The organism is Lacibacter sp. (assembly GCF_035299325.1).
In the GTDB taxonomy this organism is placed as follows: domain Bacteria; phylum Bacteroidota; class Bacteroidia; order Chitinophagales; family Chitinophagaceae; genus Lacibacter.
This window is the reverse complement of sequence record NZ_DATGWT010000001.1, coordinates 1-163,803: the sequence shown is the minus strand read 5'-3', so window position 1 is coordinate 163,803 and position 163,803 is coordinate 1. Positions and strand designations below refer to the sequence as shown.

Below are 163,803 nucleotides of genomic sequence, written 5' to 3'. Positions count from 1 at the left end.
ATCTCAGAAGCAGGCAACGATATCACAATTACTTATAATCTGCAATCCTGCAGTATGGAACCATCTTCAATTACATTAGATGGTAAATTGTCAAGAGATCCCGACGGAACTATTGTTTCTTATCAATGGTCTTTAGTATTTGCAGAAAGTTCTTCAGCTACAATCACTAATCCTGCTTCAGTAACTACAACGGTTACTAATCTTGTACCGGGTTCATATGGTTTTCGATTAAGGGTTACTGATAATGATGGTGCGTTTGATGATGATACAATTGTGGTGAATACTGTTTACAACAACAGGCCACAGATCAATGCCCGCCTTATACCAATTGGAACATTGAGCGATCCTAGAAAAGTAAGTGTTGTAGCTGCCGGAGGTAATAAAATTATTTTTGCCGGAGGAATACCTGTCCCAAGTGGGCCAGGACCTAACTTTTCATCTACTGTTGATATTTATGATATAACCACCAATACATGGAGCACTGCTGGTTTGAGCCAGGCAAGATCAGGGATGACAGTTGCCACGATGGGAAGCAAAGTTTTTTTTGCAGGGGGCACAGGTTTTCTTCCTTCAGGTAGTGTGGGGTTAACATCACGTATTGATATTTATGATGCTGCAGCAGGCAGCTGGTCTGCAATGGAAATGCCTCATGCCGATGGCCTGTTGAGTTCGTTAGCATCCGGTAATAAACTGGTAATAGTTGGTGGTAATTTTGCTGATATATATGATGCCGGAAGTAAAAGATGGACAACTACCAATTTCGGCCAGCCACGTTATTTAATTACTGCGAACAATGTAAAGGGCAAATTATATTTTGCAGGAGGTGTTACAAATAAATCAACGCTAACTCCAACTTCAAGAATTGATATTTATGATCCGGTTACTGATTCATGGACAGTTTCCCAACTAAGTAAACCCAAGTATGGGATGTCGGGTTTGCTTGCAAGAAATTTAATTTGGGCTGGAGGTATTGTTTCTGGAAATACATCAAACGAAGTTGAGATGCTTGATCCGTTTTCAGATGCAACCTCGTTTTCTTGTTTGTTTCAACCTAATTCTTTTTCTGCATTCAGTTCCGGTTCGTTAAACAGCAAAGCCGTCTTTTTTGTATCGAATGGTAAAGCAAAAAACAAGTTCGATATCTATGATCCGCTTACGAATGTATGGTCAATTGGTGTTTTGGATCAATCCATAATAAACCCGATTATTATTTCTGCTGGTGGTAGTCTTTATGTCGCCGGCACAACAGTTATTGGTGATGTATACCACAGACAGGTTTGGAAACTGGAGTTTTAAGTGACATTTTTTTTAAGGGAGTAGCTAATTGAAATGCACAAAAAAACGGCTGCTTCCACAACCGCTTTTCTCTTTATAACTTCTTTCCCTTTTTTCAACTCTTAGCTCTTAGATCCATCATACGCCCACTTGATCCACGTTGCACCCCATGTAAACCCGCCGCCAAATGCAGCAAGCACAACATTATCGCCTTTCTTCAATTGGTTTTCCCACTCCCACAAACAAAGCGGAATAGTGCCCGCAGTAGTATTGCCAAACTTTTCAATATTGATCATCACTTTTTCTTTCGGTAAACCCATGCGGTTGGCCGTTGCATCAATGATGCGGAGGTTGGCCTGGTGTGGCACCAACCATGCAATATCTTCACCTGTTAAATTGTTGCGCTCTAATAATTCGGCACTCACATCTGCCATGCCTTTTACAGCGAATTTGAAAACGGTTTGTCCTTCCTGGTAAGCAAAGTGCTCACGATTGGCAACAGTTTCCATACTTGCCGGACGAAGGCTGCCGCCTGCTTTCATGTTCAGGAAATTTCTGCCGGCACCATCGCTTTTTAAAATACTATCCTGCACACCATAACCTTCTTCGTTTGGCTCAAGTAATACGCAAGCTGCACCATCTCCAAAAATTACACAGGTATTACGATCGGTATAGTCAATAATAGCACTCATTTTATCTGCACCAACAACAACAACCTTTTTATAACGGCCACTTTCTATATAAGTAGCACCGGTAGTAAGTGAGAAAAGAAATCCGCTGCAGGCAGCACTCAAATCAAAACCCCATGCATTTACAGCACCGATCTTGTCGCACACCACATTAGCAGTTGAAGGAAACACCATGTCAGGCGTAACAGTACCTACGATCATGCAATCAATTTCTGACGGATCGATGCCACGTTTTTTACACAGATCAAGCACAGCCGGAACGATCATATCGGAAGTAGCAAGTCCTTCGCCTTTTAAAATTCTACGTTCAGAAATTCCGGTACGGGTGCGGATCCATTCGTCGTTGGTATCAACCATTTTCTCAAGATCAAAATTGGTAAGCCGGTCTTCGGGAACCCAGCCGGCAACAGCTGTAATGGCTGCAGTGATTTTATTACTCATTTATGCTTTGTATTTAAAAGGTGCGGGTATTGGCCCGCTTAACCGGGTGCAAATATAAGACTTGCGATGCAAGCAGTTGTTTGCCGATAAAGAGTGGCAAGGCAGACAGCTATTTCAAAAAACTCTATTTTCGTTTCATGTTTGCATACCTCAAAGGAGCATTTACCCTCAAAACCCCAACTGTTGTTCACATTGATGTTCATGGTGTTGGCTATGAAGTACAGGTGAGTCTGAATACCTATTCCAAAATTCAATCGCTGAACGAAGGCACACTGTTTACTCACTTGCTGGTAAGGGAGGATGCCCATATTCTGTATGGTTTCTTCGACAGGCATGAAAAAGACGTTTTTCTGCACCTGCTCAGCGTAAGCGGGGTTGGGGCCTCAACTGCCCGGATGATGTTGTCTTCACTTCAGGCCGATGAAGTGGTGCGGGCGATTCTTTCAGGAAATGAAGGCCTTTTGGAAAGCGTAAAAGGCATCGGAAAAAAGACCGCACAGCGCATTGTTTTGGAGTTGCGTGATAAATTAGCCAAGAGCCCGGTGGAAGCGAATATTTCTATGCTGAATCACAATAGTTTAGAGTTGGATGCGTTAACTGCTATGACCGCTTTAGGCATAGCCCGAAATGCAGCAGAGTCAGCCATCAAAAAAGCCCGGCAAAACAGTACGGAGTTTACCGAGGTTCAGGAACTGATAAAAGCAGCGTTGAAGTGCCTTTAGCAATATCAAAACTTATTTGCTTATAGACCTTGACCCTGATGCAACGCACCATATCTGGAATTGCCCTCCTGACCATTGTACTGACCTGCTTCACATTGGTGAGTTACAGCGGCATTCCTTTGCCACAAACACCATCGAGAGATACAATTCCCGGTAACGATAGTTTACGTTTCCCTTTAACCGACCGCAGAGGTGACGCTTTTACAGAACCCAACCGTAATACGTTTGATCTGCAACGTCCATCAAACATTAAAGATTCTATTGCTTACGATCCGGTAACAAAAAGATATTATATCTACGAAAAGATCGGCCGAAGCTGGTATCGTAAACCAAGCTATCTCACCTTCGAAGAAATGCTGGCTTACAAAAGCAGGCAGGATGAACGTGATTATTTTCAACGCAGGCTCAACACTACACTAAATCTTAACCGCAAAATACTTGATCCTAAATTACAGGTGAGACCGGGTTTCTTTAATCGTTTATTCAGTAACACCGGTATTCCAAAAGTAGAGATCCGTCCGCAGGGTGATGTTACGTTAACTGCCGGTTATATCGGTCAGAATATCAAGAACCCAACATTGCCTGAGCGTGCAAGAAAGAATGGTGGTTTTGATTTTGACATGAATGCAAATTTTGGCTTGAATGCCAAGATTGGCGACAAACTTAATTTCCCCGTTACTTACAATACACTTGCCAACTTCCAGTTCGAAAATCAACTGAAGCTGGATTATGTTGGTAATACAGATGCTATCATCAAACGCATTGAAGCGGGTAATATCCAGTTCCCTGCACGTGGTTCATTGATGCCGGGTGCATCTGCATTGTTTGGTTTGAAAACCGAATTGCAGTTCGGTAAGTTGTATGTTACTGCTGTACTCGCCAATCAAAATTCAAATCGTCAACAGGTGCAGTTAGCTGGTGGTACAGGTTTGCAACAGTTCCAGGTAAAGGCTGATGAATACGAAGAGAACCGTCACTTCTTACTCGCACAATATTTTAAGAAGAACTACAATACCAGCATGAAGAATATTCCGGCTGTTACAACGCCGGTGCAAATTCTTCGTATGGAAGTGTGGGTAACCAACCGCACAGGTTCTACCACAGAGAACAGGAACGTTGTTGCATTGATGGATCTCGGCGAAAACCAGCCATTCAACCCGAATGTTTTTTCACTCACTTCATCAGAGCTTCCGCAAAACGGGGCGAACGATCTTTACCAGCGGATGGTGAATGATCCTGCAACAAGAGATGCAGCATTGATCACAAATCGTTTGCAAAGTTTTGGTTTAACTGCAGTACAGGATTTCGAACGCACCTTTGCACGCAAGCTTCGTCCGGAAGAATATTATTTCAATCCACAGATCGGGTTTATTTCACTCAATACCATTTTGCAACCCGACGAAGTGTTGGGTGTTGCGTTTCAATACAGCGTTAATGGTAAAATATACCAGGTGGGTGAATTTTCGAATGATGTTACACCAGATACAACAGCGAATAACAGCGGTACACAAAAAGTGTTGTTCCTGAAAATGCTGAAAGCAACATCGCAACGTCCGTTGTTGCCGATCTGGGATTTGATGATGAAGAACGTTTACTCGGTTGGTTATGGTCAGCTTGAACGTAAAGATTTTAAACTCAACATTCTTTACCAGGAACCGGGTGGTGGTGAAAAAAGATATATTCCTGAAGGCGAAGAAAAAGGAAGACCGATCATTGAACTTGTTAATCTCGATCGTTTAAATAATCAAAACGATCCGCAGCCAGATGGTGTGTTCGATTATATTGAAGGGTTTACCATCAACTCACAACTCAGCCGTGTGATTTTCCCTTTACTTGAACCGTTTGGTAAAGACCTTGAGTATATTTTCCGTGGTGTGGATTCAAACGAACTACGGCAGAAATATTTATTCTATCCTTTGTACGATTCAATTAAATGGGTTGCACAGCAATCTCCACAATTGAACCGCTATGTTTTCCGTGGTGCATCACGAAGTGCCGGTGGCGGTGGTGATATTCCGTTGGGTGCATTTAATGTGCCGCCGGGATCGGTAACTGTTTCCGCTGGTGGACAAACATTGAGAGAAAATGTTGATTACACAGTCGATTATAATCTAGGTACTGTAAAGATCATCAACCAGGCGATAGTAAATTCGGGTGTGCCGATTAATGTTGGTTTTGAAAACAATGCCACGTTCGGAATGCAGAACCGAAACTTTATGGCTTTGCGTTTAGATTACAAAGCCATTGAACGTCAAAACAAACAATTGAATATTGGTGCAGCAGTAATGCGTTTGGGTGAGCGGCCTTTCTTCACCAAAATGAATTACGGTGATGATCCTATTCGTAATACTATGATCGGTGCTGATGTAAACTATCGCAGCGATTGGAAACGATTAACAAAATGGCTGGATGGGTTACCGTTCTATTCTACACGCCAATTATCAAACATCAATGTATATGGTGAAGCTGCACAGATCATTCCGAGTACAGCAAAACAAATCCGTCCTGAGAAAGGTGGCGGTGGTTTAATTTATATTGATGACTTTGAAGGAACACGTAACGGTATTGATCTTCGTTTTCCTTTCATCGCATGGTCACTTGCATCAACTCCATTCCAGGCGAGAGACCGGTTCGGCGTAGAGCTATTTCCTGAAGCATCATTAACTGATGATTTGCAATACGGTTATAACAGGGCAAAACTTGCATGGTATAATATCGAGCCTGTATTGCAGCAACGTCGTGATCCTAACAATCCGTTAGGAGGTAACCTTGCAGAGTTATCTGATCCACGTGTTCGTTTTGTAAACAGGCAGGAAATATTCCCGCAGGTAACACCTGATCTTGGTCAAAATCAATTGATCACATTTGATCTTGCTTTTTATCCAACACAAAGAGGTCCTTATAATTTTGATGCACGTAGCGGAAGTATCAATCCTGCAAATGGCAAATTATTAAATCCAAGAAACAGGTGGGGTGGAATCATGCGTGCCATTGATCAGATCGATTTCGAAACAAACAATATTGAGTTTATTGAAATGTGGGTACAGGATCCATTCATCCTTAACCCAACAAGCACCGGTGGTCAGATGTATTTTAACCTCGGTAACATTTCAGAAGATATTTTAAAAGACGGCCGTCGTTTTTATGAAAATGGTTTGAGTACAACACAAACGCCTGCACGTGAAGATTTCAGTAACTGGGCAAGAGTGCCACGCAATCCAATTCAGATAGCACAGGCCTTCAGTAATATTATTGAAGAACGTCCGCAACAGGATGTTGGTTTAGATGGAAGAGCAGACAGTGCAGAGGTTCGTGTGTTCAGCAGTTTCTTAAGTCAGTATCAAACAAATATTGGCGGTGGTGCTGCGTATCAAGCCTTGCTTGCTGATCCAAGTACAGATAACTACAAACATTTCCGTGTTGATCAGCCGGATAATGCAAGTATCCTCAACCGCTATAAAGATTTTAATAATCCACAAGGGAATAGCCCTGTTGCAAGTAATGATGTTCAGTATACATCTGCTTCTACGTTGTATCCTGACAATGAAGATCTCAACCGTGATAATACATTGAATGAAGTGGAAGAATATTTCCAGTATCATTTAGAGTTACGTCCAAAAGATGATCCGTTAATGCAGGTGGGTCAGAACTATATTGCCGACAGAAGAGAGGTAGATATTAAACTCGCTGATGGTAATTCCCGTAAAGAAACATGGTTCCTCTTCCGTATACCGGTTAAAGAATATGAGCAGAAGGTGGGAAATATTCCCGACTTTAAATCAATCCGTTTCATGCGTATGTTCATGACGGGTTTTGATGATTCACTTGTTGTACGTTTTGGTAAACTGGAACTGGTGCGTAACATGTGGCGCTCTTATCAATTTGATCTTGACACCACAGGCCAATACAAACCATTACAAAACCAAGGTCTCACTTCATTTAATGTTACAGCTGTTAACGTTGAAGAAAATGACAACCGTGTACCGGTGAACTATGTAATTCCTCCCGGTATTGAGCGTGTGCAGCAGTTAAGTAATAATGGTGTAAACCTGTTGCAGAACGAATCATCACTCAGTATGCAGGTTTGTGATCTACAGGATGGTGACAGCCGTGCTGTATTTAAAACACTCAATCACGATCTGCGTCAGTACAAACGTGTACGTATGTTCATGCACGCAGAATCAAGAGGCAAAACAGATAACCTGAATGATGGTGAAGCAATTGCAGTGATCCGTTTTGGTACCGACTTCATCAATAACTATTATGAAGTGCGCATGCCGTTGAAAGTAACAAGATGGGGAACTTATCCCCGTCCGGGTAATGGACCAAACGATACAAGTGCTGTGTGGCCGGGTGCAAATCAATTTGATCTGAGCCTCGAAGAATTGGTGCGTTTCAAATTGCGTCGTACCGGCGGTGTGAATTCTGTTTACTCTGAAGACAGAGGTAACGGTGTTCGCTGGGCCGTTATGGGTAATCCTAATCTTGGCGAAGTAAAAGGCTTCTTAGTTGGTGTGGAGAATAACCGCAACGATGCTAATTCAACTGTATGCGCTGAAGTTTGGGTGAACGAATTACGTTTAAGTGGTTTGGATGAAAAAGGTGGCTGGGCAGGTACAGGACGTGTAGATATACAACTCGCTGATCTCGGAACAGTTTCTATTTCAGGTTCTGCACGCAGCGCAGGTTTTGGTACAATTGAACAAAGAGTGAATGAACGTAGTCGTGAGTTCTTCTACCAGTTTGATGTGGCCACTCAATTACAACTTGGAAAATTGTTGCCAAAGAAAGCCGGTCTTGAAATTCCATTTTACGCCAGCTATTCACAAACAGTAATGAATCCGGAATATGATCCTTACGACCAGGATATTAAATTCAAGGATAAACTTGCTACAGTAAGTAATAAAGATTCGGTTAAGAATATTGCACAGGATTTTTCTGCTATCACGACGGTGAATGTAACCAACATGCGGAAAAATAAAACCAATGGGAAACCTGCAAAGATCTACGACATTTCAAATTTTGATGTGAGCTATTCTTACACAAAAACTGAAAAGCGAAATCCGCTTATTGAAAATGACGTGATCGAAAAACATTACGGTGGCCTGGGTTATAATTATGCACCTCAACCAAAGTATATTGAGCCGTTTAAAAAACTCATCAAGTATCGCAGCCCATGGTGGAATATTGTTAAGGATTTCAACTTCAACTACAGACCGAGCCTGTTGAGTTTCCGTGCAGATATCAATCGCCAGTTTGGTGCAGTGCGTGCAAGAGAAGTAACGATTCCGGGTGTAGCACCAAGTCCGTTTAAAATTCCGGAGACCTACGATAAGTACTTTGTGTTTGATCGTGTGTATAATCTACGTTGGGATCTTACACGTTCAATCAATATCGACTTCAGTGCAACCAACAATGCACGTGTGGATGAACCGTTTGGCCGTATCAATACAAAAGAAAAGAAAGATAGCGTTCGTAAGAATCTGTTCAAAGGCGGACGTAATACCATCTATCGCCAGACAGCAAATGCATCTTATAATTTGCCGTTGGCAAAGATTCCTGTATTGGATTGGACAACTGCACGATTCAACTATAACACAACTTATAACTGGATAGGTGCATCACGTTTGGCAGTGAACCTGGGTAATACGATTGAAAATTCACAAACAAGGGTGTTTACAGGTCAGTTGGATTTTGTAAGGTTATATCAGAAATCAAAATTCCTTCGTTCGCTTGAAACGGAGAAAGATCCGAATGCAAAACCAACACTTGCTTCGCCAACCATTAAGTTCAATCCAAAAGATACTGTTGGCAAGAGTAAGAAATATGTTGCGAAATTATTCCGTCGTTTAAACAGACTTGAAGCGAAGAACAATAAGAACATTACAGTTGAGCCAAGTGGGGCAGCACGATTCTTTGGCGGGCTGTTAACATCAGTAAAGAGTATCAATCTTAATTACAACGAATCATTTAACTCACGTCTGCCGGGTTATACCGACAGTACACAAATCCTTGGTCAGAACTGGGGTACACGTGCACCAAGTCTTGCTTATGTTTTCGGTAAACAACCTGATGACCGCTGGCTCGATGAGGCTGCAAGAAAAGGATGGGTTACACGTGATACCAACTTCAACTTCCTCTTCCAGCAGAGCTACAGGCAGGAGCTGAAGGCTGAAGCAACGGTTGAGCCATTCCGTGATTTCACGATTGACTTTAATCTTACACGTTCGTTCAGTAAAAACTATTCGCAACTGTTTAAGGACACAACAGGTAACGGAACTTTCGGTCATTTAAGTCCGCTAGCAAGTGGTGGTTTCGATATCAGTTTTATTTCTTATCAAACCATGTTCAGGAAATTCTCGGCAACAACGCCGGGTCAATCGTTCCTGCAGTTTGAACAGAACAGGCAGATATTATCAGAGCGTTTGGGTAAAGCAAATCCTTACAATGGTGGACAGGTTAATCCTGATGGTTATTATAAAGGTTATGGCCGTTATGCACAGGATGTATTGGTGCCTGCGTTTATTGCAGCGTACACCGATCAGGATCCGCTGAAAGTTGGTTTGCTTGATCAGAAGAACCGTCGTGTGAGTGATAATCCGTTTAAACGTTATTTACCAAAACCAAACTGGCGTTTAACCTATAATGGTTTGTCGAGAATACCGGGTCTTGATCAGATATTTACCAACTTCAGTATTACACATGGTTACAGCAGTAACCTGAGTATGAATAATTTTACATCTGCTCTTTTATATGCTGATGATTTTGGATTAGGTTATCCTTCGTTCATCGATACCATTTCAAACAACTTTGTTCCGTTCTTCATTGTACCTAACCTTACCATCAGTGAACGTTTCTCGCCATTGATCGGTATTGATGTACAGATGACCAATCAATTAAACTTTAAAGTTGATTATGGCCGCAGCCGTACCATCAGTTTAAGTTTGATCGATTTCCAGGTGAGTGAAGTAAGGAGTGTAGAAATCACCGTTGGTGCGGGCTGGCGTAAACGTGGATTGAAGCTTCCGTTTAAAGTGCCGTTTACAAAGAATGATTCAAAAACATTATCAAACGATCTCAGTTTCCGTTTTGATATGACCTATCGTGATAACGCAACATCAAACAATATTCTTGATCAGCGTAACACGATCCCAACTGGCGGACAGAAAATTCTTTCCATAAATCCTTCGATCGATTATGTACTCAACAACCGTGTAAGGTTACGTTTGTTCTTTGAGCAAACAAGAGTGATAGGCTATATTGCAACACCGCCACCGGTTGTAAATACAAGAGCTGGCTTGCAGATTAATATCAGTTTAGCGCAGTAAATCAGAATTTTTTTATAAAACAAGATGCTGTTGCGTTTGCAGCGGCATCTTATTTTCTGTCAGAATAATTTTTGTATTGTTGGTTTATGATAAAGATCAAAGCACATCATTGTATTCAGGTGTTTTCTTGAATACTTTGTTTGCAAAAGGACACAGCGGCATAATTTTAAGACCTTTCTCTCTTGCAAATTCCACTGCTTTTGCTACTAATTGTTTGCCCGCACCTTTGCCGGCAAGCTTATCGCTCACTTCGGTATGATCAATAATGAACTTGCTTTCGCCTGCCCATACATAAGTCATTTCAGCAAGGCGTTCGCCATCCTGTTCAATATAAAATGCGCCTTTTTTGCCATCGTCTGATTGTAGTATTTCCATGAGGCGTTAAAATTAAGTAAAGTTGTTGTCAGAAATTACATCGTTGCTTTACTTGTGCCGTGCTCCTTGTGCCTTGTTTCATGCCTTGAAGGCGTGCTTTGTACTTCTAACTTTGTACATCCTACAATTGACTCATCTTCCTTACTTTTGAAGCCAAATCAATAATTATGAGTCATCAATTACTGAAAGGGAAAAAGGGCATCATCTTCGGTGCTTTGGATGAAAAGTCGATTGCCTGGAAAACGGCGTTGAAATGTTATGAAGAAGGTGCGCAGATCGTTTTGACCAATGCACCTGTTGCTTTGCGTATGGGCGAGATCAATAAACTGGCTGAAGCCTGTGGTAATGCACCTGTGATTGGAGCTGATGTAACAAATATGGATGACCTGAAGAATCTCTTTGAAAAATCAATGGAGCATTTTGGTGGCAAGGTTGATTTTGTGTTGCACTCCATTGGTATGAGCCTGAACGTTCGCAAGGGTAAACATTATACAGAACTCAATTACGAGTGGAATACAAAAACACTTGATATTTCTGCAATGAGTCTGCACCGTGTGTTACGCACAGCATGGGATATGGACGCCATCAACGAATGGGGCAGTGTAGTTGCCCTTACTTATATTGCTGCACAACGTGTGTTCCCTGATTATAATGAAATGGCTGATGCAAAATCATTGCTTGAAAGTATTACCCGCAGCTTTGGCTATCATTATGCCGTTAAGAACAAGGTGCGTGTGAACACGATTTCACAATCGCCTACAAAAACAACTGCAGGTAGTGGCGTAAAAGGATTTGATGGCTTCATTAACTATGCAGAAAAAATGAGTCCGCTGGGTAATGCCACTGCAGAAGATTGTGCAAATTATATTGCTGTGATGTTCAGCGATCTTACCCGCTATGTAACGATGCAGAATCTTTTCCATGATGGTGGTTTCAGCTTTACCGGTGTAACGGCTGAAGTGATTGAGCAGATGGAAAAATAATCTTAGATACGAAGTACGTGGCTCGAATGTGCTTCTTGCTTATATATTGGAAATTGTCAGGAAGTTGACAGGTTATTACCTGTCAACTTTTTAAGTTTAAAACCAGATACAATGGATCCTTTTTTGGTTAAGGCTGTTGGCCTCTTTGCATCTATTCTCAGCAGCGCCACATTTGTACCGCAGGTATATAAGGCATGGCGAACAAAAAGTGTGGGCGACCTGAGTATTTACACCATCCTCATTGTAACCACCAGTACTATAGTGTGGTTGGTGTATGGAGTTTTTAATGATCCGCTGCTGGTGCCTGTGGTATTGTGCAACGGGTTTATTTTTTTACTCTCGTTAGTTTTGTTGTATTTCAAATTCACGTTTAAAAAATAGTCATGTATATCGAGCATCTTGCTATATGGGTAAAGAATATTGAGTTGATGAAAGATTTCTATTGCCGCTACTTTCATGCAACATCGAATAATAAATACATCAATGAGAAAAAACAATTTCAATCGTATTTTCTTTCGTTTGATGGCGGACCTCGTTTGGAGTTGATGCAGATGCCAACTGTTCCTGATTCAAAGGATAATGTGTACGATCAGTTTACAGGTTTTATTCATTTTGCTGTTTCGCTTGGAAGTAAAGAGAAGGTTGATGAAATGACTGAGCGTTTCCGTGCAGATGGTTTTGAAGTAATTGATGAGCCACGCACCACAGGTGATGGTTATTATGAAAGTGTAATTCTTGACCCGGAGAAAAACAGGATTGAGTTGACTGTTTGATGCCTGTTCACCTGCAAGGTGACTGACATCTTCATTTACAATATTGCTTTGCTTGTACTGTCTCCTTTTGGGTGATCGAATAAAATTAGCTAAGGGTAAAAAACAAACCCCACCGTTGAGGCAGGGTTCAATGTTTTTAGCTAGTAGCTTTTAATGTGCAGCTTACAGCTTACTTAGTATTCATCTTCATTAAAGAAGAAGTCTTCCTGGCTTGGATAATCAGGCCAGATGTCGTCAATGCTTTCGTAAATTTCGCCCTCGTCGTCTAACTCCTGCAAATTCTCTACTACTTCAATGGGTGCCCCACTGCGGATCGAATAATCAATCAATTCATCCTTGGTAGCAGGCCAGGGAGCGTCTTCGAGGTACGAGGCTAATTCAAGTGTCCAGAACATAAGGAAAACCCTTTAATTTTCCGCAAAAGTAACTTTCCTGCTGAAATAACCAAATCTGCTTTGTTAAGTGTGTGTATAAACACCGCAGATGAATTTTCAGCAGCAGTTTGGCACAACGGTTCAATACCTTAGGTTTGTAAAACGGAGAAAAGACAAATGCTTACTTGTAAACAGATAACCAAACGATACGGCAGCCTGGAAGTGTTGAAGGGCGTGGATTTGCAGATCAGCAAAGGCGAAATTGTGAGCCTGGTTGGGAGCAGTGGTGCGGGCAAAAGCACGTTGTTGCATATACTCGGCACACTGGATGAAGCCGATGGCGGGCAGGTTTGGCTGAATAATATACAGGTGAACCAGTTAAAAGGAGATGAGCTGGCTGGTTTCCGCAACCGGCATATTGGTTTTGTATTTCAGTTCCATCATTTGTTGCCTGAGTTTACAGCCTTGGAAAATGTTTGCATTCCCGGATGGCTGGGGGCGAAAAAGAAAAAAGAAGTGGAAGCAAGAGCCATTGAATTGCTGAAAATGCTCGGTCTTTCAGATCGTATGCAGAATAAACCTTCTGAATTAAGTGGCGGTGAACAGCAACGTGTGGCGGTTGCACGTGCCTTGATCAATAACCCGGATATTATCATGGCTGATGAGCCAACCGGTAATTTAGACAGTACGCATGCCCGTGAGCTGCATCAATTATTCTTTGATCTGCGGAAGCAATTCAATCAAACATTCCTGATCGTTACACATAACGAAGAGTTAGCAGCGCAATGCGACAGAACGGTGCATATGAAGGATGGGAGAATTTTGAATGGAAGTACGAATTAAGAAATTCCCATCACAGCCAATTCTTCGAATAGATATTTGTTTGCTTTGATTATTTCGTACTTCCAAATTTGTACTTCGTACTTGCTTCACACTCTCGGTTTCCACGGAATTTCTTCAACTCCTAACTGGTGGCCAGTATAACGGGCCAATACAAACAAATAATCGCTTAAGCGATTGATGTATTTTATAACGAGAGGTTCTACAAACATTTCTTCCTGCTGCATGTGAACGCATAAACGTTCGCAACGGCGGCATACACAACGGGCAACATGCATCGTGCTTACAGAAACATGTCCGCCGGGCAGTACAAAAAATTTCATTGGCGGAATGGCATCATTCATCTTATCCATTTCTTTTTCCAGTAAGACAACATCTTTTTCCTTCAGATCAGGAATTTTCATTTTGGGTTCTTTCTCAGGATCACAAGCCAATGAAGAACCAATGGTAAACAATCGATCCTGTATTTCTTTCAGCACTGCTTTTGTATGTACATCGGCAACGTGATCGGTCACTAAACCGATATATGAATTCAATTCATCAACGGTGCCATAGGTTTCAATGCGTATATGGCTTTTCGGCACTTTGGTACCACCAATTAAACTTGTTTTCCCGAGGTCGCCTGTTTTGGTATAGATCTTATGTGCCATAGTTCATCAAATTGAAGTGCTAACAAAAGTAGACAGCAAAAGGTTGTAAATAAAAGTGGAGAGCTGAAAACTCTCCACAACAATTTTAAAATTTAGTTTGGTTACAGGGTATGTGCTGCGAGCTGTTCACGGGTCTGATCGCTTTCAACCAGCCCATCACGCAAACGCACCACACGTTTGGCATAGCGGGCAATATCTTCTTCATGTGTTACCAATACAACTGTATTACCGAGTTTATGAATATCGGTGATCAGTCCCATGATCTCTACTGAAGTTTTGGAATCGAGGTTACCTGTTGGTTCATCGGCAAGAATTATGGATGGTCTGTTCACCAAAGCCCGTGCAATGGCCACACGTTGTATCTGTCCACCACTTAATTCATTTGGCTTGTGGTGCGATCTGTCGGCCAGGCTTACTTTTTCCAGCATTTCCAATGCACGCTCCGTACGTTCTTTTTTTGATACACCTGCATAAATAAGCGGCAACGCTACATTTTCCAATGCACTTAAACGTGGCAAGAGGTTAAACTGTTGAAATACGAAACCAATTTCCTGGTTGCGTATTTCAGCGAGTTCATTATCATTCATCTTGCTCACATCATTGCCATTTAATACATATTTGCCATCGGTGAGGGTATCTAAACAGCCGAGGATATTCATCAGGGTACTCTTACCGGAACCTGATGGACCCATCAATGCCACAAATTCATTTTTATTAATGTCAAGATCAATGCCCTTTAAAACAGGGAGTTCCTGTTTGCCGAGGTAATAACTTTTGCGGAGTTGCTCGAGGTGTATAACAGATTGCATGCGTTGAATATAAAATTATTTTTTGATGACTTTCGGAACCATAAAGAAATGTTCGTTCCGCAGTGAGGCATTTTCAAGACCAGTTTCCCGTTTTACAGAGCCCTTTACTTCATCTTCACGCAACACATTGATCTCTTCAGTAAGGTGCATCAATGGTTCAATCCCTGTTGTATCAAGCTCCTGTAGTTTTTCAATAAAGCCGATCATTTGCTGCAGATCATCCCGAAGCTTTTCTTTCTCTTCGGTTTTTATCTCCAGCCTTGCAAGCAGGCTCAATTTGTCAATAAGTGCATGGTTTACTTCCATCTGCCAAAAATAAGCAAATTGGCTGGAGAAGGGTTTGTTTTGGATGAACGGAATATCTGCCGGAAACGGCATAACTCATCCGCTTTGCAGAAAGCATCTTCTCCATTAAAGCAGGATCATGCTTTGTCGGCTAAAGCTATAGCTTTAGCCGACAAGACACAAGCAAGCTAGAGCTACTCTTAAGCCACCTTACGCCCTATTAAAAGCGTTCAAACTGTTAGTGGAAGCCTGTTCATCAGTCAAATCAAAGTAATTTAAAGCACATTTCTATTCGATCCTCAAAGCCTTATAATAAAACGCCACCCAAAAATAGAAAGGCCATAGAAAAATAAATAAGCAAACCCGTTACATCAACAAGCGTGGCAACAAAGGGAGTAGATGATGCAGCTGGATCGGCACCCAATCTTTTTAAGATCAACGGAAGCATCGAACCCATTAATGTGCCCCAAAGAACAATGCCAATGAGGGAACAGCCAACCGTTAATCCAATTAGCATGGCATGATCGCCAAACGTTGTGGTGAAAGAACTCCAAACAAAGATCACCGAAAAGGCAATGATGCATAATGAAGATCCTAACAATAATCCCGATACGATCTCTCTGCGCATAATGCGCCACCAATCATTGATGTTTATTTCGCCCAATGCCATAGCCTGAATAATAAGCGTAGATGCCTGGGAGCCGCTGTTGCCACCACTTGAAATAATAAGTGGTATGAACGTAGCAAGTATGACCACTTTGGCAATTTCATCCTGGTAACCCTGCATGGCCGAAATGGTCAGCAGCTCGCCAAAAAATAAAATGATGAGCCAAACCACTCGTTTTTTAAAGAGTTTGAAGATGGGCGTTTCAATATAGGGTTCATCCAATGCCTCGGTACCACCCATTTTCTGCATGTCTTCACTGAATTCTTCATTAGCCACCCACAACACGTCATCGATGGTTACAATACCCAGCAGTTTGTTGGTGTTGCTTACAACGGGAAGTGCCACCCGGTTATTCATCTTAAATGCTTCATTAGCCGTTTCCTGATCATCGTAAACATTCAGGGCAATAAACCGTCCATCAATAAGTTCTTCCACTTTCTTATCAGGAGCCGCCAGAATAATGTCCCTGATGCGGATATCATCAACCAGTTCCCCTTTTTCATTGATGATGTAAAGCACGTTGATGGTTTCGCTGTCCTTTCCGTATTTACGGATGGTGTCAAATACTTCAGCAACGGTATTGTAGGGGTAGATATAAACGTAATCAGGCGTCATCAAACGGCCGATACTGTTCTCAGGATAACCCAGCAATGACAGGGTGATTTTCCGTTCTTCCGGGTTCAGCAATTTGATGAGCTCCCTCACCACGCTGCTTGGTAATTCTTCAAGGAAAGAAGTACGGTCATCGGCCGGAAGTTCATTTAATAATTCTGCCGTTTTAAAGGGAGGTAATTCCTTAATGATCTGTTTTTGTGTGGGCAGATCAAGGATCTTAAACACACTTGCTGCACGGTGAACGCTCATATTGGCCAGCATCTGGCTTTCATAGTCAGGAAATTCGTACACAAGCTCGGCCACATCGCTGATGTTCTGATTATTGAGGAATTCCTGTATCTCCAGCTTGTCTTCACGTACCATCAAAGCATCAAACTGCTCTTTTAATGATACTTCCTGTTCCAGTTCAAGACTCATAATTCAACTGTTTTTAAATAAGTGTTGCTGTTGATTTCTGCATTTTGGCTAAAGTTAGTTTCTTTGATTGAAAGACCACTTTTCGTAACAAAAGTTCATTATGCGTTTAACCTGTTTGTTTATTGCTGATACCGAAGAGAAAGGCCGGGCTGTGTTTACAAATGAACCCATTGCTGCGGGAACGATCATTGAATCGTCGCCGGTTATTGTTATGAGTGCTGATGAGCGTAAACTGCTCGATCAAACCCTGCTGCATGATTACATTTTTGAATGGGGACCCAAACACGACGAGTGTGCATTGGCGCTGGGCTGGATATCGATTTACAACCATTCATACAGCAGTAATGCAGAGTATTTCATGGATTTCGACAGCAGTATGATGATGATCAAAACCGTACACAAAATTTCCGCCGGTGAAGAAATTACGATCAATTACAACGGGGAGTGGAACGATGAAAAGAAAGTATGGTTTGATGTGAAGGGCTGAAACAGGCCGGTATCGTAAATTTACGATACCAAATTTTAAAAATAGTTTGCCATTTTATTGCTTTCCTCCTGTTGGCGAGTTACTTTTGCACTAACACCATCTTCCTGAAAAAAGCCTTACTTTAATCTTCCTACCTACGGAAACCAGTTAACAATTTAAACTCTTCTACATGATTAGAAAGTTACTCTTGTTGCTGGTTGTAATTACAATCTTGCAAAACACATCTTACTCTCAGGGCGCCGAAATTTTTGGTAATTGTTTTTATCGAAGCACTACAGAAACTATTGTAATTCGGCTCGCTTTAAGTAACCCTACTGGATCAAATCAGGGTCAAATGCGCCTCATGGGTATGCGTTTTGGTATCCAGTATAACGCAGATCAAGTGACTTATGAGGGTTATCACAGCTATATGACGGGGTTAAATGATGCAAATTCTTTAGGTTTTATTGGCCCAGACACTGAAGCAAATGGCGCAGGTATTGATCCCAATCTCTTTTCTGGAACAGGTTTGAGAACGGCACCCATACTTAATCCAAATGGCACTTCCAAAATCATGACTGTTAGGTATATAAATAGATCCACAGATGATTGTGATAATGGCTTATCTATTCCTGCCGGTACAACAGCTATTTTAATTGATATTTATTTTAAGCTTAAAACTAGACAGCCGTCTTACTATCACTTAACCGATCCAGATTATGGGTTTAACGATCCAGAATTTATTGCTCAATTTTTAGACAAACAAAGTGGGGGGCATACTGGAGCTCTTACAGATAGTTATAAAGACATTGCGGTTGTGGCAATACGTGAGGGGAATTCAAATAACCCTTACCAACCTTTTGATGTCAGTGATTGTGATAACCAGAATTTCAATCCCATAACGATAGGAAAAGACGATGTCAATTTTATTACTCCGATAAATGGTATTTTATCGGGCAAGGCTGTTGAGGCTAACGTTCAAGACAAAGACAATCATGTGTTGGTGCAATGGAAGTCTGAATACAATCAATTGGTAGATTACTTTGAAGTACAGCGCAAAGAAGGTAATGGTGAATTTAAAACGATTGGCTTGGTAATGGGTAAAGAGGGGAATGACAATGTTCAGTATGAGTTTAAAGATAAAATTACCGCACGTGATGTAGAGCCATCTTATCGTATCAAAGTCATTAATAATGACAAGATCATTACCTACAGCGACGTCAAAAAAATAAGATTAGGCAGTGAACAAAGTATCAGTGTGAAAGTATTCCCAAATCCAAGTTCTGAAAACATTCGGATTAATCTTCCTGCTGTAGAAAGTGGAAGCATGTTTGTCTGCCGTATGTACAGCGCCGAAGGCCGGATCGTAAAGGTTACAAATGTATCAGCGTCTAATCCATCTGTTGATATTAAATCTTTAAGTGTTGGTTCTTATTTCATGGAATTATACAATCCTAAATCTGGTAAACGGTTTTATACACAGTTCAGCAAACAATAAAAAGTAGTTACTTGCTGATTCTTTTTAAAGCTTCCCTTTCGCTTAACGGTGAAAGGGAATGTTTTTTTACAAAAGCTGTTACCCATTTTTCATCTGTTTTGGAATATTCTCTTAAGGCCCAGCCAATTGCTTTCTGTATAAAAAATTCTCTAGCGCTTTTGAGATGGAGAATGTGTTTACTTAACAGATCTGTATCTGTTTCTTTCCTGTACATTTTCTGAAACATAATACTGCTGCGTTGCAACCAGGTATTGCTGCTCTTATTCCATTTGGTTGTGATCTTTCGTTGTTGTTCAGGAAATTTTTTAAAGTAAGGTCCGGTTAATGCAGTAGCTGCATGATCAACTGTTTCCCACCAGCTTTTATGAGTAAGCATATATTCAATGATGCTGATGGTTTCTTTCTTCCATTGTTTTTGATAACAGGACAGCAGTTCAATTGCTACGTATTGCAGTTCTCTCTTCGGATGTTGCCAACAGTCTTTAATGATGGCTTCAACATCTTCAAATGGCGGCAATTCTTTTTTAAAATATTCTTTGCTGAGTTTGCGCCACACAGGAGCTTTCAAACCATAAAAATCAAACTGATTCAGCATGTAAGCCTTCATGCCTTCAGCATTACTTGCATCGGCATGTTGCTCAAATAATTTTATAAGAGGAATGAGATAAAAATGCATAGTTATCTTTTACCAGGCAATGCCATAATCTTCGCCATGATTACTGCTGCCGCCCCAGAAACTCTTATGTTTCCAATCGAACCATATTGCATTGATGGGACCACTTGTTCTGTCGTCAAAGAAAAGTGTATAACCCATCTGTCGTAATTCTTTCCGAACCCATTCCGGGGTGTTATCATGCAGCAACAGATTTCCGGGTTTTGGTTGTCGGTCTTCTGTTTTACTGCCACCCAACGATAACCATAGTTGATTGGTATTGATGTTTGCAGCTTCACATGCCTCCTGAACGGTCATGCCAAACTCAACAATGTTTAAGAAAAATTGCAAGAGATTTTGATCCTGTGTATCGCCACCTTGCACAGCAAATGATAAAAATGGTTTGCCATCTTTCAATGCCATGGTTGGCGTCAATGTTACTCTTGGACGTTTACCCGGTTCAATTACATTGAAGGGATTTAAAGTTGCATCTAAAACAAAGCTTTGTCCACGTTGACTCATGCCAATACCTGTATTACCGGCAATCGTTGCTGGCAACCATCCGCCGGAAGGTGTAATGGAAACAACCCAACCTTCTGCATCAGCTGCTTCAACCGATGTGGTGCCGGCCCATAAACGTTCCATGTATTCCGAACCCACCCCAAGCCCCTCCCGGGAGGGGATGTCAGCAACAGCTTCGTTGCGAACATCATGTGCAGGAGCAAAATTTCTGTCTTGAGTAGAAGTAGTATCTAAACTGTAACCTCTCTTTTTTAATACATCAACAAATGGATTTGTTTTTCCTTCAAACGGATAAGGGTCACCTGGTCCGACGTTAGCCATATTTCGTTCCATGGAGATCATTCTTGCACGTTGTTTTGCATAAGCTTTACTTAACAAACCCTGCATAGGTTCTGCTGGTGGAAAAGCAGGATCGCCATAATAAAAATCACGATCAGCAAATGTCATATTCATTGTTTGGTAAAGCGTATGAATATACCTGGTGCTGTTATAACCCATATTCTTCAAGTCAAAATTTTCAAGAATGTTGAGACTTTGTAACAACATCGGTCCCTGAGTCCATTGCTGCAGTTTATATACTTCTATTCCTTTATAATTTACATGCATGGGTTCTTCTTCAATCGGCTTCCAGTTGGCAAGGTCATTCATTGTAATTAGCCCTCCTTGTTCCTGGCAACCACGTACAAACTCTTTTGCAATATCACCTTTGTAAAAACGATCATAAGCAGCCATGATGGCATCTTTGCGATTCATTCCTTTTTTCAACGCTTCCTGTTCAGCTTCTACCATCTTTGTTAAAGTTTCCAACAAATCTTTTTGTACAAAAATTTCACCTGCTTCAGGGGCTTCTCTTTTTTCACCAAGATGAGGAAGAAAAACTTTTTTACTGTAAGGCCATTCCTTGATGCGTTGTTTACCACGTTCCATACTGTTGGCTGTTTGTGCATCAATCGGGTAGCCCGCAGCCAATTGCATAGATGGGGCAAGCACTTCTTTCAAACTCATGGTGCCATAGTTCGCCAACATCAAACACAATCCACCAACAGTGCCGGGCGTAACAGCTGCAAGCGGGCCATACTCCGGAGGGAAATTATATCCTTTACTCTTATAGTACTCAGCGGTGGCGCCAGATGGTGCTACACCCAATGCATTAATACCAATAACTTTTCCTGTTTTGGGATTGTAGATGAGTGCCTGTGTTTCACCTCCCCAGCTCAACACATCCCACATGGTGCATGTTGCACCGAGCATGGCACAAGCTGCATCAACAGCATTGCCACCTTTTTGAAAAATCATGGAGCCGGCTGTTGCTGCCAATGGTTTACCCGTAATGGCCATCCATTGTTTGCCGTGCAAAGGCGGTTTCTGTGTTTGTTGTGCGAACAGGGGTAATGAAAACAGGAAGACTGTTGCCAGACTGAATAATTTTCTCATGCGTTGGAGTTTAGTCGCTTAAAGTTAGGTATAGAATAATTACAACTCACGCTCTTTGATAGGTGGTTAATGGAAGAAAGCCAACGGTTGAAGTGAAGTACAAAATATTGTCTTTTGAAACGAGTTGATTTAGTCGTAAATTGATATTTGCAATTGATTGAAATTTTTGCTGCGAATAATTTATCGCAGGAACTAAATGTAAGTGACATGAAACAATTTATATCCATCAGAGAAAAGCGTGTTGCCGCAGCTGTTTTGTTTGTGGTGCTGGTTGCAATAGGATTGAACCAGTTGTGGTATGAAAAAGAATATGCACAGCTTGATAAAAACATGTCATCGTTATATAAAGACCGGTTGATGCCTGCAGGTTATTTGTTTGAAATAAGTGACCATCTTTATCAGAAAAAAATACTGAACATGGATGAGGCTGTAGCGCCAAAAGAGTTGGTTCAGCAATTACGCAGACATGATGATGCTATTGCAAAACTGATAATGGCTTACGAAAAAACTTATCTCACAAAAGATGAACAGCAACAGTGGAACTATTTGTTGACGAGTCTTGAAGCGTATAAAAAATCGGAAATAAACCGAATGAACCAAGCTCCTTCAGCGGTGTCATATGATTTGCTGTTGGATAAAAACTTTCAGCAGGCCCAGGCTGCACTTGGTCAGTTAAATGCATTACAGGCAAAGGAGGGAAGTTTGTTGCAAACAAATTCGAAGGCTATCATTGGCGATACAGTTATTCAATCGTATCTGCAGATTACAATGCTGATAGTATTGGCAATTATCGGTATGATTCTGTTGCTTGCACGTGATAATCCTTTCTTCCCCGGTGAAAAGAAAGCCATATTAAATTAATTAGTATTTCATTTTCAACGGACTTGTTTTCCATTTCTCAAATGCAACCAATGCTTCCTCTCGAAGTAATTGTTGCGTTGCCAGTTTTCTGCCGGTATAAGAGAGGTCAATTTCATCATAAATAAACTTGTCATCAAAATCAACCGCAGCAGCATCTTCTTTGGTATTGGCAAAATAGATTTTTGCTGCCCTTGCCCAATAAATGGCACCGAGGCACATGGGGCAGGGTTCGCAGCTGCAATAAATTTCGCAACCATCAAGTTGAAATGAATTTAATGTTGAACATGCTTTGCGTATAGCTACAACCTCAGCATGAGCAGTCGGATCATTTGATGAGGTTACTTCATTCACTCCGCTGGCAATGATCTTCCCATCTTTTACGATCACTGCTGCAAATGGGCCACCTTTTCCGCTCTCTACATTTTCAATCGACAGCAGGATGGCCTCACGCATGAAATCTTCTTTGGTAAGTTGTTTCTCCATAGTTTTTCAATTTAGATCTTCAGGAAGATAAAAAATCCCCCGACGTAGCGGGGGATTAAATTTATTAAGTGTTCAGTCCGCTTAAAGCGTCCCGACCAATTAGATTATGCCTTTGCAAATTCTGCCCTTATCACATTCAACGCACCGCCGGCTTTAAACCATTCGATCTGCTGCGCATTGTAACTGTGATTAACAGAAATGGTTTCACTGCTTCCATCAGCATGGTTCAACACTAATTCTAATGGCACACCAGGAGTGAATGATGTTAAACCAATCACATCAATGGTATCGTCTTCAAGGATTTTATCGTAATCTTCTTTGTTAGCAAAGGTCAATGCCAACATACCTTGCTTCTTAAGGTTTGTTTCATGAATACGTGCAAATGATTTCACCAATACTACACGAACACCTAAGTGACGTGGTTCCATCGCTGCATGTTCTCTTGAAGAACCTTCACCATAGTTTTCATCGCCCACTACAATTGATCCAACACCTGCTGCTTTGTAAGCACGCTGTGTATTAGGCACTGTACCGTATTCGCCGGTTAACTGATTTTTTACAGTATCAGTTTTTTCATTGAAGAAGTTGGTTGCGCCGATCAACAGGTTGTTACTGATATTATCTAAATGACCACGGAATTTCAACCATGGACCCGCCATTGAAATATGATCAGTTGTACATTTTCCTTTTGCTTTAATGAGAAGTTTCAATCCTTTGATGTCAACACCTTCCCACGCTGAGAATGGATATAACAACTGCAAACGCTTGCTGTCTGGTTTCACATCTAACTGCACAGCGCTTCCATCTTCAGCAGGAGCCTGATAACCGGCATCTTCCACCGCAAATCCTTTCGTTGGTAATTCATCACCACTTGGGGGATCAAGTTTCACCTGTTCACCTTTATCATTGGTTAATGTATCAGTAAGTGGATTGAATGTAAGATCACCGGCAATGGCCAATGCCGTTACCAATTCAGGACTTGCTACAAACGCCAATGTATTTGGATTACCATCAGCACGTTTTGCAAAGTTTCTGTTGAAGGAGTGAACGATGGTATTGCGTTCTGCTTTTTCTGCACCAACCCTGTCCCACATACCAATACAAGGTCCGCATGCATTTGCAAATACAGTCGCACCGATTTTTTCAAACACACTTAAGTAACCATCACGCTCAATGGTGTAACGAACAAGTTCACTACCGGGAGTAATGGTGAATTCAGATTTTAATGTCAATCCTTTATCACTAACCTGTCCGGCAAGGCTTACTGCACGACTAATATCTTCGTAAGAAGAGTTGGTACAGCTGCCAATTAAACCTACTTCGATTTTTGTAGGCCAACCGTTTTTAGCAGCAGCTTCCTTCATTTGAGAAATCGGCGTAGCTAAATCCGGGGTGAAAGGTCCGTTTAAGTGTGGTTCAAGTTCACTAAGATTGATCTCAATTACTTTATCGAAATATTTTTCAGGGTTTGCATATACTTCTGCATCACCGGTTAAATAATCTTTGATGGCGTCTGCTGCATCTGCTACTTCTGCACGGCCTGTTGCTTTCAGGTAGCGGCTCATGCTTTCATCGTAACCGAAAGTTGAAGTAGTTGCACCAATTTCAGCACCCATGTTACAGATGGTTCCTTTACCGGTACAGCTCATGCTTGTTGCACCTTCACCAAAATATTCAACAATGGCGTTGGTTCCACCTTTTACAGTTAAGATACCAGCCACTTTCAGAATCACATCTTTAGGAGCTGTCCAGCCATTGAGTTTGCCGGTCAATTTAACCCCGATCAATTTTGGCATCAACAATTCCCAGCTAAGACCAGCCATTACATCGCAGGCATCAGCACCACCAACACCAATCGCCACCATACCCAAGCCACCAGCATTTACGGTGTGGCTATCGGTACCAATCATCATACCACCGGGAAATGCATAGTTTTCCAACACCACCTGGTGAATAATACCGGCACCCGGTTTCCAGAAACCAATGCCATATTTATTAGAGATAGAAGAAAGAAAGTTATAAACCTCTTCGTTGTCAGTAACAGCTTTTACCAGATCCTGCTTGCCTTCAGTCTTTGCAACGATCAGGTGATCGCAATGCACGGTTGAAGGAACAGCAACCTTTTTACGACCGGTTGTATCAAACTGTAACAACGCCATTTGAGCTGTTGCATCCTGCATCGCTACACGATCGGGTGCAAAATCAACATACGCTTTTCCTCTTTCGAAGTCTACAGGTTCAACTCCTGTCCAGAGGTGGGAGAATAATATTTTTTCTGCCAGTGTTAAAGGGCGACCCAACGCTTTGCGGGCGGCGTCCACTTTGGCAGGCATTTCGCTGTACAATTTTTTGATGAGATCGAGATCGAATACCATGAAGAAGAATTTGATAATGATGAAAATCAGCTCATCTGAAAATTCGAAAACTGGCTTGGTAGATTGGCTCAAAGAGGAGTGCCGGGGTTGAAAAAACCCTCCATTCGCACATTTTCAAACTCTCAAATTTGCAATTTGCTTGTTGAGGTTGCGAATTTACCGATTTACAGGAACTTTTTAAACCATCTGCCCGAAAGAATTGTTGAATAAAGTACTTTTACATTACAACAGAACACTATGAACCGTTTGCGGCACATGATTGAATGGAACGTATTTGGCGTTTGCACCTGGTTAGGGGAGAAAATGGGTATTGCCACAAGCACTATCCGTAAATATTTTATTTATATCTCTTTCCTCACCATGGGATCGCCATTGATTATTTACTTCTTTGTTGCCTTCTGGATGAACGTTCGTCAGTACATCTGGTTCAGAAAACGGAACCCTCTGCGCTACTAATGAGATTCGTCATTGCATTTTGGTAATTGATTGTTTAAATTGAGAAAACAATCAGGATTATGTTTTCGTTTGAGTACACACATTCCAGTTATAAAGATATGATCAGTGATCTTGCAGAAAGACTGCAGGTGAAGCTGAAAGATAACTGGTTGTTCTTTCCTGAAGAAATTGCAAGTGGCTATTACCGTGTACTTCAACTGTCGAATGGGCTCGACGTAAATGTCATTAATTGCCGTATCAATAAAGATTGGCTCATCAGCCGTAAAAGCGATACCGAAGAATATTATACACTTCGTTTTGATGAACTGATCGTAGAAAAAGAAATCCGTATTGGTATTGACAATGATGTGGTAGACAGGAAAAAAGAAACGATTGCTGTTGCGTATCTTACCAGCTCTCTTTTCGATTGGTTCTACCATGGTACAAAGGGCACCACGTTCAAAGGCGTGAATATTCTTATACCCAAAGATTGGTTAGGAAAATTAATGGGTATTGAAGCGTTTGATGATATACTGCCTGCATACATTGCCTTGAAAAGCCGCAGTTTTACAATGGAACCATTGGATGCAGTGTATTTTCAATTGATGAATGAAATAATGGAAGAGGACCCTGATACACCTTTTCCCCGTTTGTATATTGAGAACAGGGTACAGTTGTTGATGGAACGTTTCTTTACACGCATCCATTCAAGAGTATCACTGGCCGATGTACAGAGCAATATTAAACCGGATGATATTTATACCGTCTTGAGAATTGAAAAATTATTAGTTGAAAATTTTTCTACTAAACCAAAATCCATTGAAGAACTCTCACGTAAGGCAACCATGAGTTCTACAAAATTGAAGAAGATCTTTAAATCAGTATTTGGTATGCCGATATATGAGTATTACCAACAAAAAAGAATGCTGAGAGCAGGTGAATTATTATCGACAGGAAAATATTCAGTAAAGCAGGTGGCTGTAACAATTGGCTATACGAACGTGAGCAATTTTGTGACGGCATTCAAGAAGTATATGAAGGAAGAACCTTCAACATTTATAGAGGCGTGAGTTGATAAACATAGTAAAACCAGGTGCCATGATAGTTGTGCACTTAAAACATACGAACTACAAAGAAGTCCTTGCAAGTATTTCTGAACAACTGCATTTGCAGCTGACAGGTGATGTTCTGCAGCTAACTCCTGACATTGCTGATGGCTATTTTAAAGTGGTTGAATTGCCAAACGGTCTGCAGGCATTACTCTCCGACTTACATTATCATGTTGATGTAACTTTTAAACGTGAGAAAAGCGATGAGTATTTCTGCATTCTTCATTTTAATGATGCGGAGCTAAGTGATCCTCTTCATTTTTTGCGAAACGGCAAGCAGATGTTTGATAAGAGTGCAAGAAGGGCAGGTGTAACGCTGAGCTCCAGCGCAAATGACATGAGCTTTACCGTTAAAGGAAACACCAAAGCAAAAAGTATTAATATACTCTTGCCCGGCCGATGGATCAATGATAATCTTAATCGTTATAACGAGTTGCAGGTATTATCACGATACAACGCAATGCGTAATACACTTGTGCATCCTGAACCATTTGATGCACAAAACAGGGTGCTGTTTGATGAAGTGTTTCAAACCGACGAGGCCAATCCTTTGCAGAGTATGATCGTGAAGAACCGTATAATGTTGTTGCTTGAACATTTCCTTTCTAAGATCTATCGTAAGATGCAGGAAGAACCAACGCAGCCCCCACGCAAGATCAAGGCATCTGATATGGGTAAGCTGATGGAAATTGAATCGTTACTGGTGCGTGATTTTGGGCAGCCGCCACCAACTATTGCTATGCTGGCAGAAAAAAGCGGGATGAGTGTATCGAAATTAAAATCTGCTTTTAAGAGGGTGTACGGCACCGGCATTTATGAATACTACCAAAAAAACAGGATGCAGAAAGCAAGAGCCATGTTGCTTACAGGCCAGTATAATGTAAAAGAAGTGGGAACACAATTAGGTTACAGCAACCTCAGTAACTTCTCTCTTGCATTCAGAAAAGAGTTTAATATGTTACCCAGTCAGGTATAGAAATATTTATTTTCTGTATATTTTAATTTCCCTAACTTTAAGATACTGATCTCAATCGAACTTCTAACTTCTTGAAGCAACATCGCTCCGTTTTTAATTCATGCATCCTTTGAGCCTCCCATTCCACACGTTGTAATTCACATGCTACCTCATACTGGTATTTCCGCATGCGCTTAACAGTTCCCTGTTTGGCTGCAAGTCTGTCGTTGCATCCTAGTGAAAACGTATGTTTATCCAACCCCCCACAAAAAAGAGGCTCTTAATTAAGAGCCTCAATTTTTTTTGGAATTGTATATACCTGATTATCTCAAATCAAACAACAAACCAAGTTTTATTTGCAGTTGCTGCAGCGGACTATTGTATAACTGTGCCACTGTATGATTATGAATACGATTTGTATTCAGGTTTACAAATTGCATGGTGAGTGGTTTGGTTTCGTCGTTTGTTGGTTGTGTAGAAACAGGTTGCTCCAGTTGTTTCACATTTACATAATCAATGCGATTGCCATGAATACGACTTACGGAAAGATTAAGAGAAGTGCCGTTAAGAGGATTGCAAGCTGATCTTGACCGAAACTTCATTAGTAAACCTGCACCATATCCCCATGTCATTGAACCTTTGCGGAAAGTAACTTCATTTTCTAATGGCTTGCAATCGTCAAAATCATTTTCGTCATACACATTAATTCGAACTCTTGTGCCTAATGATTGATATCCACCCAACAACTGCACATAAGGTGTAATCGCTTTGTTCTTTACTACTTCATAACGAAGATTGAGATGATTGAAGTTGGCGAAGTTGATATAGTTTACCGGGTATTCAGCAGCAGTACTCATATCTTCATTCTGGAAACTTTGTGTTACTTTCTTTTTACCGAAACGGCCGGTTCCGGTTTCGAACGATACTACAAACTGCTTACCTGCAAATGGTAAACGATAACCCGCCTGGAAGTTGAAACCATGTGCTGCATTAATATTGCCGGCCATATCGCCAAGCGGAGATTGGTTGCTGTAACCAAAGCCAAATTCAAATTGTGCAAAGGAGGTGAGGTACAGGCAAACGCCCGTAATGATGAGTAAAGTTTTTTTCATATAAAGAGCTTTTGATGCTCTTTAAAGTTCGTGAAACTTATTGTTAAATAAAAGCTGAAAATGAGAATCAAATTGCTTTTCTGAGCTTCACTAATTGCTCCAGTAAACCTTTCAGTTTATCAAGCTGCAACATATTTGCGCCATCGCTTTTTGCAACTGCCGGATTAGGATGCGTTTCAATAAACAAACCATCAACGCCTGTTGCAATAGCTGCTTTTGCAATGGTGCCGATCAATTGCGGGTTACCTCCGGTAACACCGGTAGTTTGGTTGGGTTGTTGAAGTGAGTGTGTACAATCCATGATTACCGGCACATTCAATTCTTTCATCCAGGTAATGTTGCGGTAGTCAACCACAAGATCGGTATAGCCAAACGTGTTTCCTCTTTCAGTAAGCATGATATTATTATTGCCTGCTTTGCGGATCTTCTCCACTGCAAACTTCATGGAAGGCCCACTCAGGAACTGACCTTTTTTTACGTTCACTATTTTTCCTGTTTCTGCTGCAGCTTCCAACAGATCGGTTTGGCGACAGAGAAATGCAGGGATCTGTAAAATATCAATATATGGAGAAGCCATTGCAGCTTCTTCATGCGCATGAATATCTGATGTGGCGGGGAGGTTATATTTCTTTCTTACTTTATCGATCAAGCTTAAACCTGTATCATCACCCAAGCCGGTAAATGAAGCAGCACTTGTTCTGTTGGCTTTGCGGTATGATGCTTTGAACACATAGGGAATACCCAACTCTTTGCAAATGGTTGAAACTTTATCAGCCACCTCCATCACCAGTTCTTCGCTTTCAACTACACAGGGCCCGGCGATTAGAAAAAAGTTTTTTTCGTCGTACGATTGGTTGGCAAACAGGTCTTTCAGAAATTGTTCCATGCGGCAAAGATAAAGGGAAGTACAATGTCAGATTTCGGATGTCTGATTTATGAGCGGGTAGACAATTGCGCAAACGAATGAATGTTCGCCCAGTTGGTTTTCCCCCTAATTTTGGCGGCAAATAAGATTGCTATGATTCGTGAAAAAATATTGGTGATTGGCGCTTCCGGTCAGATTGGTGTTGAGTTAACCTTGGCGTTGCGTAAAATGTATGGGAATGCAAATGTGATCGCTTCTGATCTGCGTGAACAAAATCCGTTGCTTGAAGGTACAGGTCCGTATGTAAGTCTTGATGTAATGAACAAAGAGATGCTGCATGTACAGGTCATCCGTCAGAACATCACACAAATCTATTTGCTTGCTGCTATCCTTTCCGCAACAGGAGAAAAAAATCCAAACCTTGCATGGAACCTCAACATGACGGGTTTATTGAATGTATTGGATATCGCACGTGAGGAAAAACTGCATAAGGTTTATTGGCCAAGCTCCATTGCGGTATTTGGTCCAACCTCACCCAAACAAAATTGTCCGCAGCAAACCATCATTGAACCAACAACGGTGTATGGCATCAGCAAATATGCCGGTGAGTTTTGGTGCAACTATTATTTTCAACGTTACGGGGTTGATGTAAGAAGTCTGCGTTATCCCGGTTTGATCTCTTATAAATCTGCTCCCGGCGGCGGTACAACTGATTACGCAGTTGAAATTTTTCATGAAGCATTGGAAGAAAATAAATATGAATGTTTTTTGCAGGAAGATACCTACCTGCCCATGATGTATATGCCCGATGCAATCCGTGCTACCATTGAATTGATGGAAGCACCGGCCGATAAAATTTCAATCCGTCATTCCTACAATATTTCATCGATGAGTTTTTCGCCGAAAGAAATTGCAGCAGAAGTGGCAAAACATCGTCCCGGTTTTGAAATGACCTACAAACCCGATTACCGTCAGCAGATTGCCAACAGCTGGCCCCAAAGCATTGATGACAGTGTTGCAAGAAAGGATTGGGGTTGGAAGCATGAGTATGAATTGCCTGAGATGACAAAGGATATGTTTGAAAATTTATAAGAACCTTCACAGTTCTGCAGGGAACCTGTCAGAGCCATGACCATATGAGAAAGCTGCAAGCCTTAACTTGCAGCTTCGTTTTTAGTAATAAGCATGATCTGAAAATCTGGTATTCGCATGAAGCAATTTTTATTTTTGACAGTAATCGTTACTCTTTTCAATACAACAGCATTTACACAATCAGTGAATAAGCTCCGCACAGGTTGGTATCGTGCTTCTATCCTTCGTGAAGATGGCGCTGAAATTATTTTCAATGCCGAAGTGCAAATGAAGAATGGAAAGCAAGTGATGTATATCCGCAATGCAGCAGAACGTTTACTGGTGGATGATATCAAAGTAAAAGGCGATTCAGTAAACATTGAAATGCCATTCTTTGAATCGTTCTTTCGTTTACAAATTCAGAGCGATGGAAAACTGGTTGGCAAATGGTTTAAAGCAGGCAGTTTAAAGCTGCTGGAGTTCCCCGTTGAGTTTGTGTATGGAAACAAAGAGCGGTTTGCTGTAACCAAAGCTGCAACAGAAAACAGTACCGGTCGCTGGCAGGTTGCTTTTACAAGACCCAACGGAACTGATCGCCCGGCTATCGCAGAGTTTCAACAAAAAGGTTCGGTATTAACCGGAACTTTTTTAACTCCCAGTGGTGATTATCGTTTTTTAGAAGGGGTTGTAGATGGTGACAGTTTGTTGTTGAGTTGTTTTGATGGAAGTCATGCCTATTTATTTACTGCAACAATCAGTGGCAACGAGATAAAGAACGGAATGTATTACAGCAGTGCAGTACCTGCAGAAAAATGGCGTGCAACAAAAAATGAAAAAGCAGCCTTGCCCGATACTACACAAGTCACACAATTAAAACCCGGCGAAAGCAAATTGAATTTCACCTTCAAAGATGTGAATGGGAAAAATGTTTCCATCAACGATGCACGGTTTAAAAATAAAGTTGTGGTGATACAGATCATGGGAAGCTGGTGCCCCAACTGTATGGATGAAAGTAGATTCCTCAGTAGCTTTTACAAAGAATATAAAAACAAAGGAGTTGAAGTGATAGCGTTGGCTTATGAATACAGTACCGATTTCAATCGCTCAAAAGCAAGTGTACAAAAGTTCATTAAGCGTTTTAGTATTCAATATCCTGTACTCATCACCCCCACAACTACAAGTGACGAACAGCGTACAGAAAAAACATTACCGGAGCTAACTCCTATTCGTTCGTTTCCAACAACCATCTTTCTTTCAAAGAACGGGAACGTTGCCAAAATTCACCAAGGCTTCTATGGCCCGGGCACAGGCGATTTCTATACCGAGTATAAAGCTGAGTTTTATCGTACCATCCGCTCCTTACTGGCAGAATAACCGCTTACTTTTTCGTGCTACACAACTATCTTTGCTGACCCTGAAAAAACAGGGGCATCAACCACCTGCATGTAAAGGTTGCTGTGAACAATCATATTGTTTGAATTACTTAACATTTAAAGACTAAACTGATGGCAGCGAAAATTAAAGTAACCAACCCGGTTGTTGAACTGGATGGTGATGAGATGACAAGGATCATCTGGAAATTCATTAAAGAGAAATTAATTCTTCCTTATCTCGAACTGGATATTAAATACTACGACCTTGGTGTTGAGTACAGAGATGAAACCAACGACCAGGTAACGATAGATGCTGCAAATGCAATTAAACAATACGGCGTTGGTATCAAATGTGCAACCATTACTCCTGATGAGCAACGTGTTGAAGAGTTCAAGCTCAAACAAATGTGGAAGAGCCCGAATGGAACTATCCGTAATATTTTAGATGGTACTGTGTTTCGTGAGCCGATCGTGATCAACAACATTCCACGTTTGGTTACAAACTGGACAGCACCGATCATTGTTGGTCGTCATGCATTTGGTGATCAATACCGTGCCACAGATACAGTGATCAAAGGCAAAGGAAAGTTAACCATGACCTTTACTCCTGAAGGTGGAGGCGAACCACAAACTTTTGAAGTGTATAATTTCAAAGGCGATGGTGTTGCAATGAGCATGTACAATACCGATGAAAGCATCATGGGTTTTGCACGCAGCTGTTTCAATATGGCGCTGAGCAAAAAATGGCCATTGTATCTTTCTACAAAAAATACGATTCTGAAAAAATATGATGGACGTTTCAAAGATATTTTTGAAGAGATCTATCAAAACGAATTCAAAGCACAGTTTGTTGAAGCAGGTATCGTTTACGAGCACCGTTTGATCGATGATATGGTTGCGAGTGCATTGAAATGGAACGGCAACTTTGTATGGGCTTGTAAAAACTACGATGGTGATGTACAAAGTGATACTGTTGCGCAAGGTTTCGGTTCACTTGGTTTAATGACTTCTGTATTGGTTACACCTGATGGTAAAACAATGGAAGCAGAAGCTGCACATGGCACCGTTACACGTCACTACCGTGAGCACCAGAAAGGTCGTCCAACATCAACAAATCCAATCGCATCCATTTTTGCATGGACAAGAGGTTTGGCGTTCCGTGGTAAATTAGATGGCAACCAACCGTTGATCGATTTTGCTAACGCTCTTGAAGCTGTTTGTATTGAAACAGTAGAAAGCGGTAAGATGACAAAAGATCTTGCTGTATGCGTGCACGGCAATAAAGTAAATCATGGCGAGCATTATTTGTACACAGAAGAATTCCTGGATGCAATTGATGCAAACCTGAAAGCAAAGCTTGGTTAATTTGAAAGTTGAAGTTTAAAATAGAAATCCCCCAGTTAAATCCGGGGGATTTTTTATGCCCGTCATCAACCAATTCGCCAACCACCATCATTGACGAGAGCAGCATCGCTTTCTATTTTGGATTCTAAAAATCAAGGATGCTGCGCAAAAAGATCTTTCAGCAATATGAAAGTAAAACCAACCGTGGTACAGAATTGTACCGCATTGAAGCATTAAGCGATGCCGTGTTTGCATTTTCTGTTTCCTTACTCATCATGTCGCTTGAAGTGCCGAAAACATTTGAAGAGCTTCAATCTTCAATTCATCATTTTCTTCCCTTTGTTGCCACGGTAAGTCTTGTTTTCTTTTTCTGGTATTTGCAGAATGAATACTTCCGGAATTACGGCTTGAATGATGGCTTTGTAATTTTCTTAAACCTGTCGTTGCTTGTGTTGATCCTGTTCTATGCGTTTCCGTTAAAGTTTTTATTCGCAGTATTATTATCCTGGTTAACCGGTTTTGATTATTTCCATGAAGTGACTGTACTGGGCAAAACAGTATTAACACAGGAAGAGTTTCCACAGCTTATCCTTTTCTTCAGCATTGGTTATGCAGTGATATGGTTTATCTTTTATTTGTTGTACTTGCATGCATACCGCAATAAAAGCAAGCTCAAATTCAGTTTGTATGAAACAAAGTATGTACGATCGCAAAAGCAGGACGCAATGGTGCAGATGGGAATTGGATTGTTGAGTATTTTGTTTGCATGGATGAATCTTCCGATATGGAGCGGCTTCTGTTTCTTACTCATTCCGTTGTGGCTGTTGATTCATAATTATTTATTTAAGCGAACGGTAAAACGCATTGGTCAACTGAAGTGATTGATAGGTGCGAATTGGTAATCCTGAACGATTGTGGAATGATGATGATTAAAAATTGCGCACAGTCGAAATTTCAAACATTTAGAATGCATTCACATCCATCTTCACAAATATTCCTGCGCCTACTTCCGCCAAAACATACCAGTAGATAAAGTAGTTGTACCGCCTGATAACAACCGCTTGCATCTGGCACAGCAGCTCTGCTACATTTACAGTGTTAACAGAAATCGGCCTGCTCAATTAAACAGGCAAAAAGAAATTATAAACCAAAAAATATGAAATCACTTATTTCGCTAACCGGTATGATGTTGAAATGTGTATACGGCATTTCTTTCATCGTAATTTTTCACACCCATGCAACATCACAGAATATTGGTGTTGGAACCAATAATCCTACACGTAAGTTATCGGTTACCGGTACAGTGATGGTTGATCACGACAATCAAAACAATGGCACACTCGACACAGCAGCTTTATTATTTGGTACCGGCGGGGTTGGTATTACAAGCAGAAAGGTAACAGGTGTTGGGGCGGCGCATGGATTGAATTTTTGGACCAATGGTTCGCCAAGACTAAATATTGCATCCGGCGGAAATATTGGTATTGGAGGAGATGCCACCACGTTCTACAAACTGCGTGTTTACGGAGGTCATGTTGGTATCGACAGCAGTATGTATATTCAGAAATCATTGAATGCATACGGCAACTCGGCAATAGGCATTGATGTTGATCCTGATTTTAAATTTCGTGTAAATGGTAACAGCCGGTTCACTGCAATACAAACATCCGGCAACGTAACCATTGGCGGTACGCTTGATAACACTTATCGTCTAAGGGTAGTAGGGGGCAACTCTCGTTTTGGTGGCGATTTGTATGCAACAGGGTATGTGGCATTTGGCGGTGATGTAGATCCGGATTATCGCTTGCGTGTATGGGACGGCGATTCACGTTTTGGCGGTAATATGCATGCTACCGGTAACGTAGCGTTTGGCGGAGTGCCTGATAATAATTTCAGACTGCGGGTACACAATGGAGAAAGTTATTTTGGCGGCTCTGTTCAAATTGCCGCTCATCTAAATGCGAATAACATTGGTGCTGCCGGTACAATCAACGCTTTAAATATTGCAGTTTCGAATTCGTTAACCATTGGTGGAAACGGATCAGTGAGAAGCAATGGCCCATCGCCGCTGCGTATTGGATTTGATTCAAAGACAGTAGATGTATTTCTTGCTGCCGGAGGTATGGTTGCAGTAACGGCTAACATTACTGCTTTTTCAGGTGGTAATGATGATGTGCGTGTATTTGTGAGTCAGATCAAATCCAATGCCGGTAATAACCTGGCCTTTGCAAACCTGCATATTGCTGTGACAGATATTGATGCAGCTGCAAATACCTGTTCGTTGTCGATAAAAAATATGAGCAATCTTAATTCAACACTTTCTGCTACAATTTACCTCACCACAATTGCAAAAAACTAATTGGCTGTTTACAATACGCCCTTGTTGGTCATTCGACTAACAAGGGATTTTTATCACGGTTGGGCCAACAGCAAAAGCCTAAAACGGTCAAAGCGAATGTCTGCCAACAAAACTTCCGTTGCCACTTAGAAAGTTGATGGCTTTTGTAATATTTCGTTCAACACTTTCTGCTGTTCTTAAATTGGAAATATAACGGATGATCTCCTGCTGCCGGGATGTAGAAAGTTTTTTAAAATTTTCTTTTGCTGCTTTATTTTTTGTCAACGCTTTCCCAAGTGCCGGATGCATCTTCAATTTTCTGTCAGCAGGATCAAATGCAATGCTGATCGTAATTGTTTCGCCGATTCGTTTCGGTGAATCTTTCAGCATGATGGTGTTGACATACAAACGCCAATGCCCGGCGTATTTTACCAATGTTTGGCGGTAAGGATTTTTATTGATCAATCCTTTTATTGGGATGGAGCCTTTTTCTTTTCCGGCTTCCTGTAAAACAGCAGCAAGTATTTTTTCGGGAACAAATACAAATGGATTGATCCCGATCAGTTCAATGGTTGCTTTGAATTTCGCATTCATACTTTTTTGCTTACGAAAGCTTTATCATTTTTCTTGCGAACGTCCCATCATCATAAAAATCAAACACTGCATAAGCCGGCCCAAATTCCTGGAACGCACCTTTCCACCAGTTGCCTGATACGGCTCCGTTGCAAAAATATTTCACACCGAGATAATCCACCTCATCCTGTAAGTGAATATGACCGCTTAAGCAGACTTTGATGTTTGGATTGCCCAAGAACAATTTCTTTAATGCAAAAAAATCGGTGTGCATCAGGTTGCGTTGAATTTTCAAGTCGCCATTGGCTTCTGTTTTATTAAAGAATAAACCGGCACAGATTGAAAGGATGGGTATATGCGAAACGATACAGATGAATTTGTCTTTTGTATTGTTCAGTTCCAGTTGTAGCCAGTCGAGTTGCTCCGGATCAACATAAGCAATATAGCCGCCCGCAGGATTGAGTTGTGTGCTGTCGAGTACAATAAAGTGCCATTTGTTTTTTGTAAAACTGTAATAGCGTTTTGGTAATGCCAATGTTTCAACCACCCATTGCTTGCCATACAGTTTATCTGCTTCGGGGCGATCGTGCTTGATAAACCAGCCCCACACATCGTGGTTACCGATACAATGATAAACCGGCAGACTGTTTTCTTTTTTCAGGATCGAATGAAACAGATCCCATTGTGTTTTTGTTTTTTGTTTATCCGCATCCAGTGAATCCATAATGGAATCGCCGCCATTGATAATAAAATCAACTTTTGATTTTAATGATTGCACATGCTGAAAAGCTTTTGCCATACCTGCTTCGGCAACAGCATCGGGCTTTACATGAATATCTGTGACATAGGCAAAGCGTACCTTACCTGGTTTACTGTCTTCTGCTGAGCTATTGAAAGGCAATAAGCTGCTTCCAACAAGTGCAGCAGAGGCTTGTAAAAAATCACTTCTTTTCATGAGCGGGTTTCTTTACTAAAATGTACAACAAAGATTTGAGGGATGTACGGATAAATTTATAAAGGTTCTTCTGCCGTTTTTTTCGTTGCATCGCTTTTTCAACCCGGCACAGCAGGTGTTTCAATGATCAAATTGCCGGTGCTTTTGGTAAATGTAATATTCAAATAAACGGTTCGTTCTTTTTTTGAAGTGGAGTGCAGGTATTCAAATTTATCCATGCCGATCGTATTGGCCAATTCGTTGTAAAGTTGGTCAATGTTGATTTCTTTCACCTCAATGGTCATTGTTAACGAAATATCAGAAAAGAGTTTAAAATCAACGATGTCTCCATACTTAGTAGCAACCGTTTTTATTGTATTGATTGATGCATGTCGTTGATCGTTGCTATAGCCTGTCCAAAAAATGTTGTCCATAATTTTTAAACTGGTTGTATAAGAACCCTTTCTCAGCAACGTTTTTGCCTGAACAAAGCAAATGATTTGCAAAAGACGTGGATTAGTTTTACTTGCAATGTTTTGATTTTAATTCTTCCACTTCAGTGCCGTACATTTTTGTGAACCCAAGATCGATAGCCTTGGCTATGTCTTTACAAGCCTCAGTAGTTTTTTTCTGTTCAATAAAGATTAAAGCTCTGTTCCTAAAAGCGTAAGGATTTTCTGGATAAAGTGCGATGGATTTATTTATATCTATAAGAGCGCCTGCAAAATCTCCAAGTTTTAAACGATTATAACTTCTATTACTGTACGCAAGAGGCTCATTAGGATCAAGATACACTGCTTTATCAAAAAATTCTATCGCCTTTTTATACTTTCCCATTTCCTGGTATTTAAATCCAAGATTAACATATGTTCCTGAAAATGTAGAATCAATTTGTATGATCTTATGTAGGTATACCAATGTTTGATCTCCCTTACCAACTTCATCACAAACCGCAGCCAGGTTGTTTAGAACCCCAATATTTAATGAGTCAATTTCAAATGCCATCATAAAATCGTTATATGCCCCTTTAAATTCCCGCATACTTAGTTTTGCGGCACCTCTGTTTACAAGAATACCCAACCGAAGCGTGTCATCCATTTTTAGCAATAGAGCCTTGTCGAAATCCTTTACTGAGTACTCGAATTCCTGCACAGTGCGCAGTAATAATCCCCGTTGACTTAAAGGAATAGGCTCATCTGGATAAAGCTTAATTAGTTTTGAATAAGTAACAAATGAATTTTCGTAGTCTTTTGTTTTGTAGAGAATATTGGCCTTCATAAATAGGCCATCGAAATTGATTGAATCATTTGCCAGTATAAGATCAATGAGGCTCATTGCATTTTTGTAGTCGTCACGGCTATAGAAATCTCTGGCTTTTTTTAATTGATCTTCACTTGTTTGCGCAGCACAAAACAGAGATAATGTAAGAAGTGCTGAAATTAGAATGTATTTCATGTCTTAATAATGGTGTAAAAAGAAGGTTGATTACGAAAATACGATATTTACATTTGACGTAATCTGCAAGCGAAACTCATGTGGCAGCGAAGTTTTTAATTGGTCAAATGTTTGAAATTCCTTTTCTGAGCAACGTCTCTGCTTGCACCAAGCAAATTACTTGTATAAAAGCCAAGGCAGGACGTTGCGTGATACAATTTAACTTTTTTTATTTTTCGGTTGGCAATGTAAATGTGGTGCTGTATCCTTACTACGCACCGTCCCAGTTATGCTTTGGTACAGGCGAGCATCTTTATCTATTGGGGGACAGTGCTGAGAAAAAGGGTTGTTATACTTCTCCTCTTACGCAATCATCAATGACAGCAAGGAACTCATTTAGTGCCGAAAAGAACGCCTTACTATTTGGAGTACTAAACATTATTGCGAATTCGTCTTCAGATAATTCCTTTATTTGGGTCAGGCAAAAGAGTTTGTAGTGTTTATCTTTTATTTCATTGGCGATTCTGACCGCCTGTATTTTTAGTGATCCTAACTCAACTATCGACTCGCTTGAGTAGTCAAGTTTCAATGCGTTTTTTTTAATTTCTTTAAATTGCGCTTTGATTTTATCTTTATCCATTTGGAAATGGTTATATCGTTATGGCTATTTTACGAATTACCGTTGACGAAGAATTTGATCATTATTGATTGGATGTTTGCTCTCCAATATGCTTCACTAAGAATCAATGACGCGGAAGTTATATTAGTACCATTTTATCTTGTCATAGAATTTAATAAAGAAGTACAGCGAGATAAGAATGCAACCAAGTAATTCTCCTTTTAATTGTTTTTTTGAGCCAATAGTCAATTCCTTTTTTTGGATGGTAGGATATAAGTAGTATTGAATTAATGCACCCAATACAACAACCAGAACAGGTGGGAGGGATCGGAAAATATATCCCCAAAGTAAAAAAACTCCCAGCCACACTATGATACCTGTTGAAATATAAATAAATGACATTCCCAACCTAAGAAATGCTAGTGGTATAGAAATTACGCTAGAAAGAATGGATGGGATATTTAAAAAACATAAAATAATTAATCCTACATAACCAATCCAAATACTCATAAGCGAACAATTTTCTTTAACAAACAAAGTGAAATTAAGTATGCAAAAAAGAAGTTTGAATATCTAGTTTGTCAGAACGAACGAAATGGCTTTATAATGCTTGATTCAACTTCTTGCAAAATAGAAGTCCGCTGTTGCCATTTTCGTATCTTTTCCTATCGCACCACCTCAAACCCCTCAAACTCCATCAATTCTTTATCTTCAACAGTAACAGAAGTAACCTTACTCTTGGGTGAACCCATCCAGCACCATTCAATAAAATCGGCTAATTGATCTTCGGTGCCGGTGGCAACAACTGCCACATCGCCATCATCGGTATTGCGAACGGTGCCGGTTAGTTGTAATTGTTGGGCTTTCTCAATTGTGTATCGGCGAAACCAAACGCCCTGCACCTTTCCTCTAACGGTTATAGCTACTGTTTTTTGCATTATACAATATCGGCTACGGTTTTCTTTTCCAGTATTTTTAAATTGGCATCACGTACCGTGATCATCATATCGTGCAGGCCGCAATGTTTTTCATCGCAATTTTTACAGCGCTCGTAGAAGTGAAGACTTACGCAGGAGAGGGGGGCAATCGGTCCATCCAGCAAACGGATTACCCGTGCCAGTGTAATCTGTGACGGTTTCATTTTAAAGTAATAGCCACCACCTTTTCCTTTCTTGCTTTCAAGGATGCCATCCTTGCGCATCAGCAGTAGAATGTTCTCCAAAAACTTCAAGGGAATTTTTTTCTTTTTGGCAATGTCCGCTATCAAAAGCGGTTCGTTATTTTTTTGCTGTGCCATATAGCTCAGCGCCTGGAATGCATATTGTGTTTTTTTTGACAGCATTTTTAAGAAATTAAAATTTCAATGGAAAAGTTCAATTCTCCACTTGCAAAGTAGAATATTTTTATTGGAAACGAAAATGAGCCTGACATAGCCTTGAATTTGTTAAATAAATGGCAATGCCCCGGACCACTTTGCTTTTGGTACAATATTGGAAAATGAAGCTGTAAACAGATGTTATGAAGACTAAAATTTTATCCATTATTGTAGCGATCATTGGTTTAACAAGTGCTTCGTATGCACAAAAAGCCAATACCATTTTTGGTGGAAATGTTATTGTTGGTGCGCCGCTTGGAGAATTCCGGAATGATTACAGAAGTGCGATTGGCATTGAAGGTTTAGCCGGATTTGGGGTGTCGCAGAATGTATACCTCACAGGTACGATCGGTTTTCAATCGTATGCTCCCGATCCAAATAGTTTTTTTGGTATGGAGTATGGTAAAATCACAGTGGTGCCACTAAAGGCAGGTGTACGGTTTTATCCTGCAAACAATTTTTTTCTTACCGGTAATGCCGGACTTGGATTGATACGTGATGAAACCATTGATGCAAGAGAAAGCCGGTTTGCGTATGATATAGGTGCCGGTTTAAACTTTAATATTTTTAATGCAAGTGTGCATTACGATGGCTGGCAGAAGAAGAATACTGATGGCGGATCACATTCGGTTTTGCTGAAGCTTGGTATTGCTATTCGTTAAATGAGTTTATGCTCGTAAGCATATTTAATTAAACCGATCACTGAATTGGTTTTCGTTTTGCGGAAGATGTTTTTCCTGTGTGTTTCAACCGTACGTTCGCTCAGGAATAACTCTTCCGCAATTTTTTTATTGCTGTATTCCTTTTCAATAAGCCGCACAATTTCTATTTCACGGTTAGTGAGTTTATTGTCGTCGCTTACTTGTTTACGTTCGCTTGCCTTCAGCATTTCCTGCAACACCTCATCACTAAAGTAAATGCCACCTTCTGCAATTTTATTAAGAGCGTTAATAAATTCTGTTTGACCGATATTCTTAAGCAAATAACCGCTGATATCGCTTTCTTCGATCATTTGGTTTACCAAACTGCCTTCCCCGTTCATGGATAATGCAATGATCTTGATAGAGGGGAATTCGTTTTTTACCTGCTTCGCCAGTTCAACACCTGTTAACACAGGCATCATCACATCTGTAAGGAGGATATCGATCTGCTGTTTTTTTAATAAAGACAAAATGGTTTCCGGGTGGTTCGATTCAATAACGATCTCAAACTGGTTGTATCCTTTTAATAACGAACGCAACCCGTCAATAACGATCTGGTGATCGTCTACAATTGCAATTTTGTACTGAGGTAAGGGCATACAGTGGAGTGGTTGAATCGAAGGTATTGAAAATTACAGTTCGCCCGTTGTTAGCTGTGTCAGAGGAAGATGAATAGCAACTAACGTTCCTTTGCCTGGAGATGAATCAAAGTCAATTGTGCCATTCAGGTAATCGATCCTTGCTTTCATGTTCTTTAAACCAATACCACTCTCTTCATCCAGTTGCTTAAGATCGAAACCTTTACCATTATCCTCAATGGTAGCGCTGATGCCATCCTTATCTTTGATAAGTGCAATATCGAGTTGCGATGCACCAGAATGTTTGATCACATTGTTCACGCATTCCTGTAACACACGGTACAAAACGATCTCCACATCTTCGTTTAACCTTTCCTGTAAACCTTCAACATGCAGATTCACTTTAATTACCTTCTGATCGATCTTGTCAAGAAACTCAGCAACGGCTTTACCCAAACCTGATTTCAATAACATATTCGGCATCATCTGGTGGCTCACTGTTCTTACTTCTTTGCAACTTTCATCAACCAAACCAATGATGCGTTCAAACGAAAGTTTCTGATCGGCATTGCTGAACTGAATCTCGTTCTCAAAAGCAGAAAGATTCATTTTCGCAGCACTCATCATTTGTCCCACACCATCATGCAGGTCTTTGGCAATTCGTTGCCGCTCTTTTTCTTCGGCTTTCATTACGGCACTGGCTGCCAGTTGTTGTTGTTCAAAAACTGTTTGCTGCAGTTTTGCCTTTTGTTTTAATTGATTGCGGTTATAGAACAACCAGCCTAATGCCAATCCAAATATTAAGATTAGCGAAATACCGGTGATGAGATAATTCTTCCTTGTAAGGTTGAATTGCTGCTCCTGTATGATCTTTTCCTTTTTCTCTGTTTCGTATTTTGTTTTCATTTCAGCCAATGCTTCTTCTGATGCATGGCTGTATGTACTATCCTTCAGATCGTTCATTTTCTTATACAGCTCGCTTGCAGCTGCATAATTGCCGGCTTTTTCATAATTAAGTGCAATGGCTTTATAGATCATAGGAAATTTGGCCTGCAAATTTTTCTCTTGTGCAATACGTAACGCTTCATTGCCTGTACGCAAGCCTTCTGCGCTGTTGTTGATGAGTGCATATAACTCAGAGAGCACGGCAAGATCTGATACAATAAAAAATGCATCGCCTGTTTTTTCACGAATTGGTTTTGCTTTTAAGAAACAATCCAATGCTTCACGGTATTTGCGTTCAGCGGTGTATGCTGTACCCATAATGTTCCAGCCATTGGCTTCGGCCTCACTGTTCTTTTGTTGCTGTGCAATGCGTATGCCCTGCTTTACAAATTTGTAAACAGAATCGTATTGTTTAAGCGCACCGTAGCATGATGCAAGGTTATTATAACTCACAGCAAAGCGAGCCGGCAGTTTAATTTCTTCGGCAAGATCAATAGAAGAGCGAAAATGCTGTATCGCTTCTTTGAATTGATTCAGTTCCATATAAGCCCAGCCGATATTGTGTAATGATTTTACCATAACAACCTTTTCATTTCCTTTCTCGGCTTTTTTCAACGCCATATAAAACTGTTCCATGGCTTCTTTCTGCCTGTTCATACGCATAAGTGCAAGACCGGCAGCAGAATGATATTGCGATTGAAGTGAATCGGTGCCCTGCACTTTATCGAGCAAACGGATATTTTTTGAAGAGAGCAAAAGACCTGAATCGGGCTTCGACATGTTCATGTAATAATATACTTTGTTTACTTCGGCCCGCAGCTGCATTGTTTCGTTGTGTTGCTTGCCTGCAAGCTTTACCAGCTCATCAGTCACTTTTGCAGAAGAGTCGGGATTGCGCATCCTGAATTCATTGGAGAGCAGCAGCAGCAGATCCATCTTCCGGTCAATATCTTTTTCGCTGCTGATGAGTTTGCGCAGACTGTCTGTCTTTGGTGTTTGTGCATACGAATGTGTACTTGCAGAAACAGCCAATATGAATAAGAGATATGCAATAACTGATCTCATTTTACAACTTGTGTTTGAGAGGGTACATGAATGGCTACTAATGTTCCGTTACCGGGTGAACTGTCAATATCAACAGTACCTTTTAAGAACTGTATGCGGCTTCGGATATTTGAAAGACCCATTCCATCTTCTTTTTGCTGCAGATCATTTGAAAACCCTTTCCCGTTATCTTCAATGGTTACGCTGATGCCATCGTCATCATGAATGAGTGAAATATCCAGTGTGCTTGCTTCTGCATGTTTAATACTGTTGTTGATACATTCCTGTATTACACGGAATAAAATAGTTTCAGTTGTTGTATTCAACCGTTCAGTAAATCCTTCGCTGTGAAAACTTACCTGTAGTTTTTTGTTGCTGATCTTACTTGTTAATTCTTCAACTGCATCGGGCAAACCTTTGTTGAGCAGGGCAGAAGGCATCATACTATGGCTCACGGCTCTCACTTCTTTGCAACTCTCATCTACCAGCTGAATAATATTTACCAATGATTTACTTTGATCGCCATCTTCAATTTTTACCGTATTATAAAAAGAAGAAAGATTCATACGTGCAGCGCTCATCATTTGCCCAACGCCATCGTGCAGGTCTTTGGCAATGCGGGTGCGTTCTTTTTCTTCTGCTTCAAGAATTGCCTGTGCAGCCAGTTCCTGCTGTTTTAAAATTTCTGTTTGCAATTTTACCTGTTGTTTCCAGCGGTAACGGTTGTAAAGTAAGTAACTGATAACTGCAGCAAATGCAACAAAGCCAAGGATCAGGAAGATTTGTGTGTTTTGTTTTTTGATTGTGAATTGCTGAACCTGTATCTGCTGTTCTTTTTTATTGGTTTCATATAACGTACTCAGTTCTTCGATCTGTCTTGTTTTCTGTGCATTGAACAATGAATCTTTCAATTGTGTGTGCCAGGTATAATAGTCTAATGCTTTTTTATAATCGCCGGTTACATTGGCAATGCGGCTTAACTCGGCATAGTTGTTAGACAGAAGTTCCTTGTATTGCATTTTCTCAGCTACTTTATTGCTCTCTTCAAGGTAGTACGTTGCACGTTCATACTTACTCCATGCACTATACATAATTCCAAGATCGGAGTAGCTTAAGGTAATAGCAAAAGTATCTTTCAGTTTTTGTCGTATACCGAGTGCCTGAAGGTTAAAGTCTTCTGCCTGTTCGAACTTGCTTTGAAGACCATATACACCTGCAAGAAAACTCAAAGACCATGCACGGCCGGCTTCATCTTTTAAGAGCGTAGACATTTGCAACGATGCCTGATAACGGCGGATAGCTTCGTCATAATTCCCCTGGTATTCATACACAACACCACTTTCATTCATGATCATTTGCATACCACTTGAATCGTTAAGTGAACGGAATAACGTGTATGCCCGGTCGTAGAAATCAGAAGCCCGCTTTAAATCTCTTGTTTTCCGGTAGAGTTTTGCAATATCATTTATAACGTAACCAAGTTCCCTCTGTTTATTTCTCCGTTCTAAAATTCCTGCTGCAAGAAAATAATAGGTTGCAGATTTTTCATAATCGCCTTTAAAATAATTGGCCATCCCGAGATAACGGGTTAACTCAGCGTAAGAAACAGAATCTTTGAGTCTGGAGGCAACAAGCAAACCTTCTTCACCAACCTTAATTGTTTCATTAAAACTGATAAGACTTAGTTTGCCCGTAAGCAACATGTAAGCTTTCAATTTTACCTTATCATTGGTTGTTCTGCCAATTGTAGCACGCAGGCTGTCGATTGTTGTGTCTTGTGCAAACACAGCAAGTTGAAGAAAAAGGAATAATAATGTGGGTGATGCGGTTTTGGGTTTGGGCCACATGGTGCTTACAAGTTAAGCACTTCTTTCATTCCGAAGAAACCGGTTTTGTCTTTTAAAAATTCAGCAGCTAGTACAGCACCCAACGCAAAGCCGGTGCGGTTATGAGCCGTGTGAATGATCTCAATATCGTCAATGACAGAACTGTATTTTACATGATGCGTGCCGGGTGCAGGATCGATCCGTTCGCTGATGATTGAAAGGTCGCCGGGATGTGCGGAAACTTCGTTCACCCATTTTTCTTTACGTCCCAATTGTTCCAGCACCTGTTCGGCGAGGGAGATGGCTGTACCACTTGGCGCATCTTTTTTGGCAGTGTGATGGATCTCTTTCAGTGTTACTTCGTAATTGCTTTGCGGTGCCATCAATTGCGCCAGACGCTTGTTCACTTCGAAGAAAATGTTTACACCCACGCTGAAGTTACTCGCAACAATTAATCCTGTGCGTGCCGCTTCGGCAATGGCTTTTGCTTCATCCAGTTTTTCTAACCAACCGGTAGAGCCACAAACCACAGGCACACTTTGCTGCAAACAAAAAGTTACGTTCCTGAAGGCGGTATGCGGACTGGTAAACTCAATCACCACATCTGCTTTCTTTATATTTTCAGGAGTAAGATCGTGCAGGTTATCTGCATCAATGATCAAGACAGCTTCGTGGCCACGTTCTTTTGCGATTTCATGGATGGCTTTTCCCATTTTCCCATAACCGATCAGCGCTATGTTCATCTAAATAGTTGGTTTGATTTTTATAACGATGACCGTTGTGCAAACGATCATCTTGCTGAATTATTCTTTCCAAAGGTAAAGACTAATCCAACTGACGCCTGTTTGGTTACAGGATTTATGGTAGGGTTCACCCGCATCGACAGATCATCTGATACTTCAAACGCTTTCAGGTGACCATCAACTGTTGCATCAACTACATTTAATCCCCAGAAAACAAGAAATATTAATACTGAATAATCAACATACTGTCTTACACCTATCCTGTATTGCCGCACTGCTTCTGCATCAACAGGTTGAAATTTCGGTTTAATCAGGTTATCGTTTGTAGCATCACCATCAAGTTTGTTTCTGTAAGCATCTCTTGCATCTATATATTCATTTCTGTTATAAATGAAGAAACCTGCTGTGGTTCCTAAACATGCATAAACGATTGGTATCTTCCAGTATTTTTTATTGTAGGCTTGTCCCCAGCCCGGAATAATTGCAGAGCGGATGGTTGCTTTGCGTGGCGAGTGTTCTGCTTTCTTTTTGGTTGTGTCGATTGCCTGTTTCTTTGTTGTGTCACTTTGCAAAGACGGAACAACGGGCTTTACTACAGCAGTATCCTGTGCAGTAACAGCATGCAGAAAACCAAACGAGATGAGTATAAGAAAAAAGAATTGCCTCATATGTTATTCAACATCGGTGCCCAGTGTTTTCAGTATCTGGTTGAATTGTTCAAGCGAATAATATTCGATCAAAATACTGCCATTGCCTTTTTTGCTATGGTTCACTTTCACTTTGGTGCCGAATTGTGACGCTAAGTTATCTTCAATTCGCTGAAAGGCCTGCGGCAAACCGCCTTTTACAGCAGGTTTAACAGGTGCCGATTTATACAATTGACGAACCAATGCTTCTGTTTGACGAACAGATAATTCTTTTTGTTTTACCTGGTGATAAACATACAACTGCTTATCAATTGTATCAACATTGATCAATGCTCTTGCATGACCCATGCTTAATGCTCCAGTGCGGACAGCAAGTTGAATATCGGGCGGAAGTTTCAGCAGACGGATATAGTTGGTAACAGTGGTGCGATCTTTCCCCATGCGTTCTGCTACTTGCTCCTGCGTGTAATCCAGTTCTTCCATCAGTCGTTTGTAGCTGAGTGCAATTTCAACTGCATTCAGGTTTTCACGTTGCAGGTTTTCAAGCAAGGCCAGTTCCAGCAATTCCTGGTCATTTGCCTGGCGGATGTAAGCAGGGATATCTTTTAACCCCGCAATTTTAGAAGCACGCCACCTGCGTTCACCGGAAATAAGTCGGTATTTGCCCGCACTGGTTTTTGATACAGTGATGGGCTGAATGATGTCGTGCATTTTGATGCTGTCGGCCAGTTCCTTAAGCGCCTGCTCGTCGAAATCACGGCGGGGCTGTTTGGGGTTTACATCAATATCGCTGATGGGAATGCGAAGCATGCTTGTAACAGCCTCGGTTACAGCTGGTTTCAGCTGGCCGGCGGTGGTTTTCAGATCTTCATCAATACTTTGCAGCAGGGAACGGATTCCCTTTCCTAACGCATCTTTTTTTCCGGGGGTAGACATAATATCGTGTTGTTACAGTCTGCGAAGTACCTGAAAAAAAACCAAAAAACAAGGTGAGGAAAGTAGGTAGTCTGAAGTAGGTAGTTTTTAGTTCAGCAATACTCAGCTGCTGTAATGCTGTTGAAAAGCTGAATTAATGAAGCAATATTTATAAGTGAAAGCTCGGTCTCCCCTCTTGGGAGGGGACTAAGGGGCGGGTCGGTTGAGTTTAATTTACCCCCCCCCAAAAAAAAAATTACAGAATCATCATTTCATCAAACTATACCCCAACCATGTCGCAGCCAAACCAAGCAACAAACTTCCGATCACGTATAAAAAAAACATGCCAATGCGTTGCTGTTGTAACATGATGAGGCTTTCGAGTGAAAATGCAGAAAAAGTTGTAAACCCACCGCAGATGCCTGCTGCAAGAAACAAGCGCCAGTTGGTTGCAAAATGTTCGCTTCGTAATGCGTATGCAAAAACAAGCCCAATGATAAAACTGCCAATGATATTTACAAGGAAAGTTGCAAGAGGAAATGATGCATGCTTAAACCAAACTGCAAATGCATAACGCAAAATGCTGCCCGCAGCACCACCAAGACCAACGAGTAGAATATTTTTAAGCATAAGCAAGAAGTTGGGGGCTAGAATACAGAATTTAGAATGAAACATATAGTCGGTATGTTTTTCTTGACTCTACTATCTTCTGTATTCTAAATACTTTACAGGTTCCCCGTAAACGTATAATTGAAATCAACCTGCCACAAACCGTTACGCTTGATCACCTTCACCGGCATTTGTTTCTTTTTGTAAGAGTTGGAATAATTCACGATCACGACAGTGTCGCTTACATTATCAACAGAATGAATGATGATGGATGAACCTTTATAGCCTTCCTTATCTTTCTTGCTCATTTCATCCTTGTATTTCTTTTCGATAAGATCAAGCTCATACAAATTCAAACTGTCTTTGATCATCAGTTCTCTGGCCCAATCGTAATCACCATCAAGTGAGCTACGGATAAATTCACGGGCTGTGTCTAAAGCTTCAGTTGGGCGCTCACGTTCCTGTTTGCAGGAAGCAACTGCCACGATAACAGCAAGCAATAAAAGAATTCTCTTCATGATGGCTCAAATGTACAAAAGGGATTGATTTGGGGAACAGTTTTAACAGGCTGATAGAAACACAGATGACGCAGATTAATGCGGATGATCACTGATTTTTCACTCCTCTGCGAAAATCTTTTCAATCGGTGTCATCCGTGACTCTATCAAAAAAATCCCGTCTCATTGCTGAAACGGGATGCGGTTGTACTACTACGCTTATTCAGGGTTGTTAAAATGATCGGCTCTAACAAATAAGCTTCGTAGCACTTGTATATGCTGCGGTGTAAGTACGCTCTTTTAACGACGGTGGTAGCTGTTGGGCTGCTCCTGGTCGATCTTATGGTCTTTGTCGTAAGCCCTGATGATGGCTTTCACCAAACGGTGACGAACCACATCTTCTTCATCAAGTTCAATATGACTGATACCATCGATGTTCTTTAAAATGCGGATACCTTTTTCCAAACCACTACGTTGGTTCTTTGGCAGATCCACCTGCGTCATGTCACCTGTAATAATGGCTTTTGCATTTGCACCAATACGGGTGAGGAACATTTTCAACTGCAGATCAGTTGTATTCTGCGCCTCATCCAAAATGATGAATGCATTATCCAACGTACGGCCACGCATATAAGCAAGCGGTGCAATTTCAATTACACGTGTGCTCATGTAATAACCGAGTTTATCGGCAGGGATCATATCATCCAATGCATCATATAAAGGACGCAGATATGGATCGATCTTTTCTTTAAGATCACCGGGAAGAAAACCAAGACTTTCGCCGGCTTCAACAGCAGGGCGTGTAAGAATGATCTTCTTTACCAGCTTGTTCTTTAATGCACGTACTGCAAGAGCAACAGCGGTATAGGTTTTACCGGTACCCGCCGGTCCTATTGCAAATACGATATCGTTTTTATCAATTGCACCCACCATCCGTTTCTGGTTTTGTGTGCGTGCACGAACAGTTTTACCATTGGGACCAAACACCAGCACTTCGCTTGGGTTTCGTTCCACAAAAGCATCAACTGTTTCCTGGTCGTCTCCGCCAAGGATCTGTTCAAGATAATTTTCGCTGAGTTGTCCGTTACGTTCTAAGTAAGCGATGAGGAGATCAATTTTTTCTTTTGCCTGATCTACCTGTTCGGGACTGCCACTTAATTTGATTTGTGTGCCCCTTGATAAAATTTTTAAGAGTGGAAACTTTTTCTTGAGGATGTCTAATTTACCGTTGTTAACACCAAAAAATTCAATCGGGTTAACGGTTTCGAGGTTAATGATCGTTTCAGTCAAAGTTTTTTCAGTTTAGCGGCCGGTACCGGAATTAGTGTACTACGTTGCGCAGGCGTAGTAAAGATTTCAGCACCAAACCAAGTTCACAATAAGTATCATTCGGGCAACGATACTTCTAACCCTTCCATCTGTTACCAATATTAATCATTGACAACAGATTTTCATAAAGGTACTTATTCACAGGATGTGGAAACGTTAACGCAGGGTGAAGAATATTTTTCGGTAGTTGCTAAACCCAAAGAAAGCTAACTACGTATCTCAACCAACGATTTTTCTGTAACAAACTGAAAGAACGATCGTCAAAATAGTAGTTAAAATTAAGTGCGTGTATTTGATGGGTATTGGCATAGTAATCGCATCTCTTAAGTTCTTCTCAATATATAAACAGAAGATGCAGCCGGAATGAGTTAAATTGTAGAATTAAGTTGCTTAATCTTTTATGAAGTTATTACCTGTTATACTATTTGCTCTCTTGTTTGCATTTGCCTTGGCAGGATGTGGAGGTTGTTTTCAAAACAATACTGTAGTGAAACCGAAAGCTGTTACAGACAGTATTACTATTGACTTGCCATTATCTACATTCAATATTCCTGTTCGCTACAATCTGGAGAATTTTGAAGTATGGATCAACCAGGTGATCAAAGGAAAGTTTCTTGAAACAGTCATCAATCCACTCAATGACAAACGTGATGAAGCACGATTGATCTTAACCAAGACCGGCACTATTCAAATCAGTTCAAATGGAAAAAAACTGATCTGTTTAGTTCCATTACAACTGGAAGGAGTGCTATTGAAAAGCAGGATGGGGAAGGGACTTACCAAGTCGACCGATACCGTGTTTACAACGGTGAACATTGAACTGTCTACTCCTGTTTCATTAGATAAAAACTGGAATCTTGTAACGGCATTTGAAATTGAAAAGTTGCAATGGATAAAAGAACCGGTTTTTCAAATTGGGCCGTTTAAAAAGAATCTCACAAAAAAAATCAATGAATGGCTGGAGGAAAATGAGGGAATGCTTACGAAGATTATGGACAGGGAGATCAACAAAACGGTATCAATGGAACCGCCATTGGCAAAAGTGTGGAAGGACTTACAAAAGCCAATTATCATTCACAAAAAACAACCGAATGTGTGGCTAACGTTCAACTGTGAATCGATTGAAGGAAAAATAGTATTGGGCCCGTCAACAATTACATGTGAAACAAGGGTACTTGCAAAAACAAAAATCATCACCGATACCACTTCTATGTCAGCGGCAAGCCCGCTGCCGGCTTACCGCTTACTCAAAGATGCAACAGCTGAATCGGATATTCATTTGTATGCATTCACTTCGTTTGCTGAAATAAACGAGGAACTCAATAACCAGTTAAAAGAAAAAACATTTAATGCTGAAGGCTATTCATTGAGCATTAAAGGCATCAATGCATATGCTTCGGAAGCGGGAATTTCTATCGAGATACTTACAAGCAGAGATGTGAAAGGAAAATTAATAGCAAGTGGAAAGTTGGAATTTGATCCGGGGACGCAGTCATTGATGATCCGGAATTTTGATTATTCTGTAAGTAGTAACAGCACACTTGTAAATGCCGGTGATATGCTGTTGCATCAGCAGGTAAAAGATACCATTGCCTCCCGTTTGATTGTTGGGATGCGGGCGCTGATCGATACGGTTCCTCAACTGGTAGAAACGGCTATTGCAAAAGGAAAGTCGAGCGATAAAATTGATCTGGAGTTTGAGCACCTTGAAGTGAACCGGTGTGAAATTTCGATGGGAGCTGAAGGCATTCATTTTGTGATCCATGCAGAAGCTACCGCCGGCATTTTGTTGAAGAAATTAAAACCGGGCAAACGGTTACGGATAAAAAAAGCGCAGAAAAAAAATACCTGAGCTGAATAGAATACTGTTTCCATTGTATTGAAGCTGCCTGTTGATCCCTTATTTTTACACAATCATGGCGGTTTATTTCTCTTCTTTAAATTCAGGTAGTAATGCCAATTGCTATTACGTTAGTAGTGGCGATACAGCCATATTGGTTGATGCGGGATTATCCTGTAGAGAAACAGAAAAACGTATGAATCGACTTGGTTTGAAGATGGAACAGGTGAAAGCAATTTTTATTTCGCATGAACACAGCGATCATATCAACGGTCTGGAAGTATTGAGCCGCAAACACAAACTGCCTGTTTACATTTCACAGAAGACGTTAGCAAACAGCAACCTTTCAATTGATCAATCGCTCATACGTTATTTTAGAAAAGATGAAACGGTAATCATTGATCAGTTGCAAATAAAATGTTTCAGCAAATCACATGATGCAGCTGATCCGTTTAGTTTTATGATCAGCTCGCAAAATGTAAATGTGTCTGTGATCACCGATATTGGGTATGCATGTAAACAAGTGTTAAGCTATTTTCAGCAGAGCCATGTTGTTTTTCTGGAAAGTAATTATTGTGAAACAATGTTGGCCAATGGAGATTATCCTTACCACCTCAAGCGTCGCATCAGCAGCGATGAGGGGCACCTTTCAAATAAGCAGGCGTTAGAGTTGTTTCTCAATTACAGAACACCGCAGTTAAGCCATCTTATTTTATCGCATCTCTCTAAGAATAATAATACACCTGAAACAGTTGATGCGTTATTTAAACCGCATGCAGGTAATACTAATATAATTGTTGCATCACGTTATGAAGAGTCCCCTTTGTTTTCAATTGATGGCGTTCCTGTTGCGGTAAGGCGTTCATTAATGTCAACAAAAAAGAAACCCAGCAACGAATCACAGTTGTCTTTATTCTGACAACTGCAACGATTTTCTGTATCGCATATTTTAATCACGGATTGAAAAGTAATATCTTCCATTACCAAAATCATGTTTATGTACCAGATCATGTGGCCGGGAAAACCAGACTGGCCTTTATGGCAACGTTTACTGTTCCGTTTTTTCTTTGTCTATTTTGTGTTGTATATAAGTCCATGGCAATGGCTTGAAATTATTCCCGGAGTAAACTATGTAACAGGTTATTACTCGAAGTTTATTGACTGGCTGGTGAATGCAGCTAACAAAAATATCTTTCACGTTTACAAAAGCCTTGTGCCTTTAAACGGAAGTGGCGATACTTCATGGGCATTCATACAGTTGCGATTATTTTTATTGATCGCTTTTGTTTCAATGATCGTTTGGTCACTGCTCGATCGTAAGCGACGGCAGAATAATCGCCTGGCGTATTGGTTCAGGATCATGCTGCGGTATTTTATTATCATCAATTGTTTTGGGTATGGTTTTGCAAAAGTGTTTTTATCGCAAATGCCTTTTCCCAACAACAGCTTAATGGCTACTTCATTGGGCGATCTGTTGCCTATGCGCTTATCTTGGGCATTTATGGGTGCATCACCAACCTATGAATTCTTTTCAGGTTTAGTGGAAGTGATTGCTGGTGCTCTTTTGCTTTTTCGCCGGACAGCCACTTTTGGAACATTACTGGCAGCAGGTGTTTTTGCCAATGTAATGCTGATGAATCTTGGGTATGATATTCCTGTGAAACTTTTTTCTACACACTTGCTGATTGCATGTCTTGTGTTGTTATCATTTGAATACAGACGCATCCTGAATTTTCTTGTATCGAACAGGTATGCTGAACAAGGTAATCTCTATTACATACGCTATCCTAAAAAATGGATGCGTATTGCAGCTGTAACAGGCAAGCTGCTATTCATTGTGTTTTTTGTGATCTTGGGAGGAGTGGAGTCATATAAGGGATATGCACAAAGAAGCAATATTCCTGAATCAAAACCGATCCGCTCAGGTTTGTATGATGTAACTGTGTTTGTAAAGAATGGCGATACGATCGCTCCATTGTTGTATGATACTATTCGCTGGAAAGATATTGTGTTTGAAAAAAATGGTTCTGGCAGTGTGGGTACAACCGATACATTGTTCTGGCAACGTTACAGGCGTGGTTATTTCCGCAGCAAAGTTGATACAGTAAAAAAAGAAATTGAATTCAGCAAATCAAATCCTGCGTTTGAAACCTTTTACCTGTTTACTTTGCAGTATGAAATACCGGATAGCAGCAGTATTATTCTGAAAGGTAAGATCAGGAACGATTCTGTTTACACGGTTCTGCAACGTAGTAAGCGGCATTTCCAGCTGGCAGAAAAACAGTTTCATTGGTTAAGTGAATACAACAGGTAAACAATTTCAACTTTGTACATCAACATTCATACACATCATACCAAACCTGAGGAAGGCATCATCAGCATTGGTAACCTCTACAAAGATTTTGATTCCATTGAAGTTGACAGCTTTTATTCTGTCGGACTACATCCCTGGTATCTTAGCACTGAAACATGGGAAGAACAATTTGCTGTGGTAAAAGAAAAAAGCCGTTTAAAGAATGTTGTAGCTATTGGTGAAGCAGGGTTAGATAAAGTAACTGAAACTGATTTCGAATTACAACAAGCTGTTTTTTCAAAACATGTTCAACTGGCCAATGAAGTACAAAAGCCTTTGATCGTTCATTGTGTGCGGGCACATGCTGAAGTGATTGCTTTGCTGAAACAAACTCCGGTGCATGTGCCGGTCATTTTTCATGGATTTAATAAAAGCAAAGAACTGGCACAGCAGCTGATCGCTTTGGGTTATTATCTTTCTTTCGGAAAAGGATTAGAAAAGCAAGGGGTGCAGGAAGTGTTGGCCGCTTTACCTCATGTTAAGATCTTTCTCGAAACAGATAACAGCACGGGCTCCATCAAAGAAATTTATGCCCATGCGGCTAAGGCTTTTCAAATTGAGGAAGAATCGCTTAGTTTGCAGCTCCAAAAAAATGCAGCAACTGTTTTTGGCGCTGCTCTTACAAGATTATGATGAATGATATTTCATGGCTTTCACGCACCAGTTTGTTGATAGGTGAGGAAACCGTTCGTGCATTTACACAAAAGCATGTGATGATCGTGGGCATGGGTGGTGTTGGCTCTTTTGCTGCTGAATTCATTGCACGTAGCGGCATTGGTAAAATGACGATCATTGATGGTGATGTGGTTGATCCTACGAACCGCAACCGCCAGTTGCCCGCATTGGCAACCAATCATGGTGAATCGAAAGCATTGATAATGGCTGAACGTTTAAAAGCCATTAATCCGGAACTTGAGTTGAATGTGGTGAAAGAATTCATCAATCCTGAAACAGTATTGCAGCAGTTTGCTTACAAACCCGATTATTTAATTGATGCAATCGATAGTATTACACCCAAGATCACATTCATCCGTATGGCATATGAAAGTGGTTTGCCCTTGGTGAGCAGTATGGGTGCAGGTGCAAAACTTGACCCCACGCAATTAAAGGTTGTTGATATTTCTAAAACATACAATTGCCCATTTGCACAACAGATACGGAAGAATTTAAAAGGTCATGGTATTCGTAAGGGTGTAAAAGTTGTTTTCTCGCCCGAACAACCCATCAAAGAAAGTTTGATGCTGACAGATGGAAGAAATTATAAAAAATCGGCTTACGGCACCATTTCTTATTTACCTGCTGTGTTTGGTGCAGTAACAGCTTCGGTGGTGATAAGAGATTTGATTGATATGATAAAAGATAAATCTTAGCTACTACAAACATTTTGCTGGCATTGCTGCAATGTTTTGAAACGTGTTTGGGTTGGACATCTTTCAAATGAGCCGTCGGGCTTTTGAACCATGCAATAATAAAACTGACCAAACTTTACGCAAACACATGGAGTTATAGTTGTACTGGGAGCGGCATCTGCGGAAGTTGTTGTAGGAGCACTCGATGCGGAACGTCGAGCAGCTTTTTTAAGAGCTTTTTTCTTAGCTGGCACAGCTTTCTTTTTCACTGACTTTTTCTTGACAGGATCAGCTTTCTTTTTCGCTGATTTTTTTGATTTAGCCATCGGTTACATTTTTTTTAAAGTTCGAAGAGAATCAAAACGTAATGCTTCTGCATCTTCAAACACGGAAGCAATATTGTAGACAAGAGGCTTTTTTCCACCAAAACGATTATCGCTTAACTGTAAAATAGTTGTGATCGAAAAGTGAGGCAATTCTGAAATAAAAGCCGTATCTGCTGTTTGAAACAGAACATTAAATTTTGTTTTTGAAGGATCGAAGGGATCAATGATACTGCCATTTTTAAATTCGCTAGCTTTCTTATCATATACCCATCCAAGTTTTCCTTTTTTCTTTTTGGCATAGTACCTTACTTTTTTGTAAAACACTAATTCACCCGGGCCATATTTGCCAATGAGAGCGGAGCCTAAACCAATACACTTATAACTGGTAGTACCTTTAAGTCCTTTAAAAATTGCAGGTATAAAAATTGCTTCGTTAGTTGCCGACCCTTCAGTTGTTATAATAAAAAGTTCATAGCTTTTGTCAATAAGAGGTAAATCGAGTCTTTGTTTTGTACTGTTTTGATTGACAATTGTTTTTTCACCAATGCCATCCCGCTCAATAAAATTATCATACAGAGGTGCCACGAAAATATGTCCCCCTGTTATCTTATCGGCCGCATCTTCTTTTGCAACTGCAAGAATGTTTTTTACAAACTCAATGTCAATGTCATCATCTTTAAATGCAAATTCTGTTGGTTTGCACCCTAAAGCTAAAAGAAGAATTAACATCGCAAATAGAATATTTCTCACCATTTAATGTTTTGCAGGTTATTGTATGAGCCGCCAATAAAGAAACGTGTATAATCTTTATTGGGATGGAAAGGATAGTTGCCTTTCAAATGAATCCAGTCTTGCACACCCCAGAAGCGGCCTTTACGATCAATCATTGAACCGGCAAAGCCAACATCAAAACTTGTGTAAGGTCCCGTACCGATCTTTAACTGGTAAACTGATGTGTTGTAATTATTGGGTGTTTCTTTTTTCTTCTGTGCAGAATCCCCATACAACGGCACATTGATACCAATGATGTTTGCCAATTCATAAAGCAACGGTTTGTAACCGGTGTATTGATCATAGCCGAATTCAACACGATTGAAACGTAACGGGTGATGAACAAACATGGTACCACCTCCGGTCCAGTAACGATCGAATCCATCAGACAAGCCTAACAGATTAAACGGAACAGCATCGTTGTTATAAGTAACACTTACATCGCCAATAGTTGCAGTGGCCGCACCAAACACCTGGTGGCGACGGTGATTGTTCAACAAATAATTGGTGCTTAAGAAAAGCGCATAACGTTGGTTGGTGATAAGGTTATAAAAATCGCCATTGTGCAAAGTGCGTAATTGTTTTACATATTGCATGGGTTTGTCAAAACCATAACCAATGGAAAACGTATTCGTGAAATCGATCTGGTAGTCGCCCACTAAAGGATTAAGACTTGCTCCTACAGTTTTTGTGTAGATACTTAATGATGGTCCGTAGTGGATCATGTAATGTTGATCGTATGTACCCATGATGCTCATGGAACCATAGATACGCAAACCCGGAAATTTTTGTTGCTTGCTGCGGTAGAGCCAGATATTGCAGCCAACATTACCGTACACATCTGTAACCCATTTTGATTGGCCGATAACATTGCTTGTTACTAGAAGAACAAGCACACATGCAAGCAGATAGTTAAGGTTCTTTTTTGAAGGCATGAGGTGTAGGTTGCAGTGTTTAATACACACAAGTAAAAACATTTTATTTAAAAATGAAAGGGTTAAAACACGCAAGTTTTACACAGTCATTTTACCGGTCAGGCAAGCTGATCGTAAAATTACTGGGCCGATTTCTGAAAGAGCATGGGCTGAAATAAATTGGAGAAACGTCAGCTGAAACCTTGTATTTATTTAACCATCCTGTTTTCTTACTTTCACAGTATGCAACGAAAAAAAGCTGATGTAGATGTGGTGCGTGATGTATTACAACAAATGCTGTTGGCACGACCTGATTCTACATTTATCAAAAGTCTCGCCTTTCAATACGAGGAACGTGGCGGACTGAGCAAAAAACAACTCGAAGGATTGTTACAAAAAGCTATGAAGGTTGCTGAAATACCCGAACACAAATTAGCTACACTTGAAGCGATCATTTTAAAGAAACCAACACGTGAACGTGCAGCAGCATCGGCTCCAACAGCATTTTTTACAAAGGACGAAACAATAGGAGCAATCATTGATGCCATTCTTGAAAAGTATCCCCAACATAAACAGGTGTTGTTCTTAAAAGCTAAGTATGAGAACAACGAAATTTTATCTCCCGCTGAGATCACTGACCTGAAACGTTTGGAAAAAGTATTGAAGAAATAAGCATCATTGCTGCAACACATATACGGAACAGGCAACAGCAGGTGTTAAAGCTATAATTGTTTTCTCCTCATACATTTTACTGTAAGGCAATAGCCTGTCGATAAATGGTTTTGCCATCAGCCGTTGTGGTGTTGAAAGAATGATGGTTGTTCCTTTCTCTAAAAAAGAAATGATGACGTTGAATAAGGTTTCGAATGCCTGAGGTTCGTAATTAATATCGCTCAACAGCAATACATCAACCGAAAGATCGGCGGGGAGATGATTCCAGTCGATCAGCATAGCGTTGATATTCTCCAGTTTATTTTCCTGAATCGATTGTTGCATCAATTGTACAGCTTCCGGAACATAATCGCTGCAGGTAACTTTTGTTGCAAGTTGTGCAGAAAGAAACGATGGTAATCCTAAACCAGCTGCCAGTTCAAGTACAGTTTTGTTTTGCAACCAATGAGGTTGAGTTGCGATGAATTCGCAAATAGCATAGGCCGATGGCCAAACCCGTGCCCAATAGGGAGCGGGAGTTGATGGATCGGTTTGAAGTTGTTTGGTGAATGCCTGCTGAAGTGCCAATGAGTCTGGTACAAACGCATTGAACCGGTAATCACCAAAATGAAATGTTTTAAGAGATGTTTGCAATTCCATTGCGGCAAAGTAACGGCAACATTTATTCCCAGATTACTTTTCCTTTTTGCTGAAACCAGTGCGGATAAAACTGCTGGTGAATTTTTTCTACCTGGTTTCGTTTCACTTTCAACGTAGGTGTGAGCAATCCATTTTCTATGGTCCAGTTTTCTTTCATCACAACTGCTTTTTCCAGTTGCTCGTATTTTTCTAAAGATGGATTAATGGCACCCAGCGAACCTTCCAGACTTTCATCTACTTCTTCTTTTGTTTTCTGCTTACCAATATCTGATAAAGTGATCAATGCAATAGGCTGCGGGATACCCATGCCCACGACGCAACATTGTTCAATGTCGGCGTTGGCCAGCAGTTTTGTTTCAATGGGTGATGGTGAAATGTATTTGCCTTTATCTGTTTTGAACTGATCTTTTAATCGTCCGGTTACAAACAAATAACCGTCATGATCATATTCGCAGATATCGCCTGTTTTTAAATAACCATCTTCATCAAACAATTCAGCAGTGAGTTCCGGTTCTTTGAAATAACCTTTGGTATTGCTTACGCTTTTCACTCTTAGCTCACCTTCTTCTGTGATCTTCACCTGCAAACCTTTGAACGGTTTACCCACTGATCCATGCCTGTAATCATAAGGCCGTTCGAAATGTGCATACACACAATCTTCACTCATGCCCAATGCCTGTGTAATTTTTACATCAAGTCTCGCAAACCATTTGAGCAGGTCCACAGAAATAGGAGCAGAAGCGCTGTAAATATGTGTAGCCCTTGACAAGCCTAATTTTTGTTTGATACTTTTCTTTACAATACCACTGATGATTGGGATCGATAAAAGCAGGTTGAGTTTTTTCTGTGGAATTTTTTTGAGAATGCCTTCCCTGAATTTACCCCACAGTCTTGGCACGGCAAAGAAAATGTGCGGCTGCACTTCAGCTACATTCTTTGCAAATGTTTCAACCGATTCAGCAAATGAAACCACACACGCATTATAGATCGAATTCATTTCAATAGCGATCCGTTCTGCAATATGACTCAGTGGCAAATAAGATAGCAAAGCCGTGTGTTTGTTTAAACGCAGTTCTTCAATAGCAGCCAGCATTACTCTGTTGAAATTCCCTGCTGTATGCATCACACCTTTTGGCCGGCCTGTTGTGCCCGATGTATAAATGATCGTCATTAATTCATCTTCGTGCCATTGATGTGTGTGTTGAAGTGGTTGATGCTCCTGTATCAGTTCACTCCAGTTATAACGTTCATTGCGTTCGTAGGCATCAAAACCAATGCGGATCAGTTCAGGAGGAATACCATGTTCCTGCGATTTGAAATCATCCAGTTTGCCAATGAAGACAGCTTTTGCATCACTGTGTTCAAGAATTGGCTTAATGGAAGAGGCCGTTAACGTAGGATAGATAGGAATAGAAATACATCCTGCCATCATGATCGCTATGTCAGCCATCAACCAATGTGCACAGTTCTTTGAAAGAATGGCAATATGTGATCCTTTCGGAAGATGTAGTGAATGTAATGCTGCGGCAATACGCCTGCTTTCATCAGCGGCCTGTTGCCATGTCCAGGTTGTCCATTCACCACGAAAAGGCTGTCGTAAAAAAATATCGTTGGGATGGTTTTCTACATTTAGCAGAAACTGTTGCAGAGGGGTGGAAACCGGCATAACAATCGTTTTGAGTGATCTAAATCTACTGAAAATAATTCAGCAATAGCAGAACGATGAAGTCACGCAGGATTGCCAACCTTTCAAAGGTTGGCAACCCTTAAGGAGTATTTTGTTATTGTTTGAGGAAACGTAGTTGCTGCAGTTCGCCTTTACTGTTGCTTGCCTGTAATACATACTGACCTGAAGGTAAACTTTGCAGATTCAACTGCACCTGGTTGGTGCCTGCCTGCAATTGTTCCTGCCGAACCGTATAACGTTTGCCGGTGATATCCGTAACTGTAAGTTGTAACCTGTCTGTTTCTGCTGATGAAATACTCAGCACAGCAGTTGACCGAACAAGCGATGGTAACAATGCATTCAACGCAAAACCTTTGCTGCCGTTGAGCACTGCAACAATAAATGAATTGACAGATGTATTAGCGGGAGTGGTAAGTTTAATGCGATAGTAATTAGTTCCTTCACGGCGTTGCAGATCGGTGTAATCAAAAGGTTCTGCACAACGGACCTGGTCAGCAGTAAAACTATGCAGCACGCTGAAGTTTTTGTTATCGGTTGAATGTTGCACTTCAAAGGCTGCAAAATCTGATGTGCAGGGAGCCAGCCAACGCAACACATTGTACCGACTTGTTTTTTGCGCCTGGAAAAATTTCAGTTCAATGGGGAAAGTAAGAAACGGATCATTCGCCTGCGCAAAGCCGGTTATAGTTGTAAAAAAGACTGCGATGGTGGTGATTGATGCTTTCATACCTGATTAATTACGGTATAAAGATAGAAAAGGATTATGGAGAATGAAAGTCAGTACGGCGACAGCAATAATTTTTCAAACCCACCCCTTTCAACCACTCTTTTTGTTTAATACTTTCACACTGTCTCCGAGAAGGGGATAAACATAATGAAATCTGGCACTTAAAAGTCGTGGCTGAAGTTTCGAGAAATTCATCATTCATTATTCATCACTCATCATCACCACCTCGCCACAATCTTAAAATTTATCAGCCTTGGTGTTAAACGGTTGGGAATCGAAAAAATAGTATTACTGAAATCTTTGATCAACAAGTAAGAAATGGTGTTAGGTCGATCAATGACGTTGAAAATTTCTAAGCTGGCCCAGATATTATTGAACTCACGGAAAGGATTGCGGCTGCGGCGTTTGCTTTTCTCACCATCGAGCAACAATGCACTGAAACCAAAATCAACTCGGATGTATGGATCGATCGTCAATGCATTTCTGTACTTCGCACTGTTGGGAATATTGTAAGGAAGATTGGTGCCGTACAAAAAGTTCATGGAAAACTTAAAATTCTTATTGGTAGAAAGATAATCCTGGTAGAACATGCCGAAGGTTAAAAAACGATCAGTTGGTCTTCTGATCCAGCCACCTTGCACCAAGGTGCTGTCAACAGGTTTGTTGGTTGAATCCAATGTGTAATTATACCACTGATCATTATCTAAATTTTCACGTGTACGCATAATGCCAAGGCTCACCCAGCTTTCTGCATCTTTCACCAACTCGCCAAACAAACGTGCTTCAATACCGGTTGCATAAGCTTTGGCATTGTTGCTGCCGAAATAACGGATACGCACATTGTCTACATCATATGGTACAATATCATACATGTGTTTGTAATAAGCTTCGGCCTGTAATTTAAACGGACGGTTGCCCCAGCCTTTGAAATTATAATCGATGCCTGCTACAACCTGCCAGCTTTTTTGTGCTTTCACTGATTCGTTTACTGAACCATCGTATCGACGTAATTCTCTATAGAAAGGTGGTTGATGATAAGCACCTGCTGCGGCACGAAACACAATATCTTTTTTGCCAAGCGGCTGCATGGCAAATTGTACACGTGGTTGAATCAATACTTCGTTATTGAGTGTATTGTAGTTGTAACGCACACCCACCTGCAAGGTCATGTTCAAAGAATCATTCAGAATAATATTATCCTGCACATATCCTTGCGTGCGGAAGAAGACAAGATCAGATTTTGATTTAATGACTTTTGTTAACTGCAATTGATTTGGATTGAACGGAAGCGTATAACCGGCACTATCCGTCAATTCCCACTCATTCAATTTATCATTGATGCTTTGACGTTCGAGACTGTGGCCCCACTGGATAAAATGTTTTCCTTTTTCCAAACTGCCTTTGTGCGTTGCATTTTGAATTTGTATGTCGAGTTGATTGCGTGCAAAATTCTGGAACACACCTGCACCCAATGGATTTACAATTAAACCAAAGGTTGTGCGGCTGCGATCGAAATCACGTTCGCCAAATAAATACGCACCTTGTATATCAAACGACTCTTCTTCTTTATTGCTGAAATGACTGAGCATCCATTTCAACTTTAAATTTTTCTGCGGCTGAAAAGTAGTAGCAATACCGGCCATGGCTGTGCTGTAACGGTCACGCTCACCACCTGCGAAATAAATATCTAAACCAAGATTGGCAGTAAAGAAAGGTGAGAATACAGATGCTGTCTGGCTGCTGAATTCAGGATTTAGTTTGAATTGGGTGCGGGAATAATTACCCATTGCTTCAAACATCCATTTCACATTTGGTTGCCAGGTAACATAGCCCTGCAGATCGTTGCTTGATGGAACGTAATTACCTTTTGTTTGCTGACTGCTCAATAAATTTTGATTACTCCTGTTACGTACCCCAACAGTAAAACTTACTTTTTCATCTTTTGAGCCGCCTTCAAAATGCAGACCTTGCTCAAGCAAAGAAACATAAGCAGAGCCACCGAATTTCTTTGCACGTTTGTATTGAATATCCAGCACACTACTCATCTTATCACCATAGCGTGATTGAAAACCGCCATTATAAAACGTAAGATTGCGAACCATCTCCGGGTTAATAAAACTCAACCCTTCCTGCTGTCCCTGCCGAACGAGATAGGGGCGGAACACTTCAAAGTCGTTTACATAAATGAGGTTCTCATCGTAGTTGCCGCCACGTACAGAATATTGTGAAGTAAGTTCGTTGTTGCTGCCAACAAATATTTTCAGTAAGCCTTCCACGCCACCCACAGCTGATGGAAGTAACAATGCATTTTTCGGGTTGATTCGGATAGCTGATGCTTCGGCACGTATACGGTTGTCGGTTACCGTTACTTCCTGGAGTTCTTTGCCACTACGTTCAAGACGGAGGACAATTCGCTCCTGTTCATCATCATTCAAAAAGAAATTACGCTGTTCATCACGATAGGATGTGTAGCTGAACACAAGCGCAAAGGCCTTGCCTGCCGGTACTTTAATACTGAAATATCCGGAATCGTTGGTAGTAACGCCGTTGCTGCCGCCGAGAATGATCACCGATACATTGCCAAGCGGGTTTTCATTTTCGTCCAATACCTTGCCGGTAACTGTTGCCGATTTCTTTTGGGCGTAGGAAACAGAGGTTGCAAGGAGAATCAGGAGCAGGAAGCAGGTTTTGGTTGCCTTCATGGAAGATAAAACTAAGCCTTTCTGCTAAAACGCAAAGCGAAGCAAGTTATTTTTTCAGGAAGAGGTCTTCGTAAGAAATTGTTACTGATGTTCCGTTAACCTTGCAGGAAACGATCTGGTTCATGCAATAGACTTTCTGTCCATTCTTAATTCCCGTTTCCAGGGGTTCTTTCAGATCGGTAATGCTGTAGGTTGTATTTGTTGCGGAAATGAAAACTTTATAGTCGAAGTTGGAGGGAAGCAGTGCATCATCGCTGAAATATGCATACCTGATGGTATCGCCACTTTGGCGCAGACCAACAAGCGAAGTATCAAAGCTGGCTGAACTGATAAGGTTACTGAAGTTGCTTCCTTTTTCATAACGGCTGATGCTGAAACCATTTATCTCAGCCTTTGTGTATGAAACGAAATTGAGGTGCAACCCGGATGATTTGCCGCAAGGATAACTGCAACTGCCCAGCAACAATAATAGGAAAAGAATACTGCAGAGCTGTTTCATAAATGGATGACCTTTTGATTGGTCAAATCGTTGCATTAAAATCGGAAGTGAAAAGAAAAAGTCAGGAAGAAGAAAAAAAGTTATTTCTTTCTTCCTGACTAAACTCTTCCTCCTTTCTGACTGATTTATATCTTCTTCAATAATGAGATCATTTCTGTTGGGTTGGGTGCTTTAAACACCGTGTTACCAGCAACCAATACCGTTGCGCCTGCATCAACTATACTTTTTGCATTCGCAAGTGTTACACCTCCGTCAATTTCAATATCCACCTTCAATCCTTTTTCATCGATCATGTTGCGGAGTTCTTTGATTTTGTTGAGTGTTTGGGGAATAAATGCCTGTCCGCCAAAGCCTGGGTTCACACTCATTAAACAAACCATATCAATATCGGCCAATACATCTTTCAATAATGAAACCGGTGTATGCGGATTTAATGCAATTCCTGCTTTCATGCCAAGTCCCTTGATCTGTTGAATATTCCGGTGCAGATGTGTGCATGCTTCGTAATGCACCGTGAGAATATCAGCACCTGCTTTTTGAAATGCTTCGGCATATTTCTCCGGTTCTTCGATCATCAGATGCACATCACAAACTTTTGTGGTGGCCTTGCGGAAAAATTCAATGATCATTGGACCAAAGCTGATGTTGGGTACAAATCGGCCATCCATTACATCCAGGTGATACCAATCGGCTTCACTGGCGTTGAGCATATCACAATCGGCCTGGAGATTAATATAGTTGGCACTTAATAAAGAAGGAGCTACAATCGGCATAGAAAATTTATAGTTTTTAGTTTATCGTTTTTGGTTTTTACTCATTACTGATCATTCATCACTCATTATTTTACGACTCCCAATCTCTTCAATGCATCTTTTGCTTCGGTTATACTTTGATCGAGTGCGAGGGAACGTTTATAATTATCAATGGCTTCAGTTGTGCGGTTGAGTTTTTCTTCTGCCTTCGCCATCCAGAAATAACCATCTGCAAATTTGTTACTCACATTGGTGCTTTGTGCAAATACTTTGTGTGCTTCCTCAAATTTTTGCTGATCGTAATAGATCAATCCTTTTTCAATGTAGGCATCTAAGTAAGTGTAATCTTCACGGATGATCTGGTTGTAAACAGCCAATGCTTTTGATGCTTGTTTGATCTTATTGTAATAAGCAGCTTTCACAAAAAGAATATCACTACGGAATTGAACAGCGGTGGCATCTTTCAGCAACGCATCACACAAAACTTCTGCTTTTTTATTTCCTGTTTCTGCATAAAGCGAAGCAAGCCTTAACTCCGCTTCGGTAAATAAACCGGCTGCTGCAATTGATTGTTCATACAATGCAATGGCATTCGCTGTATCGCCTTTACGCTCCAACGCATCGGCTTTCATAAAAAGATAGGCCGGGTTGCTGGGTTGTTTTTGCAGAAGAGTTTCAACCTGCGCCAATGCTTTATCGTATTGGTTATTTTGAACTAACTGTTCTACAAATTGTTCACGGATACTGTCGACCTGTGGTTCCTGTTGCAGCTTATTTTCAAGTTCAGCAATTTTGGAATTGACAGGAGGATTATTGGTAGCGTCCTGTCCGTTTTCGGCAGGTTTATCGTTGGTACAGGCAAACAGGCAAAGGCTGGTAAATCCAGTGATCAAAAAGGCTTTCAACTGCATGGCGCAAAGCTAAATTATTTTGCTGTGCTGGTTCTTACATTTTCCTGACATTTGCGGGTATTCCAAAAACTACATTTGTAAAAATCAGATTCATGAAGAAGTACGCTCTCTTGCTTGTTCTGCCTGTGGCTGTCGCCTTGGTTCTTTCATTTAAAGCCGGTAAAAAGGAAATCAACGTTGATCCCTTGGCAATGAATGATACCATTCTTTACCCCGACGAAAAGCATTTTAAAAATATTCAGCAGCTCACATTTGGCGGCGATAATGCAGAAGCGTATTTCAGTTACGATGGTAAATGGCTCATCTTTCAGAAAACATATGCCAAAGAAGGCATTCCCTGCGATCAGATGTATATTGGAAAAATCCCAACGAAACCCGGCGAAAAGTTTACGCCAAAGCTGGTGAGCACTGGTAAAGGAAGAACAACCTGCGGTGCGTTTATGAAAGATGGTAAACACATCATTTATGCGTCTACACATTTAGGAAGTGGCGATTGTCCGCCAATTCCTGATCGAAGTAAATACGGCAACAAATACATCTGGCCTTTGTACGATAGCTATGATATTTTCATGGCCGACCTGAATGGAAAAATTGTAAAGCAGTTAACAAACAGCAAGGGGTATGATGCAGAAGCAACGCTTTCACCTGATGGAAAGAAAATGTTGTACACCAGTACCAAAGATGGTGATATAGATATGTATGTGATGGATCTGAAAACAGGAAAAGAAATTAAAGTAACCAACCTGTTGGGTTATGATGGTGGTGGTTGGTTTAGTCCTGATGGAAAAAAACTCATCTGGCGTGCAAGCCGACCTAAGACTGAAGCAGAGATCAAAGAATATAAAGAGTTATTGGCACAGGGATTAGTTGCTCCCACCAATATGGAAGTATGGGTGGCAAATGCCGATGGAACAAATGCTAAACAGGTTTCTTCATTTGGACAAGCCAACTGGGCGCCTGCTTACATGCCCGATAACAAACGCATCATCTTTGCCAGCAATCATGAGTACAAGCGTGGATTTCCATTTAATTTATATACGATGAATGAAGATGGAAGCAATCTTACAAAGATCAGTCGTGATAAAGGCTTTGATGCATTTCCCATGTTCAGCCCCAATGGAAAGAAGATCGTTTTCTGCAGCAACCGTAATAACGGCGGCACAAGAGATACTAATATTTTTATTGCTGATTGGGAGGAGTGAGAAGGTGATTTGAGATTTTAGATATTCGTTTTCAGATTTATAAAACACAATAGAAACAGCCTGTTATATTCAGCTTTTAATGTGTTATACCAATTGATTCGTACTTCCAACCTTTAAAGTCAATATGAAAAATGGTATCATCATTTCTCATTTCATACATTAATTGCCAATCATCTGATTGATCTGAAGGCATTTGAATAGAATGAAGAACTAATTCTTTTGCAGGGGAGAATTTCCTTTCTTTTTCATCATCTGAATTGCTATACATTTCATGGAATCTCTCATCAAGCGATTGCTTAAATTGTTCCTGCAAAATGGAATGTTTTTCATTCAATAGATCTAAAAATGCAGCTTGAAAGTCGTTTATTCTTGTTATATCATTCCACTCAGAATCAACTAATGCAGAGGAGTAAGTCCGGTTAAATATTGTTTTTTTATTGACGATATCATTTGTATTCTTTAGGTAGGTTAAACGTTCCGAAATGTTGTCTTGAAAATTGCTCATAGTTCAATATTTGATTCGGATTACCGGTTAATTTATTAAATGGATAAAAATAAGTTCAAAGCATGTTACTGTTTAGTAGCAGGCTTTTTGTAGTGGTACATTTTAAATGGAGTTGTTTTCCTTGTAGAATCAGTTGTTGGAGGATGGCTCTTCACCTCTGGCTTACCTGGATAATAAGGATTTGGCATTGACAAACCAGGTGTTTCGGTTTTTAAACTATTCGGCATGTTTGAGGTAAATGAACTATCGGGCACCAGCACCGGCATGTTATCCTGCGGCAATGCATACACAGTTCCCTTTTCAGTTTTGCCGATGATCCTGTTTTGAAATAATAATTGTTGTTGAATGATGGGTTTGCTTGAATCGCTTACAAATACTTTTGGAGATTGTGCAAGCAGTGATTGTATGCTGCAAAAAGTGACAACTGTAAAAAACAATTTCTTCATAGCAGGTGTTTATGATGATCTAAGATAAGTTTTTTTCCGAAAACAGTTTTTGAATAATCCTTTTCTGCACCTTACTTTGTAGTGGAATTTCACATTACATCATCCTCAAATTTCCAAATCATTATGTACACCGGACTGCTTCACTTACACAACGTACTTCGCTGGGTAATTCTTATCCTGTTGATCATTGCTTTGTTCCAGGCATTTACTAAAAAAGGCGGCTTGCAGAAAACAAGTTTGTTCCTGCTCATTGCTGCACATATTACATTGTTGCTGGGATTGTTTCAATATTTCAATAATGAAGCGGTGGGCTTTCATATGATTGAACGTCTTGGTGGTTTTGGAAATGTAATGAAAGACAGTTTCGCCCGTTTCTGGGTGGTTGAACATATCTCAGCTATGATCCTTGCAATTGTTATGATCACGATGGCAAGAGGCAGAGCAAAGAAGCAAAATTATAGCGCAGCTTCGTGGATGTATGTAATTGCACTCATCTTAATTCTTGCTGCTGTGCCCTGGCCTTTCCGTGAAGGAATTGCAAGGCCGTGGTTTCCCGGCATGTAACTTATAAACTAAAAGGCCCCCGACGTATCGGGGGCCTTTTTTTATTTCTTCTTGTCTTCTCTATAAAAGATCTTGCTAACGATCTTCCAGCCATCTTTTGTTTTAATGAGACTCATCATGTCGTGAAAATAAAACGTGGGATACTCAATAGTGAGTTTGGCAGTAGCTGCATTCCCAAATACTTCTATTCTGTCGATCTTTGTTGTGCGGTTTTGTTTCACTCCTGTATTTCTTGTGCGGGCCATAAAATCTCTTAGTGACACATTCATCAATGTATCGTTCCGCATATAGCGCATTTGCCCTGCCGGATCAAAGGCTTTCGAGAACATCACACTATCACCATTGGTGCCGCCAATGAGATAATAATTACAAACAGTTTCAATGTCTTTAATTGTTTGTGCATCGGCCTGTGCACGTACAAGTGAATGCATAAAGAAAATGCCAATGATGAGAAGGATCGGTTTCATGTTTTTGTTATTTGGCGAAAAATAGAAAGTTCAATTGCAATTGATTCGTTAAAAATCAATGAAAGGAAAAAGAGACGAGATAAAAGGCACAAGGTGCAAGGCTCAAGGCACAAGACACAAGTGTGGGGTCAAAAATAACTTCAAACTACAAGCTTAACTTAATAAAGCAGCAGCAGCTTTTTTCATTTCATCCTGTGTGCCCACACTTATGCGTAACCACTTTGTACCTTCTTCAAATGTGCGTGCCCCAACAATACCTTTTGCTTCCAGAATAGCTTTCACATCTTTTCCAAAATTGGTTGTGTCAAAATAGATAAAACTTGTTTCTGATAGGATATAAGGAATGCCTGCTTTATCCAGTGCTTTGCAGAAAATTGAACGGGCCAAAGCATTTTCTTTTTTGCAGAAGTCGATAAAGGCTTTGTCTTTCAAAGCTGCTAATGCTCCGGCTAATGAAACAGCACTTGCTCCGGCATTTGCCCAAGGTTGTAATTCATTTAATTGTTTGATAGTAGTTGGGTGCGCCAATGCATAACCAACACGTGCACCTGCCATACCATAAATTTTTGAAAATGTTTTAGCGATCACAAGGTTGGGATAATCATTCACCAAATGTGCCATGCTTGGTTCACTGCTGAATTCGGTATAGGCTTCATCCAGTAAAATAATTGCTTTGGGTGCAATGTCTTTAATAAAAGCTTCAAGTTCTTTTGCCGGTAATACAGTACCTGTTGGATTATTAGGGTTGCAGATGTAAACGAGTTTTGTTTGATCGTTCATTGCTTCTTTCATCCGCTGCAGATCGGTCATCTTTTTTTCAGTGAGCGGAACGAGTTTTATATCAAGACCAGTTTTGCGTGCAGCAGGCATCCACAAACGAAACGTGGGATCAGGCGCAACGGCATTTCCTTTTTTCAACGCAGCCCACACTGCAACAAGACCTAACAGTTCAGATGAACCGGCGCCCATGACGATATGTTCTTTTGTGTGACCGGTTAAAGCAGCAATTTCTTCTCTCAGTTTTGTGGTAACATCCCAAGGGTAACGGTTACTGCCATTTACAGCTTCCATCATTTGTTTGCGTGCCATGGGAGATGGACCATGTGGGTTTTCGTTTGAACTTAGTTTGATGATTTTTTCAACATCGGGGAGCTGAGTAAGCTTTTCAGCTTCTGCGGCAAACAGATCACGGCTTAATGTAAATGCGGCAAGCGTAAGAGCGGTTTGTTTCAGTAGATCACGACGTTGCATAACAGTTGATTTAGTTCCTGTAAGGTAGTCCAAAAAGTATTTTCCTGCAAAGGGAATTGAGTCAACGGTTGCCCAGTTCTATTATTTCGCATTTTTTCATGTCTGATCCGTCGATTACAAAACGGATGAGCGTACGCACTTTGTGCCAGCCTTGTTTGCCGGCTGCACCTGGGTTCATATGCAGGCAATTGATCTTATCATCATACATCACTTTCAAAATGTGTGAATGACCGCTGATGAAAAGATTTGGTTGATGCAGTTGCAATTCCTTTCTTGTCTCAGGATTGTATTTGGGCGGCGCACCACCAATATGCCGCATCATCACTTTTACATCTTCACAATAGAAAACAAGTTGTTCAGGATAAACAGTGCGGATTTTATTATCATCGATATTGCCATAAACTCCTTTCAACTCTTTCCACTCCTTTAATCTTTTAGCAATGTCTTCATTGCCAAAATCACCTGCATGCCATATTTCATCACAGTTCTTAAAATGATCAAAAACTGTTTCGTCTAAAAATCCATGTGTATCGGAGATAAGTCCTATTTGTGTCAAACCAGTTTGTTTAGAGGTAAGAAGTTCGTTGACCTGTTGCAAGATCGATCACATCAAATCGGCGGGAACAGTTGAACGAACCCACATCACTATCACTGTTGATGAGAATAGCACCCATCAATATAACATACTTGCAATTGTATTTGGTTGCAGCCACCAGTTCGTTGATGCGTTTATCAATAGCTTCATAAATTACCTCCGTTGCTTCTTTAAGTGGAATGGGCGCATCAGTGATTCTGTTTCGTTCCTTCAATAAGATTTGTTCAATGGTATTCATCTGGTAATCGAGTTCGGAAATTTTTCCTTCTTCGATCGTGTTGGTTAAAAGTTTATTCAGCGCTCCTTTTGCTGCACCACAACACCCCGAATTGTTATGCTGACCAATACGGTGTATTTCACCAACAGCTCCATTTTTTGAAATACCGATATGCGGACCGTAATAGACAATTACAGCTCCTTCATCGGGTACATGACTGGCGAAGGCGCCCATACCTGTTAAACCGGTGAACGGATAGCCATCAAGTCCACCCATTTTAAAAGGCCCAAGAAATTCATGCGCCCTTGCAGGGTATTGAATACTGTTTACATCATCACTGCAAATACTATCGGCCAGCATGATCTGTGCAGGTTCAAGATCCAGTTTACCTTCTACAAAATCAATAAGCCTGTTTACACTATCAATAGTAGTAATGGCTGTGGGATAATGTTGCCGTACGATAGCAAGTTTTTCTCTTTTCTTCATGCAGTTCTGTTAAGCGGTGATTGGCTTATTGTTTTCTATTGTAGATGGCAATAAAAAGGGAAGATAAATCTATTTGTAAATTTTTCAAACAAGCGTTGAATGGTCATGATTTACCGAAACAGATTACTTAGCTTTGAGTATGCCATTTTTCAGAAACTTCACCTACTGGATCGATAAAAGGAAGTGGAAGTATATTTTTTTGCTTGCCACACTTGAGCTGTCAAGAAGCTGAACCATGCTTTTCGCTAATGCATAAAGAGGGTTAGCTTATTTTCAAATTCTCAAATTTTCAAATTCTTTTATGGCTCACTATTATACATTGGGAAATATTCCCCACAAACGTCATACACAGTTCCGCAAGCCCGATGGTGGTTTGTACAGCGAACAGTTATTTTCTACCGAAGGGTTCAGCGATGATTATTCGTTGCTGTATCATTGTCATCCGCCAACGCAGATCATTAAAACAGAGCCGCAGATCGATGTGTCGCCGATAATAGCAGAGGAGAAAATGCTGCAGCATCGTTGTTTTGAAGGCTTCAATCTTAAACCGGGTGGTGAATTTTTAGAAAGCCGTGTACCTGTGTTGGTGAACAGCGATTGTCATATTGTATTGGCTGCACCAATAAGTGGCACCAAAGATTATTTCTATAAGAATACCGATGCTGATGAAATGATCTTTGTGCATGAAGGAAGCGGCACGGTGAAAACGCAATATGGTGAATTGCCATTTGGCTATGGTGACTACATTGTGTTGCCGAGAGGAACAATTTATCAGATTGAATTTAACGATGATAAGAATCGATTGTTCATTGTTGAATCGTTTACACCGCTTCGTTACCCCAAACGTTACATGAGTAGGTACGGGCAGCTAATGGAACATGCGCCTTATTGTGAAAGGGATATCCGCAAGCCACAGGATCTGAAAACACATGATGAGCATGGTGATTTTCTCATCAGGGCAAAGAAGAAGGGTATGTTGTATGGCTTGCATTATGGCACACATCCGTTTGATGTGATAGGCTGGGATGGTTGCTGCTATCCATACATTTTTTCCATTCATGATTTTGAACCCATCACAGGTCGTGTACATCAGCCACCACCCGTACATCAAACATTCGAAACGAATGCATTTGTGGTTTGTTCATTTGTGCCAAGGTTGTACGATTATCATCCCAATGCCATTCCTGCGCCATACAATCACAGCAATATTGATAGTGACGAAGTGATCTATTATGTGGATGGCGATTTTATGAGCAGGAAGAATGTAACAAGAGGAATGATCACCTTACATCCTGCAGGCATACCACACGGGCCACATCCCGGAGCCGTTGAAAAAAGTATTGGTGCGAAAGAAACGAAAGAACTGGCAGTGATGGTGGATACGTTTCGTCCGTTGATGTTAACCAAACAGGCACTGGATATTGAAAATGGAGATTATGTAATGAGCTGGGCGGAGTAAGAAACTAAACTTTATAGGAGAGTTGCGAAAGCAGCTCTTTTTTTATGAAGGATGTTTTTTACTCTTTCACTTTTATTTCAAACCTCGCAGGTATTACAAATACATTAGTAAAATGAGCCTTGATTTTTTTCTGGTAACCGGTTGCTTCGGCCTGCGTTAGAAAATTTCCAAACCGTATTTTATAGTAGGGGCTTTGAAACATGAGGAAGGTTTTCTGCTGTGGGTATTTTGTGAGCAGCAATGATTTTGCGTTGAGGGCTTCGGTCCTGTCAATGGTATTGAGTACCTGCAGCTGGTAGCCATTCACCATTTTTTTTGTGATAGTTTTTTCCTTAGTTGGGGCCGGGGTACTTGTTGTCTTTGGCCCGGTGCAGGCCGCCAGAACAACAGGAATGAAAATGGTATAAATGATTTTTTTGATCTGCATAATGTCGGGATATACTGAACAGGCAAAAGACGAGCCAGAATCATATTTGCCGATTTAATTAGTGAATTGACAATATAAAACGGCGGCCGATTTGAAAACGTAGAGAAAAAAAGTTGCAGTTGTAAAACATTTTTTTACCTTTGTTAACCATTTGGTTAAAAATTATGACAAAACGGATAAAAGATCAAAGTACAGAGGAAGTGATCCTGCAGGCAGCACGGAATGTGTTTATTAAGAAGGGGATGTATGGGGCACGCATGCAGGATATTGCGGATGAAGCAGGTATTAACAAAGCGCTGTTACATTATTATTTTGACAGTAAGGATAAGCTGTTTGAAAAGATATTTATGGAAGCGGCCAATCATTTATTTCCGAAAGTAAACGAGGTGTTGAACTCAGATGCCGGTTTGTTTGAGAAAATCGAGAAATTTTGCGATGAGTATATTACCGTGGTGATCGAAAACCCTTACCTGCCTTTATTTGTGATGAATGAAGTGAACCAGGATCCGGTGTATTTTATGAAGAAGGTATGGGGCGCAAAAAGCAAACCTGACCCTTCAAAATTTCTTGCACAAATTGAAGCTGAGGTGAAAAAGGGAACCATTAAACCTGTCAGCCCATTGCAGCTAATGATGAACCTTCTTTCAATGACCATTTTTCCATTTGTTGCCAAGCCCATCTTTCAGATGAACCTGGGGCTCGATGAGTTTCAGTTCAGGCATGCAATGGAGCAACGTAAAAAAGAGATACCGAAGTTTATTATTGATTCCATCCGAAAATAATTTTTTTTGAACAGAAGTTAACTGGTTGGTTAAACAAATTGAATGTTATGAAGAAGCTGCTTTTTTTATTTGTTGTTTTATCAAATCTGTCGTTTGCACAAACGGTTACACTGGAGCAGGTGCAGGCAAAGGCGAGACAACAATATCCACTCATCAAGCAAAAAGATCTGATCAAACAGACAAAGGATATTACTATTGAAAATCTTAACAAAGGTTTTCTGCCGCAGCTTTCAGTGAGCGGACAAGCCACTTATCAATCGGAAGTAACAACGGTGAAGATCCCTGTGCCGGGTGTAACAATCGATCCGTTAAGTAAGGATCAGTATAAAATTGTAGCTGACATCAACCAGATGATCTACGATGGTGGTATGCTCAAACAGCAACGCAGTATTCAACAACTGAATGCTGATGTGGAAGAACAGAAAATTGAAGTGGAACTGTATAAACTTGAAGAACGCATCAGCCAAATATACCTCGGCGTTCTTTACATTGATGAGCAATTGAAACAAACGCAACTGATCCGTGACGACTTAGCAACGGGTATGAAGAAAATTGAAGCGCAGGTTACAAACGGAGTTGCATTCAAATCCAATCTTAATTTATTAAAGGCAGAAGCACTAAAAGTTGATCAACGTGTAATTGAACTCACTGCAACAAAAGCAGGGTTGCTCGATGTGTTGAGTTTATTTACAGGCGAAACGTATACTGCAAATACAGTGTTTACAAAACCTGTACTTACAGCTACTAATGATCAGAATATTCTTCGTCCTGAACTAAACCTGTTTCAAAAGCAACAGCAGCTGCTGGGTGGGCAAAGCCATATGATCAAGGCAAAGAATCTTCCCAAGACCAGTTTGTTTTTTCAAGGAGGTTACGGAAGGCCGGGCTTGAATTTCCTCGAAAATAAGTTCGCTACTTATTATGTAACAGGTATCCGTTTCAATTGGGCCTTTGGCGGACTATACACTGCAAAAAGAGAGCGGGAGCTGATCGGCATTAATCAACAGATCGTTGCTGTGCAGAAAGATGTGTTTCTGCTCAACACAAATACACAATTGAAACAACAGCAGGCTGATATCGACAAGATCAATCAGCTGATTGCAAAAGATATTGAGATCGTTGAGTTGCGTTTAAAAGTAAAAGATGCTGCAAAGGCACAACTTGAGAATGGCGTAATCACTGCGAACGATTACCTGCGTGAAGTAAATGCAGAAGACCAGGCAAGACAAATGCTGATCGTACATCAGCTGCAATTAATACAGGCAAAAATGAATTATCAAACCACTAAGGGAAAATAAAGACTATGCGTAACATTTTTATAAGTATGCTCGCTACTGTTCTTGTAACAGCCTGCAGCAGTAATGGAAACAAATTTGATGCGTCGGGAACATTTGAAGCAACGGAAGTGATCGTATCATCTGAACTAAGTGGAAAAATATTATCACTAACGGTGAATGAAGGCGATACCGTTTCGGCAAATCGTGTGGTGGGTACTGTCGATGCTGAAGGTATTGAACTGCAGAAGGAACAAGTGGAAGCCAGCATCAGTTCGTTAAGTGATAAAACTGCAGATGTTGGTCCGCAGGTTGCCTTGCTTCAAAATCAGTTAGCTGTACAGCAATCGCAACTCAACAACCTGTTGCATGAAAAACAGCGTATTGAAAATCTCATAAAACAAGATGCAGCAACAGGAAAACAACTGGATGATATGAATGCACAGATCGATGTGGTAAGGAAGCAGATGGTTGTTACGCAACAGCAGATCAATGTGCAAAGGAACAATACATCAACACAAAACAAAAGTATTCTCAGCGAATCAAAACCATTGCAAAAAAGAGTAGAGCAATTGAATGACCAGTTGAAACGTGCTGATATTGTAAATCCCATAAACGGAACCGTATTAACCAAATATGCAGAAGCAGGTGAGTTAACATCAGCCGGAAAAGCGCTGTATAAAATTGCCGATCTCGGTGAAATGAAGTTGAGGGCATATGTAACAGGTGATCAGCTTTCGCAAATAAAACTTGGTCAGCAAGTAAAAGTATTGGTGGATGACGGGAAAGAAAAGTACAAAGAGCTTACAGGAAAGATCAGTTGGATCTCCGATAAAGCAGAGTTCACCCCAAAAACAATTCAAACAAAAGAAGAACGTGCCAATCTTGTGTATGCCATTAAGATCAATGTGAAGAATGATGGCTATCTCAAGATCGGAATGTATGGCGAGGTGGTTTTCAAATAAAAAACATGCAATCAGTATCGGTACAACATATCATTAAGACTTACGGCGATAAAAAGCAAAAGACCACTGCATTGAATGATCTTTCATTTGATGTAGGGAAGGGAGAGTTGTTTGGCATCATTGGTCCGGATGGAGCAGGTAAAACTTCACTCTTCCGTATTCTTACAACATTGTTACTAGCTGATAGCGGTACTGCAACGGTTGAAGGATTGGATGTAGTGAAAGATTATAAAGCCATCAGGAAACAGGTTGGTTATATGCCTGGTCGTTTTTCGTTATACCAGGATCTTACGGTAAAAGAGAACCTTGATTTTTTTGCAACTATTTTTAACACCTCTGTTGAAGAGAACTACGACCTCATTAAAGATATTTATTCGCAGATAGAACCATTCAAAGATCGCAAGGCAGGAAAACTATCCGGTGGTATGAAGCAAAAGCTGGCGTTGAGTTGTGCACTCATTCATCGACCAACTGTTTTGTTTTTAGATGAACCAACTACCGGTGTTGATGCTGTGTCAAGAAAAGAATTTTGGGAAATGCTGAAACGCCTGAAAGAGCAAGGTATCACAATACTAGTTTCAACGCCTTATATGGATGAAGCTAGTTTGTGTGATAGAGTTGCACTGATACAAACAGGTTCTATCCTCAGTATTGATACACCGCAACAGATTGTTGCCTCATTCGGTCAATCCATGTTTGCAGTACGGGCTAAAAATATGTTGCATCTGTTGAATGATCTCAATACCTATGATGCAGTTGCCAATGCTTATCCATCGGGCATCTATCATCATGTGGTGATGAAGAATGGTGGTGGAGCTGATCTGTTGCAACAATTTCTTTCAAACAAACAACATTCAGAATTGGAAATTGTGCAAGGCAAACCTACAATTGAAGATTGCTTCATGCAATTGATGCGTAATTAATATGGCAAACGATAAGATCATAACAGCACAGGAACTCAGTAAGCGCTTCGGGCATTTTACAGCTGTGGATGCGATTACGTTTGATGTACACAAAGGAGAAATATTTGGATTTCTTGGTGCAAATGGTGCAGGTAAAACAACAGCCATGCGTATGTTGTGCGGTTTGTCGAAGCCCACAGGTGGCAAAGCAACTGTTGCAGGTTTTGATGTGTACACTCAGACTGAACAGATCAAAAAGAACATTGGGTACATGAGCCAGAAGTTTTCGTTGTATGAAGACTTGACGGTGAAAGAGAATATGCAATTGTACGGTGGTATTTATGGAAAGAGCAATGCATTCATTAAAGAGAAAACAGCTTTTATCCTTGATCACTTACATCTGGAGAAAGAAGCAAATAAACTCGTTGGCTCATTGCCGCTTGGATGGAAACAAAAGCTTGCATTTTCCGTGGCCATTTTTCATGAACCGGAAATTGTTTTCTTAGATGAACCAACAGGCGGTGTTGATCCCGTCACACGTCGTGAATTCTGGAACATGATCTACCAGGCTGCTGATAACGGAATCACCATTTTTGTTACCACACATTATATGGATGAAGCTGAGTATTGTAACAGGGTAAGTATTATGGTGGATGGTAAAATTGAAGCACTGGATACACCTGCTGAGTTGAAAAAAATATATCATTCAAATTCAATGGACGATGTGTTTCTGAAGCTGGCACGTAAAGCGGTGAGGGCAGGCGATTGAGTAACAAGCAAATTTTAGCGAGAGCAACATGAAACAATTTTTCGCATTTGTAAAAAAAGAGTTTCTTCATATCTGGCGGGATAAACGTACCATGTTTATCCTGTTGGGGATGCCTGTGATACAGATCGTCATCTTTGGTTTTGCACTAACAAATGAAGTAAAGAATTCAAAGATCGCTGTGCTTGATCAATCAAAAGATGCTGCAACAACTTCATTAATCAGTGAAATAAATTCAAGCCGCTATTTTGATGTAGAAGAAAATCTTCAATCGTACAATGAAATTGAAACGGCTTTTCGCAAAGGAAAGATCAAACTGGCTATTGTGTTGCCCAACCAGTTTGGTGAAGATCTTCAACACATGAACAAAGCAAGTGTGCAGTTAATAGCAGATGCATCTGATCCTAACGTTGCAAATACATTAACCAATTATGCAACAGCGGTGATCATGGATTACCAGAACCGGGTTACTGATAATCTGAAACTCCCTTATACTATCAATATAGAAACAAGAATGCTGTATAACCCGCAATTGAAAGGTGCTTACAATTTTGTGCCGGGGGTAATGGCCATGGTTTTGTTGCTTGTTTGTACCATGATGACAGCAATTACTATTGTGCGTGAAAAAGAGATGGGTACAATGGAGATCATGCTTGTATCTCCAATGAAACCACAATTGGTGGTGTTTGCAAAAGCAGTTCCTTATTTATTATTATCAACCATCAATATTGCCAGTATTCTTTTGCTGAGTGTATATGCGTTGGAAGTGCCCATCAACGGAAGTCTTGCATTACTGGTTGCAGAAAGTATTTTGTTTACACTGGTATCACTATCGCTTGGCTTATTGATTTCTTCTGCAGCAGAATCGCAACAGGTGGCTATGTTCATTTCATTGGTTGCTTTGTTCTTGCCAACAGTTATGCTGAGTGGATTTATGTTTCCCATTGAAAATATGCCATTGCCACTTCGTACTGTTTCCAATATTGTACCGGCCAAATGGTATTACATCATTGTAAAATCAGTAATGATAAAAGGAGTGGGGCTTGCAGCGGTTTGGAAAGAAACGCTGATACTTCTGGGCATGATGCTGTTCTTTTTAACCGTGGCGGTGAAACGTTTTAAAATCAGATTACAATGAGGACATTAAAATTTTTATTGCAGAAAGAGTTCAGGCAGATTTTTCGTGACCCTGCTATCCTGCGTATCATTTTTATAATGCCTGTCATTCAACTGATGATCTTACCCTGGGCTGCCGATTATGAGATCAAGAATATTAAATTATCTGTAACCGATCTTGATCGTTCATCTTATTCACGTCAACTGATCTCTAAGATCACTTCAAGCGGATATTTTCAACTCACCCATTATTCCGGTTCGTTTGAGGAGTCGTTTGTTGAAATTGAAAAAGACAATGCAGACCTGGTGTTGGAAATACCTGCTTCATTTGAAAAGCAATTGGTAAAGGAAAGTGAAGCACAACTTTTTATTGCAAGCAATGCTATAAATGGCGTTAAAGGAAGTCTTGGAAGTGCATACCTGCGGGCAATACTCCAGGATTTTAACCGGGAAGTTAGATTGGAATGGATACAAATGCCAAGATTTAGTCCGCAAACACAAATAGAAGTCACTGCATCCAACTGGTTTAATCCATTGATGAACTATAAATATTTCATGGTGCCCGGAATACTAGTGCTGCTGCTCACAATGGTTGGAGCAAATCTTACGGCCATTAATATTGTAAAAGAAAAAGAGATTGGCACCATTGAACAGATTAATGTAACACCGGTTAAGAAGTATCATTTCATTTTAGGAAAACTTATTCCATTCTGGATATTGGGTATGATCGTATTAACATTGGGATTGCTGATCTCACGGTTGCTGTACGGTATCATTCCACTCGGTGGGTTCTTCACCATTTATGTATTTGCTTCTGTTTTTTTGCTGGCGGTGTTGGGTCTTGGTTTATTGATCTCTACCTATGCCACTACGCAACAACAGGCCATGCTCATTTCCTTTTTCCTGATGATGATCTTTGTTTTGTTGGGTGGACTTTACACGTCTATTGACAGTATGCCGGAGTGGGCACAATGGATCACAAGGTTTAATCCTGTTTCCTATTTTATTGATGTGATGCGTATGGTTGTGCTAAAAGGCAGCGGCCTAACGGATATCAAAAACCATTTACTTATCATGACAGGTTTTGCTGTTGTATTAAATGGCTGGGCTATTTTCAATTACCGTAAACGCAGCTGATATTAATTCCTGTTAAAGAAAAATAAGCCAAGGTTGAGCGAAAGAGTTTGCAGATTTTTTACATCGTTATACTTGAATGCGGTGTAATGATAACGCAAACTCAGGTCTGCGCCAGCTAATGAATATTTATTAAACGATATGCGGGTTCCTATTTCAGGTGCAACAGTAAAACGAAATCCGCCTTTTTTATCTACCAATGTGCCGAACCATTCTTCGTAATTGATAAGGCTGCCGCCTGCTGCTATGCCTGCATAAGGCTGAAAAACTGATCCTTCTTTAATGTTGCTATAACTTCCTTTCAGCATTAATGGTATTATCTGCAGTGAATGCGATTTTACTGCTGATATATCCGTTTCTGAAAAAGTATAAGTCTGACGGTCTTTCTTTTGATAGAGATCACTGTAGCCACTGGCAAATCCAAGTGAAAAATTATTGTTGATGAAGTAACTGTAATCGGCAGAAAACCCTCTTGGGGAAATGTTCTCAACAAAACCACGTACACTTCCAATTGGTAAATGAGTGGAATGTTGAAAACTGATCTTCGATAAGCCTTGTTGTGCTGTGGCAACTGCACCAAAGCTGACGGTTATTAATAGTATGATTACATGTTTCATCTGCTAATGTTTTGTTCGTTCAATTAATTTCTTTTGATATAAGGGGCGATTTCAAACATACCTTTTACGATCAAAGGCACAGCTTGTGAATTAAATATTTCTTCACCACGAATGGTGCCGCTCCATAATATCTGCAGCGAATTGCCACTCGTATTTTTCAGATCGATAATATCAATTGCCCATGCTGATTCAGTTGTATTATAAAAAACAAATTGGGTTGGAGCCCAACCAAAGCCGGGATAACCCCAGAAAGTGGGATCCCAATAACCATAATACGGGTCCCACCAACCATTAACAGCCGCTACATTGGTGTAGCTGTTATCGATCCTAGCAATACTGATGCCCAGGTCGGGATTGTTATTTTTACCTGTAAGTGTGTAACCTCGTGACTGCATTGTTGTTTTCACTTCAGCGATCATCGATTGTGCAAGAGCATTGGTTTCATAATTATTACTTCCTTGCCTGTTGCTGATGAGAATAACAGAATCGGGGATGGTTACACTTGAAAAGTTAGAAAAGTTGACTCCGTTATTACCGCTGCTGATATAAACCCAGCTTTCCTCAACATTCAGATTTTTGATGGGGTTTTTCTTGCAGGAAGTAGCAAGGAGGATGAACAGTAATGGTAAGAAAGCAACGCTCAATCGTTTCATATCCTTTTAGTTTATTCATAATAGGAACAAAAAGGAGGCCAGTTGAGTTTTAAACAGCCTGTTAAGAATCATTTAAGGCCATGTTTCAGGTAAGCTGCTTTTTTGTCATTATTTGTTTAAATTAGAGCAAACAAAAGCGCTTGCGTTATGATTAAAATCTCTGATCTCAAAGAAGGTGATCTCGTAATGGTCGATTTCGAAGGCACACTCATGGAAGGAGAGGTGCTTGAAGTAAACAACGGTCAAAAACTGGCAAAGGTGCTTACCAACGGCCAGAATGAATTTTGGTATGCCGGGGAAGTGCTGAAACCAATACCCCTCAGCGATGCCGCTCTCAAAAAAATTAATTTTACCCGGGAAGACCAGCCCGATGGGTCGGTAAAATATCTGAAAGGAGCTTTCAGGGTTCATTTAGATAAGCCGGATGATTTTAGTAATATCAGCTTCTGGTACAGAGAAGATAAACGTCATGTAAATCAATCAATTGCACTGCATCAGCTGCAGAATTATTATCTTAATATGACCAAGGTGCATCTTACTGCAGAAGCAATTTAAATAGCAGAAAATTTTATATTAGGCCCCGGCTTGGGAATTTTTTTTTGAAAATGCCCGCCGGGGTTGATTTTTTTGTATTCTTTTCCAGAAATCCTCCTATCTTTGCGACCCCAAAAAGTATGGCGAAACAAGCACTTATTAAACAGGACGGCAAAATTTTAGAAGCATTAAGTAATGCAATGTTTCGGGTACAGCTTGAAAACGGGCACGAAATTTTGGCCACCATCTCAGGAAAAATGAGGATGCACTACATCCGTATTCTCCCTGGGGATAAAGTTGGGGTTGAAATGAGTCCCTACGATTTGAGCAGGGGACGTATTATTTTCAGATATAAGTAAGCTTCGGCTTATTAATAGAAATAAAGTAAACAATAGCTCGCAGCGAACAGCTTGCAGCACAAAGCTTAAGAAAATGAAAGTAAGAGCATCCATTAAGAAGCGTAGCGCCGACTGCAAGATCGTTCGCAGAAAAGGTAAGCTTTATGTGATCAACAAAAAGAACCCTCGCTTTAAGCAGCGTCAAGGGTAATTGTTGCTGATTCAAACCAAACAAGAACAATAAAAGTAAAATAAGTTATGGCTCGTATTGCCGGTGTTGATTTACCAAAAAACAAAAGAGGAGAAATAGGCCTTACCTATATCTATGGTATTGGTCCTTCTACTGCAAAATACATCCTTGAGAAATCAGGTATTGATGTAAATAAAAAAGTGAACCAATGGAACGATGACGAATTGAATTCAATTCGTAACGTTATTACCAACGAGTTCAAAGTAGAAGGTCAGTTGCGTAGTGAAGTGCAAATGAGCATTAAGCGTTTGCTTGATATTGCTTGCTACCGTGGCTTACGTCACCGTAAAGGATTACCTGTTCGTGGACAGCGTACTAAGACAAATAGTCGCACACGTAAAGGTAAACGTAAGACAGTTGCAGGTAAGAAGAAAGCAGCTAAGAAGTAATAAGAATTAAGTTGAAAGCTGGTAGCAAAACGCTAACAGCTTTCGGCTTTTCTATATACACCAGTTCTTACAGGTTAACAGCAGATATCACGGTGTAGATGGAGCGTTGATCTGGTCCGCCTCAGGTGGATTATTTTAAAACAAATAGATTACCTCGGTTTTCAATTATGGCAAAAGCACAACAGGTGAGCGCTAAGGCAGCCGCCAAGAAAAGAGTTGTAAAGATTGATTCGCATGGTGACGCACATATCAGCGCCACTTTCAACAACATCATCATCAGCTTAACAAACAAACAAGGACAGGTTATTTCATGGAGCAGCGCCGGTAAAATGGGCTTCAAAGGTTCTAAGAAAAACACTCCTTATGCTGCACAGGTAGCATCTGCAGAGGCTGCAAAAGTAGCTTTCGATGCTGGTGTTAAGCGTGTTGATGTTTATGTAAAAGGACCCGGTTCTGGTCGTGAAAGCGCTATCCGTGCTTTATCACAATCAGGTATTGAAGTAGCAATGATCAAAGACGTTACTCCTTTACCACACAACGGTTGTCGTCCTCCTAAAAAGAGAAGAGTTTAATTGACTGGTGCGTTTTACGCATCTGTCCAGACATATTTGAATCGCCAAGATTCATTCATTTTATTAAAAGGGTGGCTGATTAATTTTTAACGCTTTTACGGATCAGTTCACCGGTTTCTAAAAAGCGTAAATGAATAAAAACTATGGCACGTTACACTGGTCCTAAGACCAAGATCTCCCGTATTTTCGGTGAGCCAATCCTCGGCAATGGCAAATGGTTGGGTAAAAACAGCAACCCTCCGGGTCAACATGGCGCACAACGTAAGCGTAAAACTTTAGGTGAATACGCTTTACAGTTGCGTGAAAAACAAAAAGCCAAATACACTTATGGTGTATTAGAGAAACAATTCCGTAAAACATTTGAAGAAGCTGCACGCTTGAAAGGTGTAACCGGTGAAAACCTGATTCGCCTCCTCGAAGCACGTTTGGATAACACGATCTACCGTTTGGGTATTGCTCCAAGCCGCCCTGCTGCACGTCAGCTGGTGAGCCACAAGCACGTTACTGTAAATGGTATTGTTGTAAATGTTCCTTCTTACCAATTGAAACCAGGTGATATCGTTAGCTTGAAAGATAAGAGCAAGGATAACACTTCTGTTACAGGCCAGGCAAAAGGAAAGAATCCTAAATTTAACTGGATCGATTACAACGAAGCTGAAATGAAAGGTACTTTCATTGCTTACCCTGAACGTGAAAGTGTTCCTGAAAATATTAAGGAGCAGTTGATCGTGGAATTGTACAGCAAGTAATAAGCCTTGAGCCGTTAGCGATAAGCCAATAGCTCAATCCAGTTACAGAACGTACAAGAGTGCGACGCAACAGCAGATGAATAAAGGCTTAACAGCCGATTACAAAATGTAAAACAGAAACTTCAATATGGCTATTTTGAATTTCGTAAAACCCGACAAAATTGTTCTTCAGAAGGCAAATGACTTTGAGGCACAGTTTGAATTCCGTCCGCTTGAACCCGGTTATGGTGTTACCATTGGTAATGCTTTGCGCCGTGTGTTGCTGAATTCGTTGGAAGGTTACGCTATTACCGGTATTAAAATCGAAGGCGCCGACCATGAATTCGCTACTGTAAAAGGTATCAGCGAAGACGTTGTGGAAATCATCCTCAATTTAAAACAGGTTCGTTTTAAAAAGAAAGTTGATCATGATATTGCTCATGAGAAAGTTACTTTGAGCCTGAAAAACAAAACAGAATTTACTGCTGCAAATATTGGTGAAGCTACTCAGAGCTTTGAAGTAATGAACCCTGAGTTGCTCATCTGCACAATGGATCCAAGTGCAAAGCTTGATATTGAGATCAACATTGCAAAGGGCCGTGGTTATGTTCCTGCAGAGGATAACAAACCAAAAGACGCTCCGTTTGGATACATTGCTACTGATTCGATCTTTACGCCAATTAAAAACGTAAAGTACCTGATTGAAAATACTCGTGTGGAACAACGTACTGATTTCGAAAAATTAGTTATGGATGTTGTTACTGACGGTACTATTCATCCGGAAGAAGCAGTAAAACAAGCAAGCCGCATTCTTATTCAGCACCTGATGATCATTACTGATGAAAACATCACGTTTGATAATAAGGAAGAGAAGAAAGAAGATGTGGTTGATGAGCAAATGCTGCAACTGCGTAAAGTATTGAAGACTCCATTGGAAGATCTCGATCTTTCAGTACGTGCCTTCAATTGCCTGAAAGCTGCGAAGATCAACTCATTGAGTGAGTTGGTTCAGTACGAGCAGGAAGATTTGATGAAGTTCCGCAACTTCGGTCAGAAATCTCTGGCAGAAATTGAGCAGGTGTTAGGCGAAAGAGGCTTACACTTCGGTATGGATCTTCACAAAATGGGATTAGATAATATCGATTAATATTTTTACTCAGCTGCAGTATTGCAGCTGAGTATTTTTTTAAACATAGTCTTGTAATTCCTGACACGGTACAAGACTCTAAAATTTAAACGTCATGCGTCACGGAGACAAAATCAAAAACTTGGGACGTACCGCTTCTCACAGAAAAGCGTTACTGACCAACCTCGCAATTGAGCTGATTCAGCACAAGCGTATCGTTACAACCTTAACCAAGGCAAAGGCTTTACGTACATGGATCGAGCCACTAATCACTAAGGCAAAAGATAACTCAACTCACAGCCGTCGTGTTGTGTTCAGTTATTTACAAAACAAAGAAGCTGTTACTGAACTGTTTAGCACGGTAGCGGAAAAAATTGCAAGTCGCCCGGGTGGTTACACACGTGTACTGAAATTGGGAATTCGTGTAGGTGATAACGCAGAAAAAGCCATGATTGAACTGGTAGATTTCAACGAGATTTACGGTAAAGGAAAAGGCGAAGCTGCTGCTCCTGCTAAGAAAACCCGTCGTGCCGGTGGTGCGAAGAAGAAAGCTGAAGCTACAGCGGAAGCTGCTGCGCCTGCTGCTGAAGAAAAAACAGCTGAGTAAATTAAATGTTGAAAATTTTCTGATACAGAGGCAGGCCATTTGGTTCTGCCTCTTTTATTTTGCACTTAATTATGACACAACCACATAAGCCAACAGGAACTCAAACCGCTATCTTGATGTTGGAAGATGGCAATGTATTTTACGGTAAAGCATTTGGAAAGATCGGTACCACCACCGGTGAGATCTGTTTCAACACAGGAATGACGGGTTACCAGGAAGTATTTACTGATCCCAGTTACTCCGGTCAGATCATTATCATGAACAATGTGCATACCGGCAACTACGGCACATTTGAAAAAGATGTTGAAAGCACTAGTGTAAAAATTAAAGGTTTGATTGGCCGCAATCTTGAGGATCGTTACTCAAGATACTCTGCCGACAAATCGTTGCAGCAATATCTCGAAGAGCAGAATATTGTTTCAATTGAAGATGTGGATACAAGAGCACTTGTAACGCATGTGCGTACAAAAGGTGCTATGAACTGCATCATTTCTTCTGAAATACTGGATGAAGCAAAGCTGAAAGAAGAATTGGAAAAAGTTCCTTCAATGGAGGGCCTTGAACTTGCCAGCACCGTAAGCACAACTGAAGCTTACAATATGGGTGATGAAAAATCTCCGATCCGTATTGCTGTGATGGACTTTGGTACAAAACTCAATATTCTGCAGTGCATGGTTGATCGTGGTGCTTATCTGAAAGTATTCCCTGCAAAAACAAAGATCGAAGAGCTAAAAGCGTTTAACCCTACAGGATACTTTATATCAAATGGTCCAGGCGATCCTGCAAGTATGGATTATGCAATTGAAACAGTGAAGGCGATCATCAATGAAAAGAAACCAACATTTGGTATTTGTCTCGGTCATCAGTTGCTGGCTTTGGCAAATGATATTTCAACATTCAAAATGCATCACGGGCATCGTGGATTAAATCACCCGGTGAAAAACCTGGTAACAGGTTTATGTGAGATCACTACGCAGAATCACGGTTTTGGTGTTGATCCGGAAGCGGTGCGTAAAGCAGCTAATGTTGAGATCACGCATGTGAACCTGAATGATGAATCGATTGAAGGTATTCGCTTGAAGGATCGTCCTGCATTCTCTGTGCAGTATCATCCGGAAAGCACGCCTGGTCCGCACGACAGCCGTTACCTGTTTGATGATTTCATCAACATGATCAAAAGCAGTTTAAATTAATAAGAAGCCCTGACTAATGAGTCGGGGCTTTTATTTTATATTTACGACATGAAGAAGATCGCCATCATTAATGGACCTAACCTTAATCTGCTCGGCAAACGTGAGCCGGGTGTATATGGCAACCAGTCGTTCGAAGAATATTTCGAAGAGCTGAAAGCAAAATTTCCTTCAGTTGAATTTCATTATTATCAAAGCAATGTAGAAGGTGAGTTGATCAACGAATTACAACGTGTTGGGTTTTCTTACGATGGCATTGTAATGAACCCCGGTGGTTACACGCATACTTCTGTTGCCATTGGTGATGCGATAGCTGCCATTACAACACCTGTTGTGGAAGTACACATCTCTAATGTACATGCAAGAGAAGAATTTCGCAAGCTGTCTCATGTTAGTGCAAAAGCTGCGGGCAGTATTATTGGTTTGGGGTTGAGGGGGTATGAGTTGGCGATCACATGGCTTTTAAAGGAAGGTAATAGTTAACGAGTAGTAAATTGGCATGAAAAAAATTGTAATTGACGCACTAGTAACAATTTTTATTTGTGCAGGGTTGTTTTTTTACTTCAGTACTTTGCTGAAAAAACTGGTTTGTTTCTTCCATTGGGTACCAGGCATATTTATCAATTACTGCAGGCATTCATTATTCTTTTTTGTCTTTATGCTTTATTCTACAAAAGACTTTGGAATTCGGGATTATTTCGAAGCCCATTAAAAGTTTCACTTTTTCTTTTTTCAATTCTCACTCTGCTTTTTATTATCTATCACTCTCTTTCCTTAAATAAAAATATTCTGGCATACTATAGATATTTTTCTTCTGATAATTTTATATCATGGAAGGGCAGGATGTACGAGCGGGATAGTTTATTAGGTTACAGGATGCGTCCGGATAATTTCAGTTCTCTTGTTTACGATCTGAAGCAACCTGTTCCTGTTAAAACTGACCGTAATGGTTTTAGAGTGGCACACACCGGAGAACAATTCAGTGATGTAAATAAACCTGTTGATCTTTTATTTCTTGGTTGCTCATTTACCTTTGGATCTGCATGCAAGGCTGAAGAAATATTTCCATACATAGTTGCACGGGAATCTGGAATGAATTATATCAATGCTGCTGTTGGGGGCTTTGGCTTGGCACAGATGCTGATACAGGCAAACCAGCTTCTTCCAAAATATAAACCTCGTTACATTATTATTCAACGGAGTCCATGGCTCATCGAGCGATCGCTTACAGAATTTGCTCCAAGCAGGGGCGGTTACTTACTCCCTACACCTTACTTTATTGAAAAGGGAAATGAATTTGCTATTGATCCGCCGGTTTATCAATCACCGATAAATGAATTATTACCCGAGGAAGATCGGAAAATTTATAAGGGTAATTTTTTGCGTTATTATTTCAAGAAGGGGATCAGTTATTTTGGGAATCAACAAATACAAATCATCAAAACAAGAATTGGAAATATTCTTGGTCATAAAAAAAGGCCAACAGATCGGGAGCAGGAGGCGGAGCTTTTTGCCTATTCCGAAATAATTAAACTGGCCAGAAAGCATGGTGTAGAGGTGATCTTATTGCATCTCAATAACGGACCTATTACCTTTAAGGCAAATCTTCCAATTAGCAATTACTCATATCGAATTGCAAATGCTGATTCTGCTTTGCGCCAGAGATTGAGCAGCGCTGATGAGCAGGAGTATGTGAGAATGTTTGGGCATTGGGGAACGAAGGGAAGTGATTCGGTGTTTATTGATGGTCACCCAAATCCACTTGCTCATAAGTTGATCGCAACATCAATTCTTGAGCACCTGACTGGGAAATAATTTCAGTTGGAATCTATTTTTTCTTTTTTTCTGATTGTTTCTTTTTGCACCGTGACGAGAATGCTACTGTCTTTTAAGATTGGCAAATTACTTCCGAATGATTTATTAAGTACGATGCGAAATGTATTGACAGGCGAAACAGAATCATATAGTTTCGCATAATCTTTATCAGGAAAATAGAAGGCATTGAAGTTCTCAAAGTTGTAACCGGCTTTTTCTGATTCGCTGCTGCGGTAACCATGATCACCAGCAACGATGATTATAGTATTCTTTTTATTGTTTGTTTGTATATAAGCAACCAGTTCCTTGATAACAGTTCCAGCATAAACAAGCTGACTGTAGTATGCATCAGCATCATCTTCTTTACGTTTTATTATTGTTTGCTCAGGGTTTTTTACTTTCCCTGTGCTATCGAATGTATAGGGATCATGTGGTATCATAAAATGACCGTAAATAAATTTCTGCCTGCCTGAGGTTGAACAGCTTTGTTTAATTAAAGCCATTGTAGTATCTAAATAGACTTTCTTTTCATTATTACGATTTGAGATGATCTTAAACTGCTTTTCTTTTATAAAATCGACATCAATCCTGTTGTAATTCCAAAATACATCACGATAAATGCGGCCAGGTAATGTTTTAAAACTATAGTGATACTTTTTGAAACTTGCGAAGTATGAACTGCCCGGCCAGTCTTTGTTATCAAAAGATATAGGCTGGTAACTATTAACAGTATATCCTTCCTGTTTAAGAATGCGGAATAATGAATTATGTAAGATTGATGCTGAACCCCAGAAATAAGCTTTCCCGTCGTTCATTACAGGAGCGATCCATGGTGGGAGATACTCCATATTGAAGGTTGTGCTTAGTGAGTGAATAGTCCAATTATAATTTGCTTTTCCCTTCGGGATAACATAAAATCCTCTCTGCTTTAAAAACGTATCCAGTTGATAATTGTCTCTGCCAAAGTTTTGCAGTATGCTCTTTGATGAAGCCATTGCATCAAACACAAGAAAGTAAATATCCGGCTTTAAGGAATCGGGAAGTGCTTTTTCAGGTTTGTATTCATTGTATGCATTAAAACGAAAGTCAATAAGGTTGTCAACACTTTTATCCAGCTGGTAACGTTTTACACTGTTTGGTATTTCGGAGAGAAGCAAAACAATGAACAGTAGATTCAGGAAAAGAAACAATTCTGTAAAAGGCTTTTTTCTTTTTTTTAATACAATCAATGCAATCAGGAATAAACTAAAGATCGCCGGAATCACGAAAGTAAATTTTACAAAAAAGCTTTGCGGAAACAACTGCTTTAAGCTGTCGTGCAGATAGCCGAATACGAGGCAGAATAAGCTAATGATAAAAGTAAATACATATGCTTTTGTAAAATCACGAAATAGCTTATAAAAAAGCAGAAGACAAGTAACTACGCATACAAGAATAACAGCCAGGTTCGATAAAATAAACTTGAAGGAAAGAAACCCAAACAACTCATTATAACCACTGTATATAAAAAATAAAGGCAGCAGCAAAAGGAAAAGAGGTTGCTTACCAAGAAATAGTTTTGCTTTTTGAAAGAGTTTTTGCATGCTTATTCCTTTTCTCCGGGTAATGTATAGGGAATGAAAATACTGCTATCTTTTAAAAGTGGAAGCTTTGTTTCAAAAAAGTTATTCAACACTACTCTGAAACTGTTAACAGGACTGATAGTTGGATAAAGATCTTTGTAATTCCTGTCAGGAAAATAGAATGCTGAGAAATTGTCGTAGATCATATAGCCTTTCTTCCCGTATATATTCCTGAAACCGTGATCACCTTCAATTATAATGACTGTGTTTGGCTTATTTGTTTGCCTAATATGCGTTACAAGTTGCTGAATTATTTTATTGGCAAATTTAACTTGCTCAATAAAAGCCGCCGGTTGCTCTTCTTCTTTGTATGTGATTGTTTTTTCTACCGGTTTTAAATTGCCCAAACTATCATAGATGTACGGATCATGTGGCAATTGATAGTGCGCATAAACAAACTGCGGTTTCGGTTTATTCATTGCACAGGAGTTTTTTATCAGCAATGTTGTTTGCAACAGATCATTTTTATGATCATTGTTTCTTTTTTCGTAGGAGGCGAGATCTTGTTTTTTGATGAACTTTGTTTTTAGTTGGGAAAAGTTCCAACCAAGATCACGGTAAACTCTTCCTGGTAATGTTTGATAGAAATAGTTCATGTACAACATGTCGGGAAAAAACAAATCGCCATTCCAGTCCTTATTTACAAATGAAACAGGTTGATATTGTTTGATGTCGTAACCTGCCTCCTTTAAGTAACGTAGTAATGAATTGTCAAGAAGTGAGGCAGCTGCTTTAAAATACAGTTTAGTTTCATCCTGGTATAGATCAACGGGTGGAGTATAATCCATATTAAGCGTACTGCTTACTGATAATACCGTGAGGTTATAATTACTTTTTGAGCGAGGGACAACGTAAAAGCTTTCGTTCTGCAGGAAGCTGTCCAAAATATTGTTATTGAAATTCCACGCTTGCTGCATTGCTGCTGTAGAAGGTAATGCATCAAATACGAGAAAATAGATATCTGGTTTTGCTGTGTCAGGCTGTTTGATATTTTTCTCAGCTTGATAATAAACACTGAAGCGATTGTCAAGCAAGTGCTTATCCTTCTTGTAGGCAAGAAAATTATTTATGCTAGTAAACAACTCATATCCAATGAACAAAGGCAGCAAGATATTAAGGAATAAAAAAAACCGCTTAAATGTACCATTGCATTTCTTGATAAATAGCCATATGGCGATGAGTATAGTAAAAATCAGCGGCAGAATAATTTTATAGCTGCTGAAAAAATTGGTACCGACTATTTTCTTCAAAGAGTCATGCAGAAAGCCAAAGGATAAAAGAAGCAGTAATATCCAGAAAGAGAAGATGGCCGCTTTTCTTTTATTTTTTATTAACCAATAACTTAATAAATAAAGTAGTACGGTTGCAAGCAAGGTGATTACCAGGTTCAGCAAAACAAAATGAAGAGGAAAGAAACTAAAAAAAGCGTTATAGCCATGAAAAATAAAGAATAGCGGCAAAAGCAAAAGGAAATATGTTTTCTCCTGAAGGAGTGCATTCAGCTTTTCTTTCATGGTGGTTATGAAGAGAGTTACTTTTTCCTGTAAACATACATTGTCCGTTCGCTTCCCTGCACACTCATTTTCTTTTCTAATTCAAACAGCTGCGAAAATGCCTGCTCAAATAAATCTTCGTTATAGTTGCCAAATATATCCTTCCGCCACTGTAACATCCCCGCAACTTTTGGATCATTTTTCGGCACAAATTCAATTATGAGCACTTTGCAAACAGAAGCAAAAAAAGCAGCCAGCTGTTCAAACGTAATATTCTTCGCAATTGCAAGGTGATGGATAAGTGCCAACGCCATACATACGTCTGCTGTTGTACGTTTAAAAAAAGCGGGCCGTTCATTATTCATCCATCCCAAAGAAGGAGAAGGATAGGTCAGATCTATTACAACTGGATAAATGTTTGTTCTTTTTTCTTCTTTGATGCGTTTATACAACCTGTTGATGCAATCACTATCAAAATCAGTGGAGATCACCATTGCTTCATTTTTGCACAGCAATGAAAATTCACCTTCATTAGCACCGAGGTCAAGAACTGAGTTGTACTCTATACTTTCTAAAAGTGAACTTACCAGTTTCTTCTTCTCCGAAAAATAAGTTTCGCTCAATATTGTTTCTGAGTAGTAATTGTTCCATGTAGTGGCTTTAGCCGGAAGTGAAAGGTTAGTGATTAAACTGTGCAGGTTTTGCAATATCTGATCAATATTTTTCCGGGTGATCTTTCTTGCTGTTTGTTTCTGCTCAACTGATTGTTTTGCCCCCATCTTCGCTTGCAAATGCACATGCAGATATACCGACGCATTCAGCTTTGTTTTGAAGGGAAGTAAGCCGGAGGTTACTGCAGCAGGTACACCATCAGGATAGCTGAGCATGAGTTTATGCACTTCCATTCCTGTATGAACAGCAATAAGCAACGGGTTTAAAAAACATTCGCAAAACTGCCGGTAAGCGATCCAGGATTCACCTTCATTGTATGTTTCAAATGAAAGTGTATCGATCATCTTATATCTGCCATCAACTAACTGAATATTGGTTGGTGTTGCATCTTTCAGGATCATGCCTTTTTGTAAAGCCAGTCTGCAGATGTTGAGTGTGCTTAATGCTGCGTCTTTCAGCTGTTCAAAACTCCATTCCCAGGCATAAGAGATAAACGGAAGTTGTTGCGGCTGTAATGATTTATACCAATCTGCTCTTCCCGTATGATTTTCGGAAAGCTCGGTAAAAGGGAGCAGTAATCTTTTTTTGAGAAGTTCCTCTGCAAGACCACTCTTCATCAACAGATCATAGTCTTGACGGTAGTCAGCAGCAACGAAACGATAGAACGTTCCATCCTTTTCATAAATAAAACCGGAAGGATCACGAAAAGAGGCAGGATGATGATTAATCGGTTGACTCATTCTTTTCCTCTTCTGTTTTGGGTGGTGTTTTTACAAAGAAGCTTTTGATCCAGTTCCAACCGCTTTTAAAATAAAAGATCACACCCAGCACTGCAGCTATAATAACCTGTATCAGGTAACTGCCACTTCCAGGATCGAGGTATAACAACTGCATCATAAATAACGGAGATTGGTTTTTGGAGTTAACGCCAGCAACGTTTCATACATCAGGTGAATCGTGTTTTCAATATCACTCTTGTGCAACATTTCAACTGTTGTGTGCATGTAACGTAATGGAATGCTGATGAGCACCGAAGGGCAACCATCATTGGCATAAGCAAATGAATCAGTATCGGTACCCGTGCTGCGGCTTAATGAACGCCACTGTACAGGAATTTTTTTCTTATCAGCAACATCTGTAACAAAGTCGAGTAATTTATTGTGAATAGCCGGGCCGGTTGCCAATGAAGGGCCCTTGCTGCAACTGATATCACCTTCAACAATCTTGCTGATCATGGGCGTGGTGGTATCATGTGTTACATCTGTAACAATGGCAATATCGGGTTTAATACGACGAGCGATCATTTCTGCACCACGTAAACCAATTTCTTCCTGCACAGCATTTACAATGTATAAACCATAGGGAAGTTTCTTTTTATTTTCTTTCAGCAAACGTGCAACTTCAGCAATCATGAAACCACCAATACGGTTGTCAAATGCACGGGCTATGTAATAATCATGCGCCAATTCATCAAAACCTTCTTCATAGGTAACCACACAACCCACTTTTACACCAAGAGCCTCAACTTCTTTTCTGTTGCGGGCGCCGCAATCGAGCCAGAGATTGTCAACACGTGGTTGCGGTTCTTTTGCTTCTGGATTACCAAGACGTGTATGAATAGCCGGCCATCCAAACACAGCTTTTACAATTCCTTTTTTTCCATGGATCAACACACGTTTGGCAGGAGCGATCTGGTGATCAACTCCACCATTACGCTTCAGATAGATCAATCCTTCCGGTGTAATGTAATTCACAAACCAACTGATCTCATCGGCATGTGCCTCTATCACTACTTTAAATGAATGTTCAGGATTGATTACACCAACAACGGTGCCATATGAATCGCTGAAATGCGTATCGATATATGGCTTCAGATATTCTAACCAAACTTTCTGTCCGCTGGTTTCAAAACCAACAGGTGAATGTGTATTATGATAGTTCTTCAAAAACTCAAGAGAAGTGTCTGTAAGAATTGATTTTTTCTTTGTTGCTTTTGCTTTTGCCATCGTTTTAGTGCTTTCAGCAAATGTACGGTTTCGCTTCTTTTAAAAAGTGGGGTATCCGCATTTTTTACCAACGGGTAAATCCAAGTACTACAACAGGAGAAACAAACTGAGCACAGAAGACAGGATGAGTAACCCGTCAACCCAGCCTAGGTAAAAGTAATCGCTGTTTTGTCTTTTGGAAACACGCAACAGGTAAATGGCAGCAACACCTGGTATTAACTGGAGTAAATGAAGATACGTTTCGAAGCGGATGGCTAAGAATACAACCGAAAACGAATAAAGAACAACATTGATAATAAAGAACACCTGGAACTGTTGCTCGTTCATGATGTTGGCAGGCGTATGAACACCCATTTCGAAATCCCGGAGCCGGTCACGGTAATCGAAGATCATAGTAGCAAGTGCAACCAACAAAAGACGGCTGATGAAAAGAAACACTTCGTTTACATTGGGCTCCACTTCAAAAAAAGCAAGCGGCAATACAACTGTTGCATAGGCCCAGACAAAACCAATAAAATAACTCTTGATAAAGGTGAGGATGGAGGGCAGCTTAATTGGTTTCTTCAATAGAAGAGGAGCTGTGTAAGCTGCATTAAAAACAATAGCTAATATGATATGTATGTTGATGCTACGGATCTTCCACCAAAACCATAATGTAGCAATAAGTGATAAAATATTTAAAAGGAATGTAGCAGTCTTTGCTTCCCGAAACCATTCCAGTTGTTCTGATGAAGTGCTTTTGTTTGCTGCAAAACTGAAATGAAGATTATAGCTAAGAAGCGTTGCAAAAAATACAAATGCAATAAGTGTTAACGGGTATTCAAAAAGCGAATAAAATAACTTGGTCTGCACACAAAGTGCCCCTGCACTTACAGCAATAACAATATGGTAAAAAAGAATAAACCGGGTAAAACGTGACATTTTAACCGATACTTAAAAGGGCAACGTAATGGGATCTGATTGCGCCGCATTACTGGTATCGCCTCCTTTATCTACTACTCTAAACCTGAATATTGCAATATGCGGTTCTAAGGGAGAAGTACATAAACTGGCTCCTAAATTACTATAACCTGTAACACTGCCGCCATAAGCGTATTTCACTTTTACTGTCACTTTTTGATTTGTCTCGGAAGGAAATTCCGGCATTGGAAATATTTCAGTAAATGAGTTCTGTTGGCAGGCTGGCAAAGGAGCATCTAGTTTATCGATAATAATCTCTCCTTGCGCATTACCTTCCTTATCGGTAACTGTTAACTCAAATTCATAAATTTTAGCCATCCCCCCGGTCGAGCTAATAATCTCTGCCGTTTTTACTGACTTTATTTCTACCTGTGGCTTTGTTGTAAAATCCGACTTTTTGCAGCCTGCTAATACAGCAGCGAATACAAAAAGAAATAATAGTTTTGCTTTCATTCGGAAGTGTTCTTATTCAAATTTAAGCATTAATACCCCACTAAAAAATTGATTCCTCCTTTTGTTAACAATCTTTTTAACGTAAACAGCATTTCGTTCAACGAAGTGGTAAAAGAGTTGTTTCAATTTCAGTACAATAATAACCCTGTTTACAGATCATTTTGTGAGGCATTACATGCTGAACGCAACATACCTGCGGCAATTGAGGCCATCCCTTTTTTACCCATAAGTTTTTTTAAAACACACCGGATCGAAAGCACAGAATTTACACCGGAGACACTGTTTGAAAGCAGCGGCACATCTCAAACTATCCAAAGCAAGCACTATGTAAAAAGCCTCGCCTTGTATAATGAAACCTTTACAAAAGGGTTTGTGCGGCAATATGGTTTGCCGGAGAACTATTGTTTTCTTGGTCTGTTGCCATCTTACCTTGAGCGTAGCCATTCATCGCTGGTGTACATGGTGCAAAAACTGATGGAGAAAAGTAACCATCCCATGAATGGTTTTTACCTCAATAATTTTCAGGAGCTGTTTAACAGATTACAGCTGCTGGAAAAAGAAGGTCAGCCAACTATTCTCATTGGTGTTACATTCGGGTTGCTTGATTTTGCTGAGCAATACCAATTACCGTTGAAGAATACGATCATCATGGAAACGGGTGGAATGAAGGGAAGGCGGGAGGAGATGACAAGAGAGCAGGTACATCTGCAACTAAAAAAAAGTTTTTCTGTTGAGACCATTCATTCAGAATACGGAATGACGGAATTGCTCAGCCAGGCTTACTCAAAAGGTAATGGTATTTTTCACTGTCCGCCATGGATGAAAGTTTTGGTGAGGGATGAAGATGATCCTTTGCACATCAGCACAACAGGTAAAGGCGCCATTAATATTATTGACCTGGCGAATGTATATTCGATCAGTTTTATTGCAACCGATGATGTGGGAGAAGTATTTGAAGATGGAAGCTTTCGTGTATTGGGCCGCATGGATAACAGTGATATAAGAGGTTGCAGTTTGCTGGCATTATAAATAAGATCCACAATACAAAGTCCAATGTCCAATACAAAAGCCACAACTCATCACACATCGTTCATCACTCATACTTATGCTTTCCAATAAATTACAAATGTTTCAAAACCGGCTTACGAAAGTGTATAAGCACCGAAGTAAGCAGGCAAAGCGAATGGGCATCAGCTGTTATCGTTTATATGACAAAGATCTGCCGGAATTTCCTGTAAGTATTGATGTGTATGATACAAGGGTTTGTGTGAGTGAATACAAAGCCAAACATAATTTAACGGAAGAAGAGCATCTCGATTGGTTAGAGGGAACAGTTGATGTAATCGCAGAGGTGTTACAGATGGATGAAGAACTTATCTATACCAAAGAACGTCGCAGGAAAAGTAATCGACAGGCGCAATACCAGAAAACAGCTGAAGAAAAAGAGTTTTTTGAAGTGCAGGAAAATGGATTGAAATTCCTAGTGAACCTTTCTGATTATTTAGATACAGGTTTATTTCTCGATCATCGTACGACACGTAAGATGGTAATGGAAGAAGCAAATGGTAAAAAAGTATTGAACCTGTTTGCATACACTGGTTCTTTTAGTGTATATGCAGCTGCCGGTGGTGCTGAGGAAGTGGTTACAGTTGATCTGTCAAATACTTATATCGATTGGGCAAAGAAGAACTTTGAAGTAAATTTTCTTATCGATCATAAGAAATACAAATTTATTGTGGCCGATGTGAAGCAATACCTTGAAACGCTTACACCCAATACCTTTGATATCGTTGTGATGGACCCGCCCACTTTCAGCAACAGTAAAAAGATGAAAGACTTTCTGGATATTCAGCTCGATCATGTGGAACTCATTAATCAAACATTAAAAGCAACGAAACCCGGAGGCATTTTATATTTCAGCAACAATGCCCGGAAGTTTGAATTGCATGAAAGTGAAATACAGGCTTCAATTATTAAAGACATTACCAAAGCAACAACTCCATTCGATTTTGAAGGTAAACTGCAACGTTGGTGTTGGCGTATGATACGATAATCGTATTTACACTAGTAGTTTTACTTATACTGTATAGGGATAAAACATGCACGCATGATTGGATTTGAGTTGGAATAGACGTAATTTTTCAGTCTGTAAGTCCTCAAAATCCAGTACTATGAAACCAATTCTTCTCCTGCTTCGGGATCATCCCCGATTAAAAAAGGTTCTCGCATTCACATTTGTTGCTGTTATATTGCTGGTTGGTATTGGTACTAACTATGCAATAGAATCAGGTGTGTTGCAATCTGTACAGGAACATTCTGCGCAAAGTGATTCTGTAATTAAACATCAGCAGTATCAGCAGGTGGTTGAAAAAACGATGTTTCTCATAACACAAAGTGATCACAACCTGGAAGATTATGTGCAAACAGGGGATATTCAAAAGAAAGAAGCTTTTTCAAAAAACATCATTACAATAGAAAAAAATCTCAGGGAAGTAAAAAGCACATACGGAGGTTATATTCCAAAATATTTAGTGAACATATTTGTTCATAAAGCAGCCAACCGCATTCAATTAAACCGTGATATACTTTCTGTTTATGATACAGAAGGACAGGTAAGGGCACTTGAAATGATCAATAGTGTTGCTTATCAATCATCGTTCAAAGAAATTACGTTTGGCGAGCAGGAACTCATCAGTGCATTGGGAATAAAGATCGAACAACTTAATAATAAGATCACCATTGAGAAAGCAGAGATGGTAAGTCTCGATCGTAAATGGAATTTGGTTTCACTCATTTTTATGTCGCTTATAGCCATGCTGGTAGTGTATAAAATGGTTGAAACAAACCGACTGAATAATACATTGTCAATTGCAATTCAAAAAGGGCAGCAGGCACAACTGGTGAAAGATCAGTTTATTTCAAACGTTACACACGAGTTGCGTACACCATTGAACTCTATTATCGGTTATACAAATTTGCTATTAAAAAAGGAACATTCCCCTGAAACAAAGCAATGGATCCAGTCGATGAAAATATCCGGTAATTTGTTGATGGAAGTGATCAACGATGTGCTCGATTATTCTAAACTCGAATCGGGCCATTTTCAGTTTTCAAACGAGGCGTTTGATGTAAAGCAGGTGATCAGTAATCTTAATAACGTATTGCAAAACCGTGCTGAGGCTAAAAACATTTCATTACATATTCAGATGGACGAAAAATTGCCTGAGTATGTTTCAGGCGATGCAAAGAAGTTGATGCAGATACTGGTAAATCTTACAGGTAACTCCATCAAGTTTACAGAGCAAGGGTCTGTTTCAGTTGCAGCAAAAATGGTAAAGCAATCGGGTGAAAAAGCATGGATACAGTTTACAGTTGAAGATACCGGCATCGGTATCGAAAAAGAAAAACTGCCTTTTGTATTTGAACGTTTCTACCAGATAGAAAGCAAAACAGCTAAAAAATATTACGGAACAGGTTTGGGGCTTCCCATTGTTAAGCAACTCGTGGAAATGCAAGGCGGCGAAATTGAAGTATTCTCCACACCGGGAGAAGGTACTCAATTTGTTTTGCTGATGCCTTTCACAATTGCAACAGCAATAGAAAGGGAAATTGAAGCAGAGTTGATCATTAATAAAGAAAAACTAATTCAGAAGCGTATTTTAATTGTTGATGATAATGAGATGAACCGTGATCTGATGGGTTATCTTCTTGCAGAACATCAATTCTTGTTCGATAAGGCAGAGAGTGGCATAATGTCACTGCAAATGTTGAAACAAAGGAGCTACGATTTTATATTGATGGATATCCAGATGCCTGGCCTAAGCGGTATTGATACCACTAAAAAGATCAGAGCTGAGTTGCATATGCAAACGCCCATCATTGGGCTGAGCGCATTTTGTCAAAGCCTTGAACAGCAGAATGCAATCAACGCAGGCATGAATGCTTATCTCACCAAACCTGTTGATGAACGCAAGTTGTTGGAATTACTCAACCACTACAGCGATTGGGATACAGAACCTGCTACACCTCAACATTCACAATTGAAGCTTGTGAATATCGATTATCTGCATCGCTTAACAGGTGGTAACAAAGAAAATATCCAGGATCTGCTGAATAAAGCATTTGACTTTTTACCAAGTGAAGTAGAAAAACTGAAAGAATCATTTGCAGCTGAAGATCCGGCCATGTTGAAAGCAACTGCACATAATATGAAATCAACTTTGCGAATCCTTGGTGTGGCAGAAGAACTTTCAGGAAAAGTGATCCTGATCGAAAAAGCTGATATTTCCAAGTACACGGAGAAAGAGCAAACAAAGAATCTTATTGCTGAGCTTGATAGTTCTGTGCAGGTTGTATTACAGGAACTGAGAGAATATCTTGCAGCTGCCTAGTTAAGCGTGCGTCACTTGCTTATTTTGGGAGGGGTTTGCCCGCAGCTTTTAATCGTGCGTTCATTTCTATTCTTCGCTTATCTTGCAATCAAATACGATTGCAATGAATAAAGTTGTTTCCAATGCCGATGAAGCAATAAAAGATATTCCCGATGGAGCAACCCTTATGCTCGGTGGTTTTGGTTTGTGCGGCATTCCCGAAAACTGTATTTCCGCTTTAGTAAAAAAAGGAACAAAACACCTTACATGCATTTCCAACAATGCAGGTGTTGATGATTTTGGTATTGGCTTAATGCTGAAACAAAAGCAGGTAAATAAGATGATCTCCTCTTATGTTGGGGAAAATGCAGAATTTGAACGTCAGTTGCTGAGTGGTGAATTGGAAGTAGAACTAATTCCCCAAGGAACATTGGCTACCCGATGCATGGCAGCCGGTTATGGAATGCCTGCTATTTATACACCAGCTGGAGTTGGAACAGAAGTAGCCGAGGGAAAAGAAGTCCGGAATTTCAACGGGAAAGATTATTTACTTGAATATGCGTTTGATGCAGACTATGCCATTGTAAAAGCATGGAAGGGCGATACAATGGGCAATCTCATATTTAAAGACACCGCAAGAAACTTTAATCCATTAATGGCAATGGCAGGCAAGATCACTATTGCTGAAGTGGAAGAATTGGTTGAACCGGGAGAGTTAGATGCAAACGAAATTCACACACCGGGCATTTATGTGCATCGCATTTTCAAAGGAACGAATTATGAAAAGCGGATTGAACAGCGAACTGTAAGAAAGCGAATTTGAGAATGTGGCAATTTGAAAATTTGAAAATGACTGTTTCAACTTTTCAAAACTTACCACAAGGTAATCCCCGCAATTTTCAAATTATCTGATTTTCAAATTTTCAAATTGTATTTATGCCGCTCTCGAAAGAACAAATCGCACAACGCATCGCCAAAGAATTAAAAGATGGATTCTATGTAAACCTCGGCATTGGAATTCCAACCTTGGTGGCGAATTATATTCCTGCAGGTATTCATGTAGAATTACAAAGTGAAAATGGATTGCTGGGCATGGGACCCTTTCCGTTTGAAGGAGAAGAAGATCCTGATCTTATCAACGCAGGTAAACAAACCATTACCACCTTACCCGGCTCTGCTTTTTTTGATAGCGCCATGAGCTTTGGAATGATCCGTGCAGGAAAAGTTGATCTCACGGTACTTGGTGCAATGGAAGTAAGTGAGCAAGGTGATATTGCCAACTGGAAAATTCCTGGCAAGATGGTGAAAGGAATGGGTGGTGCGATGGATCTTGTTGCCAGTGCAAAAAATATTATTGTGGCCATGATGCACACCAATCCAAAAGGCGAAAGCAAATTGTTACCGCAATGTGCATTGCCGTTAACCGGAATAAGATGCGTGAAAAAAATCGTCAGCGATCTCGCCGTTTTGGATGTAACTCCCGATGGGTTTAAATTACTGGAACGGGCTCCCGGTGTTTCAGTGGAAGAGATTGTTTCAAAGACCGCAGGAAAGTTGATCGTAGAAGGTGAAATACCTGAGATGACATTTTGAAAAATGAAATTATAATGCAATAAAAAATCCCGGTTACTGCAACCGGGATTTTTATTTGAACGCTGACAATTAAACCAATTCAGCTTCCAATTCCAGTTCTTCTTTTGGCAATGGTTTCATACAGAAGAACCAATCTTTACAATACACATCTTTCTCTTTCCCGGCCATGCGTTCCTTTGCAACACCGCAACTGTTTGCCGGTGGCACAATCACATCTTCACCCGGAATCCAATCGGCAGGAAGTGCCACTGCATGTTTGTCGGCTGTTTGCAAACCCATCAACACACGTTTCAATTCTTTAAAGTTGCGACCTAATGAAAGTGGATAATAGATGATGGCTCTGATGATGCCTTTTGGATCAATGAAGAACACAGCTCTCACTGCTTTAGTAGAACTTTCTCCGGGTTGTATCATGCCGTACATTTTGGCAATTTCCATTGTAATATCTTCAATCAAAGGAAACTTTACTTCTACATCTTTCCAACCACGAAATTCAATTTTATCCTTGATAGTTCGCAGCCATGCAATATGACTGTATAATCCATCCACACTCAATCCTACTAATTGTGTATTGAGTTTTGCAAATTCAGGCTCCATTTTAGCGAAAGTCATAAACTCAGAGGTACATACTGGTGTAAAGTCGGCCGGATGGCTAAACAGTACGATCCATTTACCTTGATAATCGTTGGGGAAATGAATATTGCCTTGTGTGGTTACTGCAGTAAACGAAGGAGCTGGATCGCCGATGCGTGGCATACTCATTGCAGTTAGGTTTTCTATTTCGTTGAACATAAAAATTAGTTTTAATTGAATAAACGGTTAACTATTGAAGATACAGTTATGATACCCTGTTTTCCAGTGAGCGAAGTCATGGATTATTGTGATTGTGGGAAGGAAATTCCACTTCAGATAGGCATACTTTGCAATAAGGCGTAGACATTTCAATAGGAATTCAAAATAAAAAACAGATTCTTGGATTTTGTAGTTTTGACGGTTCCATTTAAAGTTTGGCAAGGTTTTTATCCTTCTTTGTGCAGCACAGCAATTGTAATTGCTGAAACTATCTGTACAGGCGTATAAGTAATCATTGATGAATGTATGTTGATACATTTTCGTCGATTAAATTATTTATGGAATTACGTCTGCATGCCCGAAAAGCATCTGCATTAATCATTTATTAAAAAGAATGTTATGAAACTGAATTACCTGGTTGCAGTTATCTGCGCCGCACTATTATTTACATCTTGTGTTAGCAGTAAGAAGTTTAAAAAATCGCAGGCCGACTATGCACAACTGCAAACCCGTTATGTAACGCTTGAGGGAACATTGGCTGATTGTAATAACCAGAAAGCCGGACTGGAGCGGGAAAAAGCAGATCTCAACAAACGCATTACCGATCTCAACAAAGAAATTGAAAACATCAAGCAGAATTATACACAGGCTGTAATGCAATTAGAAAATCTGTCGGTAATCTCCAAACAACAGGCCGAAAGCATCAAACAATCGTTACAGAATATTGGTGCAAAAGATGCATACATTCAAACCTTGCAACAACAAATGGCTTATAAAGATTCGCTCAATATGGTTTTAGTGATGAACTTAAAAGGAGCCATCGGCAATATTGAAGACGAAGACATTAACATTAAAGTAGATAAAGGAGTAGTGTACATAGATATCTCCGACAAATTATTATTCAAGAGTGGTAGCTATGATGTAACAGATCGGGCAAAAGAAGTATTAGGTAAAGTTGCATTGGTATTAAAGAATCAACCCGATATTGAATTTATGGTGGAAGGACATACCGATAACGTTCCTTTCCGTGGTAATGCATCATTGATCGACAATTGGGATTTAAGTGTAAAACGTGCAACTGCTATTGTTCGTTTATTGCAGAAACAATATGGTTTAGATCCGGCGAAGATGGCAGCTGCCGGTCGTGGTGAATATCACCCAGTGGGGACTAATGATACAAAAGAAGGAAAGGCATTGAACAGGAGAACAAGAATTGTGATTCTTCCACAATTAGATCAGTTCTTTAAATTATTAGAGCCGCAGAAATAATAATCAATCAGTATAAATAGAAAAGGCCACGTTAACGTGGCCTTTTCATATACATAAAGCAAATGCTTTTATCAGTTTGTAGAGTACACTTTGATAAAACCATCCGTTTCACTACTGGCAATAAATAAACTTTTACCATTTGGGCTTTTATCGGCTGATACAAATAACACACCTTCAGGTCCAACACCTGTATTGAGCCATTGACTGAACACCGGTTTAGTTGGGTTTGTAATATCGTAGATCATTACGGCATTGGCTCTTTCCAAACCAACAAACAAAAGGCTCTTGTTTCCAACACGACCTGTGGTAATGCCTTCCGGTTCGCAACCTTTATCATCACTACGGCCATCAGGATATTTGCCGAGTTCAGCAGCTTTGGTATCGATCTGGTTTTTGCTATCGTAAACCAATTGACCTGTTAAACCATTCCAGATGCTGAACGAACGTGCACCATAAGAATACAGTTCATCATAATCACCATCACCATCAGTATCGCCCAATGTAGTGGTGATATTTAAGCGACCCAACTGTGCATTTGTTTTTAAGGCTGCTGCATTTGGGAAAGCAACAGGGTCGAGAATAACTGAAGCATGATTTACTCTTCTTTGTTCAACAGGCGTCAAACCTGCATATTCTCTTGCGTCGCCTTCGTTTGCTGAATAAACAAACGGCACACCGTTGTGACTGTTTACTGCAATTGCATCTGGCAAATACATTCCTTTTACTGGCCACGCACCAAAGTTGATGCCACCATCCTGATCACTTGGATCAATTGTATTCATCGGGTTGTTATAATCCTTAAACCCTAATGGAAAAATATCCGTAATGGTTTTTGTAGTGAGATCAATTTTAGCAATACCATTGTTCTCTTGTAGTGTAACCCATGCAGTGTTGCTGTTGGTTGATACAGCAATGTATTCAGGTTCTACATCCTGTTCAAAACTTGCATTTTTACCAAACAAACGAAAACCCTTTGTTTTTAATTCAGCTGCTCTTGATGCAAACATGCTGAAGTCAAGCGTTGTGGCTGCATAATTATTATTTACATCAATAATCGAAATTGTGCCCAGCGGGTCAATGGTATAGGTATCATTTGGCTCACCTTCGTTTGCTGTAAGAATAAAATTTCCATTAGGTGTAAAGGTGATCATATCCGGTAATGCACCAACGGTTACAACGGCAGTAGCATCATGCGTTGTTGTATTAAACACAACCACTTTACCGTTATTTGTTTTAGGGATTGCTTCAATTGCTGCTGCAAGTTTACCATTGCTCACACTCACACTATTTACCAATCCGCCATAGATCGCAATATTGATGTTGCCAGTAATTACTGGTGATGCTGGGTTACTCAGATCAACAACTTCAATACGGTTATTACCTGCGCTGTTGTTTACCACGAACAATTTTTTTGTTTCAGGATCGAACGTGCTGATCTCGGCAGCACCTGTTCCGCCGCCAATAGCCAGACTGCTTATTTCTGAAAAGCTGGGTGACTCCTGGCGTGCGGCAAAGCCATTATTCTGTTTCGAATTTTCTTGTTCTGTGCTGAGCTTTTTACAGGCATTCAGTAATACAATGCTGCTGATGAGTAAAAGGGGTTTTCTCATTTTGTAAGTTTATTAGTTGAGCGACAATGGTAGCGGGAGATTGTTAAGGGAATATGACGGAAAGGTTATGAAAAGATGAAGGAAGGCTATAATGAAGATCTGATATTTTGCAGGCGCTTGTTTGCAAAGCATAATTTTTCCTGCTATTTTGGTTTTCCAAAAACACCTGCTTATGCAAATCATCAGAAGTATTCAAAACCGTATTTATGAAATCAGGGGAGAACGGGTGATGTTAGATTTTGACCTGGCAGCCCTTTATGATGTTCCTACAAAAGTCCTTAATCAGTCCGTAAAGCGGAATATTGCAAGATTTCCCAAAGATTTTATGTTTCAACTGACTGTTGAGGATTATGAATCCATTCGTTTTCAGGTAGAAACACTGGAGGGATCTAATTCTTCAAGGTCACAAATTGTGACCTTGAAAACTGGCCGTGGGCATAACAGGAAATATATGCCTTATGCTTTTACAGAGCAAGGGATAGCTATGCTAAGCGGTATCCTAAGTAGTGACAAAGCCATTCAAATGAATATCGCTATCATGCGGGCATTTGTTGAAATCAGGAGAATTTTATTGAAAGAATGTGATCTTAAAGAACAGCTGAAAGAAATCAGGGAACGAATAGGTGAACATGATGTGCAACTCAACCAGATTTACGATGCTATGGAAAACCTGCTTGATGAAAAAGCGGCGGAACGGAAGTGGGATGAGCGGGAGAGGATCGGCTTCAGGAAAAAATAATGGCTGATACAAATATTCTGCTTACGGGCTGCCGGATTGCAGCGGCACCGCAGCGTAGCGGAGGTACAGCGAAAAGCCGGAACCGCAGCCGCCCAAAGATTCATAGTCCACAGCCCCAACTCCTGATTCCCAATCACCAATTCCCCAAAACTTCAGGCCGGCCCAGCCCCAACTTCCCCACATCCATTCCCCAAATTGCCAAATTTTCCGCTTTTCGAACATTATCTATACTTTTTCGTATAGATTAATCTGTACTTTTGTGTATAGATAGTAATTGTTCAAGATTTTAGGTAAACAGATTAAACAAAGCGAATCATGAGTGAGATGCTCAATACACTGGAGCAAACGGCCCTGAGTGAGTACAAATATGGTTGGGTAACCGACATTGAAGCCGACGAGGCGCCTCCCGGACTAAGCGAAGACATTGTGCGTTTCATCAGCGCCAAAAAGAACGAACCCGAGTGGATGCTGGAGTGGCGACTCAAAGCCTACCGTCATTGGTTAAAAATGACCGAGCCGGAATGGGCGAATGTGAAATACCCGAAGGTTGATTACAATTCCATTAAATATTACAGCGCTCCCAAGCAAAAGAAAACGCTCAACAGTTTAGACGAAGTAGATCCTGAGTTACGAGCTACGTTTGAAAAGTTGGGTATTTCGCTCGATGAACAAAAGCGTTTGAGCAATGTGGCGGTGGATGCGGTGATTGATTCCGTTTCCATTGCAACCACCTTTAAAAAAGAACTGGCTGAGCTCGGCATTATTTTCTGCAGCATGAGCGAAGCGGTGCAGGAACATCCGGAACTCATCAAAAAATGGTTGGGTTCGGTTGTGCCGATGACTGATAATTATTTCTCTGCATTAAACAGTGCGGTATTCAGCGATGGTAGTTTCTGTTACATTCCAAAAGGAGTGAAAAGCCCGATGGAGTTAAGCACTTACTTCCGTATCAATGCAGAAAACACCGGACAGTTTGAGCGTACATTGATCGTTGCAGAAGAAGGCAGCTATGTAAGTTACCTCGAAGGTTGTACAGCTCCCATGCGTGATGAAAATCAATTGCATGCTGCTGTTGTTGAAATTGTAGCACTCGATAATGCAGAAGTAAAATATTCAACCGTACAAAACTGGTACCCTGGCGATAAAGATGGCAAGGGTGGTATCTTCAACTTCGTTACAAAGCGTGGTATTTGTGCAGGTGTAAATTCAAAGATCAGTTGGACACAGGTTGAAACCGGTTCTGCTGTTACATGGAAATATCCATCTGTTATATTAAAAGGCGATAACAGCCAAGGTGAATTTTATTCTGTTGCTGTTACTAATAATCATCAGCAAGCCGATACCGGTACCAAGATGATGCACATTGGTAAGAACACGAGAAGTCGTATTGTATCGAAAGGTATTTCTGCCGGCTTTAGTCAAAACTCCTATCGTGGTTTGGTGCAGGTTGGTAAGAACGCCACCAATGCAAGAAACTTCTCGCAGTGTGATAGTTTGTTACTTGGTGATAAATGCGGCGCACACACGTTCCCTTACATTGAAGTAAAGAACAGCACTGCACAGGTAGAGCATGAAGCCACTACTTCTAAAATTGGGGAAGACCAGATCTTCTATTGTAACCAACGTGGTTTAGATACGGAGACTGCAGTTGCATTGATCATTAATGGTTTTGCTAAAGAAGTAATGAATCAACTGCCGATGGAGTTTGCTGTGGAAGCACAGAAACTGTTGGCGATCTCATTGGAAGGAAGTGTTGGTTAATCAAATTTTCAAATTCACAATTTTCAAAGTATATGTTATCAATCAAAAATTTACAGGCAAGGATTGAAGAGAAGGAAATCTTAAAAGGTATCAACCTCGATATTAAACCCGGCGAAGTACATGCCATCATGGGACCAAACGGAAGTGGTAAATCAACCTTGGCTTCTGTATTGGCAGGTCGTGCTGATTACGAAGTAACGGACGGTAGTGTTGAGTTCTTAGGAAAAGATCTGTTAGAACTTTCTCCTGAAGATCGTGCACGTGAAGGTGTGTTCCTTGCATTTCAATACCCGATTGAAATTCCCGGTGTAAGCACCACCAACTTTGTAAAAACAGCGGTGAATGAAATTCGCAAGTATCGTGGTCAGGAACCAATGGATGCAGTTGCGTTCTTAAAGTTGATGAAAGAAAGAATGAAGCTTGTGAATATTGACCAGGCTTTATTAAGCCGTTCATTGAACGAAGGTTTCAGTGGTGGTGAAAAGAAACGTAACGAAATTTTCCAGATGGCAATGCTTGAACCAAAGCTTGCTATACTTGATGAAACAGATAGTGGTTTGGATATTGATGCCCTGCGTATTGTTGCAGAAGGCGTGAACAAACTCAAATCAAAAGACAACGCCACATTGGTGATTACGCACTATCAGCGTTTGCTCGATTATATCGTTCCTGATTATGTACATATCCTCTACAAAGGACGTATTGTAAAAACAGGCGGTAAAGAATTAGCACTTGAACTGGAAGAAAAAGGATACGATTTCATTAAAGAAGAATTGGGAGAAGAAGTAGAAGCGTAAGTTAACCACAGAGACACAAAGACTCAGAGAAAATTCTCTGTGAACTCCGTGCCTCCGTGGTAAAAAACAAAAACAAGATGTCAGAATTAAAAGAATTAATACAAGATAAGCTCAGCAAAGAATCGTTCAGTGGCAATGGTTCATTAAAAGCGTTGAGTCAAAAAGGATTGGAGCTGTTCAATGAGCAGGGCATTCCTACGGTGAAGCACGAAGAGTGGAAGTACACACGCATCAGTGCAGTACTTAACAAAGATTTTTCTTATGCAGAAGGTGCAACAGCAATCACTGCAAAGGATGTGGAAGAGTTTCGTTTGCCCGGTCACGAAGCGGCCAATGAATTGGTATTTGTAAACGGTATTTATCATGCTGAACTTTCGAACATCCGCTCATCTGTTGATGAATTGGTAATTCTTCCTTTAGCCGAGGCGGTGAAAGGCGAATACAAATCAATTGTTGATGGCAATCTTGGTCATAGTGCCGGTTATCATAAAGATGGGATCAATGCCTTGAACAATGCGTTTGCTTACCAGGGCTTGTTTATTTCTATAAAGAAAAATAAATCAGTAGAGCATCCATTGTATTGCTATTATATCAACGATGCAAGAACAGTGAATGTATTATCGCAACCACGTACATTGATTCATGTGGCGGTGAATGCAGAAGTAAAGATCGTTGAAGAAGAAGTGACCATCGGTACAAGTGATTCATTCATCAACAAGATCTCTGAAATTGTAGTTGAAGAAAATGCACAGGTACATTTATATAAAATTCAGAACGAAGACAGCCACAGCAGTTGTGTGAAAACAACACATGTGCGCCAGGTGGGAGTAAGCAAGGTGAATTCCGTAACCATTACACTCAATGGTGGTGTTATACGTAACAATCTCAACTTTATTTTAGAAGCGCCGGGTTGCGAAAGCAATATGTATGGTTTGTATTGTGTGAAAGGCGATACGCATGTAGATAATCATACCATCGTTGATAACAAGATGCCTAACAGTTTAAGCAATGAACTGTACAAAGGCATTATTGATGAAAATGCAACGGCGGTATTCAATGGTAAGATTTTTGTACGTCAGGATGCACAAAAAACGAATGCTTATCAAAGCAATAAGAATATTTTATTGAGTGATACTGCGACTGTGAACACTAAACCACAGCTGGAAATTTTTGCAGATGATGTAAAATGTTCACATGGTTGTACCATCGGCAGACTGGATGATGAAGCATTGTTTTATCTGCAGTCAAGAGGTATTGGTGATAAAGCTGCTAAAGCTTTATTGCTTCATGCATTCGCCATTGAGGTTTTGGAGAAGATTGAACTGGAGCCGATCCGTCAGTACGTCGATCAGATCATTTCTGAGCGTTTGGATTTTGAAATATAATCATCAGCGGGTAAACCACCCTTGGGGTGACTCACCCAAATAAGAAACATATGTCAACAACAGCTTTACATATTGCGTTTGATGTAGATCAGGTAAGAAGGCACTTTCCGATTTTGAAGCGTGAGGTAAAAGGAAAGCCTTTGGTTTATTTTGATAATGCAGCCACTACACAGAAACCTGTTGAGGTGATTGATGCGTTAACAAGCTACTATCAATATTTTAATGCAAATATCCACCGTGGTATTCATTCGCTGGCTGAAGAAGCAACTGCTGCTTACGAAGCAACAAGAGATACGGTGCAGCAATTCATCAACGCCAAGCAGCGTGAAGAAATTATTTTCACACGAGGTGTAACCGAAAGCATCAATCTCGTTGCATACACATGGGCACGTACAAATCTGAAAGCTGGTGACGAGATCATCATCAGCGGTATGGAGCATCACAGCAATATTGTTCCCTGGCAGTTGATCACTGAAATGACAGGTGCAAAACTGAAAGTGATTCCTGTTGATAATAATGGTGAACTGATGATGGATGAATTTCATAAACTGCTGAACGAAAAAGTGAAGCTGGTTTCTGTGGTGCATGCATCAAATTCATTAGGCACCATCAATCCTGTAAAAGAAATTATTGATGCTGCACATAAGGTTGGAGCAATTGTAATGCTGGATGGCGCTCAATCAACTGTTCATTTGGATATTGATGTTCAGGAACTCGATTGCGATTTTTTCGCCATCAGTTCACACAAAGTGTATGGTCCCACAGGTATCGGTGTGTTGTATGGTAAAAGAGCGTTGCTAGAAGCCATGCCGCCATTCATGGGTGGTGGTGAAATGATCAAAGACGTAACGTTTGAAAAAACAACCTGGAACGAATTGCCTTATAAGTTCGAAGCGGGCACACCCAACATTGCAGATACTGTTGCATTAAAAGCAGCGATTGATTTCGTTCAACGCATTGGCAAGAGGCAGATCCGTTTACACGAAGAAGAACTGTTACGATATGCAACGGAAGAATTGCAAAGTATAGATGGTATCCGTTTAATTGGACAGGCAAAGCATAAAGTAAGTGTAGCATCATTTGTAGTGGAAGGTGTTCATCCGCAGGACTTAGGTATTCTGTTGGATAATCAAGGTGTAGCAGTACGTACCGGTCACCATTGTACACAGCCCTTGATGAACCGCTTTGGTATTCCCGGTACCACAAGAGCAAGTTTTGCGATGTACAATACCAAAGATGAAATTGATGTGATGATTGCAGGGTTACATAAAGCAATTAAGTTATTAAGATGAGTGAAGTGAAATCGATAGCAGAAATAGAAGAAGAAATAGTTGATGATTTTTCTCTGTTCGATACATGGGATGAAAAGTATGAATACATCATCGACATGGGAAAGAAGTTGAAACCATTGGAAGACGAGCATAAGAAAGACGAGAATAAAATAAAAGGTTGCCAGAGCACTGTATGGATGGTGAGTGAGTTGAAAGATGGGAAAGTGGTCTACCGTGCAGAAAGTGATGCAGTAATTGTAAAAGGGTTGGTGAGTTTGCTCATTCGTGTGTTGAGCGGACATGCACCGAAAGAGATCATTGATGCAAAACTTGATTTTATTGATAAGATCGGTATGAAGCAACACCTGGCGCAGACAAGAAGTAATGGTTTGCTGAGCATGGTGAAACAAATGAAATTAGATGCAACAGTTTATTTAGCACAACAAGCAAGTAAGAACTGATGAGTTTAAACAAAGAAGATATCAAAGAAAAGATCATCGAGAAACTGCAAACGGTATTCGATCCCGAGTTGCCGGTGAATATTTATGATCTTGGACTGATTTATAATATAGATGTGAATGATAAGGGATATGCAAATATCACGATGACATTAACCGCACCAAGTTGTCCGGCAGCACAATCATTACCTGTGGAAGTAGATCAAAAGACAAGAGAAGTGGAAGGAGTGACTGACGCAAATGTGATGATCACCTGGACGCCAAAGTGGGAGAAGAGTATGATGAGCGAAGTGGCGGCACTTGAATTAGGATTTATGTAATGACTTACTCCTGCCTGAAGGCAAGAGAATAAAAAATAACAATCACCCATAGATTTCATCTGCGCAAATCAGTGAAATCTGTGAGAAAAATTTAGAATATGGCAATGATCTCTTTAGATAGTTTAATGGGTAACCAAGGTCCCAGCTATCCAGAACAAATAGCTGCACCTTACCGAAAGGAATTGGTAGATGCCGGCTTTGAACAAATGATGACGGTGGAAGAGGTAGAGAAAGTACTGGCAGGTAATCCCGAAAAAACAATATTGGTTGTGTTGAACAGCGTATGCGGTTGCAGTGCAAGAGTGAGTCGCCCTGGTGCCTTGCTGAGTTTCTTTAATCATGTAGTGCCGGATATAAAAGCAACACTTTTTGCAGGGATGGAAAAAGAAGCGGTTGTGCATTTTCGTGAGAAATACCTCAGTGGCGTTACACCTTCTTCACCAAACATCATTTTGTTGAAAGACGGACAGGTGTTGTTACATCTTCAACGTCACCAGATTGAAACAACCGATGCGGGAACCATTGCCGATGCATTGATCACTGCTTACAATGAACATTGCACAAAGCAATCAACCGAAGCAGAACGTGAAGAGTTAAGAGCTTATTTCAAAAATTTATACCAGGTAGATCCATTAGCAACACAAGCATAAACCATCTCACATGAAAATTACTTCATCAGAAGAGTACGGTATCAGGATCCTCATCCGCATTGCATCGGCTAATCCCGTTGAAGGGCTGAGTATTCCGCAGTTGAGTGAAGCAGAGAAGCTGACAGAACCACATGTGGCAAAGATCTGCCGCACGCTGCGAATGGAAGGCTTCATCAACAGTACGCCCGGTTACAAAGGTGGTTATGTGTTGGCGAAACCTGCTGAGCAGATCATCATCAACGATGTGTTGAAAGCATTGGGTGGTATGTTGTTCGATCAACAGTTTTGTGATACACATACAGGCCTCGGACGTTTGTGTACCAACTCGGTTGATTGCAGCACCCGTTCCTTATGGAAAATGATTCAGTACACGCTCGATAATCTTCTCAATAAATTAACGCTGAAAGATTTGATGGTAAATGAAAAGGAAGTGGAGTTGAAACTGGAAGCAATACTGCAGCGTAATGTTGAAGAGTTGTTGAAGTAATAACGAAATCATTATATCAAAAAAGGCTTTCAAATCTGAAAGCCTTTCGCTTTTATATCTTCCAATCCACAATCTCATTCACCCATTCTTTCTTCTCAGGTACAGTGATCTTAATATAGTTATCGGTATAACCTTCCATCATCCCATTCTTACTATGACCCTCAAATAACACAAGTCTTGTTTCACCTGCATGTTGCTGTGTGAAGTATTGCATCTTCATGTAAGAAAGATTGCGGAGTGATTTGTTACGTTCATAACGGGTGGTCATAGGTACCACAGGCCCGAGCGTTAATGCATGTGTATTGTCCCGTTCAGAATAAGTGAATACATGCAGGTACGATACATCGAGTGAGTGCAGGAATTCAAATGTTTCCTGAAAGAGTTCGTCTGTTTCGCCGGGGAAACCAACAATTACATCCACGCCAATACAGCAATGCGGCATCAGTTCTTTAATCAATGCCACACGTTCGGCATAGAGTTCACGCTTATAACGACGGCGCATCATGCCTAAAATTGTATTGCTTCCACTTTGCAAGGGAATATGAAAATGCGGCATGAACTTTTTGCTCCTGCTTACAAATTCAATGATCTCGTTGGTAAGCAGGTTGGGTTCAATGGAAGAGATGCGGTAACGTTCAATACCTTCCACTTCATCCAGTTGCTGAATAAGATCAAAGAAATTTTCTTTACGGTTATAAATGGAAAGCGAACCATTGCCATCAGCACCTTTACCAAAATCACCAAGGTTCACACCCGTCAATACAATTTCTTTACTGCCACCTGCTGCAATTTCTTTGGCGTTGGCAATTACGTTCGCCACATTATCACTTCTGCTTTTACCTCGTGCCTGCGGAATGGTGCAGAACGAACAGGTATAATCGCAACCGTCCTGTACTTTTAAAAACGTACGTGTACGGTCGTTAATGGAATAAGAAGCATTGAAACCACTTACATCCTCAATGTCGCAACTGCTGATCTTTGCACTATCACCTTTCGCCAGTTCTTTAATGTGCGAAACAATATTGAATTTTTCTGCAGCACCCAACACCAGATTAACACCGGGTATTTCTGCAATTTCTTTTGGTTTCAGCTGTGCATAACAACCGGTGATCACCACTAAACTTTCAGGTGACTTGCGTTGAATACGACGAACAAGCTGACGACATTCTTTGTCTGCATTATCCGTAACGGAGCAAGTGTTGATCACATACACATCGGCCAGGTCATCAAACTCTTTTTTCTCAAAACCTTCACTCTCCATCTGACGACTGAGTGTGGATGTTTCGGAGTAGTTGAGTTTACAACCGAGAGTGTGAAATGCGACTGATTTTGCTGCTGCCATGAGGGCTGCAAAGATAACGAAGAATGGAGAAAGGAGCGCAAGGAAGAGTGTGGATAGATTTACCTGCTTGTCAGCTTTTAAAAGGTTGGCAACCATAATGTAACCCCTTATTTTTGCCCCCTTCTTTTCTATGGACAACCGCAATACCAAAACATATTTACTCTTTCAGCCGAAACATCTGTTTACCAAGCGACCGATGCTGGAGATCAGGCAATTGATCAAAACGCCCTCCGGTGTTATGCCGGGTGAGCAACCGCTGAACCGTGCACAGCTAAAAGTTTTCTTTCCCAACTTAAACGATGACGGAATGAAAACGCTGCTGAGTTTTTCAAAATGGGAATGGCAAAAAACAGAAGCTGATATTGTTGGTCAGTCGCAATACATCAAAGATGAAAAGGAACGGGCCTTGATGCAGAAAAAAGTTATGACCCGTAAACTGCAATCGATGATGAGTGCTGTACGACAATTGAATGGCGTTGAATTTTATCATCCCGCAGCACAAACGGTGAAATGTGTTTTTTATAAATATCCTGTTGAACTTGCATTTCATCCTACAACAAACGAAGATCGGTACGAGCTTGAAGTATATGTGGTGAAGGGAAAAGAACGTATGCCGTTAACTGCATTCAAACGTTTTCATTTCTTGTTAGAGGTGGATGCATGTTATTATCAACTCACTTCAAAAAGTCATGATGCCATTGAATGGCTGCAGCAACAGGATGCAACAACGTGGACAACAAACGATCCAACTGCGTTTGAACAGGTACTGAATAAATTAAGAGAATGGGAATTGAAAGTGGATGCATCGATCATTGCAAAAGGTGAAGAGCTTATTGCAGAGCCGCAGCCACAGGTAATGTTGAGTGAACTAAATAATACATTTTTAAAACTCGAACCACGTTTTGTATATGATGGATATGTTGTTGATGGTCCGTTTGAAGAAGTGACCAAGCAACAATCGGCTGATAAAATTATTTCGATCGTCCGTCATAAACTGAAAGAAGAAGAGCTGGTGGAATTTCTTCGTTCACTGCATGAAAAGTTCGCCAATCAAAGCAATGGGTTTTTCTATCTCAATTTTGCAGAAGCGCAAAAGAAAGGTTGGTTTCTGAAAGTATATCACAAATTGCTTGAGTTGAATATCGACCTGCTTGGTATTGATCTGATGAAGCATTTCCGTTACTCACCGCACATTGCAGAAACAGTAATCAGCAAACAGGAAGTGGAAGGTAACTGGATATGTGTAGCAATGACGGTGAAGTTTGGAAAGGAAGCGATACCATTGAACTACCTGCAAAAGAGTTTAATGAACGGACAGAAAGCTGTGATGTTGAAAGATGGTAGTCTTGGTGTGTTGGGTGAAGAATGGTTGAAGCAATACGGCATGATGATCCGTCACGGTAAAGTGCGCAAAGAAGAACTGCTGGTGCCGAAGTGGTTGCTGATGAGTGAAGCAACGGAAGAAGCATCATTAGGCGACGCATCAATTAAAACAGATATCAGTGCGGCGTGGTACAGTAAATGGAAGCAATGGGAAAAACAAGAGGATGCATTGTATGCATTACCCAAAGGATTAACTGTTGAGCAATTGCGACCTTATCAGCAGAAAGGATATGAGTGGTTACGTTTGTTATCCGAAATTGGCGGCAGCGGTTGTTTAGCCGATGATATGGGTTTGGGTAAAACTTTGCAAACGATCGCTTTTCTCTTACATAAAATTGAAGAGCAACCAATGGATCAACACCTCGTGGTTGCTCCTGCAAGTTTGTTATACAACTGGCAAAAGGAATTAGAAAAATTTGCACCCGTTGTAAAGGCTGTTGTGTTTCATGGTGCAGGCAGAGACGAAGAGGAGTTGAAAGATGAAAGCAACCGCATCATCATTACCAGTTACGGTACGTTAAGACAAGATGTTGAGTTGCTGCAAACCATTCCGTGGAATACGGTGGTGGTGGATGAAAGTCAGAATATCAAAAATCCATCTGCGCAAATAACAAAAGCAACATGGCAACTCGTTGCAAAAACAAAAATTGCTTTGAGCGGAACACCGGTGATGAATGGCACTAGCGATCTCTTCAGCCAGATGCATTTTCTGTTACCCGGTTTATTGGGCAGTAACGAATTTTTCAGAAGAGAATATGCCATTCCCATTGAGCAAAAAGGCGATGCAGAAAAAGCTGCTGCATTGCAAAAGTTGATTCGCCCGTTTGTATTGCGCAGAACCAAAGAACAGGCAGCGCCTGATCTTCCTGCTAAAACAGAATCGATTCTTTGGTGCGAAATGGAAACCGATCAACGTGCAGCGTACGAAAGCATCAAAGAAAATGTGCGTGGAAATATTTTAATGGACATCAGTGAAAACGGGTTGAACAAAGGCAAGATGAGTGTGCTGGCAGGATTGACAAAACTTCGTCAGCTCTGCAACAGTTGCGAACTGGTGAATGATGAAGATGTGTTTGCTTACGACAGTATCAAAACAAAAGTGCTCATTGATGAATTAAAAACCATCATACCGCAACACCGTGCATTGGTCTTTAGTCAGTTTACTTCCATGCTTGATCTGCTGGAACGTGATTTGCAAAAAGAAAACATTAAATACATCCGCCTTGATGGACAAACAAAAATTTCAGAACGACAGGAATTGGTTTCAGAATTTCAGCATGCAGAAAGTGATGTAGCGGTATTTCTTTTGAGTTTGAAAGCAGGTAATGCCGGTCTTACATTAACTGCTGCTGACTATGTATTCCTGTTTGATCCGTGGTGGAATACTGCTGTCGAAAACCAGGCCATTGATCGAACACATCGTATCGGTCAGCAATCGCAGGTTTTTGCTTATCGAATGATCTGTAAAGACAGTATTGAAGAAAAGATCATGAAGATGGCCGCAGGTAAAAAGAAATTAGCCGAAGATCTTATCACGGCTGAAGAAGGTTTTGTAAAGAGTTTAACGCTGGATGATATTAAGTATTTGTTAGAGTAAGTCTGAACCATGATTTATAGGATTTTTAGGATTCAGAAGATGTTGTGATGAACTCATTTCGAATTGTATCAATCAGTTTAATTCTGAAACCGCAGTTCATAGAATTTGTAGAGTCGTTCATCAAGGCGTTATCCCTTCCTTGGAGGTAAACGAGCGAAGAGAAGGTTAGGAACATCGTTCGGGGGTGGGTTTCATCAAAAAACAATATTATTGTACAGCAAATACAAAAATGAAAAAATCACTTCCTTATCTCTTACTCATTGTATTACTGCTGGCAGCAGTCATGCTCCGTCGTTGCAACAGTACCGATAACAGCAGCGACAATCAAAAAACAAAAGACCGTACAGAAGATACAAAGCGGGAAGAGGCGAAGACAGATAATCAAAAATCAAATCTTGATGTCTTTCGTGATCCTTCGTCGGAATTTTATTTCACCAAGCATGCACGTTGCAGAATGAAATGCCGGCACATCACACAGGAAGAAGTAAAGGAAATTGTGCAGAAGGCTGATGTGAATTATAAGAAAAGTGAACTGGATGCAGTACAAGGTCCGAAGTATGCGTTGGAAGGGTATACGTCAAGAGACAACCAACATGTCCGTATCATTGTGGCACCGAAGCAACGACATTTAACCATTGTAACAGTGATTGATCTGGATGAGGAATGGGAGTGCCCGAGTTGTAAGTAAGTGATCTGCCGATCATTCGCACAAAGCCAAACAGATGTCTCCTTCGTCGACATGACAATAAATACATGAAAATTTTACTTAAACCACTGCAAATCATCTACGTCATCTATGCCATGATCCTTTTTGTGGTAACGATGTTCATAGTTATTCCCTTTGTGATCATTGCATCTTTCTTTGGAAAGATCAAAGGCGGTAACGCTGTTATGCGCATTGTACATTGGTGGGCCGATGTGTGGTTATTCATGATCGGCATTTTTCATATTCGCATTGTTGAACATGAAATACGTGAACATCAACCTTATATTTTTGTAAGCAATCATAATTCGTACATAGATATACCGCAGATGCTGAAAGCAATCCGCAGTCCATTACGCATTTTGGGCAAAGCAGAAACAGGTAAAATACCACTCTTCGGAATTATTTATAATGCAGCCGTTGTGCCGGTGTTGAGAGGAAGTGCTCAGAACAGGGCGAAAAGTGTAAAGACATTAAAGAGCGTGTTGAGTAAAGAGATCTCTATTTATATTGCTCCAGAAGGAACCTTTAATATGACGGACAAGCCATTAATCGATTTCTATGATGGTGCTTTTCGTTTGGCTATTGAAACGGAAACACCCATCAAGCCGATGTTATTTCTTGATTCGGTTGATCGTTTGCATTGGAGTAGCGTTTTCTCAATGACTCCGGGCAAACTAAGAACTGTTTATCTCGAAGAAATTTCTCCTGAAGGTTATACGCCTTTTGATGTGGAGCAGTTTAAACAAAAAGTATATACGCTGATGGAGAAGAAGTTGATTGAGTATAAGGCAAGCTGGATAAAACCCTCAATTCCTAAAGGGGAGTAAATACAAACTCCGAGTGTTCCCCATCTTCCCTAATTTTATTGGCTCATGAATTTATTTGTTGATGATAGCGATGGTGCAGATAAATCTGCGGAGTTGTTCACCCCTTTAGGGGTTTGGGGCTTGCTTTACGCTGAAGTCATCATACCACTTGCCCTTCCAAAAAACTATACCTGGAGTATTCCTGATCGATTGCAGGAACAAGTGCGTGTAGGTGTGCGTGTGGAAGTGGAGCTGCGGAAAAAACGATACGCAGGTGTGATCAAAACATTACACAATAACAAACCTGCGGCCTTTGATCCCAAGTATATTCTAAATGTGCTGGATGTTGAACCCATTATTCACGACGAACAATTGAAGTTGTGGCAATGGATAGCCGATTATTATTTGTGTACCGAAGGGGAAGTGATGGCCGCTGCATTACCAGCGCATTTTAAACTCAGCAGCGAAACCATTTTGGTTTATAACGAAGAGATCGGGGAAGATTTTACTACACTCGACCATGATGAATATTTAGTGGCAGAAGCATTGTTGATACGTAAAGAATTGAAGTTGCCCGAAGTACAACAGATACTTGATACATCGCATGTATATCCTGTGGTGAAACGATTGATTGAAAAGCGTGTATGCTTTGTGTGGGAATCGCTGAAAGAAACTTATTCTGCTAAGAAAGAAACATTTGTTTTGCTGAATCCGCAATATGATAATGAAGATCAGTTAAGCGAGTTACTCAACAACTGGAGCCGTGCACCCAAACAAATGGAATTATTGCTTAGTTATTTGCATCTCATAAAAACAGAAGGTGAAGTAAGCAAAACAGCTTTATTGAAAAAGAGCGGTGCAAGTGATGCGCAGTTGAAAGGGTTGGTTGAGAAGGATATTTTGTTTTTAGAAAAACGTTCTGTTGATCGTTTGCAAAACCTGCCGAGAAATGTATCGATCGATTTTGAGTTAACTGCTGCACAGCAGAAAGCATTGGATGAAATACGCAATTCGTTTGAAGCGAAACCTGTTTGCCTGCTGCATGGTGTAACCGGCAGCGGTAAAACGTTACTCTATATTAAACTCATTGAAGAGTATATTAAAAAGGGAAAGCAGGTATTGTATCTGTTACCGGAGATTGCACTCACTGCACAGATCATTCGTCGACTGCAAAAACATTTTGGTGGCTACATCGGCATCTATCACAGCAAATTCAATCAGAACGAGCGCATTGAGATCTGGAATAAGATCAAGAGTGGCGAAATGAAAGTGGTGCTTGGTGCAAGAAGTTCCTTGTTTCTTCCCTTTGCTGATCTGGGTTTAATTGTGTGTGATGAAGAGCACGATAGCAGTTACAAACAACAACAACCTGCGCCACGTTACAATTCCCGTGATGCGGCAGTTTATTATGCAACTGTGTTCGGTGCGAAAGTATTGTTAGGTAGCGGCACACCATCTATTGAAACCTATTACAATACACAAACGGAAAAATACAGCCTCGTTGAATTGAATGAACGTTATGGTGAAGGTGAATTACCTGCCATTGAGTTGATCGATACCAAACCACTCTTCAAACAAACCAAAGAGAAAGTAATGATTGCGCCGGCTTTACAAAAAGCAATTGAAGAATCATTGCTGCAAAAGAAACAGGTGATCTTGTTTCAAAACAGGAGAGGGTATACGCCGCACCAGGTTTGTAAAGCCTGCGGCTGGATTCCCAACTGCCGTTACTGTGATGTGAGTTTAACGTATCACAAGTTCAAGAATAAATTGCAGTGCCATTACTGCGGAACAATTTATCCAACCGTTACAACTTGTGAAGCCTGCGGCAGTCATGATTTTATGCAGCAGAATTTTGGTACCGAAAAAGTGGAAGAGCAATTGCAGGAATTAATTCCGCATGCAAAAATTGCAAGGATGGATTATGATACTGTGAGTGGCAAAACAGCACATGATCAGTTGATCCAGAATTTTGAACAGCATCGCATCGATGTGTTGGTAGGTACACAAATGGTGGTGAAGGGATTGGATTTTGAACATGTGAATCTGGTAGGTATTCTCGATGCTGATAGTCTGTTAAGCTTTGCCGACTTTCGTGTGAATGAACGGGGTTTTCAGTTGATGGAACAGGTGAGTGGCAGGGCCGGACGAAAAGATGCACTGGGAAAAGTAATGATACAGGTAGCTAATACCAATCACCCGGTGTTGAAGTACGTGGTAGCGCATGATTACAAATCGTTTTATGCAGAAGAGATCCAAGGCAGGCGACAGTTTTTCTATCCGCCGTTTTCACGCATCATTCAACTTACATTCAGGCATAAGCACAAAGAAGTAGTGGAAGCTGCGGCTCAACTCGTGGCAGAAAATATGAAACCACTGTTTGTAAATTATATGGTTGGCCCGGCAGAACCGGTGGTGAACCGCATCCGCAATCAATACATCATGGAGCTGTTGTTTAAGTTACCGAAAGATGCACAACTTATTCATCAATGCAAAGAGATGATTCTTGCACAGGAAATAAATTTACATAATCATCCGAATTTGAAGAGTGTGGTGATCATACCCGATGTAGATAAGATCTAATACGATCGGGATGCTGTAAGCGGCCTGAACGATAAAAATTGAATCTCAATGTTGAGCCGTATTCAAATAATCAATTGGGTTCAAATAAAACATCTTTTTCCATCCCTGGATGGAATCATCTTTTCTCCAGGGTAATGGTATAATTGATTCAATAGAATAATGAAGATGTGGCGCCTTCCCTTTTGCATTACCTGTTGTGCCAACAGTGCCAATTATTTCTTTGCGATTAGCCCATGCAAGTGTTGAAGTTTTGATTTCTTTCAGGTGTGCATAATAATGTAATCTCCATTTTGGTCCCAGTATCAATATAATATTTCCACCTTTTTTTATTTCTCCTGTGTAAAGAACTAAGCCACCTGTTGAAGAAAGCACATCAGTTCCTTCTTTCGAAAATATGTCAACACCTTTATGTGTTATAGAGCTTCCCCATGGATAAGCCCAGAATGATTGTTGATTATAACTTTGTATGGTTGCGTTTTTAACCGGGTTCACAAACCTTTCGGGTATAAGAAATCCCAAAGCGAGTATAACAGCTGCGCCAAGAATAAATTGTTTAAACAATTTCATGTTGTTAGATAACGGTTGATGCTAAATGATATTTTTTCATCGTATTCTTTTTGCAATCTCTTTGCATTTTTATCATGCTGAGTAAGATCCAAAAGCAAATCCCTCCATTTTAGCGGAGGGACTTGCAGGAATTTTGTTCCATCAATTCGGTAAATGTGTCTCTTGTTTTTTGTTTTTTAATAGGGTTGATGGATCATCGGTTTCACGGATACGAATTCATTTTAGTTTTCAAAGGATTTAAATTTCTGTCAGTTCTTATAGAGTACGGATTTTCTACAGGTATTGGATTCTTAATTACTGATGTAAATCTCTGAATAGTTTTTAATAGTTACTCGGGTACATTTGACCGATTTTTTTGCGGAAAATATCATCGTGGTTTTACGACATATTATTTTTATTCATCAGCCTTATATCAGTACACCTCAAAAAAATCCCTCTGGGAAGAGGGATTGTATCAATTTAGTTTGACTGCGTACAAATTAATAACGTCGGCCACCGCCTCCGCCACCACTATAACCACCGCCGCTTCCGCCGCCATAGCCACCGCCACCACCTGGGCGACCGCCACCATAACCACCGCCGCCACCGGGACGACCACCGCCACCACCGTAGCCACCGCCGCCTCTGTTACCACCACCGCCACCGGGGCGATCTTCAGCCTGCTTCACAACCAATGGTTTTCTGCTGCGTCCGAGAGTAATATCATTGAGCAATTCAATTGCATCTTTGCCATCCTGTTCTTCCTGCATCGTTACAAAACCAAAGCCACGGCTTTTTCCGGTTTCACGATCGATCGATACTTTAGCAGAAACTACTTTGCCAAACTTTTCGAAAATTTCTTCCAATTCGGCATCGTCTACATCATAGGGTAAGCCGGCTACAAATAAATTCATTGTTTTAATTTTTGTAAAGCTAATTAATCTGTTGATTCCGTCCTCAAGATAGTCAGTTTAAGTCATATTTCAGCCTGTTTCAGTTCATTTCAGTCATAGCATTGTCCGTTTTCAGCATCAATTACCGAATTCATAACGAACAATTCATATCAACAGAAAAATACAATTCGGAATTTACGATCGACTGTTTTGATTTTTTCGAAGCGTTCACTTGGCAGGCAGATAAATACATAAAAAAAGCGCAGGTTATAACGCTGCGCTTTTTTTCGTGACGCCTGATGATTAGTGCATAGCTGTTACTTCTTTCTTCTTTTTCAATGCTTCAATTTCTGATTTCAGTTGATCGATCTGTTTTTGTTGTTCAACAATTGAAGCAACCAACACAGGAATCAAACTGGTTTCATTAATGTTTGCAATGCTTGCACTTTTATAATTATTCTTACCCTGCATGTATGATACTCGTTTTTCTTTCACCAGTTCAGGAAAAACTGCTTGAATATTTTCTGATAAGAAACCATACTGCTTACCACTTTGCAGGTTCAGGAATTTGTATTGCTTGGTATTGTATTCAAAACTGATGGGTTTCAGTTGAGAAAGTCTCTCAACCGGGTTGCTGATGCTGGCAACGTTCAGTTTTGTTTGCTCATCGTTAATGGTTTGTGCAATTGTTGCAGTAGAAATAAATAAACCTAATGTAATAAGACCGATATGTTTAATAGAAGTGAACATGAGAATATTATTTAAAAGTTTTGTAATAAGATCAGCGTGCAATATCCGTGAGGATAGTACCACAGATCAGTAAACTGTAGAACGTAATAATTATGCCTGTTCGGGAGGAGGAGTAGGATTCTTAATATTCACCTCTTCAATAAAAGCAGATTTGGAGAATGCAGTTTTATTCTTTCGTCCGTTTGTATCTAAGACGATATTGTTCATTAAAATAGAGTAAGACTGAAAATTTTCCTTTGATTCAGAATCAGTCTTTTCTTCTTTTTGTTCCTGTTCTGTCTTGTTTTCCGGATTGATGGAAAATTCAATATCAGAATACAAATCAGTATACGGAAGTACAACCGAAACACTGTTTAAAGCAAAAAGAAGGATAAAAAATATAGAAAGAAAATACTTCATCAATCGCTAACTATTTTCAATGTGCAAATGTAAGTATAAACTGGCTTTTAATGATTATTTCCACACTTGTATTTAGAAAGTTTTATAAAATTTAACTCTTATTTTTCTATCTGCAGGCTAAGCAATCATTTCATTGTAATAGTAAACACTTAGTCCTTCTTTTTCTTGTTTTGCAGCTGTTAACATGGCCTTCGCAACAGTGGCTCCGCTAATTGCTTTATAGTTTGACGGAATTAAAAATGAAAAGACCCTGAACAATGAAGTGAGCAATGTTTCACCTGTGCGTTCGCTTTGTTTCCTTCCTACTAAAAATGAAGGACGAAACACATGAAAGCTTTTGAATTTGTATCCGGCGATCATCTCTTCCACTTCACCTTTTAACCTGGTGTAAAAAAAGCGTGAACGGGCATCGGCACCAATAGCTGATACAAGTAAAAATTGTTTAAACCCAGCTTCTTTACCAAAACGGGCTGCATTAATAGGTATATCAAAGTCAATGGAGCGGTATAACAATTTATCGCCCTTTACATTTGCATTTGTAGTGCCCACGCAGGAAAAAATACAATCGCCTGTGCCAAGATTTTTCTTGTAGGTATCGTAATCCGTAAAGTCGGTGATCAATACTTCAAGTTTGGGATGCTGTATTGCAATTGGCCGTCGTACCAACACCCGCACTGTTGAAAATTTATCGTCAGCAAGTAGCTGTTCTACCAATGATGATCCAATTAACCCCGTTGCGCCTAATACAACTGCTGTTTGTCCGTTCATAATTTGTTTATTTTGCACCCAATGCAAATTCACGAAAATCTTTCACTCCGGCAATACAATACATTTGGGATAGATGTAAAAGCAAAACACTTTGCCGATTTTTCATCAGCTGCACAGTTACAGGAAATATTGATGTACATGCATCAGCTTGCTCCCCGTATCAAAAAACTCATACTTGGTGGTGGTAGTAATATCCTTTTTACAGGCGATGTAAATGCATTGGTTTTGAAGAATGAAGTTTCAGGAATTAATGTGGTGAAGCAGGACGATGAGTTTGTATATGTGCAGGTGGGTGCCGGCGTTAACTGGCACAGCTTTGTACAGCATTGTGTGCAGCAGGGTTGGGGAGGTGTTGAAAATTTAAGCTTGATACCCGGCAATGCAGGCGCAAGCCCGATGCAGAACATTGGTGCTTATGGGGTGGAGATTAAAGATGTGTTTGAAGAACTGGAAGCCTATCATCTGCACGATAAAACTGTTGTGAAATTTTCTGCTGCTGATTGTGCATTTGGTTACCGTGAAAGTGTGTTCAAACGGAAATATAAAGATCAGTTTGTTATTTTATCGGTCACATATAAACTCAGGAGGAACCCCTTGTTCAATACCAGTTATGGAGCCATTAACCAGGAGTTGGAAAAGATGGGTGTGAAGGAACTGAGCATTGCAGCCATCTCACAGGCAGTGATCAATATCCGTTCATCGAAATTGCCCGACCCAAAACTGATTGGAAATGCAGGAAGTTTTTTCAAGAATCCATCTATAAGTAAAGAACAATACGATCAGTTGAAGAATGAGTTCCCGTCATTGGTAGCGTTTACAAATCCAGATGGAACAATGAAACTTGCAGCCGGTTGGTTAATTGAACAGTGTGGTTGGAAAGGATACCGCAAAGGCGATGCAGGTTGCCATACAAAACAGGCATTGGTATTGGTGAATTATGGTGCAGCTACCGGCAAAGAGATTTATGATCTGAGTGAAGAGATACTGCAAAGTGTAAAGGCAAAGTTTGGCGTTGATTTGGAGAGAGAAGTGAATATTTTTTAGCCGCTGGTTTTTGATGAAGCAGACTAATGACTTACTACTAACAGCTATCGGCTACCGGCTTTCATCAGGCTTTCTCTCAACTTACCACCCAACTCATCACCAACTCTTTCATAAAACGGTATTGCACAGTTAACGGCAGCGGATCAAATTTTTGGAAACTGCAAATGAGTTTACCCTCTTCATCATTGCCTTCTATGTTTTGAATGTGCATATGCTCACGAAAATCAACACCACCGTCGCCAAACCATTTAAACATCGATTCTTTGGTGCTCCAAAGCAAAGTGGCTAATTGCAAAAGTTGGGCAGCGCTCATCTGCTCATCCAAAAACATTTTTTCCTGCGGCGTTAAAAATTTATGACTGATGCGTAAAATCTTATCGCTGGGTTGCTCAATATCAACACCCACCCGTTGTTTACTGCTCACAATTGCCGCTGCATAATTACCACAATGCGAAATAGAGAAATGGTACTTCTCACCGGGTAAGAATGGTTTGCGTGTATCAGCAATCAAGATTTCTTCCAGCGGAAAATCTTCAAACAATGTCGGCAGCAAATAGCGACCGGCCAGGTGTTGTAACCGTTTATGTGGATGGGATACATCCCGTTTTAATGGAACCTTCTCCAGGAAAAAATCTTCCGGTTCCTCAATGAGCCAAAGCCCCGCTTTTGTGTTGCTGTTGATAGTATGTTGATAAACGAGCGGCAAATTAAGATTTAAGATTTTAGATTGCAGGTTTCAGAGTTATACTTTCGCACAAAGCTAAAGAGAACAAAATGATTTTAAGTGACAAGCGTATTTTAGAGGAAATAGAAAAAGGAACAATTAAAGTTGAACCATATGATCGTGAATGTTTGGGCAGTAACAGCTACGATGTACATCTCGGAGGTACACTCGCTATTTACAAAGATCATATGATCGATGCAAAAAAACATAACGAGATCGAGTACATTGAAATTCCTGATGAGGGATTTGTATTGTATCCGCATATTTTTTATCTAGGGGTTACACTTGAATATACCGAAACACATGCACACGTTCCTTTCCTCGAAGGGAAATCATCAACCGGTCGTCTGGGTATCGATATTCATGCAACCGCCGGTAAAGGTGATGTTGGTTTTTGTGGTAACTGGACATTGGAAATATCTGTAAAGCAGCCGGTAAAGATTTACAAGGGAATGCCCATTGGACAGCTGATTTATTTTCCTGTAGATGGAGAAATTGAAGTGAAGTACAATCAAAAGAAAAATGCAAAGTACAGCGGTCAGCATAATAAGCCGGTGGAAAGTATGATGTGGAAGAATAAGTTTTGATAAAAGTTATCAGTAAATAAGTAAAAAGTTGATATGGATACTTATCAACTTTTTTACTTTTGATACTTCTTCCTGTACGAAATCAACCAACCCGTTACCTCACCATAACTTTCAATTCCTTTTCGCTGGCGGTTTTGTTTGAGATAGTAATCATATAAAAAATCGGTCCAGTTGCTGATGAACGTACGATGCTCCTCCACATACTTACGATATGTTTTTAAATCTCTCTTTACGCCATCATGCAATTTCGTACCAAACTCTTTTGCTGCTGTTGAATCAACGGCCCTCAAATTTCCCCATGCATACATGAACATATCGAGATAAGAGGAGTATTGCATGAGTGTATCGCTTGAATGTGTAGCTGCCAGAAAACCTACAAAGTTTGCTTCGCTTTCACTGGCATAACCGATCTGGTGCGCCATTTCATGACAGGTAACATAAGGTTGCAGAAAATTTGGAATAGCGGTGTTTACCTGTCCCTCTCCGGTGAAAGGATTATAATATCCCTGGAAGCCGATGTAGTTACCAACTCTCCCAAACATGGAAGGTTTTAAGGAAGAATAACGGTAACGCATGTAGGGAAACTGCTGCTCCAGTTGACTGTAACCATCCCTTGCCGATTGAAACATACGTTCACGACTCATGATGGTATCTTTTTTCTGCAGGCATATCTCTTTTCGGTTATTGAGTTCCGTAAGCAGAAAGCTATTCAGTTCGATCAATTCCTCTTTTACAAACTTGGCGTTCTTTAAACCAAGCTGGTGTTCAATGCCTTTGCGGTAGTAGTTTAATCCCCAGAACAGGTAGAAATAAACATACACCGCCAGTAGAATAATACCGGCAGTAAGCAACGGTGTGAGCTTTTTTTTCCAGCTATCGGTTTTATGAAATAGCCGCACTACAAATTTCCCGATCTGCCAAAGCACACTGACGGTAACAATGGAGTAAATAATGTCGCCGAGGCTAAAAGGGAACCAGCCAAATAAGATCCGCAGTGTGGAAGCCAGCTTTGGGTAAAACGTGGTGGCATAGTTCTTCTCGATCCATTCATGATTGCCTGCAATAAAAAAGATAAATAGGGCAAAGATGGATAGTGTGCTGATGAGTGCTATGCGTATAAGTCGTCCGTAAGTCATTCGGCTCAAATTTACGGGAGGAAGGTGAATGGTCAATTGGTAATGAGGGTAAGGCTGGAATTTGGATTTTGGAAATTGTTTATTGGGTTTTTGCAAATTGTTCAGCCTAGCCCCGACCGCCGTGGATGCCCCGAAGGCTTTGCAAATCAGCAGAATAATAGTACGAAGGCTTAGCTTTGCAGTACCGGACACAGTAATTTAGCAGCGGAGCAGGAACAAAGGGCGGGAAACCGCAGCCCAACAAGGAACGGAACGCTGCCGCTCCTGAAAATAAACCTGCTTTTCCTTTTGGCTTGAAACTGTATTTCGGTTACCTTTGCAAACTCTTTAAAATAGGGGTGATATGGCAAGCCGCCGGGAATACGAAATAGCATTTGTGGGTTTAAAGCCCGGCATTCATCAGTTTGATTATGAAATTGATGACAGGTTCTTTGAGGAATTCGAAAAACAGGACTTTAAAAACTGTAAGGCAAACGTAAAGCTGCAACTCGAAAAGAATACCGGGTTTATGTTGCTGAAGTTTGAGGTGGTTGGTACCGTTGGCGTTCTTTGCGACCGTTGTGGTAACGATCTTCCATTAGAACTGTGGGACGAATTTGAGATGCTGGTAAAAATGACCGATGAACCGGAAAAGATGAATGATGAAGAAGAAAGTCCGGATGTGTTTTACATATCCCGTACCGAAAGTCATCTACATGTGAAGAGCTGGATCTACGAGTTCATTGTACTTAGCATCCCCATGCAAAAGATGTGCAGGGAAAGTGAAATGGGCGGACCGCATTGCAACAAAGAAGTGCTTGCACGCCTGGCTCAACTGAACCTGCAAACAAACGAAAACAAATCAATCTGGAAAGGATTGGATAAATTCAGAAACGACTAAAATTTAAAGATATGCCGAATCCAAAGCGCAGACATTCACAGCAACGCAGCGCAAAGCGTCGTACACACTACACAGCAGTGACTGTTACTTTAACAAAGGATAGCACAACGGGTGAAATTCATCCACGTCACCGTGCACATGTGAGCGAAGGTAAACTGTACTACAAAGGAAAATTAGTAGCTGAAAAAGCTCCTTTAAAAGCGTAAGCTTTTTATAATTAACTTACCTGCATGGTCATAGGTATTGACATGATGGGTGGCGACTACGCCCCTCAGCAGCCGCTGTTGGGCGTAGATTTGTTTTTAGCCGATGCTGCCCCCGGAATAGAATTGCTGCTGCTTGGTGATGAAACCATCATGCGCAGGCATTTTGTTACTGTACCTCCAACTATTTCGTTTGTGCACACTACTGAAGTGGTGGATATGCACGAACCCCCAACAAAAGCTTTAAGGGATAAGCCCAACTCATCCATGAACAAAGGATTGCAGTTGCTGGCCGAAGGAAAAATTGATGCCTTCATTAGTGCAGGCAACACCGGTGCTATGATGGTGGGCGTGTTTTATACCATCCGAGCCATTGAAGGTGTGCAGCGACCAACCATTTCAACCGTTATCCCAAAAGTGGAAGGTGGTTATGGGCTGATCCTCGATGTGGGTATGCAGGCCGATTGTAAACCGGAGAATCTGTTGCAGAATGCCATCCTTGGCAGTATCTATGCGCAAAATATTCTTGAGATCGAGAATCCGGCTGTGGCGTTGATCAATATTGGTGAAGAAGAAGGGAAAGGTAACCTGTTGGCACAAGCTGCTTATCCATTGTTGAAAGAAAGTAAACTGATCAACTTTATTGGTAATATTGAAGGCCGTGAAGTATTGACTGGCAGGGCTGATGTGATGGTGTGTGATGGGTTTACAGGTAATGTTATTCTGAAATTAGGTGAATCGATCTTTGATATTGCGAAATCACGCAGTCTTGATGAGGACGATTACTTCAAGCGTTTCAATTTTGAAACCTACGGTGGCACACCCATTCTTGGTATTGATAAACCGGTAATTGTTGGTCATGGTATTTCAACATCAAAGGCATTTTTGAATATGATCCATCTTGCCAGCAAGATGATCGAAACTAAACTGCTGGAGAAAATGAAAGCCAAGTTTGTGAGTGAAGAAGAAGTAGAGTAAAACAGCGATGGGATGAACAAACTGTTTAAACAGAATTGTTTATTTCAGGGAAAATAAAAACATTTTGTTTGAAAAGTTGGGAGCGAATTCTAATTCTCCTATTTTTGCACTCCCAAAAAAACGGAAACGTTTTGAGATTCCGTAGCTCAGTTGGTAGAGCACGACACTTTTAATGTTGGGGTCCTGGGTTCGAGTCCCAGCGGGATCACAGAAACAAAAGCCTCCATACGGAGGCTTTTCTGTTTATATTACTTTTGCAAATAAATCAACAGGCATGGATTTTCAGAATAAGGTTGTGGTTATCACAGGTGGAAGCGATGGTATTGGTAAAGCATTAGTTCAGCTTTTTTTAAGCAAAGGCGCAAAAGTTGCTACTTGCGGCAGAAATGCCGACAGATTGTATTCATTGCAACAGGAGTTTGCAGGCCAAGCATTGCATGTGTTTGTAGCTGATGTTAGTAATGAAGATGATTGCAACAGGTTTATTGAAACAACAGTAAAAGCATTTGGTGGTATTGATGTGCTCATTAATAACGCTGGCTTATCCATGCGTGCATTGATCATTGAATCAGAAACAAGTGCTTATAAACGTTTAATGGATGTAAATTTCTGGGGCACTGTTTACACAACCAAAGCTGCACTTCCATATATTATCCAACGCAAAGGAACTGTTGCAGGTATTTCATCCATTGTTGGTAACAGGGGCATACCGGGCCGCAGTGCTTATTCAGCTTCAAAATTTGCCATGCAGGGTTGGCTCGAAGCGTTGCGTGTAGAAATGTTTGATCATGGGGTAAATGTATTGTGGGTGTCGCCGGGCTTTATTGCTACGAATATCCGTTCAGTTGCACTGAATGGTGAAGGCAACCCGATTGGTGAAACGCCAATGGACGAATCAAAATTGATGAGTGCGGAAGATTGCGCACAGCATATTTTTAATTCCATTGCTAAACGTAAACGTGCAGTAGTGCTTACTGCAACAGGTAAAGCAACGGTGTGGATGGGTAAACTGTTGCCACGTGTTGCTGATAAGTATATTCACAAGTTTTTCTTTAAAGATGGAAAGCTTATTAAATAATGCATCAGCTCTTTAACAGGGCTTGTTTCTTCCACTGATTATTCTTTATCTTTCGTTCCAATTCTTCTACGCATCAATGGCTTTACTAACCCTCACATCAGACATCGGAGAACAGGATTACCTGGCCGGAGCCGTGAAAGCCGTGTTGTTACGACAAAACCCATCGTTTCAATTAGTTGATATTACACATCAGTTGTCACCGTTTAATGATCCGCAGGCAGCATACATCATCCGTAATGCCACCAAACAATTTCCTGCGGGCAGCTTTCATATCATTCTTGTAAATCTCTTTCAATACAGGCCCGATCATTTATTGCTGGTGAAACACAATGAACAGTATTACCTGTTGGCCGATAATGGCCTTATCACCATGATACTTGAAGAAACACCGCAAGAGCTGGTGGCGTTGCCGATGGATAAATCCATTGCACGTAATACCCTTGCCTGTGCTGATGTATTTGCAAAGGCGATTGATGAGCTTGCAAATGGTAAAACATTGGAAGAACTGGGTGATGCCACTGTTTCAATACAGGTACGCAATCCGTTACGACCTATTACAACCAGTCAGTATATTGAAGGGCAGATCATTTCCATTGATCATTTTGAAAATGTGATCGTAAACATTACACATGAAGAGTTTGAAGCGCAACGCAAAGGCCGCCGCTTTAAAATTGTATTCAAGCGTGATGAAATGATCGATCGTATCAGTGAAACCTATGCGGATGTGAACGAAGGGGAAAAGCTGGCTTTGTTCAATGCAGCAGGTTATCTTGAAATTGCCATCAATAAAGGCAATGCTGCCGGTTTGTTTGGATTGCAGGGCTTTTCTGAAAAGAGCACCAGCCAGTACACGCAAAGCCGTTTGTTTTACCAGACAGTGAGGGTTTATTTTGAATAAATACAGCCCGTCAAATTATCCTGTTAAAAGAAAGTTGAAATACTTGTTTATACCCTCATCTCCTTATTTTTGCCTGCCTCCCATTAGGGTAGGCTATTTCTAAACCAAAGCTTCATATGAATTTTCAAAAGCTCAACAACATTACAGGCTGGATCATTGGTCTTGTATCCTGCGCTGTTTACGTGTTAACGATGGAACCAACCGGTAGTTTGTGGGACACAGGCGAATTTATTTCCTGTGCTTACAAGTTAGGCATCCCTCACCCTCCGGGCGCACCTTTGTTTATTATGCTGGGTCGTTTGTTTACACTCTTTACACCCGGCGATGCCGCTATTGGTGTAAACCTGCTGTCAGCATTATCAAGTGGTTTCACAATCATGTTCCTGTTCTGGACCATTACACACTTTGGCCGCAGACTGGTACAAAAAGATAATGAGGAGTTACAGGGTAACCAGTTGTTTACAGTAATGGCTGCTGGTGTTATTGGTGCATTGGCCTACACGTTCAGCGATTCATTCTGGTATAGTGCTGTTGAAGGCGAAGTATATGCGTTGTCATCTTTCTTTACCGCAGTTGTGTTCTGGATGATCCTGAAATGGGAACACGAAGATGCAAAAGCAGGTGACGATGACCGTAAGCGTACGTTTGCTGAACGCTGGATCGTACTCATCTTCTTCATCATGGGCTTGAGTATTGGTGTTCACTTATTGAACCTCCTTACACTTCCTGCCATTGTGATGGTGTATTATTTCCGCAGGTATAAACCAACATGGACCGGTGGTACAGTAGCCTTTCTGATTGGCTGCGTTATTACAGGTGTTGTGCAGAAAGCGGTGATCCAGTGGAGCATTTCAAGTGCGGGCTGGTTCGATCGTTTGTTTGTGAACAGTTTTGGTTTGCCTTTCTTCACAGGATTTATTTTCTTCTTTGCATTGGTAGCAGTGCTCATATGGCTCGGTTTGCGTTATGCAAAACAAAATCAATGGCGCTTTTTGCGTTTGGGTTTGTGGAGCTTCGCATTTATGCTCATTGGTTTTTCTACTTATGTTACAACCATGATCCGTGCAAATGCCAATCCCGGCATTGATATGAATGATGTAAACAACCCGATGGCTTTGGTTAGTTACCTGAGCCGTGAGCAATATGGTGATGTGCCATTATTGAAGGGACAAAAGTTTACAGCAGAAGCAGAAGAGTATGCTGATGAAGGCGATTCTTACCAACGTGTGGGCGATCGTTATGAAGTAACGGGGCAAAAAAGAAAACCTGTTTACCCTGCAGATCAAACAATGATGTTTCCCCGTGTATGGGATGCAAGTAACGACCAGGGACATGCTGATTACTATGCGCAATTCCTTGGCATTGGTAAATACCAGGATCGCCAAACAGGAAAAATTTCTTACGAACGTGATCCTGATATGGCCGATAACTTTAAGTTCTTCTTCGGTTACCAGGTAAACATTATGTACTTCCGCTACTTCATGTGGAATTTTGCAGGAAAGCAAAATGATGTACAGGGTTTGGGTGAGCGCAGAAACGGTAATTGGGTGAGTGGGATTGCTCCTCTCGATAATGTAAGATTGGGTAATCAGAAATTAATGCCCGACAGTTTGAAAGATAACAAGGCACATAACAAATATTACCTGCTTCCTTTCATTCTTGGAATACTGGGTGTTATATTTCAATTCAATAATAATAAAAAAGACGGACTCATTGTTGGCTTGTTGTTCTTCTTTACAGGATTAGCAATTGTGTTGTATCTAAACCAGGCAGGTCCTCAACCACGTGAACGTGATTATGCATATGTAGGAAGTTTCTATGCATTTGCCATCTGGATAGGTCTTGGATTTTTCCAGGTGAAGGAGTGGTTAGAAAAATTAATAAAAGGTGCTGTTGGTTCTTATGTTGCAGCTGCACTTTGTTTTGTTGCCGTTCCTGTACTCATGGCTTCTCAAAACTGGGATGATCATGATCGCAGCAAAAAAACAATTGCACCTGATCTTGCTACAAACTATCTCGAAAGTTGTGCACCAAACGCCATCCTGTTCACCGTTGGTGATAACGATACCTATCCATTATGGTATGCACAGGAAGTAAAAGGTATTCGTCCTGATATTCGTGTTATAAACACAAGCTTGCTTGGAACCGATTGGTATATCAACCAGCTTCGTTATAAAGTAAACAGCAGTGATCCAATCGATGTGATCTGGAGCGAAGAGCAGATAGCCGGTGAAAAACGTAATGTGGCTTATCATATTCCACTTTCACAAACAGATACTGCTTACTATGATCTTTACACGATGATGAAAGACCAGGTGGGTAGTGATGCCGATAATAAAATGTATCGTTCACAAGGTGGTGAAATGCTCAACTATTTCTACAGCCAGCGTTTTAAAGTACCGGTTGATGGAAATGTTGTTCGCCAGAACGGAACTGTTACAGCAAAAGACAGTGTGCTGAATGAACTTCGTTTCCAGGTAGGTAAAAGTTACCTGTTTAAAAACGATGCAGCTATTCTCAACATCATTGCTGCAAACAACTGGAAGCGCCCGATCTATTTTACGCAGCCATATCAATTAGGGTTTGATGATTACCTCCGCCAGGATGGTTTAACTTATCGTCTTGTTCCTGTTGCGAATGCAAGAGGTACAGCCAATATGGATTGGATGTTTGATAAGATCATGAACAAATTCAAATATGGCGGTGCAGATAAGAATGAGGTTTATTTTGATGAAGAGAACCGCAGGCACATGGTGAACATCCGCAATGCACATACCATGCTTGCAATGAATTTGATTGCTGCAGGACGTAAAGATGATGCAAAGAAAGTGTTGCAACGTGCAGACCAGATGATCAAAGACAAGAACGTGCCGTATGCACTTGCATCACGTTATGGTAATGATCATAATGAAAAGAGTTTCTATTTTGCCATGACTGCATTTCAGGCGGGTGATATTGAATTAGGAAAACGTATTATGGAAAGTGTGAAGAAAGATTTGCAGCAGCAGATGGCATTTTACGAATCGTATGTAGGTGCTGAAGGCACATCGCCTTCAGAATATGAATACCAGGTAGCAAAACAATTGGTACAGGGTATTGATAACGCACTGAAAGAATTTGTACAGGGAATAAAACCCGGCTCTGATACATTGCAGAGCAAGGAAGTTCCGCAGACAATCAAAAACGCAACAGATACGCAGAAATAAAAAAAAACAAACCCCGGCTAATTGCCGGGGTTTGTTTTTTTATTGTGCTTTTGCTGGCTCAGGTAAATTTTTATTCTTCCTGTATTCTTTCTCCACACTTTGCACAACCGATACAACATACTTCACAACCTTGGTGCTTTGTCTGTCGATCTGTTTGTCTAACGAACGATACATTCCTGTTGAATTAATTGAAACACGCTGAAAGGTTGCAAGATCGCTGATGTCTTTACTTAACCCCGGTTGCAAACTTGTTTTTGCACTTGGAATATGTATCCAGCCAACAGGTACAGGAAATCCGGTTGCAATTAAGGTGGCAGCTGTACCAATACCCACTACACTTATTGCTGTGCCAATGATATTTTCTTTTCGTCCAATAAATTTCACACGCACAACTTTTATGTTGCAGTTGCTGGTTGTTGAGCCGCTATTGAGCGCCAGTTTAAACGGATGATCTTCTGTGTTATACACTTCGGTGAACTTTTTCATTTTCTGCAGCAAAGCCTGTTTGTATTCGTATTGCTGAACAATGCTGAGATCAAGTTCAAGATGGAGTGTGTCGAACGTTGCTGCAGGTTTCAGCAGCAATTTTGGCTGGCTGCAGGAGCTGGTTAGAAACAAAATGAGGCAGAAAAAGATGACAAAATTGGTAAGCCTTTGCATTTATTGTGTGTTTTCAGACGGTAAAATAAGAAAACAGCGGAAAAACTGTCAAGAACTTTTCGGGTTCAGTTTTTGTTATCTTTTATTCTCCGTTCCCCCGCTTGAAAAGTAGTATTGGATTTTGAAGTAAATTGTATAGTTATGATTGGACACTTTTTTTCGAAATATGATCCGTCGCAAAATGACAAATCGAAGTTTGAACAGTTGCTTGATCTGTTTACGCAACTGTTGACTTATACCAGTGGCGATGTAACGGAAGCAATGGATTGGCTGAACCAACTCGATCGTAAATTTCAACTCACGAATGATGAGTATGGGATGGGTGATTTTATTGAGGAACTGAAAGAAAAAGGCTATCTCAATGAAAATCCTGTAACCGGTCAGTTTAATATCACCTCAAAAACAGAACAGACCATTCGCAAACAATCGCTGGAAGAAATATTCGGTAAGCTCAAAAAAACCAAACAGGGCAATCATCAAACATTTAAACCGGGTATGGGTGATGAGATCAATCCTGAAACAAGACCATTTCAGTTTGGTGATACGTTGGAGCAGATCGATTTCACCAACTCTATCCGCAATGCACAGATCAATCATGGCATTGATAGTTTTATGATGCGTGAAGATGACCTGGAGATTCGTGAAACAGATTTCAAAACTCAAACATCAACTGTGTTGATGATCGATATTTCACATTCCATGATCTTGTATGGTGAAGACCGTATTACACCTGCAAAGAAAGTGGCGATGGCATTGAGTGAACTCATTCAAACAAAATACCCGAAGGATACGTTAGATATTGTGGTGTTTGGTAACGATGCATGGACGATTGAAGTAAAAGATCTTCCGTATTTACAAGTTGGTCCATATCATACCAACACTGTTGCGGGTTTGGAACTGGCGATGGAAATTCTTCGCAGAAGAAAAAATCCCAACAAACAAATCTTCATGATCACTGATGGTAAACCCACGTGCCTGAAGATTGGCAAGAAATATTATAAGAACAGTTTTGGTTTAGATCGAAAAGTAGTGAACCGTTGTATCAATCTTGCAGCGCAATGCAAAAAACTCAAGATACCCATCACGACTTTTATGATTGCTACTGATCCCTACCTGCAACGATTTGTGCAGGAGTTTACAGAAACCAATCATGGCAAGGCTTTCTTTGCATCATTGGATAAATTGGGCGCATTTATATTTAAGGATTTTGAAAGCGGGAAACGAAAGACAGTATATTAAAATCAGCAAATCATTCTAAAATATTATAACAAATCATGGTTCAGACATTAGGCGAATTAAAGAAAAGTGGCTATCAATCAAAAAGTATTAAAGAAGAAGTACGTCAAAACTTAATTGCAAAACTTCAGCAAAACGAAAATGTATTTCATGGCATATTGGGTTATGAAGACTCTGTAATTCCGGATGTGGAGCGGGCATTGCTGTCACGTCATAATATATTGTTTCTGGGTTTACGTGGACAGGCAAAAACAAGAATGGCAAGATTGATGACGGAGTTGCTCGATGAACATATTCCGGTAGTGGCAGGCAGTGAAGTAAATGATGATCCGTTCAATCCTATTTCACATTATGCAAAAGAATTAATTGCAGAGAAAGGCGATGCAACACCAATTGAATGGATCCATCGTTCACAGCGTTATGGTGAAAAATTGGCAACTCCCGATGTAAGCGTTGCCGATCTTATTGGAGATATTGATCCTATTAAAGCTGCCAACCTGAAATTAAGTTTTGCCGATGAACGTGTGATTCATTACGGCATCATTCCACGCAGCAACCGTTCGGTATTTGTCATCAATGAAATTCCTGATCTGCAGGCACGCATCCAGGTATCGCTATTCAACATTTTAGAAGAAGGCGATGTGCAGATACGTGGTTTCAAATTACGTTTGCCGCTTGATATTCTTTTTGTGTTCACAGCAAATCCTGAAGATTATACTAACCGTGGTTCAATAGTGACTCCTTTAAAAGATCGTATCGAAAGCCAGATACTCACGCACTATCCCAAAACAATTGAAACAGCATTGGCCATTACTGAACAGGAAGCAGCCGTACATCCTGATCAGGCGAAGAGAGTGGATATAAGTGATTTGATGAAACGCATTATTGAGCAGGTAGCGTTTGAAGCACGAGGAAGCGAGTATGTTGATAAGAAGAGTGGCGTAAGTGCGAGGCTAACTATTTCTGCCTATGAAAATGCAGTTAGCACCGCAGAGTTGCGTGCAATTCAAAATAAAGAAAAAAATACACAAGTGTGGATGAGTGATCTCATTGGTGTTATTCCATCTATCACTGGTAAAATTGAATTGGTGTATGAAGGTGAGCAGGAAGGACCTTACCAGGTAGCATTTCATTTATTAGATAAAGCCATCCGCACACAGTTCCTTCAATATTTTCCTAACCCGGAGCAATTGAAAAAACGCAAACAGGAAACTTCGGCAGATAATCCTTACAAATCCATCAGCAATTGGTTTGATAAAGGAAACCAGTTAACGCTGTTGATGAACACGAAAGACGAAGAGAAGATACAGCAACTGTACAGTGTTGATGGTTTGTATCCATTGGTGAAAAAATATTTCAAAGGAGCGAATGAAAAACAAACAGCTTTATTGATGGAGTTTGTATTGCATGGTTTGTCTGCTTACTCTGTCATCAGTAAAAAAGTGGTGGAAGGAAAAATTGAATTCAGTGATCTTATGGGCAGCATTATCAACCTTAATACAAACAGGGGAGATGAGGAGGAAGATTTTGATGGCGAAGATTTTAATTAATAAAAAGCCGAAGTAATTACTTCGGCTTTTTTATGTTATTCTATTGATTTTATTTGAATTTATAACCAACAGAAAACCCACCATAGAAAGGCCAGAACACTCCTTCTTTAAACGCAATGATTGGATTAATTGAAACTCTGAAAGTAACTCCACTTCCAATTGGTTGATAACGGTATCCAAGTGTGAGATGACCAAAAGTGTTTGATAGGTTATTGTCAGGGTCTGCGGCTTCGCCATCAACAGTAGCCTTTACGTAAGTAACACCTGCTCCTAATTCCAGATAATTTTTTGTGCCATCTTTTCCAATAAGATAGTTAAGGCCAGCGGGCACAAATAAAAGACCGGTTCCATCAATCGAAAAACCGCCAATACCAATACGGCCCCCAATTCCTTTTTCACTTTTAGTAAAGCGTGAATCAAAGTTAAGACCTGCTAAGCTGGGTCCACCTAACTCAGCATAAAGTTGCGGAGCCTGTGCAATAGCTGATGATGAGACTAAAACAATAAACAATGTAGCAAATGCTAGTTTTTTCATTTTTGTAATGGTTTAATTGATGACAAGATAAAAAGATTATTGATAATTAAAAATCACATGTTGATGTCTGAAACTCATTTTACAGACAGGGATCTGTAAACGTGAAGAGAGGGAACAAAGCAGGCGCTGTTCGAAATTCATTGATAAGGTTTATGTCGTTAAATAAAGTTGCAAAGATGCAGTAACAATGACGAACAGTATTTGAAAATTATGTTAAAGCAAAAATAAAGCTCACATAGCGGCAGTATCCTGGTTAAGCACAATCCGTAAACTTTCATACAAATCCGGGTATTGTGTTTTTAATTCAACTGGTTTTTCAAAGAAAAGCTCAACAGATGTTGCCCAGAATTCGTTCTTATTCCGCAATGCATTTTCATCAAACATTCGCTTGTTATTAGTTTTTTCTGCATTCAATACGTCATCATCAATACGATCGTAATGTTCAAAATCTTCTTTGAATGTATTGCTGCGTTTTGGATTACGGAATAAGTACTGCACCTGTAAAGCATGCGCCATTTCATGCAGACCGACATTTTTCCCGTCGGTGGGGTTCTGGTAATCCTGTAAGAAATGTTTCCATGAAAGCGAAATTGAATGTCCCTGTACATTACCAACCAGTATGCGAAAGGGATCGTATGCGAAATATTCTTCAGGGTGAATAATAATGTTTGAGAAATGCGGAAGCAGGAAATCTTTTAACCCAAAGGTGATCTGCACTGCTGATGCTGAAATAAGGATCGGCATTTCTTTGTATCCTTTTGGTGAGCAGATATAAAAATCTTTGCTGTGAATAAATTCCTGTACACGCTCAACAAAAACCGGCTGTTTATCAGCATTCAGTTTTTGATAGTATGGATTATATTTTTTGCATACAATATGTACTTCATCATCACTGAATTTTAATTCCTCTCCTTTGTAAATAAGATAGCGTACGGCAGGCTCCGGTTCATTTCCTTCATCGGTTTCAAACGAAGCTGCATTGGCCGGATCGTTTTGTTCTTTGATCAGCTGACGGATTAAACGATAAATATTAAATGCAATAATGCCAAACACAACGATCATCACAATTGAAAACCCTGATTCTCCTGAATTGTCTTCTTCTGTACCAACTTTGGGTGCATTAACATATTGTAAGGCGTTATAAATCGAATCAACATAGTATTGCTGTTCATAACTACCTTTTAAGGAGTCGGGCAATTGATTGTATTCTTCCAGCGAATAAACGGTGAAAGCTGAATCTTTATAGTGTAATATGATTGGTACGGAATCCTGCGGCATAATTATTCGTCAGTTAATAGATCAGGTGAATCTTCAAGCAATGCAATGTTTACGTCGGTACCGGCAATGCCTTCTACTGATCCACGGATATGTGCGGCATTCAATAATACTTTCTCCAGTTGCTTTTCACGTTGTTTCCATAATTTTTCCATTGCATCACGTTCTTTTTGAATAGAAATTTTCATACTCATAAAACCTTCACGAATAGCTTTCCATTGCTCGGCAAATTCATTTCCTGTGAGGTAATCATACAGCATGTGCATTTTTTCGCCTTTGTTTTCCTGTCCGGTTGTGGCTTGAGCAATACGTACAATACTATCTCTCAATACATGTGTCAACGCTTTTACTTCAGCAAAGCTGCACACCCACACACCGTCTTTTTCACCAAAACGGTCTAACCCTTTCGGCATGGCCTGTGTAACAATGACAGCAATATCGGCCGCTTGGCTGCGCATGTCAGCTTTTAATTTTTCGATCCATTGCTCCGAAAAATCTTTAGTTCGTTTACTTTCAAAAATGATCTTACCACATTCCTGCCCGAATTTATTGCGTACCAACAACATACAATCGGCACCCTTTACACCTTTGCCCACTTCTTCAATAGAATCGTAAGGAAATGATTGACGTAGCAAATCTTCCAGCTCCAGCTCCTGCGCCTCTCCTTGCAATTGCATAGAGCCTTGTTCCGATTTTCGCTTCATTTCGTCCACGAGTCGTTTCTGTGCTTCTAATTTTTCTTCCAGTTCTCTGTTTTTAAGTTGATATTCTGTTTCACGCAGCGAAATTTTTTCTGCTTCTTCTTTGCGTATAATATCAGCCAGCTTGTTACGTTCTTCCAGCAACATTTTTTGCAATTGCAGATCAAGTTCCTGTTCTTTGGAAAGCAAGGCCTGTTCTTTTTTCAGGAATTCAATTTCTTTTTCACGGGCTTGTTTTAGTTTTTCCTGGTTGTCTTTATTATTCTCTTCCAGTAAACGCAGTTTATTCTCAAAATCAGCCACTATGTTTTTGCGTAACGATTCTTCGGTTTCTTTTTGTGTTCTTCTTTTCTCTTCCAGCAACTGTGCATCAAATTTTTGCTGTTGCTGTTTCTGCCATTCGCTCATTTTTGCACGCAGTTCTTTCTGCACTTCTTCACGGATGCTGTCGGTTGGTTCAAATTCGTGACCACAATTGGGGCATTTTATTTCGGTTGACATACTTTCTCTTCTTTTTTGCAAGTTTACGTTATCGGCTCAATGATTTTATCAGTGAAAAGTCTTTTTGTGTGGTGAGCAGGTACATTCCTGCATCAGCAATGGTTTTCAACACAAGAAATAAAACACTGGCAGTGATACCAAGAAACGATGGAACCAATATCATCAGATGCATTGGAACAATGCGCAGGTAAGGAGTAAAAAACATCTTGCCCACGTTTGCCTTCTCAGTTTGCAAGCTGTTTCTTTTGCGGATCAACTGCATAGTGCTTTCAGTAACAAAAATACCGGCGGTGATCAACATGAGTTTGCCATTTACTCCACTGCTTTTATCAACCAGGAGAAAAATTGCATACACAAAATGAAAAAAGCCATAATGAAGCAGAAAAAACCAGGCGGCACAACCCATGCTGCCTTTGGTAACCGGTTGGCTGTTCAGTGACAAGCTTGTGCTGTCGGGATTGTTCACTGACAGAAGTTCAAAGAAATTGAAAAGCCCTATCAGCACGCTTTGCAGCCAATAGATCCAGATAATGGTATTAAACTCTCCGGGCTGCTGCTGGTAGTAATAGATAAGATACCCATTCATTAGTAAAAGGAACCAAAAGCCCGGATCTTTGATAATACGTTGCAACAAGTTGATGATTTTCTCCTAAATTACTCATCTCCTGTTAGAAAGAAAACAGGAATATCCCTTATTTTGCACAGGCATAAATCGTAACTTTACAACTACAGCAACAAATACTTACAGATTGGCCATAAGAGGCATACATATTTTCTTATAACTCATGCAGCCTAACGCAGATTCTAAACTATTTCAAACGCTTTTTGATCACGCCAGTATTGGGATCATTGTTGTCAATTCTTCTGCAGAGATTGTTACTGTTAATAAATTTGCGCTGCATCAGTTTGGTTATGCCCATGAAGATGATGTAACAGGGAAAAAGATTGAATTATTCATACCGACCCGCTTTCATCACCGTCATGAAAAGCACAGGGATGGTTATATGCACGATCCTAAAAGCAGGCCAATGGGCATTGGGCTGGATCTGTTTGCTATTAAAAAAGATGGTTCAGAGTTTCCGGTGGAGATCAGCCTTGGCAACTACCATGTAGATGAAAATAAATTTGTGGTTGCGTTTGTGAATGATATTACACTAAGGAAACAGGCAGAGCAAGCCTTGGTGAAGCTAAATGAAGAGCTGGAGAAAAAAGTAGAAGACCGCACCGTTACTTTAAGAGATACAGTAGAAAAACTGAATGAGCAGATACAGGAAACAGAGGAGAAGGACAGGGAGTTAATGGCGGCACTCAGCAAAGAGAAAGAGTTGGGTGAATTGAAATCGAGGTTTGTATCGGTAGCATCACATGAATTCCGCACACCGCTTAGTACGGTATTATCATCGGTTTACCTTCTGCAGAAATATACCACTACAGATGAGCAGCCGAAAAGAGAAAAACATATTCAACGTATTATTTCATCGGTAAACCTGCTTACCGACATCCTGAACGATTTCCTGAATGTTGGAAAGATAGAAGAGGGAAAAATACAGGCACGTTTCAGTTTATTTGATATTGAGAAGAACACAACTGAAACCATAGCTGAAATGCAGAACGTTTGTAAGAAAGGCCAGCAGATCGCTTACAAACATGCAGGTGATACTCAAGTAGAACTTGATCCCGGTATGTTTAAACATATCAGTTTGAATTTATTATCGAATGCCATCAAGTTCTCTCCGGAAAATTCAGTAATTGAACTGAATACAAGTGTGTCTGAAAAGGAAATTGAGTTCAGGATAAAAGACAGCGGTATCGGCATTTCAAAAGAAGACCAGGAGCATTTGTTTGAACGGTTTTTCAGGGCAGCCAATGCTATTAATATACAAGGAACCGGTTTAGGTTTGCATATTGTGTCGAAATACGCTGAGTTAATGAACGGGCATATTTCCTGCAAAAGCGACACCGATAACGGAACCGAATTTACCGTTACCTTTCAAAAACAACACTAACTTCATACCACATCAAGTTTAACCTTTAATAAAAGTGATCAGATGAAAAAAATTCTGCTAATAGAAGATAATGATGATATACGGGAGAATACCGCCGAGATACTGGAGCTGGCCAACTACAAAGTTGTAACTGCTGCCAACGGTAAACTGGGTATTGAAACAGCATTAGCTGAACAACCCGACCTGATCGTTTGCGACATTATGATGCCTGTTTTGGATGGGTATGGTGTGTTACACACTTTGCACAAGAACGAAACGGTAAAAAATATTCCTTTTATTTTCCTAACGGCCAAGACAGAACGTAGCGATCTGCGCCGGGGTATGGAACTTGGTGCAGATGATTATATTACCAAACCATTCAGCGGAACAGAATTGCTCAATGCAATTGAAGGAAGGTTGAAAAAAGCTGATTTGCTGAAAGAAGAATATACTTCAGGTCTTGATGGCGTAAATAAACTGCTGGCAGCAACCGGGTCAAAGGATGCGCTTGAATCACTTACAGCCGACAGGGACATCAATAAATACAAAAAGAAGCAGACTGTTTACAATGAAGGCAATCGGGCTGCACGTTTGTTTTACATTGTAAAAGGGAAAGTAAAAACGTTTAAGACAAATGATGATGGAAAGGAGCTGGTAGTAGGGTTGTATAATGAAGGCGATTTTTTAGGTTATGTAGCACTGCTGGAAGGTGGTTCTTATAAGGAAACCGCTGAAGCAATGGAAGACAGCGAACTGGCTATTATTCCAAAAGCAGATTTTGATGAACTGATGCACAGCAACAGCCAGGTGTCGGAAAAATTTATTCAATTGCTGGCAAGGAATGTGGCTGAAAAAGAAGATCATTTATTAGGACTTGCATATAATTCATTACGCAAAAAAGTAGCCGATGCATTGATCAGTCTGCAGAAAAAATATCAAACCGGCGAAGGGCATTTCTCTATTAATATCAGCCGTGAGAACCTGGCAAGTATTGCTGGTACAGCAACAGAATCACTCATTCGCACATTAGGCGATTTCCGTTCAGAAAAATTAATCGAGATCAAAGAAGGAAATATTGTGATCCTTAACGAGAAGAAATTAGAAAACCTGATCAATTAAGATTCAGGCTTGGTATAAAAAGAAACAGCATCTGTTTGCATAATGCAGCAGATGCTGTTTTGTTTTTTGTTGCCTGCTATAAACTTTCAGTAAGGTAAAGATTGAAATCTGATTTCAGTTTATTGAACTGACGTTCGACTATTTCCATATCCTTATGCATTTTCTTTAATCTCTTCTGTAATTCTTTGATGGTGTTTGCATCTTCAGGCATCTCTTTTGAGAGCATGTTATCCAGCTCATGAATATCCTGGCGCAGCATATTCACAGTGTCATCTTCGGCAATGAACTTGCTCTGGAAATATTCTGCACGTTCCAGGAACTGTTCATCCGTATCATGTTGAAGCACCTGCGAAAGACGGGTCTTTAAATGATTATTTTCCTGCTGTATAAATTGCAGGTACCGTTTCCACGTATCACTCTCGTGCCGGAACTGGGTAAATTTTTTATTATGCGTCATAACGATTGTGATCATTGTATTTCAAAGTGAACAATAGAGTTACACTGTTTAGCAAAGCTAATTTTTGCCGCTGCCCTTGTAAATAACTGCTATCAATAGCCCTGCTGATACTAATCATACGGTTTGGCATTAGTGACAAGGTATTGCGGCAGCCGGTTCGCCAGCCATTACCGGGCTTATGAACGGGATCCCAAGGTTCATTCCACGCAGTATTAACAATACGGCCATCACGGTCATTAAATAAGGAACAACTTTTTTAATACGTCCACGTATCGTGAAAGAAAAACTGCTCCCTGCTATGCTTAACAATAACATTAACGGAATAGTACCGGCACCAAAGGCACTCATGAACAATACACTCTGCTGCACTTCACGAAAATTTAATGCTGCTGCAAGTGCCACATACACCATGCCGCAGGGCAGCAATCCATTGACCATGCCGAGCAACAGGTATGCTTCCTTACGATCGGTACGCAGCGTTTTGATCATGAGTTGTTGTACAGCTCCATGCAACTTCAACGTCCATTTTGGTTGCCAGGCTTTTTTCAACAAATAGTAATTAATGATGAACACAAGAATAACAGCACCACTGATGATGGATAACCATTGCTGGAAGCCTGCCATATACAAACCACGTCCCGCAATGCCAAACAGCAAACCGAACAATGCATAGGTAATAATGCGGCCTGCATTATACATGAGTGCTGCAATACGTTGCTGCCATAAAGGTAAATGCTGTACAGGCAGTGCTAATGCCAGCGGTCCGCACATGCCAATGCAGTGCAGGCTGCTGAATGCACCCAGGATCAAACCACCTGTAATTGCTTCTGTTATCATTTTAATTCGATGTGTTGTTCATTGTAATAACTCAACTCGTCTGCTTTCCATGTAACTTTTAATAAATAGTTTGCAGGCAACATGTTTTTACTGTTGATCACCTGCTTACCATTTTCATCAACCGCCAGTTCAAGTCTGCGATCTTTCTTGTCATCAGAAGAGCAATAGAGCCAGATGTTGCCACTGATTGCCTTCCCCCTCATCTCTGTTGGCAGTTGAATAATAAGTTCATTATTCGCCTGTGTTACCACTACACTGCCGCTCAACTTATTTGCACGGTTTGTGCCGTCGATCACCTGCTGATAAGCCAGCTCATCTTTATAATATTCTTTGGTCACCAACTGGAAATCAGTTTTCATGCTTTTGTAAACCATTACAAACATGAACACAACAAATGCAGAGAATGCCAGCGTTATCTTATGTCCCCAATTCAGTGTCATTGTCATTATTTTAGTTGTTTGAATAAAGTGGCCCGAGGAAACTTGTTTTTACAATATCAATTCGTTTATCTCCCTGGTAGAGTCCAATTTTTAGAACCGTTTTCCGTTGCTGAATACGTGTTTTCGGAATAGTGATAAAAAAAGATCCTGAACCTTGTCCTTCTTTTTGCACATTGATATTCTTACCTACCACTTGCACATTGCCATCACCATCTTCTAGTTTCACGGTAAGCGGAATATCATTCATGGTTTTATTCACCACTTTAATGTTGTACAGGTTCGAAACACTGTCTTTCCCTTTTTCCTGGTACAATAAACCCGGCGTACGCATTACAGTTGCTTTCACATCTTTTTGTGACAACAGTAATGTTGTGAGCAAAATGAGCAATACAGCCAGCAAGCCTGTGTACATTTTCATACGACGTGTGTAATGCAGCTTTTCATGATTGGCTATGCCGTTCTCACTTGCATAGCGTATCAACCCTTTTTTAAAACCTACACTTTCCATCATATGATCGCAGGCGTCAATACAGGCCGTGCAACCCACACATTCCATTTGTGTACCGTTGCGAATGTCAATACCTGTAGGGCAAACCTTAACACATTGAAAACAATCGATACAATCACCTGCTGTACGTTCTTCCTTTTTATCGAACTTTTTCCGTTCTTCCCCACGCTTATAATCATACGCCACCACCATTGAGTTTTTATCAAGCAATACACCTTGTAATCGTCCGTAAGGGCAAACAACCGTGCAAGCCTGTTCACGAAAAAATGCATACACTGCATAAAACACAAATGAAAAAACCATGAGTGCTGCAATGGTGCCAACATTAGCAGCAGGATGTTTCATCATGGCCCATAATTCCTGCACACCTATGATGTAAGCCAGGAATAAATTTGCAATAATGAACGCCAGCAAATAGAATACAACATGTTTACTTGTTTTGCGAACGATCTTTTCGGTTGTCCACGGACCGGCAGCCATTAACTTTTGTTTGGCAGCACTGCCTTCAATTGCATATTCCAGTTTACGGAAGAGCATTTCCATAAAGATGGTTTGCGGACAGATCCAGCCACAGAACAAACGACCGAAAGCAGAAGTAAACAATACAATGAACACAATGAATGTGATCATGATAATTCCGAAGATGAAAAAATCCTGTGGCCAGAAGACTTTTCCAAACAGAATAAATTTCGCCTGCGGAATATTGAACAGGAACAATGGCCGTCCGTTCATTTGAATAAACGGAAGTGCTACAAACAGCAGGAAGAAAAAGAAACTTACATAAGTACGTATGTTATAGAATTTCCCCTTTGGTTTTTGCGCAAAGATCCATTTCCGTTTTCCCTGTGCATCTATTGTTGCAAGCGTGTCACGGAACGATTCTTTGTTTGATTGTGTCTGTATGTTACCGTCTGTATTCATTTATGTATTCCTCAGTTGCTGACTACGTCTTTTTTTGCAGTTGCTGAATCCTGTGCAGGAGCAGCGTTTTCTTTGTACAGATCGCCTTGTTTGTCTTTTGCGTTTGGTGGATTAGTGCCGTGTAATGATTTGATAAAACTTGCCAGTTGTGCAATTTGCACAGGCGAATAATCATCCTGCCAGCTCTTCATTCCTTTTTCAGGACGGCCGTATTTAATAGTTTTGAAAATATCTTTTATGCTGCCACCATTCAGCCAGTAATCATCAGTTAAGTTTGGTCCAACAATGCCTTCGCCGGCTTTACCATGACACGCAGCACACATTTGAATGAAATTATTTTTACCTGCATCAATAGCTGCTTTGTCGGTGATGAGTGTAACCGTGTTCTCATCAATATTATTCGCTGCTTTTGCGAGGTAAGCTGCTTTCTCTTCTTCAGCATGTTTCATGGCAATTTCAAATTCCTGTTTGCTGAGCGGAGCTGTTTCAGCAATATGATAACGCCAGATGTAAATTCCTGCAACAATAATGGTTAAATAAAAACCATAGATCCACCACGGTGGCATTCGGTTATCAAGCTCACGGATGCCATCATAATCATGACCTAGATCAATATCAGCTTCCTGTTCCATTGGTTTAAAGCTATTGAGCTTATCCCACCATACTTTAAAAGAAGAAGGTTTTGCAGCAGCTGTTTCTTCAACAACAGCAAGTGTCACTTTTTCTTTTGCAAGAAAACTTTTTACAAATAATCCCATCACAATAATTACCAGGAACTCTATTGCAATAACTGTGGAAAGTAACCAGAATGTGGTAGCTGATAAACCGCCAATAGAAGTTGGACCTTCAGGTGCAGCAGCTTCTGCAGTTTCCTGTGCTGATGCCATCATTGGTAAAAGAAATAACGCAATAGCTGTTATGGTTTGTGCAGCATTATTTTTTTTCCTTTGTTTATCGAAATGAAGACGGGCCGTTCCCAACACCACATTTGCCAATAATGCGATCACCAGTAGTAAAACAAAGATGATAGCCAGCATAGTAAGTGCAAGTGGGTTGTCCCAAATAGAGGGAGCAGGAGCACCGGATGTTGTTTGAGCAGTAACCACGCCGCCTGCTGTTAACAGCGGCAGCATAAGCAACAGCTTCCGTAAAAATGGTTTCAGATAATTTGATCTGTATGTGAACATGGCTTTAAGTTTATTTTATTAGTCTAATGGAATACGGCTGCGTTCATTCATTTCTTTTTTGCTGGCACGCAGCACATAAATGAACACGGCGCAGAAGAAAATGAAGAAGATGAGAAAGGAAGTCAAACCGTAAAAACTTACGTTGCTGATCTTTTCGAGGTAGTTGATAAATTTCATATTACTGTCTTTACGTGTTTGAATTAATCAGCTGATGCTGTTTCTGTTTTCTTCTCAGCTTTAATGTCTTTACCTAACCGTTGTAAATAAGCGATCAATGCAATGATCTCTTTGTTTGCAGGCGTTTCAATCTTATCCATTTTTAAACTGATGCGTATGCTGTTGGCCTGTGTCATGAGGTCTTTGTTCGCCTGCTGATCATAACCTTTTGAATAAGGCACACCCAGTGTTTGCATGGCTCTTATTTTGGCAGGTGTTGAAGCTGTATCAAGATTATCATCGAGCAACCAGCCATAACGTGGCATAATAGAACCGGGCGACATTAATGATGGCTCCATCATGTGATTGTAATGCCAGCTGTCAGGATATTTTCCACCAACACGGGCAAGATCCGGTCCTGTGCGTTTACTTCCCCACTGGAAAGGATGATCATACACAAATTCACCTGCTTTGGAGTATTCGCCATAACGGGCTACTTCATCACGGAACGGACGGATCATTTGTGAGTGACAGGTATAACAACCTTCACGTATATAAATATCACGACCTTGTAATTCTAATGCGGTGTAAGGTTTTACACTCGTAATAGTTGGAACGTTTGATTTGATGAGGAAGGTTGGTACAATTTCAAGTATACCACCAATAGCTACCACGATCAAACTGAAGACTAATAAAGTTGCCGGTCTTCTTTCGATCCAACGATGCCAATGTTCTTTTACATGCGATTCAGGTTTTGCCAATGGAGCAGCTTCTGCTTCCTCATTGGCAATGAATGTACCTTGCTTCGCTGTTTTATATAAATTGTACACCATCATGAACGCACCAATGAGATAGAGCGTTCCACCTACACTACGTGTAATGTACATGGGGATGATGTTGGTAACCGTTTCTAAAAACTGGAATTTCAACTGACCTGATTCAGTAAACGTCTTCCACATTTCTGCCTGCGCGAAACCTGCCCAGTATAAAGGCACTGCGTAAATAACAATACCAATTGTTCCTAACCAGAAGTGGTTGTTCGCCAGTTTCTTTGAATAAATATTGGTGCCCCACATTTTTGGTACAAGCCAGTAGAGCATACCAAAAGCCATAAACCCATTCCAGCCTAAACCACCAATGTGTACGTGTCCAACGATCCAGTCAGTAAAGTGCGCAATAGCGTTTACACTTTTTAAACTCAGCATTGGTCCTTCAAACGTAGCCATACCATAACAGGTAACAGCTACCACAAAGAACTTCAACACGGGTTCTTCTCGCACTTTATCCCATGCGCCACGCAGTGTAAACAAACCATTGAGCATACCGCCCCAACTTGGAGCAATCAACATCACGCTGAAAACAACGCCAAGTGATTGTGCCCAGTCTGGCAGGGCGGTATACAGCAAATGGTGAGGGCCTGCCCATATATAAATAAATATGAGCGCCCAGAAGTGGATGATGGATAAACGATATGAGTAAACAGGTCTGTTAGCAGCTTTTGGTAAGAAGTAATACATCAAACCAAGTATGGGAGTTGTTAAAAAGAAAGCAACGGCATTGTGGCCATACCACCATTGTACCAAGGCATCCTGCACACCTGCATACCAGCTGTAACTTTTGAACAATGAAACCGGAATTTCAAATGAGTTCACAATGTGCAGCATGGCAACAGTGATCCAGGTAGCGATGTAGAACCAGATGGCTACGTATAAATGACTTTCTCTTCTTTTGAAAATAGTGCCGAACATGTTTATACCAAACACAACCCAAACCAATGTGATCATAATATCAATCGGCCATTCAAGTTCTGCATATTCCTTACCGGTTGTAAAACCGAGGAATAATGTAATGGCGGCAGCAACAATGATCGATTGCCATCCCCAGAAATGGATCCAGCTTAATTTATCGCTGAACATTCTTGCTTTACACAAGCGTTGGAGCGAATAATAGATACCTGTAAACATACAGTTACCAACAAAGGCAAAGATGACAGCATTGGTATGAATGGGGCGAAGGCGGCCAAACGTAGTACCTGCATAATCAAGCGATGCTGCAGGATAATAGATCTGGATAGCTGCCCATAAACCAACAAGCATACCTACCAGTCCCCAAATGGCTGTTGCATTGGCAAAGTATTTTACGATCTTGTTGTCGTAGTAAAATTTTTCTAGTTGCATAATTTCAGTTTATCTATGGTTTTGAGTTGTTCGTTGTTTGCGTTGGCCTGGATTCAGTTTTTGCCGGTACGTTGTTGTCGAATAAAATGCGCATGGGGGGTGATGTTTCATCATCGTACTGACCCGTTTTAACGCTCCACAAAAAAGCACAGAGAAAAAGGGCGGCTACCGATATGCTGGCAATGAGTAATAAAATAATGACGCTCATATGTTCTTATTTCGGGTGTAAAACTATTTTTAGTGCAGGGGACAAGGACTGACTATGATCAGACAAATGGTTGACATTGATCAAATCGGCTATGATCGTAATCAGTTTTTTTCTAGTTCAGCCTCAGAAAGCGGGCATATAGTGAAGAAGCACCAAACGTGAGGAGGATAATACTGATGGAACTTGAAGGCATGAGGATAGCTGCAACAAGGGGGGATAAAATTCCCTGCAATGCAAACGTCAGCCCGATGATATTATAAACGATCGATAGTACAAAGCTGGCGAGCACCACCTGTTTGTTGGCTTTGGAAAACTTGAGGTAAGATGAAAGACGGTTCAAACGGTCGGCTTCAAGAATACCGTCACTGGCAGGAGTAAAGTTGTTGGTACTTTCGGTAACGGCAATACCTGCATCGCTTTGTTTCAATGCGCCGGCATCGTTCAGTCCATCGCCGATCATAATTACTTTCTGGCCTTTCTGTTGCAGTTCTTTGATGTAATTGAGCTTGTCGTGTGGATGTTGGTTGAAGAATAATTTCACATCCATGCCCAGCTCTTGCTGCAGGTTCAGGCGTTCGCTTTCATTATCGCCTGAGAGAATAGAGATACGGTATTGTTTCCTTAGTTCACTGATCTGTTGAAAGATAAAAGGCCTGTAATGATTACGGATGCTGAAATGGCCAAGCAATATTCCATCAACAGAAACATACACGGAACTTCCATTGAACACCGTTACTTCTTCGCCTGTTACAAATTCTGCTGAACCAAGTGTAATGATGCGGTGATTTACGATACCACTGATACCTCTGCCGGTTGTTTCGCTAAACTGTCTTACTTCATAGGTTTCGCTAGTACGTAATTCTTTTGCCAATAATTTACTCAACGGGTGTGTGCTTTGTGCAGCAACTGCTGCCACGCTTCCTGCAATTTCATCACTGAACGGTTCGCCGGTATAAGAAATTTCTTGTTCTTCTGTTGTGGTGAGTGTGCCTGTTTTATCAAACACCAAATGTGTTGCCTTTGCCATTTCTTCAATGGTTTGAGCATTGCGAAGGTAAAGTTTGTTTTTGCTGAGGATGCGTAACACATTTCCGTTGGTAAAACTGTTGCTGAGTAATAATGCACAAGGGCAGGCAACAATTAAAATAGTAGTCACCACATTCCATGCTTTGACCCCATCATAAAAACTCCAGTACAAAGCACCTGCGGCAGCCAATGCAAAAACGATCCAGGTGAAATAACGGCTGAGCCCATCAACAAAAGAGGTCTTCTCCGGTTTTGTTTTTTCTCCGTTGTTCCATAAACGGGTAAGATAACTCTGCGATACTTCTTTCATCACCAGCAATTCAATATTGCTGCCGGTTTGTTTACCACCTGCATATAACAATTCACCCATTTCTTTTAATACAGGCAACGATTCGCCGGTAACAAAACTGTAATCAATAAATGCTTTGCCTTTGGTGAGTAAACCATCAACGGGAATTAATTCTTCATTGTGGAGGAGAATGGTATCACCTGCTTTAATATCGGGCAAAGCTGTGGGGATTTCTTTTTTATCTTTTAAAACAGTAACAGCAATCGGGAAGTAAGAAGTATAATCACGTTCGAACGATAATTGCTGGTAGGTTTTTTCCTGCAGTACACGACCTACGAGCATAAAGAAAACAATACCGCTCATTGAATCGAAATAACCACCACCAGTGTTGCTCAACACTTCATATAAACTTCTGCCAAAGGTCATGATGATTGCTAAGGCAATAGGCGCATCAATGTTGAGGTATTTGTGTTTTAAACTTCCCCATGCACTTTGATAGAAGGGGAGAGAGCTGTAAAGAAAAACCGGGATCGCTAAAATGAGATTGAAATACCTGAACAGTGATTGCATGCTCTTCTCTGCTTCCTCCAATCCCAGGTATTCAGGAAAACTCATGAGCATGATGTTGGCAAAACAAAAACCGGCCACACCCAGTTGATAGATGAGGCTGCGTTGAATTCTTGGTTTCGCCTGTTGCAGGTTTTGCAGGCTGATGTAGGGCTCGTAACCAATGCTGGTGAGTAATTCTGCAACGCTGCGTAAAGATGTGCTGCGGTGATCAAACACAATGGCTACTTCTTTCCTGGTGAAATTTACACGGGAAGAAATAACAGAATCATTCAACCGGTGCAGATTTTCCAATAGCCATAAACAGGAACTGCAATGGATCTGCGGTAAATAAAAGGTTACATGCGTTTGCTCAGTATTGCGAAAGGAGATGAGCTGCTGCTCGATCTTCTCATCATCTAAAAAAGAGAATTTGTCTTTGCGAACAGTAATGCGTTGGCTGGTGCCGGGGTTTTGATTCAGTTCGTAGTAATCGCAGAGATCACTCTGGTTGAGCACCTGGTACACGGTTTTGCAACCCTGGCAACAAAAGTTTTTGTCGGCGAGTTGAATTGTTTCGTTGATGCATTCATCACCACAATGATAGCATTTCACCGTTGGCTTTACAGACGTGTTCATAACAGGCTGCAAATTAAAACGGGGCTGTTTGCTGCTTTCTGACCAATATCAGAAAATAAACTGATGATGCTCATCTGCAAAAAAAGCCCTGCCACAAATCTATTGCGACAGGGCCCGGGTTACAATCCCACCATCGGTGAGACTATTTCACAGCGATATGTTTGCCCGCTGCCAGCCTTTTTGCTTCCTCTCTTTTTGGAAGCATAAGTTTCAACACACCTTCTTCATACTTTGCTTCAATTTTTTCTTTGTTTACCTCTTCTGGTAAAGTAAAACTGCGACTGAAAGAAGAATAGCTATACTCTCTTCTTGTATATTGTAATTCCTTTTCTTCTTTGTTTGCTTCTTTTTCGCAGCTAATGGTTAGCATGTTACCTTCTACATCAATGTTGAAGTCTTCTTTTTTCATGCCTGGTACAGCTAAAGACACTTTGTAGTCTTCTTTATTTTCAACAATATTAACTGCAGGCATTGTCATTGTGCGGCCTGAAAACGCACCTCCATTATCAAACCATTCGTTCCAGGGTTTGAAGAATTCATCAAATACTGTTGGCAGCATGCCGGGTTTTGAAAGCGCTCTTGTTGACATATACACCTCCTTGTTTTATGATGAGTGAATAATTTTAACTTGTTTAAAGATAGTTTTCTGAGTAGCGGATTTCAAGAACCTGCGTCAAACGCAGCGCTGAGAGTTGTCAGTAAAAAAATAGTTGCATTTGTTTGTTTTAACATCAATGACAGCACTTATTAATTTACTGTTGATAGAAATGATCTGTTATAAAACATTCTGTGGAGTTAACAACCAACATAAAAAAATGATCCATGCAGGAAAACAGATCCTGATCATTTTCTACCAAATGCAGATCACCAACGAACTATTTGTTTTGAAGTAAACCACAATTTTTGTGCTACTTTTTTTTATGTGCCATCCATTCTGCCACTTTTTCTTCTGCTTTTTCCACGCCAATTTTTGTAAGTACTGCGGCCAGTTGAGATAATGTATTGGCTAAAGAAGAATCTCCATTCTGTTGTTCTTTGGTAAAGATGTGTGCAAACACCTGGCCTGCCACGTTTTTTGGTTTTATGCTGTCTTTCACATCAAGCCAATCGTAACGAATAGCTTTTTCTAATTCTGTTTTTCGTTGCTCCAGTTTTTTTTGCCGGGCTTTTAGTTGTTTTATGGATCTGATCTTATTCATCTTCATCGTCTTCATCATCAGAAAATAGTTGTTGCAGCAACGCATTCATGATAGGCAGTTGAAGAATACGGTCTCTCAACAGCCAAACGAGTATACCGAGCAGCAGGTAAATGCCTCCAACAATTAAAAATCCCAACCATAGTTCACCGGTGAGTCTTGAAAAAACAAATGCCAAAGCAGTACTGGCGAAAAACATAAAAGTGATAAAGAACATTGCTACTACAACAGACGCAATCACTGTTGCTGCAAGTTTTGAACTTTTTTCGGCAGTATTCAACTTCACCGCATCCATGCGGTTATTGATGTACTCTTTTACATGTTCGGCCAGGTCTTCTGCTTTGGCAAATGTATCTTCCATGCTCCGCTGTTTCGGGGTTATGCAAATTCTTCCATTCCTTCTTTCACAGCTTCAGTTTTGCCCTTGATGTTAACTTTCAGGGTACCCATTTTTTCTTTTACAGTGTCTGTGAGTTTTTTTCCACTGTCAGCAATTTTTTTGCGGGTGTTTTCACCTTTGTCAGGTGCAAACAAAATTCCCAATACGCCTCCGGCAACTAAACCTGCTCCGGCTGCAATAGCGATTTTAGCTAAAGTGTTCATGTGAAAAATTTATAGGTGAACAATATTGATCTAACGTTTCTAAGGTACTGTTTCCACAAAGCCATTACAATGATGTTCATCATGGTTGATAATGAGAGTGGGTTATTCTTTTTCGTAACGACCGGATTTTTCAGTCAGCAGAATGCGATAGATCACCGGCTTAACACTTCCATGTGTGCTGTGTAAACGTTCGGGTTGTAATTCAGGCGGGTGTGCAGTTGTGCTCACTTTTAGTTTGAGCATTTTGTCTACAAATAATTTCATGGCATCATAGCGTTCACGCTCACCAATTATTTCCTGGTAAACGCCTTGTGCTATTACGCTCTTCCAGTTTTTGTTGTTCTGCACTTCATCCACTTCAAAACAAACAGAAGGGTTGTTCCGCATGATGCGGATCTTCAACCCCTCAACCGAATGTGCGATTACAGACCTGCCATCATAGATATAATTCACCGGCACCACATAAATTTTTCCGTGGTGGCTGCAACCAATGCGGCCAAGATTGCACTGGTAAAGCAGGTCTTCAATGTCAGATGTACTTAATGAACCAAGCATGGCAAACGCATTAACGGCACATCAAATGTATTTCAACAGTTCAGGAAGAACGATGATGTTTGTCAGCACATATTTTGATGCTGCTCACTTTTACCGGATGAAGCCGGGTAACTCTTCAAAGGCTGCTGCTTCTTTTTCAGGAAGCAGCAGGTCTTTTACAGCAAGGATTAACGATTTGTAAGCAGTATATAATTCACGGTTGTAGTTGATAATGGTGGAAATCTCTGTTTCACTCAGGTGATCGATAGTGCCCTGTTTATACAAATGACTCAGTTCATCGGTATAACCTTTGATAATTTCATGATAGAGTTTTATTAATGCATCCGCATTTGCTGGTGCCGGCTCTTTTTCTGTAAACACATGGCCGATGGTTGAAATGAAATGAGCAGTGCGGTTGCGGCTTTCCTCATAATAGGCAAATTTTTTATCGTTCGATGAGTTTTTGAGAATGAGGGCATCATGCCAGGCGTCTTTCAGACTTTTGGCCGCATACATTCCGTTACGCACCGACGAGATGAGCAGTTGAAACCTGGCAGTTTCTTCATGTTGCATATGATTCGATTGCATTCTTACATAAAATGCAAGTATATCGCCGTGCAGGTGTTTAATGAACTCGTATTTTTCTTCCGGTGTTTTCTTATAAAATTCGTTGCCGTTCTTTTGTTCAGGCTTCAGTTCAAAAATATGTTTGCAGTAAGCAATGATGAGTTGCAGAAAATGATCCGTTTCTTTTTGCATGGCCTGCAATGCCAGCTCTGTTTCTGCAGGTTTTATTTTGTGAATGAACAGGGTTTCATCATTGTTTTTTGTAAACCTTGCTGCTAAAAATTTCCCGAACGGATTCAGGAATGGGTAGAAGAGGACAATGCTGATGATGTTCACAAGGGTTTGAAAAACTACCAGTGCCAGTACATGACTTTTTACGCCAAGTGTTTCGTTGATAAAAAACGAAAACGGGCCGAGAAAAAATACAAGCAGCAGGGAAATGATCGTGTTCATTAAAAAGTTGCCCAACGCCACCTGCTTTTTTGCAGGAATACCTTTTGCAGAAGCCAATAAGAGTTTAATGGTTGTGCCAACTTCTGCACCAAGTACAATCGCCATTGCCGGTTCCAGGCCAATGGCATTGGCGTGCAATGCAGCAAGTACCAACGCAATAGTGGCCGAGCTTGCCTGTATAAGGGCGGTGATCAAAATACCGATCAATAAAAACAGTAACACCGAGTATTCATTAAAGCGGCTGAGATCGGTTTGTTGCACCATGGCTTCAACAGCCGTCTTCATAAAATTTAATCCCACAAACAAAAAGCTGAAGCCAAAAAAGAATTTACTCAGTTGAAACCATTTGCTGTGTTTGTTCAGAAGGATCATAAAAATACCCGCAATACCTGTTACAGGTAACGCAAAACTTTCGATGTTAAATTCAAAACCAACTGTTGCAACAATCCAACTGGTAAATGTGGTGCCGATATTACTTCCTAACATCATGGCCAACCCGTTCTGCATTTGTATAATGCCGCTTCCTACAAATGCAAGCAGCATCAGGTTTACAATACTGCTGCTTTGCAGCAATGCAGTAACAACAGCACCTGCACCAATTGCTTTTAATTTATGCTGGGTGTGTTTTCGCAGAAATAATTTAAACGGCCGGCCCGCCAGTTGCTGCAATGCTTCTTCCAGCATATTCATCCCCAGCAGAAAGATGGCAACGCCTGCAAGTATCTTCCAGATATCAAATGATAATTCCATGAACGATCAAGGTAATAAATAATTAGTGCAAAAAAAGCCGGGCACAAGGCCCGGCACACACAACTTGGTTCGAAAGTCATTCAGCTCATCACCGTATTCAGGTGCTCCAGAATTTCATGGGCAGGAACCACACCGCTTTTCCTCCAGATTGGCTGGCCATCTTTAAAGATGATAAGCGTAGGAACTGCCTGCACACTGTAGCGATGAGTAAAACCCGGATTCTTATCGATATCCATTTTCAGAACCGTCACACGGTCGCCCGCAGCTTCTTTTACCTGCTGCAGCACCGGCGTCATTAATTTGCATGGTCCACACCATTCTGCAAAAAAATCAACAACCACCGGTTTACTTCCGTAAATATGTGACTCAAAGTTGTTCATGTAACCAAAGCTAGTTTTTTATATCAGCGATTGCTATGAGAACAGTCAACAATGCAATTGATGTTCATCAGTAAGCTCACCTTCAGGCAACAGTAACTTTAAATGATCATTTCATCTTTTAACGATTTGCCATGCTTGGACAACTCAACGAACAACAAATGAATAACCTGCTTGCCAGCCAGGTTGTAGGGCGGCTTGCCTGCACAGATTCAATGCAACCGTATCTTGTTCCTGTTACGTATGCATTTGATGGCAATTATATTTACGGACAAACAAATGAAGGGATGAAGTTGAGTTTGCTGCGCAGCAATCCCAATGTTTGTTTTGAAGTGGATGCCATGACGAACATGGCGAACTGGCAGAGCGTGATTGTGCGTGGAAAGTTTGAAGAGTTAACAGGCAATGATGCAGAAAATGCCCTTGTTATTCTAAAGAACCGAGTGTTCCCCATGATGACCAGTGCCACAATTGATGGCGAACAACATGAAGTGGAAACAGAGCTTGACGACAGCAACCGGTTGAAGCGTGTGATGTACCGTATCTCCATTGCTGAAAAAACAGGAAGGTTTGAAAAAAGATAAATAGTAATTTGCCATGCATGTCGCCAGGCAAACAATTTCCCGTTTCATCTGCATACAGCACGCACAACCAGGTACAACTGGTGAGAGGCGGGCGTGATTTCTTTTCGATCCTTTACCGTTTATTGGAAGAAGCAGAACACAGCGTTCATTTACAGATCTATATTTTTGAAGATGATGAAACCGGTACTGAAGTAGCGGCGGCCTTAATGAAGGCTGCACAAAGAGGCGTGAACGTATACCTGTTGCTCGATGGATATGCATCGCAACATTTGCCGGATGAGTTTATTGCGCAGTTAAAAGCAGGTGGTGTACAGTTCCGTTGGTTTGAACCGGTTTTCAGAAGCCGGTATTTTTATTTTGGCAGGAGAATGCATCATAAAATTGTAGTGGTGGATGCAGTGCATAGTCTGGTGGGCGGTGTAAATATTTCAAACCGATACAATGATATGCCCGATCAACCAGCCTGGCTCGATTGGGCATTATACAGTCATGGCGAGGTTAGTGCCGAGCTCTACAATCTTTGTGTGGAAGTATGGAACAAATCGGGCTGGGGTAAAAAGAAAAATCAACTTCTAAAATCAGAAGCATCATTTCACTTACATGGAGAAGAATGTTTGGTAAGAGTGCGGCGTAATGATTGGGTACGTCGTAAGAACCAGATCAGCCGCACTTATCTTGAAATGTTCAGAAAGGCAAACTCGTATATCAGCATCATGTCGAGTTATTTTTTGCCGGGCCGTGCATTTCGTCGCAATATGACGCAGGCTGCAAAGCGTGGAATAAAAATTAAAGTGATTGCAGCAGGCATCAGCGATATATCGATGGTGAAACATGCTGAGCGCTATCTCTACCGCTGGATGTTTAAAAATGGAATTGAACTGTACGAATATCAGCCGAATGTATTGCATGGTAAGCTAAGTACTTACGATGGTAAATTTGTAACCGTTGGTTCTTATAATGTAAATAACATCAGTGCCTATGCCAGTATAGAGTTGAATATTGATATTCAAAATAACCGTTTTGCTGAAGATGTGGAACTAACATTGGAAAAGATCATGCAAAAAGATTGCATCCGGATAACGGAAAAAGAATTTGAGCGCCACAACACATTCATCAAACGAATATGGCAACGGCTTTGCTACGAAATCATCAGGCTTATCTTTTTCCTCTTTACTTTTTATTTTAAACAACGGGATTAATCGCCCCTCATTCGCCTGAGCAGGATCTTTATTTCTTCTTTGTTCCAACCGGTGAATCGCCCACGCTGCACCACTAATTTATTTTCGTTGGGGTATTGCAGGAAATAATGAAACACGAATCGTTCTTTCGGATTATGCCAGCCCAAAATTTGTCCGAAACGAAGATCATTAAATACCAAGGTGTCGCCCCATCTTTCTAACGTGTAGAATTGTTGTGAAAAGCGCACGAGTTTTTGCAGATCTTCAAATTGATCAACCGGGTGTAACAAAGAGTCATTACGTGGAAAGAAATTAAAATCCATTCCCGGTTTTTTGTCAAAAATGGAACGATAGCCAATATAGTAGCCACTATCGTTACCAGCCACCACATACCAAAGCCAGTTGTTGAGTGGTGTTGGTGTGGTGAAGTAACGTTGATGCGGAATGTTCTGTGCCACCATTATTTGTTTTACTTCCCGATCAATACTGAATTTGTTGTAGCTGCAATAAGTGAGATACAGAAAGGGAATAAAAATGCCGATCCTCCACCATAATGTACGAAGCGGATGAAAACGATTCAGGATCAGCAGTGCAACAAATGCAATGCCCGGCCATATAGAAAAGAAAATATCAGCAACATACAATGTATTAAATGAAAACCGGTGATCGTTAAAGGGAACCAGCCAGCCAATACCGTAATTATTAAAGGCATCAAGAAAAAGATGCATCAATACTTCCACCAAAAAAAATAGCGTCCACTTTTTATACGAGATATCATGCGGACGGTGAACTCTTTCCGCAATCAGTGCCATAATGGGTACAATCAGTACTGCAAACAAAAGCGAATGTGTAAAACCACGATGTGCCAGCAGATCATCGGCAGTGCCCATCCAGAAGGAAGCAACAAAATCAATATCAGGAATACTTTGTGCCAAAGCACCCCAAAGCATTGCTTTTTTACCAAACCCT

The 163,803-nt window shown here is 40.5% G+C and carries 165 protein-coding genes, 1 tRNA gene and 1 pseudogene; 80 read left to right on the top strand and 87 right to left on the bottom strand.

Annotated elements, in window-relative coordinates; genetic code table 11:
* The coding region (locus VK159_RS00835; RefSeq protein ID WP_324228253.1) for a PKD domain-containing protein at nucleotides 1-1,296 on the top strand (1,296 nt) is incomplete at its 5' end.
* A gap of 101 nt (nucleotides 1,297-1,397) precedes the next feature.
* Here the strand turns inward: VK159_RS00835 and VK159_RS00830 are convergent.
* Nucleotides 1,398-2,405 (bottom strand): beta-ketoacyl-ACP synthase III, encoded by a 1,008-nt coding sequence (locus VK159_RS00830; RefSeq protein WP_324228252.1) that lies wholly within the window; start codon nucleotides 2,403-2,405, stop codon nucleotides 1,398-1,400.
* 137 nt (nucleotides 2,406-2,542) lie between these two features.
* Here VK159_RS00830 and ruvA point away from each other — a divergent pair, with 137 nt between their 5' ends.
* Entirely contained in the window at nucleotides 2,543-3,127 is a 585-nt protein-coding gene (ruvA, locus tag VK159_RS00825) for a Holliday junction branch migration protein RuvA (protein WP_324228251.1), read from the top strand.
* Between the two features lie 38 nt (nucleotides 3,128-3,165).
* On the top strand, nucleotides 3,166-10,455 hold the full coding sequence (gene sprA, locus VK159_RS00820) for a cell surface protein SprA (RefSeq protein ID WP_324228250.1): 7,290 nt from the start codon (nucleotides 3,166-3,168) through the stop codon (nucleotides 10,453-10,455).
* Between the two features lie 96 nt (nucleotides 10,456-10,551).
* Here the strand turns inward: sprA and VK159_RS00815 are convergent, their stop codons facing one another.
* Nucleotides 10,552-10,830, bottom strand: coding sequence for a GNAT family N-acetyltransferase (locus tag VK159_RS00815; RefSeq protein ID WP_324228249.1), 279 nt, complete (start codon nucleotides 10,828-10,830; stop codon nucleotides 10,552-10,554).
* A gap of 167 nt (nucleotides 10,831-10,997) precedes the next feature.
* Between VK159_RS00815 and VK159_RS00810 the strand changes: the two genes are divergently transcribed.
* From VK159_RS00810 to VK159_RS00800, 3 genes are all read left to right on the top strand, one after another.
* The gene (locus VK159_RS00810; RefSeq protein ID WP_182804430.1) at nucleotides 10,998-11,813 is read left to right on the top strand and encodes an enoyl-ACP reductase FabI; all 816 of its coding nucleotides are present in this window, start codon (nucleotides 10,998-11,000) and stop codon (nucleotides 11,811-11,813) included.
* A 111-nt stretch (nucleotides 11,814-11,924) separates the two neighbouring features.
* Nucleotides 11,925-12,194 (top strand): SemiSWEET family sugar transporter, encoded by a 270-nt coding sequence (locus tag VK159_RS00805; protein ID WP_324228248.1) that lies wholly within the window; start codon nucleotides 11,925-11,927, stop codon nucleotides 12,192-12,194.
* Between the two features lie 2 nt (nucleotides 12,195-12,196).
* Entirely contained in the window at nucleotides 12,197-12,586 is a 390-nt protein-coding gene (locus VK159_RS00800) for a VOC family protein (RefSeq protein ID WP_324228247.1), read from the top strand.
* Between the two features lie 173 nt (nucleotides 12,587-12,759).
* Here the strand turns inward: VK159_RS00800 and VK159_RS00795 are convergent, their stop codons facing one another.
* Nucleotides 12,760-12,981, bottom strand: coding sequence for a DUF2795 domain-containing protein (locus tag VK159_RS00795; protein ID WP_129130154.1), 222 nt, complete (start codon nucleotides 12,979-12,981; stop codon nucleotides 12,760-12,762).
* Between the two features lie 156 nt (nucleotides 12,982-13,137).
* On the opposite strand from VK159_RS00795, the gene VK159_RS00790 reads away from it, so the two are divergent.
* Nucleotides 13,138-13,803, top strand: coding sequence for an ABC transporter ATP-binding protein (locus VK159_RS00790; protein WP_324228246.1), 666 nt, complete (start codon nucleotides 13,138-13,140; stop codon nucleotides 13,801-13,803).
* 86 nt (nucleotides 13,804-13,889) lie between these two features.
* Here VK159_RS00790 and VK159_RS00785 read toward each other — a convergent pair whose 3' ends face one another.
* From VK159_RS00785 to mgtE, 4 genes are all read right to left on the bottom strand, one after another.
* Entirely contained in the window at nucleotides 13,890-14,450 is a 561-nt protein-coding gene (locus VK159_RS00785; protein WP_324228245.1) for a cob(I)yrinic acid a,c-diamide adenosyltransferase, read from the bottom strand.
* 101 nt (nucleotides 14,451-14,551) lie between these two features.
* The gene (locus tag VK159_RS00780; RefSeq protein ID WP_324228244.1) at nucleotides 14,552-15,259 is read right to left on the bottom strand and encodes an ABC transporter ATP-binding protein; all 708 of its coding nucleotides are present in this window, start codon (nucleotides 15,257-15,259) and stop codon (nucleotides 14,552-14,554) included.
* Between the two features lie 15 nt (nucleotides 15,260-15,274).
* On the bottom strand, nucleotides 15,275-15,637 hold the full coding sequence (gene gatC / locus VK159_RS00775; protein WP_324228243.1) for an Asp-tRNA(Asn)/Glu-tRNA(Gln) amidotransferase subunit GatC: 363 nt from the start codon (nucleotides 15,635-15,637) through the stop codon (nucleotides 15,275-15,277).
* Between the two features lie 214 nt (nucleotides 15,638-15,851).
* Nucleotides 15,852-17,243: a magnesium transporter gene (gene mgtE / locus VK159_RS00770; RefSeq protein ID WP_324228242.1), complete on the bottom strand. Its 1,392-nt coding sequence runs from the start codon at nucleotides 17,241-17,243 to the stop codon at nucleotides 15,852-15,854.
* Between the two features lie 100 nt (nucleotides 17,244-17,343).
* Between mgtE and VK159_RS00765 the strand changes: the two genes are divergently transcribed.
* A complete protein-coding gene (locus VK159_RS00765; RefSeq protein WP_324228241.1) occupies nucleotides 17,344-17,730 on the top strand; it encodes an SET domain-containing protein in 387 nt (128 codons plus the stop codon).
* A gap of 169 nt (nucleotides 17,731-17,899) precedes the next feature.
* Nucleotides 17,900-19,207 carry a T9SS type A sorting domain-containing protein gene (locus VK159_RS00760; RefSeq protein ID WP_324228240.1) on the top strand — a complete coding sequence of 436 codons (1,308 nt, stop codon included), beginning with the start codon at nucleotides 17,900-17,902 and terminating at the stop codon, nucleotides 19,205-19,207.
* A gap of 7 nt (nucleotides 19,208-19,214) precedes the next feature.
* On the opposite strand, the gene VK159_RS00755 is transcribed toward VK159_RS00760, so the two are convergent.
* Together VK159_RS00755 and VK159_RS00750 are read right to left on the bottom strand one after the other, a co-directional pair.
* Nucleotides 19,215-19,883, bottom strand: coding sequence for a DNA alkylation repair protein (locus tag VK159_RS00755; RefSeq protein ID WP_324228239.1), 669 nt, complete (start codon nucleotides 19,881-19,883; stop codon nucleotides 19,215-19,217).
* A gap of 9 nt (nucleotides 19,884-19,892) precedes the next feature.
* Nucleotides 19,893-21,815: a gamma-glutamyltransferase family protein gene (locus VK159_RS00750; RefSeq protein WP_324228238.1), complete on the bottom strand. Its 1,923-nt coding sequence runs from the start codon at nucleotides 21,813-21,815 to the stop codon at nucleotides 19,893-19,895.
* Nucleotides 21,816-22,022: 207 nt separating this feature from the next.
* On the opposite strand from VK159_RS00750, the gene VK159_RS00745 reads away from it, so the two are divergent.
* Entirely contained in the window at nucleotides 22,023-22,676 is a 654-nt protein-coding gene (locus VK159_RS00745; protein WP_324228237.1) for an MCP four helix bundle domain-containing protein, read from the top strand.
* On the opposite strand, the gene VK159_RS00740 is transcribed toward VK159_RS00745, so the two are convergent.
* Nucleotides 22,677-23,159, bottom strand: a complete 483-nt coding sequence (locus VK159_RS00740; RefSeq protein ID WP_324228236.1) for a nucleoside deaminase — start codon at nucleotides 23,157-23,159, stop codon at nucleotides 22,677-22,679.
* Between the two features lie 104 nt (nucleotides 23,160-23,263).
* Nucleotides 23,264-25,534, bottom strand: coding sequence for an aconitate hydratase (locus tag VK159_RS00735; protein ID WP_324228235.1), 2,271 nt, complete (start codon nucleotides 25,532-25,534; stop codon nucleotides 23,264-23,266).
* 237 nt (nucleotides 25,535-25,771) lie between these two features.
* Between VK159_RS00735 and VK159_RS00730 the strand changes: the two genes are divergently transcribed.
* Genes VK159_RS00730 through VK159_RS00720 form a run of 3 tightly spaced genes read left to right on the top strand, consistent with a single transcriptional unit; the run spans nucleotide 25,772 to nucleotide 28,054 of the window.
* Nucleotides 25,772-25,990 carry a PspC family transcriptional regulator gene (locus tag VK159_RS00730; RefSeq protein WP_324228234.1) on the top strand — a complete coding sequence of 73 codons (219 nt, stop codon included), beginning with the start codon at nucleotides 25,772-25,774 and terminating at the stop codon, nucleotides 25,988-25,990.
* A 59-nt stretch (nucleotides 25,991-26,049) separates the two neighbouring features.
* Nucleotides 26,050-27,039, top strand: coding sequence for an AraC family transcriptional regulator (locus VK159_RS00725; protein ID WP_324228233.1), 990 nt, complete (start codon nucleotides 26,050-26,052; stop codon nucleotides 27,037-27,039).
* Between the two features lie 28 nt (nucleotides 27,040-27,067).
* A complete protein-coding gene (locus VK159_RS00720; RefSeq protein ID WP_324228232.1) occupies nucleotides 27,068-28,054 on the top strand; it encodes a helix-turn-helix transcriptional regulator in 987 nt (328 codons plus the stop codon).
* A gap of 302 nt (nucleotides 28,055-28,356) precedes the next feature.
* Here the strand turns inward: VK159_RS00720 and VK159_RS00715 are convergent, their stop codons facing one another.
* Nucleotides 28,357-29,145 (bottom strand): hypothetical protein, encoded by a 789-nt coding sequence (locus tag VK159_RS00715; protein ID WP_324228231.1) that lies wholly within the window; start codon nucleotides 29,143-29,145, stop codon nucleotides 28,357-28,359.
* A gap of 67 nt (nucleotides 29,146-29,212) precedes the next feature.
* Nucleotides 29,213-30,031 carry a 3-deoxy-8-phosphooctulonate synthase gene (gene kdsA / locus VK159_RS00710; protein WP_324228230.1) on the bottom strand — a complete coding sequence of 273 codons (819 nt, stop codon included), beginning with the start codon at nucleotides 30,029-30,031 and terminating at the stop codon, nucleotides 29,213-29,215.
* Nucleotides 30,032-30,163: 132 nt separating this feature from the next.
* On the opposite strand from kdsA, the gene VK159_RS00705 reads away from it, so the two are divergent.
* The 5 genes from VK159_RS00705 to VK159_RS00685 all read left to right on the top strand — a co-directional run bounded on the left by VK159_RS00705 (nucleotide 30,164) and on the right by VK159_RS00685 (nucleotide 36,157).
* Nucleotides 30,164-31,102, top strand: a complete 939-nt coding sequence (locus VK159_RS00705; protein ID WP_324228229.1) for an L-threonine 3-dehydrogenase — start codon at nucleotides 30,164-30,166, stop codon at nucleotides 31,100-31,102.
* A gap of 117 nt (nucleotides 31,103-31,219) precedes the next feature.
* Complete coding sequence (locus VK159_RS00700) at nucleotides 31,220-32,455, top strand: TlpA disulfide reductase family protein (protein ID WP_324228228.1); 1,236 nt, start codon at nucleotides 31,220-31,222, stop codon at nucleotides 32,453-32,455.
* A 131-nt stretch (nucleotides 32,456-32,586) separates the two neighbouring features.
* Nucleotides 32,587-33,819 carry an isocitrate dehydrogenase (NADP(+)) gene (locus tag VK159_RS00695; RefSeq protein WP_182804486.1) on the top strand — a complete coding sequence of 411 codons (1,233 nt, stop codon included), beginning with the start codon at nucleotides 32,587-32,589 and terminating at the stop codon, nucleotides 33,817-33,819.
* A gap of 137 nt (nucleotides 33,820-33,956) precedes the next feature.
* Nucleotides 33,957-34,679 carry a TMEM175 family protein gene (locus tag VK159_RS00690; RefSeq protein WP_324228227.1) on the top strand — a complete coding sequence of 241 codons (723 nt, stop codon included), beginning with the start codon at nucleotides 33,957-33,959 and terminating at the stop codon, nucleotides 34,677-34,679.
* A 275-nt stretch (nucleotides 34,680-34,954) separates the two neighbouring features.
* Complete coding sequence (locus tag VK159_RS00685) at nucleotides 34,955-36,157, top strand: hypothetical protein (protein ID WP_324228226.1); 1,203 nt, start codon at nucleotides 34,955-34,957, stop codon at nucleotides 36,155-36,157.
* A gap of 87 nt (nucleotides 36,158-36,244) precedes the next feature.
* Here VK159_RS00685 and VK159_RS00680 read toward each other — a convergent pair whose 3' ends face one another.
* The 7 genes from VK159_RS00680 to VK159_RS00650 form a co-directional block, all read right to left on the bottom strand.
* The gene (locus tag VK159_RS00680; protein WP_324228225.1) at nucleotides 36,245-36,730 is read right to left on the bottom strand and encodes a YdeI/OmpD-associated family protein; all 486 of its coding nucleotides are present in this window, start codon (nucleotides 36,728-36,730) and stop codon (nucleotides 36,245-36,247) included.
* A gap of 10 nt (nucleotides 36,731-36,740) precedes the next feature.
* Nucleotides 36,741-37,664, bottom strand: a complete 924-nt coding sequence (locus tag VK159_RS00675) for a metallophosphoesterase family protein (RefSeq protein ID WP_324228224.1) — start codon at nucleotides 37,662-37,664, stop codon at nucleotides 36,741-36,743.
* A gap of 98 nt (nucleotides 37,665-37,762) precedes the next feature.
* On the bottom strand, nucleotides 37,763-38,077 hold the full coding sequence (locus tag VK159_RS00670; RefSeq protein WP_324228223.1) for a hypothetical protein: 315 nt from the start codon (nucleotides 38,075-38,077) through the stop codon (nucleotides 37,763-37,765).
* A gap of 88 nt (nucleotides 38,078-38,165) precedes the next feature.
* Entirely contained in the window at nucleotides 38,166-39,098 is a 933-nt protein-coding gene (locus VK159_RS00665; protein WP_324228222.1) for a tetratricopeptide repeat protein, read from the bottom strand.
* 328 nt (nucleotides 39,099-39,426) lie between these two features.
* Nucleotides 39,427-39,717 (bottom strand): hypothetical protein, encoded by a 291-nt coding sequence (locus VK159_RS00660; RefSeq protein ID WP_324228221.1) that lies wholly within the window; start codon nucleotides 39,715-39,717, stop codon nucleotides 39,427-39,429.
* Nucleotides 39,718-40,361: 644 nt separating this feature from the next.
* Nucleotides 40,362-40,634: an acylphosphatase gene (locus VK159_RS00655; RefSeq protein WP_324228220.1), complete on the bottom strand. Its 273-nt coding sequence runs from the start codon at nucleotides 40,632-40,634 to the stop codon at nucleotides 40,362-40,364.
* Entirely contained in the window at nucleotides 40,634-41,038 is a 405-nt protein-coding gene (locus VK159_RS00650; protein ID WP_324228219.1) for an Rrf2 family transcriptional regulator, read from the bottom strand. The genes VK159_RS00655 and VK159_RS00650 overlap by 1 nt, the downstream gene beginning before the upstream one ends.
* Before the next feature lie 176 nt (nucleotides 41,039-41,214).
* Between VK159_RS00650 and VK159_RS00645 the strand changes: the two genes are divergently transcribed.
* Nucleotides 41,215-41,733 (top strand): hypothetical protein, encoded by a 519-nt coding sequence (locus tag VK159_RS00645; protein ID WP_324228218.1) that lies wholly within the window; start codon nucleotides 41,215-41,217, stop codon nucleotides 41,731-41,733.
* On the opposite strand, the gene VK159_RS00640 is transcribed toward VK159_RS00645, so the two are convergent.
* From VK159_RS00640 to VK159_RS00600, 9 genes are all read right to left on the bottom strand, one after another.
* On the bottom strand, nucleotides 41,730-42,371 hold the full coding sequence (locus VK159_RS00640) for a response regulator transcription factor (protein WP_324228217.1): 642 nt from the start codon (nucleotides 42,369-42,371) through the stop codon (nucleotides 41,730-41,732). The genes VK159_RS00645 and VK159_RS00640 overlap by 4 nt on opposite strands.
* A gap of 33 nt (nucleotides 42,372-42,404) precedes the next feature.
* Nucleotides 42,405-44,360 (bottom strand): sensor histidine kinase, encoded by a 1,956-nt coding sequence (locus VK159_RS00635; RefSeq protein WP_324228216.1) that lies wholly within the window; start codon nucleotides 44,358-44,360, stop codon nucleotides 42,405-42,407.
* Entirely contained in the window at nucleotides 44,357-46,186 is a 1,830-nt protein-coding gene (locus VK159_RS00630; RefSeq protein ID WP_324228215.1) for a sensor histidine kinase, read from the bottom strand. Before VK159_RS00630 ends, VK159_RS00635 begins: the two co-directional genes overlap by 4 nt.
* 5 nt (nucleotides 46,187-46,191) lie before the next feature.
* Nucleotides 46,192-46,908 carry a 4-hydroxy-tetrahydrodipicolinate reductase gene (gene dapB, locus VK159_RS00625; RefSeq protein WP_324228214.1) on the bottom strand — a complete coding sequence of 239 codons (717 nt, stop codon included), beginning with the start codon at nucleotides 46,906-46,908 and terminating at the stop codon, nucleotides 46,192-46,194.
* A gap of 47 nt (nucleotides 46,909-46,955) precedes the next feature.
* Nucleotides 46,956-47,576 carry a DUF5683 domain-containing protein gene (locus VK159_RS00620; RefSeq protein WP_324228213.1) on the bottom strand — a complete coding sequence of 207 codons (621 nt, stop codon included), beginning with the start codon at nucleotides 47,574-47,576 and terminating at the stop codon, nucleotides 46,956-46,958.
* Nucleotides 47,577-47,579: 3 nt separating this feature from the next.
* Nucleotides 47,580-48,491, bottom strand: a complete 912-nt coding sequence (locus VK159_RS00615; RefSeq protein ID WP_324228212.1) for a ParB/RepB/Spo0J family partition protein — start codon at nucleotides 48,489-48,491, stop codon at nucleotides 47,580-47,582.
* 246 nt (nucleotides 48,492-48,737) lie between these two features.
* Entirely contained in the window at nucleotides 48,738-49,100 is a 363-nt protein-coding gene (crcB, locus tag VK159_RS00610) for a fluoride efflux transporter CrcB (RefSeq protein WP_324228211.1), read from the bottom strand.
* Nucleotides 49,101-49,195: 95 nt separating this feature from the next.
* Nucleotides 49,196-49,597 (bottom strand): hypothetical protein, encoded by a 402-nt coding sequence (locus VK159_RS00605; protein WP_324228210.1) that lies wholly within the window; start codon nucleotides 49,595-49,597, stop codon nucleotides 49,196-49,198.
* A 279-nt stretch (nucleotides 49,598-49,876) separates the two neighbouring features.
* Nucleotides 49,877-50,866: a PhoH family protein gene (locus tag VK159_RS00600; protein WP_182804526.1), complete on the bottom strand. Its 990-nt coding sequence runs from the start codon at nucleotides 50,864-50,866 to the stop codon at nucleotides 49,877-49,879.
* Nucleotides 50,867-51,305: 439 nt separating this feature from the next.
* Here VK159_RS00600 and VK159_RS00595 point away from each other — a divergent pair, with 439 nt between their 5' ends.
* The 5 genes from VK159_RS00595 (at nucleotide 51,306) to VK159_RS00575 (ending at nucleotide 56,468) form a co-directional block, all read left to right on the top strand.
* Nucleotides 51,306-52,757: a DUF4403 family protein gene (locus VK159_RS00595; protein WP_324228209.1), complete on the top strand. Its 1,452-nt coding sequence runs from the start codon at nucleotides 51,306-51,308 to the stop codon at nucleotides 52,755-52,757.
* Nucleotides 52,758-52,821: 64 nt separating this feature from the next.
* The gene (locus VK159_RS00590; protein WP_324228208.1) at nucleotides 52,822-53,664 is read left to right on the top strand and encodes an MBL fold metallo-hydrolase; all 843 of its coding nucleotides are present in this window, start codon (nucleotides 52,822-52,824) and stop codon (nucleotides 53,662-53,664) included.
* Nucleotides 53,665-53,742: 78 nt separating this feature from the next.
* A complete protein-coding gene (locus tag VK159_RS00585) occupies nucleotides 53,743-55,059 on the top strand; it encodes a hypothetical protein (protein ID WP_324228207.1) in 1,317 nt (438 codons plus the stop codon).
* A gap of 12 nt (nucleotides 55,060-55,071) precedes the next feature.
* Nucleotides 55,072-55,731, top strand: a complete 660-nt coding sequence (locus VK159_RS00580; RefSeq protein WP_324228206.1) for a TatD family hydrolase — start codon at nucleotides 55,072-55,074, stop codon at nucleotides 55,729-55,731.
* Nucleotides 55,731-56,468: a tRNA threonylcarbamoyladenosine dehydratase gene (locus VK159_RS00575; RefSeq protein ID WP_324228205.1), complete on the top strand. Its 738-nt coding sequence runs from the start codon at nucleotides 55,731-55,733 to the stop codon at nucleotides 56,466-56,468. Before VK159_RS00580 ends, VK159_RS00575 begins: the two co-directional genes overlap by 1 nt.
* On the opposite strand, the gene VK159_RS00570 is transcribed toward VK159_RS00575, so the two are convergent.
* The 3 genes from VK159_RS00570 to VK159_RS00560 are packed head-to-tail and all read right to left on the bottom strand — an operon-like array spanning nucleotide 56,465 to nucleotide 58,479.
* Nucleotides 56,465-56,773, bottom strand: coding sequence for a hypothetical protein (locus VK159_RS00570; RefSeq protein WP_324228204.1), 309 nt, complete (start codon nucleotides 56,771-56,773; stop codon nucleotides 56,465-56,467). The genes VK159_RS00575 and VK159_RS00570 overlap by 4 nt on opposite strands.
* Before the next feature lie 3 nt (nucleotides 56,774-56,776).
* Nucleotides 56,777-57,523: a hypothetical protein gene (locus VK159_RS00565; RefSeq protein WP_324228203.1), complete on the bottom strand. Its 747-nt coding sequence runs from the start codon at nucleotides 57,521-57,523 to the stop codon at nucleotides 56,777-56,779.
* The gene (locus VK159_RS00560; RefSeq protein ID WP_324228202.1) at nucleotides 57,520-58,479 is read right to left on the bottom strand and encodes a hypothetical protein; all 960 of its coding nucleotides are present in this window, start codon (nucleotides 58,477-58,479) and stop codon (nucleotides 57,520-57,522) included. Before VK159_RS00560 ends, VK159_RS00565 begins: the two co-directional genes overlap by 4 nt.
* A 222-nt stretch (nucleotides 58,480-58,701) precedes the next feature.
* Between VK159_RS00560 and VK159_RS00555 the strand changes: the two genes are divergently transcribed.
* Nucleotides 58,702-59,130: a hypothetical protein gene (locus tag VK159_RS00555; protein ID WP_324228201.1), complete on the top strand. Its 429-nt coding sequence runs from the start codon at nucleotides 58,702-58,704 to the stop codon at nucleotides 59,128-59,130.
* 3 nt (nucleotides 59,131-59,133) lie between these two features.
* Here VK159_RS00555 and VK159_RS00550 read toward each other — a convergent pair whose 3' ends face one another.
* The 7 genes from VK159_RS00550 to VK159_RS00520 form a co-directional block, all read right to left on the bottom strand.
* Nucleotides 59,134-59,769: a class I SAM-dependent methyltransferase gene (locus tag VK159_RS00550; RefSeq protein ID WP_324228200.1), complete on the bottom strand. Its 636-nt coding sequence runs from the start codon at nucleotides 59,767-59,769 to the stop codon at nucleotides 59,134-59,136.
* Between the two features lie 22 nt (nucleotides 59,770-59,791).
* Nucleotides 59,792-61,435 (bottom strand): AMP-binding protein, encoded by a 1,644-nt coding sequence (locus tag VK159_RS00545; RefSeq protein WP_324228199.1) that lies wholly within the window; start codon nucleotides 61,433-61,435, stop codon nucleotides 59,792-59,794.
* Nucleotides 61,436-61,550: 115 nt separating this feature from the next.
* Nucleotides 61,551-62,183, bottom strand: coding sequence for a T9SS type A sorting domain-containing protein (locus VK159_RS00540; protein WP_324228198.1), 633 nt, complete (start codon nucleotides 62,181-62,183; stop codon nucleotides 61,551-61,553).
* Between the two features lie 218 nt (nucleotides 62,184-62,401).
* On the bottom strand, nucleotides 62,402-64,885 hold the full coding sequence (locus VK159_RS00535) for a TonB-dependent receptor (protein ID WP_324228197.1): 2,484 nt from the start codon (nucleotides 64,883-64,885) through the stop codon (nucleotides 62,402-62,404).
* 46 nt (nucleotides 64,886-64,931) lie between these two features.
* Complete coding sequence (locus VK159_RS00530) at nucleotides 64,932-65,384, bottom strand: hypothetical protein (protein ID WP_324228196.1); 453 nt, start codon at nucleotides 65,382-65,384, stop codon at nucleotides 64,932-64,934.
* A 125-nt stretch (nucleotides 65,385-65,509) separates the two neighbouring features.
* Complete coding sequence (rpe, locus tag VK159_RS00525; RefSeq protein WP_324228195.1) at nucleotides 65,510-66,157, bottom strand: ribulose-phosphate 3-epimerase; 648 nt, start codon at nucleotides 66,155-66,157, stop codon at nucleotides 65,510-65,512.
* Between the two features lie 65 nt (nucleotides 66,158-66,222).
* The gene (locus VK159_RS00520; RefSeq protein ID WP_324228194.1) at nucleotides 66,223-67,047 is read right to left on the bottom strand and encodes a tetratricopeptide repeat protein; all 825 of its coding nucleotides are present in this window, start codon (nucleotides 67,045-67,047) and stop codon (nucleotides 66,223-66,225) included.
* Nucleotides 67,048-67,139: 92 nt separating this feature from the next.
* On the opposite strand from VK159_RS00520, the gene VK159_RS00515 reads away from it, so the two are divergent.
* A complete protein-coding gene (locus VK159_RS00515) occupies nucleotides 67,140-68,249 on the top strand; it encodes a hypothetical protein (protein ID WP_324228193.1) in 1,110 nt (369 codons plus the stop codon).
* Between the two features lie 76 nt (nucleotides 68,250-68,325).
* On the opposite strand, the gene VK159_RS00510 is transcribed toward VK159_RS00515, so the two are convergent.
* On the bottom strand, nucleotides 68,326-68,754 hold the full coding sequence (locus VK159_RS00510; protein WP_324228192.1) for a hypothetical protein: 429 nt from the start codon (nucleotides 68,752-68,754) through the stop codon (nucleotides 68,326-68,328).
* Nucleotides 68,755-68,819: 65 nt separating this feature from the next.
* On the bottom strand, nucleotides 68,820-69,200 hold the full coding sequence (locus VK159_RS00505; RefSeq protein ID WP_324228191.1) for a hypothetical protein: 381 nt from the start codon (nucleotides 69,198-69,200) through the stop codon (nucleotides 68,820-68,822).
* Between the two features lie 123 nt (nucleotides 69,201-69,323).
* Here VK159_RS00505 and VK159_RS00500 point away from each other — a divergent pair, with 123 nt between their 5' ends.
* Entirely contained in the window at nucleotides 69,324-69,764 is a 441-nt protein-coding gene (locus tag VK159_RS00500) for a hypothetical protein (protein WP_324228190.1), read from the top strand.
* A 41-nt stretch (nucleotides 69,765-69,805) separates the two neighbouring features.
* Here the strand turns inward: VK159_RS00500 and VK159_RS00495 are convergent, their stop codons facing one another.
* The 4 genes from VK159_RS00495 to VK159_RS00480 form a co-directional block, all read right to left on the bottom strand.
* Nucleotides 69,806-70,231, bottom strand: a complete 426-nt coding sequence (locus VK159_RS00495; protein WP_324228189.1) for a nuclear transport factor 2 family protein — start codon at nucleotides 70,229-70,231, stop codon at nucleotides 69,806-69,808.
* A gap of 153 nt (nucleotides 70,232-70,384) precedes the next feature.
* On the bottom strand, nucleotides 70,385-71,482 hold the full coding sequence (locus VK159_RS00490) for a histidinol-phosphate transaminase (protein WP_324228188.1): 1,098 nt from the start codon (nucleotides 71,480-71,482) through the stop codon (nucleotides 70,385-70,387).
* Between the two features lie 61 nt (nucleotides 71,483-71,543).
* Nucleotides 71,544-72,038: a metallophosphoesterase family protein gene (locus tag VK159_RS00485; RefSeq protein ID WP_324228187.1), complete on the bottom strand. Its 495-nt coding sequence runs from the start codon at nucleotides 72,036-72,038 to the stop codon at nucleotides 71,544-71,546.
* A gap of 10 nt (nucleotides 72,039-72,048) precedes the next feature.
* Nucleotides 72,049-72,780, bottom strand: coding sequence for a hypothetical protein (locus VK159_RS00480; RefSeq protein WP_324228186.1), 732 nt, complete (start codon nucleotides 72,778-72,780; stop codon nucleotides 72,049-72,051).
* A 301-nt stretch (nucleotides 72,781-73,081) separates the two neighbouring features.
* Between VK159_RS00480 and VK159_RS00475 the strand changes: the two genes are divergently transcribed.
* Entirely contained in the window at nucleotides 73,082-74,239 is a 1,158-nt protein-coding gene (locus tag VK159_RS00475; RefSeq protein ID WP_324228185.1) for a homogentisate 1,2-dioxygenase, read from the top strand.
* Between the two features lie 58 nt (nucleotides 74,240-74,297).
* Here VK159_RS00475 and VK159_RS00470 read toward each other — a convergent pair whose 3' ends face one another.
* Nucleotides 74,298-74,666, bottom strand: coding sequence for an SPOR domain-containing protein (locus tag VK159_RS00470; RefSeq protein WP_324228184.1), 369 nt, complete (start codon nucleotides 74,664-74,666; stop codon nucleotides 74,298-74,300).
* 164 nt (nucleotides 74,667-74,830) lie between these two features.
* Between VK159_RS00470 and VK159_RS00465 the strand changes: the two genes are divergently transcribed.
* The 7 genes from VK159_RS00465 to VK159_RS00435 are packed head-to-tail and all read left to right on the top strand — an operon-like array spanning nucleotide 74,831 to nucleotide 81,608.
* Nucleotides 74,831-75,448 carry a TetR/AcrR family transcriptional regulator gene (locus tag VK159_RS00465; protein ID WP_324228183.1) on the top strand — a complete coding sequence of 206 codons (618 nt, stop codon included), beginning with the start codon at nucleotides 74,831-74,833 and terminating at the stop codon, nucleotides 75,446-75,448.
* 47 nt (nucleotides 75,449-75,495) lie between these two features.
* Nucleotides 75,496-76,746 (top strand): TolC family protein, encoded by a 1,251-nt coding sequence (locus VK159_RS00460; protein ID WP_324228182.1) that lies wholly within the window; start codon nucleotides 75,496-75,498, stop codon nucleotides 76,744-76,746.
* Between the two features lie 5 nt (nucleotides 76,747-76,751).
* Nucleotides 76,752-77,687, top strand: a complete 936-nt coding sequence (locus VK159_RS00455) for an HlyD family secretion protein (RefSeq protein ID WP_324228181.1) — start codon at nucleotides 76,752-76,754, stop codon at nucleotides 77,685-77,687.
* 5 nt (nucleotides 77,688-77,692) lie between these two features.
* Entirely contained in the window at nucleotides 77,693-78,610 is a 918-nt protein-coding gene (locus VK159_RS00450) for an ABC transporter ATP-binding protein (protein ID WP_324228180.1), read from the top strand.
* Nucleotide 78,611: 1 nt separating this feature from the next.
* Complete coding sequence (locus VK159_RS00445) at nucleotides 78,612-79,358, top strand: ABC transporter ATP-binding protein (RefSeq protein WP_324228179.1); 747 nt, start codon at nucleotides 78,612-78,614, stop codon at nucleotides 79,356-79,358.
* 28 nt (nucleotides 79,359-79,386) lie between these two features.
* Nucleotides 79,387-80,493 (top strand): ABC transporter permease, encoded by a 1,107-nt coding sequence (locus VK159_RS00440; RefSeq protein WP_324228178.1) that lies wholly within the window; start codon nucleotides 79,387-79,389, stop codon nucleotides 80,491-80,493.
* The gene (locus tag VK159_RS00435) at nucleotides 80,490-81,608 is read left to right on the top strand and encodes an ABC transporter permease (RefSeq protein WP_324228177.1); all 1,119 of its coding nucleotides are present in this window, start codon (nucleotides 80,490-80,492) and stop codon (nucleotides 81,606-81,608) included. The genes VK159_RS00440 and VK159_RS00435 overlap by 4 nt, the downstream gene beginning before the upstream one ends.
* A 2-nt stretch (nucleotides 81,609-81,610) precedes the next feature.
* Here the strand turns inward: VK159_RS00435 and VK159_RS00430 are convergent, their stop codons facing one another.
* Nucleotides 81,611-82,222 carry an outer membrane beta-barrel protein gene (locus VK159_RS00430; RefSeq protein ID WP_324228176.1) on the bottom strand — a complete coding sequence of 204 codons (612 nt, stop codon included), beginning with the start codon at nucleotides 82,220-82,222 and terminating at the stop codon, nucleotides 81,611-81,613.
* Nucleotides 82,223-82,245: 23 nt separating this feature from the next.
* Complete coding sequence (locus tag VK159_RS00425; protein WP_324228175.1) at nucleotides 82,246-82,875, bottom strand: DUF4136 domain-containing protein; 630 nt, start codon at nucleotides 82,873-82,875, stop codon at nucleotides 82,246-82,248.
* Nucleotides 82,876-83,022: 147 nt separating this feature from the next.
* On the opposite strand from VK159_RS00425, the gene VK159_RS00420 reads away from it, so the two are divergent.
* The 11 genes and pseudogenes from VK159_RS00420 to VK159_RS00370 all read left to right on the top strand — a co-directional run bounded on the left by VK159_RS00420 (nucleotide 83,023) and on the right by VK159_RS00370 (nucleotide 90,424).
* Nucleotides 83,023-83,430, top strand: a complete 408-nt coding sequence (locus VK159_RS00420; protein WP_324228174.1) for a hypothetical protein — start codon at nucleotides 83,023-83,025, stop codon at nucleotides 83,428-83,430.
* A gap of 119 nt (nucleotides 83,431-83,549) precedes the next feature.
* Nucleotides 83,550-83,768, top strand: coding sequence for a translation initiation factor IF-1 (gene infA, locus VK159_RS00415; RefSeq protein WP_129130093.1), 219 nt, complete (start codon nucleotides 83,550-83,552; stop codon nucleotides 83,766-83,768).
* Nucleotides 83,769-83,841: 73 nt separating this feature from the next.
* Entirely contained in the window at nucleotides 83,842-83,958 is a 117-nt protein-coding gene (ykgO, locus tag VK159_RS00410; RefSeq protein ID WP_038084689.1) for a type B 50S ribosomal protein L36, read from the top strand.
* A gap of 47 nt (nucleotides 83,959-84,005) precedes the next feature.
* Complete coding sequence (gene rpsM / locus VK159_RS00405) at nucleotides 84,006-84,386, top strand: 30S ribosomal protein S13 (RefSeq protein WP_182804591.1); 381 nt, start codon at nucleotides 84,006-84,008, stop codon at nucleotides 84,384-84,386.
* 167 nt (nucleotides 84,387-84,553) lie between these two features.
* A complete protein-coding gene (gene rpsK / locus VK159_RS00400) occupies nucleotides 84,554-84,958 on the top strand; it encodes a 30S ribosomal protein S11 (protein ID WP_182804593.1) in 405 nt (134 codons plus the stop codon).
* A 143-nt stretch (nucleotides 84,959-85,101) separates the two neighbouring features.
* On the top strand, nucleotides 85,102-85,707 hold the full coding sequence (gene rpsD / locus VK159_RS00395) for a 30S ribosomal protein S4 (RefSeq protein WP_324228173.1): 606 nt from the start codon (nucleotides 85,102-85,104) through the stop codon (nucleotides 85,705-85,707).
* A 127-nt stretch (nucleotides 85,708-85,834) separates the two neighbouring features.
* Entirely contained in the window at nucleotides 85,835-86,833 is a 999-nt protein-coding gene (locus VK159_RS00390) for a DNA-directed RNA polymerase subunit alpha (RefSeq protein ID WP_324228172.1), read from the top strand.
* Between the two features lie 94 nt (nucleotides 86,834-86,927).
* A pseudogene (rplQ, locus tag VK159_RS00385) lies at nucleotides 86,928-87,278 on the top strand (50S ribosomal protein L17); the annotation flags it as partial.
* Nucleotides 87,279-87,490: 212 nt separating this feature from the next.
* Nucleotides 87,491-88,612: a glutamine-hydrolyzing carbamoyl-phosphate synthase small subunit gene (gene carA / locus VK159_RS00380; protein WP_324228171.1), complete on the top strand. Its 1,122-nt coding sequence runs from the start codon at nucleotides 87,491-87,493 to the stop codon at nucleotides 88,610-88,612.
* Nucleotides 88,613-88,660: 48 nt separating this feature from the next.
* Nucleotides 88,661-89,092, top strand: a complete 432-nt coding sequence (gene aroQ, locus VK159_RS00375; RefSeq protein ID WP_324228170.1) for a type II 3-dehydroquinate dehydratase — start codon at nucleotides 88,661-88,663, stop codon at nucleotides 89,090-89,092.
* 360 nt (nucleotides 89,093-89,452) lie between these two features.
* On the top strand, nucleotides 89,453-90,424 hold the full coding sequence (locus VK159_RS00370) for a hypothetical protein (protein WP_324228169.1): 972 nt from the start codon (nucleotides 89,453-89,455) through the stop codon (nucleotides 90,422-90,424).
* A 2-nt stretch (nucleotides 90,425-90,426) separates the two neighbouring features.
* On the opposite strand, the gene VK159_RS00365 is transcribed toward VK159_RS00370, so the two are convergent.
* From VK159_RS00365 to VK159_RS00335, 7 genes are all read right to left on the bottom strand, one after another.
* Nucleotides 90,427-92,007, bottom strand: coding sequence for a sulfatase-like hydrolase/transferase (locus VK159_RS00365; protein ID WP_324228168.1), 1,581 nt, complete (start codon nucleotides 92,005-92,007; stop codon nucleotides 90,427-90,429).
* A 2-nt stretch (nucleotides 92,008-92,009) separates the two neighbouring features.
* Nucleotides 92,010-93,560 (bottom strand): sulfatase-like hydrolase/transferase, encoded by a 1,551-nt coding sequence (locus VK159_RS00360; protein ID WP_324228167.1) that lies wholly within the window; start codon nucleotides 93,558-93,560, stop codon nucleotides 92,010-92,012.
* A 17-nt stretch (nucleotides 93,561-93,577) separates the two neighbouring features.
* The gene (locus VK159_RS00355; protein ID WP_324228166.1) at nucleotides 93,578-94,951 is read right to left on the bottom strand and encodes a class I SAM-dependent methyltransferase; all 1,374 of its coding nucleotides are present in this window, start codon (nucleotides 94,949-94,951) and stop codon (nucleotides 93,578-93,580) included.
* Nucleotides 94,935-95,108 (bottom strand): hypothetical protein, encoded by a 174-nt coding sequence (locus VK159_RS00350; RefSeq protein ID WP_182804612.1) that lies wholly within the window; start codon nucleotides 95,106-95,108, stop codon nucleotides 94,935-94,937. The genes VK159_RS00355 and VK159_RS00350 overlap by 17 nt, the downstream gene beginning before the upstream one ends.
* Nucleotides 95,105-96,217, bottom strand: a complete 1,113-nt coding sequence (locus tag VK159_RS00345; protein WP_324228165.1) for a M20/M25/M40 family metallo-hydrolase — start codon at nucleotides 96,215-96,217, stop codon at nucleotides 95,105-95,107. Before VK159_RS00345 ends, VK159_RS00350 begins: the two co-directional genes overlap by 4 nt.
* Before the next feature lie 87 nt (nucleotides 96,218-96,304).
* A complete protein-coding gene (locus VK159_RS00340) occupies nucleotides 96,305-97,138 on the bottom strand; it encodes a hypothetical protein (protein WP_324228164.1) in 834 nt (277 codons plus the stop codon).
* A gap of 12 nt (nucleotides 97,139-97,150) precedes the next feature.
* Nucleotides 97,151-97,630, bottom strand: a complete 480-nt coding sequence (locus tag VK159_RS00335; RefSeq protein WP_324228163.1) for a hypothetical protein — start codon at nucleotides 97,628-97,630, stop codon at nucleotides 97,151-97,153.
* A 48-nt stretch (nucleotides 97,631-97,678) separates the two neighbouring features.
* Between VK159_RS00335 and VK159_RS00330 the strand changes: the two genes are divergently transcribed.
* From VK159_RS00330 to VK159_RS00310, 5 genes are all read left to right on the top strand, one after another.
* Complete coding sequence (locus VK159_RS00330) at nucleotides 97,679-98,659, top strand: acyl transferase (protein ID WP_324228162.1); 981 nt, start codon at nucleotides 97,679-97,681, stop codon at nucleotides 98,657-98,659.
* 97 nt (nucleotides 98,660-98,756) lie between these two features.
* Complete coding sequence (locus VK159_RS00325) at nucleotides 98,757-99,683, top strand: class I SAM-dependent methyltransferase (RefSeq protein ID WP_324228161.1); 927 nt, start codon at nucleotides 98,757-98,759, stop codon at nucleotides 99,681-99,683.
* A gap of 118 nt (nucleotides 99,684-99,801) precedes the next feature.
* Complete coding sequence (locus tag VK159_RS00320; protein ID WP_324228160.1) at nucleotides 99,802-102,021, top strand: ATP-binding protein; 2,220 nt, start codon at nucleotides 99,802-99,804, stop codon at nucleotides 102,019-102,021.
* A 103-nt stretch (nucleotides 102,022-102,124) separates the two neighbouring features.
* On the top strand, nucleotides 102,125-102,823 hold the full coding sequence (locus tag VK159_RS00315; RefSeq protein WP_324228159.1) for a CoA transferase subunit A: 699 nt from the start codon (nucleotides 102,125-102,127) through the stop codon (nucleotides 102,821-102,823).
* A gap of 113 nt (nucleotides 102,824-102,936) precedes the next feature.
* Complete coding sequence (locus tag VK159_RS00310; RefSeq protein WP_324228158.1) at nucleotides 102,937-103,593, top strand: CoA transferase subunit B; 657 nt, start codon at nucleotides 102,937-102,939, stop codon at nucleotides 103,591-103,593.
* Nucleotides 103,594-103,662: 69 nt separating this feature from the next.
* Here the strand turns inward: VK159_RS00310 and VK159_RS00305 are convergent, their stop codons facing one another.
* A complete protein-coding gene (locus VK159_RS00305) occupies nucleotides 103,663-104,385 on the bottom strand; it encodes a peroxiredoxin (protein ID WP_324228157.1) in 723 nt (240 codons plus the stop codon).
* Between the two features lie 399 nt (nucleotides 104,386-104,784).
* Here VK159_RS00305 and VK159_RS00300 point away from each other — a divergent pair, with 399 nt between their 5' ends.
* Nucleotides 104,785-105,654: an OmpA family protein gene (locus VK159_RS00300; RefSeq protein ID WP_324228156.1), complete on the top strand. Its 870-nt coding sequence runs from the start codon at nucleotides 104,785-104,787 to the stop codon at nucleotides 105,652-105,654.
* 71 nt (nucleotides 105,655-105,725) lie between these two features.
* Here the strand turns inward: VK159_RS00300 and VK159_RS00295 are convergent, their stop codons facing one another.
* On the bottom strand, nucleotides 105,726-107,264 hold the full coding sequence (locus VK159_RS00295; protein WP_324228155.1) for a choice-of-anchor I family protein: 1,539 nt from the start codon (nucleotides 107,262-107,264) through the stop codon (nucleotides 105,726-105,728).
* A gap of 172 nt (nucleotides 107,265-107,436) precedes the next feature.
* On the opposite strand from VK159_RS00295, the gene VK159_RS00290 reads away from it, so the two are divergent.
* The 9 genes from VK159_RS00290 to VK159_RS00250 all read left to right on the top strand — a co-directional run bounded on the left by VK159_RS00290 (nucleotide 107,437) and on the right by VK159_RS00250 (nucleotide 115,132).
* On the top strand, nucleotides 107,437-108,003 hold the full coding sequence (locus VK159_RS00290) for an ORF6N domain-containing protein (protein ID WP_324228154.1): 567 nt from the start codon (nucleotides 107,437-107,439) through the stop codon (nucleotides 108,001-108,003).
* A 315-nt stretch (nucleotides 108,004-108,318) separates the two neighbouring features.
* Nucleotides 108,319-109,764 carry a Fe-S cluster assembly protein SufB gene (sufB, locus tag VK159_RS00285; RefSeq protein ID WP_324228153.1) on the top strand — a complete coding sequence of 482 codons (1,446 nt, stop codon included), beginning with the start codon at nucleotides 108,319-108,321 and terminating at the stop codon, nucleotides 109,762-109,764.
* Between the two features lie 32 nt (nucleotides 109,765-109,796).
* Nucleotides 109,797-110,561 carry a Fe-S cluster assembly ATPase SufC gene (gene sufC / locus VK159_RS00280; protein ID WP_324228152.1) on the top strand — a complete coding sequence of 255 codons (765 nt, stop codon included), beginning with the start codon at nucleotides 109,797-109,799 and terminating at the stop codon, nucleotides 110,559-110,561.
* A 77-nt stretch (nucleotides 110,562-110,638) separates the two neighbouring features.
* Nucleotides 110,639-111,946, top strand: a complete 1,308-nt coding sequence (gene sufD / locus VK159_RS00275; RefSeq protein ID WP_324228151.1) for a Fe-S cluster assembly protein SufD — start codon at nucleotides 110,639-110,641, stop codon at nucleotides 111,944-111,946.
* A 50-nt stretch (nucleotides 111,947-111,996) separates the two neighbouring features.
* The gene (locus tag VK159_RS00270) at nucleotides 111,997-113,238 is read left to right on the top strand and encodes a cysteine desulfurase (protein WP_324228150.1); all 1,242 of its coding nucleotides are present in this window, start codon (nucleotides 111,997-111,999) and stop codon (nucleotides 113,236-113,238) included.
* Complete coding sequence (locus VK159_RS00265; protein ID WP_324228149.1) at nucleotides 113,235-113,678, top strand: SufE family protein; 444 nt, start codon at nucleotides 113,235-113,237, stop codon at nucleotides 113,676-113,678. Before VK159_RS00270 ends, VK159_RS00265 begins: the two co-directional genes overlap by 4 nt.
* Nucleotides 113,678-113,995: a DUF59 domain-containing protein gene (locus tag VK159_RS00260; RefSeq protein ID WP_324228148.1), complete on the top strand. Its 318-nt coding sequence runs from the start codon at nucleotides 113,678-113,680 to the stop codon at nucleotides 113,993-113,995. The genes VK159_RS00265 and VK159_RS00260 overlap by 1 nt, the downstream gene beginning before the upstream one ends.
* Before the next feature lie 98 nt (nucleotides 113,996-114,093).
* A complete protein-coding gene (locus VK159_RS00255) occupies nucleotides 114,094-114,645 on the top strand; it encodes a BrxA/BrxB family bacilliredoxin (protein ID WP_324228147.1) in 552 nt (183 codons plus the stop codon).
* 10 nt (nucleotides 114,646-114,655) lie between these two features.
* Entirely contained in the window at nucleotides 114,656-115,132 is a 477-nt protein-coding gene (locus VK159_RS00250; protein ID WP_324228146.1) for an Rrf2 family transcriptional regulator, read from the top strand.
* Nucleotides 115,133-115,184: 52 nt separating this feature from the next.
* Here VK159_RS00250 and mtaB read toward each other — a convergent pair whose 3' ends face one another.
* Nucleotides 115,185-116,570, bottom strand: a complete 1,386-nt coding sequence (gene mtaB, locus VK159_RS00245; RefSeq protein WP_324228145.1) for a tRNA (N(6)-L-threonylcarbamoyladenosine(37)-C(2))-methylthiotransferase MtaB — start codon at nucleotides 116,568-116,570, stop codon at nucleotides 115,185-115,187.
* Nucleotides 116,571-116,604: 34 nt separating this feature from the next.
* Here mtaB and VK159_RS00240 point away from each other — a divergent pair, with 34 nt between their 5' ends.
* The 4 genes from VK159_RS00240 to priA all read left to right on the top strand — a co-directional run bounded on the left by VK159_RS00240 (nucleotide 116,605) and on the right by priA (nucleotide 123,549).
* The gene (locus VK159_RS00240; protein ID WP_324228144.1) at nucleotides 116,605-119,454 is read left to right on the top strand and encodes a DEAD/DEAH box helicase; all 2,850 of its coding nucleotides are present in this window, start codon (nucleotides 116,605-116,607) and stop codon (nucleotides 119,452-119,454) included.
* A 229-nt stretch (nucleotides 119,455-119,683) separates the two neighbouring features.
* Complete coding sequence (locus tag VK159_RS00235; RefSeq protein WP_324228143.1) at nucleotides 119,684-120,142, top strand: DUF4258 domain-containing protein; 459 nt, start codon at nucleotides 119,684-119,686, stop codon at nucleotides 120,140-120,142.
* A 65-nt stretch (nucleotides 120,143-120,207) separates the two neighbouring features.
* Nucleotides 120,208-120,987 (top strand): lysophospholipid acyltransferase family protein, encoded by a 780-nt coding sequence (locus tag VK159_RS00230; RefSeq protein WP_324228142.1) that lies wholly within the window; start codon nucleotides 120,208-120,210, stop codon nucleotides 120,985-120,987.
* A gap of 45 nt (nucleotides 120,988-121,032) precedes the next feature.
* Nucleotides 121,033-123,549 carry a replication restart helicase PriA gene (gene priA, locus VK159_RS00225; protein ID WP_324228141.1) on the top strand — a complete coding sequence of 839 codons (2,517 nt, stop codon included), beginning with the start codon at nucleotides 121,033-121,035 and terminating at the stop codon, nucleotides 123,547-123,549.
* Between the two features lie 45 nt (nucleotides 123,550-123,594).
* Here the strand turns inward: priA and VK159_RS00220 are convergent, their stop codons facing one another.
* From VK159_RS00220 to VK159_RS00200, 5 genes are all read right to left on the bottom strand, one after another.
* Entirely contained in the window at nucleotides 123,595-124,116 is a 522-nt protein-coding gene (locus VK159_RS00220; RefSeq protein ID WP_324228140.1) for a M23 family metallopeptidase, read from the bottom strand.
* A 479-nt stretch (nucleotides 124,117-124,595) separates the two neighbouring features.
* Nucleotides 124,596-125,009 carry an RNA-binding protein gene (locus tag VK159_RS00215; protein ID WP_324228139.1) on the bottom strand — a complete coding sequence of 138 codons (414 nt, stop codon included), beginning with the start codon at nucleotides 125,007-125,009 and terminating at the stop codon, nucleotides 124,596-124,598.
* 282 nt (nucleotides 125,010-125,291) lie between these two features.
* A complete protein-coding gene (locus tag VK159_RS00210; RefSeq protein WP_324228138.1) occupies nucleotides 125,292-125,738 on the bottom strand; it encodes a tail fiber domain-containing protein in 447 nt (148 codons plus the stop codon).
* Nucleotides 125,739-125,828: 90 nt separating this feature from the next.
* Nucleotides 125,829-126,137, bottom strand: a complete 309-nt coding sequence (locus VK159_RS00205; protein WP_324228137.1) for a hypothetical protein — start codon at nucleotides 126,135-126,137, stop codon at nucleotides 125,829-125,831.
* 117 nt (nucleotides 126,138-126,254) lie between these two features.
* On the bottom strand, nucleotides 126,255-126,905 hold the full coding sequence (locus VK159_RS00200) for an NAD(P)H-binding protein (protein WP_324228136.1): 651 nt from the start codon (nucleotides 126,903-126,905) through the stop codon (nucleotides 126,255-126,257).
* Nucleotides 126,906-126,926: 21 nt separating this feature from the next.
* On the opposite strand from VK159_RS00200, the gene murB reads away from it, so the two are divergent.
* On the top strand, nucleotides 126,927-127,949 hold the full coding sequence (gene murB, locus VK159_RS00195) for a UDP-N-acetylmuramate dehydrogenase (RefSeq protein WP_324228135.1): 1,023 nt from the start codon (nucleotides 126,927-126,929) through the stop codon (nucleotides 127,947-127,949).
* Between the two features lie 76 nt (nucleotides 127,950-128,025).
* Here murB and VK159_RS00190 read toward each other — a convergent pair whose 3' ends face one another.
* Nucleotides 128,026-128,655, bottom strand: a complete 630-nt coding sequence (locus VK159_RS00190) for a 4'-phosphopantetheinyl transferase family protein (protein WP_324228134.1) — start codon at nucleotides 128,653-128,655, stop codon at nucleotides 128,026-128,028.
* A gap of 68 nt (nucleotides 128,656-128,723) precedes the next feature.
* Between VK159_RS00190 and dcd the strand changes: the two genes are divergently transcribed.
* Nucleotides 128,724-129,260 (top strand): dCTP deaminase, encoded by a 537-nt coding sequence (dcd, locus tag VK159_RS00185; RefSeq protein WP_324228133.1) that lies wholly within the window; start codon nucleotides 128,724-128,726, stop codon nucleotides 129,258-129,260.
* A 53-nt stretch (nucleotides 129,261-129,313) separates the two neighbouring features.
* Here dcd and VK159_RS00180 read toward each other — a convergent pair whose 3' ends face one another.
* On the bottom strand, nucleotides 129,314-130,396 hold the full coding sequence (locus tag VK159_RS00180; protein WP_324228132.1) for a DUF3810 domain-containing protein: 1,083 nt from the start codon (nucleotides 130,394-130,396) through the stop codon (nucleotides 129,314-129,316).
* 343 nt (nucleotides 130,397-130,739) lie between these two features.
* Here VK159_RS00180 and VK159_RS00175 point away from each other — a divergent pair, with 343 nt between their 5' ends.
* From VK159_RS00175 to VK159_RS00145, 7 genes are all read left to right on the top strand, one after another.
* Entirely contained in the window at nucleotides 130,740-131,276 is a 537-nt protein-coding gene (locus tag VK159_RS00175) for a DUF177 domain-containing protein (protein ID WP_324228131.1), read from the top strand.
* 11 nt (nucleotides 131,277-131,287) lie between these two features.
* Nucleotides 131,288-131,482, top strand: a complete 195-nt coding sequence (gene rpmF, locus VK159_RS00170; RefSeq protein ID WP_182804675.1) for a 50S ribosomal protein L32 — start codon at nucleotides 131,288-131,290, stop codon at nucleotides 131,480-131,482.
* Between the two features lie 24 nt (nucleotides 131,483-131,506).
* Nucleotides 131,507-132,457, top strand: coding sequence for a phosphate acyltransferase PlsX (gene plsX / locus VK159_RS00165; protein ID WP_182804677.1), 951 nt, complete (start codon nucleotides 131,507-131,509; stop codon nucleotides 132,455-132,457).
* A 135-nt stretch (nucleotides 132,458-132,592) separates the two neighbouring features.
* A tRNA-Lys gene (locus VK159_RS00160) sits at nucleotides 132,593-132,665 on the top strand.
* Between the two features lie 66 nt (nucleotides 132,666-132,731).
* Complete coding sequence (locus tag VK159_RS00155) at nucleotides 132,732-133,535, top strand: SDR family oxidoreductase (protein ID WP_324228130.1); 804 nt, start codon at nucleotides 132,732-132,734, stop codon at nucleotides 133,533-133,535.
* A 76-nt stretch (nucleotides 133,536-133,611) separates the two neighbouring features.
* Nucleotides 133,612-134,433 (top strand): SAM-dependent chlorinase/fluorinase, encoded by an 822-nt coding sequence (locus VK159_RS00150; protein WP_324228129.1) that lies wholly within the window; start codon nucleotides 133,612-133,614, stop codon nucleotides 134,431-134,433.
* Between the two features lie 116 nt (nucleotides 134,434-134,549).
* Nucleotides 134,550-137,639 (top strand): DUF2723 domain-containing protein, encoded by a 3,090-nt coding sequence (locus VK159_RS00145; protein ID WP_324228128.1) that lies wholly within the window; start codon nucleotides 134,550-134,552, stop codon nucleotides 137,637-137,639.
* A gap of 39 nt (nucleotides 137,640-137,678) precedes the next feature.
* On the opposite strand, the gene VK159_RS00140 is transcribed toward VK159_RS00145, so the two are convergent.
* Nucleotides 137,679-138,299 (bottom strand): hypothetical protein, encoded by a 621-nt coding sequence (locus VK159_RS00140; RefSeq protein ID WP_324228127.1) that lies wholly within the window; start codon nucleotides 138,297-138,299, stop codon nucleotides 137,679-137,681.
* A 141-nt stretch (nucleotides 138,300-138,440) separates the two neighbouring features.
* Here VK159_RS00140 and VK159_RS00135 point away from each other — a divergent pair, with 141 nt between their 5' ends.
* Nucleotides 138,441-139,538, top strand: a complete 1,098-nt coding sequence (locus tag VK159_RS00135; RefSeq protein WP_324228126.1) for a vWA domain-containing protein — start codon at nucleotides 138,441-138,443, stop codon at nucleotides 139,536-139,538.
* A gap of 35 nt (nucleotides 139,539-139,573) precedes the next feature.
* Nucleotides 139,574-141,085 carry a magnesium chelatase gene (locus tag VK159_RS00130; protein WP_324228125.1) on the top strand — a complete coding sequence of 504 codons (1,512 nt, stop codon included), beginning with the start codon at nucleotides 139,574-139,576 and terminating at the stop codon, nucleotides 141,083-141,085.
* Nucleotides 141,086-141,134: 49 nt separating this feature from the next.
* Here VK159_RS00130 and VK159_RS00125 read toward each other — a convergent pair whose 3' ends face one another.
* The 4 genes from VK159_RS00125 to VK159_RS00110 form a co-directional block, all read right to left on the bottom strand.
* A complete protein-coding gene (locus VK159_RS00125) occupies nucleotides 141,135-141,620 on the bottom strand; it encodes a hypothetical protein (RefSeq protein WP_324228124.1) in 486 nt (161 codons plus the stop codon).
* Nucleotides 141,621-141,851: 231 nt separating this feature from the next.
* Nucleotides 141,852-142,898, bottom strand: coding sequence for a zinc-dependent peptidase (locus VK159_RS00120; RefSeq protein ID WP_324228123.1), 1,047 nt, complete (start codon nucleotides 142,896-142,898; stop codon nucleotides 141,852-141,854).
* A gap of 2 nt (nucleotides 142,899-142,900) precedes the next feature.
* On the bottom strand, nucleotides 142,901-144,097 hold the full coding sequence (locus tag VK159_RS00115) for a DUF2130 domain-containing protein (RefSeq protein ID WP_324228122.1): 1,197 nt from the start codon (nucleotides 144,095-144,097) through the stop codon (nucleotides 142,901-142,903).
* A 28-nt stretch (nucleotides 144,098-144,125) separates the two neighbouring features.
* On the bottom strand, nucleotides 144,126-144,728 hold the full coding sequence (locus VK159_RS00110; protein WP_324228121.1) for a DUF6498-containing protein: 603 nt from the start codon (nucleotides 144,726-144,728) through the stop codon (nucleotides 144,126-144,128).
* 154 nt (nucleotides 144,729-144,882) lie between these two features.
* Between VK159_RS00110 and VK159_RS00105 the strand changes: the two genes are divergently transcribed.
* Nucleotides 144,883-146,103 carry a PAS domain-containing sensor histidine kinase gene (locus VK159_RS00105; protein WP_324228120.1) on the top strand — a complete coding sequence of 407 codons (1,221 nt, stop codon included), beginning with the start codon at nucleotides 144,883-144,885 and terminating at the stop codon, nucleotides 146,101-146,103.
* Nucleotides 146,104-146,145: 42 nt separating this feature from the next.
* Nucleotides 146,146-147,201, top strand: coding sequence for a response regulator (locus VK159_RS00100; RefSeq protein ID WP_182804699.1), 1,056 nt, complete (start codon nucleotides 146,146-146,148; stop codon nucleotides 147,199-147,201).
* A 76-nt stretch (nucleotides 147,202-147,277) separates the two neighbouring features.
* Here the strand turns inward: VK159_RS00100 and VK159_RS00095 are convergent, their stop codons facing one another.
* The 16 genes from VK159_RS00095 to trxA all read right to left on the bottom strand — a co-directional run bounded on the left by VK159_RS00095 (nucleotide 147,278) and on the right by trxA (nucleotide 161,075).
* Nucleotides 147,278-147,673, bottom strand: a complete 396-nt coding sequence (locus tag VK159_RS00095; protein WP_324228119.1) for a hypothetical protein — start codon at nucleotides 147,671-147,673, stop codon at nucleotides 147,278-147,280.
* 114 nt (nucleotides 147,674-147,787) lie between these two features.
* Nucleotides 147,788-148,495, bottom strand: coding sequence for a sulfite exporter TauE/SafE family protein (locus VK159_RS00090; RefSeq protein ID WP_324228118.1), 708 nt, complete (start codon nucleotides 148,493-148,495; stop codon nucleotides 147,788-147,790).
* Nucleotides 148,492-148,935 (bottom strand): FixH family protein, encoded by a 444-nt coding sequence (locus VK159_RS00085; RefSeq protein ID WP_324228117.1) that lies wholly within the window; start codon nucleotides 148,933-148,935, stop codon nucleotides 148,492-148,494. Before VK159_RS00085 ends, VK159_RS00090 begins: the two co-directional genes overlap by 4 nt.
* A 10-nt stretch (nucleotides 148,936-148,945) precedes the next feature.
* Entirely contained in the window at nucleotides 148,946-150,364 is a 1,419-nt protein-coding gene (gene ccoG / locus VK159_RS00080) for a cytochrome c oxidase accessory protein CcoG (protein ID WP_324228116.1), read from the bottom strand.
* A gap of 11 nt (nucleotides 150,365-150,375) precedes the next feature.
* Nucleotides 150,376-151,551 (bottom strand): cbb3-type cytochrome c oxidase N-terminal domain-containing protein, encoded by a 1,176-nt coding sequence (locus VK159_RS00075; protein WP_324228115.1) that lies wholly within the window; start codon nucleotides 151,549-151,551, stop codon nucleotides 150,376-150,378.
* Nucleotides 151,552-151,569: 18 nt separating this feature from the next.
* Nucleotides 151,570-151,728, bottom strand: coding sequence for a CcoQ/FixQ family Cbb3-type cytochrome c oxidase assembly chaperone (locus VK159_RS00070; protein ID WP_324228114.1), 159 nt, complete (start codon nucleotides 151,726-151,728; stop codon nucleotides 151,570-151,572).
* Nucleotides 151,729-151,751: 23 nt separating this feature from the next.
* Complete coding sequence (gene ccoN / locus VK159_RS00065) at nucleotides 151,752-153,884, bottom strand: cytochrome-c oxidase, cbb3-type subunit I (protein WP_324228113.1); 2,133 nt, start codon at nucleotides 153,882-153,884, stop codon at nucleotides 151,752-151,754.
* Nucleotides 153,885-153,897: 13 nt separating this feature from the next.
* Nucleotides 153,898-154,092, bottom strand: a complete 195-nt coding sequence (gene ccoS, locus VK159_RS00060; protein WP_324228112.1) for a cbb3-type cytochrome oxidase assembly protein CcoS — start codon at nucleotides 154,090-154,092, stop codon at nucleotides 153,898-153,900.
* 112 nt (nucleotides 154,093-154,204) lie between these two features.
* Complete coding sequence (locus VK159_RS00055; protein WP_324228111.1) at nucleotides 154,205-156,592, bottom strand: heavy metal translocating P-type ATPase; 2,388 nt, start codon at nucleotides 156,590-156,592, stop codon at nucleotides 154,205-154,207.
* 142 nt (nucleotides 156,593-156,734) lie between these two features.
* On the bottom strand, nucleotides 156,735-157,181 hold the full coding sequence (locus VK159_RS00050) for an Hsp20/alpha crystallin family protein (RefSeq protein WP_324228110.1): 447 nt from the start codon (nucleotides 157,179-157,181) through the stop codon (nucleotides 156,735-156,737).
* 319 nt (nucleotides 157,182-157,500) lie between these two features.
* Nucleotides 157,501-157,791: a hypothetical protein gene (locus tag VK159_RS00045; protein ID WP_324228109.1), complete on the bottom strand. Its 291-nt coding sequence runs from the start codon at nucleotides 157,789-157,791 to the stop codon at nucleotides 157,501-157,503.
* Nucleotides 157,784-158,149, bottom strand: coding sequence for a phage holin family protein (locus VK159_RS00040; protein WP_324228108.1), 366 nt, complete (start codon nucleotides 158,147-158,149; stop codon nucleotides 157,784-157,786). Before VK159_RS00040 ends, VK159_RS00045 begins: the two co-directional genes overlap by 8 nt.
* Before the next feature lie 17 nt (nucleotides 158,150-158,166).
* Nucleotides 158,167-158,391, bottom strand: a complete 225-nt coding sequence (locus VK159_RS00035; RefSeq protein WP_324228107.1) for a YtxH domain-containing protein — start codon at nucleotides 158,389-158,391, stop codon at nucleotides 158,167-158,169.
* Between the two features lie 102 nt (nucleotides 158,392-158,493).
* On the bottom strand, nucleotides 158,494-158,946 hold the full coding sequence (locus tag VK159_RS00030; protein WP_324228106.1) for a pyridoxamine 5'-phosphate oxidase family protein: 453 nt from the start codon (nucleotides 158,944-158,946) through the stop codon (nucleotides 158,494-158,496).
* Between the two features lie 90 nt (nucleotides 158,947-159,036).
* The gene (locus tag VK159_RS00025; RefSeq protein WP_324228105.1) at nucleotides 159,037-160,695 is read right to left on the bottom strand and encodes a Na/Pi symporter; all 1,659 of its coding nucleotides are present in this window, start codon (nucleotides 160,693-160,695) and stop codon (nucleotides 159,037-159,039) included.
* An 80-nt stretch (nucleotides 160,696-160,775) separates the two neighbouring features.
* Nucleotides 160,776-161,075 (bottom strand): thioredoxin, encoded by a 300-nt coding sequence (gene trxA, locus VK159_RS00020; RefSeq protein ID WP_324228104.1) that lies wholly within the window; start codon nucleotides 161,073-161,075, stop codon nucleotides 160,776-160,778.
* Nucleotides 161,076-161,206: 131 nt separating this feature from the next.
* Between trxA and VK159_RS00015 the strand changes: the two genes are divergently transcribed.
* On the top strand, nucleotides 161,207-161,656 hold the full coding sequence (locus tag VK159_RS00015; protein ID WP_324228103.1) for a pyridoxamine 5'-phosphate oxidase family protein: 450 nt from the start codon (nucleotides 161,207-161,209) through the stop codon (nucleotides 161,654-161,656).
* Nucleotides 161,657-161,673: 17 nt separating this feature from the next.
* On the top strand, nucleotides 161,674-162,855 hold the full coding sequence (locus tag VK159_RS00010; protein ID WP_324228102.1) for a phospholipase D-like domain-containing protein: 1,182 nt from the start codon (nucleotides 161,674-161,676) through the stop codon (nucleotides 162,853-162,855).
* Here the strand turns inward: VK159_RS00010 and VK159_RS00005 are convergent.
* On the bottom strand, nucleotides 162,852-163,803 hold a 952-nt coding region (locus tag VK159_RS00005), incomplete at its 5' end, for a metal-dependent hydrolase (RefSeq protein ID WP_324228101.1). The two genes, VK159_RS00010 and VK159_RS00005, sit on opposite strands and share 4 nt — an antisense overlap.

Coding starts and splice junctions, on each gene's coding strand:
- VK159_RS00830 (WP_324228252.1), bottom strand. CDS start 2,405: ATGAGTAATAAAATCACTGCAGCCATTACAGCTGTTGCCGGCTGGGTT.
- ruvA (WP_324228251.1), top strand. CDS start 2,543: ATGTTTGCATACCTCAAAGGAGCATTTACCCTCAAAACCCCAACTGTT.
- sprA (WP_324228250.1), top strand. CDS start 3,166: ATGCAACGCACCATATCTGGAATTGCCCTCCTGACCATTGTACTGACC.
- VK159_RS00815 (WP_324228249.1), bottom strand. CDS start 10,830: ATGGAAATACTACAATCAGACGATGGCAAAAAAGGCGCATTTTATATT.
- VK159_RS00810 (WP_182804430.1), top strand. CDS start 10,998: ATGAGTCATCAATTACTGAAAGGGAAAAAGGGCATCATCTTCGGTGCT.
- VK159_RS00805 (WP_324228248.1), top strand. CDS start 11,925: ATGGATCCTTTTTTGGTTAAGGCTGTTGGCCTCTTTGCATCTATTCTC.
- VK159_RS00800 (WP_324228247.1), top strand. CDS start 12,197: ATGTATATCGAGCATCTTGCTATATGGGTAAAGAATATTGAGTTGATG.
- VK159_RS00795 (WP_129130154.1), bottom strand. CDS start 12,981: ATGTTCTGGACACTTGAATTAGCCTCGTACCTCGAAGACGCTCCCTGG.
- VK159_RS00790 (WP_324228246.1), top strand. CDS start 13,138: ATGCTTACTTGTAAACAGATAACCAAACGATACGGCAGCCTGGAAGTG.
- VK159_RS00785 (WP_324228245.1), bottom strand. CDS start 14,450: ATGGCACATAAGATCTATACCAAAACAGGCGACCTCGGGAAAACAAGT.
- VK159_RS00780 (WP_324228244.1), bottom strand. CDS start 15,259: ATGCAATCTGTTATACACCTCGAGCAACTCCGCAAAAGTTATTACCTC.
- gatC (WP_324228243.1), bottom strand. CDS start 15,637: ATGCCGTTTCCGGCAGATATTCCGTTCATCCAAAACAAACCCTTCTCC.
- mgtE (WP_324228242.1), bottom strand. CDS start 17,243: ATGAGTCTTGAACTGGAACAGGAAGTATCATTAAAAGAGCAGTTTGAT.
- VK159_RS00765 (WP_324228241.1), top strand. CDS start 17,344: ATGCGTTTAACCTGTTTGTTTATTGCTGATACCGAAGAGAAAGGCCGG.
- VK159_RS00760 (WP_324228240.1), top strand. CDS start 17,900: ATGATTAGAAAGTTACTCTTGTTGCTGGTTGTAATTACAATCTTGCAA.
- VK159_RS00755 (WP_324228239.1), bottom strand. CDS start 19,883: ATGCATTTTTATCTCATTCCTCTTATAAAATTATTTGAGCAACATGCC.
- VK159_RS00750 (WP_324228238.1), bottom strand. CDS start 21,815: ATGAGAAAATTATTCAGTCTGGCAACAGTCTTCCTGTTTTCATTACCC.
- VK159_RS00745 (WP_324228237.1), top strand. CDS start 22,023: ATGAAACAATTTATATCCATCAGAGAAAAGCGTGTTGCCGCAGCTGTT.
- VK159_RS00740 (WP_324228236.1), bottom strand. CDS start 23,159: ATGGAGAAACAACTTACCAAAGAAGATTTCATGCGTGAGGCCATCCTG.
- VK159_RS00735 (WP_324228235.1), bottom strand. CDS start 25,534: ATGGTATTCGATCTCGATCTCATCAAAAAATTGTACAGCGAAATGCCT.
- VK159_RS00730 (WP_324228234.1), top strand. CDS start 25,772: ATGAACCGTTTGCGGCACATGATTGAATGGAACGTATTTGGCGTTTGC.
- VK159_RS00725 (WP_324228233.1), top strand. CDS start 26,050: ATGTTTTCGTTTGAGTACACACATTCCAGTTATAAAGATATGATCAGT.
- VK159_RS00720 (WP_324228232.1), top strand. CDS start 27,068: ATGATAGTTGTGCACTTAAAACATACGAACTACAAAGAAGTCCTTGCA.
- VK159_RS00715 (WP_324228231.1), bottom strand. CDS start 29,145: ATGAAAAAAACTTTACTCATCATTACGGGCGTTTGCCTGTACCTCACC.
- kdsA (WP_324228230.1), bottom strand. CDS start 30,031: ATGGAACAATTTCTGAAAGACCTGTTTGCCAACCAATCGTACGACGAA.
- VK159_RS00705 (WP_324228229.1), top strand. CDS start 30,164: ATGATTCGTGAAAAAATATTGGTGATTGGCGCTTCCGGTCAGATTGGT.
- VK159_RS00700 (WP_324228228.1), top strand. CDS start 31,220: ATGAAGCAATTTTTATTTTTGACAGTAATCGTTACTCTTTTCAATACA.
- VK159_RS00695 (WP_182804486.1), top strand. CDS start 32,587: ATGGCAGCGAAAATTAAAGTAACCAACCCGGTTGTTGAACTGGATGGT.
- VK159_RS00690 (WP_324228227.1), top strand. CDS start 33,957: ATGCTGCGCAAAAAGATCTTTCAGCAATATGAAAGTAAAACCAACCGT.
- VK159_RS00685 (WP_324228226.1), top strand. CDS start 34,955: ATGAAATCACTTATTTCGCTAACCGGTATGATGTTGAAATGTGTATAC.
- VK159_RS00680 (WP_324228225.1), bottom strand. CDS start 36,730: ATGAATGCGAAATTCAAAGCAACCATTGAACTGATCGGGATCAATCCA.
- VK159_RS00675 (WP_324228224.1), bottom strand. CDS start 37,664: ATGAAAAGAAGTGATTTTTTACAAGCCTCTGCTGCACTTGTTGGAAGC.
- VK159_RS00670 (WP_324228223.1), bottom strand. CDS start 38,077: ATGGACAACATTTTTTGGACAGGCTATAGCAACGATCAACGACATGCA.
- VK159_RS00665 (WP_324228222.1), bottom strand. CDS start 39,098: ATGAAATACATTCTAATTTCAGCACTTCTTACATTATCTCTGTTTTGT.
- VK159_RS00660 (WP_324228221.1), bottom strand. CDS start 39,717: ATGGATAAAGATAAAATCAAAGCGCAATTTAAAGAAATTAAAAAAAAC.
- VK159_RS00655 (WP_324228220.1), bottom strand. CDS start 40,634: ATGCAAAAAACAGTAGCTATAACCGTTAGAGGAAAGGTGCAGGGCGTT.
- VK159_RS00650 (WP_324228219.1), bottom strand. CDS start 41,038: ATGCTGTCAAAAAAAACACAATATGCATTCCAGGCGCTGAGCTATATG.
- VK159_RS00645 (WP_324228218.1), top strand. CDS start 41,215: ATGAAGACTAAAATTTTATCCATTATTGTAGCGATCATTGGTTTAACA.
- VK159_RS00640 (WP_324228217.1), bottom strand. CDS start 42,371: ATGCCCTTACCTCAGTACAAAATTGCAATTGTAGACGATCACCAGATC.
- VK159_RS00635 (WP_324228216.1), bottom strand. CDS start 44,360: ATGAGATCAGTTATTGCATATCTCTTATTCATATTGGCTGTTTCTGCA.
- VK159_RS00630 (WP_324228215.1), bottom strand. CDS start 46,186: ATGTGGCCCAAACCCAAAACCGCATCACCCACATTATTATTCCTTTTT.
- dapB (WP_324228214.1), bottom strand. CDS start 46,908: ATGAACATAGCGCTGATCGGTTATGGGAAAATGGGAAAAGCCATCCAT.
- VK159_RS00620 (WP_324228213.1), bottom strand. CDS start 47,576: ATGAGGCAATTCTTTTTTCTTATACTCATCTCGTTTGGTTTTCTGCAT.
- VK159_RS00615 (WP_324228212.1), bottom strand. CDS start 48,491: ATGTCTACCCCCGGAAAAAAAGATGCGTTAGGAAAGGGAATCCGTTCC.
- crcB (WP_324228211.1), bottom strand. CDS start 49,100: ATGCTTAAAAATATTCTACTCGTTGGTCTTGGTGGTGCTGCGGGCAGC.
- VK159_RS00605 (WP_324228210.1), bottom strand. CDS start 49,597: ATGAAGAGAATTCTTTTATTGCTTGCTGTTATCGTGGCAGTTGCTTCC.
- VK159_RS00595 (WP_324228209.1), top strand. CDS start 51,306: ATGAAGTTATTACCTGTTATACTATTTGCTCTCTTGTTTGCATTTGCC.
- VK159_RS00590 (WP_324228208.1), top strand. CDS start 52,822: ATGGCGGTTTATTTCTCTTCTTTAAATTCAGGTAGTAATGCCAATTGC.
- VK159_RS00585 (WP_324228207.1), top strand. CDS start 53,743: ATGTACCAGATCATGTGGCCGGGAAAACCAGACTGGCCTTTATGGCAA.
- VK159_RS00575 (WP_324228205.1), top strand. CDS start 55,731: ATGAATGATATTTCATGGCTTTCACGCACCAGTTTGTTGATAGGTGAG.
- VK159_RS00570 (WP_324228204.1), bottom strand. CDS start 56,773: ATGGCTAAATCAAAAAAATCAGCGAAAAAGAAAGCTGATCCTGTCAAG.
- VK159_RS00560 (WP_324228202.1), bottom strand. CDS start 58,479: ATGCCTTCAAAAAAGAACCTTAACTATCTGCTTGCATGTGTGCTTGTT.
- VK159_RS00555 (WP_324228201.1), top strand. CDS start 58,702: ATGCAACGAAAAAAAGCTGATGTAGATGTGGTGCGTGATGTATTACAA.
- VK159_RS00550 (WP_324228200.1), bottom strand. CDS start 59,769: ATGGAATTGCAAACATCTCTTAAAACATTTCATTTTGGTGATTACCGG.
- VK159_RS00545 (WP_324228199.1), bottom strand. CDS start 61,435: ATGCCGGTTTCCACCCCTCTGCAACAGTTTCTGCTAAATGTAGAAAAC.
- VK159_RS00540 (WP_324228198.1), bottom strand. CDS start 62,183: ATGAAAGCATCAATCACCACCATCGCAGTCTTTTTTACAACTATAACC.
- VK159_RS00535 (WP_324228197.1), bottom strand. CDS start 64,885: ATGAAGGCAACCAAAACCTGCTTCCTGCTCCTGATTCTCCTTGCAACC.
- VK159_RS00530 (WP_324228196.1), bottom strand. CDS start 65,384: ATGAAACAGCTCTGCAGTATTCTTTTCCTATTATTGTTGCTGGGCAGT.
- rpe (WP_324228195.1), bottom strand. CDS start 66,157: ATGCCGATTGTAGCTCCTTCTTTATTAAGTGCCAACTATATTAATCTC.
- VK159_RS00520 (WP_324228194.1), bottom strand. CDS start 67,047: ATGCAGTTGAAAGCCTTTTTGATCACTGGATTTACCAGCCTTTGCCTG.
- VK159_RS00515 (WP_324228193.1), top strand. CDS start 67,140: ATGAAGAAGTACGCTCTCTTGCTTGTTCTGCCTGTGGCTGTCGCCTTG.
- VK159_RS00510 (WP_324228192.1), bottom strand. CDS start 68,754: ATGAGCAATTTTCAAGACAACATTTCGGAACGTTTAACCTACCTAAAG.
- VK159_RS00505 (WP_324228191.1), bottom strand. CDS start 69,200: ATGAAGAAATTGTTTTTTACAGTTGTCACTTTTTGCAGCATACAATCA.
- VK159_RS00500 (WP_324228190.1), top strand. CDS start 69,324: ATGTACACCGGACTGCTTCACTTACACAACGTACTTCGCTGGGTAATT.
- VK159_RS00495 (WP_324228189.1), bottom strand. CDS start 70,231: ATGAAACCGATCCTTCTCATCATTGGCATTTTCTTTATGCATTCACTT.
- VK159_RS00490 (WP_324228188.1), bottom strand. CDS start 71,482: ATGCAACGTCGTGATCTACTGAAACAAACCGCTCTTACGCTTGCCGCA.
- VK159_RS00480 (WP_324228186.1), bottom strand. CDS start 72,780: ATGAAGAAAAGAGAAAAACTTGCTATCGTACGGCAACATTATCCCACA.
- VK159_RS00475 (WP_324228185.1), top strand. CDS start 73,082: ATGGCTCACTATTATACATTGGGAAATATTCCCCACAAACGTCATACA.
- VK159_RS00470 (WP_324228184.1), bottom strand. CDS start 74,666: ATGCAGATCAAAAAAATCATTTATACCATTTTCATTCCTGTTGTTCTG.
- VK159_RS00465 (WP_324228183.1), top strand. CDS start 74,831: ATGACAAAACGGATAAAAGATCAAAGTACAGAGGAAGTGATCCTGCAG.
- VK159_RS00460 (WP_324228182.1), top strand. CDS start 75,496: ATGAAGAAGCTGCTTTTTTTATTTGTTGTTTTATCAAATCTGTCGTTT.
- VK159_RS00455 (WP_324228181.1), top strand. CDS start 76,752: ATGCGTAACATTTTTATAAGTATGCTCGCTACTGTTCTTGTAACAGCC.
- VK159_RS00450 (WP_324228180.1), top strand. CDS start 77,693: ATGCAATCAGTATCGGTACAACATATCATTAAGACTTACGGCGATAAA.
- VK159_RS00445 (WP_324228179.1), top strand. CDS start 78,612: ATGGCAAACGATAAGATCATAACAGCACAGGAACTCAGTAAGCGCTTC.
- VK159_RS00440 (WP_324228178.1), top strand. CDS start 79,387: ATGAAACAATTTTTCGCATTTGTAAAAAAAGAGTTTCTTCATATCTGG.
- VK159_RS00435 (WP_324228177.1), top strand. CDS start 80,490: ATGAGGACATTAAAATTTTTATTGCAGAAAGAGTTCAGGCAGATTTTT.
- VK159_RS00430 (WP_324228176.1), bottom strand. CDS start 82,222: ATGAAACATGTAATCATACTATTAATAACCGTCAGCTTTGGTGCAGTT.
- VK159_RS00425 (WP_324228175.1), bottom strand. CDS start 82,875: ATGAAACGATTGAGCGTTGCTTTCTTACCATTACTGTTCATCCTCCTT.
- VK159_RS00420 (WP_324228174.1), top strand. CDS start 83,023: ATGATTAAAATCTCTGATCTCAAAGAAGGTGATCTCGTAATGGTCGAT.
- infA (WP_129130093.1), top strand. CDS start 83,550: ATGGCGAAACAAGCACTTATTAAACAGGACGGCAAAATTTTAGAAGCA.
- ykgO (WP_038084689.1), top strand. CDS start 83,842: ATGAAAGTAAGAGCATCCATTAAGAAGCGTAGCGCCGACTGCAAGATC.
- rpsM (WP_182804591.1), top strand. CDS start 84,006: ATGGCTCGTATTGCCGGTGTTGATTTACCAAAAAACAAAAGAGGAGAA.
- rpsK (WP_182804593.1), top strand. CDS start 84,554: ATGGCAAAAGCACAACAGGTGAGCGCTAAGGCAGCCGCCAAGAAAAGA.
- rpsD (WP_324228173.1), top strand. CDS start 85,102: ATGGCACGTTACACTGGTCCTAAGACCAAGATCTCCCGTATTTTCGGT.
- VK159_RS00390 (WP_324228172.1), top strand. CDS start 85,835: ATGGCTATTTTGAATTTCGTAAAACCCGACAAAATTGTTCTTCAGAAG.
- carA (WP_324228171.1), top strand. CDS start 87,491: ATGACACAACCACATAAGCCAACAGGAACTCAAACCGCTATCTTGATG.
- aroQ (WP_324228170.1), top strand. CDS start 88,661: ATGAAGAAGATCGCCATCATTAATGGACCTAACCTTAATCTGCTCGGC.
- VK159_RS00370 (WP_324228169.1), top strand. CDS start 89,453: ATGTACGAGCGGGATAGTTTATTAGGTTACAGGATGCGTCCGGATAAT.
- VK159_RS00365 (WP_324228168.1), bottom strand. CDS start 92,007: ATGCAAAAACTCTTTCAAAAAGCAAAACTATTTCTTGGTAAGCAACCT.
- VK159_RS00360 (WP_324228167.1), bottom strand. CDS start 93,560: ATGAAAGAAAAGCTGAATGCACTCCTTCAGGAGAAAACATATTTCCTT.
- VK159_RS00355 (WP_324228166.1), bottom strand. CDS start 94,951: ATGAGTCAACCGATTAATCATCATCCTGCCTCTTTTCGTGATCCTTCC.
- VK159_RS00350 (WP_182804612.1), bottom strand. CDS start 95,108: ATGATGCAGTTGTTATACCTCGATCCTGGAAGTGGCAGTTACCTGATA.
- VK159_RS00345 (WP_324228165.1), bottom strand. CDS start 96,217: ATGGCAAAAGCAAAAGCAACAAAGAAAAAATCAATTCTTACAGACACT.
- VK159_RS00340 (WP_324228164.1), bottom strand. CDS start 97,138: ATGTCACGTTTTACCCGGTTTATTCTTTTTTACCATATTGTTATTGCT.
- VK159_RS00335 (WP_324228163.1), bottom strand. CDS start 97,630: ATGAAAGCAAAACTATTATTTCTTTTTGTATTCGCTGCTGTATTAGCA.
- VK159_RS00325 (WP_324228161.1), top strand. CDS start 98,757: ATGTTTCAAAACCGGCTTACGAAAGTGTATAAGCACCGAAGTAAGCAG.
- VK159_RS00320 (WP_324228160.1), top strand. CDS start 99,802: ATGAAACCAATTCTTCTCCTGCTTCGGGATCATCCCCGATTAAAAAAG.
- VK159_RS00315 (WP_324228159.1), top strand. CDS start 102,125: ATGAATAAAGTTGTTTCCAATGCCGATGAAGCAATAAAAGATATTCCC.
- VK159_RS00310 (WP_324228158.1), top strand. CDS start 102,937: ATGCCGCTCTCGAAAGAACAAATCGCACAACGCATCGCCAAAGAATTA.
- VK159_RS00305 (WP_324228157.1), bottom strand. CDS start 104,385: ATGTTCAACGAAATAGAAAACCTAACTGCAATGAGTATGCCACGCATC.
- VK159_RS00300 (WP_324228156.1), top strand. CDS start 104,785: ATGAAACTGAATTACCTGGTTGCAGTTATCTGCGCCGCACTATTATTT.
- VK159_RS00295 (WP_324228155.1), bottom strand. CDS start 107,264: ATGAGAAAACCCCTTTTACTCATCAGCAGCATTGTATTACTGAATGCC.
- VK159_RS00290 (WP_324228154.1), top strand. CDS start 107,437: ATGCAAATCATCAGAAGTATTCAAAACCGTATTTATGAAATCAGGGGA.
- sufB (WP_324228153.1), top strand. CDS start 108,319: ATGAGTGAGATGCTCAATACACTGGAGCAAACGGCCCTGAGTGAGTAC.
- sufC (WP_324228152.1), top strand. CDS start 109,797: ATGTTATCAATCAAAAATTTACAGGCAAGGATTGAAGAGAAGGAAATC.
- sufD (WP_324228151.1), top strand. CDS start 110,639: ATGTCAGAATTAAAAGAATTAATACAAGATAAGCTCAGCAAAGAATCG.
- VK159_RS00270 (WP_324228150.1), top strand. CDS start 111,997: ATGTCAACAACAGCTTTACATATTGCGTTTGATGTAGATCAGGTAAGA.
- VK159_RS00265 (WP_324228149.1), top strand. CDS start 113,235: ATGAGTGAAGTGAAATCGATAGCAGAAATAGAAGAAGAAATAGTTGAT.
- VK159_RS00260 (WP_324228148.1), top strand. CDS start 113,678: ATGAGTTTAAACAAAGAAGATATCAAAGAAAAGATCATCGAGAAACTG.
- VK159_RS00255 (WP_324228147.1), top strand. CDS start 114,094: ATGGCAATGATCTCTTTAGATAGTTTAATGGGTAACCAAGGTCCCAGC.
- VK159_RS00250 (WP_324228146.1), top strand. CDS start 114,656: ATGAAAATTACTTCATCAGAAGAGTACGGTATCAGGATCCTCATCCGC.
- mtaB (WP_324228145.1), bottom strand. CDS start 116,570: ATGGTTGCCAACCTTTTAAAAGCTGACAAGCAGGTAAATCTATCCACA.
- VK159_RS00240 (WP_324228144.1), top strand. CDS start 116,605: ATGGACAACCGCAATACCAAAACATATTTACTCTTTCAGCCGAAACAT.
- VK159_RS00235 (WP_324228143.1), top strand. CDS start 119,684: ATGAAAAAATCACTTCCTTATCTCTTACTCATTGTATTACTGCTGGCA.
- VK159_RS00230 (WP_324228142.1), top strand. CDS start 120,208: ATGAAAATTTTACTTAAACCACTGCAAATCATCTACGTCATCTATGCC.
- priA (WP_324228141.1), top strand. CDS start 121,033: ATGAATTTATTTGTTGATGATAGCGATGGTGCAGATAAATCTGCGGAG.
- VK159_RS00220 (WP_324228140.1), bottom strand. CDS start 124,116: ATGAAATTGTTTAAACAATTTATTCTTGGCGCAGCTGTTATACTCGCT.
- VK159_RS00215 (WP_324228139.1), bottom strand. CDS start 125,009: ATGAATTTATTTGTAGCCGGCTTACCCTATGATGTAGACGATGCCGAA.
- VK159_RS00210 (WP_324228138.1), bottom strand. CDS start 125,738: ATGTTCACTTCTATTAAACATATCGGTCTTATTACATTAGGTTTATTT.
- VK159_RS00205 (WP_324228137.1), bottom strand. CDS start 126,137: ATGAAGTATTTTCTTTCTATATTTTTTATCCTTCTTTTTGCTTTAAAC.
- VK159_RS00200 (WP_324228136.1), bottom strand. CDS start 126,905: ATGAACGGACAAACAGCAGTTGTATTAGGCGCAACGGGGTTAATTGGA.
- murB (WP_324228135.1), top strand. CDS start 126,927: ATGCAAATTCACGAAAATCTTTCACTCCGGCAATACAATACATTTGGG.
- dcd (WP_324228133.1), top strand. CDS start 128,724: ATGATTTTAAGTGACAAGCGTATTTTAGAGGAAATAGAAAAAGGAACA.
- VK159_RS00180 (WP_324228132.1), bottom strand. CDS start 130,396: ATGACTTACGGACGACTTATACGCATAGCACTCATCAGCACACTATCC.
- VK159_RS00175 (WP_324228131.1), top strand. CDS start 130,740: ATGGCAAGCCGCCGGGAATACGAAATAGCATTTGTGGGTTTAAAGCCC.
- rpmF (WP_182804675.1), top strand. CDS start 131,288: ATGCCGAATCCAAAGCGCAGACATTCACAGCAACGCAGCGCAAAGCGT.
- plsX (WP_182804677.1), top strand. CDS start 131,507: ATGGTCATAGGTATTGACATGATGGGTGGCGACTACGCCCCTCAGCAG.
- VK159_RS00155 (WP_324228130.1), top strand. CDS start 132,732: ATGGATTTTCAGAATAAGGTTGTGGTTATCACAGGTGGAAGCGATGGT.
- VK159_RS00150 (WP_324228129.1), top strand. CDS start 133,612: ATGGCTTTACTAACCCTCACATCAGACATCGGAGAACAGGATTACCTG.
- VK159_RS00145 (WP_324228128.1), top strand. CDS start 134,550: ATGAATTTTCAAAAGCTCAACAACATTACAGGCTGGATCATTGGTCTT.
- VK159_RS00140 (WP_324228127.1), bottom strand. CDS start 138,299: ATGCAAAGGCTTACCAATTTTGTCATCTTTTTCTGCCTCATTTTGTTT.
- VK159_RS00135 (WP_324228126.1), top strand. CDS start 138,441: ATGATTGGACACTTTTTTTCGAAATATGATCCGTCGCAAAATGACAAA.
- VK159_RS00130 (WP_324228125.1), top strand. CDS start 139,574: ATGGTTCAGACATTAGGCGAATTAAAGAAAAGTGGCTATCAATCAAAA.
- VK159_RS00125 (WP_324228124.1), bottom strand. CDS start 141,620: ATGAAAAAACTAGCATTTGCTACATTGTTTATTGTTTTAGTCTCATCA.
- VK159_RS00120 (WP_324228123.1), bottom strand. CDS start 142,898: ATGCCGCAGGATTCCGTACCAATCATATTACACTATAAAGATTCAGCT.
- VK159_RS00115 (WP_324228122.1), bottom strand. CDS start 144,097: ATGTCAACCGAAATAAAATGCCCCAATTGTGGTCACGAATTTGAACCA.
- VK159_RS00105 (WP_324228120.1), top strand. CDS start 144,883: ATGCAGCCTAACGCAGATTCTAAACTATTTCAAACGCTTTTTGATCAC.
- VK159_RS00100 (WP_182804699.1), top strand. CDS start 146,146: ATGAAAAAAATTCTGCTAATAGAAGATAATGATGATATACGGGAGAAT.
- VK159_RS00095 (WP_324228119.1), bottom strand. CDS start 147,673: ATGATCACAATCGTTATGACGCATAATAAAAAATTTACCCAGTTCCGG.
- VK159_RS00090 (WP_324228118.1), bottom strand. CDS start 148,495: ATGATAACAGAAGCAATTACAGGTGGTTTGATCCTGGGTGCATTCAGC.
- VK159_RS00085 (WP_324228117.1), bottom strand. CDS start 148,935: ATGACACTGAATTGGGGACATAAGATAACGCTGGCATTCTCTGCATTT.
- ccoG (WP_324228116.1), bottom strand. CDS start 150,364: ATGAATACAGACGGTAACATACAGACACAATCAAACAAAGAATCGTTC.
- VK159_RS00075 (WP_324228115.1), bottom strand. CDS start 151,551: ATGTTCACATACAGATCAAATTATCTGAAACCATTTTTACGGAAGCTG.
- VK159_RS00070 (WP_324228114.1), bottom strand. CDS start 151,728: ATGAAATTTATCAACTACCTCGAAAAGATCAGCAACGTAAGTTTTTAC.
- ccoN (WP_324228113.1), bottom strand. CDS start 153,884: ATGCAACTAGAAAAATTTTACTACGACAACAAGATCGTAAAATACTTT.
- ccoS (WP_324228112.1), bottom strand. CDS start 154,092: ATGAGCGTCATTATTTTATTACTCATTGCCAGCATATCGGTAGCCGCC.
- VK159_RS00055 (WP_324228111.1), bottom strand. CDS start 156,592: ATGAACACGTCTGTAAAGCCAACGGTGAAATGCTATCATTGTGGTGAT.
- VK159_RS00050 (WP_324228110.1), bottom strand. CDS start 157,181: ATGTCAACAAGAGCGCTTTCAAAACCCGGCATGCTGCCAACAGTATTT.
- VK159_RS00045 (WP_324228109.1), bottom strand. CDS start 157,791: ATGAATAAGATCAGATCCATAAAACAACTAAAAGCCCGGCAAAAAAAA.
- VK159_RS00040 (WP_324228108.1), bottom strand. CDS start 158,149: ATGGAAGATACATTTGCCAAAGCAGAAGACCTGGCCGAACATGTAAAA.
- VK159_RS00035 (WP_324228107.1), bottom strand. CDS start 158,391: ATGAACACTTTAGCTAAAATCGCTATTGCAGCCGGAGCAGGTTTAGTT.
- VK159_RS00030 (WP_324228106.1), bottom strand. CDS start 158,946: ATGCTTGGTTCATTAAGTACATCTGACATTGAAGACCTGCTTTACCAG.
- VK159_RS00025 (WP_324228105.1), bottom strand. CDS start 160,695: ATGGAATTATCATTTGATATCTGGAAGATACTTGCAGGCGTTGCCATC.
- trxA (WP_324228104.1), bottom strand. CDS start 161,075: ATGAACAACTTTGAGTCACATATTTACGGAAGTAAACCGGTGGTTGTT.
- VK159_RS00015 (WP_324228103.1), top strand. CDS start 161,207: ATGCTTGGACAACTCAACGAACAACAAATGAATAACCTGCTTGCCAGC.
- VK159_RS00010 (WP_324228102.1), top strand. CDS start 161,674: ATGTCGCCAGGCAAACAATTTCCCGTTTCATCTGCATACAGCACGCAC.